This is a genomic window from Hallerella succinigenes (assembly GCF_002797675.1).
Lineage (GTDB): Bacteria > Fibrobacterota > Fibrobacteria > Fibrobacterales > Fibrobacteraceae > Hallerella > Hallerella succinigenes.
The window spans coordinates 692,057-922,006 of the sequence record NZ_PGEX01000001.1; the positions used below are offsets into that span (position 1 = coordinate 692,057).

The window sequence follows — 229,950 nt, forward strand, 5'->3', positions numbered from 1 at the left end:
TATCAAGGCATAGCGTCCGTCATTCAAATGCAACACGGCATCGGCCTCGAGCCCGGTCCTGTCGCGATAATAAGAAAGTTCGCCACGTAGTTTTTGAGAATAGACCTTCAAGTCCCTGATGCAAAGCGTCTCGAAAACAAAACCGAAAGTTTTCAGGTCAGTGTAGAAGTATTCGGGAGAGACGCCCATCGCAGCGACGGCAATTGATGGGTCGGAAAATTCCCTCTTCTTCCCTGAACGGATAGATGTGGCGGAACGGATGGATGGGCTCCAGGCGTCCAGATCTTCTATGACGAATAGTCTGCGTAGCGCGTTTAAGTAGGAATCCAGTGTTATTATGGAAAAATTGTCCGATTCCGATAGAATATCCTTATGGATGCTAGAGGTCTTTGCCAAGGTAGAGACATTCCGGGCGTACGATTTTAGGATAGCCTTTGTCCATTTGGGGTTCCTTTCGACTCCGTCAACCGTGGATATGTCTGTCTGGCAGATGTTTTCAAGATAGTCTTGCGCGACGACAAGTTGGGCATCATCGCCTTTCTTGAAAAGAGCGGCCGGCCACCCGCCACGGCAAGCGGCATGAATTAGTTGCTCTATCGAAAGGCTTGACGTAATCCCGTCAATATCGCTTTCGGGGGCGTCGAACAGTTTTGAAAGTGATATTTGGCCATTGGATTCCTGTGATTCGAAAAGGCTCATGGGGAACATCTTCAATCGTGATATTCTCCCCGTTCCCGAATGGATTGTCTTTGAAAGATCAAAACTGGAAGAACCCGTCAAGATAAAGAGCCCGTCTTCTCCCCTACGGTCCACTTCCGTGCGGACGGCGTCCCACAGAATCGGGGCGTCCTGCCATTCGTCAATCAATCGAGGATTTTCCCCTTTCAGCAATAAAGACGGTTTAATCGATACGGTTGCAAGATAACTCTCCCTGAAGTCGGGATCTTGCATCTTGACAACGCTTTGGGCTTTTTGTTCTGCCGTCGTAGTCTTGCCGCACCATTTAGGACCGACTATAAGAACGGCACCCGAGGAACGAAGCCTCAGGTCCAGTTCGTCGTCAACCATTCTGCGAAAATACGTTTTCATATTTACAATATATATTCGTTTTGTAAAATTGTCAAATTTTGTTTTGTGTTTTTGTTTAATTTTGTTTTGTATTTTTGGAAGAAATATGCCGAATTCCTTGTAAAAGCGCATTTTTATAGCATTTTTCTTGAGATGTCGGCGTGTTTGGGTGCGGGGTGGTTGTTTTGGGGTGGGGTTAAGCATCCATCATCAAACGAGGCTCTAGCGACTCAATTTTGTAATTATTGCGGCGATTCTTCTTGTTGTTCTTCTTATAACTTAAATACAGCCCAGACGCAACAAAACTTTAAAAAAGAGGGCATTTTTGGACGAAAAATGCGAATTTAGAGCATTTTGTAAAGCCCATGGGGTATTCCAACTTGGAAGGGGGCCTTTTAAGCGTGTAAAAAGGTATATTTAGAGTGGAGGATACTCTTATGCCTATCGAACTACTGGAAAGAATCAAGACCCTTCCCGAGGGATACGAACAAGAAATCGTCGATTTCTTGGAATCCATCCTATTGAAAGCGGCTCAAGATCACAGAGCATCTAGCAGTCGCAGAATCGGCATAGCCAAGGGAGAATTGAAGTATCCTGACGATATCGACTTCTGCAACGACGAAATCGCAGAACTGTTTGGAGTAAATTGATGAAGGTGCTGCTAGACACCCATATCGCTCTTTGGGCTTTGAACGACGACGAAAAGTTATCCGAAAAAGCAAGAGCCATTATCAGCGATTGGCGAAACGTAATCTATTTCAGTAGCATCTCCATTTGGGAAATCGAGATTAAGCACATCATTCATCCAAATGAAATGATTAGCTCCGGTTCCGAAGTTGCAGCAAAATGCAGACAAGCCGAATTTGCCGAACTGCCACTACGAAGCAGCCATATACAGCAACTGCATACCCTGAGTAGAAAGGAAGGAAGTCCTTCACACAAAGACCCTTTCGACAGGATTCTTATCACGCAAGCTAAATCAGAAGATATGGTTTTCCTAACGCATGATTCTCTACTTGCCGATTACGAAGAACCTTGCGTAACTCTTGTCTGACAATTTCTCAAAATCATTAATACAAAATACCACAATCGTTAAGGTTGTGGTATTTTGCTTTTTAGTGGCGGGTGGGCGAGGTAAGCCGGGCGTTACGGCCTTTGGACTCTTAGCTCTTTAGTGCTTAGGTGTACATGGCCACCTTTAGGTGGTTAGGCGTCTGAGCACCCGCTAGAGAGGGTGGAGAGCAACGAAGTGCGAACCAGGGGGATACTTCCCCCTAAAAAAATTTCTCTCAAAAAAAACACGACCCTATTGACAATCGACATTTTCGAAACCATATTATAGTGAACAAATGTTCAATCAAACAAACAGCAACTAAAATTCCGTTTTTTTAGCTTGTAAACGGAAGGAGATATAGATGAAACGGATAAACGTCATGGACACCGATGATTATTCCGGAGCGGCGGAGCCGCCAGTCCGGAGAAGTGAGGGCCACTAGTCCGGCCTGACGGAGCCACCTGTTTTTTGCCCTACTGGGCTTCCGACGGGTTCAGCCCATACACTTCCCTCATGGACTTGTCAACCGACTTGTCGATGTACTCGATGTTTATCTTGTACGAGTCGAACGATATCCGGTCCATGATGGCGTCAGCAAGGGTGCTTTCGCCGTCGCATATCTGGTTGTACCAGTCCTTTTCCTCGTACTGGGAACAGAATATGGTCGACGATTTCTTGCGTCTCTTGTGGATTACCTCCAGCAGCAACCTGGCCTCGTTCTCGCGGAGCTTGAACAGCAGCCATTCGTCGATGATGAGGAGCGTCGGCTTGGTGTACTTCTGCAACGCGTTTTCGAGGGCGTGCCTGTCTTCCGCGGCGGACAGGTCCATCAGCAGGTCGGGCAGCCTGGTGAACCTTACCGAGTAGAACCGCTTGCAGGCCTCCATCCCGAACGCGCAGGCCAGATACGTCTTGCCGCTTCCGGTAGCGCCCGTGATGAAGATGTTGCGGCACTGCGATATGTACTCGCAGCTGGCGAGTTTCTGGATCAGCGCCTTGTTCAGCTTGCGTCCCGAGTGGTAGTCGATCGTAGCGACTCCCGCGTCGTTCTGCTCGAGCTCGGCCTTCTTGACGAGCCGTTCGAAGGCGTGGCTCTTGCGGCTGGCGTGTTCGGCGTCCACGAGCATGGCGAACCTCTCCTCGAAGGGGACGTCCTTCATTTTCGGGTCGTTCTGCTGGTTCCTGAACATCTCCGACATGGTCGTCATGCGCATCTCCACCAGCTTGTCGATTGTCGTGCTGACGCTCATCTTTCGCCTCCGTAGTTCCTGGCTCCGCGAGTGATTCCGCGGGCGGGCCGCCGTGCTTCGGTAGGCGGCGGGCTTGCGGACTTCCCCTTCCCGTACTGGAGTATGTCGCGGATGTTCTTGTAGCTGGGCCGGCTCGTGAACCCGAGCGCCTTGCCGCAGGCCCATTCCAGCATCGCCTCGCCGTGGCGCTTGCCGAGCTTGAGCACTCCCATGCACGCCCTGTACGACTGCTGTTCCACGCTCCCCGCCCTGAGCAGGGCGTCTATCACGGCGGCGGTCTTTTCGCCTATCCCGGAAGCCCAGCGGCGGAACCGGTCGCCGTCCCACTCGAGGTATTCCCGGTGGCCCTCGGGCATGTGCGCCTTCACCGTGGAGTACTGGCCGGGCCTTCCGCGCAGCCGCGCGTGGCTCGCGATGCGTTCGTGCCCGTAGAAGACCTCCACGGCGGTGTCGGTCAGGCGCGATTCCACCTGTTTTTTTATATACTGGTAGGGTACGGAGTAGTACATCCCGTCCAGGGCGATGTGGTAGTTGAACTGGACCGTCGACGTTTTCCACTCCGCCACTTCGAAGGGTGTGGCGGGAAGGGGCTTCAGCAGGGGGCGTTCCTCGCTCTCGAAGATTTCCCGCCTGCTGCATTCCTTCTTCTGGAACTGGCGCGCGTTGAACGTCTCCAGCCGTTCCCTTATGGCTTCGTTCAGTTCCGCGAGCGAGAAGAACTCCTCGTCGCGCAGCGCGGCCGTTATCCACGAGGATATCTTGCCGACGTTGCCCTCGACGCTCGCCTTGTCCTTGGGGTGGCGCACCCTTGCAGGGACGACGGCCGTCCCGTAGTGTTCCGCCATCTCGCCGTAGGTCCGGTTCAGCTGCGCCGTGTACCAGTCGCTGCGGGAGTGGTTTACCGCCGTCGTGCAGTTGTCGGGCACGAGCATCGTGGTCACCCCGCCGAAGTAGTCGTACATGTGCACGTGCGCCCTGATCCAGTTCCTCGTCTTCTCGTCGGTGAACGCCTCCACGTAGGTGTACTGGCTGTACGGCAGAGTCGCGACGAACAGGTGGGCGTCCATGAGTTCACCCGTGTCCGGGTCGATGACGTGCGCCGGGTCCCCGGCCCAGTCCACCTCCACGGTTTCCGCGGGGCGGCGGGGGATGCGCATTGTCGCCCTGCGTTTCTGTTCCTCCTGCTGGATGTAGTGGCAGAACTGCGAGTACATGAGCGGCTCGCGGTTGCAGAGCCGGCAGCTCTCGCAGTATTCGGTCCAAAGCAGTTTCTTCGTCACGCCGTTCCGGAGCAGCTCCTTGCGGATGTACTCGAAGTCTATCGAGTGGCTCGGCTGTGCCGGTTTCCTGTCGGGGAAGAGCGCCTTCTCGATTGTCGCGTCGTCCATGCTTTCGGCATGCGTCCAGTCGATCCTGGCCGCGTTCGCCGCCTCCACGGCACGTTTCACCGTGTTGCGGGATACGCCCGCCGTCCTTGCGATGTTCCTCTCGCTGAAGCCGAGATGCTTCAGCCGGAGGATTTCGCGGTATTTGGTCATGTGACCTCCATTGGAAAACCCGTCGCGACATTGCGACGGGCTATCCCATTATAGAGTTTTTCTTGACCGTTTGTGGGGTGGCTCTGTTCGACCGGAACGGTGGCTCCGCATTTTCCGGAAGGGTGGCTCTCTAGCACCGGACTGGTGGCTCAAAGTACGCCGGAATAATCAGACACCGACATCAAAACAATGGTCGTCAACGGTGTCGATTATGTCAGCATTACTGACATTGCAAGGCGAAAGAACTCCTTTGAACCCAAAGATGTTGTCAAGAACTGGATGCGATCCAAGAACACCATCGAATATCTTGGGCTTTGGGAGATGTTAAACAACCCCAATTTCAAAGGGGTCGAATTCGACCCCTTTTTAAAAGAAGCTGGTAGCAATGCATTCACGATGAGCCCTTCTCGGTGGATTGAGCAAACCGGCGCAATTGGACTTATCTCCAAAAATGGCGTTAATGGAGGAACATTCGCTCAATATGATATCGCGGTAAAATTTGCTAGTTGGGTTTCCGTCGAGTTTGAATTATACCTGATTAAGGAATTCCAGCGTCTGAAGGCAACCGAACAAGCTAAATTGGGCTGGTCAGTACGCCGTGAGCTATCCAAAATCAACTACCATATCCATACGAACGCCATCAAGCAGAACTTGATTCCCGCAGCACTCACCAAACAGCAGATGAGTATTGTCTATGCGAATGAAGCGGATGTCTTAAATATGGCCTTGTTCGGGTTTACTGCAAAGGACTGGCGGGATGCGCACCCAGACTTGCAAGGAAATGTTCGTGACTATGCGACGGTAAACCAGCTGATTTGTCTTTCCAACATGGAATCTTTGAACTCAGTACTGATAAACGACGGAGTACCTCAATCAGAGCGTCTGCAAAAACTGAACCAGATCGCTATTTCGCAGATGACGGTGCTAGAGTCCGTTGGGGAAAACAGACTATTGAAATAGAAAAAAGAGAACTGCCGTTAAGCAGTCCTCTTTGAAAAGGGGGATTCCCGCCTTCGCGGGGATGACAAGCGCGACCTCTTACACTTCTTCAATAGAAGCATGGTACTCCAGCAGGCACTTCACTTCACCGTGACCCTTCTTCGCGGCGGCGATGCCCTTCACGGTGTTGTAGGCACCGGCAAGCGTCGTGATGTACGGAACCTTGTAGTTGACGCTTCTCCCCAAAGGGGATAACTCAACTAAGCCACTGAAGTGGCAAGTTTCGTATAGCGTCCGTGGCTTCGGTTCGGTCATACAAAAATGCGAGCATTTTTGTGCGACACTCACCTTGCACACTCTTGATGGCGGCCTTGCGGATGGCGCGTTCGTCCTTGATGACGTCGCGCTTTGCCCACGGCGTGTTGATGATGAGGTTCACCTGCTTGTTCAGGATGATGTCGAGAACGTTCGGGCGGCCTTCAGCAATCTTGTTCACCACTTCGCACTTGACGCCGGCCTTCTCGTAGAACTTGGCGGTGCCTTCGATAGCGTAAATCTTGAAGCCGAGCTTCTGGAAAACGCCGCAAGGTGTGAGTGTCGCGACAGACCGCTTGCGGGCAGGCATGACCGAACCGATGGCGTTTCTGGAAACGTGGAGGAATTCAGTTTTGCGAGATTATACGTTCTCTTATGGGCGTTCCCTTGCCTACGGCAAGGTCGGGCTATACTCGCTTCGCTCACCGAGCCTAAAGTCTCGGCCCATACGGGTCACTTATAGAACACTTGGGAGTTTACTCCCTTAGTGTTCTTATCCACCTTGTGGAATCCCTAACGCGAAAGTCGGTCAAAAAATTATAAGTGATTTGATTTTTATTCAAATTATTTTTAAATTATAGTCGCCTATTCGAAAGGTCTTTTTGACATTTTGAATCACTGCTCGATGTTGGTAGCATCGGGCTGTTTTTTTATTCCATTTCATCGTCAACCCACTGAACATCTTGTTCTATTTCAGTGAGTTTTTTTCCATCAAACACGGGTGCGGCAAGTAACTTTTTTGCACATTCCGCCATCGAATCAGCCTCTGCATGGAACAGTTTAGTTACCGGATCTGTTGCAAAGGAATGACATTCCAAAACACAGTGTCGTTTAGTATCGTCCGATTTCTCGATCCAACCTTGAATAAAGTAAATCACTCCTTTGTATTTTATCCAAAGTTCATCACCATAGTTCAGGTGGTCTAAAAATTCAACGAAACTACCATCTATCATATTTTGGAACTCCTACGAAAAATTTAGAATATTTATCGTAAATTTCTTTTGTGATTGGTTCGGCAGGCTCCCTGTTAGCAACATCGCCGTGATACCTGTGCACATGCAAAACTGGCGCCTTACTCGGTTCAATGTTCGGTTCTGTATGATACGCAATATCCATCACAGGCAGGTGGTCATCTCCATAAATACGCATCTCATGAAACGTTCCGTTTCTTCTTAATTTTATATACGCCTTACTTGAGAGAGACTCTTCGGGCAAAGCATGTTTTCCGTACATTCCTTCCAAAACTTTTACACCCTCAATTGTTCCGACTGTTTTATAAGTGAAATCTACGTTTCTTCCTGCAGCGAAAGTACCTCGTCCTCCCATCATTTCCTCCAAGAATTAACATAATCAATTTCATACAAATTTTTTCGAACGCATCTCAGGGAAAGGTGATCCGAAGCAAACGATTTGTCCAGGTTCAATTCGCTCTTGCATGGCTTCATATCCCCTTAGGAAGTTTCTGTCGTAAATCAGGTGACATACACGGTCCACAAGCGTCTTCGTCTTGCCTGCGCCAGGACCGGCAATCACCAACAGAGGAGATTCTGTTATATTAATAACTTTTAGCTGTTCCGGGTTACTTTTCGCCACGACCGCATGCTCCATATAAGAATGTGGAGTTCTGCTTGTCGTTCAAAAGTGCGTTCAGCCCACTATATAAAAAAGGCGTGAAGTCGAAAGTGCCTATCGATTCGAGGTTCCGCGAAGACCCGCCAATGAAAAGCACAATTTTAGTTTGACAAATCAGGAATTATTTCAACAAACTCCTAACCCATTCTGGAACATCGTTTGAAACGGCAATTGTTTTACCAGACTTTATTAATGCAACTCGCCTGAATCTTTTGGAATTGTCATAAAGTTCAACTTTGTCGCATAAAGAAATGATATCTTTTAACTTTTCTAAAGATTCCTTATATCGTCGTTCAATATCGGCTTCGGGGATTCCATGCCCGCCTGCGGCAACTCGCAGAAGAACGCGTTGCTTTGCAATTTCTACAGAATCCACATACACGAAATAAAGTTCAATTGTATAATCAAGGCTTTGTGCCTTTTTGATGTTTTGAATGGCACTTTTACCACAAAGAGTAGTTTCTTGGTTGAATGAGATCAAAGAAGTAAAATATGTCTTGATTTTCTGAATTGCAATTTTTCCTGCTGTTACGACATCAGCGGCATTTCTCCAATCTCCATTGTTTTGGCGAACAATCTCGTCAACATTTACTCTAGGAATGTCGAAAATATCCCTATTTGTTTGGTATAGGGTTGATTTCCCAGAACCGTTGGGACCTGCGAAAACAATGTATTTAGGCAATTAAAACCTCTTTGCGGCGATGACTTCTTCTTGCTTCTGCTGCAAAATTAAATCGCTTACCAACGCAAAGAAACGGGCTTCTTCTTCAGAACGAGCCTTTTCAAGAATGTCAGAAGTTTCGTCAAAATTCATCTTCTTGCATTCGTCGTACAGTTCTTGCAATTTTTCAATTTGACACATTTTAAAACTCCTTTGACAACAATATAGATATTTCTATCGCAAAAACAAATATATGTAAAAAGAGCCCCGCCTCCTATGAGACGGGACTCTTTTTAGTTTCTTGAACAACCAACCCTGACTTTCGTCAGGGAGACTGTTGCGAGGGACTCACGCCACCGAAGAATTAAACTTCTTCAATCGAAGCGTGGTACTCTTGCAGGCTCTTCACAGCATCGTGGCCGTTCCTTGCAGCGGCGATGCCCTTGACGGTGTTGTATGCACCAGCGAGCGTTGTGATGTAAGGCACCTTGTACTTGATGGCGTCGCGCTTTGCCCACGGCGCGTTGATGATCAGGTTCACCTGCTTGTTCAGGATGATGTCGAGGACGTTCGGGCGGCCTTCGGCAAAACTCTCCAAGCGAGAGTCGCGGGCAAGCTTGCTTGCGCATGACCGAGCGCAGAGAGTTTCTGTAATCTTGTTCACCACTTCGCACTTCACGCCGGCCTTCTCGTAGAACTTGGCGGTGCCTTCGGTAGCGTAAATCTTGAAGCCGAGCTTCTGGAACTCCTTGCCGATTTCGACGGCCTGTTCAGACAAGTTAACCTTGTCGGAGAGGCTAATCAGCACGGCACCTTCGTTCGGGAGGAAGGAACCTGCGCTTCCTGGCTCTTGTAGTAAGCGAGGGCGTAGTCGTCGGAGAGGCCGAGCACTTCACCCGTGGAGCGCATTTCGGGGCCGAGAACCGGGTCCACCTTCGGGAACTTGTCAAACGGGAACACAGCTTCCTTGGCGCCGTGGTGCTTGAACTTATTGTCCTTCAGCTTCAAATCTTCCAGCTTTTCACCCATCATGAGGCGGGTAGCGAGGCGGGCCATCTGGGTGTTACAGACCTTGGAGACCAGAGGCACGGTGCGGCTTGCACGGGGGTTGGCTTCGAGGACGAACACCTTGCCGTCTTCGATAGCGTACTGCATGTTCATGAGGCCGCAAAACCATACAAGGCGAGAGCAGCGAAAATGCTTGCATTTTCATTGCCGAGCCGTATGGGTTTCTGAAAACGTGGAGGGCTTCGGCAATCTTCCTGGTGTAATCCTTGATGGTGGCGAGGTTTTGACGCCTTTTCCCCAAAGGGGATAACTCAACTAAGCCACTAAAGTGGCTAGTTTCGTATAGGCGTCCGCGGCTGCGTTCGGTCATGCCGAAATGCGAGCATTTCGTCGCAACACTCACTTGCACGCTTTTCCTTGGTGATGGTCACCGGCGGGATAAAGCTTTCTCTTTTGGGCGTTCCCCGCGCTCCGCACGGGTCGGGCTATACTCGCTTCGCTCACCGAGCCTAAAGTCTCGGCCCATACGGGTCACTATCCCTAACGCAATCAGAAAAAAATCAAGATTTCTTTTTCATACTCTCTTTGGGAAACGATCGTCCAAATAGTTCTCCTCCACCGGATTCTAAAGATAAAACTTTTCTGTCATTAAGCACTTTTTGCGCTTCTTGTCCATATTTATCAACTTCATCAATAGAAATGAAGATTTGTTTCTCCTTAAAAGAATTATAAAGAGAAAAAATATTTTCAATTCTAGTACCTCTGATATTGCTTAGCCAAAATGAATCATGAACAATTGCAGGAAGTTTTGTAACTTTCAGCATAGCCAAATCAAACAGAATTTCTCCCGTATATTTTGTTCCTGTTCCATCGTCTAAATTCAGGTCAAGTGTTGCACGAGTTTGTGTGGGGAAATTAACGGTTAACATAGGATGATTTTGTCCAAATACATTTTTGCTAAAATCTTCCAACACCAAGTTCAATGAGTTCTGGATACTTTTCATTAGCGACTGTTCTAACGGCAGCAACTTTTTCTTTTGATTGTTGACATCCTCTAACAAGTCAGCATTTTTCTTTTGTAATTCTATTTTCTTTTGACATTCAGAAATTTCTACTTGAATTAATGAGTATTCTCTCAAAAAGGGAATTGTCAAATCCCCATAATCTTCAAAGTTCATTAATTCAGATTCTTTTTGCCTGATTTCACTTTTGACAAGTTCTAGTTCATTCCTTACTTGCTCAGAGAATTCTCAAAATCACTTTTTAAAGACTCCGTAAATTTTTCATGAAATTTTTCGATATCATCTAACAATTGAATATTTGCTGATGGGAAAAAATCTAACAAGGCTTTATATGGATTTTCTATTTCAGATCGCTTCAGTTTTTTGGGAATTGCAATATTACGTAGTCGTCCCTTAAAATCCCGCCCAGCCTGCATAACTATTAGGAAAAATTGATTTCTACCCTGTGAAAATATTGCAAGGTTTTCTAAAGTATGACTGAAAACCTTGCAATTTTTCCCATGTACAGACCGCCAAAATCCCACGCCCAGACAAGCCTTTTCTGCTCCCTTGAGGAACAGTTGAACCACAAGCATCCCCTTTACGTTCTTGCGAACAAGATTGACTGGAACAAGTTCGAGACCGAGTTTTCCAAATTGTTCGACGAAAAGATGGGTGCGCCAAACAAGCCGATCCGTCTCATGACCGGGCTCATCATCCTGAAGCACATCCGCAACGTATCGGACGAGTCCGTCGTGGAGCAGTTTCAGGAAAACGCCTATTACCAGTATTTTTGCGGAGAACGGTTCTTCTCGACGGAGCAGCCCTGCGACCCGAGCGAACTTGTCCACTTCCGGCACATGATTGGCGAAGCGGGCATGGACATGATCCTCAAGGAAAGTATCCGTGTCAATGCCGACCATGACAAAAAGGGACCGACAGGAAGCGGCACGGTCTTTCTCGACACGACCGTGCAGGAAAAGAACATCACGTTCCCTACAGACGCCAAACTTGCGAACAAGATAATAGAACAGGTACAGAGGATCGTGGAAGAACACGGCCTTCCGCAGAGACAGTCCTACAAGAGAACCTTGAAGAAGGTCCATCGTGACCAGCGTTTCCGCAATCACCCGAAAAACGCCAAGAAGGCTCACAAGGCGGATCGCAGGCTGAAGACAATCGCGGGACGGCTCGTCCGTGAATTAGAGCGAAATCTCGCCAGCAAGAACTTGTTGAACACGTACAAAGAAAAAATCGAGCTTTTCAAAAAAGTTTTGGAGCAGAAGAGGTGCGACAAGGACAAGGTCTATTCGCTTCACGAACCCGAAGTAAAATGCATCGGCAAGGGCAAGGAACACAAGAAATACGAGTTCGGCAACAAGGTGTCAATCGCCCGGAGCTACAGCGGCATCATTGTCGGCGCGGTCTCGTTCCGGGACGAGTATGACGGACATACGATAGACGATACGCTTGACCATGTTGAACAAATGCTTGGATTCAGGCCGAGCCGGGCCGCATGCGACCGAGGCTACCGCGGACAAAAGGAATCCGGAACGACAAAGATCGTGATACCGGACGTTCCGAAGAAAAACGCGACTTACTACCAGAAGGAAAAGGCTCACAAGCTTTTTTGCAAGAGGGCTGGCATCGAACCAATCAATGGTCACTTGAAGAGCGACCACCGCATGGGTCGCAACTTCTACAAGGGAATCTTTGGCGACATGCTCAATGCAAAGCTTGCAGCAGCGGCGTTCAACTTCAAGAGGGCCATGAGGCGTTTTTTTGTCCTGTTGGAATGGCTGTACGGTTTTTGCCTTCTGTGGAACGGAATGAACAAAAAATGCGAACGCTCTTGTCCTGCACTCGTGAATTGACTTTTTAAGGGACGACTACGTAATTTCATTTCCATACAAGATCTACTTGAACGTAATTTTTTCAATTCCATTTTTAGTTGGATAACCCGTTCCGTATTTTCCTTGCTAAGATTGGCTATTCTTTGTGATTTATTTTCAACAAGTAACTTTTCCTTTGAACGAAGTTCTTCTATACGGCTTTGCAACTTCTCAATAGATTCCGTTTCTTGAAGTTCTTGTAGTTCTATATTCTTTCGTTTGGCATTTGCCAATAGATTAACTTTCGCAGTATAAGAGTCAACTTTTTTCACAATTTCTCTTATAGACGAAAAGTCATCAAATAACTGCTGAAAATTTCTAATTTGATCTTTTTGGGATTCTCCTTTGTGCCCTGATAGAAAATCTCCAGCATCCAGTAAAGACTTATTGAATATCCTAAAATACGGGGAAATAATAGCTCTGATACTTTTAGATATCGTTTGCAAACTATATTTTTCCGCCAACCACATTTTAAATTCTTCAAGCGGTATACTTTCTAAACAATTTCTTTTGTCATCACATCTATAAAGTTCATCGATTTTCTCTGTAGACCTACAAAAAGTGTAATCTTTTTCGAAAGAAAATGTGAAAAATATTTTGTGAGGTCCCAAAGCTTTTGCAGCATCCACGGAACGATAGCAGTCTCCACCAAAACAAAAATCTACAATCAATAAAAAAGTTGTTTTCCCAATAGAATTCTCTTCACCATTCTTTTTTTCGCCAATAACAACATTAAGTCCATTCTTCAGTTGAATGGGCTTGCGAACCATTCCATATTCTTTAAATTCTTCACAAAAAATTTCCTTTAGCATAGCTCAATCCCCCCTTCCTCAGGTCAAAATGTCCGCTTTCATCTCCTAAATCCGGGGCGGAAAGGGGACTTTTATGTCCAGAAAAACTACCGATACAACACTCAGGGATTCATTTCTTGAGCGAATAAAGAAGCCGGGATGCCCGTCTGTCAAGACCATCGCCGAAGAAATGAACCTGCCAAAAGCTACATTGTACTCATGGATTGCTGCGGAACGGCAACGCAAACGTCAGGGAGTCTCCATGAGCAAGAAATCGGCAAAAAGATCCGCACTCACCAAGTTCAGCCTCGTCGCAAAATCTGAGGGCATGACACCAGAGGAACTCGAAAAGTTCTGTGCCGAAAACGGGGTTTCTTTTGCGGAACTCCAGTCCTGGAGAGACCTTTCTCTTTCCGCAATGGAGAACTCTGGTGACGGAAACGTGATGTCCGTAAAACAGCATGAGGATGAAGTTGCCAAGCTCAAGGCGGAACTTGCACGCAAGGAAAAAGCACTTGCCGAAGCAGCCGCACTCCTGATTCTTCAAAAAAAAACTTCGGCAATATTGGGACCGGAAAAGTAGAAGAGGAAAAGAAACGGAAAATCCTTGCGGCCATCGAGGAGGCTATCCAAAATGGCGCAAGGCTTTCCAAGGCGTGCGATGTAATCGGTCTTTGCGAACGTCGTTACAGGCGCTGGCGAAGGAATGTTGCGGACAACCGAGGTGGCTATCGTGAAAACAATTCACAACGGCTTTCCCTGGAAGAAACAGCCTCGATTATCGAAAACTTTACGAGGGAAGAATACCGTAACCTCCCGTTGAATATCGCCCATGCAAAGCTTATGGATCAAGGAATCTACATTGCTTCGCCGTCGACTTGCGAACGCGTTATGAAAGCTTATTATCAAGGCATAGGCAGAGTCGCCGACCGCAATATTGTGCGGCGTAAACGGCCTGAATATTCAGCGAAAGGACCGAACCAGGTCTGGTGTTGGGACATTACCTGGCTCCATTCCGAAGTGACCGGGAAGTACTATTACCTCTACTTGATTATCGACATGTATTCGAGGTACATCGTCGGATGGAGTCTGCATACAAAAGAAGATGGAAAACTGGCGGAGATGCTCTTTGCGGAGACTCTACAAAAATATTGCCCCGGCGAAAACGTATCTCTGTTGGTCCATGCGGACAACGGGAAACCCATGCGCAGCAAGGATCTTAAATCTTTGTTTGAAAAGCTGCACGTGATGTCAAGCCATAGCCGGCCGCATACGAGTAACGACAACGCCTTTGCCGAGAGCATTTTTGCTACGATGAAAAGTCGTGTGGTATATCCGGAATACTTCATGACTATCGAGGACGCAGAACGATTTGTCGTGGAATTTGTGGACTGGTACAACAACGAACATCTGCACTCCGGACTGGATTTGCTGCCGCCGTGCGCCGTTCATTTTGGCTACCACCAGGAGATTCTCGACCGCAGAAATGCGTTGCTGGAAAGGTCCAGGGAACTGCATCCTGAACGCTTTGGGGGAAGGAGAAAGTTCTACAAAATTGATGAAACCGTCAGCCTAAAACATCGAATCCACTTGCAAAAAGCAGTATGACATACTAACTTTAAACTAAACTAACCGAGCGGACATATTGCCTGAAAATTGCCGCAATCTCTCCTGTCACCTTATTTAGCTTTACTTTTGACAACGCAAATAAACAATCTACCGTTTGAATAAATTCGGTTATATTTTCAAAATCTTTCTTGCAAGATTCAAATAGTTCCTTAGGCTTGAATGACTCGCTCTTTAACATTGTTAGAATTAAAGGAAATTTGGAAATTAAAGAATTTTCATATCGTGTTATTTTATTCGGTAATTGCATTTAAAGAACCTCACATTTTCGGATAAAGATCGAGATTATTATTTCACATGCTTCCGAATCCGCATTGGCATCTTTTGAAAGCCAATCAACCATTTCATGAAAAACGACAGGCTTATCCCTATCTGCAATTTTCAAATAGTGCTTATGTATCCTCTCTTGAATTGCGGTATATACAACATCTTGTTCTTTTTGCCTTTCAACAAAGATATCATTTACAAAACCGTAATATTCACAAACATTGTCTCGCACCTTGCGAAACAACAAATTAAATTCGTCAGGATTTATCTTCTCTTTGATTTTCTTGACATTTAATTGATGATCTGTTCTAATTAGTTGCGCATCTGCCTTGCTCAAACTATCTACAACTCTTGAAATTCTTGAATAAATGTCATCTTCATCTACAATCTGACTATTTTCTTTGCCTTTTATCTTCTTTCGAATTTGCTTTTTATCTCTACAAAGCCGAATAATATTTTCTAACTCATGCGCATAGATAACCGCGATGTTACTTGAATCAATTTGATCGGAATTAAATGTGTCTCCATATTTTTCCATTTCTTCTATAAGAAATTTTTTATTATTAGTGTCCGGTAAAAAATATAGCCAAAAATAAAAATGGCAGGCTCCTCAGACGAAGAACCTGCCCGTTTTGTTTTTACCTTGTAATTACCACAAAACAAAGGGAAACAAAACGCTATGGCCAAAAGTACATTTTTTACCGGACAGCCGGTCTTCGCGCAACTCTGCAAGTATCTCGACAGGGACGAAATCCTCAGAATCAGCACGGAATCCGGCGGAGAACGCTACAGAAAGTCCTTTGACGCATGGACTCACCTGCTTTCGATGCTCTATGCGGTCGTGATGCGGTTCGATTCCCTGCGGGAGATAGAGGCGTCTGCGCTGACATTCGTGAGCAGAATGCCGCACCTGCAGATGAGCTGCGTGCCCAAGCGGAGTACGCTGGGGGACGCCAACGCGAAGAGAAGCGAGTCCATCTTCGGGGACACCTATTTCAGCCTGCTAAGAGCGCACAGAAGCCGACTTTTACCGGACAGCCGCCTCAACGGGCTGCCCGGATGGCTGGGACGGCTCAAAATCATCGATTCCACAACGGTGACGCTGTTCTCCAACCTGGTTTTCAGGGGTGTCGGCAGGGACCCGAAAATTGGAAAGAAGAAAGGCGGCATAAAGGTCCATACAGTCATCAGCGCGAACGAGGGGGTTCCCGGCGACATCAAGTTTACTTCCGCGGCCACCCACGACAGCTTCATGCTCAAGCCATGCGACTTTGACGACGGCGACGTGCTCGCCATGGACCGCGCCTACATCGACTATGAAAAGCTGGAGGATCTGACGCAGCATGGCGTTACCTACGTGACCAAGATGAAAAGAAACCTGACCTACGAGACGGTCTCGGAGAGCGTCCTGCTCGACGATGGCAGGTACCGGAACAGGTCGGTCAGGGACGTCGTGTTCCACAAGGGCGCTACAACGCATAGGGCCCGGATTATCTCGTACACCGAGACCAAGACTTCGAGGAGAGGGAGCAAGGAGCAGGAGGTCCAGCTGCTGACAAACAGCCACGATCTCGGCGTGGATGAAGTTATCGCCATCTATCAAAGGCGCTGGCAGATCGAATCGCTTTTCAAGCAACTTAAGCAGAACTTTCCCCTGCGCTACTTCTCTGGGGTGAGCGAGAACGCCATCAAGACCCAGATCTGGGTAACCCTCATCGCGAACCTTCTCCTGACCCTTGTGCAGCGCAGCCTTGAACGGCGCTGGAGCTTTTCCGGACTTGCGACAATGATGCGAATAATCCTGATGCTCTACATTGACATGTTTGACTTTTTTGAACATCCCACAAGGGACTGGGAACGCATGCTGCAGCATCCACCTTGCCCATCGTAGCGTCCAAATTTCTAGGGAGGGGGCTTGCAACGGCAAAGTCAAAGTCTAGACCGCGTAAATTCTGGGGTCTAGACGTTTTGAAAATTTTCTCCGGACACTAATATAAGTTTTTATTTCCTTGATAAGTTTACGTTTGTCGCCTACATAAAAAAGCGGTGAACGGCAAGTCATTTTACCTCCGTCACAAACAGAAGTTCTTTGTGGTCTTTGAATTCAGTCTTACCCGCATTAAAAAATTGATGAGCATGTTCAAATACCTTCGTTTTTCCTACAGAATCCAAAATTTCTTGTATTTCTTCCAACCGAATTTTATTTTCCGATGATGAACTTTTAGAATTATACGTGTTGTTATAAGAAACAACGATATATTTTGTCTTCAAATTTTTTACTAAATCCTGCATAGCATCTCTTGCACGAGCAGAGCAATACTCACTCATATTTTCAAGAGGAGGTTTCATTGCAGCTCCAACTAATTTCGGTTTATTCCACTTAACCAAAGTTTCATACACATGATAAAAACGAGAATACTGACGAGAATTATAAGGCGGATCAATGTACACAAGATCCGCATCGATTTTTCGAGCAAGGAGATTCGCATCTCCCATATGAATAATTACCTTTTTATTGCTTTCATATTTTATTGGTTTAAGAATAAAAGCGCGATGCGGTATTGGCTTATGGATATACGCTTCGTAGTGTCCCAGGGTATTTGCAATTTTATCCATTCCATAGATGAGACTGGCTAAAAGAATGTTGTATTCTTTTGTGGATAGTTCGTCTTTTCGTTGCTCGATATCTTCGCGAACAAATCCAATCTTCTTCGCTTCTAATTCGTTAAAATATTTCCCACCAAAATTGACAGAGAAATAATTAGGTTTCAGCTCTAAGGAATCAAGTGAATTATATTCATCAAAAAGACGGAGAAGTTTTTTGCCATTGACTCGTCCCTTCCCCCAAAATGCATTATAAATGACATTATTTGAATAAAGGAGATCATTAACAACAACTTTCTCATATTGTTTAATAGCTTCGTTTGCTACGACACCCGTTCCTGCAAACATGTCACAAAATGATTTTACACCTGCCGTTTCATTCCGAATCGTATCAAAAATCCACGGAATCAACTTAGCCTTACTTCCGATATACCGTCTACTCTGTATCTCTGTTCTTTCGTCCATAGGTCGCCTTATCATCGACTCTATGGCCCGACATTTGTTTTTTCAAAAAAGAAAAAGGCGTGGTGTCGTAGGCTTACTGTTGCGGTGGTAACGACCAAGAAACCATAACACTCAATAAGCACAAACGACCCACGCCCCATACGGGACGTGAGCGTTCGTCTTATTCCTGAGTGTTGAAAATTTTGGTCGTTTTTCCGCAACAAGAATAAGAGCCGAAAACTCTAAAACCGGTCCCCAACGCCAAATGGCAAAGGGCTATGTCAATGTAAAATATAGATTATTCCGCTGACAAAAGGTGCCGCCATCCACGAGACAAGAAAAATGCGCAAAAACGCCACATTTGAGAGTGAAATGCTGATTTTGACTAGTGACGGGGATCGATTTTCTAAAAAAACGAAAACATATCAATTGTCATAATATGACATTTCTAGAATGTATATTTGTGCAAGAGTGGACAAAAGACCCACATTTTCAAGCTTGTTTGCGGGCAGGAACAAAAATGAATAAAAATGAGGCATTGCCCGTTGCGGGCAAAGACGAAATTGTCGTGTATCAGCCGGAGGGCGGCGAATTTCACATCGAAGTCCGGGTTGAAAACGAAACTGTGTGGCTAACGCAGGCGCAAATCGCAGACTTGTTCGGAACCAAAAGACCGGCAATCACTAAGCATCTCAAAAACATTTACGCATCCCAGGAACTTGACGAAAAGACCACATGTTCCGTTTTGGAACATATGGGTAAAGATGCGGACCAAGTTTACGAAACCAAGTATTACAATCTTGACGCAATTCTTTCTGTGGGCTACAGAGTGAATAGCAAAAACGCGACATACTTCCGTCGTTGGGCGAACCAAGTGTTGAAAGAATACATGCTCAAGGGTTACTGCATTAACCAGAGGATGTTAGGTAACGGAGTAAATCCGACAAATTTGCCTCAGCAGCAACAAATGATTGAAAACGTAGATTCAAGGCTCACGTCCGTCGAACAGCGTGTAGATTTCTTTGTCAATACGGTACACAATGTGCAAAACCAGCGGATTGAACAACTTTCTAGCGACATTCAGAAAATCAAGAAAAACTTCATCGATCCTTCGACTTACAAGCATTTCTTGATTCTTGATGGACAGAAACTGGATGCCGATGTTGCTTTCTCCAAGATTTACGGAATGGCGAAGAAGTCCATTATCATCATTGATAACTATGTAGGTGTAAAAACGCTTGACTTGCTGCGAGATATCGCAAAGAACGTGGGGGTGCAGATTTTCAGCGAGCAATGGGGCGACAAAAGAATTACTCCGGCAATAATGGCTGACTTTAAGATGGCTCGACCTGACGTTCCTTTGTTGGTTGACCGCCCGAACCGCAAGTTCCACGACCGTTACGTATTTCTGGATTATGGCTCCCGTAACGAAAAGTTGTTCCTTTGCGGGGCGTCAAGCAAGGATGCAGGCAACAAAATTACGACCATCATGCAAATTGAATGTCCAGAAATGTACCACCCGATAGTGGATGAGTTGAGGAAGTCGCAAAAGATTCGGGAGGGAAAATAAAGCCGGGCGTTACGGCCTTTGGACACTTAGCACTTTAGTGCTTAGGTGTACATGGCCACCTTTAGGTGGTTAGGCGTATGAGCACCCGCTAGAAGGGGTGGAGAGCAACGAAGTGCGAACCAGGGGAAGACTTTCCCCTCCATATACAAAAAGGACTGCATTTCTGCAGTCCTTTGAATGTTTTGACACGCTGGTCGGAAATTGCCGTGGCTCCTTGCGGAGCCTCGCAATGACATGTTAGGTCTTACACCTCTTCAATGCTTGCGTGATACTCCTGCAGGCTCTTCACAGCGCCATGTCCGTTACGGGCGGCGGCGATGCCCTTGACGGTGTTGTAGGCACCGGCGAGGGTCGTGATGTAAGGAACCTTGTACTTGATGGCGGCCTTGCGGATGGCGCTTTCGTCCTTGATGGCGTCGCGCTTTGCCCACGGCGTGTTGATGATGAGGTTCACCTGCTTGTTCAGAATGATGTCGAGGACGTTCGGGCGGCCTTCAGCAATCTTGTTCACCACTTCGCACTTGACGCCGGCCTTCTCGTAGAACTTGGCGGTACCTTCGGTTGCGTAGATCTTGAAGCCCAGTTCCTGGAAACGCTGGCCCACTTCGATAGCCTGGTCGCAGAGGTTAGTCTTGTCAGACAAACTAATCAGCACGGCACCTTCGTTCGGGAGGAAGGAACCTGCGGCTTCCTGGCTCTTGTAGTAAGCGAGGGCGTAGTCGTCGGAGAGGCCGAGGACTTCGCCGGTGGAGCGCATTTCGGGGCCGAGAACCGGGTCAACCTTGGGGAACTTGTCGAACGGGAACACAGCTTCCTTAGCGCCGTGGTGGTTGAACTTCTTGTCCTTGAGCTTCAGGTCAGAGAGCTTTTCGCCGAGCATCAGGCGGGTCGCGAGGCGGGCCATCTGGGTGTTGCAAACCTTGGAGACCAGAGGCACCGTGCGGCTTGCGCGCGGGTTCGCTTCGAGGACGAACACCTTGCCGTCTTCGATAGCGTACTGCATGTTCATGAGGCCGCACACGTGGAGAGCTTCGGCAATCTTCCTGGTGTAATCCTTGATGGTCGCGAGGTTTTCCTTGGTGATGGTCACCGGCGGGATAATGCAGGCGGAGTCACCGGAGTGGACGCCGGCAAGTTCAACGTGTTCCATCACGGACGGGATGTAAACGTGTTCGCCGTCGCTCAAAGCGTCGGCTTCGCATTCCAAAGCGTTGTGGAGGAAGCGGTCGATGAGGAGCGGGCGATCCGGGGTCACGCCGACAGCCTTCGCCACGTATTCGCGGAGCATGTTTTCGTCGTAGATGACTTCCATGCCGCGGCCGCCAAGCACGAAGCTCGGGCGGATCATCACCGGGTAGCCGCCGATCTGCTTGACACAGGCGAGGGCTTCGTCGATGTTCGTGGCCATGCCGCTTTCCGGCATCGGGATGCCGAGCTGGTCCATCATCTTGCGGAACAGGTCGCGGTCTTCGGCGATGTCGATGGAGTCGATGCTCGTACCGAGAATCTTGACGCCTTCGTCGGAGAGTGCGCGGGCGATGTTCAGCGGGGTCTGGCCACCGAACTGCACGATCACGCCAGCCGGCTTTTCCTTGTGGTAAATCTGGAGAACGTCTTCGAGGCTGACCGGTTCGAAGTAAAGCTTGTCGGAAGTATCGTAGTCGGTAGAAACCGTTTCGGGGTTGCAGTTCACCATGATGGTTTCGTAACCCATTTCGCGGAGAGCCATTGCAGCGTGGCAGCAGCAATAGTCGAATTCGATGCCCTGGCCGATTCTGTTCGGGCCACCGCCCAAGATCATGATCTTCTTCGGGTTAGTGGAAGCGGTAGATTCGTCCTTGCAGTTGTAGGTGCTGTAGTAGTAGTACTGGTCCTTCACGCCGCTTACCGGCACGGCGCACCAGCCTTCGACCACGCCGAGTTCGGTGCGCTTCTTGCGCACGTCCTTTTCGCGGATGCCGAGGATCTTGGCAATATACTTGTCGCTGAAGCCGTCCTTCTTGGCCTTGATGAGGAGTTCATCGGCAGGCAGGCGGCCCGGAGTCTTGAGCATTTCTTCTTCGAGTTCCACGAGTTCGCGCATCTGCTGCACGAAGTAGGCCTTTTCGTAGGTGGCGGCGAAGATTTCTTCGTCGGTAGCACCCTTACGGATGGCTTCGTACATCTGGAAGTGACGTTCGGAGCTCGGGGTCTTGAGCATTTCGAGGAGTTCTTCCTTGCTCTTCTTGTTGAAGTCCTTCGCAAAGCCGAGGCCGGAGCGACCGTTTTCGAGACCGCGGATAGCCTTCTGGAGGGTTTCCTTGTAGGTCTTGCCGATAGCCATGACTTCGCCCACAGCCTTCATCTGGGTGCCGAGGCAGTCATCAACGCCGCGGAACTTTTCGAATGCCCAGCGGGCGAACTTGAGCACCACGTAGTCACCGCTCGGGGTGTACTTTTCGAGGCTTCCATCGCGCCAGTACGGAATCTGGTCGAGGGTGAGGCCTGCAGCGAGCTTTGCAGAAATGAGGGCGATCGGGAAGCCGGTAGCCTTGGAAGCAAGGGCGGAAGAGCGAGAGGTACGCGGGTTGATTTCGATAATCACCACGCGGCCGGTCTTCGGGTCGTGAGCGAACTGCACGTTGGTACCGCCAATCACGCCGATGGATTCCACAATCTTGAAGGCCTTTTCCTTCAGTTCTTCTTCGAGTTTCTTGTCGATGGTGAGGAACGGGGCTGCGCAGAAGGAGTCGCCGGTATGCACGCCCACCGGGTCGATGTTTTCGATGAAGCAGATGGCGATCATCTGGTTCTTGGAATCGCGCACGACTTCGACTTCGAGTTCTTCCCAACCGAGGATAGATTCTTCGATGAGGCACTGGTGCGTCATGGAGAGTTCGAGGCCGTTACCGCAAATGGTGCGGAGTTCTTCCACATTGTAGCAGAAACCGCCGCCTGCACCGCCCATGGTGTAAGCCGGGCGAACCACCACCGGATAGCCGATTTCGGCCACGATCTTTTCGGCTTCTTCTACAGAGTGGCAAATGCCGGAGCGCGGGGTGTCGATGCCGAGCTTCTGCATGGTTTCCTTGAAGATTTCACGGTCTTCGCCGCGTTCGATAGCGTCGAGGTTCACACCGATGACCTTCACGCCGTACTTGTCCAACACGCCTGCCTTGCTAAGTGCAGAGGCGAGGTTCAGGCCTGTCTGACCGCCCAAGTTCGGGAGGAGTGCCTGCGGGCGTTCCTTTTCGATAATCTGGGTGAGGCGGGCGACGTTCAGCGGTTCGATGTAGGTGGCATCGGCCATGACCGGGTCGGTCATGATGGTTGCCGGGTTAGAGTTCACCAGCACGATCTTGTATCCCTGTTCCCGCAGGGCCTTGCAAGCCTGAGTGCCAGAGTAGTCGAATTCGCAAGCCTGGCCAATGACAATAGGGCCAGAGCCGATGATAAGGACTTTGTCGATGCCTTCAATCTTCATATTTCTTGTCTCCATTAGTTAAAATCCTGCACGCAAAAAAAATGTCGAACCCAAAGGCCCGACATTCAAAAAACAACAATCAAAGGTTTTGCAAATGGAAGAAATAGAAACGACCGCGGTGGAATGTTTGCCACCGGTGAACTTGCGCATGGTATTCGTCATCGCGTTCATTTACTTCTCATTTTCGCAAAAGCTTAAACTTGGCACAATATAGACAAAAATGTGGGAATTTTAAATGGTAAAAACCCAATCTTTACAGAAATGCACCTTTTACAAACAAAAAAAGGAACCCGCCGGCATAGTGAACTGAACCCAAAAAGTTGGACAGTTTAAAGTTAGGATAAAACAGCGTTATGAGTCCGGTATTGTACCGGACTCATTCCGTTTAGGCGCAGCTTTATCCGGTCGTTGTTGTAGTATTCGATATACTTCCTCAGCTCCTGTTTGAAGTGGTCCATGTTTCTGAACGTGTTCGGGTAGAGAAGCTCTGACTTCATTATTCCAAAGAAGTTCTCCATCATGGCATTGTCCAGGCAGTTGCCCTTACGGCTCATGCTCTGGATGATTTTATGATCTTTCAGCGATTTCTGGTAAATCGCATGCTGGTAGTGCCACCCCTGATCCGAGTGCAGAACCAGTCGCTTCCAGGTACGCTTCTTCGCATATGCCCGGTCCAGCATGTCCATTACCATCTTCAGGTCCGGATGGTCCGAGATTGCGTAGCTGACTATCTCGCCGTTATACATGTCGAGTATTGGCGACAGGTAGCACTTGTCCATGCCGATGTTTATCTGAGTCACGTCGGTAGTCCATTTCCTGTTGGGGGCCTTTGTGTTGAAGTTCCGCTTGAGCCTGTTCGGGGCGGTCTTGCCGACCTCGCCCTTGTACGAGCGGTACTTGCAGCGCCTGCGCACGTTCTTCAGGCCATCTTCCTTCATGAGCCGATAGACCGTCTTGTGGTTTATGGCATAGCCCTCGTTCCGGAGCTGGGCCACGATGCGGCGGTAGCCATAGCGACCCTTGTTCTGGGCGTGTATGGCCTTGATTCGCTTGCGCACGACGGCGTAGCGGTCGGGGCCATCCTTGAGGTTGTAGTAGTACGTGGAGCGGGACAGCCCGCTAGCCTTCAGGAGATGTCTCAGGGCGTACTCGGCGCTCAGTTCGCGGACGACTTGGGCCCTATACCGAACATCTCGGCACTTTCTTCCTGGTCTAGGGCCTTTAATTTTTTTAGGTAGGCGTTCTCCGCTTTTAGATACTCATTTTCTTCCCTGAGGCGTTCAATCTCGCTCATTCCCGTTGTCCATTTCGGCTTGGCCTTGTTCATCTTGGGTGGTCTCCCTCTCGGCTTGGTAGCTAGCAGTTCTTCGTATCCGCCATGACGGTATTTCCGCAGCCAAGAACTCAGGCTGGTAAAACTTATGCTGTACTTGGCGATAACTTCCGCATAAGATAGAGATTTCTTGACGACCGCGTCGATGACAGTCCTCCTCAAGGCAGGAGTTGACCGAACATTCGTTTTCCTTTCAGTCTGCCAACAGCCGGTCTGTCGGTAAAGCCGGATATGGCGCTTAATTTCGGACAGTTCCAGACCTGTCAACCTTGAGATTGACGGAGAGTCGTAACCATCCTTGTGAAGTTCATAGGCCTTGGCCCATTCTTCTTTTGTGTGTTTCTGGTACATGAAAACTCCGAAAGTTGTGTCCAACTTTCGGGGTTCACATCATAGCCGGCGGTTCTTCTTTTACGGGCGTAGCCCTAGGATACTAGCCACGCGTCACGTCGCGTTGGTCAATCTGCCACCTGCGTAAGGTCCTTACCGGCCGCCCGTAAACGGGCTACATCTTGCCGAGCATGGTCAGCTGTTCTCCGTACTTGTCCTCCTCCAACTGATTTTTGATATACGTGGCAATCTTGCTCGCACTCTTGCCGGCCGTGTCTACGTAATACCCTCGGCACCAAAATTCCCGATTCCTGTATTTGAACTGAAGCGACGGATACCGTTCGTAGATCATCAAGCTACTCTTCCCCTTCAGGAATCCCATGAATCCCGAAACCGAATATTTCGGCGGTATCTCGAGAAGCATGTGTACATGATCTGGACAAACTTCCGCCTCGACGATATTCACCTGTTTCCAGTTGCAAAGCGTACGTAGGATTTCACCTATCTCGCGGCGCTTTTCTCCATAGAACACCTTCCTGCGAAATTTGGGGGCAAACACGATATGATACTTGCAATTCCACGTCGTGTGGGCCAAGGTATGATTATTGCTATTTTTCATTTGAATCCTTTGGTTCTTTTGTTCGCAGCTGACAGACCGCATTTCAAAAGCTACCAAAGGATTTCTTGTTTGTCGAGGAAGGAACGCCAAAAGGCTAAACGGGACCGCCGGCCTAGCCGGCGGTTTTGAATACATACAAAAAGGCTTTTCGGCGGAAACCGAAAAGCCCATGAGGAAATTGGGATATCAGCTTACTGAATCACAATTCGCTTCATCAAGGAGACTGAACCTGTCGAAACGCGGACCACGTAGAGACCGTTAGCAACGCCCTGCAGCGAAACGGAACCGTTCACATTCAGAGCCTTCAACACCGGACGGCCCTGCATATCGAAAAGTTCCACCTTCGCGCGGTCTGTGCCGTTCACATAAAGATTCTTGTTTGCAAAGCTCATGCCGAGGTTCGAACGCTTGGAAACTTTCTGGATTGGAGAAAGGTCATCCGGACAGCCGGCAGCGGCGATTTTCGTAACGTAGACGCCACTTCCGTTGCTGTTAAAGGTAAGTTGTGTCGGAGCAGCCGCAGAATCACGCACCGCTTGCAAGTCCACAGTCGCTTCGCTCCAAGAGCCGACTTCAGCTGCACGACCATACTGCAAGCTGAACCACGGAGAGTTCACGCCCACATTCACATAGTTCGTTTCTGTCTTGCCACGCATCGTAATGAGCAGGTTTTCGCACTTGGCAAGCACATTCTTCGACACAGCGTCATCCGGAAGCGTGTAAATTGCATGCTGGTAGCCGCAAGATTCTTCGCTCTGATCGCAACCCGCAAGCGGAACATCCATATAGCCCGTCACTCCATCGAGTGCGGTCGAAACAAAGCTAGGCAAGCCCGCAGCCACGTCGCCATTCCAGCTACCCACCGATTCAGCGCCAGCCGTTGTATAATCCACAATCACATAGGTCGCTTTGCCAAAGGTACTGCCGCTTTCCCATTCCACCGGATCCACACTTCCGGCAGCGGTCACGGTCGAAGCGTCGTGCGCCTTCAAGGAAGCGACGAGGCTATCGTAAGCCGGCTTCTTTGCAAAGCTTGAGTCAAAAATCAAACCGTTGTACTTGCTCTGATCCTTGAGCCAGCTGTACTTGTCGCTAAAGCCCCAAATCACAAAGGCTTCCATGTTCTCCGCTTCTAGGAAGAGGTCCATGAACTGGCGGTACAGATGGCCCTGAGCCGCATAATCCGCATCGGAAATCGCCGTTCCCAGTGCAAATCCAATATCGAGTTCCGTAATCTGCATGGTCATGCCGATGCTCTTTAGCTTAGAAGCAAGCGTGCGAAGGTTCGACGGCGTCGAAGTATGCGTATTCTGGATATGGGTCTGCGTGCCGATACCCGTGATGTAAATGCCTGCATTCTTTAAACGGACCGCAATTGAGTCATAGGCGAACTGCGCCTTGGTGCCCGTGCCCATGCCCCATTCGAGAGCGTAATCGTTGTAATAGAGCTTTGCATCCGGATCCGCCTTGTGCGCCCAGACAAAAGCGGAGTCGATAAAGTCACGGCCTATGTACTGGTACCAAACGGAACCTTCCGAACGCCAGCCATGCGTGCCGTTATCGTTAATCGCTTCGTTCACCACGTCCCATTCGCGGATCTTGCCTTTGTAATGACCAACGACGCTGTCGATGTGGGTTTTCAAAACGCTCAAAAGCGTATCGCGTGCGCTGCCGCCCGCGCTTTCAACCTGCTGCGCCAAAGTGCTAACCCAACTCGGCACCTGGCTATGCCAGGCAAGAGCATGACCGCGAACCTGCATACCGTTCGCCGCCGCATAAGCCATGAGCTTATCGCCCTTGGTAAAGCTAAAGCTACCACGGCTCGGTTCCGTCGCATCGAACTTCATCTCATTTTCTGCAACGACAATGTTGAAGTTCGCCTTGTGCGTCGATTCATAAATCGTCGCATCACTGCCAAGACTGTTGTTGAACCATTCCGAGTTCAAAATGGAGCCGACAAAACGTCCACGCGCAGCGGCAAGTTCGCTCAGAGTACTGTCTGCAGCAAAAGCATCCGTTCCACAAAGAAGAGCCGATCCCAAGACAGCCGCTTTCCAAAAGTTCATTTTTCTCATCACCTAATCCTTTTCAAGTTTTTGTCTTTGAAGGTAATGATAAAATTATTTTGGAAGTTTGATTTTTCCTAGAGCCCTCACCGACTTTTTGTTGTAAAAAAGAACAACGATTCTCCCTGGGTCAAATCCATAGCCGCTAGACTCCAGACATCAGGCGTTCCTGTGCGGTACTTGACCGCGATTTGTGCCAAATCTTTTGACCGCAAAACACTTTGCGGAACAGTTCAGAAGTTTTCCGTTTCCGTCGCATCCTATTCGACGGATTCCGCTTTTTTCACCGCAGATTCGACGTCCATATCGACGTAATCCTGTGCACTGAACCAGCGACCGCTCTTCTTATCTTCAAGCAGGACACCGACAAGTGCTCCCGGAATAACCGATTCAACAGCATTCGGCGCCTTTGGACCGCCGAGATCCGTGCGGAGCCAACCCGGATCCATCACGTTCATCATCACATCGGTTCCGTTCAATTTGCAAGCAAAATCCTTCACAAACTTGGTCAAGGCGGCCTTTGCACAAGCATAAGCGGCGAGTTCCGGTTCATTTGCAATACCGCTCGTCGTAAGCTGCATACGACCAAAACCGTTCTGAATCATCTTCGGCAAAAAGTGATAAGCAATCTGGATCGGAGCATAAAAATTCACCGCCATTGCCTGGTGGAAATCTTCAAGCGTATTCGACGTATAATCGACAAAATATTGGCTCATCAAACCGGCATTGTTAAAAACCAATTCCACGTTCAAACTCGTCGAATCGATTTCCGAAAGCATAGCCGCCACAGACTTGGCATCTTCCAAAACACATTCTACCGAAAGAGCCTGTATGCCCATTTCGCGGACAATTTTTGCGGTTTCTTCAGAATGCTTGCGACAACGGCTCTGCAAAATCAAATTTGCACCGAGCGAAGCCATTTTTTTTGCAATTTCACGACCTACACCACGCGAAGCGCCTGTAATCAAGCACCAACGATTCTGAACATTCAACATAAAATCTCCTCTATATTCTCGAAACTTTACTCTATACCTAAATAAATTCCGGAACGAAAATGTGCAAATCCTATTTCAACTTCCCCGTTTACAAAAATATCCACCGTTTTTAGGGCATCCTCAATTTTCAGCATTCCATTTTCTATTAACCCACAGGAAACCCATCAGCGCAAGCCAGATTACCGAAAGCGGCTACGATCTCGGTGCCTGGACGCACATTTCCGTCAAAGATTATCTTGCAAGCGATAAAGAATCCTCTTCGAGCAGCGAATCCAGCAGTTCCGTCGAAATCGTTTCAACCTTGCCTTCTCCGGCAGCGATGTGTACGTCGACAAGGTGAACCTGCTTTATTCCAGCGATCATCCGACTTATGGATCTGCGTTCAGCGATAACGAGCCTTATGTTCTCGGCTTTGCTCCGCATTTTGGAGCTCATTCAAAAGAACCTTATGCTGATGGAGCATTAAACGTTTTAGAATTTTTCAACCAAGGCGTCAAAACATTGGCCGCGCACCTTGTAATTCTTAAAAAGTCCGAAGCTTGCGCAAGCCGGGGAAAGAAGTACTGCGGAACCTTCTCCAAGAGAGCAGGCGTCTGCAAAGGCTTCATCGAGGCCCGGGAAAATCTGCTTTGGCACCGAAACACCGGCGAGCTTTAACGATTCGAGCATGCGTTTTGCCGTTGCTCCGATCAAAGAAATTTTCTTCAAATTCGGAAGCGTCGCAAGGAGATTTGAAAGTTCCGTAAAGTCCGCATTTTTTTCCGATCCGCCAAGGATCAAAGAGAACGGGCGTTTCATGCTCCTGACCGCAGCCATCGTCGCATCCGGGCGGGTCGCGTAAGAGTCATTGTAAAATTCAATGCCGCGTTTTTCGCCCTTGAATTCCATGCGGAACTGCAAAGCTTCATAAGACTTAAGCGACTGCAAGGCAGTGGCGACATCCGCGCCAAGAGCCTTCACCGCAAGGAGCGCCGCCGCCATATTTTCAAGCTGATAAGCACCGCGGATTTTGCAATCCGAAAGTTTGAGCGTATAACCGTCGATCGAAAGAGAATCCGGGGTAAAGACCGCATCCGCATCCTTGGAGCCGTAAGAAAGTTTCTGCGCTCCGCTTTCACGAGCAATCGCAGCAGAAGGCGCCGCATCCTGGATGTACACGCAGTAATCGGTCCGTTTTTGCCAACGCACCAGATTTGCCTTTGCGTCGCGATATTCTTCCACGGACTTGTGCCAGTCCAAGTGTTCCGTCGAAACGCGCAGTACAATGCCCACATGCGGTGACATCGGAAGCGTCATCAGCTGGAACGACGAAAGTTCGAGAATCGAAACACGGTCTGCGGAATCATCCTCCAAAAGATCGAGAGCCGGCACGCCAAAGTTTCCACCGATGACGCAAGGAATTTTGCAAGCATTCAAAGCATGGCGAATCATGCTGACCGTACTGCCTTTGCCAAGCGTACCCGTTACACCAACGACCGACCTCGAATTCGTTTCCGCAAGGAAGATTTCGATTTGGCTCGTGATCACGCCACCGTTCATCTGGAAGTGGAAAAGTTCCTGCTGCATCGGGTAAACGCCTGCAGAACGCACGACTGTCACGCAGTTCTTGAGACCTTCCATATACTTTTCACCGTCAAAGGTTTGCACCTTTGCATCGGACGGAAGTTCAGGAAGTTCCACCGGATTTTTGTCCATCACTACAATGTCCTTGATGCCGTTTCGCAGCAGGTAATTCAAAGTGCTCTTGCCTTCGACACCAAATCCGAGGATGCCCACCGGGCCTATCAAATTCTGTTTCATACATTCCTCTTTATTTTTTCGCCGGCTTCACAATCGCCGTCGCAAACGGAGCGTCCTTAAACGCTTCGCGCAAAAGTTCCACTACACGTTCTTCCGAAAAAGCCTTTACCTGCGCCTCGGTTTCCACCATCGAATAGACAGTTCCCAAATGCAAGCTCTGATCGGCGAGGCGCATTAAACGTTTTTCACAGCTGTCCGCAGCAATGCGAAGGCCACCGATTACATTCATCTTGGTGCGTTCGAGTTCACCCTTTTCAAATCCGTTCTGCAAAAAGTTTTGAAATTCCTTCTGTGCAATGGAAAGGGCTACGTTCATTTTATGCGGAGCGGTCGCAAGCGAAACGCCCCAGCCAAGTGTATCCTTGAAAACGTCCGTTATCGAATAGACGGAATAAGCGAGGCCGCGTTCTTCACGCACCTTTTGGAAAAGGCGCGAACCCATGTCGGCACCAAAAGCTACATTGAAAAGACCGAGTGCTCTTAAAAAATCCATATTCCCGTCTGCAAAGTCAAAGCTCGTTCCCCAAAAAAGATTTGACTGGCTCAGTTCCTTTTTGGTCTTTGTCTTTTGAAGGGCGTTCGCCTTGTACGGATTTGCAAAAGGCTTCTTGGCAGATTTTTTCGCTTCAAAATATTGCTGCACCAGTTCTACGAATTTTTCGTGATCGACTTTACCGGCTGCGCACACCGTGAGCGGCAAATCTTCCAGAACCTGTCGTTCATATTCAAGCAGGTCGGTTCGCGTTAAACCTTTTACGGTCTTGACCGTTCCCGCAATCGGAAATTCCAAGCCACAGCCCTTGTAATGGATCGCGTTGAAGAGGTCTCCCACGCATTCCTCGGCAATATCGTCGTAGCTGTGCACTTCTTCGATGATGACTTTGCGTTCCTTTTCAATTTCTTTCGAATCGAAACGCGGGTGCATCAGCATGTCAGAGATGACGTCCAAGGCAAGAGGCACATCCTCGCGGACCACTTGGGCGTAAAAGCCCGTTTCCTGTCGCGTCGTATAGGCTTCGAGGTTTCCGCCGCGGTCTTCGATTGTGTGCGCAATTTCAAAAGCGGAACGCTTCTCCGTTCCCTTAAAAACGAGATGTTCGTAAAAATGCGCAAGCCCGTTCGTTTCCGCTGTTTCATGGCGAGAACCGCGGGGAATCCAAGCTCCCACATTCGCCGAATAGGCGCCGGGCATATAATCCGTGAGAACGGTAATCCCGTTATCGAGTTCCGTTCTCAAAATCTTTTGACGAAGCATGCACCAAATGTAGAAAAGGTTCCAGCAAAAAAATCCGTCCGAATCTTGAATTTTCCGAACAGCAACGTTTTCAAAAGGAAATTCCAAAAATACTGACGTCCGCCTTCATCGTGCCAGGCATCCATGTAAACCGTTGAAAGGAATCCCGGAATATCAAAACACAGGACGTTCAAATCTAAAGCGAATAAAAAAAGAAAACGGACTGAATTGCTCCAATCCGTCAAAAAGCTTTTTTATTCGGAAAAATTATTGGACACGAATTTTGTGCATTTCCGATTTTTCACCGGAACGAATCTGCACCATATAAACGCCATTCGGGATTTTCGAAAGAGAAACCGTCGAAGTTCCTGCAGCCACATGCGTATTCCAAACTTCATGACCTGTCAAATTAAACAGCTTGACTTGTGCCGCACCCGAAACCTTCAAGTTCAACTGTTTGCCTTGCATCACGACCGCTGAAGAAAGCGCCTTCGGAGCCTTGGAAATCGAAACCGGCAAAGCTCCCGAAGCAAAGTTCGGCATGTTTCCAGAAACAAGAAGACCGTTCAAGATTTCCATCGACTTTTGGAAGTATTTCAAATTGGCATCGCTGTTCGTCGTCGAAACGGTTTCATTCCAATATTCATCGAGCTTCGACTGAAAAGCCGTGCTTGCCGAAAGGGAGGTCATTACCGTAGCCACAAAGGTATTGTTATGATCAGCGCCCATCGTACCGCTCACAGAAATCGAACCTGCCACATTCGAAGCGGACTGCGTACTTGCCCAAGTTCCCATTTTTTGTAGCAATGCCTGGGCGCGCGAATCGCTGAACCAGTACCAAGCCTGTCCCAAACGCCACGGAGTACGGGAAGCATCATAGCCGTACATGCTTTCCAAATCGGCACCACTTGCATTTGTCCAGTTGTCAAAAAGGCCGGTTGTATGCGATGCGGAATTCGCTTCGAGAAGCGCATAGTTCGCATCCATCGCCGTCGTATTCCAAAATTCCGCACCATCCGTATCGACCGCCGCGAACAGGTAATAATACGCCGGAGAAATATAACTCGGGTTCTTTTTGTCGTTCCAGTTGTCGCCGGGCTTATGCAAGCCGTTCGTTTCAAATTCATAAGTGCGCACATTCTGCAAAAGCGTTTTCGCTTCCGACAAGTACGTCTCATCGCCAAATTGGTAAGAAGCCATGATCAAGGCGGCCGCCACATCGACTTCCGCATCGGTCGCCGCGTATTCGCCCCAAACCTGAGTCGGGTCCGCATTGCCGATTTTCCAGTTCATCAAACCGTTCTTGTCTTCCGCCGCCTTGTAAAGCGCCCAGAGCTTATCGAATTCCGCCTGGTAATTCTTTTCGTTATTGCTGAAGTAAACCATCATCAGCATGCCGTAGCCAATCCCTTCCGAGAAGCACTGGTTATCACCCGGATCGGCACGGATACAGGCGTAGTCTCCGTTTTCACGGTAAAAGGTCGTGTAGTAATAATCAAAAGCAGTCTGCAACTGGGTCGCCGCGGTCGCCTTGTCCGTCAGCGTCGCTGCATTTGCGTTCCCATAATCCAAATTCTGCGGAAACGGGAAATGGACTGTCGCATGGGAAAGTCCAACGGCGACAAGTCCAGCTACTGCAAAATGGGAAATTTTCATAAAACCTCTCTAGAAATAGTTTCTTTTGTAAAGTAATTCTTAAACCATAAAATCGGTTTTCTAAATCGGCGAATTCTGCATTATTTTGCGGAATCTCACACTATTTTCGGTAAAATCTTTTCGTTTCCCCTATCCAAACCTCATTTGAAAACTCTATATTTTGAAGCGATGTTGAAAGAGTGAATGGAAAAACTCGTTTCAAACAAGCTTTTGTTTGAAACTGTCATGTTTTGGGCAATTTCATGTATTTGGGGCTTTGCACTTTTATCATTTGTTCGCTACGATGGAGAAGAATTTATCCAGGTCATTGTCGCCGAAAGCGACGAAAAAGCCCTTGCCCAAGTAGAAGCCTTCCGTAATTCCATTGCATCCATTTCTTCTTATCCACTGCGCCAATCCTCCATTCTAAACCCACGGTAAAATTCTAAGATGATTGTCACCTTACTCGGATCCACAGGACTCGTCGGCAAGGAAGTTCTCCAGTTTTTGGAAGCATCTTCCTTTGTCGAAAAAATTATTCTCCCCGTCCGCAAAATCGGAAAAGGTCCCGTCGGCGCTAAAAGCTATCCCGTCGAAATTGACTTCGAAAACTTAAAGCTCCACAAGAACATTTTTCTTGCGGATGCGGTCATCTGTTGCCTTGGAACGACCTTGAAAAAGGCGGGATCGAAAAAAGCCCGCGAGCATGTCGATTTACAGATTCCGCTCGCCGCAGCGGCAATTTCCAAGGCTCAAAAGGTGAAACATTTTTTGGTCGTCAGTGCGCAAGGGGCAAATCCCCATTCACCATTCCACTACAACCGAACCAAAGGCCTTTTGGAAGAAGGTTTAAGCATGCTCGGATTTCCTTCTCTCACGATCGTTCGACCGTCTTTACTGCTCGGAAAACGCTCCGAATATCGTGCAGCGGAAAATTTCTTGCAAAAGATTTCCGAGAAGCATCTGCACTTCTTCCCGGAATTTTGGAGACCGGTCCACGCCAAAGCGGTAGCTGCAACCCTCATCGCTTCGCTCGAATATCCGCCGACCGGAAAGCACGTCATCTTCAACCGCACCATTGCACGGAGCGACGCTTTTTAACTTTTCAGTTTTAGAATTTCTTCAGGATATTGCACCAAAAACGCGTTCTGTCAAATCCGCCATTCGGGACAAGAACTCGCGTTTCTCCAATTGCGTGCAGAATCGTTCCCGTTAAAGTAATGCCGTATTCTGGAAAGTTCTGGGATAAAGAAGCGTCCCAGTACCAGCCTCCCTTTACCACATAAGGAACTTCCGTTCGCAGGTTCCACCGAGCGTCGGAGCGGTAACCCCAAGTGTGTTTCACCTGGAAATGATCCCAGAGGTTCCAATTTGCCCCAATCGTAAGCCATTCTTCAACCGGATTTACTTCAAAGCGTTCTTCATCGCCGTCAATCCGTTCAAAGCCTGCACGTGCCGAAAGGGTAAACATTTTCTTATAGTAAAAAGCCGCTTCCGCTTCGCCAGAAATCGCCTTAATCCAAGAATCGATACGACCCACATCGCCAGTGCGGTAAGAGAATCTCTGTTTTCCGTAATACGTATTCGCCGAATCTACAGAAAATGATTCCACATCAAACGTTTCTGCACCTTTTTCAAACCAGCCAGAGAAATTCATGCCGAGGCCAAAATATTCAAATCGATTTCTCAAATCGAGATAGGCTCTATGCAACTGCATCACGCCATCGACGCGCAAATGAATCGTATCCGAGTTAAAATATTCGTAATCATCGCTCAAAGGATTCAACGTGGAAGCCACGTGATTCTTGAAACCGATATTCGTCTGCACACTAGCAAACTCCGGAAATTCCAAGTTCACACTATCCTTGCTCGCGAATTCACGACCGCTCGTTCCGACATAGCCTGCAAGGCTCAATCGATCCGTGGGGCGCAAAGAATATTCGAGATACGGGAATACGACGTAATCCTCCTTCAATTCTACAGGCATTGCCCCACTATCATCCACCGCGCGGAAAGCGACTCCCAAGCCTAAATTCCAAAGCTTTTTCTTTTGCGCAATAGTATCTTCACCGAGCTTGATCGAGCCGTTTACCTCTTTGCGGTTTCCCATCTGTTCGCCAGCAAGAATCGTATATTCCGCATTTTCAAAAACCATATTCGCATGCACATACTTGGAATCAAAACGCGCTTCCGCTCTCGGCTTGTATTCCACCGGAAGCCAACGACCGCTTTCCGCAAAAATCCACAGGTATTCATGCCCAGCAAGGAGCGATACGTCAAACGACCCCACCGAATAGCCAACGCCCGCATAAGCGGTACTCTGGTAAGGCAGGTTTTCGCCAAAAATGGAGTAATCCACCCGTTTCACCATCTTTCTTCGAACTTTCCCATTCGAACTCGAATAATGGTCTACCTGAAAATAACGAGCCGTTGTCCAAATTCCGCTATAAGACTTCGAGCGGAATCCCGCTTCGAGCATCGGCGTTCCGTTAATGCAACAGGATCCCCAACCGCCATAACGCGGGTCCTGGTACATCATGTCGCCCGTTTCGTTTCCGACCGACATCCAAACACTTGGTTCACGCGGCGTCCACGAGGGTATCCCTGAAACACGGTTGTACAAAAGACGGTCTCGCACCTTCGTCGGGCTCCATTCTTCGCTTTCGGAATGAATGCCGCCCATTTGCGAACTGCGGTCATAAACAAAGGTTGGCGAGGCGGTCAAGAAGGTTCCGTCATAACGCGTATCCTGCATGCCTTCGGTTTCGGGTGCGACATCTGCAAAAGCGGAAACCACCGTCAGAGTGCCGAGCATCATCCAAAATTTCATTTGCTTGATCATGCGAGTCTCCTACCAAAGATTCCGTTGCAGATAAAATCCAAACCACGCAGTTTCCGAATTTTCAGGCGCCGTCCAGATCGTTTCAAAATAAATCTTCGCACCCGCACGCCAGGCATCCCAAGTCACGATTGGCAAATTCAAACGAGCATAGAATCCAAATTCCGATTCATTATCCGCAAGCGACGAATTCGCCACATCTCCGTTTTCATCATCGGCACGCATCCACACACAGCTAAAGCCTGCGCCCAAAGCCACCGGTTTCACGAACGGCAACGGATAATCCAAGCCAACACGTCCGCTGAACTGATGAATGCCTACATAGTCTACATCGCCCTTCGTCGTCAAATACGAATAACCGAATTGTACAACGCCGATCCATTTGCGAAAATACGTGTAATCCAATTCTAAAAGACCGTAATAGGAATCGTCCAAATTCCGATTGGCGTCATCCAGCAAATGCAAGGCGCCTCCTTCGATAGCAAGCGTGGCATGGTCAAATTCGACACTCGTCGAATCTTCTCCAGCCCAAAGCGTTGCCAAAGCAAACATCACAGTGATGAGAATTTTTTTCATGATTTTCTCCGAAGGGATGCTGCAAAGAAGTGATCGAGTCCAAAGGCATTCTGGCCGATGCGAATCTCTTCTTTCTTTTCGAAATCGGGATGCTTTTCTAGGAACTTCTGCACAACCTTATCGGTCTCGGCACGGTCCGGGCTACAGGTAGCGTAAACGAGTTCGCCACCCTTTTTCACCGCCGCACTCGAAGCTTCCAAGATTTCAAACTGGAGCTTCGGCAGTTCCTTCAAATCGTTTTGCGTCAAACGATACTTGACTTCTGGACGGCGGGAAAGAACGCCCAGGTTGCTGCACGGGACGTCGAGCAACACTCTATCAAACTTGTCCACAAATTCACACTTTGTCGCATCGACCGTCTGCACTTCTACATGGGAAATCTTCAATCGTTTCGCCAGATCCACCATCGGGCGTAAACGTTCTTCTGAAACATCCGAAGCTAAAATCTTCGCCGTCGGATTGTCTTCGGCAAGAAGCGCAGACTTTCCGCCCGGAGCCGCACAAGCATCCCAGACGGTCATATTTTCTTCCACGTTCAACAGGCGCGCGACTTCGTAAGCCGCCGGATTCTGCACAGAGAAGAGCCCTTTTTCAAAGAAATCGCTTTTCAAAAGTTCAACCAGGTGCGGTTCATTCGCGCCTTCGATGACTTCCAAATAACGGTCCTTGTAAATGCGGCCCGAAAGCATCAACTTTTCTTTCAGCTCCGATGCCGAAATCCTGCACGTGTTTACGCGAATCCACTGGCTCGGACGTTCGACCGTTTCCTTTGCAAATTCTTCTGCATGGGCAGATCCGTAGCCGTCGAGCAGCCGACGGACAATCCATTCCGGAAGGGAATATTCAATGCTGATTCGTTGCACGTTCTGCGCCGGAAGTGTAGGTAAGCCCTCTCGTTCGAGACCGCGCAACACACCATTCACAAGCTTCACAGAACCTTCGCCCAGGCTTGCACGCCGAGCAAGCTCCGCACTCGAATCCACCGCAGCATGGCTCGGCACATTCATAAAGAAGATCTGGTAAATGCCCATCTCCAGAACGCACTGTACTTCCACGCTCGGCATCCGATGGACATTCTTTTTGATTGCATGCTGCAGGCGCAAATGGCGTCTGCACACGCCCAAGGCGAGTTCTTTCGCAAACGGCGAAAGAGCATGCTCCCGCAACATGGTTCCGTTCTTGATCCAATCGATCAGAGCATAAAGCGCCGAAAGGCGTTCCTTTAAGCCATCGTCTTGAAGCACAGGTTATCCTTATCCTTCTTTTGAATTCCGCGAAGGAAGTCCGCTGCCGGCATTGCGCGCTTTCCTTCAAGCTGAATTTCTGTCACTTCGAGCACCCCGTTCGAGGTTCCCACATAGAGCTTTTCTTTGTCGCCGCGGGCTTCGCCCGGATTTAGCCAGGTGCTGTGATGCGGAATCGTTTTGCGGAAGTAAACAGTCTTTCCGTTGAACGAACAGAATCCACCCGGCCACGGATAAAAGGCGCGGATGCGGTTGTGAATTTCGAGAGCCGACATATTAAAGTCGATTTTGCCGTCGTCCTTTTTGAGCTTCGGTGCGGGAGACGCTTTTTCGTGTTCCTGCGGCGAAAGCTCTTCGATATTGCCGTATGCAATACGGTCAAGAGCCTTGTCCAAAGCTTCCGAACCCGGTTCCACCATCTTGTTCAGCACATCTTCCGAAGTGTCAAAAAGATCAATCGAGAATTCACGCTGTTCAAGAAGCGGACCGTGATCCATTTTTTCATCGAGCAAGAAAACACTCACGCCGGTCTTTTCGTCACCCTTCGCAATCGCCCACTGTACAGGTGCCGCGCCACGGTATTTCGGAAGCAGGCTACCATGCACATTCACCGCACCGAACTTGGAGCATCCTAGCACTCGTTTTGGCAAAATGGAAAAAGCGACGACCACAAAAAGATCCGCCTTATAACGTTCTAAATCCAGCGCAAAAGATTCTTCCTTCACCGAAACCGGCTGCAAAACAGGAAGTCCGAGTTCCAAAGCCTTATTCTTTACAGGAGGAGCCGTCAAAACACGGCCACGTCCCACCGGGCGATCGGGTTGCGTCACCACAGCCACCAATTCATGCGGACCTTTACTCAAATGATCCAAAAAATGCGCCGCGAAATCCGGCGTACCCATAAAAACAATTCTCATGATCGTAAAAATAGAAAACCGTCCCAACAAATTTCGGAACGGCTTTACGGAAGAGCTTCGATTACGCCTTGTAAAAAGCGCTCATCAATTTGCGCATTCCATCATGATCGGCGATGGCGCTCATTTCACGAATGCTGTGCATCGAAAGAATCGCTTCGCCCAAATCGACCGTCGGAATTCCGAGTTCCGCAGAAAGGTGCGGTCCCACGGTACTGCCGCACGGCATGTCGTTACGGCTCACAAAAATCTGTAACGGAATCTGATTTTGCTGGCAGAGCATTTTCACCACCGCATTAGACTCGGCTTCGCTCGCATAACGTTTTTTCGCATTCGTCTTCAGCACAATTCCCTTGCCGAGAATCGGGGAATGATTCGGTTCCATCTTTTCCACGTAAGCGGGATGCGTCGCATGGGCCACATCCAACGAAAGCAGAATCGAATCGGAAAGTTTTCCCAAAAATTCCCCATGAGAAATTCCACCGCTTGCCGCCACCCGTTCAAGCATCGCTTCCGCAAAATTTCCAGCCGCACCGGTGCGCGTTTCCGAACCGATCTCCTCATTGTCAAAGAAGAGCGCTCCTCGCACCTGTTCCGAAGCATCCGTCTGCGAAACGAGCCCGTCAAAAATCGCTTCACAAGAAAGCAAATTGTCCAAGCGGCCCGAGTAAATCCATTCCTTTGAAAGACCTCCAAGAGCAGCGGGCTGTGCGTCAAAAAATTGCAGTTCAAAATCGATAACCTTTGCACCGATTTCTTCTTCAAGGCTCGTCACAAACAATTTAGAAGCGGAACCGCTCAAGCAGGCGTTCAAATGGTTCTGCGGATTCACCTGGAATCCGGTCTCATTCACACCGCGATTCAAATGAATCGCGAGTTCCGGCACGCGGCAAAGCGCACTCATCCGCACAAGCTTCTTTTCAAGCTTGTCCCGATTTTGCACCATGGCAATGCCTGCAATTCCCAAATCCCGATCGAACCAGGTATTGATCAAAGCGCCGCCGTAAACTTCCGGATGAATCAAATGAAATCCCGCTACATTTTTATCGGGATTCGGCGTAATTTTTAAGGCGGGAAAATCCGTATGCGCCGACGTCAATCGAAAACGCGTTTTCGCCGTCCACTTACACGGCGTGCGGAACGCAAAAATCGCCGCACCGCGCCGCACAAAATAAGCACTGTTCAAAGCAAGCTCCCACGGCTCGGCTTCCAAAAGTTCTACAAATCCCTGCAATTGCAGTTGCTTTGCCAAATTTGCCGCCGCGTGCCAAGGCGTTACAGAATCGTTCAAATAATTCAACAGATCCATGAATCTTCCTTTCTTGCTGATTTCTCTTTGAAATTAAAATTATTATTGTGCCTATGAATGATATTTTTTGCGTAGAACGTCCTTTCTCCGAATGGGAAATTCACGGTTTTGCAAACCGAAAAGCCCATCTCTACTCCAAACTGACAAGCACTCACCGCTACAGCAAGGAAAACATTTCGGAATTCGACGTTGGCGATGTACTTGTAGCCGACGCGCAGTCAAGCGGACGCGGCAGGCACGAACGCACCTGGCTTTCGCCGGAAGAGAAAAATCTCTACTTCAATATTCTCTTCTCGCTTGAAGGCTTTTTGCCCCTGCAGTATCCGCAGCTGATGCAGATCACCGCCATTTCTCTCGCCCAGTTTTTTAGGGCGATCGGAGTGAACGCCAGCGTCAAATGGCCAAACGACATCCTTTGCGAAAAGAAAAAATTCTGTGGAATGATTTCCGAAATCCTTGTGAAAGACGGCAAAAAAATTTTGACGATAGGCATCGGAATCGACGTAAATGCAACAGCAGAAGATCTAGAAGAAATCGAACGTCCCGTGACAAGCCTTCGACTGATTTTGGGCAAGGCTCTAAACCGCGAAATTTTACTGCAAAAAATTCTTCAAAAGCTTGAAGAATCAATTGAAATCACCCGTGTACAAGGCATCGCGCCGTGGATTGCGGAATGGCGTAAAATGGACCAGTTCATCGGGCATTCCGCAAGAATAGTCGAAGGGAAAGAAGTCGTCGAAGGGACTATCCTCGACATCAACGAAGACGGGAGTCTTCTCTTTCGCAAAAACGATGGTTCTATCGTCAGCCGTTACACGGGCGACCTAGAAATTTAAGCGAGCCTGCCACCTTAACGGTCCTGCTTATTCTTAAAATAAAAGTTCCCGGCGAGTGCAAGCGCAAGCAGAACAATAAAAACGTTCAGCGCCTTATTCGCCGATTCTTCCGGAATAAAACCGAACTCAATTCCCAGCACATCGATCAGGGAGAGAAGAGCGATCCAAATCGCCGTGCGCTGGCAAACTTTGCGCTTATCATCGTAACGCATTGACATCTCCTCCTAAAAGAATCCACACAATCAGTCCAAGCATCACAAGAACACTAATGCCCACATTCGCCAAAAAGAAGTCCCGGTTCATCGCATCCAGATCATCGGATTTGCGAAACAGGTGAATGTAAAGAATCGCTGCCGCCATCAAAGCAAACACGCTCCACCAGGCGATTCCCATCTGCCAGTAAACGCCAAAAATAACGCACAGTGCAAGCATCGCCAAATGGCTCGCGAGAGCGATTTTCAAAGCCTTTGCTCGGCCAAAACGCGCTGGCACCGAATGCAATCCCTGCCTCTTATCGATTTCTTCATCCTGCGTCGCGTAAATTATGTCAAAGCCACCCATCCAAAGCATCAGAATGAACATCAAAAAAATCGGAAACGCAGCGAATTCCCCACGTACCGCAATCCAAGCGCCCAAAGGACTCATGCCAATCGCAAAACCCAGATACCAATGGCAAAGCCAAGAAAATCGCTTCCAGTACGAATAAAAAGCTAGAGCGCAAAGCACCGGGAACGAGAAAATTCCCGCCAGCGGATTCAAAAGCCAAGCGAGCAAGCAAAAGAGAGCCGCATTCACCGCAATAAAACCGATGACCGCTTTTTTCGAAAGAGCGCCCGTCACCAAATGACGCTTGGATGTCCGCGGATTTTCCGCATCGAACTTCGCATCGACAAGACGGTTAAACGACATGGAACTATTGCGCGCCGTCACCATGCAGCCGACAATCAGCAGTACAAACTTTGTAATTTGAAGCACATCCATGCCGCGAAAACCGTTTGCCGCAACCCACATCGAACCGATTGCAAAAGGCATCGCAAAAAGCGAGTGGCTAAAACGCACCATGCGACCGTATTCCCCAATCTTTGAAAGAACACTCATCCTTTAGAACCCCATTCAGGAACAATTGTATTCGGAACATTCAAATGATTCAAAATCTTTGCGACCACCGTATCCGCCAAATCTTCGATCGTCTGCGGCTTCGCATAAAAATGCGGACTCGCAGGAATCACTATAGCTCCGGCTAGAGTCAGCTGTTCCATATTCTTCAAATGGATCAAATTGTACGGCATTTCCCGCGGAACAACGACCAGTTTGCGTCGTTCTTTTAAGCACACGTCCGCAGCACGGGTCAGCAGATTATCCGCAATACCGTTCGCCATTTTCCCGAGCGTTCCCATGGAACACGGAACCACGGCCATCCCCGCAAACGCAGAACTTCCACTGGCACAGCTCGCAAAAAAATTCTCTACGTCTAAAATCTCGTCGGCTTTTAAAAGAGCCGCCGTCTGCCCTTCATAATCCGCGACTTCTTTCCCTGCATCCGTTATCAACAGCGAAACGAAATGCCCAGCCTTTTGCAAATAAAACAGCGTCCTTGCCGCATAAACTGCGCCAGAAGCTCCCGTCACGCCTAGCAGATAATGGCTCATGCCAAAACCTTTTTCTGAAGCAATACACGGTACGCAACGCCAAAGAAGCAAGGCTTTACCGACACAACTTCAAATCCATTTTTTTCTGCGACAACGCAAAAATCCTTCACCGGTAAAAAGCGCAAAATGGAATTGACTAAATATTCATACGCATCCCGTTTACCGCTAAAAACCGCACCCAGCAACGGAATAAAAAGAGGCGCAAGCCGCTTGTAAAAGAAACGGTTAAAAGCCTGTCGCGGAGAAAAGAATTCAAGCACCATCAGATGACCGCCCGGAGCGAGGACTCGGCAAGATTCCACAAGTCCCCCTTTCGCATCCGGCAAGTTGCGCATACCAAAGCCGTTCAACACCACATCAAACGTGTTGTCCAAAAAAGGCATCTGCATCGCATCGAGCTGCACAGGCTTGGCAGAAGTCCTCTTTCCCTTCGAATGTTGAAGCATTCCAAACGAAAAATCGCCAAGGATCGCCTGAATCGGCTTTCCCACAATGCGTTCAAATTCCACGGCAAAATCTCCCGTGCCACCGCAAAGATCCAAAAGACGTTTACCGGCACCGCGTTTTTTCAGTTCACGGCAACACGCCTTTCTCCATAAAATGTCTTGAAAGCAGCTCAGCGTATGATTCAAAAAATCATAGCGTTTCGAAATATCGTCGAACATTTTACGCACAGGAGAAAACATGCAAAGAATCTAGAAAAATTCCGTGCATCGATTTCTACAGGCTTCGACTGTCTTAGTCAAATTGCGCGATGTAAGAGGCGCCGCTCTGCGGCATCACCAAGCGCGGGTTATCCGTAGAGCCGTCTTCCCAAGCAACGAACTTACCCGTTCCCGAAGGAACTGCGGTCAAGAGCATTGCATTTCCACCGAAGAACGTTCCGGTGTAACTCGAAAGACTCGGAAGCGTAAAGCCGTCGAGAGTCACGTAACCGTTTCCCGTCGCAGCAATTGTTACTTCCACATCGCTCGAAAGCCCAAATTCTTCACGGTATTCTTTACGTATCACTTCGTCGCGATCGATTCCCCAATCCTTGATGCAGGAGCCCGAATTGCTAAAGCGTCCACCACAAGAATTCGTATACCAACGCTCGCTCTGCTTAAAGACTCCTTGGTCAGCGCTACGCTGGTCCTCGTCAATCGACTCCGTCATCGATTCAATGATATTCGAGAGGTTCGTCCCGTTTACATAGTTTTGGAAAAGAACCGCCGATCGGTTGATGAACATCCGCTTAAAGTCCGGATTTTCAATCAATTTCACATAAAATGTGTGGAAGCAATCCGCACTCAGCTTATTATAGCACTTGCCCAAAGCATAGCCTCCCTGCTTCACCCAGTCAAACATATTCGTCTCTTGGGTAAAACCGGCAACAGGCCACATCCAATCAAAGCCATGGTCCAAATCATAGATCATAAACTTCCAGAGCGTATTCGGGCTCTTCCACGCTCTCACGTTATTGTTTGGCCAGTCGCCGTTATGCGAGTACATTTCCGCAGCCATATAACTTGCATAATTCGTCACATCCATCAAGGTTTTCAAATATTCATAAGCGGTGTTGCCTTCGCCGGCAAACGACGTTTCCGAAACATAGGCAAGCAAAGCCTTGTACTCATCGACAGTGCCGTTGCTTGCTTCGATCGACTTATTCAAATGTTTAATGACCGTCACCGTCGATGCATCGATGCCATAGTTTGTTTCCACGAAGTTCTTGTTATAGCGTTCGCGCATATCATGAACGCCCCAATAGACGCCATCATAAAAGACGATTACCTGACGGCTTCTTTGGTAATCCACGCCAGAGCCCTCGAGCATTGCTCCGCCTGCGGCATCGGCAATGTAATCGCTGACAAAACGGTTTCCATTGTTGCGCAAATTGAAAGCCTTGAACTTGCTGTTCGCATCTTTACGCGTTTCAAACAGCGGATACTTGAGCCAGCCATCCTGATATTCTTCACGCATCGTGATCGCCACAGACTTTTTCTTTTCCAAACGGCTGTGACCGCCCATCAAAGAAATTCCCGCATCGATTTCCCAAGCCTTCGAATCACTTGCGCTTCCATTTGCAAAGTATTCCACATGCACCGGGAATTCCACATCGGCATAAAGACTCGTTTCATTTGGGTCCACCGAATTCGGAGAAGAACCGTTTGTACTGCCAGCTGACGTGTAAAGGTAATGATTTTCAAAGAACTGGGAATCCACGCTGATCGAGACAACCGGCATGTTATGGATTTCTTCATTGATAAAGTACGTGTTTGTCACAATCTTGTTCGTAATCAAACCGTCCTTGAAAGCGGCACACCGAACCACAGTCGAATTTTTCAAGACGACCGCTTCCAACATCGCAGCAGTCGAAGCCGTCGGTTCCGAACCATTGAATGTGCAACGCACCGTAGATCCGTCATCCGTTGTCGGCGGCGTAATCACCACGGAATCCGAGTAGAATCCAGCATTCTGACCAAAAGCAGGCAAAGAAACAAACCCCGCAGAACCTGTGCTGTTCGCATTATCCGCTTCCGGGGTCGACTTTGCAAAATAGAGCCAACCTGAAGAAGTCTTGCCCCAACTAATGCCCGCTTCCAAAGCCGGGTAACTCGCGGAATCCAAAATGCCACAGTTTTCGCTCACCAAGAAGAGCGTACCGCCCTTATCTTCAAGTTTCCAGTCGGTATGAGCACGATAGTGCAGCGAGTTGGAATCCACACCTTCCGGTGGATTTGCCAAACCACGGTCCGAAGCAAAAATAATACGGTAGCCATTGGCCGGAATCGTATCGTTTCCAGCGACCCACTTACGCGGACGTGCCTTACTTTCAACAAGAGCAAGGCCATTCAAAGCAACCGGTTCCGAACTCGAGTTGTAAAGTTCAACCCAACCCGGATCCTTGCCTCGGTCATCATACCAGTTCACGTTGCCCGGCATGATTTCATTAATCGTCACTGCGGATTTTCCAACCCACGAAACGACGCAAAGCTGTTCGCTGCTACTGCTCGACAGCGTGGCAGTGCCCGAGGACGATCCGGAAACATTTTCCGATGTACCACCTGAAGAAGTTTCATCCTGCATTTCAGCAGAAGAAAGTTCATCTTCCGAAACCAAGGAGGGATCTTGGCATGCTGCCAAAAGACCTAATGTCAAAGCTAAAACGGCATATTTAATCGGCTTCATCTTATCTCCAGGCCAATCCACTCATCCTGTAACACTACAAATCTACTCGAATGCACACATATTTACACTAAAATTTTGGTTTACAACAAAAAACCCTTGACAGGATTTCTTTTTTGATTTAACTTTGGCTTACCCGATGGCGCTGTAGCTCAGTTGGTAGAGCAGCGGACTGAAAATCCGCGTGTCGTCAGTTCAATTCTGACCGGTGCCACTCCAAAAGCCCTGGATCTTTCTAGGGCTTTTGTTTTGGAGGAATAGGCTAATTGGTAAGTCAGCGGTCTTGAAAACCGCCGCCGTAAGGCTTGGGGGTTCGAGTCCCTCTTCCTCCGCTAAAAATTATACATGCCATTCCATGGCAGTATCCGCGGCAAAATCCACACGCGCCGTCGCACTCTCTTCGTAAAGAAGCGTGCACACTTTCGAAAATCCCCCTAAATTTTCTTTTTCAAAAGCGTAAAGGCATGCTGTTGTCGTCGCCCCGGTCGTAAATACATCATCGACGATCACCGGTATTCTGCTATCCGGCCAGCGAAAGCGTTTTTTCAACCCAAAAGCTCCCGCCACATTGTTCGAGCGTTCCGACCTCGAAAGCGTCGTCTGCGAAATCCGGAAGGTTTTTCTTTCAAGCGCAGGCGCCACAATTCCATTCATTCGCCCAGAAATCGCTCTGGCGAGCTTTTCCGCTTGATTGTAGCCTCTTTCTCGCATACGGGCAGGATGCAGGGGAACAGGCACAAAGGCGAGTTTCCTGCCCCATTCCTGCAAAGTTTCCAAAGTTTCCCGTTCCTTGAGCGCTGTCCTCACCAGATAACCTGCAAGGCCCGGCATGTTGCCGTATTTTAAGCCGTGAACCAAAGCCTTTGTCAAAGGCGTCATCGTGTACAGGCAAAGCGTATCGGGATTTGGACGTCGCGGATTCTGGGCGAGCTTCTGCAGTTCTTCCCTACAATCCGGGCAAAGCCACGGATCTAACGGTAAGCCTCCGCGTTTGCAGGCAAGGCATCCGTTCCCAAACAAAAATTTCGATATTCCGGTCCAAAGTTTCATTTTTCTCCTCAACAAAAACGGAACCTTTTCTAAAGGCTCCTTTTCTATAGACGCTCCAAAATGCGGAATGGAGAATTTTGACGATTTTTCAACCGTTTAATCGTAATTGCTTTCGAGCTGACTTCCCTGATAGCGCATGTTCACAAGCAAACCGACAAGCATCATACAAGTGAGCATAAAAGATCCGCCATAAGAAAGGAACGGAAGCGGAAGACCCGTCACCGGCATGAGCCCGAGCGTCATTGAAATATTCACCATCATGTGGAAGAAAAAGATCGTACACGCCCCGGAAACCACGTGATTCACAAACGGATCCAAGTGCAGCCTGCAAATCGACATTGCACGCCACAGGAACATAAAGTAGAGGAACAGCACAAAAACACAGCCTAAAAAGCCAAACTGTTCCCCGAGAACGCTAAAGATAAAGTCCGTATGTTCTTCCGGAAGGAATGCGAGATTTGTCTGGGAGCCTTCGCCAAAGCCTTTGCCAAAAATACCTCCGCTGCCAATCGCCACTTCCGACTGAATTACCTGATACCCGGCTCCCTTCGGATCGCGCATCGGATCGACAAAGGTCATCACGCGTTCACGCTGGTGATGCTCCAAGGAATTCCATGCCATCGTACTCGCATAACCGCAAATAATATTCAGCGAAAGAATCAGAACGACAAACTTTCGAGGCATCTTACGGAAAAGGAGTACAAGGAACACAACGCAAAGCAAAAGTCCCCACAGCACCTGCGAATAAGGAATCTGCGGATAAGAAAGAATCACCGATGCCACTGGGCTCACAATCAAGAAAAGGTCCATAAGCGAAAGCCCTGCCCAATAAAGCCCCACCAGCGTCACTGCCGTAAACACAAGAGCCGTACTCAAGTCAGGCTGCTTTAACACCAACGCAAACGGCACAATAAAAATCAGCGCGGGCATCGCAAAAGTCTTCGGCTTCAAAATGTTCACCCGATGAACAGAAAGCCACTTCGACATCGCAAGCAAAAAGGTGATCTTCGCAAATTCAGACGGCTGGATTTTCAAAAAGCCAAAGTCAATCCAACGCCCCGCCCCTTTCGCACTGTCGCCGCCGCCAAACGCCACAAACGCCAAAGCCGCGATCGTCAAAAAATACAGCGGAAAAGCAAAACGTTGCCAATAATCGATGCGCACAAAGGAGAGCGCCGCAGCCAAAAGGCAACCGCCGCCAAAATAAATAATCTGCTTAAACCAACGGGAGGTATACCAGATCGGTTCCGTGTTCACCGTCGCCGAATACACCAAGGCAATGCCAATCGATGTCAACACAAAGACCAGAGCCAAAAAAAGCCAGTCGATTTTCATCGTGTTATTCAAAAAACGTCCGGAGCCTCTCACTCTTTTACCTCCGTCGAGTCCTTTGGATACTTCTTCGCAAAATAGGCTTCCATCACTTTACGGCATACCGGAGCCGACATAGATCCGCCACCGCCTTGAGCTTCCTGGATCACCGCCACGGCAATTTCCGGATCGTCAAGCGGAGCGACAGAAACAAACCACGCATGGGTCTTTTCGCCCTTCTTCCATTCGCCAGAACCGGACTTGCCGCCCACACGAATTCCCGGAAGCGCAGCACGCTTACCCGTTCCTCCCGGATGGTTCACCACGGAATCCATGCCGGCAAGGAGCGTCCTGTGCGTGGATTCGCTCATGTTGCCTTCAAAAATCTTTTCCGGAATGTAACGTCCCACCACATTGCCATCCACGTCACGCAATTCCTTCATCAAGTGCGGACGGAAAACGCCCTTGCCTGTCGCAATGGAACCGGCAAGCACCGCTTCCTGGAGCGGCGTCACGAGCTGGCCCTGGCCAATCGCCAAGTTCAAAATCAAACCGCGCGCCCAACGCCAACCGTTACGCTTGTTGCGCGCGTTAAATGAAACGGAATCCGGAAGCCAGCCCGCCTTTTCACCCGGAATATCCACACCGAGCTTATGACCGAGACCAAAACGATGTCCGAATTCATTGATGCGTTCCATGCCAAGCATCAAACCGAGCTGGTAATAATACACGTCGCAAGATAGGCGAAGCGCATTCACCAAGTCCAAATTGCCATGTGTACCCCAGCACTTCTGATAACGCGCGCCGAACGTAAAACCACCCGTGCACGGTTTCGGCAAATGCGTCTGTCCCGTCACGAGCTTATGTTCAAGTCCCGCTCCCGACGTTACCAGCTTAAAAACAGATGCCGGCGGATACACGCCCGCCACCGCACGGTTCATCAACGGGCGCGTCGAATCCAAGGCGACCTTCGCCCAACCCTTATTGCGTTCTCGCCGTTTCAAAGAAAAAATGTTCGGGTCCAAACGCGGCGAAGAAACCATTGCAAGAATTTCACCCGACCTCGGATCAATCGCAACGACAGCGCCACGCACAGAATCCGGCAAAGCTTCTTCCGCCGCCTTCTGAATATCCAAATCGATTGTCGTCACCATTCCGTAGCCCGGAACCGAAGGCACATTCTGCATCCCTTCAATGTTTCCCACTTCACGGCCATAGGCGTCCACTTGAACGTACTTCACACCGTCTTCGCCACGGAACTCGCCATCATACTGCTGTTCCAAACCCTTCTGCCCCACACGATCGCCCGACGAGTATCCCGCATATTCCGGTCGTTCCAACTGCTCATCCGAAATTTCACCCGTATAACCGAGCAAGTGCGCCGCCAAAGTTCCATACGGATACGAACGGCGAGATTCCACCACAGTCGTCACGCTCGGGAACTCAAAAGAACGTTCTTGCACAATAGAGACCTGTTCTTCCGACGCATCTTCCAAAATGCGAAGTGTCCCATGCGACTTCCACGCGGAACGCTGGAACATCGTATCGACCACCGCAGAATCGAAAATCGGTTCTCCCTGGGAATCCTTCAAATGGATCAAGCGTTTAAAAAGCGAGTCCTTGGTTTCCGCATCCATCTTGCGGATTTCCGCAGGCTTGATCACGATCTGATACGAAGGGCGGTTACCCACCAAAAGCGTTCCATTGCGATCGAAAATCAAACCGCGTTCCGCTTTCAGAACAATGCGACGCAGACGGTTTTCATCGGAGCTCTGCAGGTTCTCTTCATAACGTGCATATTGCAGATAAAGTAAGCGAACGGAGAGACAAGAAAAAACAAGCGCTACTGCCGCCATAAAAACAAGCGACCTTAAATTGCGATTTTGCAATTCGTTCTGCGCTTTAAACATTGCAACGTTTCACACGATCAAAACGATTCAACAGGAAGAAGCAAGGAATTCCGAACAGCATCGTATAAATGCATTCCGGGAGCGTCTTCAAAAGGAAGAATGTCGTCACGCTTTCCTGGGAAATTCCGATCAAAGCGTAATAGACGAAATCATTCAGCATGAATGCAAGTCCGAGCAAAGCGACCTTCGTCGCGAGGTTCAAACGCAAGAATCTTTCTTCCAACTGTCCCACACCAAAACCGACGCAGGTAAAAGCAATCGTCTGCGCACCGAGCCAATCAACCGAAGCAAAAACGTCTTCGGAAAATCCAGCAAAGAATCCCCAGAGCATGCCCGAAACCGGACCATGCGACAGTGCCATCACCACAATGAAGATTAAAACAAAATCCGGCTGCTGACCGTAGAAACTGATCCACGAAGCGAGCGTCGTCTGCAAAACGATCGTGATGATAAAGCAAACGAGATGTTTAATGAATTTCAGCATTTTTCAACATCTCCTGCAAAACCCAATCCGGTTTCTTCTGCATAATGAAAACTTCTTCAAGATGCGTAAAGTTCTGGAACGGATCGAGTTCCAGTTCCGTCACCACATCCAAATCGCCCTTGTGCATGGAACGGACAACACCTATACCGATACCCTTCGGGTAAATTCCACCAAGTCCCGAAGTCACCACCGTATCCCCTTCGTGAACGCCTGTATAAGACGGAATCGAAGCGTTCAAGTAGTTTACCGAACCACCTTCCAAAAAACCCACCACGCGCGTTCTCTGCACCATCACAGAAACATGCAGCGAAGGATCCGGCAAAAGCTGCACTTTGGAATGGGAATTTGAAACCGCCGAGATTCTACCGACAAGTCCATGCGTCGTAAAAACCGGCATGTTCATTTCAATGCCGTGTTCCGTACCGCGGTTCACCACAAATGTCGTCAAAAAGCGACCCGGGTTCTTGCCGATCACGCGCGCCGTCACAATGGAATAATCCCAGACGTTGTCAAAATGGACAAGCTCACGCAGGCGCTGCAATTCTTCCATGCCTTCGCGCAAATTATCGCGTTCCATTTTCAAGCGAGCGTTTTCACGCTTCAAGCAATCATTTTCGTATGAAACCGAGTGAATACGATTCACCGAAGAAACGACCACCTGTGCCGGATAGTACACGGAAGAAAGCGCTCCGGCGATAACGGTTTCCTTTCCATCTTTTTCCAGATGGCGAATACCGAAGCCGATCATGAGCAGAATGACAAAGAGGACAAGCCCGTGCCCTTTAGCAAGGACGTTTCCAAGAAAACGGAAAATCTGCATTTTCTAGCGGGACTGTCAAAATTAAATCGTGGACGAAATCAAGACCGGACGGAACTTGTCCAATTCTTCGAGAATGCGAGCGGCACCCTTGCACACGCAGAGCAGCGGGTCGTCGATCACGTTCACCGAAAGACCGGTTTCCTTGCGAATACGAGCGTCCAAACCACGGAGCTTGGAACCACCACCCGACATGATAATGCCGCGGTCCAAAATGTCCGCAGAGAGTTCCGGAGGTGTCAGTGCAAGAGCCTGCTTCACAGCGTCGACAATCGCCGTTACGGGTTCATCCAAAGCTTCGCGAATTTCCTGGCTCGTAATCGTCATCGTACGCGGAAGGCCAGCCATCACATCGCCACCCTTCACGTCCATCGTCAATTCTTCTTCCAACGGATAAGCAGAACCGATTGCCCACTTGATCTGTTCTGCGGTGCTTTCGCCGACGATCAAGTTGTAGGTCTTACGGAGATAGTTCACAATCGCTTCATCCATTTCGTCACCGCCGACGCGCACCGATGCGTTGCACACGATGCCGTTCAAAGCGATTACAGCGATATCCGACGTACCACCGCCGATATCCACAATCATATTGCCTGCAGGGCCATCCACCGGAATACCCATGCCGACAGCCGCGGCCATCGGTTCATGCACCAAATGAACTTCCTTTGCGCCAGCCATGCGAGCCGCATCCGTCACAGCGCGTTTTTCCACTTCTGTAATGCCCGAAGGAACGCCGATTACAACGCGCGGCTTCACAAGGAACAGAGGATACTTCTGGACGCGCTTAATAAACGTCGAAAGCAGGATTTCCACCAACTGGAAGTCTGCAATCACGCCGTCCTTCATCGGGCGGATAGCCACATTCGCACCCGGAGTACGTCCGAGCATTTTTTTAGCTTCACCACCAATCGCAGTCACACGATCGTTTTTACGGTCCATAGCAACGACCGTAGGTTCATTGATTACAATACCTTGTCCAGCAACGTGAACAAGGGTATTAGCCGTTCCAAGATCAACGCCGATATCGCAAGAGAAAAGTCCGAACAAAGTATGATTTCCTTCTTAATTTTTTGCTAAAAAATATAGTATAAAAAAGTGACAAGATATTCAATTTTTATCCACGTCTGTACCAAAATGCCACCGTTTCAAATAGCGGTCCCATTGCAGGAATCGATTATCGTAACGGTACTTTCGTTCTTCAAACATTTCGATGTCGCGGTAGATAAAAAATTCCACATTCGCATAGGCAGAATACATCTTGGAATGTTCCTTGTCAAAGAATCGCAAATCGCGGATCTTAAAATACGGGGAATCCAGTAAGGCGCCCTTATCGTTGCTCGCCTTGAGCGTCTGCGCCACCATAAACTTCAAATCGTCCTGCAGGTACGCAGAGAGTTTCGCCTCGATATTTTCTTGCGGTTCCGAGCAGCCCCAAAAGAACAGGCACGCGAATAAAATCAACAAACATTTTCGCATGATTTAAATATAAAAAAGCGCTGTTTCAAAGGAACAGCGCTCTTTTCAAAATCAAGAATTTTTCTTAGAAGGAATAGGTGGCGTCCAAACGGGAGAACCAACGGCCTTCACCCTGAAACGGATTGCGGAAGAGAAGGTCTTCTGCGATCGTCACGTCGATTTTCAGCTTTTCTTCGATGTTAATGCCGAAGCCCCAGCCGACATGGTCATCCATCGTGCCGTTGCCAATCGGATTTGTCGAGAAGAAAGAACCGTTGTCCGAGCAGATGCCGCTCTTGCCTGCGTTGTGGGAATCCACGTCACATTCCGTGTAAAGAATGGACTTCTGACCGCCCACGCGGATCACGAACCAATCGTACCAGATGTTGCGTTCAATACCGAAGCTGATCACGCCGCCGATATCCTTGCGCTTATCCCAGTAAGAATGCTCATCGTCCTGAGCGTCATACGCCGAAACACCGGTATCGTAATCGATGCTCCAGTTATGGGCCTTCTTCTTGTTCCAGACGAAGTCAGCGCCCATCCAGAAGAAGCCTCTATCCAAGCCCACGTTAATACCGAGACCTGCCTGAGCGTGCGTTTCACGAATGCCAGGAGCCTTGATAAAGTGACCGTTCATCGCCGGGACAAGTTCGCCGTCAATGGCTTCGAGAGTCACAAAAGCACGAGAATTGACGAGGTAAGAGAAGTCACCGTCATCAAAGAAGTTCTTGTGTTCCGGACCGTACTGCACACGGGCAATACCCGCAGCAAGTTCCCAGTCCATCGTATTCGTCACCTGGAGGTTAAAACCTCCATCAGCACGGATTACAGAGGCGTAGGAATCACTGTCAACCTGGTAGTCACCGTTTTCCGTTTCATAACCGCCGTCCTGGTGAGCGATATAAATGTGCAAACCGAGAGCGTTACCGTTCGAAAGCGTACCGCCGAGGAAGCCGTCAAAGTTCGTCACGGTCTGCGGCAAGCTATGCTTGTTACCGTTTGCGTCGATGTAATAATCCGGAAGGAATCGGAACAAAAGCGCATCTTCACGTCCAAAAAGGCCGCCTATCGAAAGACGCGGATCCGGAGATTCTTCGCTGCCAAGGCTGAGCGAGAAGATTCCGCCGAAAGTCGGATGCTGCGGATCTTTATTCGTACCCGTTTCCACATTGTCCAAATAAGAGCCAAAACCACCGATAAGGTAGTTCGGATAAAGGTTGATATTGGCCGGATTGCCAAAAATACTCACGTCGTCCATGATGTACGTCGTGTTCTTGCCCATGGATTCAACACGGGCAAACGTAGCAAACGCAGAACCTACGCCTAAAATTCCAACCGTAAATCCCAGCGCAGCAGCAGTTCTCATGTTCATCAATCAACTCCTGTTTTTTTTGTAAAAGTAATTTGCTTTCACAAATTTCGCAAGAAAAAAATAAACAAAAAGGGCTGGAAACGGATGTTTCCAGTCCTTTTGTCATGCTTGAATAACGAATTATTCAGAGAAGGTGAACGGAATCGTTACCGTAGTGTTGCCCGACTTGACCTTGCTGAAGGTCCAGCGCTTCACCGTATTCTTCACTGCATTGTCGAATTCACCGTAACCAGTGGTCGAGGATGCAATGGAGATGGAGATGATATCGCCACCCGGAGCAATGGTGAAGCGGAGCGTCACCTTACCGGCAAATCCCGGCTGCTTCTTCAAGTACTTATTGTAGATGTGACGCAGACCCGGCGTACGCTGACGGACAACCTTCATGATGTCTGCAGCAGAACGAGAGCCACCACCTGCACCCATGTCAATGTCACGGGCAGACGGAGTCTTGATCGTTCCCTTGGAGCGGGTAGCAATGCCACCGCCACCACCGCCGAGAAGGCTTCCGAGACCGTCACCGATACCACCGGAACCACCTTCTGCGTAGCCTTCGTTGAAGCCACCGTCAGCCTTACCGCGACGACCACCGAGAACGGTCTTACCCGTCGTCTGGAGACCTGCCACGTCCTTCAACACCTTGTTAATGTCCTTAGAGAACTTCTGGTCCTTCATAAGGTCATAAGCAGCGTAGTTGGACTTCGTAGTCTGAGCGGTGAGGAGCTTCAGCACGCCACGGGTCTGAGGAGCATTCGGCTGACCCTTTCCGCGCGGCTTACCGCCACCACCGGCCTTCTTACGAGGCTTCTTCGGTTCTTCTTTCTTCTTTTCTTCCTTCTTCTCTTCCTTCTTCTCTTCAATCTTCATGGTCGTCGTGAGTTCTTCGGCAGCGGTTTCTTCGAAGATGACTTCGTCAACCACGGCTTCATACATAGACGCCCAAAGAGATACAGAAAGAGCGACAACAAGAGAAATCAATGCGACACCCGCGAAGCGTTTGTCGGATTCCGGCATCAAGGAAGCAACAAACGGATCTACTTGCTTTTTCGTTTTTGCCATGATTATTCCTCCCCGCCGTTCTTCATGTTCACTGCGAAGGCAATGTTCGTATAGCCAGAGAAGCCACACGTTGCCATCACCTTGTACATCACATCATAAGGGATGTTCTTGTCGATCTGGATAATGATATTACCCGCTTCATCAGCCGGAAGGCCAGCCTTCAAAGCGTGCTCACGTTCCGTTTCACGACGCAATTTCAAGACAGAGTCAACCTTAGCGATCAACAAGTCTTCCTGAGCCATCACGTCCGGAGTCGCCACAATCTTCTGATTATCGACCACCACGTGACCAGCGTCAACAACCACAGAAAGGGAAACTTCCTTCGCCTGCACCTTAGAGGTAGAAATCGGAAGGACAAGGTTTTCCGCCTGGGTAATCAACTGGCCTTCAGCGTCAAGGTTCTTGATAAGGAACACCAGAATGATGGTCATCATGTCCATCATGGAGGTGAGGGAGAACGGGACGTCTTCTGAATATTTACGAGTCTTACGTGCCATTATTAGCCTCCCAACTTTGCAAGGTTAACCTTGACAAAACCTGCGGACTTAGCGCGGTCCATCAGCTGGATGATCTTATCGAACTGGACGTTATCGTTCGCCACGATAATGATGTTGTCCACGTCCTCAAGGTCAATGAAAGCCGTATGGATCTGGATGAGCTGCTTAGAGATTTCGTCATACGCAGAGAGCGGATAAACGACAAGCTTTGCAGCATCTTCCGGCTTCAGCTTACGGGTTGAGTTCTGTGCGAGAGTAGCGACACCAACACCTGCACCCGGTTTCTTGAGAGCTGCCGGCGGATTAATTCCACCTTCGCCTTCACCCACGAGAGCGAGGAAGTTGCTATTACCATCGACCAGGACGCTATCCGGCTGGCCTTCAGACTGAGAGGTATAAATACCCCACATCAAACGACCTGCGTCTTCTTCCGAAGTCTTTTCAATCATATCTAATTCAATCGATTCGATGTCATAGATATACTTTTCTTTGTCCATTTCGCTGCCGTCTTTGCACTTCGGAGCAGAGCCGGAACTAATAGCCTTCTTTACGTCGTCTGCCGCATACTTGATAAGCTGGCCATCGGACTTGCAACGGAAAACCCAAAATTCCTTAAAGTAAACGTTGGGTTGGAAACCGCCGCGGGCACCGATAACGAGATACTCATCAGTAATGGCCAAGGACAGATTCAATGCTTGCTCATCTGGAGGTGGAGGAGTCTGGTCATCCATCTGCATCATAGAGCGTTCCGGAAGATTGACTTCAACAATTGCCAACTTCGAGAACGAGGTCATGGAGAGCAGCATCGGAATCAGAATTGTGAACAAGCCCATCGCCGGAAGCAAATCCGGTTCTTCGACTTTTCCTGATTTCTTGATTGCTTTTGCCATTTTAACTCCTATCTAATTAATTGTTCTTAACCAACAACAATTACGACAGGGCGTTGATGATCTTGAGTCCCTTTTCTTCCATTTCCTGAATGAGACGTTCGCTGTTCATATTGAGGATACCCACGATGACGAGCTGCGGAACTGCAGAAATCAGACCGAGGAGCGTGGTACCCATAGCGATAGCAATACCATCGGAAAGAGCCTTCGGACGTTCAGCAGCCGGCTTGTTAGCAACAGCGTCGAACGTGAAGATCAGACCGTAAATCGTACCCATAAGTCCGATCAACGTAGAGATGGAAGCCATAACGGAAATGATGGAAATATAACGAGTGAGACGCGGAGCTTCAGTGAGGAACACAGCATCGCAAGCGTTCACCATCGCTTCACGACCAGCATCGCGGTTGCTAACGATAGCAGCAACGACCTTAGCGATCGGGAGCTTGGAAGAGTTAGCGAGGCTCAAAGCCTGGTCATACTGCTTAGCGCTGATGAGCTGGCCGAACTGGTTCAAGAACTTGCCGCGACCCTTTGCGCTCTTGATGAGAATGTAAACGATACGTTCAATCGAGAAACCGATACCGATTGCGAAGACGGCAAGAATGATCCACATAAACTGCCAACCAGAGTTCGCCGGGTTGAACGATTCAAGCATTTTAGACATTAGGATACTCCTTTTATACGAGTGATTTGTGATTGTTTCCTGTAAAGGCATATTTATTTTATTTTTGGCGATTTGGGGCGCATTTACGCTGTAAAATTTTCATTACCCCAAATTAAAAAAGAAAAATCCCGCATTTGCGGGACTTTTCTCTTGTAAAAGATCGCTTTACTGAGCCTGAGCCGGGGCAGTAGCCGGAGTTGCCGAAGGCGGAGGAGCCAGACGAGCCTGGAGTTCCTTGAGTTCAGCACGGAGCTTTTCGTTTTCAGCCTGTGCATCCTTCAAGATTTCCTGGTAAGTCGCAAGCTGTTCCTGCTTGGTCATGACCTTCGATGCGCGAACCTGTTCCAAGCGAGCCTTCATCTTGAAGTAGCTCGGATCCTGGAAGAGCTTGGAAGCATCAAACTTCGTGATCTTGATCTGAAGAGCTTCGTTCTGTTCGTCGAGGTTACGGAGCATGTCGTAGAGCTTCTGAGTCCACTGGTTATCGATACCATAGTGTTCAGAGGCGCGAATACCCGTTGCGCAACGCGGAACAGCAGCTTCGCGAGCAGCCTGAGAACGGCTAGACAATTCATCACGGTAGGCCTGGAGGTCTTCGCCAGCAGCGAATGCAGCGTCTTCCTTCGTCATGCCGTCGTATTCCACATACTGAGCCACGATTTCAGCACTATCCGGAAGCGGAGAGTTAGCGAAAGCATCACCCACTTCGACGAACACGGCACAACCCTGGTAGTACATTTCGATGTAGCCTTCTTCAGCGGCGATGACGTCGGCGTTGTAGAAGCCCTGGTCACGGGCGAGGTCGATGTTCTTCTGGAAGATCGGCTGAGCTTGATCGTAGTAACCCGGCAACTGCTGGACAATGCCGATGCGTTCCGCGAACTGTTCTTCATTCGTCTTACCGTTGAGTTCCTGTTCACGAATCTTGGCGGCCATCGTCACGAAGAGGAAGCCAATCTTGTTCGTGGCACGGAACGTCCACTGTTCAGATGCATAAGTAGCAGACTTCGAGTAGTGACCGACAGCGACCTTCAAGATTTCGGTGAGCTTCTTGACGGCTGCGTCCTTCTGCTTCTGCTTGCCAGAAACGGTGATTGCGTCCATCTTGGCGTATTCCATTTCGCCAAGGTAGTAAGCAGCTTCAGCCGGAACGCCCGGATCGGCATTCTTGATCTGAAGACCGTACTTGTCGTAAGCATCAAGAGTCTTCTTGTAGTAATCAGCAGCGTTCTTATCATCCTTGAGTTCGCGGTATGCACGAGCCGTTCCGATGTAAGCAGCGATGAGCTTTTCCTTATCAGAGGTATAGGTCTTTGCGAAGAAGATGTAAGCGTCAGCAGCTTCAGACCAGCGCTTTGCATTCTGGTAAGCAACCGGGATGCTGAACGCCGCGTCGAGAGCGTAGGAGCTCTTCGGGTAGTCGCGAACAAGGTCCTTCGAGCAGCGGATCGCTTCTTCCGGAAGCTTGGCTTCATCGTAAGTCAAGCAAGCACTATAGAGCATGCCCGGAGTCTTTTCGTGATCGTGATACTTTTTGTAAGCAATTTCGTAGGTCTGAGCGGCCATCTTCTTGTTCGGAATCGAGTCATAGGTAGCAGCGGCGAAGCCGATTGCTGCAAATGCCATAGAATCCTTTTCGAAGTTGTTCGTAATGAAGAGGAACGTCTGAGCGGCCTGTTCCGGCTTGCCAGCCTTCTTATAAGCCATAGCCGCACGGAGGATACCCTTGATGGTGAGCGGCGAAGAACCGTAGTTCTTCGGAATCATCATGAAGGTCTGAGCGGCCTTATCGTAGTTGTTAGCCTTTTCGTAAGCGGTACCGGCTTCGAACACAGCCTTATCCGAGAAGGATTCCTTCGGATAGTGCTTGACGAGGTCCAAGTAAGCGACAGCACCCTGTTCGTACTGACCGTTCTTCACTGCCTTATCTGCCTTCTGGAAGAGTACAGCGGCGATGGAAGTGCGGATAATCTTAGCCATGGAGTCATTGCGAGTAGCCTTGACTTCGGTGTACTGCTTCAAGAGCCATTCGAATTCCTTCTGAGATTCATCCAGTTCTTCGGATTCGAGGAGAGACTGAGCAAGCATACGGCTGATGAGCAAAATGTATTGGTTATTCGGATAGTTCGTCTTTAAAGCACGGAAGTCGATAACAGCCTGCTTGAACTGCTTAGCCTGATAGCGGACAATGGCTGCGTTGTAGGCAAGCTCCACTGCTTCCTTCTGCTTGCTGAACTTCTTCATGTACTTGTCCATCTGAGCAAAGTAAGCCTTGGTTTCCGGAAGATTGTAAGCCTTCACCGGATCATCGCCAGCCTTGTTCTTCTGGGCATCGGCACGAGCTCTATCCATCATGAGGACAGCGTTGTAACCCGCATCTTCCTTCTTGTACGGAGCAGCGGAACCGAGAGCGCGGCGACCATAGCGGTTCGTGTCTGCGTCCACGATTTTGTTAAACATGTCAGCCGCCTTGGCGAACTGGTTCATTTCCTGATAGACGAGAGCCAGGTTTGCAAAGACCTTGTATTCATCCCAAGACGGTTCAGCCTTGTAATGGCTCAAGAATTCGTTATAACCCTTGATAGCGATGTCATAGCGTTTCTTAGCACTTTCGGTGTCGCCCTGCTTCATGAGCTTAGCAGCCTGAGCGTGATCGTACTGCGGAATGTCGAGCATTGCAGAGCGGATAGCCTTTTCTGCGTTTTCGACAGACTTCGGATACTGCTTGTTCTTCTTGTACCAAGAAGAGTTCTTGCTGTAGCGCTTCACGACGAGCTTACGCTGTTCCTGAGCTTCATCAAACTTCTGCTGAATGATAAGGATTTCAACCATGGCGACGTCGGCGAGCGGAGCGTCCACATAATCCGGGTTGATATCAAGCAAGTACTTGAAGGACTGCACGGCTTCTTCATTCCGGTCGTGGTCCTTGTTTTTCATACCGATACGGTAGTAGAGGGAATCCTTGAACTGGACCTTCTTGTCTTTAAGGAACTTAGCGGCCACGCGGACACCGTCATCGATGTCAGAGAAGGAGGCTGCCATGAAGTCCATAGCTTCAAGACGCAAGTCGTTCGGATATTTACCCTTGTCGGAACCGTCGATGTAAACGAAATAGGTCTTTGCAGCCACTTCGTATTCGGCGATGTTGTAGTAAGATTCTGCCAAGTGGTACATGGCAAGAGCGGCTTCCTTACCCGTGAGGTTTTCAAAGCCGGTCACGCGCTTGTAAGCATCGATAGCTTCGCGGAATTTACGGTTCATGAAGTGGTATTCCGCAATACGGAGCCAGGTCTTCGGAACGAGACCGTTGTCCGGGAATTCCTTCACGAGACGCATACGGAGCTTGTAAGCCTTTTCTTCTTCGCCACTTGCTTCATAGACGAAGGAAGCCTGATACATCACGTTCGGAGTTCTGGTTTCCTTCGGATACTTATCAATGTATTCGAGGAAGTAGCCGAGAGACTTGGAGTGATCGACCTTCGGGCCCGATCCGAGGTTCTGGCACTTAGCCGGTTCGTTATCACGGTCTTCGCACCATGCCACGTTTTCTTCATACTGGGCCATAGCATCGACCTGGAGCTTTTCTTCCAAGCGATACTGGTAGTTACCGAGCTGCTGAAGCGCGCTAGCGCAACGAGAGCTCTGCTTACCCTTACAGCGATCGACCTGCGTACGCCACTGCTTAATAGCGGCCTGCATTTCGTTTTCATCCATACCACCTGAGCGGCATGCCTGCTGAGCCTGGGTTTTTAAAAGGTTATAGGAACTTGCGCACTGTTTGTAACCAGACGAGCCCTTCTTCATCGCCTTACATTTGGCGAGCATGGTCTTCGCTTCTTTCGTTTTATCTTTACACGGATCTGCGTAAGTCACACCGGCAAAGGTGAAAAGCGTCAAAGCGACCAGAAATAGTTTTTTCATTTGAATTTTCTACCTATCAGCTTTTTAAAACAAGGACAGACCCGGAATGACCAGGTCTATCCCCTTTTGTTTAACTTATTCCAAATCGTCCAACTCTTCCAATTCCTGGAGTTCCTGAGAGTTAGCACCACCAACAGAACCACCACCGCTTTCAGCCTTCTTGGTCTTTACAGTAGCCAAGGTAAAGCCTGCATCTTCGAGGACGCGCTTACGGTTGGATTCAAAGCGATCACTCTGCTGAGAACGAGCCATGAACTTAGCGTAATCGTCAATCGCTTCGTTTGCCTTATCGAAGTCAGGACGGAGCTGATCGCGCTTCATCTGGACACGCGGGGTCGGGAGCTGACGAGAAAGATCGAGAGCCTTGGCCTGCACGCTGTCGAAGTGAGCTTCGTTGTCTTCGTAAGCCTTACGAGCGCTGTCACGAGCAGCCATCGAAACGACCGGCTTTTCGGTGAGCTTTTCAGCGTTGCTCAAAGACTTTTCTGCGTTATTGTAATCCTTCTTCATGTAGAAGCAGTAACCTTCAACAAGGTAAGCTTCAGAGAGAAGGAAGGAATCCGGCATATTCTTGATGATCCACTGAGCATATTTGAGAGCTTCATCCGGCTTGTTAACCTTGAGGAAGGACCAGCCCAGAGCCAGCATCGCTTCATCGTAGACCGGAGAACCCGGCTTCACCTGACCATAGAGACCAGCAGCTTCCGGAATGTTCGCATTTTCGCCAGAGAAGTAGATATGGCCAAGCTTCACCTTAGCAGCATCCTGGAGATCCAATTCAGACTGATTGGATGCCGGTTGGTCGATGATGTCGCGGAAACAGTTTTCAGCTTCGTCCCACTTACCCATACGGCTGTTAGCAATACCCATTGTGTAACGAGCATAGAAGTAGTTTGCGTTACCCGGAAGAATTGCAGAGAGCAGGTCGATGGTTTCCTGATAGAGACCCTGTTCGAACTTGATCTGACCTGCAATATAGTCAGCGTCAGCCTTGACATCGCTTTCGCTGAAGTGCTGGACGATGTACTGATACTTCACCATTGCGTCGTTATACTTGCCTTCCTTATAGTCGATGTTCATCAACTGGAAGTGATACTTAGCGCGTTGGTCACTCTGCGGATAACGCTTCACAGCGTCATCGTAGACAGCCTTGGCGGCCTTATGCATACGCATATTTTCAAAGGACTTGCCCTTGTAGAAAGCAGCCTGGTCCACCAAGTGGAATGCCGGGTACTTCGTCTGAACCTTACCGAAGGCATAAGCAGCTTCGAGGAACTGACGGTTCAAGTAAAGACGCATAGCGGCGCGGTAATCGTTTTCCGGTTCAATCTTCAAACGACGATAACGATCTTCGCCGATGTTTTCTTCACGGGTATTACCGAAGCGGGTCGTGAGCTTCACAGCCCAGATAAAGCCGCGGTTCTTCTTTTCCACGATATCATCGTGAGACATTTCAAGGTCAAGTGCGACATAACGGAAAATCGTTACGTCCTTCACATTCACCGTTGCGCCAAGCACCGGGTAGCCTTCCTTCGTGAAACGAAGACGGACGCCCAAGTGAGAGCTCAAGTAGTAGGTCAACGTGAAGCTCGTTTCGAGATTCATGCCGTCGCCACCTTCTTCATCATCGTGGAGAACGTCGATGACAGAGAATTCAGCCTTCGCTTCGAACATGCGGTTGAAGCCGCGATAGAACAAAGTGAAGTTCAGGTTGCTCGGAACCTTATAGGATTCGTCTGCACCCATGAAAACGAAGTGATAGGAATCGTTATCGGCTTCCGTGCTAATTGCCGGAGCAACCGCGTTCTGGAATGCAATACCGAGAGTCAAGCTACCGAAACGGGAGTTGTTGATCGGATTCCAGCTGATACCCACATCCGCGCCCAAGGTCAACTGCTTGTTCATGTCGAACTGGTTGATCTGGAGGATTGAGAGGTCAACGCCCAAGGCCAAGCAATGCATGAGACGGTAAGCGTAACCGAGCATATAGGCGTTTTCAACGTAGGAATAACCACCATCCACATCGGCACCGTTTTCGAAGAAGCTAATACCGAACGTGTGATCGTAGCCAACCGGAATCGTCAAAGATCCGTATTCCTGAGAGGCTTCGCCGCTGATGGTGCTGAAGTAGCCGATAGAAAGTTCAATCTGATCGGTTTCGGCAATACCAGCCGGATTCACATACATAGCCGTGTTGTTGCTTCCAAATTCGCCAAACCAGTCATTCTGCTGGTACTTGTGCGGAGCGTACGACGGAGAAGCAAACGCTGCACTCGTGCAGATAAGCCCAACGGCTGTTGTCTTGATGAAGCTAAAGCGTGTCATCGTCTAACCTTCTCCTTACTTGATATCCGTACGGGTAAATTCAATGCGACGGTTCTGAGCGCGGCCTTCTGCAGTCTTGTTAGAAGCCTTCGGCTGAGTATCGCCAGCACCGCGGGTCACCATACGATTTTCAGCAATGCCGTTGTCAACAAGGAACTTCTTCACTGCTTCAGCGCGTTCCGCAGAGAGCTTCTTGTTCTTTTCAGCGCTACCGACGTTATCGGTATGACCCACAATTTCAAATGTCGTTTCCGGGAATGCTTCCATGATGTCGACAACCTTGCGGAGGGAAACATCGGAATCCTGCGTGATAGAAGCCTTGCCAGATTCGAAGTTCACGCCTTCGAGAACGAAGACCTTCTTCGGCGGAACCGGAACTTCATCCGGGCAACCGTCTTCATCCTTATAACCGTTCAACGATTCTGCGTTATCCGGGCAAGCGTCAGCACCCTTACAGGTGTGAGCGTACTTGTCGAGGAGACCGCTAGCTTCAACCCAAGGATCGCAAACGCCATCACGGTCGTTATCCGGATCCGGGCAACCATCGTCGTCCTGGAATCCATCGACGTCTTCTGCATCTTCCGGGCAATTATCAATGCCGGCGCAGACTGCGGAATACTTTTCAGACTGGTTTTCTTCGGAAACCCACGGATCGCAAAGACCATCGCCATCCGTATCCGGATTACGAGTTTCGTTCACAACTTCTTCCTTTTCCGGAACGACGTCATGAGCGAGAAGACCGATGTCGAGCTTGCCCTTACCACGCTTGAGCATCGGAGACTTAGAGTTGCAGTAGAAGTTCGGTTCGCCGAGAGACGGGTTGATGAACTTCGGGTCCAAAGAAACGTTCGTGCGGTTCACCTTGATGAAACGGTTGAACGGGTAGTAGTTCTTGTAGATGTTGTTGTATTCGATCTTCGTCTGACCGGCGGCCGGGTCAGCGAACACACCGTAATAGTGGTTTTCCATGAAGATGTTGTTACGAGCCACAATGTTCGACGGGCCCTTCAGAGCGAGGCCCGAGTAACCGTTGCGGAGAACGACGTTCTGTTCGACATACGCATCGAGAGATTTGGCGCCCCATGCGAGAATGCCGGACCAGCGGTTGCCGTAAACAACGTTGTTGCGGAGATTCGGGAGAGAGATGAAGGCTGCGATACCGGTTGCCTTGTTGTCCATCACGTAGCAGTGGTGGATGTATGGGGCTGCGTTTTCGCAAAGGATACCTTCCATGCCGTTTCGGATGGTGAAATGGGACATTTCAGCGCCCGAAGTACCCATCACGGTCGGACCGCGACGGCCACCATCGATGATTGTTGAGAGAGGGTCTTCACCCTTCAGAACAACACCCATGACGAGGGTAATGTTTTCGTTGTAGGTCCCGCGCTTGACGAAAATCGTATCGCCAGCGTCTGCGTTACCGAGAGCGTCCGCAATCTTATCGTAATCGCCCGGCACATTGATCGCCTTTGCCGACGCGTATCCCGAAAAGAGCATAGCCCCAGCAAGAACTACGAATACTTTCTTTAGGGTCATACTGCTAGATTTCTCCAATCATGAAACATAAATTCTTCACATCCATGGGATATGGGACAGGGGAACCACACCCTGTGCACCAAATCACAACGTGGAATATACCTTCAAAAAGAGCTTTAGTCAAACACTTTTAATGATAAATCTTTGAAAAAAAGCGCAAATTAAAGGGCACATCCACGCGTGGAGGCCGTTTTTTAGGATGCAGCACCTTCTTCTTCAGGTTTCTTTCCTTCGCCTTCTTTCTTCACACCTTGAATCGAGACACGAAGGTCTTGGCAAGTACGCTTAATGTCCTGGAGGACTTTACGTGCGCGGGTTCCCGCCGATTTGTTGCCTTTTTCGAACTTTTCATACTCGCGCTTGAAAGCTTCGAGCTCCTGTTCCAGTTGCTGAACCAAGTCCATAAGAAACTCCCTTGAATAAAGATTCTTTGGGAAAATAAATAAAGTTTTGGGCAAAATTCCGCAGCGGAGTAAAAAATTTCTTTACACATAAGGAAAACCGCCCTTGCCAAGGCGGTTTGTTATTCTTTTTTTTACAAAACGACGTGTTTTGCAAGAATTTCGAGGGCTTTTCGTCCCGGCACCCCCATGTCGCGGGTAAAGTCCGTGACAAACATGCGAATGTGCTGTTCAATAACGGAATCGTCCGGGATCTGAGCCATTTTCCGAATAAAATCCGTGACGAGGTTCAAACGAGAATGCGCCGAGGCAAGACTTTCGCGAATTTCTGCTTCGACCGCTTGGATCGTGGACTGCCCCAGGGATTTTTTGGCGACGGAGCAGCCGAGCGGTATCGGAGAAGCCGTTTCAGCTTCCCAGAAGGCGCCCAAATCCATTAAAAGTCCAAGGCCGTCTCGTTGCCAGGTAAAGCGTTTTTCGTGGATCACGACGCCCTGAGCGTTTTTGCCGTTCAAAAGACCATCATAGACCTCGTTGAAGAAGGCGTAAGAGACTTGAGGCGTTTTTCCGCCCTGCGTTTTGGCGTACCAAAAGCGGAAAAGAAGCGAAGCGGTCGTATTTTTGCCCGGCAAGACTGTTTCTTTGTCGTCTTGAAATGCGGCGGGATTCTTCGCGGAGAGCAGAAGCGGGCCACAACCGTACCCCATGGCTCCGCCACAGGGCAAAAGTTGATAATCCTTTTGAACAAGCGGTAAAACGCCGCAGCTGACCTTTGCCACGTCAAGTTCCCCACGAAGAACCTTTTCGTTCAAGGTCTGTACATCGGCAAAGGTGACGTCCCAGGTCAATTTTGAGCCTGGAATACCGTGGACTAAAGCCTCATAAATAAAGGTATCGTTCGGACAGGTAGAAATTCCTAAACGAAGCCGAGTCATTTTACGGCCTCGATAATCGGATTCAATACCGAGCTTTGCAAGTTCAAAAGCGACTGTTCGATGTTCCAACGGGTTTCGTCGAGATCACCGGTCAAGTTGCTGACCGTTCGAATTTCAAAAATCTGAATTCCGAGGGTTTGGGCGAGCATGAATGCGGCGACGCCTTCCATGGCTTCGATTTTGGCTCCGTAGAACTTGGCGCGGTATTCAAGCACCTGCTTGCTCGAAGTCATGGTGTTTACAGACATGCCGCGCACGCCCGGAAGCGAAGCGATTTCTTTGGGGGCGAACTTTTTAGGAGTCGCCTTGACGATTTGCGGTTTTGGAAAATAAGACTGGAATTTATCCTTATTCCAATAGCCAATATCGCCTGTGCATTCTTCATCGACGCGGACGATGTCTGCCGTTTGAAGACCGCTAAACGGCAACGCGCCTGCGATGCCCGCGATGATGACCCGAGAATAAGATTTTGTACAAATTAACTTCGTGAGATTTCCGACGAAGTTCACAATGCCGATGCCGACGCAAGCCACATCAAACAAGGCATTCTGCGCGTACGGTTCTTCAACCGTTTTGCTGTACGGAACCTTGGGATAAAGAATTTTCCATTCTTGCGGAGACGGAATCGCGATTAGCGTTTTCGACTTGCGCATGGATTAATCCAAGAAATTTTCGACTTGAGGAAGCAGTTCGGATTCGAAAGAAGAAACGCGTCCGAGATCGATATTCCAGGGGCGGTCCACTTCGCAACGAGCCGATGCAACTGCGGTTGCCTTGGCGAGGCGTTCTGCAACGGAAAGTCCGAGGAAGTCGGCAGCGAGCCAGCCTGCGAGGAAGGCGTCTCCTGCACCGATGTCATTCACCACCTTTACCTGCGGCGGTTGAAGGCTTACGCCCATGAACTTACCTTCTTCACGGTAGAATGCGTGAATCGGAGCGTCTTCATCGGTCACGACAAGATTTGTAATCGGCAAGCGTTCGAGGAGAGTCGAAGCCGTCATCTTCCAGAACTGCGGACTCGAAGTAATCTGTGGAATGCCGAAGCGCTGCAAGAGCTTGCAGTACTCGTCCAAATTGATTTTGAGAAGTTCCACACCATGTTCAAGCCAACCGTCAATGCCTTCGACGGCGTCAACAAAAAGACGCTTGCCTTCCAGGTCGAGCTTGCAAAGATTTTCCATTTGGAAGCCCACCGGTGACGAGCCACAGAGAGCCACGTTCAAGACGTCGCTCCAAACTTCGCCGACCGTCTGCAAGAAGTCCTTGTTTTCGGATTCGGTGATTTTGGGGGACGGTTCAATGAGTTCCGTGGTGTCGCCCTTGGAGACGATTGTGGTGCACATACGCGTTGCGGCACCGATCCAAATCGGGAGCTGACGAATGCCCGAAGCCGCGACTTCATCGCAGATCGAAACACTGCGGTCTCCGCCGAGGAAATGCGCGAGGATAAAATCCCCGCCAAGCATACGGAGAACACGAGCGCAATTGATACCCTTGCCCGAAGCAAATTCTTCGACCTTGGAAAGGCGGTTTACTTCCCCAGGCTTGAATTCATCCAGGAGAAATAAACGTTGCCAAGTCGGATTGAGTCCGAGTATCAGGGTATCATGGGCCATTAGAAATTAACCTTGAAGAAGTTGCGCTTACCGACCTGAACCAAAAGCTTGTCGTCACCGGCAATCTTCACTTCGGCCATCGGATCGGCGAGTTTTTCGCCTGCGATCTTGACTCCACCGTTCTGCACCATGCGGCGAGCTTCACCCTTGGAAGCGAACGCCTTGATGGAAACGAGAAGGTCAAGAGCCTTGTAATCACCGGTTTCCACCTTACATTCCTTGGCGTCGGACGGGATAGCGTTACCACTGTGGATTTCCTTTTCCTTTGTGGCAGCAGCTTCGGCGGCTTCCTTGCCGTAATACTGGGCGACGATGTTCTTGGCGAGACGATCCTTGGCGACGTTCGGATTGAGAGCGCCGGAAGCGACATCTGCCATCATCTTCTTAATTTCTTCCATCGGGATATCGGTCAAAAGTTCGTACCAGTTTTCGACGATGGAATCGGCGAGATTGTAAATCTTGTGGTACATGACGTCAGCCGGTTCGTTCACGCCGACGTAGTTACCGAGGCTCTTGCTCATTTTGGACTTGCCGTCCGTGCCGAGAAGAATCGGCATGAACATACCTATCTGGAGAGGCATGCCTTCGTACATTTGAAGGTCACGGCCCCGGCAAACGTTAAACTTCTGGTCGGTACCGCCGAGTTCGACGTCGCTTTTGATGGCTACAGAGTCATAGCCCTGCATCATCGGATACATGAATTCATGCAGGCTGATCGGGCTGTTAGAAGCATAGCGGTTGTGGAAGTCTTCGCGTTCGAGCATCTGGGCGACCGTAAACTGGCCCATGAGTTCCGTCACCTTGGAGAACGGAAGCTTGGAGAACCATTCGCCGTTGTAATGGATTTCGACGCGATCTTCACGGACAACGCGGAAGAACTGCTGCTGATATTCCTTTGCGTTTTCCAAAACCTGTTCGTGAGAAAGACGCGGACGAGCTTTGTTACGGCCTGACGGGTCGCCGATCTGGGCTGTATAGTCGCCGACGATTAAAACGACAGTATGGCCTAGATCCTGGAACTGGCGAAGCTTGCGCATCACGACGGTGTGGCCGAGGTGAACATCCGGAGCGGTCGGATCGACGCCGAGCTTGATACGAAGAGGAATTCCCGTTTCATAAGACTTTTGGAGCTTCTGTTCGAGTTCGTCGGCCGGGATGATTTCCGCAACGCCGCGGAGCAAGATGTCCATTTGGTCTTTTACAGGAGGAAATTGCATAGTTGTTTAATCCTTTGGAAGATTTCCATTTTTAATGTAGAAAAATTTTGTTCTGTGAATCCCTTTGGGGCAAAGGACGGAAATTTCGCCAAATTTTGCGAATTCGTTTAAAAAAATTCCATCAAAAAGGAATAGTTCTTCATTATGTAACTCTTTTTGGGCTCAATATAAAAATCATTGAAACGACATCTCGACCATTTTAAAGAGAATCGTGCGTTTTTAGTATTTTAAGCGCCATGACACAGTTTGAACGTCTTCAATTTTTAACGGATCTTCTTTTAAAAGAATATCCGAGCGATATGCTCCAAAAAAATCCCGATAACGAGCAGGAATTGTTTCAGGTGTACCGTTCCCTCGTGAACGTGCGCCAGCCGAAAAAGGCTCCCGATGGATTTTTGGAAGTTGAACGCGGCCAACAATCAGATGCTCGGCTGTTTTTCGCCCTGTCACCTTTGCATAGACAACTGCATTCACACTTTTGCAGGGATTGAACTACGCAACGCCTGTTTTCGCGTGATTCAAAAGCTCGGACACGAAGAAGAAACCGGAAACGCGCAGATGACGCCCGCTTACAACCTTCCCGCAAAGTTCGTTCTGCACACGCCAGGCCCGATTGTACACGGCATTTTAACGCCCACGCACAAGGCTTTACTCGCGAGTTCTTACCGCAACTGCATCCAGCTCGCCGAGAAAAACGGCTGTAAAAGCATTGCATTCTGCTGTATTTCGACAGGCGTCTTTGGGTTCCCCAAAGATGAAGCTTGTAAGATTGCCGTGCGCACGGTTTTAGAGCATAAGAAGCCCGAAACCCAAGTGATTTTTAACGTTTTCGGCGACGACGACTACGCCCGTTACAAGCAGGAACTTTCGTAAGCGATGATTTTGCAAACGGGCATGCACATGGACATTCCGGCGTTCTTTTCCAAATGGTTTGTGAACCGTTTGACAGAAGGCTTTGTGCTTGTCCGCAGCCCGTACAATCCACAGCTCGTAACGAAGCACATCATTTCTTTATCGATCTTTAGGCAAAGGTTTTGCGGAACTTTCCGGAAACTTCGAGCGTTGCGTTAAACGGCCCAGTTACCCTTGCAAAAGAATTTGTGCGGATCGAGAAAAAGTTTGACATTCGCATTCAGAGCTGTGCCGAAGGAAAGCATTTGGCGTCTTACGGCGGGACATTAGTGGTTGCATGGAAACTGCTTCCGACGGATAAAATCCATACAGCGAGCCAATCTTCATGGAAACATTTGCAAACAGGACTTTTTAATTAGGCATTTCCAAGATTCTTTTTTTTATTAGATTATTTCTATGAAAATCAAGCATCTCTTTTTTGCAGCGAGTCTGATTGCCTGTGCAACGGCCGCTTTTGCCGAAGGTTCTCGGGAAATTCCGGTAAACCGTGGCGCAAACGAGACCGCCGTTTCGTTTGGATATTCCGCAGAATCTAATTCGCAGTTTTATCCCCGTTGGTTTACAGCCGGTGTCCGTGTTTCTGGTGGCTTTTTTAGCTTTACCGGCAAAGAAGCGGATTATGTCGGCTGGAAGCATCCGGGTTCCGCTGTGGATGTCGGACCCGTTTTCCGCTTTCGTTTGAACCGTATTTTTGAAATCGATCCGGCCATTTCTTTTGCCTATCGCTATCACAAGTACAATAGGGACGAATATTCCTTGAAATTTCAGGAATATTTGATCCAGATTCCGGTGGTCGCCCGTGCAAACGTCTATGACGGATTCTTTGTGGGTGCAGGCATCCAGCTTTCCCCGATTGTTTATTCGAAAAATAAAGCGACCTCTTACGGATTCCCGACGGAATTCAATTCTTCGAATCCGGAATTCGGCGGAATTTTTGAACTGGGCTATGCCTTTACGCATTTTGCGATTGATGCGCGCCTTTATGCAGCGGCAACGGATTATTCCGATAATGATATCATCGGTGTGTGGAAAGGTTTGACCTACCGTCCACTCGTCGTTTCCCTTGGCGCCACCTATCTCTTTTAATTTGAGGAAATCATCATGGAAAAACTTTGCATTACCTCTCTTATCGCCTCTTCCCTCGTATTTTTCGGATGTGCCGCATCTGTCGTGGAACAGAAGGGTGCCGAACTCCAGCAGTTTCCGCAGGCTGAACAGCTGAAGGTTAAGACGGCTCGCACTTTGATGCTCCGCACCGAAACCCAGAACAAAAACTGCGACGTCACCACGTTCCTCCAGATTATGTCGGAACGCAATCCAGACATTCAGAACATCATCGACGTGCATTATTCCCAGACGGAAATGAACGATAAAACCGAATGTTCTTACTGGGGCATTGGCGTGACCTATGAAGATGTTGAAACCTCTATCGCTCCGATGGCTTCTTTTGTAAAACCGGTCAAGGATACGACTGCGGCTCAGTCTGCAGATACCACCAAAGTCACTGAAGTCGCAAAGGAAGAAGTGAAGGAGGCTCCGGCAAAAGAAGCAACCCCAACGGATACGTTGAAGGCTACAACCGCCCAGGCAAAAGAAGAGGCTCCGGCAGAAGCGCCCGCTGACAGGGTGAAGAACGAAACGGCTCCAGTCACAGAAGCTGCCCCAGCGGATACCGCTAAGGCTACGGTTGAAACAGCACCGACAACGACTCAGCCCGCCGCTCCGGCCGATTCCACGAAGAAATAATTTTTTGAAGTTCAAAAGAAAAGATCTCGCAAATTGATGTGAACCCCGAAAGTTGGACACAACTTTCGGAGTTTTCATGTACCAGAAACACACAAAAGAAGAATGGGCCAAGGCCTATGAACTTCACAAGGATGGTTACGACTCTCCGTCAATCTCAAGGTTGACAGGTCTGGAACTGTCCGAAATTAAGCGCCATATCCGGCTTTACCGACAGACCGGCTGTTGGCAGACTGAAAGGAAAACGAATGTTCGGTCAACTCCTGCCTTGAGGAGGACTGTCATCGACGCGGTCGTCAAGAAATCTCTATCTTATGCGGAAGTTATCGCCAAGTACAGCATAAGTTTTACCAGCCTGAGTTCTTGGCTGCGGAAATACCGTCATGGCGGATACGAAGAACTGCTAGCTACCAAGCCGAGAGGGAGACCACCCAAGATGAACAAGGCCAAGCCGAAATGGACAACGGGAATGAGCGAGATTGAACGCCTCAGGGAAGAAAATGAGTATCTAAAAGCGGAGAACGCCTACCTAAAAAAATTAAAGGCCCTAGACCAGGAAGAAAGTGCCGAGATGTTCGGTATAGGGCCCAAGTCGTCCGCGAACTGAGCGCCGAGTACGCCCTGAGACATCTCCTGAAGGCTAGCGGGCTGTCCCGCTCCACGTACTACTACAACCTCAAGGATGGCCCCGACCGCTACGCCGTCGTGCGCAAGCGAATCAAGGCCATACACGCCCAGAACAAGGGCCGCTATGGCTACCGCCGCATCGTGGCCCAGCTCCGGAACGAGGGCTATGCCATAAACCACAAGACGGTCTATCGGCTCATGAAGGAAGATGGCCTGAAGAACGTGCGCAGGCGCTGCAAGTACCGCTCGTACAAGGGCGAGGTCGGCAAGACCGCCCCGAACAGGCTCAAGCGGAACTTCAACACAAAGGCCCCCAACAGGAAATGGACTACCGACGTGACTCAGATAAACATCGGCATGGACAAGTGCTACCTGTCGCCAATACTCGACATGTATAACGGCGAGATAGTCAGCTACGCAATCTCGGACCATCCGGACCTGAAGATGGTAATGGACATGCTGGACCGGGCATATGCGAAGAAGCGTACCTGGAAGCGACTGGTTCTGCACTCGGATCAGGGGTGGCACTACCAGCATGCGATTTACCAGAAATCGCTGAAAGATCATAAAATCATCCAGAGCATGAGCCGTAAGGGCAACTGCCTGGACAATGCCATGATGGAGAACTTCTTTGGAATAATGAAGTCAGAGCTTCTCTACCCGAACACGTTCAGAAACATGGACCACTTCAAACAGGAGCTGAGGAAGTATATCGAATACTACAACAACGACCGGATAAAGCTGCGCCTAAACGGAATGAGTCCGGTACAATACCGGACTCATAACGCTGTTTTATCCTAACTTTAAACTGTCCAACTTTTTGGGTTCAGTTCAAATGCGAGGTCTTTTCTTTTTGAACTTAAGGATACTTTGGAGATTCCGAAATAGAAGTCTGACGCTATTAAGCAAAACGTTTGGGGTTAATACCAAGCATTTTAATCTTATAGCCGAGGATTCGCTGGGTCGTTGCCAAAGCTCTTGCCGCAGGCGCCACCTTACCTTTCGCGCTCTTGAGAGCGTCACAGATAATGTCGCGTTCATAGGTTTCGACCATGCTTTTCAAATCTCCACGGACCGGTGCGCCTGTCGATTCTGCGGTTTGCAAAGTCGATGGCAAATGGTGCGGATAAATGACATTTCCTTCGGCGACAAGAACAGCTCGTTCTATACAGTTTTCCAGTTCACGCACATTACCTGCCCAATGATAACTCATGAGCATGTCGATCGTACCCGTGGAAAGACGGCGAATGTCCTTGCCGAGCATCTTGTTGTAGCGATCGAGGAAGTGGTCCGCGAGGAGCACGATATCGCTCTTACGCTTGCGCAGAGGCGGAACGTAAATCGGGAAAATGTGCAGGCGGTAGTAAAGGTCTTCTCGGAACTTTCCTTCACGGACCATCTGCTGCAAATCCTTGTTCGTAGCCGCAACGACGCGGATATTCACACGGATTGTTTTATTTCCTCCGACACGCTCGAATTCATGTTCTTGAAGCACGCGGAGAAGCTTGATCTGGAGCGATGCGGAGATTTCCCCGATTTCATCGAGGAAGATAGTGCCGCCGTCTGCCATTTCGAAGCGGCCCTTGTGTTCAGCGATTGCACCGGTGAACGCTCCCTTTTCATGACCGAAGAGTTCACTTTCGATGATGTTTTCTGGGAGAGCGGCACAGTGCACGCGGACAAACGGACCATTGGCGCGGTCGGAGTTGTAGTGGATTGCCTGGGCGACGAGTTCCTTACCGGTACCCGTTTCGCCGAGGATCAAAACCGTTGAGGGGCTTTTAGCAACGCGAGCGATCTGATCGTAAACCACTTGCATTTCGCGGGAGTTTCCGACGATGTTCGACGGGCGAAAACGATCTTTCAATTCCGAACGGAGTCTTTCGTTTTCTGCCTGGAGAATTTCCGTTTCTTCTTCTGCCTGTCGGCGAAGCTTCACAGCAGAGGCAATCATCATGGCGATGATTTCGAGCAGTCGAAGGTCGTCATCGAGCTGGTCAGAAGTCGGATTGAATTCGTCAACACTCAAAGCTCCCACGACTTCTTTTTCAATCGAAATCGGAACGCAGATAAAGCCTTTTTCTGCAGACTTTCCACGTCCTGTACGGTCGAGGAAGCGAGGATCCTTGGTCACGTCTGGAACAACAATCGGCTTGCCGGTTTCCACGACTTTACCCGTGATGCCTTCACCCACTTTGTAACGTCCCTTCTTCGTTTGAAGCGGAGAAAGTCCCGTAGCGAGTTCGATAGAGATTTCACCCGTTTGACGGTTGTACAAAGTCACCGTCGCATGTTTGAATCCCATGTAATCGCCGAGCGTATTCATCACCGGACGCAGGACATTGCGCATGTCCATGCTTTCGTCAAGGATTTGGCCTACTCGATAAAGTAATTCCAGTTCCTTTATCTTTTGATCGTCTTTCGTTGCCATTTATCCTCTCTTAGTTTAAAAGTGTTCTGATGATACCGTTTGCAACGTGTTTGCCATCAGTAATGGCTCTCACGACAAGCGATTGTCCAGTAGCACAGTCTCCTGCAATATACACACCTTTAGCCGAAGTCATACCTGTCGAATCGCGGAAAATACATCCACGTTCGTCGGTTCTGAGGTTAAATGCGCTCACAATTTCCGGAATGGCGTGTCCGACGAAGCCCATAGCAAGCAAAACGAGGTCCGCCTGGAGAATAAATTCGCCATCCTTCTTCGGAACATTGTACATGCGACCATCTTCACCCCGGAGCCATTCGATTTCGGAGCAACGAAGCGCTTTGACCTTTCCGTTTTCTCCGATCGCTTCGAGAGTGTTGATATTCCACTTACGGCTGCAGCCTTCCTTGTGGGAAGCGGATTCCTTGAAGATGCGCGGCCATTCCGGCCACGGGTTGTCCGCAGCTCGCTTCATCGGAGCGTTTGGCATGATTTCAATCTGCATCACGTCGGCAGCACCCTGACGGATGGCTGTACCGATACAGTTTGCACCCGTATCACCGCCACCGATGACAACTACGTGCTTATCCTTAGCGCACTTGGTTTCATCGAATTCAAAGATTTCACCGCCGTTGATGCGATTCTGCTGAGTCAAGTAATCCACGGCAAAGTGGATGCCCGAAAGTTCGCGGCCCGGAACCTTCAAGTCACGCGGCGCGCGAGAGCCGCAGCAGAGAACGATTGCATCGTTTCCGCGCAAGAGATATTCCGGAGAAATGTCCTTCCCGATGCGGACGTTCATTTCAAAGCGAACGCCTGCGGCCTTCATCAGTTCCACGCGGCGTTCAACGACCGTTTTCGGAAGACGGAAGTCCGGGATACCATAGCGCATGAATCCGCCGACATGTTCCGCAACTTCGTACACGGTCACGTTGATGCCGGCACGGTTCAAATATTCTGCGCAAGAAAGGCCGGAAGGACCCGAGCCGATGACGGCGACGCGCTTGTTTGTACGGACCAGCGGAAGGTTCGGACGGACCCAACCATTTTCGTAACCGGTTTCGATTACGCGGTGTTCAATTTCACGGTTCGTCACAGAGTCGCCGTCCTTGCCGTTCACGCAAGAGCCTTCGCAAAGGGCCGGGCAGACGATACCGGTGAATTCCGGGAACGGGCTCGTGTCGAGCAAAAGGTCCAAAGCCTTGTGCCATTGTCCACGGGAAACCGCATGGTTGATTTCTGGAATCACGTTCAAGAGCGGACAACCATAATTGTGGCAGAAAGGAACGCCGCAGTTCATGCAACGCTTTGCCTGTTCCACAACCTGTTCCTGGGTCATTTCCTTAGCGGTCTTGTTGTAGTCGCGAATTCTTTCTTCGACCGGGCGTTCTTCCGCATTGCGGCGCGGAATCTCCAGAAACGGTTTTGATAAAGTCGTCATCGTTTGTCTCCTTATCCGCGATTCTGATTCTTCATGTTGCTAAGTGCGCGGCGATATTCCATCGGGAACACCTTCACAAAGAGTTCGCGTTCCAGATCCCAGTTGGCGAGAATTCTCTTCGCCTTCGGGCTGCCCGTGTACTTTGCATGGTTTTCAATCAGCTGCTTGAGTTCCGTTTCGTCTTCTTCGTTCAGCGGATCTAGGTCGATCATTTCGGTGTTGCAGACGCTGTCAAAACGACCGTCTTCATCGTAGACGTAAGCGATACCTCCGCTCATGCCTGCGCCGAAGTTGATGCCGGTCGGTCCAAGGACCACCACGCGGCCACCCGTCATGTATTCACAACCGTGATCGCCGACGCCTTCGACAACAGCGAGAGCACCGCTGTTACGGATACCGAAACGTTCGCCAACTCGACCGTTCAAGTAAACTTCACCCGACGTTGCACCGTACAGAATCACGTTACCACCGATCACGTTATCTTCCGGAGCGAAGGTGCTTTCCTTCGGCGGACGCACAATGATCTTTGCACCAGAAAGGCCCTTGCCGATGTAGTCATTCGCTTCACCTTCCAAATCGATCGTGAGACCGTGAGCAGCGAATGCGCCAAGGCTCTGGCCTGCAGAACCCTTGAGGTGGATCGTAATCGTATCATCCGGAAGGCCCGCGTAGCCGTACTTCTTTGCGATGCGGCTCGAAATGATCGTTCCAAAAGTACGGTTCGTATTGTGAATCGGAAGATTCAGCGTCACCGGCTGCTTCGTTTCGATGGAGCTTTCGACCGTCTTGAGAACTTCGTAGTCGAAGACACCTTCGAGGCCCGTTTCCTGCCGCATCGTGCAGCGGACTTCGTCGCTCTTTTCCGATGCGCGGTAAAGGATTCCGGAGTAGTCCAAGCCCTGAGCCTTCCAGAAGTCAATCGCCTTGTTCATTTCAAGAAGATCGCTGCGGCCAATCATTTCGTTGAAGGTGCGGAAGCCGAGCTGAGCCATGTAATGACGGACTTCTTCTGCGACAAAAGTCAGGTACTGGATAATGTGTTCCGGAGTGCCCTTGAAACGCTTGCGGAGTTCCGGATCCTGCGTAGCAACGCCGACGGGGCAAGTGTTCGAGTGACATTGGCGCATCATCACGCAGCCGAGAACCACGAGAATGGCCGTTGCAAAGCCAAATTCTTCTGCACCGAGAAGCGCACCAATCACCACATCACGACCCGTTTTCATTTGACCGTCGACCTGAAGGCGCACACGGCTACGAAGCTTATTCAACACGAGCGTCGTCTGGGCTTCGGAAAGACCAAGTTCCCACGGAACACCGGCGTGCTTCACGGACGACACCGGAGAAGCACCCGTACCGCCATCGTAACCGGAAATCAAAATCATATCGGCACGAGCCTTGGCAACACCAGCGGCAACCGTACCCACGCCCACTTCCGACACGAGCTTCACAGAAATGCGAGCCTTGTCGTTTGCATTGCGCAAGTCGAAGATCAACTGTGCAATGTCTTCGATCGAGTAAATATCGTGATGCGGAGGCGGGCTGATCAGGGTCACGTCCGGAGTCGAATGACGCACGCGAGCGATCTGTTCACTGACCTTGTGACCCGGCAGCTGACCACCTTCACCCGGTTTTGCACCCTGAGCGATCTTGATCTGAAGTTCGCTTGCATTCACCAGGTATTCGTCAGTCACGCCAAAGCGGCCACTTGCCACCTGCTTTGTAGCGCTCGAAAGGGAGTCTCCATTCGGCAGCGGAATGTAACGCGCCGGATCTTCACCACCTTCTCCGCTATTGCTGCGGGCACCGATACGGTTCATCGCGATTGCGATCGATTCGTGCGCTTCATTCGAAATAGCACCGTAGCTCATCGCGCCCGTCACAAATCGTTTCATGATTTCCGAAGCCGGTTCCACTTCATCGAGAGGAATCGCAACCGTCTTCTTGAACGTGAAGAGGCCGCGAAGAGTACTCTGATACTTTAACTGATTATTGATCCGTTCTGCATAGGAATCGTAACGTTTCTGATTTCCAGTGCGAACTGCAATCTGCAAATCCGCAATCGCTGCCGGAGTCCAAAGGTGACGTTCGCCATCCTTGCGCAAACGGTATTCACCACCAGGCGGAAGAATCGGGCTGTGGCTTTCGATTGCCGCACGCCAGCGCATCAGCACTTCCTTCGCAATTTCTTCCATACCGACACCGCCAACGCGACTTGCCGTACCCGTAAAGTACTTGTCGACGACATCCTTCGCGATACCGACAATTTCAAAGACCTGAGCGTTTCGATAGCTGCGGAGCGTCGAAATGCCCATACGACTCATGATTTTCTTCAAGCCCTTGTTCATCGCATCGATGTAATGTTCCACGGCTTCCGTCACACCGAGCGGCTTATCGAGTTCCTGCGAACGGCTCATGTGAGCGATTGATTCGAAAGCGAGATACGGGTTGATCGCCGTCGCACCGAAACCGAGCAGGCTCGCCACGTGCATCACTTCGCGAGCTTCACCCGTTTCAAGAATCAGGCCGCAGCTCGTGCGGATGCCCACACGGGAAAGATGCTGGTTCACCGCTGACACGGCGAGGATCGCCGGAATCGGGGCGAATTCATCCGGGAGATCCTTATCGCTCAAGATAATGATCTTATTTCCATGGCGAACTTCTTCTTCTGCCTTTTTGCAAAGGTCCGTCAAAGCCTGTTCCAAAAGCTTTCCTGCAGAAAGGGAATCGGAAAGCACCGGGAAGCCCATCTGCACCGTAGCGCTCTTGAAGTCCTGCTGCGAAAGGGAGCGAAGGCGTCCCAAGTCTTCGTTCGAAAGCACCGGATAACGGAACTTGAGCAAGCGCGCCTGGGAAGGTTCTTCGGCGAGGAAGTTGTCATGAATGCCGAGAAACGTCATGAGGCTCATCACGAGTTCTTCACGAATCGGATCGATCGGTGGGTTCGTCACCTGGGCGAAGAGCTGCTTAAAGTACCAGTAAAGCAACTGCGGTTTTTCGGAGAGAACGGCAAGAGGCTGGTCAGCGCCCATTGAACCGATCGGTTCCACGCCATTCGAAGCCATGGAATTCAAAATGAAGTCCATATCTTCACGGGTGTAGCCAAAAAGCTTCTGACGCTTCATCAAAGTTTCTTCATTCACAGCAACTTCGCCGACTGCGTTGAAGAAGCCGTGGATGTCGATGTGGTTTTCCTTGACCCAGCGGCGATACGGTTCCTTGCGGGCAAAGCGAGTCTTTACTGCCTTATCCTTGTAGAAACGACCCGTCTTGAGGTTAATGAGGAGCATCTGACCTGGACGGAGAGAGCCCTTTTCCGCCACGTCTTCCGGAGCAATGTCCAAGACGCCCGATTCCGAAGCGAACACCATGAAGTTGTTCTTCAAAATCGTATAACGTGCCGGACGGAGACCGTTTCTGTCGAGAGTTGCACCGACCCATTCGCCATCGGTAAAGGCGACGGCTGCCGGGCCATCCCACGGTTCCATGATACCGGCATGGTATTCAAAGAAGCCCCGCACATCTGGGCCCATCGCATGCTTTTTGCCCCAAGCCTGCGGCATGAGCATCATCATCGAATGACCGACTTCACGACCGCCGAGAGTCAAAAGTTCAAGGACATTATCCAAGTTGCCCGAGTCGCTCGAACCCTTTTCGAGAATCGGCATGAGCTTCTTGATATCGCTTCCGAAAAGCGGCGATTCCAAATTCTTTTCACGAGCCTTCATCCAGTTGCGGTTACCGCGGATCGTGTTGATTTCACCGTTGTGCGCCATGTAGCGGAACGGCTGGGCAAGCGGCCAGCTCGGGAAGGTATTCGTGGAATAGCGCTGATGCACAACAGCAACGGCACTTTCAAAATTTTCATCGTTCAGGTCCGGATAAAAGACCGGAACCTGCGGGCCTGTCATCATGCCCTTGTAAACGATGGTGCGGGCAGAAAGGCTTGCCACGTAGAAACCGTCGGCGCCATCAGCTTCGAGACCCGATTCATGTTCTGCGCGCTTGCGGATCACGAGAAGAGCGCGTTCCAAAGATTCGCCCGTCAAATCCTTTGTGGACTGCAAGAAGATCTGAGCGATGAACGGCATTTCTGCGCGGGCAGATTCTCCGATTGAAGAAGCCACCACTGGAACGTCTCGGCTTTCGAGAACTTCGAAATTTTCTTCCTTCGCAATCTTTTCGATGAGAGCCATTACATCGCTGCGCTTCTTTTCGTTCTGTGGAAGGAAGAGCATACCGACACCGTAATGGCCGAGTTCCGGAAGATTCATCTTCAAAGATTTCTTAAAAAAGTTATCCGGAATCTGGACGAGCAAACCGGCACCGTCACCGGTATTGACGTCTGCACCCGTAGCACCTCTGTGGAGGAGGTTGCAGAGTACCTTCACGCCTTTCTCAACGATTCCGTGTTCTCGATTGCCATTCATGTTCAGGACAAAACCGACACCACACGCGTCGTGTTCGTTCTGCGGGTTGTATAGACCTTGAGCCTTCATATGTCTCCTTCGTCATCAAAGTGGCTACATCGCCACCTCAATCGTACAGGAAAAAATTATTCGCTCAAAGATTTCGGGTAAAGGGTTTTGGAAATTTTCAACCGACAAAAATGTAACACAAGTATCAGAATGTTACAAAAATGTTGTTTCATTTTTGGAAAAATTTTTGCGTGCTTTTTAAACAAAATCGGCGAAATTAATATCAAAATCGCCAATTTTTAAGCATAGAATTATAGGTAATAGTCTTTTTTGTCGAATACAACAGTCCCCCCCAAAAAAATTTGTCGACTTCTCAGTACACGAATTTCGCAATCAAAAATCCGACTCTTGTCGACACAATCACGCTCGTCAAAACGCCCAAAAGAACCGGGCCTTCAATGCCCAGACTACAAGCCAGCGGAAGCACCGAAACGACCAAATTTACCCCATTTCAATCGACTCTTATTTTTGAAAAAGGAAAAGGCTTTTCTTGCATTCCCTACAAGCCCCTCTAGAATTGATGCTTGTAAGCCACGAAATCGCCGTCAAAGGTCGCATCGTTAGTGGCGAATATATGGCTTAATATAAGACATAAATTCCGCGCGCGTCTTTTCGTCGGTCTTAAAACGCCCCAAAAGTTGCGTCGTGACCATCGATGCGCCCGGTTTTTTGACGCCACGCATGGTCATGCACATGTGGCTCGCTTCGAGAACGACCGCAACGCCTCTCGGTTGCAGGACCTTCTGGATGAGTTCCGCTATCTGGCGCGTCATCCGTTCCTGAATCTGCGGAAAGCGCGCATAGAATTCAACGACACGAGGAATCTTGGAAAGGCCGACCACGCAATCGCCAGGGATATACGCCACGTGGGCGCAACCCGTAAACGGCAAAAAGTGGTGTTCGCACATGCTTGCAAATTCGATGTTCGGCACGACGATCATTTCGTCGTATTTTTCATGGAAACGGGTCTTGAGAATATCTTCCGCCTTGGTGTCGCCGGAAAGACCCGTCATGAGCTCTTGATACATCTTCGCGACACGCTTCGGAGTATCAATGAGACCTTCACGGTGAATGTCTTCGCCCATACCTTCCAAAATCATGCGGAAGCCGTCTTCCATCATCTTTAGATTCATCATGCGGAGAAAGATAACAAAAACAAACCCCTTGTGATATTTCTAAAAATAAATTGACCTATTGCCCCAATATATAGTCGTCCCTTAAAATCCCGCCCAGCCCGCATAACTATTGGGAAAAACTGATTTCTACCCTGTGAAAATATTGCAAGGTTTTCTAAAATATGATTGAAAACCTTGCAATTTTTTATGTACAGACCGCCAAAATCCCACGCACAGACAAGCCTTTTCTGTTCCCTTGAGGAGCAGTTGAACCACAAGCATTCCCTCTACGTTCTCGCGAACAAGATTGACTGGAACAAGTTCGAGACCGAGTTTTCGAAACGGTTTGACGACAAAATGGGTGCGCCGAACAAGCCGATCCGTCTCATGACCGGGCTCATCATCCTGAAGCACATCCGCAACGTATCGGACGAGTCCGTCGTGGAGCAGTTTCAGGAAAACGCCTATTACCAGTATTTTTGCGGAGAACGGTTCTTCTCGACGGAGCAACCCTGCGACCCGAGCGAACTTGTTCACTTCCGGCACATGATTGGCGAAGCGGGCATGGACATGATCCTCAAGGAAAGTATCCTCGTCAACGATGACCACGATAAACAAGGACCGACAGGATGCGGCACGGTCTTTCTTGACACGACCGTGCAGGAAAAGAACATCACGTTCCCTACAGACGCCAAACTTGCGAACAAGATAATAGAACAGGTACAGAGGATCGTGGAAGAGCATGATCTTCCGCAAAGACAGTCCTACAAGAGAACCTTGAAGAAGGTCCATCGTGACCAGCGTTTCCGCAATCACCCGAAGAACGGCAAGAAGGCTCACAAGGCAGATCGCAGGCTGAAGACAATCGCGGGACGGCTCGTCCGTGAATTAGAGCGAAATCTCGCCAGCAAGAACTTGTTGAACACGTACAAAGAAAAAATCGAGCTTTTCAAAAAAGTTCTGGCACAGAAGAAATGCGACAAGGACAAGGTCTATTCGCTTCACGAACCCGAAGTAAAATGCATCGGCAAGGGCAAGGAACACAAGAAATACGAGTTCGGCAACAAGGTGTCAATCGCCCGGAGCTACAGCGGCATCATTGTCGGCGCGGTCTCGTTCCGGGACGAGTATGACGGACATACGATAGACGATACGCTTGACCATGTTGAACAAATGCTTGGATTCAGGCCGAGCCAGGCCGCATGCGACCGAGGCTACCGCGGACAAAAGGAATCCGGAACGACAAAGATCGTGATACCGGACGTCCCGAAGAAAAACGCGACTTACTACCAGAAGGAAAAGGCTCACAAGCTTTTTTGCAAGAGGGCAGGCATCGAGCCTATCAACGGCCACCTGAAAAGCGACCACCGTATGGGTAGAAATTTCTACAAGGGAATCTTTGGCGACATGCTCAATGCAAAGCTTGCAGCAGCGGCGTTCAACTTCAAGAGGGCCATGAGGCGCTTTTTTGTCCTGTTGGAATGGCTATACTGTTGCTTCCTTTGCCGGGAAGGGGTGAATAAAAACGGCGAACCTCCTTATCCTGCGCTCGCGAAGTGACTTTTTAAGGGTCAACTATATACATTTCGGATAGGATTTTAGCAACAAGAAGGTAAAATGATTTCAGAAGGATTGTTGACAGCCCCTCCTATTGCGCGGCCCCGACTGGTCGGCAACTCCTCGACCATCCGCGAATTCGGGAAATCGTTCAGGTATTTCGCTGAAGTCAACTTCGAAATGGATTTGTTGTCTCCAAAGATCGACGCTCTCCTGTTTGCGTTGGCGTCCCCAGCGTGCTCCGCTTTGGTACAAGCTCATTCGCAGATGCGGCATCTTGTTCACGAATGTCAGCGCGGATGCGTCCACGCGTTAAACGACTTCCTGTAACGTTCTCCGCCAGATTCCGTGCTGATCTTGAGGACTTCGTCCCTGTCGAGGTACTTGCAGAGTTGCGCGAAGACCGGCTGTCCGGTAAAAAATGTACTTTTGACCATAGCGTTTTGTTTTTGTTTGTTTTGTGGTAATTACAAAGTAAAAACAAAACGGGCAGGTTCTTCGTCTGAGGAACCTGCCATTTTTATTTTTGGCTATATTTTTACCGGACACGAATAATTTTTTCAACTAAGGAACCGCGCTTTTACTGTCAAAAAATTTCCGACCGCCTTAGTTGCGATAAGCAGCAAAACGTAATTTACGCCTTTTCCTTGTATCCGCACTTAGGACAAACGCCATTTTCGTTCAGGGCAATTCCGCAGAGAGGGCAGCGCTTGACCGTGCCTGCAACAGGGAATTCCTGGGAAGCGGCATTCACTCCGCTGGTGAAGGTGATCTTTGCAATGTTCAGCTTCGTTTTCAGAAGGTCATAGACAATCTTGATCATGCCTTCCACCGTCATGGTCTCCTTCGTCACCACCAGGCGGCAATCCGGGTAAGCCGTAGCAAGATCCGTCTTGAATGCAGGCCCCTTCATCTTGTTTTGCGGGTGGCCGTTTTTGATGCCCTGCTTTTCGTAAACGTCCAGAATCGCGGGGAGCAGCGGATCGTCTTCTCGCAAAATAAGGGCGTGGTCGAAATTCCGCAGAATATCCCAGGCCGTCTTCTGGATTTCGTTGCAGGGAAACACCATGTTCACCCCCGCGTCGATGGAATCCTCCACTTCGATGGTCAGGACTCCCGTGTGGCCGTGAAGGTACTGGGCCTCTCCCTTGAAACCGTAGAAACGGTGGGCGTACTGCAGGCTGAATGTTGTATAACTTCTCATATTGCCTCCTTGTTCGCATGGCGAACGCTGATAGTTCTATAAAGTGGCCGGTTTTTTCCGACAGAAAAAGCCGGTTTCTTCATTGAACTTTTTCCTTATGCGACCGACTTCAGGGCCACATGGTTAAAATATATCTCCGAGGGTGCGGTTGTCAAGAGATGAGTTCCTGCGAGCGGCCCTTGCCATCCATCGACAGCGAGTTCGACAGCCTCGAGGCAAGCATCCGGCGGCTGTACCAGTCGATAACCGCGGTCAGGTACACGAACCCGTGCTTGAGCCGGATGTAGGTAATGTCGGTACTCCACACCTGGCTCACGTGCGTAACCTTCACGCCCCGAAGCAGGTAGGGAAACTTACGGAGCATCGCATTGGGCATGGTCGTGCGGGTGCGCTTGGATGTTTCGGAGATGCTTTCGCGGCTGCCGACCGGCTTAAATCGCAAGAAATTCAACCATCAAACAATCGGACGCTTAAAAAACTGTCGGATTTTTTCTATGTCGCGAGTCACCGTCAAAGAGAGCATCAGTAAAATGCGCGCCTTTTGCGGGTTCAAAGAACCTGCCGCTATGAAGCCGAATTTTAAATCTTCGACTTCACCGCCTTCCGTGTAAACGCCGCCGTAAGGACACCGTGTAGAACGCACCATCAAAATTCCCTGCTTTACCGCTTTTTCAGCCAGCTGTTGCACAGCGCCATAAAGGTTTCCCCCGCCAACGCCCGCAAGCACAATGCCGTCGTAATGAGCATCGATAAATGCCTGTATCGGGAGCGTAGAAGCTCCGCCGTAGCCGTAAACGATTCCCACGCGCGGAAGTTTCAAAAGTTTTCGCACGTCAAATCCTGCGCTTAAACCGTGTGGCACGCGAAAGTCCGTTTTTACCGCATCCAAAGCGTCGAGCGCGTGGCTGTCTTTTTTAAAAGCTTCGCTCGCTTCAAAAATTTTTTGACCGAGGCAAAGCAAAACTTCGCGACCCGCATTCGTTGCGCTTACCGCCGACTTCACTGCCACAAGCAAATTCGCAGGGCCATCCGCATCCACGGCATCCGAAGGGCGCATGGATCCGACAAGGACAATCGGCTTTGGGCTGTGCACGGTCAGATTCAAAAAGAACGCGGTTTCTTCCATCGTATCGGTGCCGTGAGTGATTACCACACCGTCCACGTCTTCTAACGCGAGAACTTCATCCACGCGTTTAGAAAGCGCAAGCCAAATGGATTCATCCATATCTTGCGAACCGATATTGCAAAACTGCTCATATTCAAGCGAAGCAATTTCTTTTAAACCGGAAACAGCTGCAAGAATATCTTCGATCGAAGTTTTCCCCGCTTCGTAGCCGTTCCCCGACGATTTTCCGGCGATCGTTCCGCCCGTCGCAATGATTCGGATTTTAGACGCCATTTACTTTCCAAACGGCATAATCAAAATTCTTGAATTCCGTTTATGATTGTAATGGTCACGCTTGGTCTTTGGCAAGTCTTCGAGAGTACCGTCCCTAAAGCCCAGTTGGTAGAACCAGTCGAGAGCCTGCGTCGTGAGCAAAAAGACCATGCGATAACCACGCATACGGGCTGTCGCCACAAGGTGACGCACAATCGCCGCGCCGACACCCGACTTGCGGTAGTTTGCCGCTACGGCAATCGCCGCGACTTCTGCCGTGTTGTCTTCGAAAGGATGCAAAGCGCCGCTACCGTGAATGGCGTTGTCTATCGCGTACACCACGTAATCCTGCAACTTGTCGGAAATCGATTCCTGTGTTCTCGGAATCAAGTAACCCTTGGTAATGTAATCCTGCATAATACGCAGAATATCCGGAATGTCATCGATCGTCGCCGGACGAATACTCGAATACTGATTCGCGTACACCATGGTACCGTCACCGCGGCTCGAGAAGACTTCCTGCAGAACGCTGCCCTGCGTTTCACCGCTCACCAAATGCACTCGGTTTGCTCCCGCCTTGCAAGCGCAAATCGCATTCTTCAAATAATCAACCTGGGTGTACGTGAGCTTTTCCGGATTCAGGTCCAGAATTTCCTGAGCCTGTTCAATATCCAAAGCCGAAATCACACCGCTTGCGGTCACGTCCAAATACTTGGTATTCTTTCCGGTCGTAAGGCCGTCTGCACAAATGCCATTTTCACTGCCAATGAAAAAGAGCTTTCCCACCGTCAAATATTTGCAAAGTTCCATCGCAAGTTCGGTACTCGAAATATTATACGCGTGACCGATCTTGTTCCAGCCGATCGGCGGAATAATGGGAATGTAGTCTTCCGAAAGAATGTGTTCAATGATATTCTTTTCGATGCGCTCAATGCGACCAGTGCGCATGTAGTCCACACCGTCGATAATACCCATGCTGCGCGCGGCAACCCAGTTGCCCTGCATACCGTGGCAACCACCGGCCGTTAAATGGCTCATAATGCGCTGGGCAGCACCCAAAGAAGCCTGTTCCACAAGCGGCAAAGCTTCTTCATTCGTGAGGCGTACACCGTTATGAAATTCCGAAGAAATTTCCCAAGCCTTGAGCTGACGGTCAATGCTCTTACGCGTACCGGGAACAATCAAGATTTTGACACCGATCTTGTGCAAAAGCGTAATATCTCGAATCAGCACGGGGAACAGCGGATGATCCATCAGGCTGTCTTCGATTTTCAAAATGAAGAGCTGACCCTTGAAACGGGTAATGTAACCGAAGACTTCGCGAATAAATCCGGCGACTTCGATATTCTGCACATTCAGATGTTCAATACCATTGTTCATACGACTAATATAATTTTTCCACTTTGCCTTTAAAACAAGAACCCGCCATTAGGCGGGTTTTTGTAAAGCTTTTATCGAAGATTAAGCCTGCGGGGCTTCTTCCGAAGCGGCTTCTGCTGCCTGCTGGGCGGCGAGAGCCTTCTTGAATTCTTCGACGGTTGCGATGTATTCGTCGATCTTGTCGTCTCGGGAATCCAAGTGATCCAAAATGATCTTCGTGTGTTCTTCGTTAAAGACCGTCTTGAGCTGGCGATTCGCGTGACCCTTGTAACCCCATTCCTTGATACGCTCATCCGTCAGAATGTAGCTGTCCTGAAGAGACACAAAGTGCATCGGGCCCTGGACCGCGATGTTCTTTTCGAGAGTCATGCATTCCGGTTCTTCTGCACCCGGGGTAGCCATGTAGTTCTGAATATGACGGGAACGGACATCCTTCGTATTCATGATCTTCATGTAGCCCATGATCAGGTACTTGTCTTTATAATCTGCATCGCCGCCTTCATAGCGGGTGCCGAAGAGGATGTAGCGGCTCTTGTTCGTCTGAACGATCTTGTTGATCTGCTTGACGTTGCAGCAAGACATGAAGCCGTAGGTAGAAGTTTCGTAGTTCGGTTCCGAAAAAGAACCCTTTTCGTTTTCATTCAACTGGTCACGGACCGGGACAACGGACAAGCGGCTGGTTTCCACATAGAGCAAACTACCCGTGTTCTTACCACGGAAGCCTTGCCAGCCGGTTAAATTAATTTGAATTTGCGGCATAAATTCGTCCTTTCCTCAGAGTAAAAGAATTAAAAGCGGACCAAGGGTGGTTCGTTTTTCAACAGCAAGATATAAAATTATAGGTTAAAAAGACAAATTTTTTGAAAAAACATCTTTTTCGCCGAAAAATATCGCTCCTCGGCTAAAAAATTCAGGCGTATCGGTCGTCAAAAACTCCACTTTTCCCTGTCGAGTGAGCCTTTTTTCGATTTCCGGATGCCTTTTGAGGTAATCTTTGGTTTTTTGAGCAACAATTTCTCCCTGGGACACCACCCGAACCCCTTGCGGAACGACCGACTGAATGACCGGCAAGAGCAACGGATAATGGGTACAGGCGAGCAAAATAGCGTCGATTTCAGGATCTTTTAAAAGCAGACGTTCAATGTCCCGCTTGACAAAAAAACGGGTTCCCTCGCTCTCGATTTCTCCGTTTTCGACGAGAGTCGCCCACAAAGGGCACGCCTGCTGGGTCACCTTCAACTGAGGAAAAAAGTGCCCGATTTCGAGCGGATAGCTCCCTGAAATGACCGTTCCCGCCGTTCCGAGGACGCCCAAATGGCCCGTTTTAGAAAAAGAACCTGCCTCTTCGGCGGTAGGACGAATGATGCCGAGGACGCGGTTGCTCGGGGCGATTTTGGGCAGGTCGTGCTGCTGGATGGTTCTGAGCGCCCGTGCCGAAGCCGTGTTGCAGGCGAGGATCACGAGCGGACATCCGCGGTTAAAAAGAGCCTTGACCGCTTCGAGCGTGTAACGATAAATGGTTTCAAAGGTGCGGGAACCGTATGGGGCGCGAGCGTTATCGCCCAGGTACGTAAAGTCGTATTCCGGAAGCGCCTTGCGCAGTTCGTGAAGAATCGTGAGACCGCCAAATCCCGAATCGAAGACTCCGATCATGTTTACCTCCGCATGCGGGACTGCACCTTGCGAATAGAATCCTTGGCGAATTCTCCCGGCAAGAGCTCTCCCGGCGAAGTGCGAAGGTCATCTTGATTGCGAAAACGCGCCTTGGACGGAGCGTTCATCTTCGCGACTTCCTTTTGAAGTTCGCTCAGGTACTTTTCCCAGTCCTGAATGGACTCGTCGAGTTCCCCGCGCGTTTGCAACATGATATCGCGGAGCTGTTCAAGTTCACGCATCTGGTCGCGCTTCATAATCCAAAGCTCTTCTTCTTCGGGCATGCGCTCGATGTTAAAGAGCAAATTCAGATACTTGTTTTCGGCGGCGATGTAAGCGGAGTAAGCTTCCTTGTACATGTAGGCACGGTCTTCGGCCATCGTCTGCTGCGCGGACTTGGTGCCCGAGCAAGCGGAAAGCAGGGCGAACGTGCCTACAAAAAAGAATGGTACAAGGGACGTTCTCATTTTTCCACCGGAGTCGTTGCACCGTACGTATAAAGGCGTTCAAGGCCTGTGCTGCTGCGGAACGTCGCCGTGTCACCGGTCTTTGCGTTCACCATCGTATGCACGCCATGCTTGATTTCCTGTTCCTGGCAAGGAATGCCGTTTGTCGGATCGATCGCAACACGGTAAGCCGTTTCATATTCCGCCGAAAGCCCCTTGTTGTAAGCCTGGAACTTTTCGGTGCCTATCTTGCTATTCACGTGCTGTTCCCAGATGTAGTACGGGAAATTTTCCTTTTCCTTGATGTACACCGTGTAGTTCAAGCATTCGCGCTTGTCTAAAGTCTGGAAGCCGCTCGTGACCACGGAGTCAATCTGGATTAAGCCGAACTTGAGACGTCCGCGTTCTTCGAGAATCTTTGTGATGTTTCCCTTGGTGGGAACCGGGCCTTTGAGCAGATGCGTCATTTCGTAGCGGTGGCGTTCCTGACGTTCCAAGTGCTTGATGTAGTCCGGGTTCAAAAGCTGGTTGCGCCAACGCTGCGGCATCGGAATGCGGTAGAGCAGGGAGTCGAATTCGTCAAAGCCTTGGATGCTCACCGTGCGAAGGTCCACGCCTTTCGTTTCGACTACCGGAAGCCTCCACTGGAGTTCCGCCGGGTGCGAATTTTTGAGGTAGCCGCGGGAATTGTCAATTTCGAAGCTGCGACGGATGACCGTGGTGTCGCCATTCTGCGAATAGTCCAGGTGAACGTAGTCGGCGGTAATCGTTCCAACGCGTTCTACGCCTGTTAAGTCAAACGTAGAATAAATACTTTCGACATAAAGTTCTACAGGAACCGTTTCCGAGAGCTTGTAATTCACTTCAACTTCCGAGGAACAAGCCATCAAGGAAAGAGCCGCTAAAGCGAGGATGCTGTACTTCATTCTTCTCCGTCAATTTTTTCGCTGTTGAGCACGACGCGAATCTGCTTTTCGAGGAGGAGCGCATCCGAATCGGCATTGATAAATCGAACCTTAAAGTTTCCTTCTTTCGCTCTAAAGATTTCTGCCGCATTGGCAATGCCTCCCTTACGAGCCGAAGAAACGAGAATCGTATAGGAACCTTCCTTTGCATTCACTTTGCTCGTTTTGGAAGAAATCTGCTTGCCGTCCGCACTCAAGACTTCCCACTTGATTTTCGAAAAGTCAAAGTTCTTGCCGTAGCGGAACTGCATCACGAACGGATCGGAACTGTGGAAGACACTGCCCGTGTCCACGACGACAGCACGGTTCGAAATAAAATCCTTACCCGTCACAATCGACATCGGTTCCGAAGAACAGGCCGCAAGAATCAAACCTGCAGCGAAAGCCAGTAAAAGTTGAAGTTTTTTCATTGTTTCCCCTATGATTTAAAACCAGAAGCGCAAGCCGAAGCGCACATAAAAGTCCGGCAGTTGCCAATCGGATTTATGGTCGTCATCATACCACATGTAGTGATATTCTCCGACCGGATTGAGTTCGATGTAAAATTCCAGAGGGACCGGCTTCGGGAATTCCCAGCCCCAGCCGCCCACGATACCCGCGCGGAACGCCAAACCGGATTCCGAATCATACTCATTGCCGAGTTCATCAAAAAGATCCGATTGCCACCAGCCCATACCAGCTGCAGGACCAAAATAAAGGCTCATACGGCCGTACTGCTGCGGTAGCGGAATCACATCGTAAAGATGCCAGTAATAGCCCAGGTAAACACCCAAGGAATTATCGTGCTTGCTAAATTCAAAACTCGTGTAAAGATCGAGCGTGTTCATTGCACCATGGCGAAATTCCAAATCCAAGCCGGCATGTTCACCGCTGTTCCCGCCCTGAAGCCATCCGCCGACAGCCATATTCTTATCTTCCGAACCGACTGCGGCAAAGGTAATGCCTGTGGCGAGCATAATTCCTAGAATCCACTTTTGAAGCATACACGTTACCTCGTTACACGGGAAAATTACAAAATTACACGCGCTTTAATTCGAGGAACATTTCAAAATGCGGGGTCTGCGGGTAAAAGGCAAAGCCTTCTGCGTTCAAAATTTTGTAACCAAAATTTTCAGAAAGCAGTCTAAAGTCCCGAGCAAGAGTTGACGGGTCGCAAGAAATGTAAATCCATTTTTTCGGATTCGCCTTGGCGATCGCTTCGAGGGCGCTGCTCGGAAGCCCTGTGCGCGGCGGATCTACAATCAGAACGTCTGCGCCCGAAGCATCATTTTGAGCGAGCCAGTCTTCGGCAGGGGAAGAAACATTGTGCGCTTCGGGTACATTTTTGTTCGCATGGAAAAGCGCCTTACCTTCACGTTCCACGGTGACGATCTTTTTGAAATTCTTTTTTAAGACCGTGGCAAAAAATCCGACGCCGCTGAAAAGGTCAATCAGATATTCCCCAGTTCCCGCCGCCTTTTTGACCGTTTCCACAAGTTCCGGGAGAACTTCTAAATTCGACTGGAAGAAGCAAGCGGAATCCATCGAAATTTTGGCGTCGCCGATTTGCACGGAATTCATGGCGCACTTTTCAAATTCCGCAGGCGACATGCCTTTGTAGTAGTAAGAGATTTTTCCGCTGCCGTTATCGAAAACGGAAAGTTCCGGCACATTCGGGAATGTGTTTGCGGCAAGAGCCTTGTTGAGCGCAGGCGTTAGAACTTTGCACTGCGCAACAGGAATCACATTGTGGCTTTGCGTTTCACGGAATCCCCAGCCTTTGCCGATGCGGACAAGGCGTGCCCGGTTGCGGTAGCCGTAAGGCTTTCCAGAATGGATTTTCCAACTTGCAGGGAGTTCCGTTTTGGCAAAACGGCGGAACAGTTCTTCGATCGATTTGCGGTACGCTTCCAGCTGAAATTCAAAAGTCGCATGCTCCATGGAGCAGCCACCGCACTTGCCGTAAAATGGGCACTGCGGTTCTGTGCGAAATTCCGAAGGCTCTAAAATCCTTTTGGCAAAGCCTTTGGCAAAATCCTTTTTGTTCTGCGAAAGAACGACTTCGGCAAGTTCGCCCGTTAATGCGCCCGAAACAAAGCAGACTCGGCCATCTTGCAAATGGGTCAAAGCGTCACCGCCTTGCGCCATGCGTTCCATGCGAAGCGTTACCGTTTCTGCAGGTGCGGACTCTTTAGAAAAGTTCCGTTTATGCGAACGGCGAAAATTCATGAAGCAGACTCCGTCGGAGTTTCCACGTCGGCAAGGAAGAGGCTCGGATCACCGGTAAAAACCTGCGGAGGGCGTTCAAAATCCAACGTCGGAACGCTTGCAATCAAGGCCTTGGTGTAAGCGTGCTGTGGATTTTTTAAGACTTCCGAGGCAACTCCTTTTTCGACTTCACGACCCTTGTACATCACAATGACGTTATCTGCAAAAGAACGTACTGTCAAAAGATCGTGCGAAATAAAGATGATCGAAATGCCGAGTTCCTGGCGAAGCTTTTCAAGCAATTTTAAGACTTGAGCCTGAACGGAGACGTCGAGAGCGCTTGTGACTTCGTCCGCAATGATTACCTTGGGATCGACCATCAAAGCGCGGGCAATTCCGATGCGCTGACGCTGGCCTCCCGAGAATTCATGCGGATAGCGTGACAGCGAATCGTTTGGAAGCCCGACGAGATCGAGTTCCTTTTTCGCCTTTTCCAAGGCTTCGCTTTTGGAAGTTCCACGGGCGATCAACGGATACGTTAAAATCTGCGCAATCGTCTGGCGAGGATTCAAACTGGAATACGGATCTTGAAAGACCATCTGCACGGACTTGCGCACCTGTGCAATGGCTTTTGCCGAATTCACGTCGACTTCTTTTCCGAAGACGGAATAGGTTCCGGAATGCCACGGCAAAAGGCCCACCAGAGCCTGCGCTAGCGTACTTTTTCCGCAGCCCGATTCCCCGATTACCGCCAAAATTTCTCCTTCTGCCAAAGAGAAGGAAACATTCTGGACTGCTTTCAAATAATCGGAAACACGGGAAAATACCCCACTGCGCATGGGATAGTAAACGGAAATTTTCTCAACACGCAGAGCTTCTTTCATTTTAAGATTCGGAATCCTTTTCCGCTTCTTCGTTCAAATCGGAAAGAGCCTTCTGCACATTCTTTTCGGTATCCGAAAGGATTGCCTTGCATTCGCGCAAAAGCTTGGTCGCTTCTTCTACCTGACTTGCGAGTTCGTCAACGCTCACATCGCTCTGGTCGATTTTGGAAAGGATTTCTTCCAAGCGATTCATCGCGTTCTGATAGCGGTTATTTTGTTCGCTCATGCAAGCTCCTTGGAAACTTCTTTGGCAAAATCGGAAAGGCTCGGATCGCGAGCGCCCATCACAAGTATCGTGTCACCGGGTTTTGCAAACTTGGCCATTTCGACGCCACAGGCAGAACGGTCTGCGACAAAGTGGGCATCCACATTCTTGGCCTTTAGATCGCTTGCGAGATCTCCCGAAGAGATGTCTCGGGTCACGGTTCCGCCCGCGTAATAAATTTCACTGAAGAAAACACTGTCCTGTTTGCGGAGAGCGCCTGCAATCGAAGCGACCAGATCGTTACGCAAAAAACGGGTCGGGCCAAATCCATGCGGCTGGAAGTAGGCGATGACGCGGCCCTCGGTAAAGTCTTGGGCAGCAGAAATGCTCGCTGCGATTTTCGCAGGATTGTGGGCGAAGTCATCGACCACGGTCACGCCGTTAAAGGTTCCAAGGATTTGATGGCGGCGATGGATGCCCTCGAAGGATTCGAGCGCATCCGCACACTTGCGAAGTGGGACGCCGATGCGCACCGCGACGGCGATCGCCGCAAGAGCGTTCATCATATTGTGATGTCCGGGCAGTGGGACTTTGAACTTGACAAGCTCTCCTCGGTAATGCACGCGGAACGTGATGGAGTAGCCTTCCGGCCTAAAATCGGAGCCTTGAATTCCGCATTTCGATTCGAGTCCAAAATCGTCCAGGTGATTTACACTATAAGCTTCGGCAAGCTCGTCGGCTTCGTTCACAATGAGCGTTTTATTTTTGCTCGTCACATTGTGCGAAAATTCAGCAAAAATCTTTTGTAATTCGGAAATTTCCTTGTGGTCCTTTCCAATGTTCAAAATCACGCCGATTTCTGGAGAATAGCGGACAAGAGTTCCATCGCTTTCATCGGCTTCGGCAACGAGCCATTCGCCTGTGCCCGCGACGCCGTTTCCGATCTTGCCCTGCTTTTCGAGCGTCACAAGACCCGCGCCCGAAAGAATCGAAGGCGAGAGCTTTGCGTCATTCAGAATATGCCAGATCATACCGGTCACGGTGCTTTTACCGCTCGTACCGCTGACGCAGATCGTTTTGGTGCTTTCCGAAATTTTGGCGAGCATTTCGCTGCGATGCATACGGGGAACATTCAGTTCAAGTGCCCGTTTTAAATCCGGGTTGGATTCTTCAATGGCCGTACTGACGACTATCGCCGTCAATTTTTCGTTCACGCCAGAGCCATCTTGAGGAAAGCACTTGATGCCTTCCGCTTCGAGCTGAGCGCGAACCTTGTCGCCATCGGCGCTCGAAAATTTACGGTCCGAACCGGAAACAGAAAAACCTTTTCCGGCCAAATATTGAGCGATCGCGCTCATGCCAGAGCCTGCGACGCCTACAAAAAAGAACGACTGATCTTGAGAAAGTTTCATCTTTATTCCAAATACGCAGGGTCGATTGTCGGTTCGTATCCGGTCACCGTATCCGAGGCTTTTTTCACATAGACTTCGCCACGTTTTTCGGCTTCGCGCTTAGCTTTCTTTTCCCGTTTTTCCGCTTCGATCGCCTTGCGCTTTTTGATGCGTTCCTTTTTCATCGCCAAGCGTTCGGCACGCGTTAAACGTTCCTTCACCGGTTCTTCTTCGTAATCGGATTCCTCTTCTTCGATCGGATCTTCTTCCAAATACGGATGGTTGACTTCCGCTTCGTCAAAGTCGCGGAAGCTCGAATCTTCATCGAACGTCGGAGCCTTCTGCAAGCATTCCTTTTCAAGGAATTTCACAGCCTTTTCAAAAGGTTTTTCGAGAGGCACCGAGAACGTCATCTTCTTACGCGTTTTCGGATGCACGAACATGATTTCGACCGCCTGCAAAAGCTGCGCCGGAGCGATTTTCAAAAGTTCTTCCGCAGTATCGTGGTAAAGCGGCGGAATGCGGTGCAACGAAGCTTCTCGGCCTTCATAAATGGGGTCGCCCACAATCGGATGTCCTGTATAACGGGAATGTACACGAATCTGGTGAGTACGGCCCGTATCCAGTTCATATTCCATGAGCGTCGCAATCGCAAAAAATTCCTTCGCCTTGTAACGCGTCTTCGCATACTTTCCATCGCGGACAACCGCCATGCGCACGCGAGACTTGGGATCGCGTCCCACCGGCAATTCGATTTCTCCAGAAAGATCGCGCGGATGTCCCCAAATCAAAGCTTCGTACTTGCGGTGAAGCGTTCTCGTTTCAAGCTGCTTTGCGAGACTGCGGTGCGCCTTGTCGTTCTTGGCGACAACCATTAGGCCCGGCGTATCCTTGTCCAGACGGTGAACAATCCCCGGACGGAGCGGACCGTTCACGGTCGAAAGCTTATCCTTAAAGTGGTACAGAAGTCCAGCGGCGAGAGTTCCCGAAAGAGCGCCTGCGCCCGGGTGTACTACCACTCCGCGCGGCTTAAAAATCACAGCCACATCGTCATCTTCATAGACGATGTTCAGCTTCATCTTTTCTGGCTTCAGTTCTGAGGCTTCCTTTTGCGGAAGAGCGTCGAGGGCAACGAGCATGCCTTCGGTCAATCGCAAATTCTTTTTGGCGACAGAACCGCCCGCGACGACGTGACCTTCCGTGATGAGCTTTTGGACATCCGTGCGGGAATAATCCTTCAGCTTTGCCTGAAGGAACTTGTCTAAGCGTTCCCCGACATCCTTTTCGGAAATGACAAACTTAGGAAACTCAGGAGAGGGATTCTTCGTTGTTTTCTTCTGCATTCGAACCTGCTGGATTATACGCAATCCATTTATAGATTACCGGGGAAATAAGGACCAGAGCCACACCGACCGTAACACAGCAATCGGCAAAATTGAACGTGGGCCAACGCTGCATAATAAAATCCGGGAAATCGCAGTCAATAAAGTCCACCACCTTACCGATGCGGACGCGGTCTGCCAAATTTCCAAGCGCCCCGGAAAGAATCATCGCAATTCCCGTGCGCACCAAAAAATCGCCCTGCTTGACCGAACGGTAAAAGCTGAACAGCACCACGACGGCGACAAGGGAAATGACCAAAAAGAAAACTGTCGGAGAGAGGAACGGCAAAAGATCCTGCGGACGGCTGCTGAACGCGGCGCCAAAGTTATACGCCAAACGGAATTGCAGCAAGTCGCCGATTACCGGCACGATTCTTCCGGTCGGAAAATCTTCGCTCGCTTCGAGATACGCCACCGCCCAGATCTTTGTCGCTTGATCGACAAAGATGGATGCGAAAATAAAGGCAAGGTGGAACTTCCACGACTTCAAAAGACGAAAACGTTCACTCATACACCATCCCTCAAAGCTTCGAAAGTCTTCCTGATCCAGGAATTGGAATAGAAGTGAAGCGTCGTTGACTTGATGATATCCTTTACGTCGTCACGGGTAATCTTGACCTTGTGATCCTTATCGAAAAGATGCGAGCAGTCGCCCATGATCGAAAGGTTCTTGGCCGCCATAAAAAGCGGCCAAAGGCAGAAGAGTCGAATCTGCGGATTGCGACGCGGAAGCGTCACCGTGTATTCGATTGCATCCGACAAATGCTTCCAGGCTTCGCCGACGAGTTCTTTCATGACCGAAGCACGCGCCTTGCGGTCTGCATTCGGGGCAAACATCGCCGGGGAACTTTCAAAACCGTGACAGTGGCAGATCATTTCCGGAACAAAGCAAACCTTGCGTTCGGAATCTTCACGCACGTCCTTGATGATGTTCGTGAGCTGCAAGGCAAGTCCAAAGCTCACGTCATAGGTCTGGAGCTTATAAAGTTTTTCTTCGGTAATCGCCGAGTTTTTGGCGGCAAAAACTTTGGTCAAAAGTTTACCGACGATTCCTGCAACGTAATAGCAATAGCGCGAAAGGTCTGACATCGTTTCGAGGGTAAACCATCCCTTTTCAAGCGATGCGCTCATCTGCTGAATGGAACTTGCCATGCCTTCGCACATTTCGACGACCGTGTCACAGACCGGCTGCACATATTCCTTGTCCAGAGTCCAGAGCAGCGGAACGACCGTCTGGGAATGCAGGCAAAGGTCGTAATTCGGATCATCGGAATTTTTGAAATATTCCGGGAGAGCCTTCACAAAGGCTTCCGTCGCAGAGTCCACATCGGCGTCTTTCGCAAAGATCGCAGAGAAGAGTCCGAGAAGGCGAAGCTTGTCGTCTTTGGGAAGATTCGCATCGTCTTCGACCGTATCCGCCATGCGCAGATACAGGTAAGCGAGAAGCACCGACTTGCGCAGGTTTCCAGAAAGGCGGTTGATATTCAGCGCAAAAGTACGCGACACGAGCAAAAGCATCTTGTCGGCATACTGGAACGCGTTCTTGATTTCTGTCGCGTTAAGCTTGCTCATAAGCAGATCTTTCCTTTTCCGCGGCGATTTCCATTTTAGATCTTTCTCGCAAATACTTGAGCAGTTGCTTTTCGGATTCCGCCTTCTTCATCGCGTTGCGGAAAGCCCAAGCCGTGTGGCCGTTAAGGTCATCTTCCGAAAGCGGACGTCCGAGCTTGCTGTAGTATTCGCTCTGCTTTTTATATTCCAAAAAATACGCATTGACCTGCAAGCGGTAAATGCCATTCATCGCAAATTCCGTCAGGGGCTTGACCACTATCAGGAAGGCGAGGAACATAAAAACGAACCAGTACGGAACCGAAGGGAAGAGCGAGAAAAGGCTCGCTGCCGACGAAAACGCCGCCAAAACGCCTAAAATCACCAAAAAGAACAAAGTTCCGAGTCTTAAAAGTGGCTTTTTGGACCACCACTCGGGGACGTAGCACCAGTTTTTTCCCATGCGAATTCGACGTTTGAGCGCAACCGGGTAAGCCAAAAAGCGGGCCCACAAGAACAGTGTGACCCAGAAAATGGGGGGCAGCCAAAAGAACGCCCCGACAGAGCAGATGTAATCCATCATATTCGCAATAATAGTTAAATTATAGAGCATGAATCCGCAACTTGAGAAATGTTTGGAACTTTTGCACGGCAAGATTTCTGATGCCGTCTACAATGATTTATTTGCGAATTTGGAGCTTTCGAATGTAACCGATCGCCGTGTCTCCGTCCTGTTCCCTGCGGGCAAGGATGTGAAGGCGTATTTGCCGTATAAGGTCCTTTTGGAAATGAGCTGGCAGGAAGCGACCGGCCAGCATCTTGAATTTGAATTTCAGCACCCAGAAGCCAACCCTTCCGTTTCGACCCCGACAAACGAATTTTGCCAATCGATTAAACTCGCGGAAGAATTCAGCTTCGAAAACTTTGTGGTCGGCGACAAGTCGAAACTCGCCTTTAGCGCAGCCTTTGCCGTTGCCGAAAATCCGGATCACAGCAAGTACAATCCGCTGTTCATCTACGGAGCTTCGGGTCTTGGCAAAACGCACCTTTTGCAGGCGATTGGCAATTACATTCTGGGCAATGCGACGGGCAAGGTCGTCCGTTACATCCCGGCAAACGACTTCCAGCGCGAATACACGGAAAGCATTCGAAACGGTAACACGAACGAATGGTCTTCCTTCTACCGCAATGATGTGGACGTCTTGTTGATTGACGACATTCAAAACTGGAGCGGTTCGACCGAAACCCAAAACGAATTCTTCCACATTTTCAACACGTTGCACCAGGCGGGCAAGCAAATCGTTCTGACCTCCGACGCCCCAGCAGCCGAAGTCAAGAGTCTTTCCGACCGCCTCGTGAGCCGTTTTTCTTCGGGCCTCACCGTCGACATTCAGCCGCCGGCGCTCGAAACGCGCGAAGCCATTCTCCGCAAAAAGGCGATTAACAGCCACCTGGACATTTCCGACGACGTGTTCGCCTACCTCGCTGAAAACATCGAAGGCAGTGTGCGACCGCTCGAAGCGGCGATCGTTCGCCTTGCGATGCAGTCGAGCCTTTTGAAGCAGGACATCAGCATTTCGCTCGCCCGCCAGGTCGTCGCAGACATTATCCCGAACATCAAGCGTCGCGTCGGAATCGAATCCGTGATTCACGCCGTTTCGCAATACTTTGAAGTTCCGGAAGACAAGCTTTTGGAAGCGGGCCGCGGTACAAAGGAGGTCGCCCACGCTCGCCAGGTCGCCATGTACCTGATGAAAACGCTCACGACCCTCAGCTTAAAGAGCGTCGGTATGCGTTTTGGCAACCGCGACCATTCCACGGTCATGCACGCGATTAAAACCATTGAAAACGAAATGAGGGAAGACGCAACGTTCTCGCGTGTGGTCGAAACCTTAAAGGCTAACATCCACTAAAAAAATGCTTTTCGAAGACCTAATCCAGGAACATTACGACTCAAACGAGTATCCCGCTTTAGCGGCTCTTGCCGAAGAATGGGAAGAAACCCGTCCTTTTGAAGGACTCAAGGTTCTGGTCGCAACACCGATCTTCCGAAACAGTCTGGTCCAGTACGAAGCTTTGATTGCAGGCGGAGCCGATCTTTATGCGGGCCGTACTGTCGAAGGTACCGTCGTACCATGCGACGTCGAAATCGTGGAACTTTTACAGGAAAGTGAAATTCCCGTTCTTTCGCCCGAAATGGTTCTGGACATGGAACAGGAAGATGATTATTTCGATCTGATCCTCGACTGCGCTGGACAGTTTTCCGCCTGCCATCCGAGAATCGGATTTGTGGAACTGACAAAGACAGGCGTTCCCTATTACGAAGATGTCGATTTCCCCGTTTTCATTGCCGACAGCGGCATTATTAAGCGGATAGAGACTTCCCTTGGCACTGGCGACGGTTATTTCCGCGGTCTTGAAAAGGCCGGCTATTCGAATTTTGAAAAGAAGAAGTTCGTCGTTTTCGGAAGCGGTAAAGTCGGCTGCGGAATCGCCCTGCAGGGTTTAAGCCGTGGCGCAGAAGTGGTGACGGTTACGGACACCAGCCGTCGCAATACTTCGAACGATTTCATCTTGACCTTGGAAGCGAACGGCATCGAAGTCGTGGACAAGAACGACTCGGCAAAGGTTTCCCAGCGGATTCTAGAAGCGGACTTTGTCGTGACAGCGACCGGTATGAAGGACGCCCTCGCAAGCGAAGCGTTGCAAAGCGCCTTGGCAAACACAAAGGCTGTCCTTGCAAACATGGGCGTCGAAGATGAATTCAGCGAAGACTTTCCGGAAGAACGCGTTCTGAACAAAAAGCTCGCGTTGAACTTTAGCCTAGAAGAGCCTACGCATTTGAAGTACATAGACGCATCCCTTGCGCTGCATGCGGCACTCGGCGAGCGCCTGGTTTTGGAACGCGATGGCGTGATCGACGCGGAAGACGAAAACAGCAAGGGCCTTCGCAATCCACCGGCAGAAATCGAACAAAAACTTTTGGGCATCACCATGCAAAATGGCATCATCGGGGCTGAAATTGCCGAAATGATGGGATTCAAAGAGACTTAAGAGCATGAAGATTATCGACATTCTCAAAAAAAACAAAATGAGCCTTTCTTTTGAAGTTTTCCCGCCAAAAAAGGCGACTAGCTTTGAAAGCGTCAAATCGGCAACGGAATCGATCGCCGCTCTAGGCCCTTCTTTTATGAGCGTGACCTATGGCGCAGGCGGTGGCGTTAGCCAGTACACTTTGGAAATCGCCAAGAACCTGAAGACTAAATTCAACGTATCGATGCTTGCGCACCTGACCTGCGTTTCGAGCAGCAAGGAAACCGTGAAGCAACGCATTGCCGACATGAAGGCGGCAGGCATCAAAAACGTGATGGCTCTCCGTGGCGACTTGACCCCGGAGCTGATTGAAAACAATCGCGAAAAATGCGACTACCATCATGCGATTGAACTCATTCATGAACTCAAGGCCAGCGATGCGGACTTTTGCATTGGCGCGGCCTGCTACCCGGAAAAGCACCCAGAAAGTGCCAACCAGCGCGAAGACATTCAGCACTTGAAGGAAAAGGTCGACGCTGGCGCGGACTTTTTAACGACGCAGATGATCTTTGACAACAACCTCTTCTTCAGCTTCCTCTACAAGCTGCGTGAAGCGGGCGTGACCTGCCCTGTTCTTCCGGGCATTATGCCGATCACGAACGCGAACCAGGTGGAACGTGCGATCAAGCTTTCCGGATCCTTTATGCCGCAACGTTTTAAGTCTCTTGTGGACAAGTTCGGCAGCGATCCGGATGCGATGAAGCAGGCAGGCATCATTTACGCAAGCGATCAGATTATTGACCTTTACGCAAACGGCATTACGAATGTTCACGTCTATTCGATGAACAAGCCCGATGTGGCTGAAGGAATTTTGAAGAACGTTTCTGCAATCCTCGGCAAGAACTTTGTCTAGACTTACCACTTCGCCAAGGCATTGGCAATGATCAGATCCTGTAGTTTTTCGATGGCGCGCGCCTGACCGTGGCGGTCTTCCGTTTCGTTTTGCAGAACGTCATAGGTTCCGTCGGCGGAAAGGTTGTCGCCCTTGTAAATCATCTTTTCTGCCACGTTGTCATAAAAGCGAACGTTTACCTTCATCGTGACGCGGTACGTTTCGACTTCGGAACCGCTGGTGAAGTTTTCTGGTTTGTTCGTATAACTTAACAGGGTGAGTTGAAAGTCCGCATCGGCTTCGGAATTCACCAGGCGAACACTGCCTGCGTTTTTTCGGAAAAGTTTTTCGACGCTGTCCCGGAGCGTATTCGCAAGGACCGGATCCAAAGTCTTGTTATCCACTTCATGAATCTGTACCGTCCGGATATGGCTCGGAAGTGTACTCGCGGTAAAGCTGTAGCAACCGCACAAGGCGAGCAGGGGAAGCAACGTGAAAAAGAGGAGTTTCAAACGATTCATGTTTCCAAAGATAAATTCTAAATACTAGATTTTGCCCGTACCAAACTTTAAAGAGGCATCCCATGCTTGATATTCGTAAAATCCGTGAAAATCCGGATTACTATCGTGAAGAAACCAACAAGAAGTACACGACCGTCGACATCAAGGACGTCTTGGCCATCGACGAAGTGCGTCGCCCGCTCCTGACCGAAGTCGAAAAGCTGAAGAGCGAACGCAATGCGGAATCCAAGAAGATTGGCGAACTCAAAAAGAAGGGTGAAAACGCCGATGAAGCCGTGAAAGCCATGCGCGATCTCGGCGACAAGATCGACGAACTCGACAAGAAGCTCAAGGATCTCGCCTTTAAGCAGACCGAAATGCTCATGCACGTCCCGAACATCGCTCCGCGTTCCCCGGAAGGCAAGGATTCGAGCGACAACACTGTGGAAAAAGAAGGTCCGCTTCCGTTTGACTACTACTCCAAGAATCGCGACTTCACCCCGGTCGATCACAAGACCCTGGGCGAACGTCTTGGCATTTTTGACTTCGAACGCGGCGCAAAGATTTCCGGCAACGGTTTCCCGGTTTACCGCGGTCTCGGCTCGCGCCTCGAACGCGCATTGATCCAATGGTTCCTCGATGAACACCAGAAGAACGGCTTTGAAGAAATCACCCCGCCGTATCTCGTAAACCGCACTTCCATGCGCGGCACGAGCCAGCTTCCGAAGTTCGAAGAAGACATGTACCGCTGCGACAAGGACGACGACCTGTTCCTCATTCCGACTGCAGAAGTTCCGCTCACGAACCTCTATGCAAACGAAGTGATTCCAGCAAACGAACTTCCGAAGCGCATCTGCGGGTATTCCGCTTGCTTCCGCCGTGAAGCAGGTTCCTACGGTAAGGACACCCGCGGTCTTCTCCGCTTGCACCAGTTCAACAAAGTCGAAATGGTGTTCTTCTCCCGTCCGGACAATAGCTACGAAATGCACGAAGAACTCACCCAGTTCGGCGAAAAGCTTCTCGAAAAGCTCAAACTCCCGTTCCACCGCCTGGCTCTTTGCAAGGGCGACCTCGGCTTCGGTGCAGCCAAGTGCTATGACTTGGAAGTGTTCGCTCCGGTCGAAAACAAGTGGCTCGAAGTCAGTTCCTGCTCGAACTTTGAAGACTTCCAGGCTCGCCGTGCAAACATCAAGACAAAGATCGACGGCAAGAACGTTTACGTGCACACGTTGAACGGTTCGGGCCTTGCAACTCCGCGCGTGATGGTCGGCATCTGCGACAACTATCAGCAGAAAGACGGCTCTCTCGTCATTCCGGAAGTTCTCCGTCCGTACATGGGCGGGCTTGAGGTTATCGAACCGAAAGCCTAACCATAGTCCCGCTTCAAAATCCAAATTTGGGAAGGCTCCGCAAATGCGGGGCCTTTTTGACTACCGACCACTTCATTTATACGCATTCTGCATGATTTTGTCTGATAAACTTAACACACTTGATACAGTTTTTATATATTCAAAATAGCGCTCAGGAGTACTTTTCGATTTGATATCTACTTTATTCATAACAACAATGAGGGTATCACCATGAAATTCAAAAAGGTTCTCTTTATGCTCGGACTCGGACTTCTTTCTTCTACAGCAGTCGCTCAAGACAAGGATTATTCCGGAGCCGAACTTTTCACCAACGAAACTCAGATGTACGGCAAGTACGAAGCCCGCATGATGATGGCTACGGGCTCAGGCCTTGTCAGCTCCATGTTCCTGTATCACAACGATTCCTACAAGGGAGATCCGGAACCGTGGGTGGAAGTGGATATTGAAATCTTGGGCAAAGCTCCGGGAAAGTTCCAGTCCAACATCATCACCGGTAATGCCGCCAAGCAGATTACGAGCGAAAAGCATCACGATCTTCCGGGCAACGCCAACGAAGGCTACCACACCTACGGAATGGAATGGACTCCGAATTACGTCGCTTGGTTTATCGATGGCGTGCAGGTCCGTAAAACGATGACCGATTCGAACGACACCAAGAATCAGGTTGCAGCCTTGATCCGCGAACAGGGCCTCCGCTTTAACCTGTGGTCTTCGGAAGTGACCAGCTGGGTCGGTGAATGGAACGACGCCATTCTTCCTGTCCATCAGTACATCAACTGGGTGAAGGTTTACACCTACACACCGGGCGCTGGCGAAAACGGCTCGGACTTCACTCTCGCCTGGACGGATGACTTCGACACCTTCGACGATTCCCGCTGGGGCGCAGGCAACTGGACCTTCGACAAGAACCGCGTAACGATGAGCCCGGACAATGTGAACGTCCAAGACGGCACCTTGATCTTGAGCCTTACCAAGGCAGGCCAAGAAGGCTTTACAGGAGTCGTTCCGGTAGACACCGACAATACTGCTATCCGCAAGAGCAAATCCGTGAATAGCGTCGGTGCTAGCTACCCGGAATACCTGAGCACCTTTGACTTGATCGGTCGTTACAAAGGCGAAAAGAAGCGCTAAAGGTTCCCATGAAGAATACCGTTATCGAAGCCCTGTTAAACAGTCCGCATGCTGATGGAGACAAACTTCCATCCGTCCGTCAGCTGATGCAGTACTTACACACGGCTTCGGGTACAGTACAAAGCGCGTTGCGCGAACTTGCAAGCCGCGGATTCATTTACACAGATCCGGGCAAGGGATGCTTTTGGGGAAAGCGGAAAGCGGTGGAACTTCCACCGCTCAAGCCTTCCGCCCAGAACGAACTTTCGGAAAAATTCTTTGCCGACGTCCGCTCCGGTTACTTTTCCCTGCAAGGCGCTTTACCTTCTCAAAAAGAACTCGCCTTGCGCTACCGCGTATCGATTACGCGCATGCGCCAATTCTTAAAAGACATTCAGCAAAAAGGAATGCTCGAACGCGAGGGCAAGAGTCGCTACTTCTTCCCGAAGCAGGATGAACGTTCCGAAACGGAAATCCTTTTTATTACACGTTCAACCGAATGGGGTGCCTATAGCCCGGTCAGCGAACGTGAAATGGATTTTTTGAAATTCGTGTACCGCACTGGTGCCGAAAAGAATTTAAACCTGCGACTGCTCGGCTTTAACGAAGAAACGGAACAGTTCTTTGACCGCAACGGAAACACGAAGCAGATTTCCGAATATCCGAATGTGGTCGGCGCAATCGTTTCAACGCTTTTGATGCAAAAGCCTTTCCGCATTTTAAGTCAACTGCAAAACGCGAACTTTCCGATTTCAATCTGGTGGGAACACGCCGCGTTAGATTTGCCAAAATCTTTTTTGAAAAAAGAAGGCTGGGCCTTTTTCAATTCCACCTTCGGTAAGAACCCCGGCAAAACGGTCGGCAAATATCTTTTGCAAAAAGGCATTCAAAAAATCGAATACATTTCCCCGTACCATGCGAGCACCTGGTCCAGGGATCGTTTAAAAGGCCTTGAAGAAAGCGGTCTCGAAGTAATTCCGCATGTCGATGGAAAATTTGCGAGTCCTTGGGATTTTCGAAAACTCGAAAAGGATAACGGTCCCAAGCACACGATTGATTTGCGAGCAAAGAATCACGAAAAAGAAATTCTCCGTTCCTTGGTGAGCGAAGCCTCTCCTGAAATTCCTTGGGTCACCGTAAACGACGAAACCGCTGGGCTTTTGCTTGAACTGAAAGAAGAAAAGGTTTTAGCCAAGACGCCTTATATGGTGGGATTCGACAACTCTGTCGAAAGCTACCTGTTGCGCTTGGATTCGTTCGATTTCAACACGGAAGTTCTTGCAGCCCAGATGTTCTACCATTTGGAACTCGGCAAGAACGATCCGTTCAAAAGTCCCCATCTGCGTGAAATTTCGGGGAAAATCGTCGAAAAATAAAGCATAAAAATAGCCTACGCATTTTCCTTTTTAGGGTATATTTATGGCGTGTTCAAGTCTCTTTTTTGCATTTTTTGTGTTTTTGTCGGAATTGCCTTTTCGCATCCGCACGTTTTCATCCATGCAACAGTAGACCTTATTTTTGACGAAAACGAATTCGTCGGCGTGCAGAACCGCTGGGAATTCGACCTGATCTACAGCCAGGCGATGATTGCCGCAGCCGATGCAAACGGGAACGGCACTTTTGAAACAGACGAACTTCAGCTTTACAAAAATCAGATCGTCGACGCGGCGACTGAATACAGCCGTTTCAATTACATCGGCGACGGTACCCACTTTTTCTCTCCCAAAGAAAGCAAAAACTTAAAAGCATCGGTCACCAAAGAAGGAAAGCTCGTGGTGGAATTTTTGAACACGTTCCACATTCCAAGCAATCCCGATGATTACACAATGCTCGTTTTAGCCGTAACCGATCCGACAAATTACATCTTGATTACCGTCGATATGGAACAGAGCGAAGTTCATGCTCCCGATGCGATGGCAGTGGAATATTTTATGGACGCCCTCGACGGTCTTACTCAGTTCAAGAATTTTTCTGGCACAGTAAAGGGGCTTTATGTTCGATATCAAAAAGCACAGTGACTTCTTTTGCATTTTTTTTATCTGTCTTCTCTTTGGAAGCGCCCTTTCTTTTGCCGGTGCAAGCAACAAGCGTTTTGATTTTAAAAAGCCCGAGCCTGCAAAGACGACTGTCGTTGCTGACTCTTCTGAAGTCAAGACGACTTCAAGCTATTTCTTTATCGGTTCTGACGCGATGTGGGAATGGCTCGTTTCAAGCCAAAAGAATCTTCGGGAAAAGATTTCGCAGCACGTGACGCACCTTAAAAACGGGGAGCTTGCGAGCCTTGGCATTTTCCTTTTCATCTGCCTGATTTACGGGCTGATTCACGCCCTAGGGCCTGGCCACGGTAAAACGATCGTGGCGAGTTACTTCATTGCACGCCGAGGAAAAATCCTACAGGGCGTGGGACTTGGAACAGCGATTACAACAATCCACACGCTCTCTGCCGTGGCGCTGCTTTTTGCCTTGTACGGCGCGACCAAGGCAGCGCTCTTCCCCCTTTTTGAAGCGAGCCGTATCCACATCGAAAAAGCGAGTTACGCTCTCATCATTTTGACAGGCCTGATTTTGACCATCATCGCGATCCGCGAAACGGTTCACAGCCATCAAAATAAAACCGTACAGGCGAACGCTTCTTGGAAGGAACTTCTCTGGTTCGCCTTCATCACGGGCATTGTCCCCTGCCCCGCTGTCGCCCTGATCGTCTTCTTCTGCCTTTTGAACGACCTTCCGGGAATCGCCCTACTCGGAGCCGCCGCCATCTGCATCGGCATGTCCATGACCAACACAGTCTTTGGCATTGGAGCGATCCTTGCCCGCCGAGGATTCGACAAGGGCGTTCACCACATGAGCAAGCTCCACAAGTACGCAGGCACCATCAACACGTTGATTTCGCTTCTCTGTGGCACGGGCATTACCCTTTTCGGCATTTTCCTGTTTCTGAACGCCCGTTAAACGCACCTTTTATAACGCACCAAGCCTACCCAAAAGTTACAATTTACTAACTTTTGGATATGAATCCAACTGTTACCGGATTACTGATTCCTTTTTTAGGAACTTCGCTCGGCGCTGCGATGGTCTTTTTTCTGCGTGACAAAATCCAGCGTTCCGTAGAAATGATGCTCATGGGATTTGCCGGCGGCGTGATGATTGCAGCGTCTATTTGGAGTCTTCTGATTCCGGCGATCAACCAAGCCGAATCCATGGGAAAGCTTTCCTTCATTCCTGCAGTTGTTGGATTCTGGGCGGGCATTCTCTTTTTACTGCTTTTGGACCATTTTATTCCGCACTTGCACAATCACGCGAATCATCCGGAAGGTCCTCAGTCCCATTTAAAGCGTTCGACAATGCTCTTGCTCGCCGTGACGTTGCACAACATTCCAGAAGGCATGGCTGTCGGTGTTGTTTACGGTGGAATTCTGGCCGGGAACGCGACCATCACTTGGGCAGGCGCCCTTGCTCTGAGCCTTGGCATCGCCATTCAAAACATTCCGGAAGGCGCGATTATTTCAATGCCTCTTAAGGCTTCGGGCTTTAATCGGCCCAAAGCTTTCTTTTACGGTGTCCTTTCGGGAACCGTGGAACCGATTGCAGGCGCTTTGACATTCTTTGCATCATCGATGATTACCCCGGCGATGCCCTTCCTGTTGAGCTTTGCCGCAGGCGCCATGATTTACGTTGTAATCGAAGAACTCGTTCCCGGCACAAAATCCGGCGATCACTCCGATATCGGAACTCTTTTCTTCGCTTTCGGCTTTAGCCTCATGATGATTCTCGATGTGGCACTCGGCTAAAAAAGAATTCTTTGAAAGATTCCATATTTAGTCTTGACTAACATCCAGTTCCGTTGTATATTATCTTGGAAGAATTAGACAAGACTAATAAAGGACAACTATGAAAATTGCAGTCATCTATTGGAGCGGCACCGGTAACACCGAAGCCATGGCAAATGCTGTTCTCGAAGGCGCTAAAGATGCCGGTGCAGACGCACAGCTCTTCACCTGTTCTGATTTCAACCTCGCCACCGCAGATTCCTTCGACGGTTTCGCTCTCGGTTGCCCGGCCATGGGTGCTGAAGAACTCGAAGATTCTGAATTCCTTCCGTTCTACAACGATCTCAAATCTTCTCTCGCTGGCAAGAAAGTTGCCCTCTTTGGCTCTTACGGCTGGGGCGGTGGCGAATGGATGAAACTTTGGGAAGCCGACTGTTTCACAGGCGCTCCGGTGAAGGCTTGCGAAAGCGTGATCTCGGAAGAAGCTCCGAGCGATGATGTTCTCGCTCAGTGCAAGGAACTCGGCGCAGCCGTTTCCAAGTAATTTCCCAAGATATTGTCTCCTGGAAGGTTGGTAAGGAAGAGTCAACACCTTACCAACCTTCCTTTTTAGCGTCAAGGCTGCTCAGCCGCTTTTAACGCAAAAGAAATAAATCGTTTTCACTTTAAAAAGGCTTTCCCAAAAAGGAAAGCCTTTTTCATTTTCAAAGTTCTTCCACAAAAAAATTCCCTCAAGAAGGGGGGAAGCTTTTTTATAAATCCCCCCCGGAGCTTTCGCCCCGAGGGAATCGTCTATGGCAATTCTATCGACTGCAATGTTTAGAGGCGCTCGAAGAACATCCTTGGGAACAACCTACACAACCAAGGTTATGGTTCACGACCGCTTCCTTTGCGTTCTTGCACACGAAGGCGATTGCGCCAGTGCTCCATACCAACAGAATTGCAACGACAAGGATATTTGCGAGCATATAAACCTCTCATCCTTACTTCTGATTCGCAATCGCGTCCACCGAGCGGACTGCGCCAAAGGCATTACCCTTGTATGGATCCGGACGGAAGAGCTGGAAGAGAATGCCTGCGAGGAAGAGGATTGCTATCACGGTTCCCACGCCAAAACCTGCACCCAAAATCACACTACCAATCTGGTAGACGATAAAGGTGATGACCCATGCCCAAACATTCTGGAAAATCACTGCGAACCAGAACCACTTGCGGTCATTGAGTTCGCGAGCCATGGTCGCAATCGCAGCCAAGCACGGAGAATTGAGAAGGTTGAAGATCAGGAAGCAGAAGGCTGCAAGAGCCGACGGGAACCAGGTCATCAAAGCCTTACTGAACGGGTTATCCGCATCCAGATCGTCTTCTGCACCCGAAGCTTCTTCGACAGCGGCTTCGTTACCACCGGCGAGAACCGCCATGGTACCGACAATCGCTTCCTTCGCGGAGAAGCCCGAGAGGGATGCGGCAGCTGCCTGCCAGCCACCCTGTTCACCACCGAAGCCGAGCGGAATGAAGATGTAACGGAGCTTGTCACCGATACGGGCGAGAATCGAGTTAGCCGAGTTTTCAACAATACCGAACTGGAGGTTTTCCGAATCAGCGGCAAGGCCTGTTTCGTAAGCGACTTCTTCCGCAGCCGGAGCTTCAGCTACCTGTTCCGTAGCCGTTTCTTCAGCTTCCGGAGCCGGAGTTTCAAAGCCGTAAGTAGAAAGGAACCACATTGCCAAGCAAGCGAGGAAGAGGATCGTACCGGCCTTGATCAAGAAGCCCTTGGTACGTTCCCAAGCGTGCATCAAAACGGTTTTGAGCTGCGGCATGTGATACTGCGGGAGTTCCATCACGAACGGAGCCGCTTCACCGTGGAAAGGCTTCGTCTTCTTGAGCATGATGGCGGCGAGGAGAACGCTACCGAGACCGAAAGCGTACACGCCCGGAGCAACCCAGGAACCGAAGCCGCCCGCAGCTGCAATCACGCCCGCCATGCAAGCAATCACCGGAAGCTTTGCACCACACGGAACCCAAGTCGTGGTCATAATCGTCAAACGGCGGTCATTATTATTTTCAATGGTCTTCGAAGCCATGATGCCCGGAATTCCGCAACCCGAAGAAACGAGGAGCGGAATAAAGCTCTTGCCCGAAAGACCGAAGCGACGGAAGATACGGTCCATCACGAATGCGATACGGACCATGTAACCGCAGTCTTCAATAAAGGAGAGCAAAACAAACAAGATGAACATCTGCGGAGCGAAGCCGACAACGGCACCCACGCCACCGATGACACCGTTCACGAGAGCATCGGTCAGGATCGGATTTGCACCGGCACCTTCCATCCATCCCTGGACAGCTTCCATGATACCGCCGACGAAGTCATCGTTCGTCCAGTCCGTAGCCATGGAGCCCACAGTCGTGACGGAGATGTAATACACAGCCCACATCACAAAGAGGAAGATCGGAAGGCCGAGAATGCGGTTCGTTACAATGCGGTCAATCTTGTCAGAAAGGGTCAAGTACTTTCCAGACTTCTTGAGCACGCCCTGCAGGATGTCGCAGATGTAGTTATAACGTTCATCGGTGATGATCGATTCGCTGTCATTGTCACGGGCGGTTTCGAGGGCCTTCACCAATGCTTCAACCTTAGCCTTGTCCGCATCAGAAAAAGCGATGCGTTCTTTCACGTTCTGGTCGCGTTCAATCAGCTTGATCGCATACCAGCGCTTGAGACTTTCTTTGATCGTTGCCGGAAGAAGAGCGGTCACGTCTGCGATTGTTTTTTCGACATCATCGGCAAACTTCGTTTGAGCCTGTGTAGCCTTGGACTGGCAAAGTTCCACAGCCTTCTGAGCGGCTTCCTGAACACCCTTGCCGTAAAGGGCCTGGGTTTCGACGATCACGACTCCGAGCTTTTCGGAAAGCTTCTGCACGTCGATCGTGTCGCCGGACTTCTTCAAAGCGTCCATCATGTTAAGCGCAATGACAGTAGGCTTGCCGAGTTCGAGAAGCTGAGTCGTCAAATAGAGGTTTCGTTCAATGTTCGTCGCATCAACGATGTTTAAAATGACGTTCGGAGCGTCACTCATCAAATAGTCGCGGGAAACGACTTCTTCCTGAGTGTACGGGGAAAGGGAATAGATACCCGGAAGGTCCGTGACGACCGTGTCCTTGGACTTCTTGAGGCGGCCTTCCTTGCGTTCCACCGTCACGCCCGGCCAGTTACCCACATACTGGTTTGCACCCGTCAGGGCGTTGAACATGGTAGTCTTACCGCAATTCGGATTACCTGCGAGAGCAATTGTCGTTGCCATTTTCAGAACACTCCTTATGCGTCTTTGACTTCAACACGTTCCGCATCATCTTTGCGAATGCTGAGTTCATAACCGCGCACAGTCACTTCCACCGGATCCCCGAGCGGAGCAACCTTGCGAACGTACACTTCTGCACCGTTTGTGAGACCCATGTCCATCAAACGACGCTTGAGAGCACCTTCACCATGGAGCTTGGCAACCTTCACGGTTTCGCCAACCTGTACATCACGTAAAGTTTTCATGTCATCTCCAAAGAATTAAAAATCAGACCATAATACGGCATGCCAACTTGCGGTCCAGAGCAATGCGAGATTCTTTCACCTTCACAATCACGTTGCCGCCAAGGCTCGCCACGACCGTCACCGGCGTACCGACACTGAAACCGAGTTCGTTCAAGTGCTGTTTCACAACGTTATCGCCACCCAAACGCTTGACCGTAAAAATTTCTCCAATTGTGCAAAAAGTTAAAGGCATCTCTGAACCTCTTTGAGTTGGATTAGAAAGACAGCGCAACGGATGCACCGGCGACGAGGTACATCTCATCGCTTTCACCGTAATCGTCACCCATCGGGACGCAAACGCGGAAGTAACCATCGAAGCCGAAGTTATCCGAAACGGTGTAATAAGCCTTCGGAGCGAGCCAAAGCTGGGAAAGCTCTGCATCGGTGTCGAGAGTCATCGAGTGCAATTCAACCTGTGCACCGAGGCTCAAGTTTTCGGTAAGGCCGAAGACCGGTTCCGCATAGACGAAGAAGTGTTCAGGAACTTCCAAGTCCGTCGGATCATCGTCATCGAGGAATGCCTTGAAGACGGTTGCCTTGAGGCTTACCTTGCCGAAGTTGAATTCCGGTTCTGCAGCAAGAGCGTGGGTCATCTTCGGAGTGTCTTCGGTGAGAGCGTCAGACTTCAAGCCGTAAACGAGCTGGAGGGTACCGATCGAGCCGAGAGCGAGGTTAGCCGTCACGCCGAAGCGGAGGCTGTTATGGGATTCCGTCTGGTAGCTCTTGTAATTGAAGAACGGACGGATTGTATGGTTGCCCAGGGCGAGTTCATAAGCGGCATGGAAGTCGTAAGTGGTGCAGCCGACGTCCGAATCGCTGCAGTCATCGTCATCGCGACCCCAGCCGAGTCCCACGAGAAGACCGTGTGCATTCAATTCGAGACCACGGGTATTGCGTTCCACCATGCCAATCGCATAGTCACCCGGATCATCGTAATCGTAGTAACGGAAGGCGCCTTCTGCATAGGTGAAGTCACCAGCCTTGATAGCGACGCCTTCGCCTAGCTGATACTGAATGAAAGCACCGTCATAGGCAAAATGCGGAGCGGTACCGTCGCCGTCAGCGGAAATAGCCGCTTCAGCAGACCACTTGTCCGTGAACTGCACGCCGAACACGAGATTGAACGTCGAAGCGTAATCGTGGAACCATTTGTTTTCTTCTGCGTTGTTGTTCGTTTCATCACGCGGATCGACCTTCTTGTAATCCGTATTGGCTTCGAATTCCACTTCGCCAGCCACCGTGAACTTCGGGCCTTCATTCGAAGCGGCCGGAGCAGAAGCTTCCGTTGCGGCAGCGGTTGCAGCCTGCTGGACATCAGCCGGCTGAGATGCTTCCCGCTGAACTTCTTTCTGAACGGCAGCCGGTTCTTCTTCGTAATTACCGTCTTGAGCATAAAGCGGAGCTGCAAAGAGTGCAGATGCAAGCATTAAACCAAAAGTCTTTGTCATCATGATTCCTTTCGTTATTGCCAAATTGACCTATCTGAATCTTAGCGATCGCTATCTGAATTAGATTCAACTAGAGTTTTTAGTTTTGGCTAATTTCTAGGACAAATTTAGCTATAGCTAAATAATTAGTCAAGGCTAAATTTAACAGAAATTGCAGATACCCAAGGCAACCTTGCTAGGTGGTCTTCTTGGATTCTTTCTTTTTTGAGTTTTTTTTGACGTTTTTTTCGACAAAGGACTCAATTCGGTCCAAAGTTTCGCTAGAAAGGACGTGTTCAATGGCACAGGCGTCTTCATTTGCGATTTCCGACGGGACCCCTAACTGTTCAAGAAAGCCGCGCAAGAGCTTGTGACGGCAAAGGACCGACTTGGCCGCAGCCATGCCGGACGGGGTGAGTTCTACGAGCCCATAAGGTTCCTGTTCCACGTACCCCAAAGCTTTCAACTCGCCCAAAGCCCGAACGACGGAGGGAGCCTTAACGCGAAGTTCCGCAGCAATGTCTTTGAGGCGAACAGCCCCTTTTGACAAATGCAGCACGAGCACCGCTTCTAAGTAATCTTCTAGACTTTGGCTGAGCTTTTTCATAGTTCTACCAATCTACATAATTCCAAGATTCCCAAGAGCTCAGCGGATTTTCCACAGGACCCTTTTCGGGGCATTTTCCGAGATTTTTTGCACGTAAAAAGTTTTGGAGCCGATGACCGAGCCGCCCTTCGCCGCAGTTTCGACCTTCCACTTGCCCTCGGGAACGTTCTTTTTGGTTGTATAGATGCGGAAACCTTCTTCTCGACTGCCCCGGGTCGTCATGCGCGCCGAGGTAATCGTGTTCAAAAGTTCATACTTGCCCGTCTTTGCATTCTGATGGTACCAGCGGTGTTCAAGCTGCGTTTCGACCTTCGCCGGGGCAAAAACCGCGCTTACAAAGGTTACCCCTTCCCCTTCAGCAATCGAAAGTGTCGGAGAAAATCCCAAATAAACGCTCAGTCCGCCGAGAAAATCGTTTTCATCGACGTAACACGTATAATCCTTGGAAAATCCCGTACAAGCATTCTGGTCCTTGAGCACGAGCGGCACAGGCGCAATCCAGTTCGCGAGATAAGCGATGAGCAACATCCCGGAAATCACCGCCGGAGCGATCAACGCCCGCTTCGAACGGCGCGAAAGCTTGAAGGCCCCAAAGCAAATTCCAAAAGACATCGCGACCGAAACCAAGAACCAAAAAAAGCCGATCCCATTCACCAGATGCGGAATCAAAAAATTCAGGTACATCGTCCCGAGCAAATTAAAGAGAGCCAGCGAAAATTCAAACTTGGCATAGCTTTGCTGCAAGAATTCATTCGCCACCAGGAACACCGCAAGAAGCGCCACCAAAAAGAAGGCGCCCAACGACCCGCTACTTTTAAAGTAGCACACGACCAGCGCACTGAAAAGGCTACCAAAGCAGAACTGTACCGCATAGGTAAAACGGTTCTGCCATTTTTCGTTCCATGCGCGATTTAAGAATTTACCAGGCTCTGCGGCGAGCAACAGCAAAAAGACAAGCGACGCCACATAGTACAGCAAAAGAATCGCCAAGTCCGTCGTCTGAACGAGCTTGCCAAGTGTAATGGAATCCCACGTAAACCCGCCAAAAAATGCGGCAGCCGGAAAGAATTTGCGTATTTTTTGAACAACAGAATTTTGCAGAGCATTTTGAAGCAATTAGACTAACCCTCAAACAAAACGATTCCCATAAAGAACAGAAAGACGATTATCAAAGCCGAAAAAACCGCCAAACCGCCGAAAATCCATTTCACATAACGGGCAATCTTGACCGTTTTCGACTTGGAATCTGACGCAAAATGCTGATAGAGATTCAAACCGGCAAGCAATGTAGCGGCGGCATCGTCCACCCAGCCAGTTCCAGGCACCGAATCTGGAATCAAATCGACCGGGAAAATATCATAAATCAGCACCAATACCGCAAAAGCAATCGCCACCCCTTTGCAAAGGGGAGAACAGCCATCCGCTTGGCATTCTTCACACTTAAATTTTAGATCTCGATTCTCTTCCATCATAAACTCCGCTGCTCTTAAAATAATAAAACGATTTTTTCACAAATAATGCAAAGGAAAAATTTTTTTATATTCTACCTGTCTAAATCATTCCACTTGAAAAATACAAGGAAATAAAAATGAGTTACAAAATCGTTCTTATCCGCCACGGCGAATCCGAATGGAACCTCAAGAACTTGTTCACCGGCTGGAGCGATCCTGATCTGTCCGAAACCGGTCACAAGGAAGCCAAGCTCGGCGGCCAGCTCCTCAAGAAGGACGGCTTCACTTTCGATATCGCTTACACCTCCTTCCTCAAGCGTGCAATCCACACCTGCAACCACGTTCTCGAAGAAATGGAACTCGAATGGATTCCGGTTGTGAAGAACTGGCGTTTGAACGAACGCCACTACGGCGCTCTCCAGGGCTTGAACAAGTCCGAAACCGCTGCAAAGTACGGCGAAGACCAGGTGAAGATCTGGCGTCGTTCCTTCGACATCACTCCGCCGGCTCTCGAAGCCGACGATCCGCGTAACCCGCAGAAGGAAGCCAAGTACGCGAACGAAGATCCGAAGATTCTCCCACTTACCGAATCCCTCAAGATTACGATCGACCGCGTTGTCCCGTACTGGGAAAATGTGATCAAGAAAGACGTCGCTGCAGGCAAGAAGGTTCTCATCGCGGCTCACGGTAATTCTCTCCGTGCTCTCGTGAAATACCTCGACAATATCTCTGACGACGAAATCACCGGTCTCAACATCCCGACTGGCGTTCCTCTCGTCTACACGCTCGACGACAACTTCAAGCCGATCGAACATCACTACCTCGGCGATCAGGACGCCATCAACGCTAAGATCAACGCCGTGAAGAACCAGGGCGCTAAGAAGTAATTCTTGCTATCTGATTTTCAAAAAGGCCGCTCGTTTGAGCGGTCTTTTTTTATGAACGCTTAATAATCCTGGACGCAGCGGACCGGATAGTATTCGTGTTTGTTGGAACGGGCTCCAAATTCCACGCCTGCCTGCATCGATTCTGCGGCAGTGAATTTTTCATTGTCATCCTGGTTCGGGAGCCAGTAATAAACAGAGGTTTCTCCCTTTGAAGCCTGCCACACGAAGGTGCCCGAAGTCAGGAGCTTGTTTGCCAGATTTGCGTGGGCACGACCGCGGAGATAGGTGTAAAGCTTGGTCCATTCCGTGGAATCCGGCAAGTGCCAACCTTCCGGGCAAACGTGCTTGGCGGTTTCCCAGTTGTAAAGACGTCCGAGCGTGGTGCAGCTCTGTTCCTTGGAACCTTCGGCGCACTTGCTTCCCCAAAGAGTGCTGTAGTTCAAATGCGTCGCCATCCAAACCTGATCGCCCGCCTGTACGACGCGGTAGATTTTACCGTCGCGGGAATCCTTAAAGTAAGTGCGCTTCGGACGGAACTTGCCCTTCACGAACTTCTTGCCCGAGAAATCGCTGTCCCAGGTGTCTGCCTTGCTGAGCATTTTCCAGTTCTTGTCGCAGATGACGATTCCATGGGATGTCTTCTTTTCTGTGCCCATGTTCTTTTCGGTGCAAAGGCCGAACATCTTTTCATTATCGCTTTCGAGGCGCCAGCGGTGCAATTCCGCATCGCAAACAAATTCGCTAGCCTGCAAACCGTTCATGGTGCGGGGAACGCTTTTCTTTTTGACGGAGCCGTCGCAAGAAGTCTTGTGCATTTCAAAAATCTTATCGCAGTCGAAGAGTCTAAACGACACGCGCTTTTCGTAAGCGTCATCGATCGTCGGGTAAACGGAGCAAGCGTTCAAAAGCAAGAAGTTCCAAACGTCATCGGTCTTCTGGAAGCCCGTGCGAATCTGTTCCACCAGGTTTTCTTCCGAATAGCCATAGCCCTTGCTCTGCAAGAACTTCATGTCTTCGACCCAGTTGGAGTCCCGATCGAACCAGTCCAAGTTCCAAAGGCCCGCCCAGAGGGCATCCATGTTGCGGTCAAAAAGCTTGACCTTTTCGCGGTGTTCAAATTTTTCGCGAGTTTCCTTGAGAACGACTTCCGTGGCACACTGTTTTTTGCGAGCCTGGACAAAGGCGTTCAGCATCTTGGTGCAGGCGAGCTTCGATTGTTTGGAATCGTCGAAGGCACAGGCGCCGAATTCAAACTGGAGAGAATCCCCCTCTTCGGCATCGGCAATACGACGCTTGGAAGTCTTGACGATTTCGTTCAGATCTCGGTAACATTCACCCTTGGTCATTTCCTTGTCGTAAACGGAATCAACCGTTGTGACTTGGTAGAATTCCAAAAGGAACTTTTTATCGAGAGAGCGCAGGTACGGGCCAAGTTTTTCACGCGGAACGCTGTCGAGGTAAATTTTACATGCGTGAATGGATTCCTGATTTTGGCAGAAAAGAGAATCCAAGCGTTGCAACGTAGCAAAGCTCTGCGTCTTCATCCATTCCACGCAAAGGTTTTCATCCGTTACACCCGAGCAGGACTGCGAAATTTGAGATTCCATCAGGGCAAGGCTATCGACCGCCGCATAAACGATCGAATCCGCCGGAATTTCCGACATCGCCATCATTTCGGGAGAAGCTAAAGGATCTGTCGTCACCGAGTCCGTTGCAGCAGAATCTGCAACAGCGACCGAATCCTGTACCGTCGCGACCGAATCTTTTTTCGGAGCTACGCCCGAACTTTCTTGCGCAAACAGAGCCACCGCAAAAAACGCAGTCACCCCCCAAATCTGTGCCGTGAGTCTTTTGTACATAAATTCCCCTTATAAATCAACGCGACACAAAATAGAAAATTTCAAACGGAAAATGCATTTCTCCGGAGTAATTTCCAAGGCCCATCAGAGCCACTGTCGCCGTTCCCGGCTCCACATTGTTTGCAAAAGCCAATTCGCAATAAAGCGGATCGCCCATCATCGGGAGAATCGCATCGGAATGGGCAAAAAAAAACGGAAGCGCTTGCGTCTCCGTTTTCTTCAGATTCAATCAGTCTGAAAATTACTTCTTAAGGTTCTTCACAGCCTTGTAGAATTCGCGACGAAGCTTACCGAACTTCTTATAATCGACAGAGCTTGCTGACGTCTTGTAAAGGACCTGATCCTTAGAACTGCCGAAGAACATCCTGTTCAAGCAGTCGTTGAATTCATCTTCTGTATTCTTTTCATATTCATCCACATAAGAGAATTCATAGCCATAAGCATCATCCGTTTCATCGATGTCGAAGTAAGCGGCATTTTCTGCCTTGCAATACTTGCTAGACATTTCGTAGACACTCGCATATTCGAGAGCGCAAGTCTGAGTGCCCGACACAACGGAAAGCTTCAAAGAAACCTCTTCCGAATCTTCGTCGTAGTTGAATTCATCCATGCTCACCGTCACCTTGTTATCGTTCACGGTAAACGTCATCTTGTTCTTCGACTTGGAGCTGACCGGATAGTAAACGGAGTAGCTCATAACCGCAGACGAATCCTCATTGCCAAGACTCCAAACGCTCAGGTCAAAATCGTCTTCCATATAGAGACTGTAAAAGAAGCGATTCATGAACGAAGAATTCATGTAGTCGTCAAATCGTACGCCTTCTTTTTCTTCGGCATCTACATCTTTAAAGAAGATAATCTTGCCACTTACCGAGGACTTGGTAAACGTGTACTGATAGATGTACGACGCCATATTCAAATCGGAATTGCAATCAATCTCACCCTCTTTATATACGCAGTGATTGCTCGTCCAAGTTCCATAGAGCTTGCCAGCCGTACCGCCGGTCAAAACCATACCGATTTCGTAAGAAGACCCCGGATTGTCAATCACGATCAAGGTATCATTTGCAAACTTGTAGCCCCATACCAAGGTATCGTCATACATCTGGACTTTCTTCCAGATATAGGTATTATTTTCGGATCGGACACAGTAGTCACGCGAAAGATTTCGCAGGAGCGAAATCGTCTGCGCTTCTTCATCGATGACCGCAGAAAGCGTCTCCGAGTCGTTATCCGATGCGCTGCTCGAACTCGAACCGCAAGCGGCGAGCATAACCATACCCATCGCAAAGAGAGAACCGCCGAGAATTTTTTTCATATATACCTCATTGTAGGTGGTGAACAACCTAAAAAAAAGATAACAAAGTCGGTCATTTTTCAAAGCAAAAGCATATTTTTTTGTTTACAATATAGGGGAAGAACGTTTATCTTTTAAATATGCAACCGACTTTTGACTTACTAACCATCTGTATCGCCAACATTTTGGGCATCATCCTGATTGGCGTATTGATTGCGGGGAACATCTGGCGTTTTAGGGACAAAACTCCAGAAAACATGACCCTGATGGTGTTGATGTTCCTGACGCTTTCGAACTGTATTGCGGACCCGGTTTCCTATTACTTCGACGGCAAACCCGGAGATGTCGCCCGTGCGCTCATCTATTTATCGAACGCTTGGCTGTACACATCCATTATGCTGACCGGCCTATACTGGATGCGATTCCTTGCCATCCACTTGAACGGCCGCTTTTCACAATTGCACCAAGGAGTCCTACTTGTCTTTATCGGTACAGGCGCCTTCTTGATGCTTGCGAACTTTGCCCAGCCGATCGTCTTCTCGGTGGATTCGAACAACGTCTATCGCCGTCAGGCTTGGTACTGGTACTACCTGGCCGTAGACTACGGTATTTTGATCGATTCACTGATTTTCTACAGCAAAACCCGTATGAAGGGCGGTATTTTGAAGCACTTCCCGATGTGGGCATACTTCATTCCAGCTTTGATCGGCGCCCTGATTCAATCCTTCTTCTACGGCGTTTCCGTGGTGGCTTCAACCCTCGCAATTTCTGTCGCCGGCATTTTGGCAAACCTCCAGAACGAACAGATTTTCCGCGACAACCTCACAGGACTTTTCAACCGGGCCTATCTGGACTACCTGCTCCGCAAATATCCGCGTATTCGAGAATACAAGATTACCGGCATCATGTTGAACTTGAACAACTTCAAAAAGATCAACCGGACTTACGGTCACAAGGAAGGCGACAAGATCCTCGGGGAAACCGCAAGAATCCTCCAGGCAGCCGTCAGCGATATGGGACTTGTGACCCGCTATTCGAGCGATGAATTCATTGTTCTGCTGAAGACCCAGTCCGACCCGGTGATTCAGACCTGCATCGAACAAATCAACTCCCGAATTGATCAGTACAACTATCACAACCATTCCGACTATCTGCTGTCCGTCGCCATAGGCACGTGCAAGTTGGATTTGAACACGCAAACGACCGATGACTTTGTGAACGAACTGGATAAGCGGATGTACGAAAACAAACGCGAATTCTACACCCGATATGCCCAGTACGACAGAAGAAAAAGCTGATTTGGGGAAAAATTATCGATGGTACTAGCTTTTTTGTTCCCTCTTTTTAGGTTGCTCTAGTGAATCAGATTCAGGGGAGTTCTTTCACTATGACGCATTCTCCTTGTCGCATTTTCCCGAAAGCGGATGAATCGTTTCCGAATTATACAGACAAGGTATTGAACGGTATAGAGAAATCATTCAGGGTTTGTATCGTTTTGTGTATGAAATTCGAGAAAACAGCGACTAAGAACTAAAGTTCTAAGTCTTGTATAGGTACGCCCGCGCCGCTCTTGCAACGGCGCCACAGCGCCGCCCCAAGGGGTCACTTACAGAAACACTTGAAAGTCAACTCCCTTAGTGTTCTTATCCCCTTTGGGGAATCCCTAACGCAGAATCACAATTACAAATGCGTTGGGCCGTTCTCGACGCAATAGCCATATTTAAATTCTGGATTATATTCGCAGACCACCGCTTTGTTTGACGCTTCAAGTGTGAAAAAATGTTACAACAGCTGAGTAAATTACCCAAAAATTTGGCGTTCCAATGAATAAAGCTATGATAGATGGTGGTGAAATCTGGACCTATATCTACATGGACGCTCAAGGTACCACAGGTTTAACAACATCTCAGAGTTCTCCCCTGTACAGACTGTACAGGGGCTTTTCGTTTTTTCATTGTTGGCTTGATTTCGAATTTAGGGTGCATTTATACAGTACAAGTTCAATTATTTCAGAAATGCGCTATTTTGTCAGAGACGAAAGATAGAGAAACTCTAAAATCGTCTGCAATGCAGACGATTTGATAATCAACGATTATCAAATTCGGTACAAAACAACTGAATTTTGCATGTCCGCTCTTGGGAAATTAGTCTCTATTGAATCGGCCTCGACAATTTAGAAAAAGCTTTTCTATTCCGGGGACTGTATTTTGCAATTCTTGAATTAAGACCATGGTTGATTTTTTTGCTCGAACGGAAAGCTTTGGCACATGTATGATAGAAGCTTCGTCTAGGTGTTTGTCTTTTCTTATGACATAAATGTCAAATGGCGAAAAAATTTTTCCGGGAAGTGAAACAGATGTGTTTTCTGCATTGAAACTGAGATATGCTCTTAAAAGATTGTCCGCTTGTATTTTCGTTATTTGGGGTGCAGGACAGCTACCAATGATTATCCGGTCACAGAACCACCCACCATCGGGAGTGTGGTAGCAGCGTTCATCTTTTACGTAATGGACTGTTGTATAAATTTCATTTTGGGTCGCGTTAATAATTAAATAAGGGGCGAATCCATCATTGTATATGAATTTATCTGTGATTGCAATACTGTAATCAAAATCTCTTTTCTTTATATATTTTGGGGGTCCATTGCTTACCCTAGGATTGATGTCGTCAAGTTCGTATTCGGGGGCAAACTCCTTTTCCTCGTAATGGGGAGACGGTGTTTTTAAAATCATATATGTAACATAGATAATATAACACGCTAGGGCAATAAAACCGACGCCAGCAATAACTGTGAGATAAATTATTGTTTTTTTTAGAATCTTCAATCCATGTTGAATGTATTTTTTAGATGTCACACCGTTTAATATACCTTTTTATTAGTGTCCGGAGAAAATTTTCAGAACGTCTAGACCCCAGAATTTACGCGGTCTAGACTTTGACTTTGCCGTTGCAAGCCCCCTCCCTAGAAATTTGGACGCTACGATGGGCAAGGTGGATGCTGCAGCATGCGTTCCCAGTCCCTTGTGGGATGTTCAAAAAAGTCAAACATGTCAATGTAGAGCATCAGGATTATTCGCATCATTGTCGCAAGTCCGGAAAAGCTCCAGCGCCGTTCAAGGCTGCGCTGCACAAGGGTCAGGAGAAGGTTCGCGATGAGGGTTACCCAGATCTGGGTCTTGATGGCGTTCTCGCTCACCCCAGAGAAGTAGCGCAGGGGAAAGTTCTGCTTAAGTTGCTTGAAAAGCGATTCGATCTGCCAGCGCCTTTGATAGATGGCGATAACTTCATCCACGCCGAGATCGTGGCTGTTTGTCAGCAGCTGGACCTCCTGCTCCTTGCTCCCTCTCCTCGAAGTCTTGGTCTCGGTGTACGAGATAATCCGGGCCCTATGCGTTGTAGCGCCCTTGTGGAACACGACGTCCCTGACCGACCTGTTCCGGTACCTGCCATCGTCGAGCAGGACGCTCTCCGAGACCGTCTCGTAGGTCAGGTTTCTTTTCATCTTGGTCACGTAGGTAACGCCATGCTGCGTCAGATCCTCCAGCTTTTCATAGTCGATGTAGGCGCGGTCCATGGCGAGCACGTCGCCGTCGTCAAAGTCGCATGGCTTGAGCATGAAGCTGTCGTGGGTGGCCGCGGAAGTAAACTTGATGTCGCCGGGAACCCCCTCGTTCGCGCTGATGACTGTATGGACCTTTATGCCGCCTTTCTTCTTTCCAATTTTCGGGTCCCTGCCGACACCCCTGAAAACCAGGTTGGAGAACAGCGTCACCGTTGTGGAATCGATGATTTTGAGCCGTCCCAGCCATCCGGGCAGCCCGTTGAGGCGGCTGTCCGGTAAAAGTCGGCTTCTGTGCGCTCTTAGCAGGCTGAAATAGGTGTCCCCGAAGATGGACTCGCTTCTCTTCGCGTTGGCGTCCCCCAGCGTACTCCGCTTGGGCACGCAGCTCATCTGCAGGTGCGGCATTCTGCTCACGAATGTCAGCGCAGACGCCTCTATCTCCCGCAGGGAATCGAACCGCATCACGACCGCATAGAGCATCGAAAGCAGGTGAGTCCATGCGTCAAAGGACTTTCTGTAGCGTTCTCCGCCGGATTCCGTGCTGATTCTGAGGATTTCGTCCCTGTCGAGATACTTGCAGAGTTGCGCGAAGACCGGCTGTCCGGTAAAAAATGTACTTTTGGCCATAGCGTTTTGTTTCCCTTTGTTTTGTGGTAATTACAAGGTAAAAACAAAACGGGCAGGTTCTTCGTCTGAGGAGCCTGCCATTTTTATTTTTGGCTATATTTTTTACCGGACACTAATAATACCTTTTTATATTTTGACGGTTTTACCTTCATCTCGCTTGCTACGAATAACCGCGTGAATTGTTTCTCGCGAATCGTTGGTTTTTGCTCTTGGGCTTGTCAGGGATTGTGAGTGAAAGCAGCCCTTCCTTAACCATCGGGTAGATATGCCGAGTCATCAGATAGGCCCCGGTCAATTCGCTTTTGAACTCGGTTTCCAATTCGCTGCGGCTTCTTGGAACTTTGCAGAATTCTAAAATCCGTTGCTGCAATTCTGTTAGCGGTGCGGAAACTTTTTTTAGAGTGTTGTACAAAGTCACGCGGAAAATGCCTCGAGCGCTTTCAAATTTAGGAGGTTCCAATCCGGCTTCTTCCATGGCTCGGCGGATTGTCGGTATTCCGCTGTAGCGGTTTTCGGCTTGCCCGATAATTTCGAGTGCGTTTGCAAGGTAGGGATTTCGGGTGTCCGCGCCATAATCTCCAAGCGTATCTATGCGATTGCGGCCATAAAGTCCGCCTGGATTTTCAACCTCGATTCTGTTTGTGAACATTCTGATTGTAATGGGGCAATTGTCCGTATGAATGCTGTAATCGCGATGGACGAGGGCGTTCAGGATGATTTCACGAATGGCGATAACGGGATATTCAGTCTTGTCTGTTCGTTCGCCTGTTTTTTCGTCGATGACGGTGCGCACCCTCATGTTTCGGATGACGAAAGCTACGGCATCATCCTTCATTTGTGAAATTGTCCCTTCGATACGTTTGTTGTCTAAAAAACGCTCGCCAATTTCGCCAATTCCACTGACTTCTGTTCCAGGAACTGCAACCGCTGTTATCCCTAGTTGCGGGAAATACCCTTGCGGGTAGGCACTAAACATGAATAATCCTACAATAGTTGGGTGCCCGTTTGACACAAAACCTTGCAGCATCATCCATCGTTGAACCGGAAGTGCGAATACATGGGGCTTTTTTTCTTGCAAGGCCAAAGTGTATTTCTTGAAGGTGTCCGTTTGCAATTCTTTTTTATCGGCGCGTTCGACGGGGCGTAACTCGTCTTCGATTTTTTTCTTGAACGACTCGAAGGTGTAAACCTCGTATTCTGTCATTTGTCGGTCGCTATCGCCGACGCGTACGAATGATCCCCTGAGTCGCCCGTCACCCTTATAAAAACAGGGCTTCTGGAAATCGTCCATTTCGGGGATTTCTGCACAGACGACTGTCTTACGATGTAACGTTGTTGTTGTGCAAAGAGCTTTTACTGGAGGCTCCATTTGCAGACATTGCTCAGATATTTTCTTTATCAAGTCGGCTACGTTATATACGCCGCAAATTTTGAAATCGTTTTCTTCGTCTATACCGAACAGGATAATACCGCCATCTTTCTGATTTGAAAATGAAGATAACGTATCGAATAATCGAGGGCAGCCGCCCGCAGATTTCTTGATTTCGATATGATTGCTTTCGCTTTTTTGCAAACAGACTTCTTCAACGATTTTCTTTAATTTCTTCTCTAGCATATTTTTGACGAATCCTATTTTCGTTAAATTTAATCAAAATTCGTCAAAAATCAATAATTTTCGTCAAAATTAGAAAATTTTCCTCAAAAATTCATCAAAAACAGGCGTTCTTCCTCAAAAAGTTACTTGAATTCGCTCGTGATTTGCATTGAGCCGCTACATCCATATTGGTCCTTGTAGATGAGGCGGCTGGAATACCTTTTGGCGAGGTCGGGCAGTTCCCAACCATGACAGTATCCTGCCATATCGTCCTTGTAATAGGAATGCGCAACGACCCTGCAACCGTATTCGTTCTTGGAAACAGTGACACATGTTCTTGTTCGCAATAATCGACTAATGATTGTATACAGGGAATTTCATTTATTATGGAGTCCGTCGTTTCTGGATTGGAAAGGCTCGTGTAATGCTCTGTTATTTTCTCGAAGTCTTCAGAATTTGCCGAAGCAAATGGAGAGTATCTAACAGTAGGATTGAGGCCGCTTCCGTCATGGTAGAGGATGATTCCTTCTGGGAGCCCTTCGGCATAAAGCCGATAGCATCCTTCGTAACGGAAAAGGACTTCGCACCCGTTGGCCGAGAGCGTTTCTAGATGACTTTTGACATTTGCCTTGTCAAATTCGGGAATGTTGCTGTATGGGATATATGAGGTGATTGCGCTGTCCCCGAGATTCACATCAAAGAGAAGTGTTGTTTCTGTGCTTTCGTGAAAGTATCTGCCGTATGCGCTACTGTCGTTGTCATGATAATCCACTTGTATTGTGATTCCACCATACGGAACACTGATGGTGCCGCCGACATTTTCCATGCATTGTCCCTGCTTGCATTTAAAACTTCCGTCTTCATACAAAAAACATTAATTGAGGGAGAAAAATCCCGTGTCTAGTTTTCCTTCTTCCGCTGGGTAGAGCACCCGCAAATTTACAGTGCGTGTTTCATTTGAATCGATAAAAGACCGTAATGGTATTGTTGCAACACCGCTACCGGAAGAACTCAGGGGTGCGTCGGGTTCGACCAAGTCATTATGTCTTTTGCTGGAACTACTGCGCTGAAAAATGTTGCTGGATGATGATGGAGTGACAGAACTCGAACTGACACTCGGACCTTCTGTCGAAGAATCCAAAATGGAACTTGATGAAACTTGATTCGAAAACGGAACTGGAACTGATTGAAGTTGACGAATCCATGTCAGATGAACTTTCTGTGCTTATTTCTTCGGTGAAAGGTGTGGGACGCTCGGGCTTTCAGAGCAATTTGCAAAAAGGGCTAATGCCGCTGTAAGCTTCCCCATAATTGTAAGCTTCCCCATAATCACTTCGCTCTCTACGAGTTAATCGAAGCCGTTGAGAAAAGTGGGGCTGAAGATTCCAAAGAACTTTTGGATGTACTTATTAAAGGAAAGCGACTGAAGGATATCAGTGATTTGCCTTTAGATTTGGTTGTGTAAATTCTAAAATGAAAAGTTGCGCCGGATTTGACATAGAACGCTGAATCTTTGACAGGGACTCTCCGTCCACATAATACAATATAATTACATTAAAAGAATGATAAAACTCTTTTTCTCATTCAGTTTGGCTATGTAGATTAATTCTTTTAGAGCAGTTGCTAAAAACAACCCGTTTCAATGCGTCTACAAGCCCAGCATAATCAAGGGTTCGCAAAGGTTCTTTTCCACCAGCATAGCTGCAGTGATTGACTTTCTTGTCCCAAGACACCGACACAAATTTTGAAGGGATTTCGCATTTTAACAAACAAGACGGACTTTGGAATGGTTTGCCATTTGCAACAAAAGCCATTTGCTTTGCCGTAGGAGTATCACCGAATCGTTTCGGAATTAGAATAATTTGATTTGATTGCAGAGTTTCTAAAAGTTTTGCATAAACCTCTTGACATTCCGCAATACAATACGAAGAAACCAAAAGATTTACACCGGGCTTAATTTTTGTTTTACTCAATTCAACGACTTGTTCAATCACTCTAATCACTTCTTTCTGATTATCTGGATTATGTATCGTCAAATGAATTTTATCGGGGCTATGCTTCAACAATTTTTCAAAGACATCCCTTTTCAAAAGCGGAAGCCCATTTGACGTCACACTTAAATAGGTTATTGGATAAAGAGCATCCATTATTTTAAAAATGCCTTCATACTCAAAAGGTTCCCCACCACCTAAAGAAACTGCCTTGATTCCATTTTTTACACAATCGGAGGCAAAATCAATTACCTCCGCAGGTTTCCACATTATTGCACCTTCAGGATTGCTGTGGTTATAGCAGAACGAGCAACGCTTGGAACAATAGTTTGACAAATCTATGGAGAGAAGTTCTTTCATTGCATTTTCAACCACTTTTCAATGTCTTCTTTATCTAGAATCAACAGAAGTTGTTTTCCTCTATATGGTTTATTTGCCAAACATTCAATTTCCTTTTTTCGATTATCTAATTCACTTAACAAATAATATGGATACTCTATTCCAAGAATGGAAATTTTATTATTAGAAACTTCTAATTCATTCAAAACATTTTCAAAAATACTATCTTCAATAATAACGACATGCGGATTTATAATATCAAAGACCTGATCCCAATATTCAACAAAACCAGAGAAATATTTCCACCAATCTTTTTTGAGCATTTTAATCTTGGATATGAACATTTCGTCCCTTTTCCCAGAAAAACTTCTAATTCGTTCTTTTTCTTCAAAATAAGATCTTTCTTCATACGGGAATATAGCACCGCTTTTCATACAAAGAACAGGGTCTTCTTGAAGTAAAGAATTGTCATCGTAACAGCTTCCAATAAAAAGAATTGTGGGTCTTTCCGTATAACATTTCGTAAATAACGAAACTGGCAAATAAGATGTGTTAATATACTTGAAATTTCCATTAGTCAATGGCAACAAATCAAAGCCATGATTACCTATACTAACATAATCATTGCCACAACTGTAAGAAGGTAAAAATTCTGCTATTTGAAGTTTTGAACATTCGTCAAAACTTATGGGTAGCCGCAAAACCCTTTTTTGATCATCTGGATTGAATTGAGTTATCTTAAACTTACATTTAGGAACAAAGGTACGTTCCGTTAAATGAGCAGTCCAATACGGTTGCTGATAAAGATAGAATGGGAAAATTTCAAATAAATCATCGTGAACATAATTATACGACCCTGTTTTTTCATCATACACATCATTATTTATATCAAAGAAAAATATCTTTGACTTTAAAATGATTTTTCTTTGAATCAACTCATTTGCTGTAGTCTTCGCTTCATAAGGTTCAATGAGATAAAGTCCTTTTGATTTGGAATAACAGGCATGTAGATACTTATTTTTTAAGGCCGACTTCAGAAATTCTTCCGTTTGCGCCACATCAATTAAAACGATATATTCACCATATTCATCAAATTCACTAGGCGTTTTTAATTTTTCAATAATGATGTCGGCTTGATTATCATCAAAATTAAAATTACGAATGCCTTTTTCATCTGGTAAAACAAAATCTTCTTCCAAGACTCCGTTAGCACTGCTTTCAGGAATGTCACACGGAATAGGGCCGTTTTCATTAAAATCAAAAATGGCGATGTTGCCGTCTTTATCAGCAATGAACCAACCCGTGGACATTGAGTGAGTTGCAGGATATTCCTTATCTATAAACATAGGACGTTTCTCATCAAATTAACCTTAGTCATTACAAGTATATATTCAATCCAATGTCATAATCTGTCATTTTACAGTTAAAATCAAAATTTGGGGATAAAAACTCATCTAGCTCACATTTTTGACAAAAAAAAGAGGGTCAACAGCGGGATTAGCCGGGGCGTTGCGAGTCGGCGACTGAGGGCTCACAGAAAGGGTAGCGAAAGACCCGGTCGGGCGGATTCGACAGAAGATGCCCGCCTATGCGGGCATGACAATAAGGGCGGGACCGGGGCGGAAGCGAGGGGAAGGCTTTCCCCTTTTACCAAAAAACATCCGCCTAATAAGACGGACGTTTGAAATTTTCAGAGATTGCTTCAGGGCTATTCGCCCTTCGCAATGACAAATGACTGACTAGCGCACGACTTTTCTGTCGTCTTCGGTCATTTCGAGGAACTGGGCGACGGTCATCTGACCCTTGTCGCCTTCCTTTCTCTTGTTGACTGCGATAACGCCTTCAGCCTGTTCCTTTTCGCCTACAATAATTTTGTACGGCACCTTCTGGAGTTCGCACTGGCGGATCTTGTAGCCGAGCTTCTCGTTGCTTTCGTCCACTTCCACGCGGACGCCGGCGTTCACGAGTTCCTTCTCGACCTTCTTCGCGTAGTCAACGAACTTCTCGGAAATCGGTAGCACGCGGGCCTGAACCGGAGCGAGCCATAGCGGGAAATCGCCCATGAATTGGGCTTCGCCCCAGATGATGCGTCTCGGTCATGGTCAAACAAGTTTGACCGCGACACTCGACTTGTCATCTGTCTTCAATCAAAATGCCGAGGAAGCGTTCGATGGAACCGACAGCTGCACGGTGGAGCATCACCGGAATGTGCTTCTGGTTGTCCTTGCCGACATATTCGGCACCAAGGCGCTGCGGCAAGTTGAAGTCCACCTGGATCGTACCGCACTGCCAGTCACGACCGAGGCTGTCCTTCAGCGTGAATTCAAGCTTCGGGCCGTAGAAGACGCCTTCGCCCGGATTCAAAATGTAGTCGAGGCCAGCGAGCTTCGTCGCTTCGGCGAGGGCGGCTTCCGCCTTGTCCCAGATTTCGTTGGAACCCACGCGCTTTGGACGCCTTTGGCGTCTGCGCTTCGCCTCAGCAATGAAAACAAACGAGTTTGTTTTCGCTGCATTCGGCTTGTGCGCTACTCCGGGCGGGTAGAGAACTTCACCACGATTTCGTCGAATCCGAAGTCGTGGTAGATTTCCTTGACAAGGGCGCAGAAGTCGGCCACTTCGTATGTTGGTCTTATGGGCGTTCCCGCACATTCTGTGCGGTCGGGCTATATTTTAGGGGCGGTTGTCTTCGCTTCGCTCGACACCTGCCTCCTAAAACGGCGCCACAGCGCCGTCCCAAGGGGTCACTTATAGAAACACTTGGGAGTTAACTCCCTTAGTGTTCTTATCCCCTTTGGGGAATCCCTAACGCAAATGAGCGAGCATACGCCCGCTCAAATTCGCATAAAAGAAGTTCTACTTGTTATTTCTAAGGGCTTCTGCGTAATGGAACAAATCGCAACACATCATGCGAGTGCGTAAAGGTTCGCTCTCGTGCAACTGTAAACTAGCTCGCTCTTCGTTTTCGGATTTGAAAATGAACGAAAACTCATTATTTCCATAGAATTTTAAGACAGATTGGGCGTTGTAGGCATCAACAGCAAGAAACCTGCAACCAGTTTTATTGTGAGAGTCTGAAAACCAAATCTTTAGAAAGTCTAAGATTTCTGAACCGATACCATGTCCTTGAAAATCCTTGCTTACAGCAAGGCGACCGATTAGCACCGAAGGATAGTTGTTGATCAGCCTTTATCAACCTGCAGTTGGTCGAAAGATAATTCATTTGGCTAAATCTTCGCCGTTTTGAGAATAGAAAGTGCAGCCTTGACCTTTTTGGACAGGTCAAGTTTTCTGTTCGCTTTCAGCGTCCGGTTCGCTTTTTTCACGAAGCGGTCAGCTGCTGCGTTTTCCAAAACAGGTAATGGTCGAATTGCTAATGCCATACCCTAAATATAGACTTTTTTCAGGTCTAAAAGGCAAGTCATAGGCTTTTATACGATTCGCAACAAGGATTGTTAAGAAAAAATTTGCATAAAAGTGTGGCTTTTTGAGAGGGTAAAAGCCAACTAATAGATGTAAGCCTTACAGGTGAACAAAATCGGCAACAGACGGCCTAAATTCATTTTTGTCTTTGAATAGGTAGAGCAGACGATGCTATATTTATAGAGACATAATGATTTTAGAGTAGAATCTTGTTCCTGTATTGAAAAGTCTGGTAAACTTGAAGTTAGCAGGGAACAGGATGTTACTCGCACCCATGTGGTGCGGGTCGTCTGTTGCTTATCGCTAACGGGTTACCAGAGCCTTCAATACGTAAGCCTGCGACTTCGCACCTTTTTTTGTTTCCTGAAAATCGTGCGGAGAAGTTGTAGCGTCATTGCGAGAAAAGCAAGTGACGAAACAATCTATAGTTGCGGGCTACCGAACAAGAGCTCTTCTCGCAAGCCGCCTTTGGCGGAAAGGGATGATGTATGAAAAAAGTTATTGTAGCAATGCTTCTTGCTTTGTATTCTTCGGCATTGGCTGAACAGTGCTATTTCCAAACGCGCAGAACAAGCTATGATTCAGGTACTCGCGTCAAAAAGATATCTTGTGAAACTTTGAAAAATGTTCAACAAGATGTTTACTTTTACAATGGTAATGATAATTATGCTCGTTATTACGAGCGACAATTTGGACAAGAAGGCAATTTGATTGTTGAAATTGACGGCTATGTTATGATGACAAAATTCTATTACGCTTTGGGTGAATTTCGTTATTACGGACAAATTGTATATAATGGTGGAAATGTTGTAAGTTGTAAGACTACTACAAGCACCGGATATTGCGACCAAGTTGAATATACCGAGTTTGGAAATTACTTGCGTGATTTCCTTAATTCGTCTGCTAGAAAGAAAAATCGTAAATAGGGAAGATATTTTTATGATGAAAATAGGGATACTGATACTTTGCTTTGCGGTTTTATCTACAGCAGGTTCATTTAAGGATAAAAGAGATGGTCAAATTTATAAGACCGTAAAAATTGGCAACCAAGTATGGATGGCGCAGAATCTGAATTATGCGGTTGATAACGGATATGGGAGCTGGTGCTACGACAACGAATATCGAAATTGTAAAAAATATGGACGGCTTTACACATACTACACGGCAATGAACGCCTGCCCATCTGGATGGCATTTGCCGTCTGAATCAGAATGGGAAACTCTATTTGCATTTGTTGGCGGACTACAGACTGCGGGCTACGTATTACGTTCAAAATATTATGCGGGAGATAATCGTTACAAGTTTAATATTTTATTAGCAGGTTCTTACAATCGTTACGATGGTATTATGTATCAAGATGGCAGGGATAGATGGGAGTTTAGTTATAAAGGCCAATGGGCAATTTTTAGAACATCCTCTAGTAATGTGGGGTATTATTTTCCAGGACAATATACGAACGTTGTTCGAGATAACACTGTTGAGGAATATCAAGGCGTATCTGTTCGTTGTATAAAGGACTACTGATGCATCAAAATTTCGTCTATCTTTTTTTGTGCGTGATAGTCAGTGTTGCATTTGCAGACAATCCCATTTGTGATAACACCGAAGAGTATCAAATCTACAACACCCGTTGTTTTTCTTTTGGGGACGAATTCGTTTTTGTAAGCAAAAACTGGCCTGAATATGACAATGGCGAAGAAAAGCCCGAAGAAGGAACTACTTGCTTTGAAAAATTCAGAATATCAGAAAATAAGGATGCCAAAGAATTTTCCAAAAACGGGATTCATTATGCAACTTATGCTTTAGACCAATATTGTTGTAAGCATCAAGTATTCCGAACAAAGGAAACTCGTTGGGGGGATGAAGATAACGGCTATACGGATTTTTCGTATTATGGGACTTTCGGAATTTTCTATTCGGAATGCGAATATCAAGAAAGCGAGCTAGCAAAGGTGCTGTTCGCAGAAACAAAATTACAAAAACCCCTTGATAAAGTTGATTTTCTGAATTTCACGGCTGACGCAATTAGAATTTTCGGTTCTAGAAAAGACGCTATGATGAAAATTGGCGTATTAGCTTCCATAGGAAACAACGGAGAAACTCCCTTCAAGATTTACAGACAAAACGGTTCTATCAAATATATTGGAGGTGTCAATCTCGGTTTCTGTATGAGTAAAAACGGGAAAAAAGCACTAGATTTTGCCAAGGGACCGGACGATTGTCAGTAAGATGGAGAATCCATGCAAAAATTTTATTTACCTAAAATAGTATTGGCTTTACTAATTATTTGCCTTTGTTCATCTTTGGCGAATGCATATAACTTTAAATGTCAATCGCGTAATGGCTGGTCTCCAGGAAATGGCCGCTATAGTTATCAAGGCGAGTGGATCGCGTATTTTGGGGCCTATGCAAAGGCTGGGGAATATGTGCTGTTTTATTACCCCAGAGGCGGACATGGTTTTTGGTTTCCTAGAAATAAGTGTATTGAACTTTAACAAACAAAAGAGAGCGCTTTTGTGAAGAAAATGGCGAATTTGAGCCAATTTGTAAAGCCAAACGGGCTATTCCTACTTGGAATGGACCTCCCTAAAACTTGCCTTTGAGGTGCGAAAAAGGTATATTTACACTGATAAGGATGACGCGACCCAATGGAAATTGACATCCAAATAGATTCCCTAACGAATTGCCTAGTGTGCCGAGAAACAGGAGAACAACTCGATACCGAATTTCGACTTGTCCTAAAAACTATTTCAAAAAAGGATGCAGCAGCACTACAACGAAAAGGATGGAAATTCGATTGGAGCATACCACATCAGCACGATTATGAGGTTTATGAGTTGTTGTTGAAGGATGACACTCAAGTGCAAGGTATGATAGCACTGAAGCATATCCGCGATCAATTTTATACACATGTAGATATTGTAGAAGCTGCTCCGGAGAATATCGGGCATTTAGGAAAATACAAGGGCGTAGGAGCTCATCTCTTTGCAATAGCTTGCAAGTTAAGCTGGGATGTCGGCAATGAGGGCTATATCCAATTTACCGCAAAAACGAATCTTGTAGAACATTATCGTGAAACTTTAGGTGCGCGAAACATCGATTCTCAAAAAATGTACATAGACAGTTATGGAGCATTGAAACTAATTCAAACCTATTTTCCCGAGGAGGCATAATATGATTGTAGCAGAACTCGAACCCGTCGTTGCTTCACGCAAGAGTAATACGCTGCGAGAAAATTTCGACCGCTTCGGAGAAGACTTTTCTGACGGTCGTTTGACTGAACCATCTCCGACAGAACGACATTTCCGTTTGCATGAAGCAATTGCCTATTCAAACAGTTTGGGACGTCCGCTCACAGAGCAGGAAATGAAACTGTTCGAAATTTAAACGTTGGACATATTTTTCAGAAGGCCATTGCTGATAAAGCAATGGTCTTCTGTTTTGGGCGGGAGGGCGGGGTAAGCCCGGGCGTTACAGAAACCCCTGCGGCTCGGCCATAGCCATGCAAGCATGGCTGCGGCACTCGCCTTGCATGGCTTTGCGGGTGCGGCGACTGTACATCCGCTAGAAAGGGTGGAGAACAACGAAGTGCGAACCAGGGGAAGGCTTTCCCCTATACCAAAAAAAACGCAGGCTCAATGAGTCTGCGTTTTCTAAAAGGCGATGCCGGAACAAAGTCCGGCATGACATGTTTGGCGATTAGCGCACAACCTTGCGGTCTTCGGCGGTCATTTCGAGGAACTGGGCGACGGTCATCTGACCCTTGTCGCCTTCCTTTCTCTTGTTGACTGCGATAACGCCTTCAGCCTGTTCCTTTTCGCCAACGATGATCTTGTACGGCACCTTCTGGAGTTCGCACTGGCGGATCTTGTAGCCGAGCTTTTCGTTGGATTCGTCAACTTCCACGCGGACGCCGGCGTTCACGAGTTCCTTCTCGACCTTCTTAGCGTAGTCAACGAACTTTTCAGAAATCGGGAGCACGCGGGCCTGAACCGGAGCGAGCCACAGCGGGAAATCGCCCATGAACTCTTCGATAAGGATGCCGAGGAAGCGTTCGATGGAACCCACGGCGGCGCGGTGCAGCATCACCGGAATGTGCTTCTGGTTGTCCTTACCGACATATTCGGCGCCGAGACGCTGCGGCAAGTTGAAGTCCACCTGGATGGTACCGCACTGCCAGTCACGACCGAGGCTGTCCTTCAGCGTGAATTCAAGCTTCGGGCCGTAGAAGGCGCCTTCGCCCGGGTTCAAAATGTAGTCGAGGCCGGCGAGCTTGGTGGCTTCGGCGAGGGCGGCTTCAGCCTTGTCCCAAATTTCGTCGGAACCCACGCGCTTTTCCGGGCGGGTGGAGAACTTCACCACGATATCGTCAAAACCAAAGTCGTGGTAGATTTCCTTCACGAGGGCGCAGAAATCGGCCACTTCGCTTGCAATCTGGTCTTCGGTACAGAAGATGTGGGCATCGTCCTGCACAAAGCCGCGCACGCGCATCAGGCCGTGCATGGTACCGGCAGGTTCGTAACGGTGGCACTTACCGAATTCGGCAAGGCGCATCGGCAGGTCGCGCCAGCTGCGGAGACCCGTGTTGAAAATCTGGATGTGGCAGGGGCAGTTCATCGGCTTCACGGCCATTTCCACGTCGCCCGCGAGCGTCTTGAACATGTTCTCGTTGTACTTGTCGGCGTGGCCGGACTTGATCCACAAAGTCTTGTTCACGATTTCCGGCGTAATCACTTCGAGGTAGCCACGACGGTCAATCTTACCGCGGATGTAGTCCTTCAGGGCGTTCACCATCTTGGTGCCCTTCGGGTGCCAGAACACCATGCCCGGAGAATGGTCTTCGATGTGGTAGAGGTCCATTTCCTTGCCGATCTTGCGGTGGTCGCGCTTTTCGGCCTCTTCCAGGAACTTCAGGTATGTTTCGAGACCTTCCTTGTCGGCAAAGCAGGTGCCATAGACGCGGGTCAGCTGGTCGCTGTTCTGGTCACCATGCCAGTATGCACCCGACATGGAGAGCACCTTGAAATTCTTGAGCTTGCCAGTAGAAGGCACGTGGGGACCGGCACAGAGGTCTTCGAAGTTCTTGCCCGGTTCGCCAGTCACGTAGAAGCTAAGCGTACCGTCGCTGCCTTCGCGGGCGAGTGCGCGCTGCGCGTTATCCGTCTTGTACTTGTCGCCTTCGGTGCGCTTCAGGCCATCGGCGGCGCTGACTTCGCAACGGGTAAACGGACGGTCTTCCTTGATGATTTCCTTCATGCGCTTTTCAATGCGCTCGAAATCCGACTGCTGGATCGGGGTCGGTGTCATCAAATCGTAGTAGAAACCCTTGTCGATAGCCGGACCGTAGGCGAGCTTGGTGCCCGGAAACAGGTCGCAGATGGCTTCGGCAAGCACGTGGCTGCAGCTGTGACGCAGGAGCATCAGAGCATCCGGGTCGTCGTTGCTCGGCGTGATAATCTTGATGGTGCCGCTCTCGGTGAGCGGGCGCGTGAGGTCGAGGACCTTATCGCCGAGTTTGACGCCAAGCGCCTTGCGTGCAAGACCTTCGGAAATGCCCTTCGCAATTTCGAGGCCGGTGATGCCCGATGCTACGGAACGTACGGAGCCATCGGGGAAGGTGAGTTCGATTTGAGACATAATTAATCCTTTTTGTGGGCGGTTCTCGCCCGGTTCCCCAGAAATACGACATCTGGCGGTAAGGCGAAATTTAGAATAGAAAATGTCTATTGGTGAGCCTTATATTGAAAAATGAATTAGATGCAGATATATAAATCAATCCCCCAGCACGTGCCGGAGCGTATCGAGGAAAAGTTCCCCCGCCCGCGTGAACTGCTGGCCCCGCCGCCAAATGATGTACATGTTGGTGGTGAGCTCGGGCATGAGCGGCCTGAAACACAAACGCGAAGTGCGGCTCGTATCCACCAGACCATCGAAAGTGAGCAGGTAGCCAGTGCCCTCCTTCGCAAGCACCGAACCGTTGTATGAAAGGTCGAGCCCCACAATCAAATTCAGCTTTGCGATATCGTCGCCGAACCATTTCGGCAAATCCGCCACCATCGCCTGTCGCGACGCCATCAGCGGCTTGTCGAGCAAGTCCTTCGGCTCAATAAAATCTCGCTTGGCCAAAGGGTCGTTGCGACGCATCACCACGCCCCAGCGGTCCACCGAACGCACCGCAAGGCAGTTGTATTTTTCCAAATCGACGTTATCTACAACCACCGCGAAATCGAAAATGCCCTTGTCCAGCTTTTCCAGGGCGCGCTCGCTGTCGCCCGAATATAAGTTGTACTTAATCTTCGGATAGTCGTCCCGGAGAATCCCGATGCACTTCGAGAGAAAGTTCACGTTCCGCGATTCCGCACAGGCAATGGCAATTTCACCCACCACCTCGTCTTCCTTCAGCGACTTGAAATCCTGCACCGTCCTGTCTGCCATCGAAAGGATGTCCTCCGCACGCTCCCGCAAGAGTTCCCCCGCAGACGTCAGCCGAATCGCGTAATTCGTGCGCTCGAAAAGCTTCTCGCCCAGTTCCTCCTCCAACTCCTTGAGCTGGCGACTCACCGTCGGCTGCGTCACGCAAAGATTATCCGCCGCGCGCGAGACATTCCCCAACCGCGCCGCCTCCAGAAAATACCGCAAAACTCGAAGTTCCATACCCGAAAACTAACAAAATCCAAGCCCCGCAGGTATGAATTTGCGAGAATAATGCTCGAAAGGAATAACTGATTGATTTGACGGTGGGGGGATGTATCCCCCTCGCTTGCTGCCTTGCCCCGTTGTCACCCTGGATTCTATCGCTACGCTCCAGAATGACAGCAGCGATAGGGTCCAGGGCAAGTCTTCCAGCACCCCCTCGCCTAAGGGGCTCCGCCCCCTAAAACCCCCGGCTTATCCCGCCCACCCGCCCTAATGTCATGCTCCGCTTGACGGGGCGTGTCCTTCTCACTTCTAATTATGTATATTTCAAACGACATATTTTTTTGAGTGATTGCTCTTATTCGTGTAGCTGGAAACTAGACACTTTCAAAACACAAGGGATAAGGCCAATCTGCTCACGCACTCTGTGCGTGGGCCGTTTGTGCGTTTTCTTGTGTTAGGCCTTGTCTAGTGGCTCAGCTACAAAAACCATATTCGGCTCCACGCCTTTTTCTTTTGTGCGAACCGAAAACAATAAGCGTCGTCACTCCTACTGGAGTCCTGTATGGCGAATGAAAGATTGAACGAAGCGATAATCCGAGATCACTTTAAGAGTGATGTTCTTTTTGGTTCTATCAAATTCGAAGAACAAAAATCCACGAACAAGAAGATTTCGGAACTTCTGAAAGGTATGTCCAAGGGTGGTGGAAACGGCGCTGGTTATCCAGAATTCATACTTACATTCCCGACGGATTCCCGTTATCTTATTGTTGTGGAATGTAAGGCGTTGCCATCAATGCATGAGTCTAAGAATAAAGACAAACCCAAAGATTATGCGGTTGATGGCGTTCTGCATTACGCCAAGGCTCTTTCAAAGGAATTTGAGGTTATTGCGATTGCGTCAAGCGGTGAATCTGAAACAGAATTGAAAATTTCGCACTACCTATGGAAATGCGGCGCAAACACCTGCCAGAAACTTACGGATAAAAAACTTCTTTCCTTGAATGATTATCTTAAGATTTTTGACAATGAACGGTTTGCAGAAAACCTGCGTAGTGTAGATATCATTTCAAAAGCAATATATCTGAACGAAGAATATAATGATTATTCAATTCCTGAATTGACTCGCAATACCATGGTGAGCGCCATTCTGCTTTCACTCTTGAACAAGCCCTTCCGTGAAAGTTTTATGTCGCAGCCTACAATTCGTAGTCTTGGCGAAGCGATGATGGGAGCGATTAAGACGACTCTTTCTGCAAACAAAGTCCGTAACGAAAACGCCATGATTGGCGAATACAGCAAAATTTTGAACGAACCAATCTTTCGCGAAAATGCGGTAAAAAATAAAACCACCAAGAAACTCGTGTACAGCCTTGAAGTCATGAAAAACATCATAGACTATCTGTACAAGAACGTATATCCCTTAACGCAAATGGACGATTCAGGATTCGATGTTTTGGGGCGTTTTTATACGGAATTCATTCGCTATGCGGGAAGTGAGCAAAAGCAAGGTCTCGTCCTGACCCCGTCGCATGTGACAGATTTGTTCTGCGATTTAGTTGATCTGAATTTGAACGATGTCGCATATGACCCTTGTTGTGGTACGGCTGGTTTCCTTATTGCAGGAATGAAGCGTCTTTTCAAGTTGGCCGGAAATGACAAGCGAAGGCATTTGAAAATTCGTTCGTCGCAACTTGTCGGCGTGGAACTCCGTCCGCAAATGTACACCTACGCTTGTTCAAATATGATGCTCCGAGGCGATGGCCGCTCTAATATCTATTGCGGAGACTGTTTTCAAACCAAAGGAGCTATCGAAACTCATAAACCGACCGTAGCATTCTTGAATCCTCCCTACGATGTGGGGACGGCCCAACAAATGGAATTCATAGAACATGCTATTGATGTGGTGAAACCTCAGCAAGGTAGAGTTGCTGCTATTGTGCAAATGAGTTGCGGAATCAAGGATGAAAAGAATTTGATTGAGGTTAAGAGAAGAATCCTTGAAAAGGCTCATTTGAAGGCTGTTTTAAGCATGCCTGACGATTTATTCTATCCCGTCGGCGTTGTAACGTGTGTAATGGTTTTTGACACATCTAAGGAAAATGCAGGACTTGAAAGTTGGTTCGGATATTTCAAGGACGATGGATTTGAAAAGCGCAAGAACCAGGGACGCATTGATGCTCGTGGTAAATTTGCCGCCATAAAGGACAAATGGCTTGCTGCGTACAAAAATCTCAAAGAAGTTCCAGGCCTTTCCGTGCGCTATGAAGTCCAAGCCGAGGATGAATGGTGTGCCGAAGCCTACATGGAAACGGATTATAGTACACTCAATCAAAAAGATTTTGAAAAGAAAATGAAGGAATACATCTCCTTCAAATTTTTAAGCGAGTAATTATGGTTCCTTTGATTGATATTTTTGATGTATGGTATGGCGTCAATTTAGAGGTTGTCAATAGTGAGGTTGTATCGGCTGGCATTCCATTTGTTTCAAGGCAATCTGTAAATAATGGTGTTGTATGCCATGTAAAAAAGATGGACGATGTTGAGCCTAATCCTTCACATACATTAAGTATTGCCGTCAGTGGTAGTGTCCTTTCAACATTTTATCACGATTATGAGTATTATAGCGGTCGAGATATCTATGTGGCAAAGCCCAAAATTAAACTGACTAAAGAAGAAATGCTTTATTACTGCTATGTAATTGAGCAAAATAAATACAGATACAATTATGGCCGGGGTGCGAATAAAACGTTTAGAAGTATTTTAGTTCCGTCTAAAGATGAAATTCCAAAATATGTAAGAACAAAAGAAGCTGAGATTCGCTTCTGCAACAAGCCCATTATTTCTAACAAAATCAAATTAAATACGGATAGTTGGAAGTGGTTTCGTTATGATGAAATATTTGAAATCTGCAAAGGTTTCTATAATAAAAAGCCTGAAGAAAATCCCATTGGTGATATTCCATTTATTGGAGCAACGGATTCAAACAACGGAATTACATCGATGCATGATTTAGACACGATTAAGGATGCGTCTAAAACTGGCGATGAACCCAATGCTCCCCTTGAACAAAAGATTTTCAAGTCCAATTGCATAACCGTATCAAACAACGGTTCTGTAGGATACGCTTTTTATCAGCCAAAGGAGTTCACCTGTACTCATGATGTAAATCCATTATATATCCATAAGAAATGGAATAAGGAACTCAATATTTACATAGCAATGTTCTTATGTTCTCTTATTGAAAAGGAACGTTTTAGATGGGATTATGGGCGAAAGTGGCGACCCAAAAGGATGCCTGATTCGTTGATAAAACTTCCTGTTCGCAAAATCACTCCCAACGAATATGAACCTGATTGGCAATTTATGGAAGATTACATCAAGTCACTTCCGTATTCATCAAGTCTTTAACTCAAACAAGGAGGCGTAAATGTCGATGTTACTTTCTGGGCTAGTGGAAAAAGTCAAAGAACTATCGTATCGAGAAAAGCTGAAACTGGCTCAAAAGCTAATTCAAATGGCTTGTATTGAAGAAGAACGGCTAAATAGTGCTTCTCAAGCAGAAGAAATGGAAACGATAAAAAAACGTTTGTTGAAATCAAAGCCTGCAAAATATGATGCCCTTACAAATTTCATCAAAGCAATGTACAATTTCAATGGTGGCATTGAAGATGCTAAGGTTACAAAAATTATAGAAAACCTTCAAAAAAGTAAATTCATTCGCCTTGATAAAAATAAAGTAGAATACCTTACAATCGAAAAGACTCTTTCTAAGTAAATTTTAAATATATCCCCCTTGACATCTGCCTTCTAGTATTTTACGTTTAGTGCACAAGTGTGTAGAAAACTACTTTTCGCGCACGAAGCAAACCAATCAAAGCCCCGCCTTTTATGCATGTAGGCGGAAAACCAAGGCGAACGGCGCAGAATCAAACTTGTTTGATTTTATTTCTCTTCAGTATACCATTTTGCATTTTTTGCAAATTACAAATTCGGGCAAACCAGTCGGAAATTCCGACAGGTTCAAATCAAGAGTTTCCACAAGGTCTTTGTTGCTCGTAGTATTGAAATACGAATAACCCCAGTGGTTATGTAAAATTTCGTTACGCCCCTTGCCAGTTTTTCAAATATTAGGTACAATAATGCCCGACGCATTTTTCCGTCTAATGGAAAAATGCGCCTTTTTTTATTCTGGATTTTCGGAATACAAGAGACGCCTCTAACACTAACCAGCCGCGAAAGCGGTGTCGCTAATTGCGGCCAAATGGAGGCTAATATGGCTAAAGAAGTTATCTCTACGAAGCTGGTCCAAGATGCCAAGCAAATCATCGAGACTGCGCGGAAAAATGCGGTCAGGAGCGTTGATTTCTGTCGTGTCCAGATGTACTGGAAACTTGGCAAGCGTATTTTCGAAGAAGAACAGCATGGCAAGAAGCGTGCCGATTATGGGGCGTATATCGTGAAATCGCTTGCAGAAAAACTGGAAGCGGAATATGGCAGCGGATTTTCTAAGCGTCAATTAGAATTTTGCCGCCAATTTTTCATTACCTAGTCATCCCTTAAAATCCCGCCCAGCCCGCATAACTGTTGGGAAAAACTGATTTCTACCCTGTGAAAATATTGCAAGGTTTTCTAAAATATGATTGAAAACCTTGCAATTTTTTATGTACAGACCGCCAAAATCCCACGCACAGACAAGCCTTTTCTGTTCCCTTGAGGAGCAGTTGAACCACAAGCATTCCCTCTACGTTCTCGCGAACAAGATTGACTGGAACAAGTTCGAGACCGAGTTTTCGAAACGGTTTGACGACAAAATGGGTGCGCCGAACAAGCCGATCCGTCTCATGACCGGGCTCATCATCCTGAAGCACATCCGCAACGTATCGGACGAGTCCGTCGTGGAGCAGTTTCAGGAAAACGCCTATTACCAGTATTTTTGCGGAGAACGGTTCTTCTCGACGGAGCAACCCTGCGACCCGAGCGAACTTGTTCACTTCCGGCACATGATTGGCGAAGCGGGCATGGACATGATCCTCAAGGAAAGTATCCTCGTCAACGATGACCACGATAAACAAGGACCGACAGGATGCGGCACGGTCTTTCTTGACACGACCGTGCAGGAAAAGAACATCACGTTCCCTACAGACGCCAAACTTGCGAACAAGATAATAGAACAGGTACAGAGGATCGTGGAAGAGCATGATCTTCCGCAAAGACAGTCCTACAAGAGAACCTTGAAGAAGGTCCATCGTGACCAGCGTTTCCGCAATCACCCGAAGAACGGCAAGAAGGCTCACAAGGCAGATCGCAGGCTGAAGACAATCGCGGGACGGCTCGTCCGTGAATTAGAGCGAAATCTCGCCAGCAAGAACTTGTTGAACACGTACAAAGAAAAAATCGAGCTTTTCAAAAAAGTTCTGGCACAGAAGAAATGCGACAAGGACAAGGTCTATTCGCTTCACGAACCCGAAGTAAAATGCATCGGCAAGGGCAAGGAACACAAGAAATACGAGTTCGGCAACAAGGTGTCAATCGCCCGGAGCTACAGCGGCATCATTGTCGGCGCGGTCTCGTTCCGGGACGAGTATGACGGACATACGATAGACGATACGCTTGACCATGTTGAACAAATGCTTGGATTCAGGCCGAGCCAGGCCGCATGCGACCGAGGCTACCGCGGACAAAAGGAATCCGGAACGACAAAGATCGTGATACCGGACGTCCCGAAGAAAAACGCGACTTACTACCAGAAGGAAAAGGCTCACAAGCTTTTTTGCAAGAGGGCAGGCATCGAGCCTATCAACGGCCACCTGAAAAGCGACCACCGTATGGGTAGAAATTTCTACAAGGGAATCTTTGGCGACATGCTCAATGCAAAGCTTGCAGCAGCGGCGTTCAACTTCAAGAGGGCCATGAGGCGCTTTTTTGTCCTGTTGGAATGGCTATACTGTTGCTTCCTTTGCCGGGAAGGGGTGAATAAAAACGGCGAACCTCCTTATCCTGCGCTCGCGAAGTGACTTTTTAAGGGTCAACTACCTATCCAATTGCGAACGCACTGCGTTCGCAATTGAACTGGTCGCAATATCGTATGTTGATTCAGATTCCTGACCCCGACAAGCGCGAATATTACGAACTTGAGGCGGTGAACAATTCTTGGAACGGGCGCGAACTCGAACGCCAAATCAACAGCCAGCTATACGAGCGCCTTTTGCTCAGTAACGATAAGGAATCCGTGCTGGCGGTCGCTCGCAAGGAACGCATCCCCGAAACCCCGCAAGAGGTCATCAAGGATCCGATGGTCCTGGAATTTCTTGGGCTGGAAAGGAATCCCGCCTTTTATGAAAGCGATCTGGAAGGCGCGATTATTTCGCATATCACTGATTTCCTTCTCGAACTGGGTAAGGGATTTGCCTTTGTTGCTCGGCAGAAGCGGATTATGCTCGAAGACGATGAATTCTTCATTGACCTCGTTCTTTACAACAGGTTGCTTCGCTGTTTTGTGGTTATTGAAATCAAGACGGGCAAAATCACGCATCAGGACCTCGGCCAGCTCCAGATGTACGTGAATTACCACGACCGCATTGAAAAACTGCCCGATGAAAATCCTACCATCGGCATTCTTTTGTGCGCAGGCAAAAACGACACTGCCGTGAAAATGACTTTGCCCGAAGACAATAAGACTATCCTTGCTAGTGAGTATAAGTTGTATCTGCCCACCACTGAGCAACTGGTCGGCGAAATCAACGAGGCCAAGGAACTCGTGAAAAAATCCAAGCGAATAAAGAAAAAATAACGCGTCTCGCTCTTGACAGTCGCCTTCTAGTAATTTACATTATAGTGCACAAGTGTGTAGTAAACTACTTTTTTGCGCACGAAGCAAACCAATCAAAGCCCCACCTTTTTTATGCATGTAGGCGGAGGGAGGAAAGATGAAGAATGGCGTAATCGCTGGTGGTGTCGGCATATGGCTCGACGAAATTGTTCCCTGCCTCAAGGATACCGAAACTGGGGAAATCAAGGAAACTGTGGTATTCAGGATTGAAAGCAGGTCTTTCCTGGAAAAATTCAACGAAAAGAACGGGTGGGAAATTAATTGGATCAAAATTCCCAAAGAAGTTGAGGTCTTTGCCCTTGCCTTGAAAGAAAATAATGAAATTCAAGGGCTTGTCGGAGTAAGAAATGATGTGGATGTAAAAGCTGCCTATTTGCATTGGGCTTGCACCGCTCCGCAAAATAACAAACATGCTTTTGGTAAGCAAAAATACATCGGTGTTGGGGGTCATCTTTTTGCCATAGCGGCGGACCGTTCCCTTGCATGGGGATATGACGGATTTATTCATGGTTTTGCCCTTAACAAAGAGCTGCTAAATCACTATCTTGATGTTCTAGGTGCAACTTATTTGGGTGCTTTGCATCCATATCAATTTGCTTTTAGCAGGATGGCATCACAAAAACTTCTGGAGGTCTATACCTATGAGTGGAATTAGAAAGCCCGCCGTCATTCTGGCGGATTCCATGGAAGAGTACTTGACTCCTCCGAATCCTTATAAAAACCCGCCTAAAGGCAAGTTGAACCTGCTGGAATTAGGGCGATATGCCGAGCGTGTGGGAAAGGATTTTGATGATCTGACTGCCGATGAAATCCTGCAGTTCAAGATTCCGTAATCTATAACCATGACGTTATAGTAGCCCGTAGCCCCGCCTTTTATGCATGTAGGAGGAGGGAGGAACGATGAAGAATGCCGGTTTATTGTCGTCGGGTGAAGTTGACGGCGAGAAGAATGAAATCATCGTGTATCAGCCGGAAGGGGGCGAATTTCACATCGAAGTTCGCGTGGATCAGGATACCGTCTGGCTGACGCAGGCGCAAAATCGTACAAAACGAGTGTCGCAAAATCAAGCTAGCTTGATTTTATGACCGAGTTGCAGCCGATTGCACATAGTGCAAATGGCGGAGCTGTTCAATACGGACTGAACTTCAATAAATCGGCATATTCGCAACATTTTTTCAGATGCTGGAATTGTATGGAAATTCAACTTGTGTAAAAAATGCACAGGTTCGTTTGGAGGGGGGGATCCATTAAACGAGTCGTTCCGTAAAATTCCGCCAATGTTTTTCTGCTGTTGCCAACATCACAATCCCAAAATCCTTAGGTAGTCCATCCGGCTATTCAAAATTCGAATGACAAAAACTTTATCACGTTCGTTCCGGTAAAAGACCAAATACCCGCTGACAGAAAGGCAACGATACTTCGTCAAGCTATTTACCTTACCTCTTAACGAAGGGCCGATCTCGGGGAAAACGGCTAGGTTGTCAATGGCGTCAAGAATTTCAATGACCTTTTCATTCGCCGCTTTAGGGCTGCCTAGCTCGGATTCTATATAAGCGTTGATGCCGTCTAAATCTTAGACGGCTTTCGGCGAAAATACGATGAAGGGAATCTAGACCTCGTATTTTTTCCGCACATCAGCGGCGGAAAGCCATCGTCGCTGTTCGGCGGAGCGTTCGCCTTCGGCAAGAGCCTTCTGTAACTTCAGTTCGGCGACCATGCGTTCGTATTCCTTGATGTCTATTACAACGTAACAACCCCGGCCGTTCTTGGTCAAAAAGACTGGGGAATCTTCGGTCACGTTCTGAAGAACTTCGTTATAATTGCGCAAATCAGAAACTGGCAAAATACAGGGCATGGGAAACCTCCTTTCCTAAAATACAAAATTTTAAGAATAATTACAAGTAAAATTCAACGAAGTATGTGTCGTATTGCGAGTTTTCTGCCTTAATTCTATGCCTTATAAGCATATCTAGTTATGAAAACAAAGTATTTATAATGTCTGAAAAGCAAAGGTATATTTGAACACGTAAAGACTTCAACCGAGAGGAACCTATGAAAAAAGTATTGGTCTTGTCCAGCAGCTTGCGCAAGGGAAGCAACTCCGAAACCCTGGCGCAGGAGTTCGCGAAGGGTGCCGCCGAGGCGGGCAACAAGGTGGAATTCGAATCGCTGCGCGGCAAGAAAATCGGTTTTTGCATGGGCTGCCTCGCTTGCCAGAACAAGGGCAAGTGCGTCATCAAGGACGACGCACCCGCCATTACCAAGAAGATGGAATCGGCCGATGTTATCGCGTTCGCAACGCCGATTTACTATTACGAGATGAGCGGCCAGCTCAAGACGATGCTCGACCGCGCTAATTCCCTCTATGCGAGCGATTACAAGTTCCGCGAGATTTACCTGCTCACATCTGCCGCCGATACGGACGCGAAGGCCATGAACATCGCAAAACGCGGCATTGGCGGGTGGATCGCCTGTTTCGACGGCGTGAAGCTCAAGGGCTCCCTCTGTGCCACGGGAGCCGAAAGCGCAGGCGATGTCCAGAAGAATTCCGCGCTCCTGAAAAAAGCGTTCGCCATGGGAAAGAAAGTTTAACCACAAGGAGATAAATCATGAAATCCAGATTCTTTAAAGCGGCACTCGCCGTGGTTTCCGCATGCACCCTGATGGCATGCTGCCCCGAAAAAGAAAACAAGGCTGCTGCGCAAGGTGCCGCCACGCCGGCCACGCAGTCCGCAACAGAAACCGCACAACAGACAAAGGACGAAAATATGAACAAGCTCACGCTCACCGCCGAATGGGACAAGGTTTTCCCCAAGAGCGACAAGGTCGAACATTCCAAGGTCACTTTCAAGAACCACTTTGGCATTGAACTCGCCGCAGACATGTTCGTGCCCAAGGACACGAGCCTCAAGGTGAACGGCAAGTTCCCGGCGATTGCAGTCTCGGGCCCGTTCGGTGCCGTCAAGGAACAGTCCAGCGGCCTTTACGCCCAGCAGATGGCGGAACGCGGATTTCTGACCATCGCATTCGACCCGAGCTTCACCGGCGAATCGGGCGGCGAACCGCGCTACATGAACAGCCCGGACATCAACACCGAAGACTTCATGGCGTCTGTCGATTTTCTCTCGACCCGCGACAACGTGGATCCGGAACGTATCGGCATCATCGGCATTTGCGGCTGGGGCGGCATGGCGATTAACGCCGCCGGCATTGACACCCGCGTAAAGGCGACGGTGGCCTCGACCATGTACGACATGAGCCGCGTAACCGCGAACGGCTACTTCGATGCGGCAAACAACGCCGACGCCCGCAACGAGGCCCGCAAGGCTCTGATGGTCCAGCGCACCAAGGACTTCAAGAACGGTACGTACGACCTGGCCGGCGGCGTGATGGACCCGCTCCCGGACGACGCTCCTTACTTTGTCAAGGATTACTACGCCTACTACAAGACCCCGCGCGGCTATCACAAGCGCTCGCTGAACAGCAACAAGGGCTGGGCTGCCTCCGCAGGCACCTCGCTCCTGAACACGAAACTCCTCGCATACGCCGACGAAATCCGTAACCCGGTGCTCATCATCCACGGCGAAAAGGCCCACAGCCGCTACTTCGGCGAAGGCGCTTTCGAAAAGATGACCGGCAAAAAGGCAAACGTCCCTGCAAAACTCGACGCCACCAAGAACTGGAGCAAGACCGTCGGCAACAAGGAATTACTCGTTATTCCCGGAGCCTCCCACGTGGACCTCTACGACAACCTGGAAAAAATCCCCTTCGAAAAGCTGAACGAATTTTTCCAAGCGAATTTGAAGTAAAAGTGATTGCTTAAACAAAACGTCATTCCTGCCTCAGAGCCGGAATCTGAACAAAAGCGGCTTGCGAATTGCGGGTCGCTTTTTGTTGATGGATACCATGTTGGGAAAGATGGTGTTGTAAATAATACCCTGCAAAATCAAATTGCCTCGCAGTTGAATGATCCTGATGCCGGTTTGCCTGGCATTGTAAGGCAGGATGGCGAAATCGTCAGTGTTGATAAGGCAACATTACTCTCTGTTCTTGCCGCCTAGTGGGATAATTCCACAACCTTCCATTCGCCGATGGTACGCTTTTCCTGGTCGAACGTAACGCCGATTTTGAACAACTTTTTCGGCGAGCCGTCCTTGGTCATCGTGACCGAGTATGGAATCAGATAGCCCTTGTCGTCGATTTGTTTTAACGCGTCATCCACAGTCGCGGAAGAGTCCAGCTTGAACTCGAAAATGTAAACAGCATCGGCGGTCTCCACGACGGCATCGGCGCGGCCCGCAGCACTGCATTCCTCGGTACGCACGACGTATGGCGTACACAGCTTGAAAATCAGGAACAGCACCGTCTTGTAGTGGTTTTCGTCCTTGCGTTCCGCATTATACGGGATGCCGCTCATGAACGCGCGGATGTGAGTCATCGCATCATCAATTTTACCTTTCCGCAGCGCCTTCGTGAAACGGAGCATGAACATGTCGTTGTCAACAACGTCGTCCATCGCGTAATAAGGCATCAGCGCCTTCAGAAAGCCGAGACGCACTTCTTCGTTCGGGAAGCCAATCGTGTAAGCAAAACCATCAAAATTCTTGATCGTCAAGTACCCGCTCTGGTAAAGCATCGGGATAGGGTTCTTGGCAGTCTCCGTCGGTGCGTCGAACATGTCCTGCGTAGCCTCGAACCCGGTATCGAAAGGCGTCGGGTCCACCTTGTACTTGCGCATGAGCTTGGTCAGAATCGTCGGCGTTCCCGTGGAAAACCAGTAGTTGGCAAGTTCGCGTTTGCTCAAAGCGTTTATCAAACTGAACGGGTTGAACACGTCCGGCGAGTTCTTGCTGAAGTGGTAGCCGTCATACTGGCGCGTTAGCGTCTCGCAGGCACCGTCATAAGTCAAGCCGTTCTTGTCGGCGAGGGCCTGGATCTCGGGCTGCATCTGTGTCAGCACTTCTTCCTTCGTGATACCGCAGATGGCCGCATACTCGTCATCCATAGTGATGACGTTCAGGTTGTTGAGTTCGCTGAAAATCGAGAGCTGGCTGAACTTGCTGATGCCCGTGAGGAACACGAAGCGGAGGATGCCGCCCAAATCCTTGAGCGGGCTGAACAGCTTGCGCATCTCGTTCTTGAGCGTGAGCTGGAGTTCCGGATTTTCCATGGAATCCAGCAGCGGGGCGTCGTATTCATCGACAAGCACCACAGGGGGCATGCCTGTGCTTGCATGAGCAGCCTTGATAAGCAACTCGAAACGCACACCCCAAGCCGACTTGTCGGACGGCACAAGCCCATACTGGCGTTCCCATTCGCCAAGCTTCAAATTGAGCGTATCTGCCAGGTCCTCTTCGGTAATGAACTTGTTCCCCGCGAAACTCAACTTGAACACCGGGTACTTTTTCCACTCGGTCTCGAGTTTCTCCATCGCGAGGCCAGTGAACAAGTCCTTGCGCCCTTCAAAATAGTATTGCAGCGTGCTGACCAGCAGCGATTTCCCGAAACGGCGCGGACGGGACAAAAAGAAATACCTGTCCGCTTTGACCAATTTATAGATCAAGTCGGTTTTGTCAACGTAATACTTGCCGTCTTCGCGAATCACCGCGAAATCCTGCACACCGATGGGAAATCTCTTTAACGCCATGGTAACAAAATACAATTTTTTCGGCGGGCATTACTCCCCGATAGGGGTGCCTAGGCTGGTTGGGATTGTGCTATATTTCGGGGATAGCGAGGTACCGCCCGAAGCGGTTATCGAGGCCCCGGCGGTGATTGGTGTGTGGGCGGCAGTGGCAACACAAAAGTTTAATAACAGGAGAATGGATAATGAAAACGATAAAGAAACTCGGCTTGGTGAGCGCTGTAGCTTTTGCAATGCTTGCGCTTTCGGCTTGCGATGACTCTTCGTCGGCTAGTTCCGACGAAACCGGTAGTTCCAGTTCATCGGTAGAGTCTTCTGATTTGGATGAGTCGTCATCTTCTGTTGACAAGAAGTCGTCGGGAAATGAATCTACAGAAAAAGACAAGTCTTCCAGTAGTGTCAAGGGATCTGAGCCTGTCGAAGTGTCAAGCAGTTCCGCGAAAGAAACAAAGGACTCGGCCGACTCCAAGAGTTCCAGTTCTGTGAAGTCGGGTGAATCTTCTAGCAGTAGTAAGGATAAGTCCAGTTCGTCGGTGAGTTCGTCTTCGAGTGAAAAGCAAAGTAGTAGTTCTGTAGGATCGTCTAGTTCTTCTGAGAAGCAGTCTTCGTCGTCAGTTGCTTCGAGTAGCAGTGAGTATGTACCATTTGATCATTCTAAAGCTTTTGATGGAACATTGTGGCGTAAGGGGGCTTATAAAACATTTGTTGATGAAAGGAATAATCGTGAATATTATTACTTACAGATTGATGGTAAAAAATGTCTAGAATACAGTGAAACTGACAGATGCCTTTCTACTAAAGATACTTCGATTTCTGTAATGGCTGAAAATCTGAATGTTGGTGAAATGGTTCGTGGTTTCAAAGATCAAAAAGATGATTCTAAAATCGAACGCTATTGCTATGACAATGATACAACGAATTGTGACCGCTATGGCGGGCTTTACCAGTGGGCTGAAATGATGGGCTTCAACGATAGTTGTAATACCAAGAGTTGTGCCCATTTGATTCAAGAGAATCATCAGGGAATTTGCCCGAATGGTTGGCGACTTTTGACTTATGATGATTTTTATATCATAGTCAATAGTAACGGGAATACCCATGGTGTCGAGGGGGTGCGTTCTACATTCGGTTTTGGAGGCTTCAACACTACTGGATTTAGTCTTGTAGGAGCTGGTCTGCGTAAGGATAATGGACAATTTTCACAATTAAATGATATCACATTATGGTATTATCCTGCTGAATTAGTTGACAATGGGAATGTTTATCCCAAATCAGGTTCAACAACATACTCAGGAACGGCATTTTATCCAGAAAATCATGGAAACTATACTAAACTTGCTGGTTTTTCAGTCCGGTGTGTGATAGTCAATCAAAAATAATTGTTTGAGAAGGGTGAATTATGTCCAGAAACGAGAAAAATCTTAACAATTACAAAATTGAACATCTTGAACGCAGAGAGATGTTTAGTGCTGATGCTCCCATTGATTTATCGGACAATAATGCTGTTGATAATCAACTTAATGATAATTCCACGTGCTAATTCCGCGCACGTTCAATTCAGAATCCAACAGAACGTAGCCTTCGAGATACTCACACGATGGAGACCTTCCTTTATCCGTACGAATAAACGACAAGCGGATATAATATTCATCAGGTTCATACGCCTTGGGGGCTTCCACAAAACCAATTGCGGTAAGTTCTTTTGCAGCCGCATAAAATTTAACACTTTATATTACTCTCTCTTGACCACCGTTGTAACTTCCAGCGTATCAGCTTCGCTATAAGGAGTCTTGTATATCAATTTCCAGGTGAAAGAACTATCCTTTAAAGACAATACGTTCATCGCATAAAAATGACGTTCTGGAGGAGCAGGCATATTCGTGTATTTAGGATTTCCGCAATAAGTAGGATAATTGACGCAATAACATGTAAAGTGCGGAAGCGTACGTCCCAAAACATCAGGACATGCAATAGAAAGCTTTGCCGGTTTCGTCTTGAGATTCGAACTTAATGAATCTTTGCGTTCGCTTTTTTCTTTTGACTTTGCAGGTTTTTGGGAGTCCATTTTCTTTCCTGTTTCATAGAACATTACACCACTAGGCAAATCAATAGCCGTCAACTCGTAAGAAGACAAGAACGTTTTTGAATGAGAACAAGGGAATGTTTTCTTTACCGAAGCAAATTGTTTTTTAAAATAAGCGGTGTCAAATTTTGCATATACAGGACGAGGGATATAACTCGTTTTCTTGAACAAACCAAAATTTAAATTTATGATGGCAGTATCTTGATACACATTTGTATCCGGTTTATATTTCCGCGAAAGCGGATATCCTCTCAATTTATCATCGGGGCACAGCTCAGCATGACAGTGAAATTCAGCCCCATTTATTTCACAGTTAGAAGCACGCCATACTGAAATTTCGCCCTTGTGATCTTTAATGCGATAATACACCAAAGCATTTTCAGGAATACGATTGCTATAGTACAGAAAGAAAAGTGTTCCTGCAACCAAAATAAGCAAAATAGGTAATGCAATTTTCAAAGCAAATTTGAACTTCACATCGCACAACATACAAAAGTAAAACAGTGCGCGCAAGAGACTTCTCAAAGTCGTTCGCTGTTTTACCTCTCTTACCGTACTTGTTTTCCAAATTTTAATTGTATATTCCATTTAGCACCATCTTTTATATGGAGATGTATGGTTTATGCAGTTGGTAAGAACTTCCTTAAATTTAAGAAGTGATTTGCGCTGGGCTGAGGATGCCTATGAAAAAGGAATTTTCGCCTGGATAAACGGAAGTAAAAATAGTGCGACCAAGAAAAAGAATTATGAGGCGATTCTACGAATATTGCCCCCACGTATAGATTTTGTCAAGGAACCGAACAAAAAGTTCAAGTTTGCAGGAGAGTCGCTTGAATATGAATCCTTCTCTTTTGATGGTAAGGACTATCTGGGCTTCCTTTTTACAAACACCCAGTTGGGACGTAGTTGGAACACCCGCGTAGCCTTTTGTCGAAACACAAAGCATGTACAATGCTTTGTCTCGCTAGAATGTGACCTGCAAAAGGGCGCCTCTCTACCTTCGATTTCTAAGCCGAAGATTTTGGATTATCTCATCAAGTTCCAGGATGGAGATGGCGGATTAGACATAACAGACAAGCCCCATATAATTGAGTACAACGATATTTCGAAAGCAAAATGTGCCTTGACAGCAAAATTAGGCAACGTTTTGCCCATCGTTTATTTGAGCTGTTCCGAGCGCACACATTCTTTAAAACCAAGCGAGGTTGCGAAAAAACTTTTTGGGGTTGCCCACGTTCTTGCTGAAAAAGATAAGACGATATATGAGCGTCTCCGCATCGACATGAAGGGCGCTAATTATCCCAAAAGAGGTGAAATAGGAATCTGTTATCAAGGCCAGCCAATAGATATTTTTAATCGCTATTCTGTGGTTGATTGGTCTGAAAATCCTGAAACACTTGTCCAAGACATATTCCTCAAGATTCTAAAGAAGAATCTGTCTCTCAAGTTTAATTTTACCTGGGATGATTTCCTGGATGCGCAGACAAAGTTTACTGTCGAACAAACTGAAAAAGAACGACTTGCCAAGATTCAGACAGTGGAGAAAATGCGCAATGAATTGGCAGCGTCCAAGTCAACGACCGAGGAGCTTTCTAAGCAAGTAAAGAAGCTGATGCAAGAACTGGAGGCTGTTTCCAAAGAACGGGACCAGTACAAAGATGAACACGCACGATACATTATGTTGGAAAAACTGTACAAGAGCTGCAAGGAAGAGCGTGATTCTTGGGAGAATCTTGCGATACAGTCTGATGATAAACGAATTGCCGCCGAAAAGGAACTCGCCGACGCAAAACAATCGCTGCATAATACGAACGTCAAAAACGCAGCTCTTGAAAAGAACTTTAATACAGCTTCTAGCAAGAACGTACAAAACTTGCCACTTGTCATGCCCAAAGATATCCAGATGTTCCCCGATGAATATAAATGTCAGCTTATTAGCATCTTACGGCTGGCTCAAAAAAATGTTCGCAAAACAACCATATCACCCAAAATGCGAACGGCGGATATAATTGAAAAAATCTTAGCAGCCAATGTGAACGCAATGAATTGCTATGAGGAAATGAATAAGAATAAAGAAATTCTGGAATCCGTTGCAAAACAGCAGAATCTTAATTCCAGTGATGGGACCAAAGCGATGAAGCCGTTTAACATGGAAATCGTAAAGAAAGGGAATAATCACGGCAAAATACGATTTGTCAAGGATGAAAGCGAAAGTTTCCTTGGTTCAGAAGCATCAACAGCCAGCGAAACGGCCCGTGGTGGCAAGAATCAAGCCGCCGACCTGGTAAAAGCTATGCTTTGGTCTGATTAAAAATCTCTACTTATTGAGTTTTGCCTAGCCTACTTGACTAGGCTTCTTTTTTTTCAATTCACCCTTTGTAAGCGAGGAATGAAAAAGGTATAAACTAGAGTAGTATGAACAACGAAACTTTCCTCCCACAACAACATTTTGAACATTGGAAAAAGGATCCAAAAGCCTTTATTTTAATATTTTTCCCACTATGAACAGTTTTCGCTCTATCGACGAACTCATACAAGCTCTTTCACGGGAAAAGACGCTCTTAAAAGAAATGTTCGCAAAACGCAAGACGCTTTCGTTCCGGCTAGATTTAGCAGAGACGCTAGTGGATTACAAGATGTCGCGTATCCAGTATCTCGTAGATTACGGAGTCATTCGCGACAACGGAAACTTTCTGGAACTCGAAGACGTCTATCTGAAATTTTTCGAGGAAGTCCTCAAAGTCAACGAAGAAATCAATGTTGAAAGCGTCAAGGCAAATATTGACCACTTGAACGAAACCATCGAATATTATTTGCAAGAGACCAACGAATCGTCAAAATACAATTATCTTCGTGAAGTTCGTCGTAGCCTGAAAAATATTGCGCTAAACACAAAACGAAACGTAATCGACCTCAAGCGTAATGTTGACAACACTTACAAAAACGAGCCGAACTACAAAATCAAAAAGTCAAAACTCAAGCACCTTGACGAAAAACGAGACGGCATTAAATTACAAATAAAAGAAGCGGAAAGAGTTCTTGAAAATCAGACCGCATTTTTCAAAGTCGCGATGGACGCGGACTTGCAAATTGTCATTGACGACCTTCGATACGACCTCAACGAATCTTCGCACAATCTCATCGAAATCGAAAAGCAGATTATCGATTACCTAAACTTGATAGACTACCAAAGCGAACTGCTCAAGAAAATCCGTCAGGTGAAATACTTCCGTGATCAGCAAGTGCTCGAAACGAATACCGATGTGGCAAATATGCTTGCTAACAAAAATCCCGTGTGGATGGAGCCTAGCACCGGGTATCGCATCAAAGTTTCGCTTGATTGGCTCCGTTCAACGGACGGCGGCCTTTCTGTTCTCCGCGAGGTTCAAAACCGCCGAAAAATTCAAGGTAAACAGCGCAAACAACTCGCTGATCCATTAGACCAAAATGAGATGGCCGCTCAAAGCATCATCATCCCCATGGTGGATCAAACCGAAATGAAAAACGGCTTCATGGCCGCAGGTACAGACCTTTTCTATTTTGTCATGAACTACAGTTATCCTTACCCAATCGACCTTGAAGGAAAACTGGTGCTGTTTTGCCAACTAGTCTCGCAGTTTTCCGATGAACTTGAAATTACGGACAAATACACTGTCGCTGAAGGCTTTGAGTATCCGCTAATTTATCCAAGATAGGTTTTTATGCTGAAACATTCCAAAGAAATTTTTGATATTCTGAGCAAGGGCGGATTTCTCTCGCTCAATAGCGTTGTGCAGGCAAACCGCAATTATTACGATGTGATAGAAGACGGCTTTGATGCCTACCGCGATTACTACGAGGGAGTCGGTTTCGTACTGGAAAGCGGTAACGGTTATTTTTATTTTTCGAGACCAGAGCCTAAAGTAAATGCGGTTGACAAACTGGCCCGTTTCTGCGACTGGATTGACCGTTTGGATTTTCTAAAAACATTTAATTCAGCATTCGGCTCTGGATATGTTTTTACCAAAGCAAAAATTTTAGAACGCATTTCTTGCGATATAGAACTGAAAGAAAAAGTTTCAAAACTTTACGCAGACAAAAAGACACACGCAGAAGTCATTGAAAAACTCGTTGACGACTTGGAGAAAATCGGATTTGTCGAACAGGAAAATGAATTAGAAGGTTCGTACAAAGTGACCGCCGCATTCCATTATCTTGAAGAAATGGTGAATTGCTTGAACATTGTCGAGGGGGCAACCGATGAGGTTCCTTAACAAGATTATTTTCATCAACAGCGCTCATGTACGCTATGCAGAAATCGGGCTTAACGGAAATGTTCACCTGATTGGAACGCAGGGCGTAGGCAAGAGTACGTTGCTCCGTGCATTACTGTTCTTTTACAATGCAGACAAGCAACGTCTCGGCATCCCGAAAGAAAAGAAATCCTTTGACGATTTTTATTTTGAACAAGCAAATTCGTATATTGTCTATGAAGTTGTTCGCGACGAAAGCGCATTCTGCGTTCTCGTAAACAAAACTGCAGGGCGTGCTGTATTCAGATTTATTGATGCTCCTTACAAAAAAGAATGGTTGATTGACAAACAAGGAGAAGTCACCGCCGAAATACCGACGATTCGTACCCGGCTAGAAGGAGCCTATATGAGCCCGATTGTCGATCGCTACGAGCAGTTTCGAGACATCATTTATGGAAATCATCAGGCCGTTGCACGCAAAGAATTTTATAAATTTTCCATCGCAGAAAGCAGCCGCTATCAGAATATTCCGCGAAGCATCCAGAACGTGTTTTTAAATTCGAAATTGGATGCCGATTTTATCAAGGAAACGATTATCCAGTCAATGGATAGCGAAAGTTCGTTTATTGATCTCGGATATTTTCGGCAACAAGTTTCGGAGTTCGAGCAGGAATACACCGATATCGGATTGTGGTTTAGCTACAATAAACGTGGCGAATGCGAAACTCGCATTGACGCAGAACGCGTCGTAACGCTTTATCGAACGCTGTTGCAACTCAAGAAAAATATAGACGATTGCGGACGGCAATTGAATTACGCTTACCGCACCGCAAAAGAACAGCTCCCTTCACTTGCGATTGAAATTGAAAAGGCGAATGCATCTCTTAACGATACGATTCGTTTAATCGGTGAAGAAACCGGCAAGTATAACCGTGAACGCGATGGCTTAAATGCGAGCCTCACTCTTGTCAAAGACAAGTTGAAAAAATGCCGCGAAAAATCGCAGGAATACCAAGCACAAAACATCGAAGAAGTTCTAAAAAAGCAAGAACGCGAAAGTTCACTCAAAGTCGAAAAAGAACATCTCGAAGAACGATTGCATCTGCTCACGCGAGAATTTGACGATGTCAAGGAAAAATACGACAATCTTCTAAAGCAAGCAAGGCAAGCTTTTGAAGAATTCAAGCAAAATCAAAATGCACGTCTGAACGAACGCAATGCTGAATTGCTCAAAAAACAACAAGATATTCTGCAAAAATTTGAACAGTCGCGAGCCTTAATTTTTGACCGTTTCGAAGAAAAAATATCAAACGTCCGTGCAGAAAAGGAAGCTCTTAGCAGCGAGAAAAATTCCTGCGAAAAGAAGTTGCTTGAGCTCAACTACATTCACCCGTTTGCAGAAAAAATTGAAGCATGTCGTTCGGAAATTTCGAAATTAGACGTTTGCGAAAATCAAACCAAGATTGCAAAAACCGCAGCACAAGCCGAACTGAATAAACTCACCGCACAGCGAGATGCCGAACAGGCGAAAAACCGCACAGAATACGAAAAACAAAATGACTCCCTGCTCGTCGAAGCCAAACAAAACGTGGCGAAGTTAAAAGAACTGGATAACCTTCTCGAAAAGCAAAAAGGGTCGCTATATGAATGGCTTACGCAGAATAAACCCGGCTGGGAAAACACCATCGGCAAAGTAGCTGACGAAGAATCAATTCTTTACAACACAGGACTTTCGCCAGAATTAATTGTTGAGGTTGCGGCTCAGGAAGCGATAGACGAATCCTTATTTGGAGTCAAGGTAAACCTCGAAGATTTGCCCATTCGCGTACGCACACCCGAAGAAATTTCAGCCGAACGCAAAACCACTTTAAAAGCAATCGAAGAAAACAAAGCTCATGCAACCGAGTTAGCCGATGCACTCGAAAAGATGAATGCCGCCGTTGATCGCAGTTATTCACCCAAGATAAAGTCATTGCTTGACAAAATCCGCGATTGCGATACAGAATTGGTGCAACTTCCGATAAAGCGGAAACGATCCGAAAACGAACTTGCGTCCATTCTGCAAGCCGATAAAGCTGAAATCGAAAAACGCAAAAAAGAAATCCAGTCCAAGATAAACGATATCGCGACAAAAATTCTCAATGCGGAAGATTCGCTCAAAAAACTGACAACAGAAAAGACACAAGAACTCAAAGCAAACGAAAAGGCGAAACAGCGAGAACAGAAATTGCAACAAGAAGAATTTGATGAATTCAAAATCCAGATTCTCGCCGAAATCGAATCTCGTAAAAAAGAGTTTGAAAAAGAACGCGAAGATTTGCTCCAAAAACGCGATGATGAACTTAGAAACAAGAACATCGATACAACTGCACTCAAGGATTGCGAAGCTGAAATTGCAACAGTCCAGCGCAAGCTAGATGACATCGAAAATCACCGCGAATTCGTTGCACGTTACCGCTACGACAAACAGGAACTTTTCGACCACGAAGACGAATTCAAAAGCGAAAAGCAGAATGTAGAAGACAAGCTAAGCGATTTACAACAGAAATTCAACGCTCGGAAGGTTAGGCTCGACGCGAAAAAAACAGAACAAGAAAAGACGCTGCAACAGCACCGCGACCGCGAAAAAACACTGCAACAATCTATCGAAGAAACGGACAAGTTCGCCGCATCCAGTTTTTGCCCCGAAAACATCAAAGACCTTGGCGAAACGCCCAACGCACGGCTTTGTACCGAAATATTGAGTGAACTCAAAGAATCGCTCATAAACAGCCAAAAGCGAAGCAAGGATCTCGAAGTCGCATCAAATATATTCCGAGGAAGATTCTCGAAACGCAATACGTTCAAATTCAAGACGGAACTCAACACCGAAGCAGACTTTATGGAATTTGCGGACAACCTGAGCGATTTTCTGCTGAACGAGAAAATCGAAGATTACCGCGAACGCACCAGCAACCGCTACTCCGATATTCTCGCACGAATTGCAAAAGAGATTGGCGATGTCACACGCCAAAAAACGGAAATCGAGAAAATCATCAGCGGCGTGAACCGGGACTTTATCGAAAAAAATTTTGCAGGAGTCATCAAAAGTATTGCGCTCCGCACAGAAGAATCAAGCGACAAACTGATGCGGCTGATGCTAGCCATCCAAAAGTTTTTCACCGAAAATCAGTACGCTCTTGGCGAGATTAATTTATTCTCCACGGGCAATACCGAAAATGCGAACCGCGAAGCGGTCAACTTGCTACTGCAATTCGTGAAATCTCTGAACGAAGAATCCAACCGCACGCAGCTGAATCTCAGCGATTCGTTCCGTTTGCAATTCCGCGTACAAGAAAACGACAACGATACCGGCTGGATTGATAAAATTTCGAATGTCGGCTCCGAAGGCACGGACGTGCTCGTGAAAGCGATGGTGAACATTATGCTCATCAACGTTTTCAAGACGCAGGCATCGCGCAAGTTCGGCGAATTCAAGCTCCACTGTATGATGGACGAAATCGGAAAACTTCACCCGAAAAACGCAAACGGCATCTTGAAATTTGCGAACAGCCGAAACATCTATCTGGTCAACGGTTCGCCTACCACGCAAAGCGTATCGGAATACCGCTACACCTATCTGCTCGAAAAGAACGCAAAATCGCAGACCGTGGTAAGGCCTCTCATGACGAGAGTTCAACCCACATCGCCAGCCAAAGGGTAGAAGGAATTTTTATGGCATATACTATTACAACGTCCTTACTGAATCGTCTCATTGCATTGGCGAAAGGGGCGGAACTATCTTCGAGCGATTGTAAGGGAACCATCTTTAATGAACTCGTCCAAGAAGGTTTACTCATTACAATTCCCAAAGGCAGAGGTTCATGCTGTAAAGCCCCAAATGGGAAAGCCCTTAGAGTGTACCTTGCGACACGTGATGACGCATTCAAAGATCTTGAAAAAACAGAAGCTATCTATCGTGAAATTTCTTGCTCTGAAGATGGAGCTACACCATTTGCACCAAGAAATATTCAGGCATCAACAACCGGCAATTCCAAAATACGAAAAACTCGCAGTTGCAAGGGGTTCTTGGTAAACTGCTACGAACCGATTTTAGTGAGTTTGAATGAAAAAAAATTTGAAATAAATCCTCCCGAAGGCTCTTTCGTCTTTATCGCTGATTACGAATCTTTTTTTATACCTGAAAATGTGATTGTTGTGGGCGTCGAAAATATGGAAAATTTTCGCTACATCAGTCGTCAACAGAAATTATTTCAAGATTACCTCATCAAATGTTTTGGCGACTCCAATTACACCCATGCCTCACTTCTCTTTGTATCTCGCTATCCGCAATCTAGCGATCTTGTCAAGTGGCTGCAAAACAGCAAAAATTTATATATACATTTTGGCGACCTCGACCTTGCTGGCATCAACATCTATTTGACCGAATTTTTTGCAAGGATTGGTGACCGAGCGTCATTCCTGATTCCACCAGATGCCGATAGTCGCATTGCAAACGGATGCCGCGAACGATATGACGATCAAATCTTGAAATTTGAAAAAATGAAAGTGGCAGACAAACGCGTCCAGCCACTAGTTGACCTTATCAGGAAATACCATAAGGGTTACGATCAAGAAGGTTTTATTGACTAAAAGCCCCAACGGAGTATGATTCCGTCAGGGCTGCTTCAATCCAAAACACTATAAGAAAAGATTGACGAACTCGCCGGAGCCGCATCCGTGATTTACCTTGCCATTGGCGGGAACCTCGCGGGAGTGCTTTGCATTAGCGACCCTCCGCGTGACGAAGCCGCCGAAGCCATCCGCATGCTGCGCGAACGCGGAATCAGGCATGTGGCGATGATTACCGGCGATAGCCAGAAAGCCGCTGAACGCACGGCGCAACTTTTGGGCATCGACACATTCTTTGCGCAGGTGCTGCCCGAAGACAAGCACCGCTATGTGGAAAAAATGAAGGCCGAAGGCCGCCGCGTGATTATGGTGGGCGAAGGAATCAACGATGCGCCCGCATTGGCTGCCGCGAACGTGTCGGTTGCCATGAGCGATGCCAGCGACATTGCCCGCGAAACCGCCGATGTGACCCTCCGCATCGAAGACCTGCGCGACCTCGCCGAACTCCGCACATTGAGTACGCAGCTCATGGAACGCATCCAGGCGAATTACCGCTTTATCGTCGCTTTCAACACGTCGCTCCTGGCCACAGGTTTCTTTGGGACACTTGCCCCCTCGACCTCGGCCCTGCTGCATAACCTCTCGACCATGGCGATTTGCGCCAAGAGCATGACGCCGTTAAAGCGCGCGTAGGGATGTAACGCTCGAAAACGGCCCAAATTATCAAAAAAAGCTAAAAAGGTAGTCTATGGACTGCCTTTTTGCTTAGTTTTTGATGAAATTTTATACATTTGTTCACTAATTTAGGTACGAAAAAATGTCGAAATGAATTGATTTTATGTGCGGAAAAATGTAATTTACAAGGGGAAATATATGCGGAAAAATGTAAAATGAAACGAATCGCCCTAGAAAATCTGCTTAAATGGAAAGAAAGCGCAAACCGAAAGCCCTTGATTCTTAACGGGGCGCGTCAAGTCGGCAAGACCTGGCTTTTGCGGGAATTTGCCAAGACTGCATATCAGAAAGAAGCCTATATCGTTTGCCGAAAAAATGAGTTGGTGAAACAGGTGTTCGCCCGCGATTTTGACATAAAACGAATCTTGCGCGATTTAAGGGCCTTAAGCAAGGTTGACATCACTCCCGGTGACACGTTGATTATTTTGGACGAAGTTCAAGATGTTCCCGAAGCCATCGAAGCGCTGAAATATTTCTACGAGCAAGCGCCCGAATATCATATTGCCGTTGCGGGATCGTTGCTTGGAATTTCGCTCCATCAGGGAGTGTCGTTCCCTGTCGGAAAAGTGGACGAGCTAGACATTTTCCCGATGAATTTTATGGAATTCCTTGACGCCATCGGCGAACAGAACACTGCGGATCTCATTGCAAAAAGAGATTTTGCTAGCATTGCTCCGTTGCACGAAAAGTGCGTCGATTTGCTCAGGCAATACTACTATGTGGGCGGCATGCCCGAAGCCGTTAAACAGTATGCTGAAACCGGGGCTCTGCAGAGCGTGCGCGAAATACAGAAAAGCATCTTGCGTGGATATGAGCAGGATTTTTCAAAACATGCGCCCAAAGACCAGGTTGCAAAGATAAAGCTTGTTTGGAAAAGCGTTCCCTCGCAACTGTTCAAGGAAAACAAGAAGTTTATTTACGGGGCACTCCGCAAGGGCGCCCGTGCAACGCAATACGCAGAAGCTATCGAATGGCTTGTGGATTCCGGCTTGCTTTACAAGGTGTCTCGCGTTTCTAAACCCGCTTTGCCATTAAGCATTTATGAAGAACTGAACATTTTCAAGTTATATGCATTGGATGTCGGTCTGTTGGGTGCGATGGCAAATACAGATTCTTCGCAGATTCTAATCAAAAGCGACCTGATTGCAGAATTCAATGGCGGACTTGCAGAACAGTTTATTTTGCAACAAATGAAAAGTAAACAGATTGACCCGATTTACTACCACTCGACGGACGATTCAAGGCTAGAATTAGATTTCCTGATACAGTCGGAAGGCCGCCTCTTGCCCATCGAAGTCAAGTCCGGAGAATCAGTGCGCTCCAACTCCCTTTCGACTCTGCTGCAAAACACGCCAGGACTTCAGGCAATTCGCTACTCCATGCGCCCCTATAAGGAGCAAGCATCTTTGACTAATGTTCCGCTTTATGCGGCGTAAAAATGTTGAACCGTATCGCCCCAAAATCTATAAAATCTCGTTAAAAGGTGGTGTAATGCCACTTTTTTTCGTTTTTTTACGGATGCGTTCTTATGCGACGCTATTTGTCGCAGTCATTATGTATTTTTAGTGAATAAGAATTTCACTAAAATCAATGGTTTTTCGCAAAAATAGGGTGCCATAATGACAACAGACCTTTCACGTGCACCGCGGTGGGACACTCTCCGGAATTTCTACCGCGATTTCGATAACGGCCGCAAGCGCGGCTGTGTCGAAAAGTGGAAAAAAGAAATGCCCCAAAGCAGGTTTGAACAGGAACTTTTCGAAACAAAAATCCACACCGAATTCCTGCGCGACCGCCAGAAGATGCTGAACAAGAATTTCCGTTGGACCTACGCGAACATGAAAAAGCTCATCGCGCTCGACCAGTATTTCAGGGAACTGCACCGGAGCATCGCCCGCACCTTCGAAGCGACCAAGAAGGACATCGCTGCTCTCTCCGTGCAAAATCACAAGTGGTACAGGGAATACGAACTCGAAGCCGAAATTTGCCCCGCAAACGACTGGGACATTCCCGGCGAACATGAATACATCAGCGATTTGCTCTTCTGGTACGCGAACTGGGAATCCATCAACATTTGCTTGAGCACGAACGAGGATCAACACGAACGCCACAAGGCCTACAACGTTCCTGCCTGGAAAGAAATACAACTCATTGATAGATTCGTAAACAGCGGTGTCACATGGGAACTCGACGCGTTGCTATACGACAGCGAAGCGAGCCTTTACGCGTTCAAGGACATCGTGCACATGCGCCCGGAACAATTCGAAGTGAGATACAAGCTGAGTTTTTAAACAGCGAGGTACTATGAGAGGACGATATATTTATCAGCTGGCAGCAACGATACTGCCGAATGGGCTGGGCAATGACACCATTGACCATGATCTGGGGATTTTCACGTCGCTACGCACTGCCGAAAAAATCCTGCGAGATTATGTTGAGAGTGGAAATTTTTATTGCCCGGTCTATAGCTATTCCATCATGTTCCTGCCCGTCAATGACGATTTGGAATATGAATCTGAACGGCAAATCAATGTCTATTCGCCCGATGGCAAATTGCAGCTTTCTGAATTCAACATGATGTCCTGTAACGGGGCGTGGAGTAAAAATCTGAATATAGACCTTCGCGCCGTCATCGACATCGGCCCCGGCAAAAAGCCTTATTTCACGCTGTACAACCATTGGAAACGAGGACTCGCGACCAAGTGCGCACGCATCTCCTTTCTGGAACCCAAATACGAACTAGGCACCTCGTACAATAAATCCGTCTGGTTCCTGGACGACAACGAAAAAGAAATGCTCGTGGATTTCCTGAGAACAAAATGCAGGAGCATATTTAGCGACAAGTGCACGAACAACTGGATGAGCGTCATCGGGGCGTTCAACAACGAAGTCCAAGGCGATGACGACAGCCGCATTCTGCCCTACGATTTACCCATCCCGAATTACAACAAACTAGAACCGTAGTGAAAATTTTCCTTATGGGCGTTCCCCTGACGGGTCGGGCCATACTCGCACGCCGCTAACGGCGCACTCACCGAGCCTTGCTTACGTAAGTCTCGTCCCTTCGGGTAACTGTCCCTAACGCGATTCCGCTAAGGCAACAGATTGCTAAGTGGCTGGAGGCCTGACGCATGGTGCAGAAAAGTGTTCCCAGTTGGAGTATTTTTCTTGAAATTTTATAACGAAAAGAGTATAGATCTAATAGAAAAGATTCTTAAAAAAGGAGAAAAAATGAAAAAGCCTGAAGCAACTGTTATGCTACGATCTTTCTACAATCGCAATATGAACGAAAAAATGCCTGAAGTTCACAAATATGCAAACGAAGGGTATTATTGCATAATAGCCCAGTCTGATAAAGTAAAATTAGAATTATGGTATGAAGAATGGCCTGATTCCAAAGACGAATCAAATAAAAAATATGTTTTTGCAATTTGTTTTGAATATGCAAGTAAAGAATTACTTGCTAGTGACTTTCCTTCTTGGGGGGACTATAAGAAAACAAATAAAGATATATACAACGTAAAGAAACTTCCTGATGAAAATGCTGTATTCCTACAAAAAGGCAAAGATGCTAAAACAAAAAAAATCCGTTGGTATTGGGGAATATACATTAGTCCAGAAAATGAAGCTCAATCACTACAATTATTTTTTGACAATGAAAAATTTCAAACTGTTTTTGAAAAATATTCCATAAATCTAAATGATGACTGCGGAAAAAATTTTACAGAACGATTTCAACAAATACTGGCTCGTGTTGGACAAGGCATGTATCGAGAAAATCTTGAAAAATTGTGGGACCGCGCCTGCGCGGTAACCGGTTGTCGTATTAGAGAAGTTTTAAGAGCTAGCCATGCTAAACCATGGAAAGACTGCAAGGATAAAGATGAAGAACAACGGCTTGACGGACATAATGGCCTACTTCTTTCCGCCAATTACGACGCCTTATTTGACAAAGGGCTGATTTCTTTTTCGGCACTTAAAGAAGGTTGGAAAATAATGATATCTCCATCAATCGAAGAATCACAATTGGAGAATCTTGGAATTGGTAAAAATGTCCGCTTAAATCCACCAAAAAATCTAAAACTTGAAGATAAAGAAAGAATAGATGAATTTCTCAAATATCATCGTGAGCAAATCTTTAAAGTTAAGTGAAATCTGGTAGAGAATTTTTAAAAACACCCTTGAGACTCTTCTCAAGGATGTTTTTTGCAAAAAAGACATTCCAAACAAGAATGTTTTTCTTGAAATTTTGAGAGGAAATGGATACCGTGAAATTCTAGAGTCAAAATTATTGACCCTAGAACAGGGAAAAATCATCCTTCAATCCTCGTTTATAATTCTGTACGGTTTCCCCATTTCTTTTATGCGGCGGATGTTCTCAGCGGTGCCTTTGCTTTTTCCGTCCCAAATCATGAGAGCCGTATCGCAATCTTGCGCCATCTGGATGTCTTTAACATAATGGAATGCGCTGCCTGTAAGGCCTTTGGCGGCTTCTGCGCAAGAACATACTTTTGCTCCCGTAACAAAATTGTTCCTTGGTGTTTCACCGCTGCAGTAAACGATTACGTTGCTGTATCCTTTGGAATCTAAATACTTTTGTACTACCGCATCAACGCCGTAGCAGTCACCCACGAGAATTTCCGCTCCAGTGTCAATGTAACTGTCAAGTAGCGACTTGACTTCTTCGGGCAACGCTGAAATCGATTTAGAGCCGGAGATGAAAACTTTCATTCATACCTCCTTTTTTATATAGAAGAATCGGTTCAGCTCGTGGTCGGTTCCGATGGTTTTGCCATAGCAGATAAGAACCCACGGGTTGGGCCACGCCTTGTCAATGGCGCCTAAGAAGGCTTTTTCCATTTCTACGGCTCTTTTGTCAAGATCCGTGGCGTCGACAACGATGTCGATGTGGGTAAGGAGCCCTTCATGTTCGGTAAGCCGCGAAAACGCCTCTAAATTGTTTTCCTGGATCTCGTTCCCATTGTTCGCAAGAATGTAGCCTGCGATATATTCCCACATCTCGTTCCGTTCTTTTTCGTCTGCATACGAACGCTTTACTAGCGATTTCAAGTCGTTGTATTTTTGTGTCGGTGTCATGATAATGTTCATATTCGCACTCCTTATTTTAATTTATCTTCAGAATTTAGCAGCTTCATCAACTCTATTAGTCGAAATTCATTTCTTGAAAAATGATGGTCTTGCCCTGGCACAACCACAACGTGCATGTTTTCACGTTCGTGGAGCTTAAGAAGCCCTGCTAAATGTGCTGAAGGATCAAGACTCCCGAAAACGAATGTCATCATGTCTCCGTCAAATGCCTTGGCGCTGCGGCATATCCGAGTCGTGTTAATCATGAGCGGGGGATTCACCAACAGGAATCGGCTAATTTCCGGAAATAGAGATCGACCAATGCACCCGATGGAGGCGCCCATTGACATTCCCATAAAGTAGATTTGGGTATGGCCACCGATTTCAAATTCCGATTTTATCACTTCGGCGAATTGCGCCATCTGGCTGATGTCAGATGATGGAGTGGACGCGCAAACCACCGAGAACCCGCACAGCTCGCGCATTTCGCAGGCAAGTTTCAGGTACTTGTTGCGATACCCATAAATGGAACCACCTTGTCCCGCCTTTATCAGCAGAATTTTTTGACGGTCATCGCCAAAGGCGAAACCGTAATCAACCTGATTTTCACCATCACCGAAAGATTTAATTAAATCAAATTCCATGAAAACTCCTGATATTTTACAGTCCCATCCTACGGCCTTCGCGAGTATTTTTGCATTCTATTTCATGACGGAGAGCCTCCAGGATGCTGTCTGTGGTTACTTCGCTTTCTTCGTAGTATTTGAAGGTGTCATAAACAGCCTTGAAATCGCCCGGAGCGAGCGCCTTTAGGTCTCGTGCGGCTGCGGAGCATTCTACTTTCGGGAAGAATGCTTGCCACACCTTTTCGATTCCGTCGGGTTTCAGATAGTTGAATTTGAGTTTAAGCGCAAAGCGCCTGCGTGAGGCGGCATCCAAATTGTCATTGAAGTTGGTCGCCGCAATGAATATCCCCTTGAAGTTTTCCATCTGCGTCAGGAGTTCGTTTACTTGCGATACTTCCCAACTGTGTTCAGAACCGGCGCGTTCGCTGAGCATACTATCGGCTTCATCCAAAAAGAGAATTGCTTTCTTTTCTTCTGCCTCGCGGAACATTTTGCGGATTTTCTTTTCTGTTTCACCCACATAGCAATCCAAGAGATCGCTCGCTTTCTTGACAATCAATTTTCGGTTCAATGTTCTTGCGATGTGTTTTGCGAGTTCTGTTTTGCCTGTGCCGGGAACACCGTAGAACAATATGTTCAAAGACTCCGGACAATCCATCTCCTGCATAGTTTCCCATTTAGCGTTAAAAGACTGCATTACTTTCATAATGCGGTTCATGTCTCCTTCAACATTCAATGCGTCTAGGATGTACTTGGGCGCATGGCTTTCTTTGTTGCGTTTGGCATATTCGCAGTTCAGTGAAAGTAAGTTTGTCTGTGCATCGGCAATGATACGGACTGCTTGTTCTGGCGGAATCTTACTGCCTGTCTCCTGCAGTAATTTTGCTCCAGCAATCGCCTGGGTCACGCCACCGGCGGTAATGGGGAAGGTGTCTGCAAACTGTTGCACCGTCAAGGGGTCAAGCATTTTACCGGTGCCCTGCTCGCTAATGACGGACTGCCAAATCTGCAATCTTTTTTCAGAATCAAGCCTTTCGAATGCGATGGAGTAATCAAATCGACGAAGGGTACTATTTTCAATAAATCGGATGTCGTTTGAGATCCAAATAACGGGGACTTTTATTTGTTCTAGGAAAAAGTTGAGGGCACCCTTTTCGCAGCAATTCAAAATTACATCGGCCTCATCCACCAAGAGAATGACACGCTTGTTTTGGTACTTGGTCGCCGCAAACATAATGCTTCCCAAGCGCTCCTGGATAGTTGAATCCTCCTTGCTTTCTCTATGAACGCCATCAATGCTGATATTGGTAAGAACCAGCGGACGTCGGAGTTCTTTTGCGATGGCCTTCGCAAGTTCAGTCTTACCGGTACCTTCGACTCCGTAGAAGAAAATATTGATTCCCTGATTCAGCTTTACATGTTTCAACAAGTCAAAGGCAACTTCTACTTTCGGGTTGTTGTTGCACAGTTTTTTATAGGGTACGTTATTGCCGTCGTAAATCTTGAAATAGAGCGAATCGAGGTCGTTTCCTGAGACCCCATCTAGGAACAACCCTATTCTCTTTGAAATTTCCAGGTCGTTATCGACAAGTCCCATCCGCTTGAGAGAAGACTTGTTGTAACATGCCTTTTCTATATCAAGTTCAGGATAAATGGATGCGAATACATCGACAAAAACGCAATCTCCGAATCTTCGCGAACCAATCATGTCGCGGAGAGGCTCGCAAATGTCTTTTTTAAAGAAAATCCACGAGAATATCAGGATCTCCATTTCAACGGAATCTAGGTTGAATGCTTTCTGCACAATGTCGAGGCGCTTTAAGTATGGATCACAGATATTCTTTTGATGCTTGAGGATGTCCATAAGTTCCTTGGTGATACCCTCGTAAAAAATCTTTTTGGCAGGGCCATTGAAGATATCTTCGCCAACAAGAGTGCTGTGGGTGACATATTTTATATCTCCGCTGGAGCCGCTATTCTTGATAGTGTCGCGAATTTTGCTGATGGCTCTTTTGCGGTTGCGATAGGATTCTGATTTATCCACGTCATCATTTCCGTAAAAACAGGCGTCTATTTCGCTTGTTCGTGAACGAGAAACCTTTCCTTTGACCTTGGGCTTCCTATCCTCAGCTTTGTTCAAAAGTTCAAAATGTGTAGTAATGCCCTTCAAAATTCGCGATGCATTTTCCTTCGGGAAAATACCGATGCTGTCGTCTGCGTCGGGATAGTTTTTAGAAATTCTCAGCATACGAATCCAGTATTCATAGCCTTTGAGAGTTACAAAATTGATGCCCAAAGACTTCTTTTCAGTATTCTTTTGCAGGGATTTAAAAACATCGTTAAAATACCCATTTTTCATTTTTTTGCTCCTTATTTCGATTTATCATCAAAATAGGTTTTTACTACGACAAATAATGTCGTGACTAAAACGGTATTTTTAAAGAAAAAAAGCCCGCACATAGCGGGCATGGAAAGTTTAATCATTGCAGCTTTACTTTTTATCGCTAATGATTTCTGCGGTAGGTGCTGTCGAGGAAATACGAGAATTCACGGAGTTTTTTTGCGGAGGGCGATGGGCTTGATGACTTCGGCGCTGTCGGCGTACGAAAGTACCCAGCGGAAAAGGAGCTCGTCGTTTAGGGCCTTCATCGTGACCAACAGGCGACCGTCGCGGAGTTTTTCCACCTTCATGGAGCGTTGGAACGGCTTTTCTTCGAGGTAATGCAGCGCATGACTGCTGAACACGATTTCAACATCTTCGGCTTTCGGGTCTTGCGGCCCAAAAATGGCAGAACCGAGCTGCACACGCTTGCGCAACATTTCAAGTGTCTTTGGGTTGTCCTGGAATGTTTCCTTGGTTAGTTCAACTTTCTGGATTCGGCGGAACTTGAGCGTATAGGTATCGCCAGGACGTGTCTGCGATTCACAGCCGATGTAGATTTCGCCTTGGTACAAGATGACCATCAGCGGAATTCGTATATGGGGTATATTACCGGTTTCGCTGATATAGGTAACGAGGATTTTGCGGCGTTCGTGAATCGCCCGCAGTATTATCTTGATTTTTTCGCTGGAATCTTCCTCGAACATGGGTGGGGTTCCCGCAAAAAGGATTCGCGAATTCAGATCCTGAGCGAGTTGCTCCACGGCCTTCTTTTCGCTTGCAGGCAGACTCTTCCGGATTTTTTCGAGCAAATCCGTGACCGTCTCGCTTGCGGCAGGGTACATATTCGCGATGCGTTGTAAAAATACAAAATGCAACATTGTGTTTTCGAAGTTCGGGAATAGCAGTTTATCCGCAGACTTGATTGCAGACTGGTAACGGAAAGCGCGTTGGTCACCAATCACGCGAATGTAGGTACCTCCGTTGACAGAAGTCAGGAGATTCATATCGCGCTGCACATTGCGGCGCTCTTTTTCGGGAATTTCCAGAGCCTCCATCAAGTCGCTGATGGAATAGCTCTTGCTGGGATTTGATATCAAAATCGCGAATAATTGAATAACGCGGTCTGCGCGGGTTATGTCAGCCATATTAAACCTCTATGTTTTAATATATATTATTGCCGCGGCTCTCGGCGTGAAAATGCCGTCGGTAGCGAAGGCTATGATTGAACTCAAGAAGCTCGGGCTTGTGACACAGGAACCATACAGCGGAGTAGAGCTTACCGAAGAAGGTCAGCGCGCTGCCGCCATGATTCTGAACCGCCATATCCTTCTGAAGGGATTCCTGATTAAACTAGGCGTGTCCGAAAAGGCTTGCGTTGACCCGAAGCGCATTTATGCGGCAGGATTTTCGATGGGCGGCGGTTTTTCGAATTATGCAGGTTGTTTTCTTTCGGAATATTTTGCAGCAGCGGCGCCTTCCGCCTTTGACCTTTCCGAAGAAATTGTCAATGCGGGAAAATGCTCCCCAGCACGTGCATTTCCGATTCTCAATTTCCGCGGGACAAATGATTTCGTAGTCAACTACGACGGAGGCTATTCCTCGATTGTTTCCGGGAAACCGATTACGTTTTTGGGCGCTCAAAAGAATTTTGAAAAATGGGCGGAGTTGAACGGTTGCTCCGAAGAACCCGTGGATAAAGGAAATGGTTGCAAATATTATGAAAATTGCAGAGACGGCGTACAAGTGGGGCTTTGCACCATACAGGGAGGCGGGCATTCCGAAGGCGATGGCAAAACTGCCTGGGATTTCGTGAAACAATTCCGTTTGCCGTAAAAATTTTGCCGTAATTCGTAATGCCTGGTTACGCCCCCCCAAGCGGTTCGGATTCCCTGCTGTAGAAAGTCCGCAAAGTTCTTGGGCCCAAATTCGATATTGCACTTGGCGACACGCCACGCCGTGAAGGACCATGAGAACATGATAAAGCTTATTGCGGCCTTGTATTGTGATTTGATAGGAATCCTAAATTATTAGATTTGATTAGGAAATGTACAAGTACCGTGATAATTTAAGATTGTTCCTTTTTTGGGGTGTCATTTGCGCCGTAGCAAATATTCTATGCACCTTTGCCAGTGCTTTTGAAAGTGACCAGGGCTATTGGGTTGGCTGGATTAAGAAACTCATGGAAGAAGGTTTCGCCGGTTTTGACGGAAACTATCCGCCGCTGTATGTCTTCTGGTTATGGGTGGTGGCTCAGGTCTATTCCTTATTCGATATCGCTGTAGATAAAAATCTCTTCTTGAAGTTTACCTGCCTCTGGCCTGTCTTTTTCGCGCATCTCTTTCTAGTGGATTGGGTCTGCCGCCTTTTGGGCAAGTTCAATTATCCGGATTGGAAAAAGCACTTGATGGTGGGCTTTGCCGCCTTGAATCCGGCTCTGCTTTTAAACGGCCCTATTTGGGGACAGGTGGATTTGTTTCCGTCGGTGATTGCAGTCATGGCGATTTACTGCATCAATCGTCCTCGCCTTATTTTCCTTGCATCCATGTTCTATGTACTCGCCTTGTTGACCAAGTTCCAGATGATTGCTTTCCTGCCCGTTTTTGGAGGCTTGTTTATCCGTCATTGGAAAACGTCTTGGAAGGGCCTGCCTCTAGCTGTATTGGCGCTGGTCCTTGTTCTGCTTCCTTTTGCTGTTGGCGGAAATCTTCAGGGAATGCTGACTCGGGCTTACGTGCAGACGACAAGCCAGTATGCCTATGCTACTTTTAATGCAGCGAACATCTGGATTCTGCTTGCGGGAAATGTATCTCCGGATAATGTGCCGATTTGGGAAGTGAGCGAATACGGCCTGGGTTTCTTGCTCAAGCCCGTTCATCTAGGTAAGATTCTCTTTGTCATAGTTTCCATTTTGGTACTGGTAAAATCTGTTCTTTGTAGAAATATTCGCACCGCCTTTGCCCTTTGCACCTTGAACGCTCTTGCCTTCTTTATGCTTTTGCCCCAAATGCATGAACGCTACCTGCTGTACGCCGTACCCATGGCTCTCTGCTGGCTTGTGTGGGACATGCAGCGTGGTGGTATCTTGTGTCTGGCCGTTACAGCTGTGGCGGCAGTCAATATCAACCTGCTAAACACTTTCCGCGGTGATTATGTCTGGAAAATGGATGCTTATGCAGGCTGTATTGCGCTCTTGGTCGGAATTCTGCTTGTCCTTTGCCCTCGGCGGTTGGAAAAGCTGGTCCACAAGGTGAGTTCCCTTCGGTTGCCTGCATTTGTGCCTTATGGGGTGCTTCTGTTGATTCTAACGGTTGTGAGCGGCTTCCTGGCATTTCAATCCCGTCCGATCGCGGCTCCAAAAGGTGACGGTTATATGTTGGTTACGGATTTGCCGATGGAATCGTCGGTACAGCGTTTTAGATCTCCCCGTATAAATCAGTCTGTTGACGGACATCTCTTGACGGTGGATAACCGTGTCTATATAAATGGCATTGGGACTCATGCTCCCTCGACGATTACCTATACGCTGCCGGAAGAGGCGGATTCGCTGTTTCTGGGTGTAGGTATTGATGGGGAATGCCACGAGAATGGTCAGGCGACCTTCATTGTAAAGTTAGATGGGGATGTTGTCTGGCGTCGCAGTAGGGTTCGTGGCGCACAAAAGCCTTATTTTGCATCTATTTCCGTGCAAGAAGCGAATGTTCTAGAACTGAGAACGGATCCGGAAGGTTCCGATCATTGTGACCATACGGACTGGCTAAATGCCTATGTAAAGCTCCGCTAGCCAAAAGCAGGACTATAACATAGGCGTCACCGACCTTCCGACTTTACCACCAGGCTTTATCTCATGAAATTCTAGAAACTGCGACCGATACTAATCAGAAATACGCCCATCAGAAAATCTCTGTGCACGAAACGGCAACGCTCTTCCTATGTTATAATAGATAGAGATTAGGCTATTGCGCAGGCCTTTCTGATTGATGGCTTTTAATACAAATGTCAGCCTTGGTACAAAACACACCGAGGATGCTCCACATTTCTTCGGCGATATGCGGGACAAACGGGTGCAAGAGTTTCTGCAACGTTTCACAAGGTTCACGGTAACGCTTGTCCATCTTCATCATTTCGTTGTTGAAGATCATCAGATGGCTAATCGCGGTGTTGAAGCTCATGTTCTCGATGTCGCTCGTGACCTTGATGACGGTCTGGTGCATCACCTTCTCGATTGTCTCAGGTGCGGTTTCATCAACGTAAACAGGAGTTTCGTCTTCGGTTGGTGAGCTTGCCGAACCATCGCCCACCACAGAACGCCAGGCGCATCCTATGCAATCTTGATATGACAATATCTATTGGCTACCTATTATTTGCAAATTCACTTTCACTACCACAAAAGTCTTGAAATTTGGGATCATGAAACTTCACAACAGGCAGAAGAATTCTATCACTATGCGTAAAAAGCATAGTGAAATATAAAAAATAAGCATTATGAAAACTTCGAAAAATGATTTATACTGTTGGATACCAATGAAAAACTTCTTGACATTATTTTTTCGCCTTGGCACTCTCTTGTTCAGAAGGTTTGGCCTTTTGAAATTTTAATTGAGATGAAGAGGTAATGAAAAGGAGGAATGTTATGATGAAAAAAGGAATTTTCATGAGTACTTTAAGCCTTGCGGCGATTCTTGCCGCATGTGACTGCTGCCCGCAGGGCGAAGCAAAGGCGCTTTCGCAGGACAAGGAACTGCGTGCCGTGATGGACAACTTCACGCAGAATGAGGTTCCGGCGGCGACCCCGCTTGTGGAAAAGCGCGAAGTGGAGTTGATTCGCCTGGTGTCGCTTGTGACTCAGCAGTCGGGCGCTCTTTTGCAAGAAGAAGTGGCGACGGCGCTTGCGCAGGGGCTATCACCTGAAGAAATTCTCGAGGCGATTTACCAGTGCGCCCCCTACACCGGGTTCCCGCGGACGGTGGATGCGGTTGAAATTGCCCGCAGCGTGTTCAAGGCGAAGAACGTGAAGGTGGATGAAAACCGTAGGACAGTAACAGCGCAGTCCCGCCTGGAGGCGGGTGCCGACGCGCAGGGAACGCTGTTCGGAGAGACCTTCCCCGACATGGCGAAAAACGGCAAGGACGGGATGCCGATCATCAACTACTTCCTTGCGAGCAACTGCTTTGGCGATTATTATACCCGCAAGGGGCTCGACCTGAATACCCGTGAACTTTTGACGATGGCGATCCTCGTGAACTTGGGAACGGAGCCGCAGCTCAAGGCGCATATCGGCGCGAACCTGAAGATTCGCACGGCCGAATACGTGGAACAGGCGATTTACAACTGCTTGCCGTATTGCGGTTACCCGCGCACGCTGAACGCGTTGCGACTGCTTAAGGAAGCGGCGGCTGAGGCGAAGACCGCGACGGTTGCAAAAACCATGCCAGGCAAGGACTGGAGCGTATTCCCGGTGGGTAAGCCGAACGATGCCTACGCCAAGTATTTCGTGGGCAAGAGCTATCTCGACATGATCAGCACTGAACAGGTGGGCGTCGGGAACGTGACTTTTGAGCCGGCGTGTCGCAACAACTGGCATATCCATCACGCAAAGAAGGGCGGAGGCCAGATTCTCATTGCGACGGCGGGCCGCGGCTACTATCAGGAATGGGGCAAGCCGGCGGTGGAATTGAAGCCCGGCGACGTGGTGAACATTCCGGCTGGCGTCAAGCATTGGCACGGGGCGGCTCCGGATTCCTGGTTCCAGCATTTGGCAATTGAAGTTCCCGGCGAAGGAACAAGCAACGAATGGCTTGAACCCGTGAGCGACGAAGAATATGCTAGACTAAAGTAACACTCTTCACAACGGGATCACCATCATGAAAAAAGCAATTCTATTCTTGTTAACATTCCTCTTAGGAGTCTCGATGGCTGCCGAAAAGAAAGTTCTCATCGTCTATTATTCCCGTGCCGACGAAAACTACTCCGTCGGAAACATTTCCAAGGGCAATACCGAAATCATCGCCGAGATGATTGCAAAAAAGACGGGTGGCACGCTCTTGCACGTGGAACCCGCAAAGGAATACCCGAAGGGCTACGACGACTGCATCAACTTGGCCAAGAAGGAACTTGCGCAGGACGCGCGCCCGGCCATCAAGCCGGTGAACGTGAATCCCGAAGACTTTGACGAAATTTACGTCGGCTATCCGGTGTGGTGGGGCGAAATGCCCATGCCTATGTTCACCTTCCTCGAAAAGTACAATCTGAAGGGCAAGACGATTCACCCGTTCATGACGCACGAAGGCAGCGGCCTCTCGGGTGTTGCCCGCCTCAAGAAGGTAACCGGCGCGAACGTGACCTCCGGCCTCGCCATCTACGGACACGTGGCCCAGAATGAACGCGAAAAGGCCCAGAAAGAAGTGGACAAGTGGGTGAAATAGCCCTGAAATTAAGGGTTATTCAACCTAGCGGAAGCCCTGGCGTTTCATTTTACATTTTTAATACGATTAACCAGCATCAGTTCGAGATTTTTGTGATGAAACACATCAAAATGGCAGGAAAAATGTGATTTTTTGATAAAAATAGCCTATATTTTTGTGTATGGAATACACTCTCAGACGAAAGTTGGACTCTTTTTTGGTCGATTGGAAGGCAAATCCCGACCATTTGCCACTCATTATAAAGGGTGCGAGGCAGGTCGGAAAAACTTCTTCCATTACGCATTTTGCGAAGAACTACAAGAGTTTCATCTCGATAAACTTTATCGAGGAACCCCAGTACAAGAGAATTTTCGAGAAGGGCTTCAAACCGGACACGGTTATCCGAGAAATTTCGTTCTTGAATTCGGATTGGGAGTTCATTCCGCACGATACGCTCATCTTGTTCGACGAAATGCAGGAGTGTCCCGATTGCACCACGTCGCTCAAGTTTTTTAAGTTGGATGGCCGCTTCGACGTCATCTGTTCGGGTTCGCTGCTTGGAGTGCACTACAAGGAAATTTCGTCAGTCAGTGTCGGCTTCAAGGAAGACTATGAAATGCATTCCCTGGATTTCGAGGAGTTCCTTTGGGCAAAAGGCTACAAGCAGGAGCAAATCGATTCCATCTACGAACATATGGTATCTCAGACGCCATTCTCTAACATCGAATACGATGTATGGATTGAAAATTTCAGGGAATACATGACCATCGGGGGAATGCCCGCCATTGTAGACAAATTTGTATCACAGAAAAATTTTTCAGGGGTGTTGGCGGCGCAGAAAAAGATTCTCCAGGACTACGAGGACGACATCACAAAATACGCCGAAGGACTAGACAAAGAAAAGATAAAGAATGTCTATAACCACATTCCCGTTTTCCTTGGCAAAGAGAACAAGAAATTCCAGATAACGAAGGTCGCCACCGGGGCGCGTTCCAGAGAATATGTGGGGACAGTCGAATGGCTGAACGATGCGGGCATCATCAACCGTTGCTACTGTCTGGATCAGCCGGAACTTCCGCTAAAAGGCAACTACAAGCCTAATGACTTCAAAATTTATTACCGCGATACGGGACTGCTGATTGCTTCGCTCGACGACGAAGCCCAAGAGGACTTGCGCGCAAACAAGAATTTCAATGCGTACAAAGGCGCTATCTACGAAAATGTCGTTGCCGACATGCTCGTAAAAGAAGGTTACGGGCTCTACTATTACAAGAACGAGAAATCCACCCTTGAAATGGATTTTTTCGTGCGGACGGCTAGTTCACTGGTACCCGTAGAAGTCAAGGCCACCGACGGGGCGACCGTTTCGCTAAACAACTTGATTACAAAGGAAAATTACGGCGACGTAAAGTTCGGCATTAAACTGGCGAACAAGAACATCGGCTTCAACGGAAAATTTTACACCATTCCGTACTTTTGCACATTCATGCTCAAACGGTGGCTGAAAACGATTAAGGAATAGAAAGTCAGCCCGAAGAATCGGGCTGGCGAATATTGGGACGGAGAAAGCCCCTGCCGTGATTAATCCTTGACGCAACGGACAGACGCGGCGATGCTCTTATCGGCATTGTCGCCCACGACTACCCCATCTTCGTCTTTTGCGAAAGTAAAACCGTACTCATCTGTACCACCACCTCTAACGAGCCGGCCCCCCCCTTCACTACCAAATCCTAACCATTGGTGGATTTCAGCATCTTGGCTGCGGTAGATATTCCTCCTACTGTGTCAAACAAAACCTCAAATTCTTGTCTATTCCGGCGATAATATTGAGAGCTTCAAGGGATGCCGTTGCGTAAATTACTAGAATGTTGGAAACATCGTTGGAAACCTTTAACAGTTGAGGACACCAAGTGGATAAGATCGCCCGCCGTTTAATAGATATTGCGATGACGGTCGCGACGCTCGTGCTGATGGGAGGCAATTACTTCTTTGAATCGACTGCGGTTCACGAGGTTTTAGGCGTTATTTTATTTGTTCTGTGGGCGGTGCATGTTGTTTTGAATCGCGCCTGGGTCAAGGCATTGCCCAAGGGCAAATACAATGCCTTACGGGTTTTCCGGACCGTCATCAACGGCGGTGTAATCTTGTGCGTATTGTTCCTGATGGTCAGCGGGATCATGCTTTCGAACCATGTATTTAGCTGGCTCGGCATTGAAAGGGGGGCAAACTTTGCCCGTACCGCTCACCTGCTGGCCAGCCACTGGTACCTGGTTTTCGTTTCTCTTCACATCGGGCTTCACTTGTCCATGTTTATTCGGAGCAAGGCGGCGACGGGTATCGTGACTGTTCTTGCGGCTTATGGAATCTACGCCTTTATTCAACGGGGCCTCTGGAAATACCTTACGTTACAGCAACCTTTTTTCTTTTTGGATATGGAGCGGGGGTACCTGCTGTTTGTTTGGGATTATCTTGCCGTGATGGCCCTGTTTGCCTTAGCGATTCATTTAGCATCATCCAAGGTGAAACTGACGGCCCCCTTTGTGACCGTTCGACCGTTCCATGGGACCGTTTCCACGGGAGAAGTTGCAAATACAGAAGCAGACATCATCGCAAATAAAAAATCCTAGATTTTTGACGGCAGCCAAAAACTTCTTCCAGAAATTCGAAGTTTCCCCTGCAATCTGGATGCGCTTGCCATGCACCAAAGCGTCCGCGACTTTGCGGTGCGCTTCGTTGATGGCATTTTGCATGGTGGATCTTGCACCCCCATTTTTTCTGCGCATGGACCCTGGTCAAGACATTCGATATGCCATTAACTAATATGAGATTTTTGGGAAGGGACTGCTAGTCTTTTGTTTTTTACAATTATCGAATGAAATTCGTATAAATCTTGGCTTCTGCGGTAGGCTGTGGGACACCCGCTTGCTTACCCGCTTCAATACTTTTGAGCATCCAGGCCATATTACGGCCAAGCATCTTCATAATCTGCAAGCCTTCTTCATCCTGCATCACGTCTTCCGGTTTAGAACCGTGAACCATGTTCCAGTAACGCGAAGTCACTATCGGCTGCTGAGCAAACGCCGGATACTTATTCAAAGCGTCGAGGCAAGCCGTAGTTCCTGCACGGCGTGCAGAGGCAATCGTCGCGGCAGGCTTAAACTGCAATTCCGCAGCACCCTGACCGTAAAGACGATCGAGGAACATCAACATTTCACCGCTCGGCGAAGCGTAATAGACCGGAGAACCGTAGACCACGCCATCAGCGGTTTTCAAAAGTTCCACGGATTCTTTTACAACTTTTTCAACTTCTCCCTTCATCACGCGGCCACCCACAAAGACGATTTCAGAATCAATTCCCGCCGTTTTTAATTCTTCGACAATCACATTCAAAGCGGTATAGGTACAGCCCTTTTCGCGACGGCTACCGTTAAACAAAACCACCTTCATAAGGTCTCCTTTTTTTAGAAAATTATAAAATTTTCCGACGCTAGAAAATGTCGCCCAACAGGCGGTCAAAACGAAACGCCTGTACCCCTGCTATTTATTATATTGAACGATATGAAATTTTTCCTGAATTTGTTCGCAACCTTCTTCGCACTTACTCTTGCCGCATGTTCTACTTCTACCGTTTCGAGCGACAATGAGAATTTTCAATCCAGCAGTTCTGCGAAATTCTCGTCCAGCGCTGAACCACAAAGCATTTATGAAGCAATCGAAGAATCCGGAAAGTACACAACCCGCGATTCCGTGGCGGCATACCTCTGCAAATTCGACAAGTTGCCGTCTAACTATGTGAGCAAAAGCGAAGGCAAAGCTCTATACGAATCTAAAACAGGCAACACCTTTTCCAAATGGAATTTCAATCCGTGGACAACGATTGGCGTGATGATTGGAGGCGACGTCTTTGATAATCGCGAAGGTTTATTGCCGAGCGGAAGTTACCATGAAGCGGACGTGGATTACTTCGACGCAAACCGCGGAACAAAGCGGCTTGTCTATCAGTCGGACTGTGTCATCTACTATACCGCAGACCATTACGAAACGTTCACGCGATTAGAAAGACAATAGCAACAAAAAAACGGTGTCGCGTTCGCGACACCGTTTTGATTTGGATTCCTGAAACTTACTCGGCAAAGAGGGCCGTAGACAGATAACGGTCGCCGGTATCCGGAAGAAGGGCCACAATGGTCTTTCCCTTGTTCTCGGGGCGCTTGGCCAGTTGCTCGGCAGCCCAGAGGGCCGCCCCAGAAGAAATTCCCACCAGCACCCCTTCTTTGCGGCCGATTTCACGACCCGCCTCGAAGGCAGCCTCGTTCTCAACGGTAATGATTTCGTCGTAGACATTGGTGTTCAGAATATCGGGCACAAAACCCGCACCGATTCCCTGGATCTTGTGGACGCCCGCCACCCCCTTCGAAAGCACCGGGGAAGAGGCTGGTTCCACTGCCACGATTTTCACAGCCGGGTTCCTAGACTTAAGATACTCGCCTACACCGGTAACGGTTCCGCCCGTGCCTACACCAGCAATAAAGATGTCCACCTTACCGTCGGTATCTTCCCTGATTTCGGGGCCGGTGGTGCTGCGGTGAGCTGCCGGGTTGGCGGGGTTCACAAACTGTCCCGGGATAAAGCTATCGGGAATTTCCCGAGCCAGTTCCTCGGCCTTCGCGATAGCCCCCTTCATGCCCTTCGCCCCTTCGGTAAGCACCAGTTCTGCACCGTAGGCCTTTACCAGCTGACGGCGTTCTACGCTCATGGTCTCGGGCATTACGATGATAATGCGGTATCCACGGGCAGCCGCCACAGCAGCAAGGCCGATACCGGTATTGCCGGAAGTAGGTTCGATAATCACAGAACCCTTCTTGAGCTTGCCCGAAGATTCGGCGTCGTCAATCAAGGCCTTGGCCACGCGGTCCTTCACGGATCCTGCCGGGTTGAAGTATTCGAGCTTCGCCAAAATCTTTGCCTGCAACTGATGAGCAGACTCGATTCGAGTGAGTTCGAGAAGTGGAGTGCGACCAACCAGTTGGTCAATCGAAGTATAAACTTTTGGCATGAGTATTCTCCTTTCGTTAGTTACAATGCAAGCTTTAGAATGTCCTTGATAGCGGTTGCATCCAGTGGTACATAGTGTCCGACGTTTCCATTTTTTACAGCCCGTGCGGCCATCACTTCAAAATCCTTGTTGTCAAGTTTCAAATCCGAAAGGGTGGTCGCTAGTTTCAATTTTTTGAAAAAGGCTGCCAATTTTTCCGACAGGGCATACGCCCTTTCCTTTTCGCTATAATTGTACGGGTCGATTCCAAACAAGCGGCTCGCCAAAAGCGCCAGACGCCAAGGCTTCTTTTGAGCCATATACTTTGTCCAAGCAACGGTGACGACAGCCATCCCTTCGCCATGGGTAATGTTGTACTGCGCCGAAAGTTCATGCTCAATGCGGTGAGATCCCCAGTCGGCACGACGCCCTACATCCAGAAAACCTCCATGGGCAACGCTTGCAAGCCACTGAATTTCGCCACGGGCGTTAATGTCCCTAGGATTCTCGATCAGCTTATCGGCATTCACAAGCAAAGCCCGAATGGCACCTTCAATCAGGTAGTCCGTGGTGTCGGAATATTTCTCGTCGGAGAAATACCTTTCCAGAAGGTGGGAGAGCACATCTGCAACACCTACAAAAGTTTGGTATTCCGGAAGGTTTACGGTGTACTTCGGGTTCATGATGGCAAACTTCGGAATGATGCGGTCATCTTCAAAACCCAGCTTCCATTCACCATTCGAAAGGATTGCCGCATTGGAAGTTTCGGAGCCGCTGGATGCCGTCGTCGTAATCACGCCGATAGGCAACACGCGTTCCGCCGAAACGCCCTTGCTAAAAAAGTCCCAAACATCGCCTTCGTACGGAATGCCAAGAGCCACCGCCTTGGCAGTATCAATTGAGCTTCCGCCTCCAACCGCCAAGACAAAATCCACGCCACTGGTCTTGCCCTGCCAAACCAGTTCACGGACTAGATCGATAGACGGGTTCGGCACCACGTTGCCGTTTTCCGAAAAACGGATGCCCAGTTCCGACACGGCTTCCTGAACAGCCGAATAGATTCCAAGGGTCTTGATAAAATCGCCACTGTAAACGAGCAGCAGGGACTTGACCTTATAATCCGCCAAAAGCGACTTTAGTCTTTTCTCGCTGTCTTCGCCAAAGACAATTCTTGCGGGATTGTGATATTCAAAACCTATCATCGTACCCTTCTGCGAAAGAGTTCTTTATCGCGATAATCTCTACTCTCGTTTCCTACTATTTTTATAGGAATTAATATAAAAAAAAGCCATTCACGCGTCAATATTTTTCCTTATTCTCAGCTATACTTTTTTCCTATTTGGATATAGTTACAGGCTATAACAGATCTTATAATCCACCTTCAAATTCCGCAAGGAACTTGCGTCCCTGTTCCCATTCACCGAGGTTAGATTCCGAATTGATATGGCCCAGAGCACCCGCGTTGAATAGTCTCGTTCCCCAAACTTTAGCAAAAAATTCAACGCGTTCCAAAGTCATATACGGATCGTTTTCACTGCCTACGACACATGCAGGCACCGGTAATTTTTCGGAAGGAATCGGCGCAAAATTTTGGATATGGGCGACCCTCTCCACATCGGCGGGCGTTACCAGGAACGCTCCTTTAATATTTGAAGGAATGCTCCCCTGCCGTCCGGCCCTCAAGAGCCAAAGGACAGTCGTTACAACGCCCAAGCTATGCGCTACTAGAATCGTATCGTCTTTTTGCTGGCGAATGAATTTGTCAAGGGTTTCCACCCATTCTTCTTTTTGCGGCTTATCCCAGCAACGCTGATAAACACGACTCGCACTTGGCAAACTCTTTGTCCAAAAAGTTTGCCAATGACTGGGGCCCGAATTATTCAAACCAGGAATTATCAAATAGTGCATTCGTGAAAACCTCCATTCTCAAATACCGTCGCTTCTAGAATCCGTAATTCAAAGAAAGCTGCCTGAGAAAGAAGCAAGAAGGTCAAAAGATATTGAGTTGTATTTTTTTCATTGACAAACTCCTTTTGAATAACGGAATTAAGTTTGGTCAAAAATTAGATCTACCCCAAGCATCAGTCCAATACATTCTTTTAATGCCTAGTTATAGGCGTTCAACCAAAACAAACCCATTTATGTTTTCTGCTCAACGGGAGAAAGGTCCGAACTGGTCGCAGAAATACTCGTCGTCCAGAATGATGATGTTTATAATCTCGAAGGCGGTTTTGACTCAATTCCCAAATGCTCTCGGCCAATCGCGCAAGCAGTCGAATCTATACGAAAAGCCATGATCGGTAATGACGCTCATCATGGCCAACGACGCCGCGGGGTTCCAAAAAACTTGGGCTTTCTCGTATGAACTTCGGCGGCATGGGTGCCAAGGTGGAGTCGCGACTATGCACGGTTCTGCAGAATGCAGAGATCTGACCTATTTTATTTAAAAGTTTTGGTCAAAGATTATGGATCTGCACTTTCTACAAACCAAGTGAAACCTGCATTTTCAATCGTCTTAAAAGTTTCGGATAAGGATTGACCGCCCTCGGTCAGATAACCCGACGCAAAAACGGAATCGACCACTTTGAAAAGTTCCTTTTCGTGCCCCTTAAAATAGACTTCACGACCGGCAGCACAACGAATATCCGATTTCGGGAGCAATAAGCGTGCAAGGCAAAGAATCTTCATGCAATATTCGAATGTAAGATTCGAAACATCACGTTCGGCAAGACGAGTTCCCTTGACTGGCAACAAAAAGTTTATCGGCACCGATTCAGGATTGATAGCCACCAAATCCAAAAGCATATCAACAACGTCTTCTTTGGATTCACCCATTCCGATAATTCCGCCACAACAAATTTCAAAGCCGACACGTTGCAGCATTTGAATGTTTTGAATGCGACGCTCGTATGTGTGCGTACTGCAAATTTCAGGATAAAAACGGCGGCTCGTATTCAAATTATGATTGATACGGTCAAGGCCTGCAGCCTTTAAAACGCGCGCCTGGTGTTCTGTCAAAAATCCGATAGAACAGCAAATATGTGTCCCCGACTTTTTCATGCGGGCAATGCGTTCCGCCAGATTCTCAATTTCCTTATCGGTAAATCCCATGCCCGAAAGCCCAATGCAGTGTCTGGACAAATGGAATTCATTTACAAGATTGTTATTGCTATCCAGTTTTTCATCGGAGACGCTTCTGTATTTTTCAATCGGTGCTTTTGAATCACGCGACTGAGCACAATAGGCACAATTCTGTGTGCAATTTCCACTTCGCACGTTCGTCAAAATCTGAATACTGACGCGGTTGCCCTTGTATTTGGTACGAAGCGAATAAGCTGTTTCCATTAAATTTTCAAGTGCGTCGTCCGGTAAATTCAAAATTTGCAGACATTCCGCTCTGGAAAATTTCTTTTCGTCACCAGCCTTCATTATTCACCTCTCTTTCGTCAAGGCTAAATATTTTGACAAAGTATGTCATTAATTACCCTTGAAATTCAATAATTCCCGTATGCGAAAACGGCTTCTTTGCCATCGCGCAAACGTCATTGGTCAAGATGTTTTTACTCTTGACATCCGTATTCATCGTTTCGCATTCTATCACACATATTTCGAAAGCGTCACCACATCTTCGCCGCTCCATGTGTAAAGAGCCAGCAGAGGTTCTTCAGTTGTCCGCATAGAATGAATACGATTCGACGGGTGCAGAACAAATTCACCCGGATGGCGAACCGTTGTCACACCGTCCAAAGTCCACTCAGCATGTCCCGAAAGCACGATATAAAGTTCCGTTGCAGGATGATAATGAGCCGGATAAAACGTATTCTTTCCCAAGAGCGTAAATCCATAGCAAAAATGCTCATCGCGAAAAGGCGCTTCGGGACCAAGAATTTCGCCCCAGCCCATTCGACTGCCCAAATCAGGCATGTCGGGACGCGGCTTGTAATTATACTTCCATGGTAAAAAAGGAAGTACCGGTTTTAAAGCCTTTAACAAGCCCTCTGTTTCGGAACTTCCAAATTGAATCGCTTCCTCAAGCCAACGAATCAACGGCGAATTACTTTTTTCGAAAGTCCCTATCGAGGGTGGAATTTCTCGCATCACGAATTTAGCTGCTTCTTGACCGATGTCGTCGTTTATTTGCGCACGTCCATTCAGAAAACGCTTGGATTCTTCGATTAGGTGGTCTATGAAATTTGGCATCCAACTCCTCGCATTTTTACTTCTTGCTCGACTTTAACACAGCCACCGTATGGCCAATGACTTCACCCTGCAAAAACGCTTTATAAGCTTCTGCAGCCGTGAGTTTTAAGGATTCCAGCGATTTTTCGATTTCGAAGGCGTTCTTCCCAGATTCCTTTACCGAAATGCTAGCGAATGCTTTCTGCAGATCGCTGGCTCGGTAGAAGCGGAACGGGCCAAGTCCAGCCTTTTCTTGCGCGGCATAGCCCGAAATCACATCTTCAGGTTCCGCCTGAACTTTCCAGGAATAGGTGAAAATTTCAGACGAAAACTCAGCCAATTCACCGAGTCGAATCAACGCACTAAGCGGTACGCGACCACCGAGAGTTGAATAAACGGCTCCCTTTTCCGACAGGTAATCACGAGCCTGCCTAAGCGCCAGGTAATGCAAATCCAGCATCTGCTCATGCACAAATTCCGGTATCACTTCCTCACGTTTTTCCAAATAATGTCCACTATTACGTTCGTCTTCGATCTTGATATTATCGGTCAACGGGACATTAGGCAAATTTTCGTAAATCACGTCATAACGGCGGTCACTGTTTTCAAGAGGACGCAAAAGATCCCCCGCTCCAAATTCCAATTTTACCGAATCTGCATTTTTCAAATTCTTTTGAGGCATCATCAATATGTGTGGTAGCATTTAGGCAGCCTTGCTAGATGATTCTCTCGATTCCGATTCCCATTCGTAGGCTATCTTTACATCGACATAGGAACAGCTCAACATTATCAGCGACAGCATGTTGTTCATGTTCCTGAAGCCATAGGCAGTCCGTATCAGTAGCTTTATCTTGTTGTTCGTCGCCTCGATCCTTGCGTTTGACACGCCCAGCCTGATTGTGTTGAGGATTCCGTCGTAGTTACGCTTGATCTTTGCGTACAGATCCTTGACTGAGCCGATGCGTGAGTGGCTTGCACGCCACAGCCACCTGTCCAGATTTTCCCTGGCATCGTCATAGCCCATCTTCAGGATGATGCGCAGTTCCTCCTTGAGCTGGTATGCCCTGTAGAGACGCGGATAGCGGCTTGCTATGAGTTCTATTTTTCTCTGCTGGCTTTCGTTAAGGTTCTCTGGAGCCTTGCCCAGAGCGTACCTGGAGTTCTTTATCCCCTCCGCGGTGCGGTCCTTCGGGACGCTATCCTTCGTGGGCCTGCCTCGGCCCCGTTTCTGATTGCGGTTTTCCTTGCGGGCCTCCTTCCAGGTTTCCACACGGACCTTGTCCAGGGCTTCTGTCGCCCACTGTACGACATGGAAGCTGTCCACGCACCGTTCGGCATTGGGCAGGAACTCCTCGATGCTTGACCTTATCCACTTGGCTCCGTCACAAGTCACAAGCTCCACGCCCTTGCGCTGCTCTTCGCTGAGTTCCCTCATGAAGAGGTCCAGCACCTCCTTCCCGTAGCCCTCGTGGACCCAGATCACGCAGCGCCTGTCGTGATCCACTACCACCGTTATGTACTTGTGCCCTTTCTTGTAGCTGGTCTCGTCGATGCCTATGCGCCTGAAGATGCAGCCTGCCTTGATCGGCCTTGTGTCCAGGCAATCCCATACGCGGTCGGCAATTTCCCCCACGGTATTCCAGGCGATGCGTAGCTGCTTTGCGACAGCCTTTTTCGACATGCTGCATACGGCCCATGCGACCTGCTGCTCGAAGGCGTCGGTGAAGCCTGACCTGTGGCTTGCCCACGGCACCTTCACCGTTTTTACGCCGCATTTCTTGCACTTCACCCTGTAGGTGTCCATCCTGATGAAGCCCATCTTCGTGCCGAGATCGAGCGTCCGCCATACCCTCTGTTCCCGGCCGTTGTCGTAGAGCTTCCCTTTTCGCCCACAACAGCCGCACCTGCTGGCGTTGCCCTTGGTGAGTCTTACCGTGATGGTGACCGTGGTGTCGGTTTGCTCCTGCTTGACGACTGAACAGCCGTTGACATTGAAGATGGATTTGTATAATTTTGACATGGGCTTTTTCTTCTGTTTTTTTTGGCGATTAAATTTTAGAAAATAGCCCATTTTTTTGTTTGATTTAGGCGAAAGTCAACAAAAAAAGGGTGGCGAAGCCACCCACACATGTTGATGAAGAGCCATTCTTTTTAATGTTTTCGGCAGCGGTATCCACCACACTCTTCAGCAAATCCGTAAAGCCTACGCGTTTTACGCCCAGAAGTTCAACGCCTGTCAAGACATCTATTCCGGAACCTGTGCCAATCGATGCAAACGCGTCCAAATCATGCCCCGCTTTTTCGCGAATCAGCTTGAACGCAGGAGCCGCAATATACGCCACCCAATCACTCGTAATATCTTCGGTCTTAGGCAAATAGGCATGATCCGTGATTGTCACGGAAAGATAATCTTGAATGTTTTTGGGAAACTCTTCCAAAGACAGATATTTTTTTACATCCACTAAAATGCCCATTTATATGTAACCTCACTTTTTTTACAAAGTATAGATGCCACATATTGTTGCGTCCAATACAAATTTCCTAACACTTGCTATCAATTTTTTGTATAAGTGAAACGTCATTTTTCGGTTGACAATATTTATGCATCTATGTAGATTTAAGCATAGTTGTTTCGATCGTGTATTTTTCAGCACTTGGGAATGATCAAAAACGCGACGTTCTTTTCGGTGCTGTTAGCAAAAGGAGCCGAACACAATGGCACATTATCTCTTCACTTCCGAATCCGTGTCCAAGGGACACCCAGACAAAGTTTGCGACCAAATTTCTGACGCAATTCTCGACGCCTGCCTTGCGCAGGATCCGGACAGTCGCGTCGCTTGCGAAACTCTAGCTAACACCGGTCTCGTCGTGATTTCCGGTGAAATTTCTACAAAAGCAGTTATCGATTGCCAGCAAATCGCACGCAAGACAATCAAGAGCATTGGCTATGTGAATCCGGAACTCGCTTTTGATTACAAAGGTTGCTCCGTCCTCGTAGCAGTAGACAAGCAGTCCCCAGACATTGCCCAGGGCGTAGATGCTAAAGCCGCCGAAGGCAAGGAAGACGATAAGCAGGGCGCAGGAGATCAAGGCATGATGTTCGGTTTCGCAGTCAACGAAACCAAGGAACTGATGCCGCTTCCGATTAGCCTTGCGCACAAACTCGTGGAAGAAATTCAGAACCTCCGCGAAAATGGAAAAATCAAATGGCTCCGTCCTGATGCAAAATCTCAGGTGACTGTCGAGTATGACGAAAACGACAAGCCGGTGCGCGTCGATACCGTGGTGCTCAGCACCCAACATGATGAATTCGTGAACGGCAAGGAACTCAAGCATTCCACTATTGAGAAGGAAATCATCAAAAAGCTCATCAAGAAGGTGATTCCCTCAAAACTTTTGGATAAGAATACTCGTTTTCTCATCAATCCGACCGGAAAGTTTGTCATTGGCGGTCCGCATGGTGACTGCGGTCTCACAGGCCGTAAGATCATTGTGGACACCTACGGTGGCATGGGCCGTCACGGCGGTGGCGCCTTCAGTGGCAAGGATCCGTCCAAGGTTGACCGAAGCGGAGCCTACGCGGCACGCTACGTTGCAAAGAACATCGTTGCCGCAGGCCTTGCAGACCGTTGCGAGGTGCAAATCGCTTATGCAATCGGATATTCCAAGCCGGTTTCCGTTCTCGTGAACACCTTCAAAACAGGCAAGATTGACGACCGCAAAATCGAAGAAATCGTCAAGAAAACCTTTGACCTTTCTCCGGCCGGCATCGTGAAAATGCTTGACTTGAAGAAGCCCGGTTACCTGGCAACCGCTGCACTCGGCCACTTCGGTCGCACAGGCACGCGCTTCACCTGGGAAAAAACAGACAAGGCTGCCATATTGAAGAAACTTGCGAAAGTGTAAATCGGCAAAATCGAATAATTATGATGAAAGGCTCGTCAAGTGACGAGCCTTTTTGATTATAACCAGCGAATGATTACTTATTCCAATCCACTTCACGGTAGATTTTTTCGGTGAATTCATCGGCATTCAGCTGCAGGTATCCGACTTTATGCAGCAGATCCGCAAAATAATGCAAATCGGCTTTCAAGTTTCGACCACTCTTGATTTTCTGTTCGGGAGACTGGTATTCGTACGACTTGATGAGTGCTGTCGCAAATTCTTTGTCTTCGATAGCGGAATGCTTACCGGCCTGCATGAGTTCCACGGTTTCTTCCGGATGTTCACTGATCCAAGCATGGGCCTGTTCAAGAGCGCGGAGAAGAGCCTTGATTTTTCCCGGTTCTTTTTCCAGAAGGATACCCGAAACATAATAGAAGCAGCAATAACGACCTGCGAAAACAGGATCGGTTGCCACATCCATAATGACGTCTGCCTTGCCCGATTTTTCGTAAGCAGAAGCGAGGGGATCCCAAATAGCCGCCGCATCAATCTGCCCCTGTTCTAAAGCCGCAAGTGCCAAGTTGCCATCGGCATACGGCAAGAAATGCACCTGATTGTCTTCAGGCTTTGTCGAAACGCCTCCTAAAGACAGCCAAAGACTAGCCGCCTGATGCGGAGTACCGCCAATTTCATCGACAGCAATCTTTTTTCCCCTCAGGTCAGAAGCTTTCTTGTAAGGCGACCCCTTTTTCACCAGAACCTTGATACATCCGATGTGAATACCGTCAACAATCTTGATATCTACACCGTTTTCAATCGCCTGGAAAAACTGAAAGTCCGAATTCGTAAGCGCATAGGTCCCCTTGCTAAGCCCCAGCTTACGCGTTTCACTGTCAGCCGCAATCAGTTTCGCGTCAATTCCTTCTTCGGCAAAGAATCCTTTTTCTTTCGCCACATAAAAAGGAGCTGCGCATTCTTTTCGACCTGGTTATCCCCGTTACAAGCTTCGATCAGCAAAGCAAATCCCAAGGCGAGCAGAGCGATCAAGTAAATTTTATAGTTATTCTTCATCGCAAATTATTCCTTAAAAAATTCCCGAAAAACAAGTTTTCAGTTTTCCGGGAACGTTGTCTTGTATCATTAACTCAAGTCTACTTGATGTTTTCGCGCCATGTAGCAGGCTTGAATTCATCTACGATGGGCAACAGACGCTGATCCACATCGATTTTCAGAACCGAGTTGAAGTTGTTCGTCGCGATCATCTGAGCAGCAAATCCTACGACCGTCACCAATTCGCTATCGCTAAAGAACTTCTTCAAGCTAGCGATCAGCTCGTCGGAAACCTTAGTCGGATCCTTCACGATCTGGTGAGCAAGTTCAATCAACAACCCTTCCTTTTCGTCGAACTCAAAATCCTTCGGATCGATTCCCAGAGCCTTCAAGTCGCTAATAAAGAACAGCGAGCAGAGCTGGCAACTGTTGGTGGTAGAAATCGCATGTGCATAAATGGTCGAAGCTCGGAGTCCCACCACTTCTACAAGGCGGTTCCAGCTCGTGTACCAACCCATAAAGGCATCATAGGTAGCGTAATCCTGGAGCAGCGCCCGCTTCATGTTGGTAATCTTGCCTGCAGCAACCAACTTTTCATAGGCTTCCTTGGCCTTGCCCTGGGCTTCTTCGGCAGATTCGATAAATTTTACTCTTGCCATTTTTTCTCTCCTTGTTTTAAGGCCTAGACATACAGGCCCTTGCTAAAGTAACGATCTCCGCGGTCGGGTGCCACAAAGACAATGTTTCCCCGGGCGCCCGCTGCAATCAACTTCTTTGCAGCAGCAAAGGCCGCACCGGAAGAAGAACCGGCGATAATCCCTTCTTTCTGGGCAAGTTCACGGGCCCCGCCAAAGGCATCCTCGTCATTAATTTTGATAACCCGGTCCACCAGCGAAATATCCATGGTATCGGCTATGAAATCGTTTCCGATTCCTTCGATATTGTAATCGCCATGTTCGCCGCCACCTATGGTAGAGCCCACGGGATCGGCAAGCACACCCTGGATTTTCGGATTCTTTTCCTTGAGGTAGTGGAGGATTCCAGAATAAGTTCCGCCGCTCCCTGCACCCGCCACCACATAGTTGACATGGCCATCCAAATCCTTATAGATTTCAGGTCCCGTGGTTTCGTAATGGGCGCGGGGATTCGCCGGATTGCGGAACTGGCGCAGCGAAACCGCACCGGGAATCGTCTTCAAAAGCTCTTCCGCTTTCTTTTCAGCTCCCAGCATGCCCTCTTCACGAGGTGTGTTGATGAGTTCTGCACCCAGAGCCCGCAAAAGAATCTGCTTTTCCTGGGAGAACTTATTCGGTACCACGAAAATCACCCGCAGGCCACGATTCAGGGCGGCAAAGGCAATTCCAAGTCCCGTATTTCCCGCCGTCGCTTCGATAATGGTTCCGCCCGGTTTCAGCGATCCCTCTTCCAAGGCAGCATTGACCATGTAAAGGCCCGTGCGATCCTTGACGCTTCCCGACGGATTCCACAGTTCCAGTTTCGCGAAAAGTTTTACACCTTCAGGGACACCGACATGAGAAAGCCTTACCAGCGGAGTATGGCCAATCAAGGCCTGCATGGATTCATAGTAGTGCATATCCAAATACCCTCCTACGTGAGTGAGGCTTGGATGCCCGAGTTCAAGTCTAGAATGAGGTCGTCCACCTTTTCAATGCCCACCGAGAGGCGAATCAGACCGTCGGTAATGCCCACCTTCTCGCGAATTTCCTTGGGTATCGACGCATGCGTCATGGTAGCCGGATGGCACACGAGACTTTCAACGCCTCCCAAACTTTCTGCCAGCGAAATCAGTTTCAGGCCCTTGAAAAATTTCCGGACATCGTAATTTCCATTCAGTTCAAAGGAAATCATGGCACCGCCATTTTTCGCCTGCCGCTTGTTGATTTCGTAGCCCTGAGCCGTCGGGAGCCCCGGATAATAGACCTTCTTGACTGCCTCCGCAGTTTCCAGATAGCGCGCGATGCGAAGCGCATTTTCTGTATGACGATCCAGGCGAACGCCCAAGGTCTTGATTCCCTGAATCAACAGGAAGGAATCAAAGGGACCCAGGACCGCACCGACCGCATTCTGCGCAAAAGCCAAGCGGTCGGCAAGTTCCTTGTTGCTTGTCACCGCAAGGCCCGCCACAAGATTGCTGTGACCGCCCAGATACTTGGTAGCGCTATGCACCACGATATCGGCACCCAATTCCAGCGGTCGCTGCAAGTAGGGAGTCATGAATGTGTTGTCCACAATCGTCAAAAGGCCATGGTTTTTCGCAATCTGTGCAACCGCCGAAAGGTCCGTTACTGTCAAAAGCGGGTTCGCAGGGCTTTCCACAAAAAAGGCCTTCACATCCGGCGTAATCTTTGTTTCCAAGGTCTCCAGGTTCGTCGTATCTTCAATGGAATAGTGAATACCCAGATTCTTGAAGACCTTATCCAAGACGCGGAATGTTCCGCCATACACATTGCTCGAAATAATAAGGCGGTCACCCGCCTTAAAAAGAGAAAGCACTGTAGATGTGGCAGCCATGCCGCTTGCAAAGGCAAAACCCGCAACGCCCCCTTCAAGCTCTGCAATCAAGGCTTCCAAAGCGGCACGCGTCGGATTCCCGGTACGGGAATATTCCCAGCCCGTATTTTCGCCAAGCCCCGCCTGCCTGTAAGTAGACGTCTGGTAAATAGGAACGTTCACGGCTCCTGTCGCCTGATCGCCGTCAACGCCCCCGAGGATAAGCTTCGTCTCGATAAATTTTGAAATGAACATATCGAAAAGCCTCTCTTCTTTTCAACCTAGATAGCGGCAAAACCGTTTTCCAGGTCGGCGATAATATCTTCATAGTGCTCCGTACCGATAGAGACACGGATTGTCGCCGGAGTGATATTGGCAGCGGCCAATTCTTCTGGAGTCAGTTCCGCATGGGTCGTCGTGTACGGGTGAACCACCAGGCTCTTCACGTCGGCCACGTTGGCAAGCAAGCTAAAGATCTTCAGGTTGTCAATGAACTTAAAGGCTTCTTCCTGACCACCCTTGATGTCGAAGGTAAAGATGGAACCACCGCCATTGGGGAAATACTTCTGGTACAGTTCGTGGTCCGGATGGTTCGGCAGGCTCGGGTGATTCACGCGGGAAACCTTCGGGTGCTTGGTGAGATAATCCAGAACTTTTTTGGTATTTTCCACATGACGATCCAGGCGCAGCGAGAGGGTTTCAGTCCCCTGCAACAGGAGGAAGGCATTGAAAGGAGAAATGGCAGCCCCTTCGTCACGGAGGAGAATGGTGCGGATATAAACCACATAGGCAGCAGCGCCCGCGGCCTTGGTAAAAGAGAGACCGTAGCTCTTGTTCACTTCGGTCAGATGGGGGAACTTACCCGAAGCTTCCCAGTCGAACTTGCCACTGTCCACAATCACGCCGCCGAGAGTCGTACCGTGACCGCCGATAAACTTCGTCGCGGAATGCACCACGATATCGGCACCATGTTCGATGGGACGAATCAAATACGGCGTTCCAAAGGTATTGTCTATGACCAGCGGAATCTTGTTCTTGTGGGCGATTGCAGCAATCGCGTCGATATCCGGAATATCGGAATTCGGGTTACCGAGCGTTTCGATAAAGATGAGCTTTGTGTTTTCCTTGATAGCGCTTTCCACGTCCTTGAGGCTGTGGGTGTCCACGAAGGTCGTTTCAATACCGAAGTCGCGGAGCGTGTGCTGCAACAAGTTGAAGGTGCCACCGTAAACCGTACGCTGGGCCACCACGTGATCGCCCTTATGGGCAAGAGCGGTAATCGCATAGGTAATTGCGGCTGCACCACTTGCAAGCGCAAGGCCCGCCACACCGCCTTCCAGCGCGGCAATACGCTGTTCCAAAACTCCCTGGGTCGTATTGGTAATGCGCCCGTAGACGTTACCCGCATCCTTCAAAGCAAAACGGTCTGCAGCATGCTGAGCATTGTGGAAAACGTAGGAAGTGGTCTGATAAATAGGAACGGCACGGGAATCGGTCGTGGGATCTGCGGTTTCCTGGCCAACGTGAATCTGGAGGGTTTCAAAATGAAGTTTGTTCTGGGTCGTCATGATAAGAATTCCTTTTAGATTATAGCGGGCAACCGGTTTTTACTCAAAAACCTAGGTCACTCCATTTTTTTTGAAATGTCCTTTTAGCTCTTTTTTTTCTAGCGGGTGAGCCTTCAGGACAAAAGGCTCTGGCTAGTTGAATTTCAAAATGCCTTTCGGCATTCGACAATCACTATCACACATCATAGGCGCTCCTTCGAATGCTTAGGAAATCAAAAACATTTTCAATTACCTATCAATCTTGTAGGCTTTAAGATAGAATAAGATCGGGCAGAATGCAATAGATAGTTCTATACTATATTCTTTTAGCCAGCAATAGATTTTAACTATAATACTCAGGATTTGACGTTATCCAAATAATCCTTCAAGCATTCTACATAACGTTCGCCGACCATTCCCAAAAGCATATTCCGTTTGCAAACGTATCCGATTTCCATCACACAACGCGCTTCATCGCTTTTATCCTTGAAAGGAACCGCCCGAAAGTCGTCCCCATTCAATTCTTCGCAAATGATACCCGAGCAAAGCGTATAGCCGTTCAATCCAATCATCAAGTTCAACATCGTCGCTCGGTCGTTGGCTTTGATCGTCCGCTTATATTCATTGGTACTTAAAATTTCTTCCGCAAAGTAAAAAGATCCATCATCCCCCTGTTCAAAAGAAAGGCACGGAAAATCGTCCAACTGCTTTAGCGTAATAAACTTGTTATTTGCCAAGGGATGCTCCTTCCGCAAATAAACATAAGCCTTGCAATCTATCAACTTATGAAATTCGAGGTCTCGAGCCTCTAGTAAATTCGCAATGACTTTCCGATTGAAATCGCTCAGGTAAAGAATTCCAATATCGCTTTTGAACGAAGCGACGTCTTCAATGACTTCCTTTGTACGCGTTTCTCGAATAGCAAAATCATACTTTTCCGTATCGAACTGCTTTACCGTTTCCACAAAGCTTTTCACCGCAAAAGAATAGTGCTGCGTCGAAACGCCAAACTTCTTTTTGCGCTTGCCGATTTTGCCATACTTTTCAAGAACCGATTCATAATGTTCCATCAGTTCGCGGGAATATGCAATGAACTCCTCTCCTTCACTCGTCAGCGTAACACCGCGACTTGTTCGGTTAAAAATCAGAATATTCAGTTCATCTTCCAGATCCCGGATTGCCGCCGTCAAAGATGGCTGGGAAACATAGAGTTTTTCTGTCGCCTTGTTAAAAGATCCGGTTTCCGCAATTCCGACCGCATAACGTAACTGTTGAAGAGTCATAATTACCTACCATTTGCATAGGTAATTATAGAAAAAGGAATCCCAATCACAAGACTTGACCCCATCTAGACGCCAATTTTTTCCAAAAGTATTACATTTGTAATATGATTGTATCCACCAAAGGTCGCTACGCGTTGCGGGTCATGACAGATCTTGCCCAACAGCACAACGACGAATTCATTCCTCTCAAAGACATCGTCACGCGTCAAGGCATTTCCCAAAAATACGCAGAAGCCATTATGGCGCTGCTTTCCAAAGCAGGGCTGATCGAAGCGACCCGAGGAAAGACAGGTGGATATAGGCTGAACAGAGCTCCTAAAGATTACATGGTCGGTGAAATTTTACGTGCAACAGAAGGAACGCTCGCCCCTGTCGCCTGCCTTGAAGACGACGCCGTTCCTTGCGCGCACTCCAAAGTTTGCACGACGCTCCCCCTTTGGACCGAGCTGAATCAAATCGTCACCTCCTTTCTCGACAGCATTTCGTTAGAAGATCTAACGCATAAGCGTATCAAGTCGAAAGCCGCAACTTCGAAATAAAAAAGTGACCTTTTCCTGTCAGAAAAAGCCCCGCAATTGCTGCGAGGCTTTTTCTTATCTAGGAGGAAAACAAGCTCTTGATTTCAAGCTTAGAGAGAATGGAGATTGCTCACAAAATTGCGGCTGACCGGTATCACGGAATTATCCTTGTCATGCAGCTTGATTGTGAAATGTCCATTCGGCAAACGCTGATATTCCGCGATCGCATCGATTGCAATCAAATGAGCACGGTGAACACGGACAAACTGTCCCGGATCCAAACGCTTTTCCAAATCCACCAGAGGAGTTCCAATGATGAACTTTCCATTCGAAGCGTAAACCGTCGTGTACTTGTCTTCACTCTGGAAGCGGAAAACATTTTCAATCGGAATGACCACGGTACGGTCGCCGATCTTTGCCTGAATACGACGCAAGTACGGTTGCTTCATGTCCGGAGTGCGGTCGAGAAGACGCTGCACAGCCGATTCTGGGTCCATTTCACCCGAAAGGACCTTTCCCAAACGGCGAACCTTGTCCATGCAAATTTTTAAACGGTCTTCTTCGATCGGTTTCAGCAGGTAATCCACCGTATCTTCGGCAAAAGCTTTAATCGCATATTCATCGTAGGCCGTGGTGAAGACCACCAAGGGATCTTCTTCATCCACTTCTTTAAGCACATCAAAGCCGTTCATATCCGGCATCTGAATGTCGAGAAAAACCAAATCCGGGCTGCCCGCACGGATTTGCGCTATCGCTTCTTCGCCAGTACTCGCTTCCCCGACAATCGTCACGAGATCCGAGTAAGATTCCAGCAGTTTACGCATTCTCATGCGTGCCAAAGGCTCATCATCTACGATCAATGTTTTGAATTGCATAATCTGCAATATACAATCCGAATAAAAAAAAGATCCCGATTTTACTCGCCTTTAGACAAAAGCGGTAAAAATCGGGATAAATTGCAATCCGGTTAGACCAAACCGCCGATAAAGATGATCAAAATCAGAATCGGAAGGACAAAGCGGAAGTAATTCTTGAGCCAATACGGAATCTTAAAGCCTTGACCCTTATTCGCTTCCGCAATGTAATTATCAAAGCCCCAGCCCCACTTGGTTACGCAGAAGAGCAAATACACCAAGGAACCCAACGGAAGCAAGAAATTCGAAACGATAAAATCTTCCGACTCCAGAACGTCACGGTCACCGATCAGATGCACATCGCTCCAAACATTATAGCCCAAAGCGCACGGGAGCGAAGTAATCAACACAATGACGAAGCAAACCACAGTCGCCTTGCGACGCGTCCACTTGAAGTCATCGAGGAATCCAGACATCAAATTTTCGAACACCGCAAGCACGGTCGACATACTCGCAAAAATCATGAAGAGGAAGAACGCGGCACCCCAGAAACGTCCGCCCGTCATGTTCATAAACACGCGCGGAAGCGTGAGGAAGATAAGGCTCGGACCCGCATCCGGTTGCACACCGAAAGCAAAGCACGCCGGGAAAATGATCAAGCCCGAAGCAAGAGCGACCATCGTATCCAAAATGCAAATGCGAATCGCTTCACCGCCGAGCGTGTACTTATCCGAAGTATAGGAACCAAAGATTTCCATTGCCGCAACGCCCAAAGAAAGAGTGAAGAACGCTTGATTCATCGCAGCGGTAATCACCTTTACAACGCCCTGGCTCTGCACGTTTTCAAGGCTCGGCACGAGGTAGAAAGAAAGTCCTTCTCCTGCCCCTGGAAGCAGCACACTGTGAACGCCGAGCGCAACGATCAAAATCAAGAGGCCGAGCATCATCCACTTGGTCGTGACTTCAAGGCCCTTTTGCACGCCGAAGCTGTTCACCAAAAAGCCGAGAACGGACGTAAGCACCATACAGCCCACAACCTGCAGCGGATCCGCAAGCATAGAAGAGAAAACATTTGAAACTTCCGAAGCCGGAATGTTCGAAAATGTTCCGCTCGCGAATTTCCAGAAGTAGTTCAGCATCCATCCAGCGACTGTTGTATAATACATCATCAACAACAAGCAGCCGAGGAAACAGACATAGCCGTGCAAATGCCACTTGGAGCCTTTCGGTTCCAAAGCGCGGTAGCCCGAAACCGCCGAACGCTTGGAAGCACGACCGACGGCTAGTTCCATCGTGAGCACCGGAGCGCCCATCAAAATCAAAAAGAGAATGTAGAACAGAACAAAGAGGCCGCCACCATTTTGACCTGCGAGGAAGGGGAACTTCCATACGTTACCAATGCCGATTGCACAGCCCGCGGAAACGAGCAAAAATCCTGCTCGGGATTTAAAACCTTCTCTTGCCATGAATCCTCACTTTAAGATTTGTAAAAATTGATCGTGCAAAATTCCATTGCTGAAGAGAGCCTGTTCGCCGTCTTCAAAGCGAAGCGGTTTTCCGTCGAAGCGCGTCGCTTTGCCGCCCGCTTCTTCCACCAGAAGTGCGATAGCTGCAATATCCCACGGATAACTCATCGTCATCACAAAACCATCAAGCGATCCTTGCGCCGTGAACGCTCCTTCGATGACAGCACTGCCGTAGCATTTGACGCGCGTGCAATGTTCTGCTTCGCTTTTGAAATTTTTCAAATTCTGCGCATTGATTTTTTCCCAATCGCCAACGTTAAAGTCTCCGTTCGAAACGATTGCCTTGGTGAGGTCATCGACCATGCTCACATGGACATGTTCCCCGTTTGCAAACGTGCCGCTTCCTTTACACGCAGTGAACATTTTTCCGAGGCCCGGAAGATTCACCACAGCGATAATCGGCTTTGCGCCTGCTTCTGTATTCTCGACAAGAGCAATCGAAATCCCCCACAAAGGGATTCCACGGCTAAAGTTCACCGTACCGTCCACAGGATCGATAATCCATTCATAGCGGGAGCCTTCTTTCACATGTCCCGCTTCTTCTGTTCGAATGGAATGCTCCGGAAATTCATTTTGAATATGACCGATGATAATCCGTTCGCTTTCAAAGTCGGCAGCGGTCACAACATCCTTCGGATTTTTGAATTTGATACTGCCAAGATGTTTTTGCATGGCGAGTGCCGAAGCGCCTGCTTCGTTTGCCCAGGATTGGGCTCTTTGTAAAATGTCATCTACTTGCATAATTTAAATTTAGGTATAAAATTTCTAAATTATGCTTTATGAAAAAGTTTATCTCCCTTTTGAGTTTATTTGCCGTTTCGACCCTTTTTGCCGCGCCGGAATGGGGCAGTGATTTCGCTTCGATGAGTGCCTTCCAGAAAATCTACGGGCGCACCTCTTATGTCAAACCGATCGCCACTTACATGGGAACCGTTTTAAATGGAAGCTGGGTCACCGGAGCTTCTATCGACAAAAGCCTTGTTTTTGAAGCGGGCATGCCGTTCAACATTGCGTTTGTAAGCGATGATGACCGTTCTTATAAATTCAACGGGGTTGAAATTCCGACGATTTTCGGCGACAAGTTTGAAGGGGAAATCGGCGGTAGCAAGGAACTTCACAATCTTTCCGTTTTCACATTGCCCTATTTGCAAATGGGGCTGAGCGCGTTTTACACACGAATCGCTTTACGCGCTATGTATTTCCCAAGCATTAGCCAGCTCAAAGGGTATCATCTTTTTGGATTTGGTTTGCAGCATAGCTTTGGGCACTTCTTCGTCGACAAGCTTCCGGCCCCGCTCAAGGGTTTGGACGTGAGCCTTTTCTTCGGATATAACTCCGCCTATGTTGGTTATACGCCCGAAGACTGGGAAGGACAATTGGACCTGAATTTTGGTTCGACCCACACGGCATTCATTATCGGTTACAAGCCGATTCCATTTGTTGAAGTCATGCTCTCGCTCGGCTACCAGACCGTTTCGATGAAAGCCAGCGGCAATATGATCGAATATGACGGCAATCACGCTACAGGCAACACCGTAAAACCCGACGTCAATATGGACGGCAACGGCGGATTCCGTTTAGACTTCGAAGTCGCCTTCTCGTTTGGCGCCTTCCACCCGACAATCGGCATCAACGCCGGTGCAAATACTTCTTTGAACGCGAATGTTCTTTACTTCAAACAGACCTTGTTTGAACTGGAAAGCACTCCGTCTAAGGATGACCCGGTCGATCACGTTGTCCACGAATCCGAAGAAAGCTCGAAGTAATTTCGAGGGGCAAGCCTTGCTCGATTCCATTCAAAAGAGGCTTGAAGAGCTCCCATCGCGGCCCGGCGTTTACTTGATGAAGGACGCCGCGGGAAAAATCATTTATGTGGGAAAGGCAAAAGTCCTCGCTCACCGCGTCCGTAGTTATTTTGACGGAAGGCCAAAGGCCGGACATCGGGCGGCGATGCTCATGCTCCCTTACATTCGTGACATCGAATGGATTGTAACCGATACCGAACAGGAAGCTTTTATTCTAGAAGCGAACCTGATTCGAAAGCACAAGCCCCACTATAATGTCCGCTTAAAAGACGACAAGCATTATCCGTACATCGCGATTGATTTCAAGGATCCGTTCCCCCGGCTTTTTCTTTCGCGGCATGCGAGCCATCGCTATCGTTGCTACGGCCCATTTCCTAGTTCCAAAGCGTTTCGCTCCCTGGTGGATATTTCCGCAAGGCTTTTCCAGATGCGGGAATGCAAGCTTGTTTTTCCACTCCCCAAGCCTCAGCGTCCTTGCTTGAATTTTCACATTGGACGTTGCATGGCGCCGTGTGCAAACCTTTGCACGCAAGAAGAATATGCAAAAAGCGTTACTGAAATGGTGCAGATCTTGGAAGGGAAGCGCGACGATCTGCTAACTCAATGGACGCGCGAAATGCAAGAAGCGAGCGCCAATTTGGACTTTGAAAGTGCCGCGAAAAAGCGCGATGCCATCGAAGCATTGCAGGCGACGAGCACGAATCAAAAGGCTGACACGACGGATACGACTTTAAAGCTCGATGTGGTCGCTGTGCGCCGCAACGGAAACCTCGCCACCGCCGTCATCTTCGAATACCGCAAAGGCGTTATTTCGGGCCGTAGACATTATCAGCTCGAATGTGACCAGGAACAGGACGAATCCGAAATTCTTTGTGAAACGCTTCTCAAATGGTACGAAGGCGAAGAACTGATTCCGAACGAAATCGCCATCAGCAACCCGATTCCCGAAGAAGATCGTTTGCAAATCGAAGAAGATCTCGCCGAACTGACAACGCACAAGGTAAGCCTGAGCGTACCGCAGCGTGGCGAACGCGTGCAATTCATGAAACTCGCCTTGGCAAATGCGGAAATGCTCCTTGTAGAAGCGCAGTCCGAAGTCAAGCACTTTGACGAAGTCGATCAGAGCGTTTACGATTTACAACGGGAATTGGGGCTTGCCAAGACGCCATTCCGCATTGAATGCGTGGATATTTCGCACTTGGCAGGAACGCATACCGTGGCGAGCCTTGTCGCCTTTAAGAATGGCCGCCCCGATAAAAAGAACTATCGCAAGTTCATCATCAAAAGCGTTTCCGGCATCGATGACTTTGCGAGCATGCGCGAAGTCATGACGCGTCGCCTGCGACGCCTAGAAGCCGAAGGCGTTCCGATGCCGGATCTCTGGGTCTGTGACGGTGGTAAGGGACAGGTCGATGCGACGATGCAGATTCTGAGGGAGCTCGGCCACGATAGAGATTTACCGCTCATCGGCCTTGCGAAACGTTTGGAAGAAATCGTCTTCCCCGACGACAGAAAGTCCATTGTGCTGCACCGTACGAGCGCCGCGTTGAAACTTTTGCAAAACGCCCGTGATGAAGCCCACCGCTTTGCGATTACGTATCAGCGGAGCAAGCGCAAAGAAGATTTGCGCGTCGCCTGGCTTGACCTTCCTGGAATCGGCGACGAAACCCGCATCAAGATCCTTTCCAAATACCGCAGCCGTGAAGATTTTTTAAAGGCCCCGGTCGGAGACATTCAAGATCTCTTCGGAAAAAAGCGCGGTCTGACGATCCGTGAAAAAGTGGAAAAGTACGATTCCAAAGCGGAGATGTTTTGATTCGTAAAATCATCCACATCGACATGGACTGCTTTTTTGCAGCGGTCGAAATGCGAAGCGATCCCTCGCTCCGTGACGTTCCGATGGCGGTCGGCGGCACGGTCGAAGAACGCGGTGTACTTTCCACGTGCAACTATCCCGCGCGTAAGTTCGGATTGCATTCGGCGATGTCCACCTTCAAAGCGTTCAAGCTTTGTCCGGAACTCAAACTGGTGCATCCGCATTTTGAAATATACAAGGCGGAGTCCGACGAGATCTTCAAAATCTTTCACCGCTACACGAACCGCATCGAAGGACTCAGCCTCGATGAAGCTTTTTTAGACGTCACCGGCAGCGACACGCAAAACGGTTCCGCATCGCTCATCGCACAAGAAATCCGAGAGACCATCTTCAAGGAACGTGACGGCATCACGGCAAGCGCAGGCATTGCACCGAACAAGTTCCTTGCCAAAGTCGCAAGCGATTGGAACAAGCCCAACGGTCAGTTCACCATTACGCCGAACGAAGTCGAAGCCTTCACACGGGAACTTCCTCTGAATAAAATTCCGGGCGTCGGGAAAGCGAGCAGCCAAAAACTCGCCTCGCTTGGACTTCACCTTTGCAAAGACGTTCTTCCGCTCCCCAAAGAAGCTCTCTTTAGACACTTCGGAAGCTTCGGCGAAACGCTCTATGAACTCGTCCGCGGCATCGACAATCGTCCCGTCGTCACGAACCGCGTCCGCAAATCCATTTCAACGGAAAACACTTTTCCCAAAGACATTCAAGGCGTGGAAGATTGCGAACAGGAACTCCGCACGATTTACTTTGAGTTTTTAAGGCGCGCCCACCGCTATGTGGAAAAGCAAAATCAAAAAAACTTCCCTGCGTTCCACTGCTTTGTCAAAATCAAATACGCGAATTTCAAGTCCACGACAATCGAACGTTGCTTTAAGGACGTCTCCTGGAAAAGATTTTCCGAGCTTTTCCGCGAACGTTACGATTCGAGCCAAAAGGTGCGCCTCCTCGGAGCGGGCATTCGCCTAGATGAGCCGGAGACGGGAGAATCTCAAGTCGATTTATTCGGGTGAACTTTGTGCAGGTATCCATGATGCGTGATTCATTTACTCCGAGGAACAGGTCCATTCTGAATCCATTGTCCATGGCTAATGGTTGATTGTACATTGTATATTGTTAATTATCTTATAGAAAGGGGTAAAAATGTTCCGTCTAGTTGTTTTTCTTTTTTGTTTGAGCTTTTGGGTTTCCTGCGCTTCACAGCCTCAGGTTCAGCCTCAAAAATTGGATGTAGAAGCGGAGCTGCGAAAGGATTCGCAAGAGTTTTCTGCACGGAATCCAGAATCGATCCAGCCGGTCATTAAATCCAAGTCGATATCCAAGCCTTCTGTCATGGTCCTTCCTGCGGGAACCAAGAACCTGACCGAAAGCATGAACCTTTTGAATAACGATTCCTATGCGAATGCGGCATCGAACGCCATCAACGGTTATCTGACCGAAAAACAGTTCAACGTAAAAGCCTTGGAAGGTTCTACGCAGATCAACGACGTGGTGACTTTGCAAAATGAAATCGCCGGGCAGGAAGAAGATCTTTCCTACATTGCGAGTCTTTCCTTTGGCGCAGACGTTTACATCAAATTTTCCGTTGATATCCGCCATAGTCAAATTCTTGCAAACTTGAGCGCCTACGAATCGACTTCGGGACGTATGCTCGGCACACAGACTTCGACCGTCAATGACAACGGCACACGCAAAGAAGAACTGATCGCAAGTGCCATGCACAAAGCCTTGCCGGGCCTTCTGCGCAAAGTCCAAGCCTATTGGGATGCAGATTCCCAATTCGGAACTCCGTACAAGCTAATTCTCTATTTCAACGGGGACTTCAGCAATTTGGACGTTGCCCATTCCCGCGTTTCGACTCTTCTCAAACAGCAGTTTGTGAAAATTCAAACCAATGCGATGACCGACAAAACTTCGGAATATACGATTTACGTGAATTCGCAGGACTGCGGCGATTCCTATGAAGTATACAACGCTCTGCGTGCGGCTCTCGGTTCAAGCTTTGAAGTAAAAAAGCGGAGCCTTGTCCAAAGACTTTTAATTGTGGAATTGTACTGATGATTCGCGCTCTCGGCATTTTTCTGCTTTGCGCCTTCGCCTTTGGCGAAGCGCGTATGGTGACGTACACGGCTACATCGACCGTTTCGCAAAAAGATGCCGATGAACAGGCGATGGCAGGGCTTGCTACGCAGATTCGCGCCCATGTTTCAGCAGCGCATTCGACGCAAAAATCCGAAGTCAAAAATTCGAAATCATCCAAGCTCAACGGCCAATATTCCGAATCGATCCACGTTCAAACCGAGCTTTCCTTGGACGGAATCGAACTGGAGCATCAACAGCTCGCCAAAGAAAAATGGCAAACGACCGCCTCGTTCAATACCGACAAAGCGGCATCCCTACTTCGCAAAAAAATGCGCGAAGCGAATGCCAAGGCACACACACTCGATTCTCTCATCCATGCGGCGCTGGCCCGTCACCAGTATGACATCGCTATCGACGCCTTTGGCGAAATGGCTCCGTTACAGCTTTTGCATCAAAGAGCGGTCGCAGACCTCGCCATCTTTGAGCCGTTAACCAAAGCAGACGATTTCAGCATGGATCTTTTTGCATTACAGGCTCAAATTTCTGAAGCCCTGGCGCACCTGAAAATTTCTCCCGTCGATTCTGTTCCAAGCCACGTTCAAAACAATACGCTCGGGCCTTTCACCTTCCGCGTTCAAGGCGAAGGCGGAACTCTTAACAGCATGACCGTTTTAGCGGAACAAGGGAAAAAGATCATAGCCGAAGCCAAAACGGATTCCAACGGTCTCGCCCATTTTATCCTGCGAAACATCAACACATTCCAAGGTTCTCACGAAGTCATTTTTCGCATTCGACTGCCCCACTTTGGCAAACGCAAGTCTCAAACGGAATACAAAGTCACCTACACATCTGACGAGCCAAGCTGTTCTTACTCTTTAGACTGCATGGGTGATGGCGCAGCCTGCATCGCCATAGAAAACTTCCTTTCTCGTGTCGGCTTTGAAGAAAGCAAGAAGGGCAAAAAGCTCCTCGTCAAAATCAAGACACTGGACACACAGGTTTTTGACGGTGGACCCAAGAAAATTTACACGGTACAGCTTTCGGTATCTATCCGCGGCGAAGGAATCCATTTCGATCAGCAGCTAAAAGGCTCCGGATCTTCCGAACACTCTGCCAAATCGAACGCGATTTATAAAATTTCATCTCAAAAGATTCCACAAGCCCTAAAACCGCTTTGCAAATGATGAAATTCAAAATCGTTCTATTCTGCTTCTTGGCATTCGCCCTTCCGCTATTCGCCTTTTCCCAAGCAGAATCCTCCATCGATGACCGCGCCAAATTCCTTTCGGAGCAGGAACGTTCTTCGTTTACCGCCTACGTCGATGAGCTTTACGAAAAAACGCATTTTTCCCTGTACCTGTACACGGCAAGTTCCGAAGTTCGCGATCCAAAGCCGATAGCGGATTCCCTTTTGAATGCAGGTCTTGAAAACGATTCCCTGCGCGCCGTGATCTTTGTCGACGGGACTTCGCATTACCGCTATCTTTCGATTTCTCCTGCAGCGCAGAAGTTTATTTCGAATGCTGTGGCGGAACGTCTCGCGCAAAAATATCTGCTGCCGGAATTTCGCAAGGACCGTTACGGTCAAGGTATTATCGTTTTTGGAGCAGAACTTGCAAAAAACGTCGCCCGTTTGCACGACGTCCGTTTGCAATCCAGCTTACCGCGCCCGACAAAAGATGGACTCCCAGGCATCGCCTGGTTCTTGATTCTTGCGGTCGTCGTGACGGTCATCATCGCCTTTACGTATTTTGCCCGTCAAAGTCGTCGTGCAGCACGTCGGGAACAGATTCGGGAATTCGGCGGATTCCCTCACCCAAAATTTGACTCTGGATTCGGAGGTTAACATGAAAAAGATTTTGACCCTGCAAGACCTGACCCAATCCTCTTGGGGAGAACGTTTTCACGACACCTTCGGAGCCAATCTCCAAGCTGCATTTTTGCACGGCAACTGCCTATACGAAGGATTTGACGCCATTCACGAATCTTGGCAGGTAAGCCTCATTTTGAAGAGCGACAAGCCGAGCGAACTACAGAATTCGCACAAGCTCGCCCGCGAAATGGCAAAAGACAACCTCAAGTTCGGCTACTTCTTTACCGAAGAATTTTTGCAGACGAAACAAAACGATTACCCGCTTGAATTTTTGCACATTTCCCAAAAGAACGCTCCGCTTTTCGGAAACGCTCCGCTCGCTGGATTCACCCCGAACGCAGACGCTCTTCGCGCCGAATGCAAGCATGAACTGGTCAATCGCAAGCTGCACCTGCTCCGCGAATTTTCTCGCATCCAGGCGGGAATTACCCCGATGGACTTCTTCATTGAATTCCACGAAGAGCTGCTTCCGATTTTGCACGGCATCGCTTATTTACAAAGTTCAGTCTATCCGCAGAATCGCGTCGAAATCTACCAAAAGTTCCCCGCTTTTGAAGTGCAGGAACCGCCGCTCGATTACAAGCAGAACGTGGAACGCGCCGACCAGTTCTTCGCCGCGCTCGATCAGCTGATTCAAAGCCTTTAATGTTGCAGTTGAAGCATCGCTTTTGCGATGTAACGCGGCAAGTCCGAAGCGAGAACCCCATAGTCGGAAAGTTTCTTTGCGGCGAGTTCCCCGGCGATGCCATGGATTTTTGCACCGAAGACAGCGGCGTCAAACGGCTCTACCTTTTGCGCCAAAAGCCCTGCGATAATGCCCGTGAGGCAGTCGCCCGAGCCAGCCTTCGCCAGTGCCGAGCAACCCGTGTCATTGATGCGGAATTCATTCCCATTTGCGACGACCGTGCGATGTCCCTTTAAGAGCACAACCGTGCCGAACCTTTTCGAAGCATCCCGTGCCGCGTCAATGCGGTTCTTTTGAATTTCTTCGACACTGACATTCAGCAGTCTAGAAAGTTCTTTGGGATGAGGCGTCATCACGCAGCGTTCCGAAAGTTTCGGTTTGTCATCAAACGTGGCAAATATATTCAAGCCGTCCGCATCCAAAACCAGCGAAGCCTTTTGTTTCATCAAGCCGTCTAACAACGCATGGACAACAAACGGCAAATCATGCGGGTCATCTTCGATTGCCGAAATTCCACAGCCCAAGGAACAAACCGTTCCCGGCTTAAACCGATTTAGAATCACTTGGACCGCATCTTTAGCCATCGTAGAGCCGCACTGCGGAAGCGGCAAATAGACCGCATCCGGGAGTTGGGATGCCACCGATTCGATCACCGGTGGAATTGCCGCTAACGTCACATAGCCTGCACCCACACGAAGCGCAGAAACCGAGGAAAGATAGGCCGCTCCCCGGTAATTCAAAGAACCAGCCATGTTCAATACATTGCCAAATGTGAACTTATTCGAATCACTCGGGCGAAAAGGCAGTTGCATGTTACTTTTCCAGCATTGCGCGGAATCTTTCGAGATCCGCAGGCGTTGTGATTTTATCGTTCAAGGTGTCGCCCGGAACGATGTAAACCGGAACTCCGAAATGTTCCAGAATCGAAGCTTCATCGGTCGGCAAAAAGGCCAGCGGTTCCGCTTCGATTTTCGCATACAGTTCACGGAAGAGCTCGACAGACGCTGCCTGCGGCGTCTGGGCAAGGTAAATCTTTTCTCGCGGAATCGTGCATTCCACTTTACCGTCTTTGACGACTTTGACCGTATCGACAGAAGGACGTGCAACAAGGCAAGCGCCTTTCTTTTCGAGCGTTTCCATTACCTGCAAAATCAATTCCTGCGAAAGCAATGGACGCGCCACATCATGCACGAGAGCAAATTTCACATTCGAAGACAGCGCCGCAATGCCGTTCTGCACCGACTGCCAACGTTCCTTTCCGCCGACCACAATTTGAATCTTATCGGCGAACGGAGAAACTTTTAAGTCTTCTTCAAAATGCGATTTCCAATCTGCCGGAACAGCCAGGACCACTTCTGCAATCTGGGGCATTTGGGCAAAAGTTTCAAGCGAATAACGGTAAACAGGCTTGCCTCCCAAATCGATCAATTGCTTGGGAAGGCTTGAACCCATGCGTTTTCCGAGCCCTCCCGCCGGAAGAACCGCGGCAAATTTTGCTGAAGTCATATTCACCCTATTGCACATCCTGGACGCAACGGACGGAATAGCCCGCCGTCTTAAAGTTGTAATAGCGATAGCTTTCGGGAGAATCGTAGCTGATGCTGCGGTAGAAAGCCGTTGTTTCATCCCGTTCCGAAGCCGTCCAATAATAAGCGTGGAAACCGCGGTACATGTAAGAGCCTTCGTAAACGATGCCCGCTGGAATCGCGTGGAAGTTTTTTGCATCCGTTCCGTTGCCGGAAGTTTCTTCATCGTTTTCCCAGCCTTCACGGGACTTGAGCTGCGCACCGTCGTTTTCACCGAGAGCCGCCTTCATCGAATCCCAATCGGCATCGGTCGGGAGTCTCCAACCTTTGGGGCAAATCTTTTTCGCGGTTTCAAAGTCGTAAAGGCGACCATACTTGCGGCAGTTCGAGCTCTTCTTTTCGTAGCAAGAAGATCCCGTAAGAGTCCAGATGTTCAAATTCTGATTCGTCCAACGGAGCTTGCCGATAACGAGCGTTCCAATGCCGTCAAGGCAAGACTTAAAGTTTGCAGAAATAAAGACCGAGTCTGCGGGCATGGTAAAGCTTGCCGAATCCGCAGAAAGCATTTTCAAAGCCTTAGCGTATTTAGAAGGAGAAACGCTCATGCCGTTAAAGCAAAGGTTTTCATCAGCCGCTTTCCAGCCGAGCAAAACTTTTTGACCTGCCTTGTATTCCCCAGCGCCCGAAGCATCCTGAGTCTTCAACGGAAACACGGATCGTTTCGAAGAAGAACTTTCGAAAGAGGAACTGCTGGATTCCGGAAGGCTCAACCGCAAAGAAGAGCTGGACGCTTCCGAACTTGAACTTTCTACCGATGAACTCGACACGGGTATTTTCTTTGGAGAAATTTCCTTGGATTCCCGAGAAGAACAGGCGAATAAAAACAAAACAATCAAAATCAGCCATATATTTCGCATTCCTCTAACTCCTTTATATCAGAAAAATAATAATTTCAAACTATGGCTACGCAGCGTGTCGGTTTCATCCTAGGTTCAGGTCGCATGGGACGGCTTCATCAGAAGCGGCTAGAAGCCTTCGGAGTCAAAACCAACATGTTTGACGGTGCTGAAGCCTGCCGCGCTTTTTTGCGAAATCATCAAAAATACACCACTGAACCGGATACTTCTTACTTTGTTGTGATTGCGACGCCTGCGTCTAGTCATTATGAATATGTGAAATCAGCGCTCCTGTTCGGATTTTCGGTTTTTGCGGAAAAGCCCCTGGCGACTTCCCTTGCCGATGCCGAAGAGCTCATTCAGCTCGCCAAAGAACAGCAAAAGCTTTTATTCGTCGGGCACAGCGAATGTTACAGCAACGCCTTTCAAAAGACATTGCCCTTCCTTGCCGATATGGCTAAGCACGACGAGCTCGAATCCTTAAGCTTTGTGCGGTACAATCTGACGTCGGATCGGGGACGTGACGTTTCCATGGTCTGGGATATAGGCATCCACGATTATGCGCTTTTTTACGAGTTAAAGAAGAGCATTCCGCAAACGAACTGGAGAAAGGTCCGCGTGACTTTTGACGAAAATCGCGATGCGGGATATTCCATGCGGATGATCTACGCGAACTTCCGCGGTCCAGAAGGCAAAAAGCCTTTTTGGCGCCTGGACTTGAATCCGACGCACTACGCGACGCTCAAAACGCACAAGAATTCCATTCATATTCCGACAGACAAGTCTACCGATGCGATTTCAAACGAGCAGCGCGAATTTTTGCACCTGCTCAATCTGCCCTTAGCGGACCGCCAAAGGAAAATGTTGCAAAATTTGGAAATGGCGAGATTCGCCGTCCAGACCGCCGAACTTTATTCGACAAGCCCGAACAGTCCAAAGTAAAACGACAAGAACTTGTCACCGAAACGGTAAACAATCGGGGCAGCCACGGCGAGGAACGGCCCAAATGGGATTTCCTTGCTCTCTTCCTTTTTAATCATGCGGTAAGGCACCATAATCAAAATGCCGAGGAAAGACGCAAGCACAAGGGAGGCAAACGCATGACCGACGCCCATTAAAGCGCCAAAGCCCGCGACAAGCTTGACATCGCCAAGGCCCATTGCGTCCCGTTTCAGGATCTTACTTGCCAAATAGCCAATCAAATAAAGTCCACCACCCGCAAAAAGAGCTCCGAGCAGACTTTCTAACGGCGTAATTCCTCCTGGGAAGAACGAAAGCGCAAGGCCTACCCCAATTCCGCCAATGCTGATTGAATCCGGGATCAGTTTGAATTCAAAATCAACCGCTGCAACCGGATAAATGCCGAGCAACAGCCAAAAAAGGGCAAAGGAATCCGCCCAATGCGTCACGGGTCCCGTCCAAGAGGACGGAAAGTTCGCCAAAAACAACGCAAACACGCCTAAAAGTCCGCAAAGCGCTTCGCCTATCGGGTAACGGATACTGATCGGTTTGTGGCAGCAAGCGCTCTTTCCGCGCAAAAGAAGCCAGCCGACGACCGGGAGGTTATACCAAATCGGAATACGCTTTTTGCAATGCGGGCAAAAAGACGGAGGATTCACGAGGGAAATCCCGCGAGGCATGCGGTAGACAATGACATTGTAGAAGCTTCCCACACATGCGCCGAGCATGGCGAAAAGAATAGCGACATACCAAAGAGGAATTTCTTGCATACATTAAAGATAGTTTTGAAATTATAGATTTTGAATCTACTTTTAGAATATAAATAGACCCTACGGTATTGTATGAAAAAATATTTCTTATGCGTCGCCCTATTGTTTATGCTTTTGGCAAACTGTTCCCGCGAAGACGACATTCGAGTCAACGGGACTTTGCGCAACAACCATTCGGTGCTTTTCGCATTCACCGAGCGTCCTGATAGCTTGGACGCCTTTGTGGATTCCATTGCGGCTCTGGATTCCGTGCTCACCTATGACACCTTGACGGTTACCGTACACGATTCGATCTACTTGGTGGGATTCCTCAAGTACAATGCGAAGAAGGTCGTTCGCTACGCTTGGAAGATGGGCGATGTAGATTCCCTGTTTAACGGAAAGAACGAAGAGCTTTTCGTTTACAGCTACGATTCCGCTGCGGTCTATTCGCCACTCTTTATTGCAGTGGACGGTGCAAACGCACGCGATACGGCGGGGCGCGGTCAGTACATTCGCGTGATCGATACGCCACCGAAAATTTCTGTGGAAGCGGATACGCTTTGGACCCGTGGAGAACAAGATGCCCAGGTTTCGTTCTTCGCTTCGGATTCCTTTGGAAGAATCGACAGCGCCTTCATGATTTCGCTTTCCTCCAAGAAAAAGCCTATCGACACTCTCACGGCAAAATCCGGTGAAATCGATAGCCTTTACACCGCTACCGTCAAATACAAAGCGGTCAAGGAACATTTGAATTCCAACAATGAAATCCTTTATGTTTACGGGGCAGTCGATGAAGACGGCAACGTTTCGAAAGATACAGCGGTCTTGCACTTTAACAAGATTCCGACGATCGCCCTTTTGCAGCCGGATTCCGCCAGCCGTCAGAACATTTACGTTTCCCGTTTTGCCTTCTACTATTCCGGAACCGACGAAGATAACCCGGTGGATTTGCGTTACATGATCCGCGTCGGCAAAAGCCCGGACAATGCAGGAACCGCTCCGGTTCTCACCGATGCAAACCTCGTGGCGACGAACATCCTTGAAAAGAGCTGGGAAGCAATTACCGATTCCGTTTGGAACATGGACGAATCCCTGCGCGGTCGTCTTTACTGGCAGGTTTCTGTTACCGATGGATACGATACGGTTACTTCCCCGACGTGGAACTTCTTCTTTGGCGACTTGAGCGCCACCACGGGAACGATTCACGGCTATGCCAAGTTTGAAGGTCGCAAGGCGCACAACGGCATTCAGGTCGTGATGGAAAACATGGAGAACAAGAACTACACCTTTACCCATACAAGTGAAAAGGGTTACTTCAGCGCTGCCGTCAATCCGGGCATATACCGAGTTTACGCACGTGATACGACGGGCTTTGGATACAAGTACATGATTCTCGACAGCCAGTATGTGGAAATGGGAGACGAAAGACTGGTAGCCACGATGCTTCTCGAAGACTCGATTGCTCCAAAGATCCGCATCGACAAATACGATTCGGTTGTGACGAGCCGCAGCGTGACCTTTGCCGGTTCGCTTTCGGATTCCGGCTCGCAGATCGCAAGCGCAAAGGCTTGGCTCGACGGTTCTGAAATCAGCCTTTCCGTTCTCAAAGTCAACGAATGGGATATGGTCTTTAAGGACTTGACCGATGGCCGTCACCAGTTCAAGTTTGTCATCCTCGATAGTGCAAAGAACGTTTCCGATACAGCCAAGTTCGACTTCCGCGTCAAAGCGTCTTCGCTGAACCTGACCGTCAACGGCAAGGCTACTTCGATGGTCGCGACAGACGGTTCTTTGGAATTCATTGCAAAAGCAGGCAATGTTCGCCCGATTCCGGATTCCATCCATTGGAGTACCTCTATCGGCGACAAGAGCTTCTCGATCAAGCCTTCGAAAGTGGGCAGCGATAGCTCCGCAAAAATGACTCTGACCGCAAGCGAACTCTCCGCAAACGGTGCCGAACCAGGTGTTCTTTACACGATGACCGCCTCTGCCGCAGACGGAGCCGTTACCGACAAAGTCCGTTTTGGCATTCTGAGCGATGATGCGGTCATTTACTTCTTGACTCCAGGCGCCGATACATCGGTTACGATGAACGATCCGCTAAGCTTTAGCGTGGAACACTTCCTCAGCGCTACGGCTACATCGGAAACCATTACCTGGACCTGTCCAACGACTCTCTCCGACAGTTACGAATGCCCAGCCACCAATGCGGAAACCGGCACCCTCGCTTGGAAAACGACCGGAACCAAGACGATTTACGTTACCTTGGAAGATTCCGACGGCAAGATCGCCAAGGACTCCATTTCGATTAACATCATTTCCGACGCTCCGACTGTATCGATTAAAACAATCGTCGACACGGTCCGTCAAAAGATCAACGCGTCGCTTTCTTACAACGTAACTGCTTCCGATAAATATGGAACCGTGAACGCTGTGGAATGGGGATGCGGTACAGACGCTTCAAAGATTACCTTCGATTCTGCGGCAAGTATTTCCGCCGCCAAGAGCGTCCATACAAGCTTTGACGTGACGCTTCCGAGTTCGGAGACAAACGCTTACAAATGCATCGTCCGTGCTACGGATGACGACGGCGAATACGGCTACGATACGCTGTACTTTAGAGCGGTCAAGGATGCGCCTGCCATTACGCTGTTCACGACTTCGGCAGAAGTGAAGATCAACGCAAAGGTACGTTTGGCAGGTTCTGCAGTCGATACCCTCGGTACGATCCAAGCTTACGACATGTACTGCGGTCAGAGCCTAAAGAGCCCGAATTGGACATCCATTTCGAAGGCGGACACGACGATTACCATGCCGAGTAGTGCATGCACGTGGTACTGTATGATGCGCGTGACCGACGATGACAACTTGACTGCAACGGATACTGCGGTTTATACAGTTCTTCTTGACCTTCCGACAGTTACCGCGAGTGAAGACACAATGACGGTCAGCATCAAGGATACTCTCGGTCTTGACGCGATTGCAAACGACAAGCTCGGTCAAATTGTACTGTACCAGTGGAGCTGCGGCAACAAGGGCGTGGCAGGCAACAGCTGGGTCACTTCGACTTCGACACCGCGTTACTCCGCTATTATGCCGACAGTCGCGACGAACGATTACCTCTGCATCATCCGCGTGACCGATGACGACGGCAATACAGTCCAAGACACGACGAAGATTACAGTTCTTTTGGACGCCCCAACAATTAAAGTTGCCACCGAATCGATTACGACCCGTGTCAGTTACCCGATCGAAATCAACGCAACCGCAATCGACAAAATGGGCTACATCGCAAAGCGCGAATGGAGCTGCGGCGGGCCTTCGGAAATCAGCAGCAATTGGAAAACCGTTTCCTCTTACGACACCACATGGACAGGACCTTCGACTCCTTATGCAACCTATTACTGCGTCGCCCGCGCCACAGACGATGACGGCAATCAGGTTCAGGATACAACAACAATTACCTTCACCACGGATATCCCGGTGATCACCGTGGATCAGGACCTCGTTTATATTCTCGCCGGAACAAATACCGATTTGACCGCCCGCGTGAACAGTGCATGGCAAGGCATCAAACGTTACACCTGGACCTGCGGCACCAAGGGTTCTTCTGCCCTTTCCGACACGGTTTCCAAGAATCACGTTTGGTGGGGCAAATCGGATGACTTCTACTTCTGGGACGACAACGATGACAACGGGGTCAAGGACAGCGTCATCGCCAAGCTTTCCAAGGCAAACACCGAATTCCTCTGCATCGTCTGGGCGCAGGAATCCGGTTCGAACTTTGTCGCGACCGACACGACGACCATCCGCACCATGACAACCCTCCCTAAGGGCGTCATCAGCATGCCGGATACGGTTTACCTCTGGAGCACCGATTCTTCCGTTCTTTCGAACAAATCCATTTACTGGTACACGCCAGAAGCTAACGGCAGCTCTTCAACGCTCGGCACCTTGGGCGATGAAGACGCACAGCAATTCTGGTGGAACTTCTCGAACGTGAGCGATAAATACTGGTACCAGGGAAATCAGGACGGAACCTTGGATACGAACATCGCCGAATTCAACGCGGCGTTCATCCGCCAGTCCGCTGAAGGCTCCCTCACCGTCAAGCTGAGCTACTTCGATTCTTCCAAGACGGACATGGACCAGAACTTTGTCGACCGCCATGAAGCGGAAATCGTTTCCAAGAACGTGTACTTTAAAAAGGCCTGGCACAATATTTCTGGCGGTACAAGCGATACGATCCTTGAAACCTCGACGGACGCAAACGGTCCTGCAATCGCTTACTGCAACGACCGTCTGAACATCGCCTATGTACAGCAAAACGGTAAACTCGCCACCAAGTACCGCAACGGTTCCAAGTGGACGTCTTTCGGAAGTCCGAGCATTTCCGGCATTTCGAACCAGACGCTTTACATGGAATGCGACGGCAACGATAACCTGTACCTCTCTTACATCAGCACAACAGATGGCAAAGGCCATGTTTACAAATCGACCGGTTCTTCGGGCACTTGGACAGAACTCGGCAGCGGACTCGGTACCGATTTGACAGTCCTGAAGCTCAAAATCAATCCGAAGACGAACAATCCTTCCGTTGTCTGGATTGGAACGGTTAACTCTACAACACAACTCGCCCGCGTGCAGGATTACTCCGGTTCCGCTTGGGGCAATGCCTTTAGCCCAATTTACAACACCTACCAGCAGAACCGCGAAATCGATATGGCGTTCGACAACAGCGGAAACCGCCTCGTGATTGCAAGTGAATACAGTTCCTCGAACTACAAGATCCATTACTACTACATCCCGAGCGGCGCTACAGCGACGACGAACAATAACAACAACCTCATCAACATCAATGGCGAATCCATCCAGGTGTTCTATGCGAACGGTTACTTCTACGTCGGATTCCGGAGCCGCGACGACGACGGCCTGCCTCGCCTCGCCCGCGCCAAGGCAAGCAGTTCCCTCGCCACGACCTACGAAGGATTCACCACGACCGGTGCGGAATTCGAAGCGTTCGGTCACCGCAGCTACAACGTATTCTTTACCGTTGACGGCAACAACAATCCAATTCTCGCAATCGACGACGCCTACTACGCCAGGAACTCTCATGTACACGTGTACCGTTTCGCAGACGGAGCCTGGAGCGAACTCGGCGAAAACGAATTGCCGTACTTCAAGAACGTTTACGCAGCACAGCATGGTTACTATGTCCGCGGATTCCGTCCGCAGCTCGCCGTATCGCCAAGCGGTCAAATCTATATTTCAATGCGTTCGCAGGAAGCCGCTTCGAGCGCAGGTTCGACTCTTCCGGCAACAAAGAACGGTCCGATCGTGATGGAATACCTGGGAGACAACTGGTAATGAAAATCGAGATTGCAGCTATCTGTGATGCGGCCACCGACCAAAGCGGAAAGCTCAACATGCTCGGCGTGTTTGACTATATCGAAGCGGAACTTCCGATTGTGATTCCGCACTGCTCCATCGTTTTCCGCATCCGCTACACGCGTTCCGAAGCGACTTCGCACGATTTGAAAGTAACGATTCAAAACCAGTTCGATGATTCGAAACTCATTCCGCCGATCCTCACCTCGGTGAACTTTTTACCCGTTCCCAAAAACATGGATTCTTCGGCAGTCAACTTGATTTTGAACATCAACCGAATGCATGTGACGAAAGACGGAAAGTACCTGATGCGCCTTCGCATTGACGAGGTACTGCTCGAAACGGCCCTTCCGATTTACATCACCGATTTGACGCCCAAAGAACCGAACCCTCTCGCGAGCTAAATCTTTTCAAATTTCGATTTCAACAAAAAAGACCTGCTGAAAACAGCAGGTCTTTTTTGAACCTTTTGAGTTAAACGAGCGGCGCCACGGCGATCGTCGCAGCAAACGGATTCTCAAGCGGCAGCTGGATATCCGCCAGAATCGCCCCATTGACCTCATCGGTCAAAACGTTCGTCGAAAGAACGCCTCCCAGGAACGATCCGCCAACACATTTGAACACAGCTTCCTTACGACACCAGATGCGGTAAAACTGTCTTAAAGACTCATCCGGAGCAAGGTTACTGCGAAACAAAAGGTCCGTTTCCTCCTTGGCAAAGAACCGCTCTGCAATCCGCAGGGCACGCGGGCGAAGCTTTTCGATATCTACGCCCACCTTTGCCGTGAATGAATACGCCAAGACGCAGATATCCTTACTGTGCGTCCAGTTTGCATCGAAACCGCAAGCCGGGAATTCAGGGCGACCATCCGGAGTACGTCTCATATCGACTCGCGAAAGTTCCATCCCGGAAGCTGTCGATAGAATGGAGAGAATCGTATCTAAATGGTTCTTTACCGGTAACACACACCAATGTACCGTTCCGTATGCGGTATTCAATTCATATTGCGTAATCATCACTTTCTAATATAATTTCACCTTTCAAAAATGGATTTGCTATTTTGGAAATATGCAGTTCCGCTTCCCTACATTATTTTTTGGAATATTCCTACTTGTCACAGCCTGTAGCGACATCAACAGCGGCTGGACAGTCGATGGCGGCGGCTACATGAAGCTAACGATCAACGGCGACGAAGATCTTGACCTAGCAATTGACCCGGACGATGGCGATGTCATACTGCGTTCGAACAAGCACTACGTCACCTTCCTTGGCAAGAACCGCGCCGGAGATGCCCTGCAAATCATGGTCAATAAGCCCGAACTCGGAGATAACGCTCCTGTTACGTCATCCGGGTACACATATCTTGTCCTCGGCAACAGTTACCCCGCCCACATCATCGACATCGATTCTAGCTACATCAAATTCGACCAGAAGGATTCCATCCTTTGGAGTGCCGATGTGCACCTGATCTTTAACCACTGCTACGGCGACGAATGCGACAACGACCGCGTCATCATCACCGGCAGAATGCGCTACTGGGTCGATCCCGACGACCGCTAAACCAGCGTTTTTCTAATTCCTTGCATTACTGGCTTGGAATGCAGAGCCTAGCGTGGCCACGGGAGTGGATGCAAGGTAGGCGAACCGTCCGTGCCACGGAAAAACCTCCACTTCAATGGAAAAAACACTCATTACCCCTTGACACGCCCCAAAAATCTTTTTACTATTGGGCTACCCTACGGTCGATTAGCTCAGTTGGTTAGAGCGCTACCTTGACATGGTAGAGGTCACAGATTCGAGTTCTGTATCGACCACGCAAACTCCGCTTCAAAGCGGAGTTTTTCTTTTTAAGCCAAATTTTCAAATCCATCATTCCAAGCAAAGCTCCTTTTTACCTAATCCTTTAAAACAAAAAGATCCCGGCCTTTTGACCGGAATCTTTTGAATTCCAAACCTGGATTACTTTGCAGCAGCGGAGTCTGCAAGTACAGCAGCGGTATCGTCGCTGAGCACCACCGTCGTATCAGCCGGAGCAGCCTGAGCTGCGACAGCCGCAGCAGGAGCAGGAGCGACCGCAGCGGTCTTTTCCGTCGTCGGCACGACCTTCAACTTCGGTTCGCCGAAGAATTGAAGCTTGGCGAGCATGAACATCATCACATAGACGAGGATCAAGCCGGCAATACCGAGAATGATACCGGACTTAGCCATGCCGTTCGTATCCACAAAACCCGTCGCGTGAGCAAGAGCGTTAGGCGGTGTAGAAATCGGCATACTCATACCAAGAGAGCTTGCAAAAGCCACGGCCACGAGCAAGGCGGTCACGCCACCGAGCGGAGCAAGGTTGTCTGCGCAGTTCACACCCACCACGATCAGAATCGGGACAAGGAGAGCTGCCGTAGCAGAATGGCTCATGAAGTTTGCCATGAAAAGGCAGATGATGCCGCAGCCCACGAGGAGCGGGAATGCAGGCCAGGTGTCGAACGGGATAGCGCCGATCAAGTGAGCGGCAAGACCCGTCTTCTGCAGGCCAACGCCAAGAGCGAAGCCACCGGCCACAAGCCAGAGAACGTCCCAGCTCATCGAGTTCAAATCCTTCTTCGTAATCACACCCGTGAGGGCAAAGACGGCGATAGGAATCATTGCAATCGCATAGTCGTTCACACCGTGAACGCCCTTACCGACGAGCCACAAAACAACGCACAAAGCAAAGGTCAAGTACACAACAATCGCGCGCGGGCTCTTATCAAATCCATCTGCGCCATCGATCTTCAAATCCATGGTCTTCGCAGAAATCGGGTAGATCTTCATGATCAAGAACCAAGCGATGAGCATCATCACGATCACATACGGAACACCAAAAGCCATCCACTGGCCAAAGGAAACGCTATAGCCAGCTTCGTTCAAAGCGCCGAGAGCGATGGTGTTCGGAGGCGTACCAATCGGGGTACCCATACCACCGATGTTTGCACCGACCGGAATCGCAAGTGCAAACGCAGCCCTACCCTTGTCCTTTTCGTCAAAAAGCTTGAGCACTGGAGCGAGAATGGCAAGCATCATCGCAGCGGTAGCGGTATTGCTCATGAACATGGAGAACACAGCGGTAATCATCATGAGACCAAGAAGCACGAACTTCGGATTCCTACCGAACGGTCTCAAAAGCACACGGGCCAGGTTCAAGTCCAACTTATACTTCGTAGCCGCAGCAGCGAGGAAGAATCCGCCGAGGAAGAGCATAATGGTCTGATCCGACCAAGTGTTCATCAAAACCTTGTAGCTGATCGGTTCCACGCCTTCAACGCGGAACGGCAAGAACGAGGAGTTCGACAAGGTGAGAATCATCAACACAATCACAAGCGTAGACGTAGTCCAGATCGGAAACGGTTGAAGGATCCAGTAAAGTGCCGCCATCACGAAGATAGCGATCACGCGGATTTCAATGGGATTGAGGGTGTTCGGACCATCAATTCCGAGGGCTTCGTATGGGACGAAGAGCGCTGCAATTGCGAGAACTGTAGCGATAATGAGTTTGATGAGTTTTGCCTTAGTCATAATCCATCCAGGTTGGAAATAGAGCGACCAGCTCTATCGAACGACGGGCGCAAATCTAGTTTTTTTAGAAAGTTGTGTAAAGCTACAGAATGGTACCGATTCGATCCAAGCGGATCAGCGGCATACCCGCCTCACGGGCATCCGACAGCGGAATCGAGAAATCCACTTCCCAATCGTTCAGTTCTTCGTCATCCTGCAAAACCTGCTGAATTTTCAAATTTTCAGCGGTCCACGCAGCTACCGTATGCTTCATCGAACGGCCTTCCACGTCCAAACGGAAGTTTCCATGTTCCGCATGGTATTCGAGCGAAAGGTCTTCCAAGCGCTTTTCCGTCCAAGGAACCCCTTCGGCATCGGCCAGAAGCACTCCTTCGGGCAAATCTTCCGCAAGAAGATCTAAAGCTTCGCCAAATTGGCGTTTTTGAAGGAAAGAGAGGAACGAGAAGATGCGGGAACGCGTACTCGCCACAAATTTTTTTCTGTCAAGGGTAACGTCGTTTGCAGCCTCGTCCGCATGGAAAGCCTTTTCCGGAGCCAGATCTTCCGCGACGAATTCCGGATTTTTGAGTTTTTCCCATTCTTCGAGCAAACTCGAGTCCGTTCTGCGGATCATTTCATCTAGATAGTCCTGGATTTCCAAAAGTTCGTCGTTTTTGAGCGTATCCGGTACGGTCTGCGTCAAAACCTTATATACATAGTTGATATGACGCAAAAGCAGGGCTTCGGTACGCGTCAAGCCGTATTTTTTCACATAGCCGCTGAAAGTATCGAAATTTTCGATCATTTCGCGCACGATCGATTTCGGTTCCACATTCAGATCGCCGACCCAAGGGTGTTCATCCGCAAATTCGTTGAAAGTCGTATAGATGAATTCGCGGAGCGGCTTCGGGTATTCCACCTTGTCGAGCTCTTCCTGGAGCTTGTTGTATTCCGCATGTTCCGCCTTGAGCTCCGCGTACCGGGCATCCCGAGCCTTGCGAAGTTGTACCCGTAGAATCGGATCCGGATTTTCGACGATCGATTCCACAAGGGAAATCACGTCCAAAGCGTATTCCGGACTTTCCACATCGAGCTTCGGCAGCGTATCGAGCAGATACAGCGAAAGCGGTTCGTTCATCGCAAAATCGTTCTGCAGGTCGAGATTCACCCGTACATGCGCCATTCCCGGCTGCGGATTCTTCACAAATTCCACCACGTCCTTTTCGACGAGGGAACGGAACAGCTGGAAAGCGCGCCCCTTCAATTCTTTTTTGCGACGCGCGCTTTCGTGAGAATCGTCGATAAGCTTTCGCATGGCGCTGCAACCGTCCGTTTTGCGGGAAAGCACATTGATGAGCATCCCATGCGAAACTTCAAAACGCGACAGCAAAGGTTCGGGCGGTGACGCGATCAAACGCTGATACGTACTTTCGTCCCAGGGAACGTAACCGTGTTCCGGCGGTTTCCGTTTCACGAACTTTTTCCCGCTCTGCGCAGACTTCGCCGCAAGCTTCGCATTTTCAATCACATGTTCCGGAGCCTGTGCCACGACAAAACCGATGTCGTCAAAGCCTTTACGGCCTGCACGTCCTGCTACCTGGTGAAAATCTCTCGCCGCAAGAATCGCGGTCTTATCGCCGCTGTACTTGCAGAGCTGTGTAAAGAGTACCGTGCGAATCGGAACGTTCACGCCGACGCCGAGCGTATCCGTGCCGCAGATGACTTTCAAAAGTCCCTTCTGCGAAAGCTTTTCCACAAGGATGCGGTACTTGGGCAAAAGTCCTGCGTGATGCAGGCCGATGCCGACTTTCAAAAAGCGTTTGAATTCCGGACCGTACGGGCTCGAAAAACGGAAATGCGCAATTTCCTTGGCAATCGCCGCTTTTTCTTCCTTGGAGCAAAGATTTAAACTGGTAAAGTTCTGCGCGTTTTCTGCGGCAGAAGCCTGTGTAAAATGCACCACGTAAACAGGCGCCTTGCCTTCGTTTACAAGTCCCTGCACCGTCGAAGAAAGTTCCGTCATCGAATATTTAAAATCGAGAGGCACCGGGCGCGTCTTGCTCGAAACGGTCACGCATTCCTTGCCGTTCAAATTCGAAAGGACCTGTTCAAAAAAGTCCGTGCGTCCCATCGTCGCCGACATCAGCAAAAAGCGCGTCTGCGGAAGGGTCAGCAGAGGAACCTGCCAAGCAACGCCGCGTTCCCTGTCGGAATAATAATGGAACTCGTCCATCACGACGTCTTGAATATTCAATTCAGCCCCTTCGCCGAGCGCACGGTTTTCCAAAATTTCCGCAGTGCAGCAAAGGATCGGAGCCTCCATATTCACTGTCGCATCGCCCGTCGAAAGGCCCACATTTTCCGGGCCGAATTCTTTACAAAGCGCCATCCATTTTTCATTCACAAGCGCCTTGATGGGACACGTGTACACGGAACGGCGTCCGAGCGAAAGACTCATAAAATGCATCGCCAAAGCGACCATCGACTTTCCACTTCCCGTCGGCGTATTCAAAATCACATTCTTATCGTCGAAGAGTTCGAGAATCGCATTCTCTTGCGCCTCGTATAAATCGACGCCGCGTTCTTCGGTCCAAGTGAGAAAACGTCCGAGCAAATCTTCGGAAGAAAGATTTTCGCCCTTTTGCGGAAGATAATATTGGAGAGTCTTTGCCATCGATTTGCAAATTAAAAAAAAGAAAGGTCGCAACTGATGCGGCCTTCCAAACGTTACAGTAAATCAAGCTTTTCGGCGAATCGAAAAAAAATCCTTTCTTAGAAGCGGCGGGGACGCCCTTCGCGCGGACGAGCTTCATTGACGCGGAGCGGACGACCGTTCACTTCCTTGCCATTCAGCTGTTCGACTGCGTTCAGAGCCACACCGTCGTCTTCGATTTCAACGAAACCGAAGCCCTTGCTGCGACCCGTATCGCGGTCCATGATGATCTTTGCGCTCTTGATTTCGCCGAACTCTTCGAACAGCTTGCCGAGGTCAGCGTCACGGAATGCAAAGGGGAGATTACCAACATAAATGCTTTTCATAATGAATCCAGGCTGTTAAATAAGCCTAACAGAATAATAGCTCAATTTGAGTCTGGAGAAAAGAATCTTTTTGGAAACAAATGACAAATTTCACAGCGATTCTTGCCCTGTGAAAGCCCTTCGAAACGGTTTCCCGGGTCCGGACAGGGTTCCGTGGAGCCGTCTGGCAGTATCCAAAGTTCCCTGCCGAAAAAAGGGCAGCATTCTAGCCGAGGAGCCTCTGTCGCCGGGTAGAGGAACGTTCCTTCAAGCTTGACTGGCAAGCTTTCCACGGCGGAGCGGTCGAAGTAATCCTCCGGCAGAAGTTCTTCGCGTTCCTTCAAAGCCTGTGAGTGTGAAAGGAAAACGGCCCGGTTGAGCTTCACCCGGTCAAACCCGAGTTCCGCGGCGAGCTCCACAGCCCGTTCGACGTCCTCCCGGTTTGTTTTACAGACCGCCATCTGCAGGGAAAGTCGCGAGAGATTTTCTGCGGAACCCGGCAAAAGTTTTTGGCGTTCCTCCGCCAAGGTTTTCAGGTTCTGCAGGTACGTGCTAAAGCACACGTCCGGGCAAAGTATGTCAAAGCTTTTTTGCGAAGTTCCCCAACAGCTCACTTTGATATCGGCGGAAACGGGGAGCAGTTCCCGCGCCCACGCCAAGGCTCCCTTCCCAGGAAAAGAGCCGTTCGTCGTCACGTTCAGCTTGAGTCCCAGCTCCTGTACCAGACTTTCCAATTTTCCAAAATGCGAATAAAGTAACGGCTCGCCCATCGTACTCGGAATGACTTCGCAAATACCGCGAGCGGCGTAAGTGCGCACCGCTTTTTCTGCCACTTCCCAAGGCATTTCTCCCTTGCCGTACGAACGACCCCGCTGATGTAAAAAGCACAGGGCGCAGTGCAAATTGCACACGTCCGGATTCGTCAGCAGGGTGATGCGCCAAAAGCCGTCCAAGTCTAAATCCTTTTTCCGTCTCCGTGAATTCTACAAAAAAGGCTCCCGCCGTGGGGAGCCTTTTGCAAGAGAGTTGTAAATTCGACGATTAATAAGCACCCAGAATGGTCAACTCAATCGAAACATCCGTTCCCGCTGTCATCGGAGAATGCGGAAGGACCACAAAAAAGCCTTCGCCCGTTGCCGCGTTGAACTTGGAAGTAATCACCACATAAGACGTCACGAGTTCAAAGTCGCTTGCCGAAATCGTGAGAGCATTCGAGTCATAGCGGAAGTCGCTCACGTGGCACGGATCATTGAAGGAGACGTAGTCAAAGCCGCTGCGGGTTTCTTCTGCGATCATCGAAGCGTCCACCACGTTGCCATCTTCAATTGCGGCATTCGTGTAAAGGACAGCGGCACGAGATTCACGTGCAAGGTAAAGATCGATATCAGCCGCATTTGCCACGAGGTCCGTGCTCAAATACGTCGTCTTAGAATCCAGATCTACCGCATTCGCTTCGGTCACAACCGTCGAAAGGGTCACTTCCCAAGAGGTGAGTTCCGGATCTTCAGAAGCTGCCACAGAGCTGCTGGATTCTTCCGTCGCACATTGACTTGCAGAACGGGTAAAGACTGTCGAATCCTTCGCCACCAACTTCAAATCGTTGTTGTGCCCGTAAACGATCAGGTACACGGTAAAGGAGCCGCATTCCGCCATCGAGGAAATGTCGAGAGTCGGATTCAACACGGAGCCGATCGAAAGCATCGGAACCGATTCCGTGAGCTGCGTAAAGCTAAAGTCCGAAGAAGAAGCATAGCCGCTTTCGTTGCCGAGTTTGAACTGCACCGAGTCAATCACGGTCGTCGTGTCAATGCTCAAAACCGCGGCGATCGAGCCGGTAAACTTCAAAGACGTTGCCGTCGCATAAGCAGCCTTAAAGCTCGAAACCGTAATCAGCGAGTCGCCGTTGGATTCCGGGAGAACGATATGTTCTGCACTGCTGCTCGAGCGATCCGACTCCGGACCCGAAGAAGAAGAATCGCTACCGCAAGCGACTAAACCGAAGGACGCAAGCGTACCTAAAGCCAACATCATTTTTTTGAAATTCATAAGACTCCTCGTTGTAATTTCTTAGTGAAAATACACAAATTTTTACACAAAAGAACGAACGTAAAGAGGAATTAATCCTTTCGGTCACGGATAATATCGCGCAAACGGGCCGCTTCTTCGAAGTCGAGACGGGCGGCAGCCGCCTTCATCTTCGCTTCGAGTTCTTCAAGTGTCGCACATTCATCCAAATCGTCTGCCTCCGGCGGACCGGAAAATTCTGATTTTTTGCCTTTTTTGGGCTTTTTGCCCTTGCCCATGATTTCGCCGAGCGGATCGACCATTTCGAGGTCATCTTCCAGTTTGCGGCTCACGGATTTCGGCACAATTCCATGTTCGGCGTTGAACGTTTCCTGAACTTCTCGACGACGGCGGGTTTCTGCCAGAGCCTTGTCGAGGCTTTCCGTCATCACGTCCGCAAAAAGGATCACCGTTCCATTCACGTTACGGCTCGCGCGTCCCATCGTCTGAATGAGACTGCGGTAGTTGCGCAAAAAGCCTTCCTTGTCCGCATCGAGGATGGCGACGAGAGAAACTTCCGGCAGGTCCAAGCCTTCGCGCAAAAGGTTAATGCCGACGAGCACGTCAAAGTCTCCCTTGCGCAGTCCGCGCAACAGCTTGTGACGTTCCAAGGTTTTGATTTCGCTGTGCAAATAGCGCGCCTTCACGTTCACCGAAATGAGGAAGTCGGTCAGGTCCTGCGCCATTTTCTTTGTCAGCGTCGTCACCAAGACGCGTTCACCCCGAGCCGTCACTTCCGAAATGCGCTTGAGCAGCACATCCATCTGACCCTGCACCGGGTACATTTCGATTTTCGGATCGAGAAGGCCTGTCGGACGGTTGATCTGTTCCACAACCGCGCCGCCCGTTTTTTCAAGTTCATATTCACCCGGCGTCGCACTCACAAACAGCACCTGCTGCGGATAAATCGCTTCGAATTCATCAAAGTTCATCGGGCGGTTATCCAAAGCACACGGCAAACGGAAGCCGTACTGCACCAGATTCGTTTTACGGGACTTGTCGCCTTCCGACATGCCACCGATCTGCGGAACGCTCACATGGCTTTCATCGATCATCAAAAGCCAATCTTCGCCAAAGTAATCGAGCAGCGTAAACGGACGCGTTCCCGGCATGCGCTGTTCCACAATGCGGGAATAATTTTCAATGCCCGAGCAGATGCCCGTGGCACGGATCATTTCCATATCGTACTTGGTACGGCTTTCCAGGCGAGCTCTCGCGAGCACACGCGCATCCGCTTCCGAAGTGTTGCCCGATTTGCGGAACGAGGCTTCTTCTTTCGTCAGCTGTTCCAAGCGTTCATTCAGTTCCAACTGAATATCCTGAGCGATGCGTTCGCGCGTATCTTCCCGCGTCACAAAGTGACGGGCAGGTGCAATGCGAATGTCCGGCAAGGATTCCTTCGCTTCCCCCGTAATCAAGTCAAATCGGCAAATGCGATCGACTTCATCGCCAAAAAGTTCAATCCGGATTCCCACGTCATCGTAACTCGGATAAACCTCAATCACGTCACCGCGCACGCGGAACGATCCGCGTTCCAAAGCAAAGTCATTTCGCTGATACTGGATATGTACAAGCTGCATCAAAATCGTATCGCGTTCAATCCCCTGCCCCACTTTGAGGCGCACCATCAAATCAAAATATTCCCGCGGAGAGCCCAGGCCGTAAATGCAACTCACGCTCGCCACGATAATCGTATCACGCCGAGTCAAAAGGTTGCTCGTCGCACGCAAACGGAGCTTGTCGATTTCGTCATTGATCGCCGCGTCTTTTTCAATATAGGTGTCCGTGTGGACGATGTAAGCTTCCGGCTGGTAGTAGTCGTAGTAGCTCACGAAATATTCCACGGCGTTATTCGGGAAAAACGTTTTAAATTCCTGATACAGCTGAGCGGCAAGCGTCTTATTATGCGTCAAAACGAGCGTCGGCTTCCCCACGTTCTTAATCACGTTCGCCATGGTAAACGTTTTGCCGGAACCCGTCACACCGAGCAGGCACTGAAAACGTTCCCCGCGTTCAAAGCCTTCGGTCAAATTCTGAATAGCCGAAGGCTGGTCGCCTGCAGCCCCGTATGCACTGTGCAAATCGTAATTCGCACGGGTCGCTTCCAAAAATTGCGGAAGTTCTCCCGGTTTACTCTGTTCTGGGGAAAGCTTTTCAAGGAAAGGTCTTTGATACGGATCCGGACGGATCGATTTACGTGCACGTGCCATGGCTAAAATGTACATAAGAAACCAAAAATTTTCACTTTTTGCGTAGACGTTTGGCCTACAAAAACGTCTTTAAAGAAGGAGAATTTTCCTTTTTCAACACGGAGGTATGCATGGAAAATCTCGGAAACAAAAAATTATGGCACGAGCCGAAAATCGCCGTTTTTCTTTCGCGCAAAGCAAAAAGAGAATTTGTTCAAAAAGTTCTCGAATGGGTCAAAGAATCCCCGTCCGAAGTTTGCTTCACGGGGCCATTCCATTCCCAGGCGGAAAAATGCTTTTTACACTACGTTCTGCAAAACGGCGGCAAGGCGATTTGGCTCCTCGGAAAATCCCTGCCCGAATATTTAAGCCGCGAAGAAGACCGCGCAATCGACGAAGGCAGACTTTTGATCGCAAGCTTTTTCCATCGGGATCATTTTAACGCGGCGACGAACCGCTTTGTAAACGATATTGCCGCGATGCACTCCAAGGCAATCCTTTTTGGACAAATTTCTTACGACAGTTTTCTTTACCCTTTTTATCAAAGGCTTTTGGAAAAACGCAAGGACGATGTCAAATTGATTTCGTGAATTCGCTGCGGTAGTCACAATATCCCCTTCAGCATTGCGAATCCATCACGATTTTCGCATTCGCTTTAAACGGAAGATCTTCGGCACGGGGCGTCGCCACAAAAACCTGGCACTGCTTTTCTCGTATCACGTCAGCAACTGCTCCACGGCGGCTTTTGTCGAGTTCGGCAAAGATATCGTCCAAGAGCAGTACCGGTTTGACGAGATGTGCGCTTGCAATATCCGAAGCGGCGAATCTTAAAGCGATTGTCGCGCTGCGGCACTGCCCCTGTGAACCGGAAGAGCGCATTTCATGATCGTGCAACGACAAAAGAAGATCGTCCTTGTGAGGCCCTGCGAGGGAAATTCCCTGCAAACGTTCGGCAATGTCGAGCGTGTCCATTTTTTCGACAAAAGCTTCACGCAGCGCTTCTTCCGAAAAACCTTCCTGTGCCACGGAACTTTTGTAAGCGACCGAAACTTCATCGCCTTTGCCGGCGAGCATTTCGTAATAGCGGCAAATGGCGGGAGCGATTTCTTGCACCAGTTCCAAGCGTTCCTTCCAAACAGAAACCGCAAGGTCTATCAGCTGTTGCGTGAGAACGGAAAAAAGTTCTTCCCCGCCGACCGCTTCGCCGAGCTTATTCTGTTTCAGCCATTGATTGCGTTCTGCAAGAATGCGACGGTAACGGCGAAGCAAGTCCGCATTCCGCACATGGCGAAAGCAGAGAAGTTCATCGAGGTAACGCCTGCGGATTTCGGGTGCCCCTCGTGCCATTTCCATATCGGCGGGCTGCATGATCACCGCAGGAATCGTTCCAAAAAAGGAACCGACACTTTTACAAAGGACGCCGTCCTTTTTGACCGTCGTCCCCTTGGTCCTGTGAACCGAAAGGGCGCGTTCATAAAGGCGATCCGCGCTTGACGATTCCGCAAGCTGCCCGCGTAAAATCAATTCCGGTTCATTCCAGCCGATTAAATCCGAAAGCGTATGCGTGCGAAAAGAATATCCTTCACAAAGCAAATGAATCGCTTCGAGCAAGGTCGTCTTTCCGATGCCATTTTTTCCGCAGATAACAGTAATCCCGTCGCCGAATTCCCAATGGCCTTCGTGCAAATTACGCAAGGAGAGCAGGGAGAGCGAACGGATCATTTGGAAATTACTTTGTCTTTAAAATGCCGTGAAGCACCAGGTCGTGGAACATGCCCTTGAAGAGTCCCACCTGAACACCATTCGAAGCAGCGATTTTAAACGAATAAGCATCCAAAACAGCCCCGTGGAAAGCGCACAAAATCGTATAGGCGACTGCGTTCACATTTTCTATCTGGAATTCGCCTGTCTTAATGCCATATTCTAATACTAGGCGAATGTAATTGTAAGCCGGAGTCAAAATGTTTTTTTTGTAGAAATCAGAAAGTTCCGGGAAATTCGAAGCTTCTGCACTGATGAGTTTTGGAATGCCCGAAATCTTGCTTTCGCCGCCGACTGCGTTCCACCACTTTTCAATCAAAATGGAGACCAGGTCCTTGGCCGTTCCTGCATAATTGTTCAAAATCGAATCCGCATCGTAGAAGATAGGGCTCAGAGCCTTCATCACGACTTCTTGCAGAATCGCTTCCTTGTTCTTGTAATACACATACAAGGTTCCCGGCGTCACACCGGCCTTGCGAGCGATTTGGCTCACCTTCGTAGCCGCAAAGCCCTGCTGTACAAAAA

The 229,950-nt window shown here is 48.6% G+C and carries 221 protein-coding genes, 3 tRNA genes and 6 pseudogenes (2 of these 230 only partly in view); 86 read left to right on the forward strand and 144 right to left on the reverse strand.

What is annotated here, in order from left to right:
- Both BGX16_RS02960 and BGX16_RS15175 read right to left on the reverse strand, forming a co-directional pair.
- Positions 1 to 1,089 carry the 5' portion of an ATP-binding protein gene (locus BGX16_RS02960; RefSeq protein ID WP_100426729.1) on the reverse strand. It extends 204 nt beyond the left edge of the window, so only the first 1,089 of its 1,293 coding nucleotides appear in the window; its start codon is at positions 1,087 to 1,089; the stop codon falls past the left edge of the window.
- Between the two features lie 175 nt (positions 1,090 to 1,264).
- Positions 1,265 to 1,357: an LEPR-XLL domain-containing protein gene (locus tag BGX16_RS15175; RefSeq protein ID WP_157798086.1), complete on the reverse strand. Its 93-nt coding sequence runs from the start codon at positions 1,355 to 1,357 to the stop codon at positions 1,265 to 1,267.
- Positions 1,358 to 1,505: 148 nt separating this feature from the next.
- Between BGX16_RS15175 and BGX16_RS02965 the strand changes: the two genes are divergently transcribed.
- Together BGX16_RS02965 and BGX16_RS02970 are read left to right on the forward strand one after the other, a co-directional pair.
- The gene (locus BGX16_RS02965; protein ID WP_100424726.1) at positions 1,506 to 1,718 is read left to right on the forward strand and encodes a DUF2281 domain-containing protein; all 213 of its coding nucleotides are present in this window, start codon (positions 1,506 to 1,508) and stop codon (positions 1,716 to 1,718) included.
- Positions 1,718 to 2,122 carry a type II toxin-antitoxin system VapC family toxin gene (locus BGX16_RS02970; protein WP_100424727.1) on the forward strand — a complete coding sequence of 135 codons (405 nt, stop codon included), beginning with the start codon at positions 1,718 to 1,720 and terminating at the stop codon, positions 2,120 to 2,122. The genes BGX16_RS02965 and BGX16_RS02970 overlap by 1 nt, the downstream gene beginning before the upstream one ends.
- Positions 2,123 to 2,595: 473 nt before the next feature.
- Here BGX16_RS02970 and istB read toward each other — a convergent pair whose 3' ends face one another.
- Both istB and istA read right to left on the reverse strand, forming a co-directional pair.
- Positions 2,596 to 3,372 (reverse strand): IS21-like element helper ATPase IstB, encoded by a 777-nt coding sequence (gene istB, locus BGX16_RS02975; RefSeq protein WP_100424728.1) that lies wholly within the window; start codon positions 3,370 to 3,372, stop codon positions 2,596 to 2,598.
- A complete protein-coding gene (gene istA / locus BGX16_RS02980; RefSeq protein WP_100424729.1) occupies positions 3,369 to 4,910 on the reverse strand; it encodes an IS21 family transposase in 1,542 nt (513 codons plus the stop codon). The genes istB and istA overlap by 4 nt, the downstream gene beginning before the upstream one ends.
- Positions 4,911 to 5,099: 189 nt before the next feature.
- Here istA and BGX16_RS02985 point away from each other — a divergent pair, with 189 nt between their 5' ends.
- Positions 5,100 to 5,870 carry a KilA-N domain-containing protein gene (locus BGX16_RS02985; protein ID WP_100424730.1) on the forward strand — a complete coding sequence of 257 codons (771 nt, stop codon included), beginning with the start codon at positions 5,100 to 5,102 and terminating at the stop codon, positions 5,868 to 5,870.
- Positions 5,871 to 5,948: 78 nt separating this feature from the next.
- Here the strand turns inward: BGX16_RS02985 and BGX16_RS14465 are convergent, their stop codons facing one another.
- From BGX16_RS14465 to BGX16_RS03025, 9 genes and pseudogenes are all read right to left on the reverse strand, one after another.
- Positions 5,949 to 6,095 (reverse strand): hypothetical protein, encoded by a 147-nt coding sequence (locus BGX16_RS14465; RefSeq protein ID WP_157797840.1) that lies wholly within the window; start codon positions 6,093 to 6,095, stop codon positions 5,949 to 5,951.
- 10 nt (positions 6,096 to 6,105) lie between these two features.
- Complete coding sequence (locus BGX16_RS02990) at positions 6,106 to 6,474, reverse strand: hypothetical protein (RefSeq protein ID WP_100424731.1); 369 nt, start codon at positions 6,472 to 6,474, stop codon at positions 6,106 to 6,108.
- A gap of 340 nt (positions 6,475 to 6,814) precedes the next feature.
- Entirely contained in the window at positions 6,815 to 7,117 is a 303-nt protein-coding gene (locus tag BGX16_RS02995; protein WP_100424732.1) for a hypothetical protein, read from the reverse strand.
- Positions 7,104 to 7,493 carry a hypothetical protein gene (locus tag BGX16_RS03000; protein ID WP_157797841.1) on the reverse strand — a complete coding sequence of 130 codons (390 nt, stop codon included), beginning with the start codon at positions 7,491 to 7,493 and terminating at the stop codon, positions 7,104 to 7,106. Before BGX16_RS03000 ends, BGX16_RS02995 begins: the two co-directional genes overlap by 14 nt.
- Positions 7,494 to 7,520: 27 nt before the next feature.
- A complete protein-coding gene (locus BGX16_RS15180; RefSeq protein WP_100424734.1) occupies positions 7,521 to 7,772 on the reverse strand; it encodes a UvrD-helicase domain-containing protein in 252 nt (83 codons plus the stop codon).
- A gap of 145 nt (positions 7,773 to 7,917) precedes the next feature.
- Positions 7,918 to 8,478: an ATPase gene (locus BGX16_RS03010; protein ID WP_100424735.1), complete on the reverse strand. Its 561-nt coding sequence runs from the start codon at positions 8,476 to 8,478 to the stop codon at positions 7,918 to 7,920.
- Complete coding sequence (locus tag BGX16_RS03015; protein ID WP_073156548.1) at positions 8,479 to 8,658, reverse strand: hypothetical protein; 180 nt, start codon at positions 8,656 to 8,658, stop codon at positions 8,479 to 8,481.
- Positions 8,659 to 8,821: 163 nt separating this feature from the next.
- Positions 8,822 to 9,624, reverse strand: a pseudogene (locus BGX16_RS15185) (ATP-binding protein); the annotation flags it as partial.
- Between the two features lie 401 nt (positions 9,625 to 10,025).
- On the reverse strand, positions 10,026 to 10,643 hold the full coding sequence (locus BGX16_RS03025) for a DUF2326 domain-containing protein (protein WP_100424736.1): 618 nt from the start codon (positions 10,641 to 10,643) through the stop codon (positions 10,026 to 10,028).
- Positions 10,644 to 10,987: 344 nt separating this feature from the next.
- Between BGX16_RS03025 and BGX16_RS03035 the strand changes: the two genes are divergently transcribed.
- From BGX16_RS03035 to BGX16_RS03045, 3 genes are all read left to right on the forward strand, one after another.
- On the forward strand, positions 10,988 to 12,340 hold the full coding sequence (locus tag BGX16_RS03035; protein WP_198514844.1) for an IS5 family transposase: 1,353 nt from the start codon (positions 10,988 to 10,990) through the stop codon (positions 12,338 to 12,340).
- A 903-nt stretch (positions 12,341 to 13,243) separates the two neighbouring features.
- Complete coding sequence (locus BGX16_RS03040) at positions 13,244 to 13,732, forward strand: terminase gpP N-terminus-related DNA-binding protein (RefSeq protein WP_095879140.1); 489 nt, start codon at positions 13,244 to 13,246, stop codon at positions 13,730 to 13,732.
- Positions 13,733 to 13,752: 20 nt separating this feature from the next.
- Positions 13,753 to 14,757 carry an IS3 family transposase gene (locus tag BGX16_RS03045; protein WP_255404509.1) on the forward strand — a complete coding sequence of 335 codons (1,005 nt, stop codon included), beginning with the start codon at positions 13,753 to 13,755 and terminating at the stop codon, positions 14,755 to 14,757.
- 10 nt (positions 14,758 to 14,767) lie between these two features.
- Here BGX16_RS03045 and BGX16_RS15190 read toward each other — a convergent pair whose 3' ends face one another.
- Both BGX16_RS15190 and BGX16_RS03055 read right to left on the reverse strand, forming a co-directional pair.
- Positions 14,768 to 15,025, reverse strand: a complete 258-nt coding sequence (locus BGX16_RS15190) for an ABC-three component system middle component 7 (RefSeq protein WP_420866600.1) — start codon at positions 15,023 to 15,025, stop codon at positions 14,768 to 14,770.
- Complete coding sequence (locus tag BGX16_RS03055) at positions 15,026 to 15,580, reverse strand: ABC-three component system protein (protein ID WP_100424738.1); 555 nt, start codon at positions 15,578 to 15,580, stop codon at positions 15,026 to 15,028.
- Positions 15,581 to 15,721: 141 nt separating this feature from the next.
- Here BGX16_RS03055 and BGX16_RS03060 point away from each other — a divergent pair, with 141 nt between their 5' ends.
- Entirely contained in the window at positions 15,722 to 16,933 is a 1,212-nt protein-coding gene (locus BGX16_RS03060; protein WP_100424378.1) for an IS4 family transposase, read from the forward strand.
- A gap of 167 nt (positions 16,934 to 17,100) precedes the next feature.
- On the opposite strand, the gene BGX16_RS03065 is transcribed toward BGX16_RS03060, so the two are convergent.
- Entirely contained in the window at positions 17,101 to 18,111 is a 1,011-nt protein-coding gene (locus tag BGX16_RS03065; protein ID WP_100426730.1) for a DNA adenine methylase, read from the reverse strand.
- A 499-nt stretch (positions 18,112 to 18,610) separates the two neighbouring features.
- On the opposite strand from BGX16_RS03065, the gene BGX16_RS14950 reads away from it, so the two are divergent.
- Positions 18,611 to 19,660: a virulence RhuM family protein gene (locus BGX16_RS14950; protein WP_241899420.1), complete on the forward strand. Its 1,050-nt coding sequence runs from the start codon at positions 18,611 to 18,613 to the stop codon at positions 19,658 to 19,660.
- Positions 19,661 to 19,904: 244 nt separating this feature from the next.
- Here the strand turns inward: BGX16_RS14950 and carB are convergent, their stop codons facing one another.
- The 10 genes from carB to BGX16_RS03120 all read right to left on the reverse strand — a co-directional run bounded on the left by carB (position 19,905) and on the right by BGX16_RS03120 (position 33,156).
- Complete coding sequence (carB, locus tag BGX16_RS03075; protein ID WP_100424739.1) at positions 19,905 to 23,123, reverse strand: carbamoyl-phosphate synthase large subunit; 3,219 nt, start codon at positions 23,121 to 23,123, stop codon at positions 19,905 to 19,907.
- 335 nt (positions 23,124 to 23,458) lie between these two features.
- Positions 23,459 to 24,349, reverse strand: coding sequence for an IS3 family transposase (locus BGX16_RS03080; protein WP_157798087.1), 891 nt, complete (start codon positions 24,347 to 24,349; stop codon positions 23,459 to 23,461).
- Positions 24,280 to 24,807, reverse strand: coding sequence for a helix-turn-helix domain-containing protein (locus tag BGX16_RS03085; RefSeq protein WP_100424741.1), 528 nt, complete (start codon positions 24,805 to 24,807; stop codon positions 24,280 to 24,282). The genes BGX16_RS03080 and BGX16_RS03085 overlap by 70 nt, the downstream gene beginning before the upstream one ends.
- Before the next feature lie 154 nt (positions 24,808 to 24,961).
- Entirely contained in the window at positions 24,962 to 25,405 is a 444-nt protein-coding gene (gene tnpA, locus BGX16_RS03090; protein ID WP_100426731.1) for an IS200/IS605 family transposase, read from the reverse strand.
- A gap of 191 nt (positions 25,406 to 25,596) precedes the next feature.
- Entirely contained in the window at positions 25,597 to 27,471 is a 1,875-nt protein-coding gene (locus BGX16_RS03095; RefSeq protein WP_241899421.1) for an endo-1,4-beta-xylanase, read from the reverse strand.
- A 260-nt stretch (positions 27,472 to 27,731) separates the two neighbouring features.
- Entirely contained in the window at positions 27,732 to 28,466 is a 735-nt protein-coding gene (locus BGX16_RS03100; RefSeq protein ID WP_100424743.1) for an SDR family NAD(P)-dependent oxidoreductase, read from the reverse strand.
- Between the two features lie 231 nt (positions 28,467 to 28,697).
- The gene (locus tag BGX16_RS14475; RefSeq protein ID WP_157797844.1) at positions 28,698 to 28,889 is read right to left on the reverse strand and encodes a hypothetical protein; all 192 of its coding nucleotides are present in this window, start codon (positions 28,887 to 28,889) and stop codon (positions 28,698 to 28,700) included.
- 48 nt (positions 28,890 to 28,937) lie between these two features.
- Positions 28,938 to 30,266: a UDP-N-acetylmuramoyl-L-alanine--D-glutamate ligase gene (murD, locus tag BGX16_RS03105; protein ID WP_100424744.1), complete on the reverse strand. Its 1,329-nt coding sequence runs from the start codon at positions 30,264 to 30,266 to the stop codon at positions 28,938 to 28,940.
- Between the two features lie 10 nt (positions 30,267 to 30,276).
- Positions 30,277 to 31,521 carry a M16 family metallopeptidase gene (locus BGX16_RS03110; protein ID WP_100424745.1) on the reverse strand — a complete coding sequence of 415 codons (1,245 nt, stop codon included), beginning with the start codon at positions 31,519 to 31,521 and terminating at the stop codon, positions 30,277 to 30,279.
- A gap of 246 nt (positions 31,522 to 31,767) precedes the next feature.
- Positions 31,768 to 33,156, reverse strand: coding sequence for a T9SS type A sorting domain-containing protein (locus BGX16_RS03120; protein WP_100424747.1), 1,389 nt, complete (start codon positions 33,154 to 33,156; stop codon positions 31,768 to 31,770).
- A gap of 183 nt (positions 33,157 to 33,339) precedes the next feature.
- Between BGX16_RS03120 and BGX16_RS03125 the strand changes: the two genes are divergently transcribed.
- Positions 33,340 to 33,576 carry a hypothetical protein gene (locus BGX16_RS03125; RefSeq protein WP_100424748.1) on the forward strand — a complete coding sequence of 79 codons (237 nt, stop codon included), beginning with the start codon at positions 33,340 to 33,342 and terminating at the stop codon, positions 33,574 to 33,576.
- A gap of 9 nt (positions 33,577 to 33,585) precedes the next feature.
- Complete coding sequence (locus tag BGX16_RS03130) at positions 33,586 to 34,236, forward strand: NAD(P)H-binding protein (protein ID WP_100424749.1); 651 nt, start codon at positions 33,586 to 33,588, stop codon at positions 34,234 to 34,236.
- A 10-nt stretch (positions 34,237 to 34,246) separates the two neighbouring features.
- On the opposite strand, the gene BGX16_RS03135 is transcribed toward BGX16_RS03130, so the two are convergent.
- The 5 genes from BGX16_RS03135 to BGX16_RS03155 form a co-directional block, all read right to left on the reverse strand.
- Positions 34,247 to 35,977: a hypothetical protein gene (locus BGX16_RS03135; protein ID WP_100424750.1), complete on the reverse strand. Its 1,731-nt coding sequence runs from the start codon at positions 35,975 to 35,977 to the stop codon at positions 34,247 to 34,249.
- 9 nt (positions 35,978 to 35,986) lie between these two features.
- On the reverse strand, positions 35,987 to 36,550 hold the full coding sequence (locus BGX16_RS03140) for a hypothetical protein (protein ID WP_100424751.1): 564 nt from the start codon (positions 36,548 to 36,550) through the stop codon (positions 35,987 to 35,989).
- Entirely contained in the window at positions 36,547 to 37,794 is a 1,248-nt protein-coding gene (gene rsmB / locus BGX16_RS03145; protein WP_100424752.1) for a 16S rRNA (cytosine(967)-C(5))-methyltransferase RsmB, read from the reverse strand. Before rsmB ends, BGX16_RS03140 begins: the two co-directional genes overlap by 4 nt.
- Positions 37,773 to 38,711 carry a methionyl-tRNA formyltransferase gene (fmt, locus tag BGX16_RS03150; RefSeq protein ID WP_100424753.1) on the reverse strand — a complete coding sequence of 313 codons (939 nt, stop codon included), beginning with the start codon at positions 38,709 to 38,711 and terminating at the stop codon, positions 37,773 to 37,775. The genes rsmB and fmt overlap by 22 nt, the downstream gene beginning before the upstream one ends.
- Before the next feature lie 61 nt (positions 38,712 to 38,772).
- Positions 38,773 to 40,017 (reverse strand): M18 family aminopeptidase, encoded by a 1,245-nt coding sequence (locus tag BGX16_RS03155; protein ID WP_100424754.1) that lies wholly within the window; start codon positions 40,015 to 40,017, stop codon positions 38,773 to 38,775.
- A gap of 53 nt (positions 40,018 to 40,070) precedes the next feature.
- Here BGX16_RS03155 and BGX16_RS03160 point away from each other — a divergent pair, with 53 nt between their 5' ends.
- Positions 40,071 to 40,853 (forward strand): biotin--[acetyl-CoA-carboxylase] ligase, encoded by a 783-nt coding sequence (locus tag BGX16_RS03160; RefSeq protein WP_100424755.1) that lies wholly within the window; start codon positions 40,071 to 40,073, stop codon positions 40,851 to 40,853.
- A gap of 14 nt (positions 40,854 to 40,867) precedes the next feature.
- Here the strand turns inward: BGX16_RS03160 and BGX16_RS03165 are convergent, their stop codons facing one another.
- From BGX16_RS03165 to BGX16_RS03185, 5 genes are read right to left on the reverse strand one after another with little or no spacing between them, the layout of a single operon-like run.
- The gene (locus BGX16_RS03165; RefSeq protein ID WP_100424756.1) at positions 40,868 to 41,065 is read right to left on the reverse strand and encodes a hypothetical protein; all 198 of its coding nucleotides are present in this window, start codon (positions 41,063 to 41,065) and stop codon (positions 40,868 to 40,870) included.
- Positions 41,052 to 41,951 carry a 4-hydroxybenzoate octaprenyltransferase gene (locus tag BGX16_RS03170; RefSeq protein ID WP_100424757.1) on the reverse strand — a complete coding sequence of 300 codons (900 nt, stop codon included), beginning with the start codon at positions 41,949 to 41,951 and terminating at the stop codon, positions 41,052 to 41,054. The genes BGX16_RS03165 and BGX16_RS03170 overlap by 14 nt, the downstream gene beginning before the upstream one ends.
- Positions 41,948 to 42,502, reverse strand: a complete 555-nt coding sequence (locus BGX16_RS03175) for a UbiX family flavin prenyltransferase (RefSeq protein ID WP_100424758.1) — start codon at positions 42,500 to 42,502, stop codon at positions 41,948 to 41,950. The genes BGX16_RS03170 and BGX16_RS03175 overlap by 4 nt, the downstream gene beginning before the upstream one ends.
- A complete protein-coding gene (locus BGX16_RS03180; protein ID WP_100424759.1) occupies positions 42,499 to 43,188 on the reverse strand; it encodes a ubiquinone/menaquinone biosynthesis methyltransferase in 690 nt (229 codons plus the stop codon). The genes BGX16_RS03175 and BGX16_RS03180 overlap by 4 nt, the downstream gene beginning before the upstream one ends.
- A 52-nt stretch (positions 43,189 to 43,240) precedes the next feature.
- Positions 43,241 to 45,673, reverse strand: coding sequence for a CotH kinase family protein (locus BGX16_RS03185; RefSeq protein ID WP_100424760.1), 2,433 nt, complete (start codon positions 45,671 to 45,673; stop codon positions 43,241 to 43,243).
- A gap of 138 nt (positions 45,674 to 45,811) precedes the next feature.
- Here BGX16_RS03185 and BGX16_RS03190 point away from each other — a divergent pair.
- A tRNA-Phe gene (locus BGX16_RS03190) sits at positions 45,812 to 45,884 on the forward strand.
- A gap of 37 nt (positions 45,885 to 45,921) precedes the next feature.
- A tRNA-Ser gene (locus BGX16_RS03195) sits at positions 45,922 to 46,002 on the forward strand.
- A 7-nt stretch (positions 46,003 to 46,009) separates the two neighbouring features.
- On the opposite strand, the gene BGX16_RS03200 is transcribed toward BGX16_RS03195, so the two are convergent.
- From BGX16_RS03200 to tyrS, 20 genes are all read right to left on the reverse strand, one after another.
- Positions 46,010 to 46,720 carry a ComF family protein gene (locus tag BGX16_RS03200; protein WP_100424761.1) on the reverse strand — a complete coding sequence of 237 codons (711 nt, stop codon included), beginning with the start codon at positions 46,718 to 46,720 and terminating at the stop codon, positions 46,010 to 46,012.
- Positions 46,721 to 46,816: 96 nt separating this feature from the next.
- Complete coding sequence (gene rodA / locus BGX16_RS03205) at positions 46,817 to 48,055, reverse strand: rod shape-determining protein RodA (protein ID WP_100426732.1); 1,239 nt, start codon at positions 48,053 to 48,055, stop codon at positions 46,817 to 46,819.
- Positions 48,056 to 48,084: 29 nt separating this feature from the next.
- Positions 48,085 to 49,941 carry a penicillin-binding protein 2 gene (gene mrdA, locus BGX16_RS03210; protein ID WP_100424762.1) on the reverse strand — a complete coding sequence of 619 codons (1,857 nt, stop codon included), beginning with the start codon at positions 49,939 to 49,941 and terminating at the stop codon, positions 48,085 to 48,087.
- Positions 49,934 to 50,425: a rod shape-determining protein MreD gene (gene mreD / locus BGX16_RS03215; RefSeq protein ID WP_100424763.1), complete on the reverse strand. Its 492-nt coding sequence runs from the start codon at positions 50,423 to 50,425 to the stop codon at positions 49,934 to 49,936. Before mreD ends, mrdA begins: the two co-directional genes overlap by 8 nt.
- Positions 50,409 to 51,245 (reverse strand): rod shape-determining protein MreC, encoded by an 837-nt coding sequence (mreC, locus tag BGX16_RS03220; protein WP_100424764.1) that lies wholly within the window; start codon positions 51,243 to 51,245, stop codon positions 50,409 to 50,411. Before mreC ends, mreD begins: the two co-directional genes overlap by 17 nt.
- Positions 51,246 to 51,266: 21 nt before the next feature.
- A complete protein-coding gene (gene mreB / locus BGX16_RS03225; protein ID WP_100424765.1) occupies positions 51,267 to 52,289 on the reverse strand; it encodes a rod shape-determining protein in 1,023 nt (340 codons plus the stop codon).
- A gap of 60 nt (positions 52,290 to 52,349) precedes the next feature.
- On the reverse strand, positions 52,350 to 52,706 hold the full coding sequence (locus BGX16_RS03230; RefSeq protein WP_100424766.1) for a hypothetical protein: 357 nt from the start codon (positions 52,704 to 52,706) through the stop codon (positions 52,350 to 52,352).
- Positions 52,707 to 52,782: 76 nt separating this feature from the next.
- Positions 52,783 to 54,072, reverse strand: a complete 1,290-nt coding sequence (locus BGX16_RS03235) for a hypothetical protein (protein ID WP_100424767.1) — start codon at positions 54,070 to 54,072, stop codon at positions 52,783 to 52,785.
- Positions 54,073 to 54,192: 120 nt separating this feature from the next.
- Positions 54,193 to 55,128, reverse strand: coding sequence for an AgmX/PglI C-terminal domain-containing protein (locus tag BGX16_RS03240; protein ID WP_100424768.1), 936 nt, complete (start codon positions 55,126 to 55,128; stop codon positions 54,193 to 54,195).
- A 2-nt stretch (positions 55,129 to 55,130) separates the two neighbouring features.
- Entirely contained in the window at positions 55,131 to 55,625 is a 495-nt protein-coding gene (locus BGX16_RS03245; RefSeq protein WP_100424769.1) for an ExbD/TolR family protein, read from the reverse strand.
- 2 nt (positions 55,626 to 55,627) lie between these two features.
- Entirely contained in the window at positions 55,628 to 56,515 is an 888-nt protein-coding gene (locus tag BGX16_RS03250; RefSeq protein WP_100424770.1) for an ExbD/TolR family protein, read from the reverse strand.
- A gap of 40 nt (positions 56,516 to 56,555) precedes the next feature.
- Complete coding sequence (locus BGX16_RS03255; protein ID WP_100424771.1) at positions 56,556 to 57,176, reverse strand: MotA/TolQ/ExbB proton channel family protein; 621 nt, start codon at positions 57,174 to 57,176, stop codon at positions 56,556 to 56,558.
- Between the two features lie 165 nt (positions 57,177 to 57,341).
- Positions 57,342 to 61,097 (reverse strand): tetratricopeptide repeat protein, encoded by a 3,756-nt coding sequence (locus BGX16_RS03260; protein ID WP_100424772.1) that lies wholly within the window; start codon positions 61,095 to 61,097, stop codon positions 57,342 to 57,344.
- A 75-nt stretch (positions 61,098 to 61,172) separates the two neighbouring features.
- Positions 61,173 to 63,422, reverse strand: a complete 2,250-nt coding sequence (locus BGX16_RS03265) for a tetratricopeptide repeat protein (RefSeq protein ID WP_100424773.1) — start codon at positions 63,420 to 63,422, stop codon at positions 61,173 to 61,175.
- A 15-nt stretch (positions 63,423 to 63,437) separates the two neighbouring features.
- A complete protein-coding gene (locus tag BGX16_RS03270) occupies positions 63,438 to 64,958 on the reverse strand; it encodes an OmpA family protein (RefSeq protein ID WP_241899422.1) in 1,521 nt (506 codons plus the stop codon).
- Between the two features lie 194 nt (positions 64,959 to 65,152).
- Positions 65,153 to 65,362: a hypothetical protein gene (locus tag BGX16_RS03275; RefSeq protein WP_100424775.1), complete on the reverse strand. Its 210-nt coding sequence runs from the start codon at positions 65,360 to 65,362 to the stop codon at positions 65,153 to 65,155.
- A gap of 131 nt (positions 65,363 to 65,493) precedes the next feature.
- Positions 65,494 to 66,363 carry a 1,4-dihydroxy-6-naphtoate synthase gene (locus BGX16_RS03280; protein WP_241899423.1) on the reverse strand — a complete coding sequence of 290 codons (870 nt, stop codon included), beginning with the start codon at positions 66,361 to 66,363 and terminating at the stop codon, positions 65,494 to 65,496.
- The gene (locus BGX16_RS03285) at positions 66,291 to 66,947 is read right to left on the reverse strand and encodes a phosphorylase family protein (RefSeq protein ID WP_100424777.1); all 657 of its coding nucleotides are present in this window, start codon (positions 66,945 to 66,947) and stop codon (positions 66,291 to 66,293) included. The genes BGX16_RS03280 and BGX16_RS03285 overlap by 73 nt, the downstream gene beginning before the upstream one ends.
- Before the next feature lie 3 nt (positions 66,948 to 66,950).
- Positions 66,951 to 67,910, reverse strand: a complete 960-nt coding sequence (locus tag BGX16_RS03290) for a 1-phosphofructokinase family hexose kinase (protein WP_100424778.1) — start codon at positions 67,908 to 67,910, stop codon at positions 66,951 to 66,953.
- Entirely contained in the window at positions 67,910 to 69,127 is a 1,218-nt protein-coding gene (tyrS, locus tag BGX16_RS03295) for a tyrosine--tRNA ligase (RefSeq protein ID WP_100424779.1), read from the reverse strand. Before tyrS ends, BGX16_RS03290 begins: the two co-directional genes overlap by 1 nt.
- Before the next feature lie 236 nt (positions 69,128 to 69,363).
- On the opposite strand from tyrS, the pseudogene BGX16_RS03300 reads away from it, so the two are divergent.
- The 6 genes and pseudogenes from BGX16_RS03300 to BGX16_RS03325 all read left to right on the forward strand — a co-directional run bounded on the left by BGX16_RS03300 (position 69,364) and on the right by BGX16_RS03325 (position 73,210).
- A pseudogene (locus BGX16_RS03300) lies at positions 69,364 to 70,000 on the forward strand (macro domain-containing protein).
- Between the two features lie 3 nt (positions 70,001 to 70,003).
- The gene (locus tag BGX16_RS03305) at positions 70,004 to 70,198 is read left to right on the forward strand and encodes a DUF1848 family protein (RefSeq protein ID WP_100424780.1); all 195 of its coding nucleotides are present in this window, start codon (positions 70,004 to 70,006) and stop codon (positions 70,196 to 70,198) included.
- Positions 70,199 to 70,435: 237 nt separating this feature from the next.
- Complete coding sequence (locus BGX16_RS03310; RefSeq protein WP_100424781.1) at positions 70,436 to 71,125, forward strand: outer membrane beta-barrel protein; 690 nt, start codon at positions 70,436 to 70,438, stop codon at positions 71,123 to 71,125.
- A gap of 15 nt (positions 71,126 to 71,140) precedes the next feature.
- Positions 71,141 to 71,785 carry a hypothetical protein gene (locus tag BGX16_RS03315; protein WP_100424782.1) on the forward strand — a complete coding sequence of 215 codons (645 nt, stop codon included), beginning with the start codon at positions 71,141 to 71,143 and terminating at the stop codon, positions 71,783 to 71,785.
- A 76-nt stretch (positions 71,786 to 71,861) separates the two neighbouring features.
- Entirely contained in the window at positions 71,862 to 72,389 is a 528-nt protein-coding gene (locus BGX16_RS03320; RefSeq protein ID WP_100424741.1) for a helix-turn-helix domain-containing protein, read from the forward strand.
- Positions 72,390 to 72,415: 26 nt separating this feature from the next.
- Positions 72,416 to 73,210 carry an IS3 family transposase gene (locus tag BGX16_RS03325; protein WP_241899577.1) on the forward strand — a complete coding sequence of 265 codons (795 nt, stop codon included), beginning with the start codon at positions 72,416 to 72,418 and terminating at the stop codon, positions 73,208 to 73,210.
- Positions 73,211 to 73,310: 100 nt separating this feature from the next.
- On the opposite strand, the gene nifA is transcribed toward BGX16_RS03325, so the two are convergent.
- The 4 genes from nifA to folE all read right to left on the reverse strand — a co-directional run bounded on the left by nifA (position 73,311) and on the right by folE (position 81,886).
- On the reverse strand, positions 73,311 to 74,840 hold the full coding sequence (gene nifA, locus BGX16_RS03330) for a nif-specific transcriptional activator NifA (protein ID WP_100424783.1): 1,530 nt from the start codon (positions 74,838 to 74,840) through the stop codon (positions 73,311 to 73,313).
- A 10-nt stretch (positions 74,841 to 74,850) separates the two neighbouring features.
- On the reverse strand, positions 74,851 to 76,278 hold the full coding sequence (locus BGX16_RS03335) for a glutamate synthase subunit beta (RefSeq protein ID WP_100424784.1): 1,428 nt from the start codon (positions 76,276 to 76,278) through the stop codon (positions 74,851 to 74,853).
- An 11-nt stretch (positions 76,279 to 76,289) separates the two neighbouring features.
- The gene (gene gltB / locus BGX16_RS03340; RefSeq protein ID WP_100424785.1) at positions 76,290 to 80,774 is read right to left on the reverse strand and encodes a glutamate synthase large subunit; all 4,485 of its coding nucleotides are present in this window, start codon (positions 80,772 to 80,774) and stop codon (positions 76,290 to 76,292) included.
- A 539-nt stretch (positions 80,775 to 81,313) separates the two neighbouring features.
- Positions 81,314 to 81,886: a GTP cyclohydrolase I FolE gene (gene folE / locus BGX16_RS03345; protein WP_407718848.1), complete on the reverse strand. Its 573-nt coding sequence runs from the start codon at positions 81,884 to 81,886 to the stop codon at positions 81,314 to 81,316.
- A gap of 189 nt (positions 81,887 to 82,075) precedes the next feature.
- Here folE and BGX16_RS03350 point away from each other — a divergent pair, with 189 nt between their 5' ends.
- A complete protein-coding gene (locus tag BGX16_RS03350) occupies positions 82,076 to 83,428 on the forward strand; it encodes an IS5 family transposase (RefSeq protein ID WP_198514820.1) in 1,353 nt (450 codons plus the stop codon).
- 287 nt (positions 83,429 to 83,715) lie between these two features.
- Here BGX16_RS03350 and BGX16_RS03355 read toward each other — a convergent pair whose 3' ends face one another.
- The 19 genes and pseudogenes from BGX16_RS03355 to BGX16_RS03445 form a co-directional block, all read right to left on the reverse strand.
- A complete protein-coding gene (locus BGX16_RS03355; protein ID WP_100424787.1) occupies positions 83,716 to 83,862 on the reverse strand; it encodes a DUF4372 domain-containing protein in 147 nt (48 codons plus the stop codon).
- Between the two features lie 197 nt (positions 83,863 to 84,059).
- Entirely contained in the window at positions 84,060 to 84,629 is a 570-nt protein-coding gene (locus BGX16_RS03360) for a 6-pyruvoyl trahydropterin synthase family protein (RefSeq protein ID WP_100424788.1), read from the reverse strand.
- Positions 84,630 to 84,822: 193 nt separating this feature from the next.
- Positions 84,823 to 84,981: pseudogene (locus tag BGX16_RS03365) on the reverse strand (DDE-type integrase/transposase/recombinase); the annotation flags it as partial.
- 102 nt (positions 84,982 to 85,083) lie between these two features.
- Positions 85,084 to 86,028: a type II asparaginase gene (locus BGX16_RS03370; RefSeq protein WP_100424789.1), complete on the reverse strand. Its 945-nt coding sequence runs from the start codon at positions 86,026 to 86,028 to the stop codon at positions 85,084 to 85,086.
- Positions 86,029 to 87,387, reverse strand: a complete 1,359-nt coding sequence (argA, locus tag BGX16_RS03375) for an amino-acid N-acetyltransferase (protein ID WP_100424790.1) — start codon at positions 87,385 to 87,387, stop codon at positions 86,029 to 86,031. It lies immediately after the preceding gene.
- An 81-nt stretch (positions 87,388 to 87,468) separates the two neighbouring features.
- A complete protein-coding gene (locus BGX16_RS03380) occupies positions 87,469 to 88,146 on the reverse strand; it encodes a hypothetical protein (RefSeq protein WP_100424791.1) in 678 nt (225 codons plus the stop codon).
- Between the two features lie 84 nt (positions 88,147 to 88,230).
- Positions 88,231 to 89,040: a glutamate racemase gene (gene murI, locus BGX16_RS03385; RefSeq protein WP_100424792.1), complete on the reverse strand. Its 810-nt coding sequence runs from the start codon at positions 89,038 to 89,040 to the stop codon at positions 88,231 to 88,233.
- A 2-nt stretch (positions 89,041 to 89,042) separates the two neighbouring features.
- A complete protein-coding gene (locus BGX16_RS03390) occupies positions 89,043 to 89,507 on the reverse strand; it encodes a hypothetical protein (protein ID WP_100424793.1) in 465 nt (154 codons plus the stop codon).
- A complete protein-coding gene (locus BGX16_RS03395) occupies positions 89,504 to 90,412 on the reverse strand; it encodes a hypothetical protein (RefSeq protein WP_100424794.1) in 909 nt (302 codons plus the stop codon). The genes BGX16_RS03390 and BGX16_RS03395 overlap by 4 nt, the downstream gene beginning before the upstream one ends.
- Positions 90,409 to 90,861 carry a hypothetical protein gene (locus BGX16_RS03400; protein WP_100424795.1) on the reverse strand — a complete coding sequence of 151 codons (453 nt, stop codon included), beginning with the start codon at positions 90,859 to 90,861 and terminating at the stop codon, positions 90,409 to 90,411. Before BGX16_RS03400 ends, BGX16_RS03395 begins: the two co-directional genes overlap by 4 nt.
- A 15-nt stretch (positions 90,862 to 90,876) precedes the next feature.
- Entirely contained in the window at positions 90,877 to 91,434 is a 558-nt protein-coding gene (locus BGX16_RS03405; RefSeq protein WP_146139541.1) for a porin family protein, read from the reverse strand.
- A 34-nt stretch (positions 91,435 to 91,468) separates the two neighbouring features.
- Positions 91,469 to 92,659, reverse strand: a complete 1,191-nt coding sequence (locus BGX16_RS03410) for a class I SAM-dependent RNA methyltransferase (protein ID WP_100424797.1) — start codon at positions 92,657 to 92,659, stop codon at positions 91,469 to 91,471.
- A complete protein-coding gene (locus BGX16_RS03415) occupies positions 92,656 to 93,522 on the reverse strand; it encodes an ATP-binding cassette domain-containing protein (RefSeq protein WP_100424798.1) in 867 nt (288 codons plus the stop codon). Before BGX16_RS03415 ends, BGX16_RS03410 begins: the two co-directional genes overlap by 4 nt.
- Before the next feature lies 1 nt (position 93,523).
- Positions 93,524 to 93,748 (reverse strand): exodeoxyribonuclease VII small subunit, encoded by a 225-nt coding sequence (gene xseB / locus BGX16_RS03420; protein ID WP_100424799.1) that lies wholly within the window; start codon positions 93,746 to 93,748, stop codon positions 93,524 to 93,526.
- On the reverse strand, positions 93,745 to 95,139 hold the full coding sequence (locus tag BGX16_RS03425) for a UDP-N-acetylmuramate--L-alanine ligase (RefSeq protein ID WP_100424800.1): 1,395 nt from the start codon (positions 95,137 to 95,139) through the stop codon (positions 93,745 to 93,747). Before BGX16_RS03425 ends, xseB begins: the two co-directional genes overlap by 4 nt.
- A gap of 2 nt (positions 95,140 to 95,141) precedes the next feature.
- The gene (locus BGX16_RS03430; RefSeq protein WP_100424801.1) at positions 95,142 to 96,461 is read right to left on the reverse strand and encodes an RluA family pseudouridine synthase; all 1,320 of its coding nucleotides are present in this window, start codon (positions 96,459 to 96,461) and stop codon (positions 95,142 to 95,144) included.
- A complete protein-coding gene (gene lspA, locus BGX16_RS03435) occupies positions 96,427 to 97,011 on the reverse strand; it encodes a signal peptidase II (RefSeq protein WP_100424802.1) in 585 nt (194 codons plus the stop codon). The genes BGX16_RS03430 and lspA overlap by 35 nt, the downstream gene beginning before the upstream one ends.
- Positions 97,008 to 98,072 carry a squalene/phytoene synthase family protein gene (locus tag BGX16_RS03440; RefSeq protein WP_100424803.1) on the reverse strand — a complete coding sequence of 355 codons (1,065 nt, stop codon included), beginning with the start codon at positions 98,070 to 98,072 and terminating at the stop codon, positions 97,008 to 97,010. Before BGX16_RS03440 ends, lspA begins: the two co-directional genes overlap by 4 nt.
- Entirely contained in the window at positions 98,059 to 98,661 is a 603-nt protein-coding gene (locus tag BGX16_RS03445) for a hypothetical protein (protein WP_100424804.1), read from the reverse strand. The genes BGX16_RS03440 and BGX16_RS03445 overlap by 14 nt, the downstream gene beginning before the upstream one ends.
- On the opposite strand from BGX16_RS03445, the gene dnaA reads away from it, so the two are divergent.
- Genes dnaA through metF form a run of 3 tightly spaced genes read left to right on the forward strand, consistent with a single transcriptional unit; the run spans position 98,660 to position 101,994 of the window.
- Positions 98,660 to 99,961, forward strand: a complete 1,302-nt coding sequence (gene dnaA, locus BGX16_RS03450; RefSeq protein ID WP_100424805.1) for a chromosomal replication initiator protein DnaA — start codon at positions 98,660 to 98,662, stop codon at positions 99,959 to 99,961. The genes BGX16_RS03445 and dnaA overlap by 2 nt on opposite strands.
- Positions 99,962 to 99,965: 4 nt before the next feature.
- Positions 99,966 to 101,102: an NAD(P)-dependent oxidoreductase gene (locus BGX16_RS03455; RefSeq protein ID WP_100424806.1), complete on the forward strand. Its 1,137-nt coding sequence runs from the start codon at positions 99,966 to 99,968 to the stop codon at positions 101,100 to 101,102.
- A gap of 4 nt (positions 101,103 to 101,106) precedes the next feature.
- Positions 101,107 to 101,994: a methylenetetrahydrofolate reductase [NAD(P)H] gene (gene metF, locus BGX16_RS03460; RefSeq protein ID WP_100424807.1), complete on the forward strand. Its 888-nt coding sequence runs from the start codon at positions 101,107 to 101,109 to the stop codon at positions 101,992 to 101,994.
- Positions 101,995 to 101,996: 2 nt separating this feature from the next.
- On the opposite strand, the gene BGX16_RS03465 is transcribed toward metF, so the two are convergent.
- The gene (locus BGX16_RS03465; RefSeq protein WP_100424808.1) at positions 101,997 to 102,494 is read right to left on the reverse strand and encodes an LptE family protein; all 498 of its coding nucleotides are present in this window, start codon (positions 102,492 to 102,494) and stop codon (positions 101,997 to 101,999) included.
- Between the two features lie 62 nt (positions 102,495 to 102,556).
- On the opposite strand from BGX16_RS03465, the gene serS reads away from it, so the two are divergent.
- The 7 genes from serS to BGX16_RS03500 all read left to right on the forward strand — a co-directional run bounded on the left by serS (position 102,557) and on the right by BGX16_RS03500 (position 109,267).
- A complete protein-coding gene (gene serS / locus BGX16_RS03470; RefSeq protein ID WP_100424809.1) occupies positions 102,557 to 103,843 on the forward strand; it encodes a serine--tRNA ligase in 1,287 nt (428 codons plus the stop codon).
- Between the two features lie 210 nt (positions 103,844 to 104,053).
- The gene (locus BGX16_RS03475) at positions 104,054 to 104,974 is read left to right on the forward strand and encodes a glycoside hydrolase family 16 protein (protein ID WP_100424810.1); all 921 of its coding nucleotides are present in this window, start codon (positions 104,054 to 104,056) and stop codon (positions 104,972 to 104,974) included.
- 8 nt (positions 104,975 to 104,982) lie between these two features.
- On the forward strand, positions 104,983 to 106,329 hold the full coding sequence (locus tag BGX16_RS03480; RefSeq protein WP_100424811.1) for a GntR family transcriptional regulator: 1,347 nt from the start codon (positions 104,983 to 104,985) through the stop codon (positions 106,327 to 106,329).
- A gap of 48 nt (positions 106,330 to 106,377) precedes the next feature.
- A complete protein-coding gene (locus tag BGX16_RS03485) occupies positions 106,378 to 106,971 on the forward strand; it encodes a DUF1007 family protein (RefSeq protein WP_157797845.1) in 594 nt (197 codons plus the stop codon).
- The gene (locus BGX16_RS03490; RefSeq protein WP_100424813.1) at positions 106,946 to 107,905 is read left to right on the forward strand and encodes a nickel/cobalt transporter; all 960 of its coding nucleotides are present in this window, start codon (positions 106,946 to 106,948) and stop codon (positions 107,903 to 107,905) included. The genes BGX16_RS03485 and BGX16_RS03490 overlap by 26 nt, the downstream gene beginning before the upstream one ends.
- A 59-nt stretch (positions 107,906 to 107,964) precedes the next feature.
- Complete coding sequence (locus BGX16_RS03495; RefSeq protein ID WP_100424814.1) at positions 107,965 to 108,744, forward strand: ZIP family metal transporter; 780 nt, start codon at positions 107,965 to 107,967, stop codon at positions 108,742 to 108,744.
- A gap of 100 nt (positions 108,745 to 108,844) precedes the next feature.
- Positions 108,845 to 109,267: a flavodoxin gene (locus tag BGX16_RS03500; protein ID WP_100424815.1), complete on the forward strand. Its 423-nt coding sequence runs from the start codon at positions 108,845 to 108,847 to the stop codon at positions 109,265 to 109,267.
- A gap of 439 nt (positions 109,268 to 109,706) precedes the next feature.
- Here BGX16_RS03500 and feoB read toward each other — a convergent pair whose 3' ends face one another.
- The 7 genes from feoB to BGX16_RS03535 all read right to left on the reverse strand — a co-directional run bounded on the left by feoB (position 109,707) and on the right by BGX16_RS03535 (position 115,812).
- Positions 109,707 to 112,025, reverse strand: a complete 2,319-nt coding sequence (gene feoB / locus BGX16_RS03505) for a ferrous iron transport protein B (protein ID WP_100424816.1) — start codon at positions 112,023 to 112,025, stop codon at positions 109,707 to 109,709.
- Between the two features lie 14 nt (positions 112,026 to 112,039).
- Complete coding sequence (locus BGX16_RS03510) at positions 112,040 to 112,267, reverse strand: FeoA family protein (RefSeq protein WP_100424817.1); 228 nt, start codon at positions 112,265 to 112,267, stop codon at positions 112,040 to 112,042.
- Between the two features lie 22 nt (positions 112,268 to 112,289).
- Positions 112,290 to 112,499, reverse strand: coding sequence for a FeoA family protein (locus BGX16_RS03515; protein WP_100424818.1), 210 nt, complete (start codon positions 112,497 to 112,499; stop codon positions 112,290 to 112,292).
- 22 nt (positions 112,500 to 112,521) lie between these two features.
- Entirely contained in the window at positions 112,522 to 113,757 is a 1,236-nt protein-coding gene (locus BGX16_RS03520; protein ID WP_100424819.1) for a hypothetical protein, read from the reverse strand.
- Between the two features lie 172 nt (positions 113,758 to 113,929).
- Positions 113,930 to 114,340, reverse strand: coding sequence for a metal-dependent transcriptional regulator (locus tag BGX16_RS03525; RefSeq protein ID WP_100424820.1), 411 nt, complete (start codon positions 114,338 to 114,340; stop codon positions 113,930 to 113,932).
- A 39-nt stretch (positions 114,341 to 114,379) separates the two neighbouring features.
- Entirely contained in the window at positions 114,380 to 115,456 is a 1,077-nt protein-coding gene (locus BGX16_RS03530; protein WP_100424821.1) for a DUF2914 domain-containing protein, read from the reverse strand.
- Positions 115,457 to 115,461: 5 nt separating this feature from the next.
- A complete protein-coding gene (locus BGX16_RS03535) occupies positions 115,462 to 115,812 on the reverse strand; it encodes a YkvA family protein (RefSeq protein WP_100424822.1) in 351 nt (116 codons plus the stop codon).
- A 116-nt stretch (positions 115,813 to 115,928) separates the two neighbouring features.
- Between BGX16_RS03535 and gpmA the strand changes: the two genes are divergently transcribed.
- The gene (gene gpmA, locus BGX16_RS03540; protein ID WP_100424823.1) at positions 115,929 to 116,678 is read left to right on the forward strand and encodes a 2,3-diphosphoglycerate-dependent phosphoglycerate mutase; all 750 of its coding nucleotides are present in this window, start codon (positions 115,929 to 115,931) and stop codon (positions 116,676 to 116,678) included.
- Between the two features lie 59 nt (positions 116,679 to 116,737).
- On the opposite strand, the gene BGX16_RS03545 is transcribed toward gpmA, so the two are convergent.
- Genes BGX16_RS03545 through BGX16_RS03555 form a run of 3 tightly spaced genes read right to left on the reverse strand, consistent with a single transcriptional unit; the run spans position 116,738 to position 119,855 of the window.
- Positions 116,738 to 118,537 (reverse strand): FISUMP domain-containing protein, encoded by a 1,800-nt coding sequence (locus BGX16_RS03545; RefSeq protein WP_100424824.1) that lies wholly within the window; start codon positions 118,535 to 118,537, stop codon positions 116,738 to 116,740.
- A gap of 16 nt (positions 118,538 to 118,553) precedes the next feature.
- Positions 118,554 to 118,766, reverse strand: coding sequence for a hypothetical protein (locus BGX16_RS03550; RefSeq protein WP_100424825.1), 213 nt, complete (start codon positions 118,764 to 118,766; stop codon positions 118,554 to 118,556).
- Between the two features lie 12 nt (positions 118,767 to 118,778).
- Entirely contained in the window at positions 118,779 to 119,855 is a 1,077-nt protein-coding gene (locus BGX16_RS03555; protein ID WP_157797846.1) for a hypothetical protein, read from the reverse strand.
- A 119-nt stretch (positions 119,856 to 119,974) separates the two neighbouring features.
- Here BGX16_RS03555 and BGX16_RS03560 point away from each other — a divergent pair, with 119 nt between their 5' ends.
- Entirely contained in the window at positions 119,975 to 121,132 is a 1,158-nt protein-coding gene (locus BGX16_RS03560) for a GGDEF domain-containing protein (protein ID WP_100424827.1), read from the forward strand.
- Between the two features lie 846 nt (positions 121,133 to 121,978).
- Here the strand turns inward: BGX16_RS03560 and BGX16_RS03565 are convergent.
- From BGX16_RS03565 to BGX16_RS03580, 4 genes are all read right to left on the reverse strand, one after another.
- The gene (locus BGX16_RS03565; protein WP_157797847.1) at positions 121,979 to 122,689 is read right to left on the reverse strand and encodes a hypothetical protein; all 711 of its coding nucleotides are present in this window, start codon (positions 122,687 to 122,689) and stop codon (positions 121,979 to 121,981) included.
- 122 nt (positions 122,690 to 122,811) lie between these two features.
- Positions 122,812 to 124,023 carry an IS4 family transposase gene (locus BGX16_RS03570; RefSeq protein ID WP_100424378.1) on the reverse strand — a complete coding sequence of 404 codons (1,212 nt, stop codon included), beginning with the start codon at positions 124,021 to 124,023 and terminating at the stop codon, positions 122,812 to 122,814.
- Positions 124,024 to 124,183: 160 nt separating this feature from the next.
- On the reverse strand, positions 124,184 to 125,638 hold the full coding sequence (locus BGX16_RS03575; RefSeq protein WP_100424829.1) for an ATP-binding protein: 1,455 nt from the start codon (positions 125,636 to 125,638) through the stop codon (positions 124,184 to 124,186).
- Positions 125,639 to 125,732: 94 nt separating this feature from the next.
- Complete coding sequence (locus BGX16_RS03580; protein WP_100424830.1) at positions 125,733 to 126,443, reverse strand: hypothetical protein; 711 nt, start codon at positions 126,441 to 126,443, stop codon at positions 125,733 to 125,735.
- Between the two features lie 326 nt (positions 126,444 to 126,769).
- On the opposite strand from BGX16_RS03580, the gene BGX16_RS14480 reads away from it, so the two are divergent.
- The gene (locus BGX16_RS14480) at positions 126,770 to 126,916 is read left to right on the forward strand and encodes a hypothetical protein (RefSeq protein WP_157797848.1); all 147 of its coding nucleotides are present in this window, start codon (positions 126,770 to 126,772) and stop codon (positions 126,914 to 126,916) included.
- Between the two features lie 43 nt (positions 126,917 to 126,959).
- Positions 126,960 to 127,082, forward strand: a pseudogene (locus BGX16_RS15195) (NgoMIV family type II restriction endonuclease); the annotation flags it as partial.
- Positions 127,083 to 127,197: 115 nt separating this feature from the next.
- On the opposite strand, the gene BGX16_RS03590 reads toward BGX16_RS15195, so the two are convergent.
- The 6 genes from BGX16_RS03590 to BGX16_RS14490 all read right to left on the reverse strand — a co-directional run bounded on the left by BGX16_RS03590 (position 127,198) and on the right by BGX16_RS14490 (position 131,327).
- Complete coding sequence (locus BGX16_RS03590) at positions 127,198 to 127,968, reverse strand: radical SAM protein (RefSeq protein ID WP_073188663.1); 771 nt, start codon at positions 127,966 to 127,968, stop codon at positions 127,198 to 127,200.
- Positions 127,965 to 129,293, reverse strand: a complete 1,329-nt coding sequence (locus BGX16_RS03595; RefSeq protein ID WP_100424831.1) for a hypothetical protein — start codon at positions 129,291 to 129,293, stop codon at positions 127,965 to 127,967. The genes BGX16_RS03590 and BGX16_RS03595 overlap by 4 nt, the downstream gene beginning before the upstream one ends.
- Positions 129,294 to 129,686: 393 nt before the next feature.
- Entirely contained in the window at positions 129,687 to 130,010 is a 324-nt protein-coding gene (locus BGX16_RS14955; RefSeq protein WP_241899424.1) for a His/Gly/Thr/Pro-type tRNA ligase C-terminal domain-containing protein, read from the reverse strand.
- 70 nt (positions 130,011 to 130,080) lie between these two features.
- A complete protein-coding gene (locus BGX16_RS14960) occupies positions 130,081 to 130,389 on the reverse strand; it encodes an aminoacyl--tRNA ligase-related protein (protein WP_241899425.1) in 309 nt (102 codons plus the stop codon).
- 411 nt (positions 130,390 to 130,800) lie between these two features.
- Complete coding sequence (locus BGX16_RS15200; RefSeq protein ID WP_198514846.1) at positions 130,801 to 131,109, reverse strand: GNAT family N-acetyltransferase; 309 nt, start codon at positions 131,107 to 131,109, stop codon at positions 130,801 to 130,803.
- 62 nt (positions 131,110 to 131,171) lie between these two features.
- Complete coding sequence (locus BGX16_RS14490; RefSeq protein WP_157797849.1) at positions 131,172 to 131,327, reverse strand: hypothetical protein; 156 nt, start codon at positions 131,325 to 131,327, stop codon at positions 131,172 to 131,174.
- Between the two features lie 528 nt (positions 131,328 to 131,855).
- On the opposite strand from BGX16_RS14490, the gene BGX16_RS03610 reads away from it, so the two are divergent.
- The 6 genes from BGX16_RS03610 (at position 131,856) to BGX16_RS03635 (ending at position 134,754) form a co-directional block, all read left to right on the forward strand.
- A complete protein-coding gene (locus BGX16_RS03610; RefSeq protein WP_109587442.1) occupies positions 131,856 to 132,293 on the forward strand; it encodes a hypothetical protein in 438 nt (145 codons plus the stop codon).
- The gene (locus BGX16_RS03615; protein ID WP_241899426.1) at positions 132,250 to 132,891 is read left to right on the forward strand and encodes an FISUMP domain-containing protein; all 642 of its coding nucleotides are present in this window, start codon (positions 132,250 to 132,252) and stop codon (positions 132,889 to 132,891) included. Before BGX16_RS03610 ends, BGX16_RS03615 begins: the two co-directional genes overlap by 44 nt.
- Positions 132,891 to 133,595 carry a hypothetical protein gene (locus BGX16_RS03620; RefSeq protein WP_100424835.1) on the forward strand — a complete coding sequence of 235 codons (705 nt, stop codon included), beginning with the start codon at positions 132,891 to 132,893 and terminating at the stop codon, positions 133,593 to 133,595. The genes BGX16_RS03615 and BGX16_RS03620 overlap by 1 nt, the downstream gene beginning before the upstream one ends.
- 12 nt (positions 133,596 to 133,607) lie before the next feature.
- Positions 133,608 to 133,862, forward strand: a complete 255-nt coding sequence (locus BGX16_RS14495) for a hypothetical protein (protein ID WP_157797850.1) — start codon at positions 133,608 to 133,610, stop codon at positions 133,860 to 133,862.
- 153 nt (positions 133,863 to 134,015) lie between these two features.
- Positions 134,016 to 134,540: a hypothetical protein gene (locus tag BGX16_RS03630; protein WP_095879358.1), complete on the forward strand. Its 525-nt coding sequence runs from the start codon at positions 134,016 to 134,018 to the stop codon at positions 134,538 to 134,540.
- A 1-nt stretch (position 134,541) separates the two neighbouring features.
- A complete protein-coding gene (locus BGX16_RS03635) occupies positions 134,542 to 134,754 on the forward strand; it encodes a hypothetical protein (RefSeq protein ID WP_073305392.1) in 213 nt (70 codons plus the stop codon).
- Between the two features lie 312 nt (positions 134,755 to 135,066).
- On the opposite strand, the gene thrS is transcribed toward BGX16_RS03635, so the two are convergent.
- On the reverse strand, positions 135,067 to 137,004 hold the full coding sequence (gene thrS / locus BGX16_RS03640) for a threonine--tRNA ligase (protein WP_100424837.1): 1,938 nt from the start codon (positions 137,002 to 137,004) through the stop codon (positions 135,067 to 135,069).
- Between the two features lie 135 nt (positions 137,005 to 137,139).
- Positions 137,140 to 138,021 (reverse strand): LysR family transcriptional regulator, encoded by an 882-nt coding sequence (locus BGX16_RS03645; RefSeq protein ID WP_100424838.1) that lies wholly within the window; start codon positions 138,019 to 138,021, stop codon positions 137,140 to 137,142.
- A 673-nt stretch (positions 138,022 to 138,694) separates the two neighbouring features.
- Here BGX16_RS03645 and BGX16_RS03650 point away from each other — a divergent pair.
- From BGX16_RS03650 to BGX16_RS03690, 9 genes and pseudogenes are all read left to right on the forward strand, one after another.
- Positions 138,695 to 140,395, forward strand: a complete 1,701-nt coding sequence (locus tag BGX16_RS03650; protein ID WP_157797851.1) for an HsdM family class I SAM-dependent methyltransferase — start codon at positions 138,695 to 138,697, stop codon at positions 140,393 to 140,395.
- A gap of 2 nt (positions 140,396 to 140,397) precedes the next feature.
- On the forward strand, positions 140,398 to 141,414 hold the full coding sequence (locus tag BGX16_RS03655; RefSeq protein ID WP_100424840.1) for a restriction endonuclease subunit S: 1,017 nt from the start codon (positions 140,398 to 140,400) through the stop codon (positions 141,412 to 141,414).
- A gap of 19 nt (positions 141,415 to 141,433) precedes the next feature.
- Positions 141,434 to 141,781, forward strand: a complete 348-nt coding sequence (locus tag BGX16_RS03660; RefSeq protein WP_198514847.1) for a hypothetical protein — start codon at positions 141,434 to 141,436, stop codon at positions 141,779 to 141,781.
- A gap of 498 nt (positions 141,782 to 142,279) precedes the next feature.
- Positions 142,280 to 142,555 carry a DUF1016 N-terminal domain-containing protein gene (locus tag BGX16_RS03665; RefSeq protein ID WP_198514848.1) on the forward strand — a complete coding sequence of 92 codons (276 nt, stop codon included), beginning with the start codon at positions 142,280 to 142,282 and terminating at the stop codon, positions 142,553 to 142,555.
- 112 nt (positions 142,556 to 142,667) lie between these two features.
- Positions 142,668 to 144,020 (forward strand): IS5 family transposase, encoded by a 1,353-nt coding sequence (locus BGX16_RS03670; protein WP_198514820.1) that lies wholly within the window; start codon positions 142,668 to 142,670, stop codon positions 144,018 to 144,020.
- A 17-nt stretch (positions 144,021 to 144,037) separates the two neighbouring features.
- Positions 144,038 to 144,796: pseudogene (locus BGX16_RS03675) on the forward strand (PDDEXK nuclease domain-containing protein); the annotation flags it as partial.
- 136 nt (positions 144,797 to 144,932) lie between these two features.
- Positions 144,933 to 145,490: a hypothetical protein gene (locus BGX16_RS03680; RefSeq protein WP_100424843.1), complete on the forward strand. Its 558-nt coding sequence runs from the start codon at positions 144,933 to 144,935 to the stop codon at positions 145,488 to 145,490.
- Positions 145,477 to 145,668, forward strand: a complete 192-nt coding sequence (locus BGX16_RS03685) for a hypothetical protein (protein ID WP_100424844.1) — start codon at positions 145,477 to 145,479, stop codon at positions 145,666 to 145,668. The genes BGX16_RS03680 and BGX16_RS03685 overlap by 14 nt, the downstream gene beginning before the upstream one ends.
- A 67-nt stretch (positions 145,669 to 145,735) precedes the next feature.
- The gene (locus BGX16_RS03690; protein ID WP_241899428.1) at positions 145,736 to 145,921 is read left to right on the forward strand and encodes a virulence RhuM family protein; all 186 of its coding nucleotides are present in this window, start codon (positions 145,736 to 145,738) and stop codon (positions 145,919 to 145,921) included.
- A gap of 215 nt (positions 145,922 to 146,136) precedes the next feature.
- Here BGX16_RS03690 and BGX16_RS15205 read toward each other — a convergent pair whose 3' ends face one another.
- Both BGX16_RS15205 and BGX16_RS03700 read right to left on the reverse strand, forming a co-directional pair.
- The gene (locus BGX16_RS15205) at positions 146,137 to 146,397 is read right to left on the reverse strand and encodes a type II toxin-antitoxin system RelE/ParE family toxin (RefSeq protein ID WP_100424845.1); all 261 of its coding nucleotides are present in this window, start codon (positions 146,395 to 146,397) and stop codon (positions 146,137 to 146,139) included.
- A 48-nt stretch (positions 146,398 to 146,445) separates the two neighbouring features.
- On the reverse strand, positions 146,446 to 146,691 hold the full coding sequence (locus tag BGX16_RS03700) for a type II toxin-antitoxin system prevent-host-death family antitoxin (RefSeq protein ID WP_100424846.1): 246 nt from the start codon (positions 146,689 to 146,691) through the stop codon (positions 146,446 to 146,448).
- 197 nt (positions 146,692 to 146,888) lie between these two features.
- Between BGX16_RS03700 and BGX16_RS03705 the strand changes: the two genes are divergently transcribed.
- The 3 genes from BGX16_RS03705 to BGX16_RS03715 all read left to right on the forward strand — a co-directional run bounded on the left by BGX16_RS03705 (position 146,889) and on the right by BGX16_RS03715 (position 148,897).
- On the forward strand, positions 146,889 to 147,428 hold the full coding sequence (locus tag BGX16_RS03705) for a flavodoxin family protein (RefSeq protein ID WP_100424847.1): 540 nt from the start codon (positions 146,889 to 146,891) through the stop codon (positions 147,426 to 147,428).
- A gap of 71 nt (positions 147,429 to 147,499) precedes the next feature.
- Positions 147,500 to 148,645, forward strand: coding sequence for an alpha/beta hydrolase (locus BGX16_RS03710; RefSeq protein ID WP_420866605.1), 1,146 nt, complete (start codon positions 147,500 to 147,502; stop codon positions 148,643 to 148,645).
- A gap of 6 nt (positions 148,646 to 148,651) precedes the next feature.
- Complete coding sequence (locus BGX16_RS03715; protein ID WP_100424849.1) at positions 148,652 to 148,897, forward strand: hypothetical protein; 246 nt, start codon at positions 148,652 to 148,654, stop codon at positions 148,895 to 148,897.
- On the opposite strand, the gene BGX16_RS03720 is transcribed toward BGX16_RS03715, so the two are convergent.
- Complete coding sequence (locus tag BGX16_RS03720) at positions 148,894 to 150,483, reverse strand: ATP-binding protein (RefSeq protein ID WP_100424850.1); 1,590 nt, start codon at positions 150,481 to 150,483, stop codon at positions 148,894 to 148,896. The two genes, BGX16_RS03715 and BGX16_RS03720, sit on opposite strands and share 4 nt — an antisense overlap.
- Positions 150,484 to 150,665: 182 nt before the next feature.
- Between BGX16_RS03720 and BGX16_RS03725 the strand changes: the two genes are divergently transcribed.
- Entirely contained in the window at positions 150,666 to 151,859 is a 1,194-nt protein-coding gene (locus BGX16_RS03725) for an FISUMP domain-containing protein (protein WP_100424851.1), read from the forward strand.
- A gap of 353 nt (positions 151,860 to 152,212) precedes the next feature.
- Here BGX16_RS03725 and BGX16_RS03730 read toward each other — a convergent pair whose 3' ends face one another.
- Positions 152,213 to 153,151: a hypothetical protein gene (locus tag BGX16_RS03730; RefSeq protein ID WP_241899429.1), complete on the reverse strand. Its 939-nt coding sequence runs from the start codon at positions 153,149 to 153,151 to the stop codon at positions 152,213 to 152,215.
- 34 nt (positions 153,152 to 153,185) lie between these two features.
- Between BGX16_RS03730 and BGX16_RS03735 the strand changes: the two genes are divergently transcribed.
- The 10 genes from BGX16_RS03735 to BGX16_RS14790 all read left to right on the forward strand — a co-directional run bounded on the left by BGX16_RS03735 (position 153,186) and on the right by BGX16_RS14790 (position 166,293).
- Positions 153,186 to 154,874, forward strand: coding sequence for a hypothetical protein (locus BGX16_RS03735; RefSeq protein WP_100424852.1), 1,689 nt, complete (start codon positions 153,186 to 153,188; stop codon positions 154,872 to 154,874).
- A 190-nt stretch (positions 154,875 to 155,064) separates the two neighbouring features.
- Positions 155,065 to 156,258, forward strand: coding sequence for a hypothetical protein (locus BGX16_RS03740; protein WP_100424853.1), 1,194 nt, complete (start codon positions 155,065 to 155,067; stop codon positions 156,256 to 156,258).
- A gap of 9 nt (positions 156,259 to 156,267) precedes the next feature.
- Positions 156,268 to 156,816: a condensin complex protein MksE gene (locus tag BGX16_RS03745; RefSeq protein WP_100426736.1), complete on the forward strand. Its 549-nt coding sequence runs from the start codon at positions 156,268 to 156,270 to the stop codon at positions 156,814 to 156,816.
- Positions 156,803 to 160,498, forward strand: coding sequence for an ATP-binding protein (locus tag BGX16_RS03750; RefSeq protein ID WP_100424854.1), 3,696 nt, complete (start codon positions 156,803 to 156,805; stop codon positions 160,496 to 160,498). Before BGX16_RS03745 ends, BGX16_RS03750 begins: the two co-directional genes overlap by 14 nt.
- 11 nt (positions 160,499 to 160,509) lie before the next feature.
- On the forward strand, positions 160,510 to 161,427 hold the full coding sequence (locus BGX16_RS14500) for a hypothetical protein (RefSeq protein WP_157797852.1): 918 nt from the start codon (positions 160,510 to 160,512) through the stop codon (positions 161,425 to 161,427).
- A 60-nt stretch (positions 161,428 to 161,487) separates the two neighbouring features.
- Positions 161,488 to 162,099: an HAD-IC family P-type ATPase gene (locus BGX16_RS03765; protein ID WP_100424857.1), complete on the forward strand. Its 612-nt coding sequence runs from the start codon at positions 161,488 to 161,490 to the stop codon at positions 162,097 to 162,099.
- Between the two features lie 197 nt (positions 162,100 to 162,296).
- The gene (locus tag BGX16_RS03770; protein WP_100424858.1) at positions 162,297 to 163,577 is read left to right on the forward strand and encodes an ATP-binding protein; all 1,281 of its coding nucleotides are present in this window, start codon (positions 162,297 to 162,299) and stop codon (positions 163,575 to 163,577) included.
- A 183-nt stretch (positions 163,578 to 163,760) separates the two neighbouring features.
- Positions 163,761 to 164,432: a hypothetical protein gene (locus BGX16_RS03775; RefSeq protein ID WP_100424859.1), complete on the forward strand. Its 672-nt coding sequence runs from the start codon at positions 163,761 to 163,763 to the stop codon at positions 164,430 to 164,432.
- A gap of 13 nt (positions 164,433 to 164,445) precedes the next feature.
- Positions 164,446 to 165,105, forward strand: a complete 660-nt coding sequence (locus BGX16_RS03780) for a hypothetical protein (protein ID WP_100424860.1) — start codon at positions 164,446 to 164,448, stop codon at positions 165,103 to 165,105.
- A gap of 267 nt (positions 165,106 to 165,372) precedes the next feature.
- A complete protein-coding gene (locus tag BGX16_RS14790; protein ID WP_198514851.1) occupies positions 165,373 to 166,293 on the forward strand; it encodes an HNH endonuclease in 921 nt (306 codons plus the stop codon).
- Between the two features lie 168 nt (positions 166,294 to 166,461).
- On the opposite strand, the gene BGX16_RS03790 is transcribed toward BGX16_RS14790, so the two are convergent.
- The 5 genes from BGX16_RS03790 to BGX16_RS03810 form a co-directional block, all read right to left on the reverse strand.
- A complete protein-coding gene (locus BGX16_RS03790) occupies positions 166,462 to 166,872 on the reverse strand; it encodes a hypothetical protein (RefSeq protein ID WP_100424861.1) in 411 nt (136 codons plus the stop codon).
- Entirely contained in the window at positions 166,873 to 167,250 is a 378-nt protein-coding gene (locus BGX16_RS03795; RefSeq protein ID WP_100424862.1) for a hypothetical protein, read from the reverse strand.
- Positions 167,251 to 167,261: 11 nt separating this feature from the next.
- Positions 167,262 to 167,873: an alpha/beta hydrolase gene (locus BGX16_RS03800; protein WP_100424863.1), complete on the reverse strand. Its 612-nt coding sequence runs from the start codon at positions 167,871 to 167,873 to the stop codon at positions 167,262 to 167,264.
- Positions 167,874 to 167,889: 16 nt separating this feature from the next.
- Positions 167,890 to 170,214, reverse strand: coding sequence for an AAA family ATPase (locus BGX16_RS03805; protein ID WP_100424864.1), 2,325 nt, complete (start codon positions 170,212 to 170,214; stop codon positions 167,890 to 167,892).
- 188 nt (positions 170,215 to 170,402) lie between these two features.
- Positions 170,403 to 171,383 carry a helix-turn-helix transcriptional regulator gene (locus BGX16_RS03810; RefSeq protein WP_241899431.1) on the reverse strand — a complete coding sequence of 327 codons (981 nt, stop codon included), beginning with the start codon at positions 171,381 to 171,383 and terminating at the stop codon, positions 170,403 to 170,405.
- On the opposite strand from BGX16_RS03810, the gene BGX16_RS14965 reads away from it, so the two are divergent.
- Positions 171,373 to 172,071 (forward strand): hypothetical protein, encoded by a 699-nt coding sequence (locus BGX16_RS14965; RefSeq protein ID WP_241899432.1) that lies wholly within the window; start codon positions 171,373 to 171,375, stop codon positions 172,069 to 172,071. The genes BGX16_RS03810 and BGX16_RS14965 overlap by 11 nt on opposite strands.
- Positions 172,072 to 172,282: 211 nt before the next feature.
- Positions 172,283 to 174,019, forward strand: coding sequence for an NPCBM/NEW2 domain-containing protein (locus BGX16_RS03820; RefSeq protein ID WP_100424865.1), 1,737 nt, complete (start codon positions 172,283 to 172,285; stop codon positions 174,017 to 174,019).
- 172 nt (positions 174,020 to 174,191) lie between these two features.
- On the opposite strand, the gene BGX16_RS03825 is transcribed toward BGX16_RS03820, so the two are convergent.
- Positions 174,192 to 174,578: a class I tRNA ligase family protein gene (locus tag BGX16_RS03825; protein WP_241899433.1), complete on the reverse strand. Its 387-nt coding sequence runs from the start codon at positions 174,576 to 174,578 to the stop codon at positions 174,192 to 174,194.
- Positions 174,579 to 174,871: 293 nt separating this feature from the next.
- On the opposite strand from BGX16_RS03825, the gene BGX16_RS15320 reads away from it, so the two are divergent.
- The 4 genes from BGX16_RS15320 to BGX16_RS03845 all read left to right on the forward strand — a co-directional run bounded on the left by BGX16_RS15320 (position 174,872) and on the right by BGX16_RS03845 (position 179,266).
- Entirely contained in the window at positions 174,872 to 176,074 is a 1,203-nt protein-coding gene (locus BGX16_RS15320) for a carboxymuconolactone decarboxylase family protein (protein WP_100426738.1), read from the forward strand.
- Positions 176,075 to 176,099: 25 nt separating this feature from the next.
- Entirely contained in the window at positions 176,100 to 176,660 is a 561-nt protein-coding gene (locus BGX16_RS03835; RefSeq protein ID WP_241899435.1) for a flavodoxin, read from the forward strand.
- Between the two features lie 160 nt (positions 176,661 to 176,820).
- On the forward strand, positions 176,821 to 178,161 hold the full coding sequence (locus BGX16_RS03840; protein ID WP_100424867.1) for an ATP-binding protein: 1,341 nt from the start codon (positions 176,821 to 176,823) through the stop codon (positions 178,159 to 178,161).
- A gap of 388 nt (positions 178,162 to 178,549) precedes the next feature.
- A complete protein-coding gene (locus tag BGX16_RS03845) occupies positions 178,550 to 179,266 on the forward strand; it encodes a DUF4405 domain-containing protein (protein ID WP_241899436.1) in 717 nt (238 codons plus the stop codon).
- Between the two features lie 238 nt (positions 179,267 to 179,504).
- Here BGX16_RS03845 and BGX16_RS03850 read toward each other — a convergent pair whose 3' ends face one another.
- Complete coding sequence (locus BGX16_RS03850) at positions 179,505 to 180,086, reverse strand: flavodoxin family protein (protein ID WP_100424868.1); 582 nt, start codon at positions 180,084 to 180,086, stop codon at positions 179,505 to 179,507.
- A gap of 111 nt (positions 180,087 to 180,197) precedes the next feature.
- On the opposite strand from BGX16_RS03850, the gene BGX16_RS03855 reads away from it, so the two are divergent.
- A complete protein-coding gene (locus BGX16_RS03855; RefSeq protein WP_157797853.1) occupies positions 180,198 to 180,707 on the forward strand; it encodes a ribonuclease domain-containing protein in 510 nt (169 codons plus the stop codon).
- Positions 180,708 to 180,762: 55 nt separating this feature from the next.
- Here BGX16_RS03855 and cysK read toward each other — a convergent pair whose 3' ends face one another.
- From cysK to BGX16_RS03870, 3 genes are all read right to left on the reverse strand, one after another.
- Positions 180,763 to 181,695 carry a cysteine synthase A gene (cysK, locus tag BGX16_RS03860; RefSeq protein WP_100424870.1) on the reverse strand — a complete coding sequence of 311 codons (933 nt, stop codon included), beginning with the start codon at positions 181,693 to 181,695 and terminating at the stop codon, positions 180,763 to 180,765.
- Positions 181,696 to 181,715: 20 nt separating this feature from the next.
- Entirely contained in the window at positions 181,716 to 182,876 is a 1,161-nt protein-coding gene (locus tag BGX16_RS03865; RefSeq protein WP_100424871.1) for an iron-containing alcohol dehydrogenase, read from the reverse strand.
- Positions 182,877 to 183,042: 166 nt separating this feature from the next.
- A complete protein-coding gene (locus tag BGX16_RS03870; RefSeq protein WP_100424872.1) occupies positions 183,043 to 183,582 on the reverse strand; it encodes an RBBP9/YdeN family alpha/beta hydrolase in 540 nt (179 codons plus the stop codon).
- A 226-nt stretch (positions 183,583 to 183,808) separates the two neighbouring features.
- Here BGX16_RS03870 and BGX16_RS15220 point away from each other — a divergent pair.
- Positions 183,809 to 184,039, forward strand: a pseudogene (locus BGX16_RS15220) (rhodanese-like domain-containing protein); the annotation flags it as partial.
- Positions 184,040 to 184,137: 98 nt separating this feature from the next.
- Here BGX16_RS15220 and bioB read toward each other — a convergent pair.
- The 5 genes from bioB to BGX16_RS03900 form a co-directional block, all read right to left on the reverse strand.
- Entirely contained in the window at positions 184,138 to 185,103 is a 966-nt protein-coding gene (gene bioB / locus BGX16_RS03880; protein ID WP_100424874.1) for a biotin synthase BioB, read from the reverse strand.
- A gap of 168 nt (positions 185,104 to 185,271) precedes the next feature.
- Complete coding sequence (locus BGX16_RS03885) at positions 185,272 to 185,874, reverse strand: dimethylsulfonioproprionate lyase family protein (protein ID WP_100424875.1); 603 nt, start codon at positions 185,872 to 185,874, stop codon at positions 185,272 to 185,274.
- 16 nt (positions 185,875 to 185,890) lie between these two features.
- Positions 185,891 to 186,520 carry a hypothetical protein gene (locus BGX16_RS03890; protein WP_241899437.1) on the reverse strand — a complete coding sequence of 210 codons (630 nt, stop codon included), beginning with the start codon at positions 186,518 to 186,520 and terminating at the stop codon, positions 185,891 to 185,893.
- 36 nt (positions 186,521 to 186,556) lie between these two features.
- Positions 186,557 to 187,873, reverse strand: a complete 1,317-nt coding sequence (locus BGX16_RS03895) for an ISL3 family transposase (protein WP_157797854.1) — start codon at positions 187,871 to 187,873, stop codon at positions 186,557 to 186,559.
- Positions 187,874 to 187,937: 64 nt separating this feature from the next.
- Positions 187,938 to 188,327, reverse strand: coding sequence for a hypothetical protein (locus BGX16_RS03900; RefSeq protein ID WP_241899438.1), 390 nt, complete (start codon positions 188,325 to 188,327; stop codon positions 187,938 to 187,940).
- A gap of 241 nt (positions 188,328 to 188,568) precedes the next feature.
- Between BGX16_RS03900 and metK the strand changes: the two genes are divergently transcribed.
- Positions 188,569 to 189,759, forward strand: a complete 1,191-nt coding sequence (gene metK / locus BGX16_RS03905; RefSeq protein ID WP_100424877.1) for a methionine adenosyltransferase — start codon at positions 188,569 to 188,571, stop codon at positions 189,757 to 189,759.
- Positions 189,760 to 189,832: 73 nt separating this feature from the next.
- On the opposite strand, the gene BGX16_RS03910 is transcribed toward metK, so the two are convergent.
- The 7 genes from BGX16_RS03910 to BGX16_RS03935 all read right to left on the reverse strand — a co-directional run bounded on the left by BGX16_RS03910 (position 189,833) and on the right by BGX16_RS03935 (position 196,129).
- A complete protein-coding gene (locus tag BGX16_RS03910) occupies positions 189,833 to 190,693 on the reverse strand; it encodes an ABC transporter substrate-binding protein (protein WP_198514853.1) in 861 nt (286 codons plus the stop codon).
- Positions 190,642 to 190,809, reverse strand: coding sequence for a hypothetical protein (locus BGX16_RS14795; RefSeq protein ID WP_198514854.1), 168 nt, complete (start codon positions 190,807 to 190,809; stop codon positions 190,642 to 190,644). Before BGX16_RS14795 ends, BGX16_RS03910 begins: the two co-directional genes overlap by 52 nt.
- An 80-nt stretch (positions 190,810 to 190,889) precedes the next feature.
- Positions 190,890 to 191,447, reverse strand: a complete 558-nt coding sequence (locus BGX16_RS03915) for a carboxymuconolactone decarboxylase family protein (RefSeq protein ID WP_100424878.1) — start codon at positions 191,445 to 191,447, stop codon at positions 190,890 to 190,892.
- Positions 191,448 to 191,470: 23 nt separating this feature from the next.
- Positions 191,471 to 192,382 carry a PLP-dependent cysteine synthase family protein gene (locus BGX16_RS03920; RefSeq protein WP_100424879.1) on the reverse strand — a complete coding sequence of 304 codons (912 nt, stop codon included), beginning with the start codon at positions 192,380 to 192,382 and terminating at the stop codon, positions 191,471 to 191,473.
- Between the two features lie 14 nt (positions 192,383 to 192,396).
- Positions 192,397 to 193,554 carry a trans-sulfuration enzyme family protein gene (locus tag BGX16_RS03925; protein WP_100424880.1) on the reverse strand — a complete coding sequence of 386 codons (1,158 nt, stop codon included), beginning with the start codon at positions 193,552 to 193,554 and terminating at the stop codon, positions 192,397 to 192,399.
- A 26-nt stretch (positions 193,555 to 193,580) separates the two neighbouring features.
- Positions 193,581 to 194,867 (reverse strand): O-acetylhomoserine aminocarboxypropyltransferase/cysteine synthase family protein, encoded by a 1,287-nt coding sequence (locus BGX16_RS03930; protein ID WP_100424881.1) that lies wholly within the window; start codon positions 194,865 to 194,867, stop codon positions 193,581 to 193,583.
- Between the two features lie 335 nt (positions 194,868 to 195,202).
- Positions 195,203 to 196,129, reverse strand: coding sequence for a LysR family transcriptional regulator (locus tag BGX16_RS03935; protein ID WP_100424882.1), 927 nt, complete (start codon positions 196,127 to 196,129; stop codon positions 195,203 to 195,205).
- A 104-nt stretch (positions 196,130 to 196,233) separates the two neighbouring features.
- On the opposite strand from BGX16_RS03935, the gene BGX16_RS03940 reads away from it, so the two are divergent.
- Entirely contained in the window at positions 196,234 to 196,668 is a 435-nt protein-coding gene (locus BGX16_RS03940) for an RrF2 family transcriptional regulator (RefSeq protein ID WP_100424883.1), read from the forward strand.
- Between the two features lie 89 nt (positions 196,669 to 196,757).
- Here BGX16_RS03940 and BGX16_RS03945 read toward each other — a convergent pair whose 3' ends face one another.
- The 3 genes from BGX16_RS03945 to BGX16_RS03955 form a co-directional block, all read right to left on the reverse strand.
- Positions 196,758 to 197,522 carry a LytR/AlgR family response regulator transcription factor gene (locus tag BGX16_RS03945; RefSeq protein WP_100426740.1) on the reverse strand — a complete coding sequence of 255 codons (765 nt, stop codon included), beginning with the start codon at positions 197,520 to 197,522 and terminating at the stop codon, positions 196,758 to 196,760.
- 92 nt (positions 197,523 to 197,614) lie between these two features.
- Positions 197,615 to 198,967, reverse strand: coding sequence for a sodium-dependent transporter (locus tag BGX16_RS03950; RefSeq protein WP_100424884.1), 1,353 nt, complete (start codon positions 198,965 to 198,967; stop codon positions 197,615 to 197,617).
- A gap of 6 nt (positions 198,968 to 198,973) precedes the next feature.
- Entirely contained in the window at positions 198,974 to 199,768 is a 795-nt protein-coding gene (locus tag BGX16_RS03955) for an inositol monophosphatase family protein (protein ID WP_106520082.1), read from the reverse strand.
- Between the two features lie 38 nt (positions 199,769 to 199,806).
- On the opposite strand from BGX16_RS03955, the gene BGX16_RS03960 reads away from it, so the two are divergent.
- The 7 genes from BGX16_RS03960 to BGX16_RS03990 all read left to right on the forward strand — a co-directional run bounded on the left by BGX16_RS03960 (position 199,807) and on the right by BGX16_RS03990 (position 207,303).
- Positions 199,807 to 200,793 (forward strand): DUF6588 family protein, encoded by a 987-nt coding sequence (locus BGX16_RS03960; RefSeq protein WP_100424886.1) that lies wholly within the window; start codon positions 199,807 to 199,809, stop codon positions 200,791 to 200,793.
- 16 nt (positions 200,794 to 200,809) lie between these two features.
- Positions 200,810 to 202,648, forward strand: a complete 1,839-nt coding sequence (uvrC, locus tag BGX16_RS03965; RefSeq protein ID WP_241899440.1) for an excinuclease ABC subunit UvrC — start codon at positions 200,810 to 200,812, stop codon at positions 202,646 to 202,648.
- The gene (gene dinB, locus BGX16_RS03970) at positions 202,645 to 203,715 is read left to right on the forward strand and encodes a DNA polymerase IV (RefSeq protein ID WP_198514856.1); all 1,071 of its coding nucleotides are present in this window, start codon (positions 202,645 to 202,647) and stop codon (positions 203,713 to 203,715) included. The genes uvrC and dinB overlap by 4 nt, the downstream gene beginning before the upstream one ends.
- 211 nt (positions 203,716 to 203,926) lie before the next feature.
- Positions 203,927 to 204,760: a DUF6175 family protein gene (locus BGX16_RS03975; protein WP_157797855.1), complete on the forward strand. Its 834-nt coding sequence runs from the start codon at positions 203,927 to 203,929 to the stop codon at positions 204,758 to 204,760.
- Entirely contained in the window at positions 204,760 to 205,968 is a 1,209-nt protein-coding gene (locus tag BGX16_RS03980; protein WP_100424889.1) for a hypothetical protein, read from the forward strand. Before BGX16_RS03975 ends, BGX16_RS03980 begins: the two co-directional genes overlap by 1 nt.
- Positions 205,965 to 206,630 carry a TPM domain-containing protein gene (locus BGX16_RS03985; protein WP_100424890.1) on the forward strand — a complete coding sequence of 222 codons (666 nt, stop codon included), beginning with the start codon at positions 205,965 to 205,967 and terminating at the stop codon, positions 206,628 to 206,630. Before BGX16_RS03980 ends, BGX16_RS03985 begins: the two co-directional genes overlap by 4 nt.
- Before the next feature lies 1 nt (position 206,631).
- Complete coding sequence (locus tag BGX16_RS03990; protein WP_100424891.1) at positions 206,632 to 207,303, forward strand: hypothetical protein; 672 nt, start codon at positions 206,632 to 206,634, stop codon at positions 207,301 to 207,303.
- On the opposite strand, the gene BGX16_RS03995 is transcribed toward BGX16_RS03990, so the two are convergent.
- From BGX16_RS03995 to BGX16_RS04005, 3 genes are read right to left on the reverse strand one after another with little or no spacing between them, the layout of a single operon-like run.
- Positions 207,300 to 208,154: an NAD(P)H-hydrate dehydratase gene (locus tag BGX16_RS03995; RefSeq protein ID WP_100424892.1), complete on the reverse strand. Its 855-nt coding sequence runs from the start codon at positions 208,152 to 208,154 to the stop codon at positions 207,300 to 207,302. The genes BGX16_RS03990 and BGX16_RS03995 overlap by 4 nt on opposite strands.
- Position 208,155: 1 nt before the next feature.
- On the reverse strand, positions 208,156 to 208,848 hold the full coding sequence (ispD, locus tag BGX16_RS04000) for a 2-C-methyl-D-erythritol 4-phosphate cytidylyltransferase (protein WP_100426742.1): 693 nt from the start codon (positions 208,846 to 208,848) through the stop codon (positions 208,156 to 208,158).
- A gap of 7 nt (positions 208,849 to 208,855) precedes the next feature.
- Positions 208,856 to 209,785 carry an FISUMP domain-containing protein gene (locus tag BGX16_RS04005; RefSeq protein WP_100424893.1) on the reverse strand — a complete coding sequence of 310 codons (930 nt, stop codon included), beginning with the start codon at positions 209,783 to 209,785 and terminating at the stop codon, positions 208,856 to 208,858.
- 42 nt (positions 209,786 to 209,827) lie between these two features.
- Between BGX16_RS04005 and BGX16_RS04010 the strand changes: the two genes are divergently transcribed.
- The gene (locus BGX16_RS04010; protein WP_100424894.1) at positions 209,828 to 210,706 is read left to right on the forward strand and encodes a Gfo/Idh/MocA family protein; all 879 of its coding nucleotides are present in this window, start codon (positions 209,828 to 209,830) and stop codon (positions 210,704 to 210,706) included.
- Here the strand turns inward: BGX16_RS04010 and BGX16_RS04015 are convergent.
- Entirely contained in the window at positions 210,676 to 211,494 is an 819-nt protein-coding gene (locus BGX16_RS04015) for a prepilin peptidase (protein ID WP_100424895.1), read from the reverse strand. The two genes, BGX16_RS04010 and BGX16_RS04015, sit on opposite strands and share 31 nt — an antisense overlap.
- Positions 211,495 to 211,566: 72 nt before the next feature.
- On the opposite strand from BGX16_RS04015, the gene BGX16_RS04020 reads away from it, so the two are divergent.
- Positions 211,567 to 216,843, forward strand: a complete 5,277-nt coding sequence (locus tag BGX16_RS04020; protein ID WP_157797856.1) for a hypothetical protein — start codon at positions 211,567 to 211,569, stop codon at positions 216,841 to 216,843.
- Complete coding sequence (locus tag BGX16_RS04025) at positions 216,843 to 217,268, forward strand: DUF6941 family protein (protein WP_100424897.1); 426 nt, start codon at positions 216,843 to 216,845, stop codon at positions 217,266 to 217,268. The genes BGX16_RS04020 and BGX16_RS04025 overlap by 1 nt, the downstream gene beginning before the upstream one ends.
- 70 nt (positions 217,269 to 217,338) lie before the next feature.
- Here BGX16_RS04025 and BGX16_RS04030 read toward each other — a convergent pair whose 3' ends face one another.
- On the reverse strand, positions 217,339 to 217,881 hold the full coding sequence (locus BGX16_RS04030) for a 4'-phosphopantetheinyl transferase family protein (protein ID WP_100424898.1): 543 nt from the start codon (positions 217,879 to 217,881) through the stop codon (positions 217,339 to 217,341).
- A gap of 52 nt (positions 217,882 to 217,933) precedes the next feature.
- Between BGX16_RS04030 and BGX16_RS04035 the strand changes: the two genes are divergently transcribed.
- Both BGX16_RS04035 and BGX16_RS04040 read left to right on the forward strand, forming a co-directional pair.
- On the forward strand, positions 217,934 to 218,425 hold the full coding sequence (locus BGX16_RS04035; RefSeq protein WP_100424899.1) for a hypothetical protein: 492 nt from the start codon (positions 217,934 to 217,936) through the stop codon (positions 218,423 to 218,425).
- 180 nt (positions 218,426 to 218,605) lie between these two features.
- Positions 218,606 to 218,679 (forward strand) — tRNA-Val (locus tag BGX16_RS04040).
- A gap of 145 nt (positions 218,680 to 218,824) precedes the next feature.
- Here the strand turns inward: BGX16_RS04040 and BGX16_RS04045 are convergent.
- The 6 genes from BGX16_RS04045 to uvrB form a co-directional block, all read right to left on the reverse strand.
- A complete protein-coding gene (locus tag BGX16_RS04045) occupies positions 218,825 to 220,414 on the reverse strand; it encodes an SLC13 family permease (protein ID WP_100424900.1) in 1,590 nt (529 codons plus the stop codon).
- 82 nt (positions 220,415 to 220,496) lie between these two features.
- A complete protein-coding gene (locus BGX16_RS04050) occupies positions 220,497 to 223,067 on the reverse strand; it encodes a DEAD/DEAH box helicase (protein WP_100424901.1) in 2,571 nt (856 codons plus the stop codon).
- 98 nt (positions 223,068 to 223,165) lie between these two features.
- On the reverse strand, positions 223,166 to 223,432 hold the full coding sequence (locus tag BGX16_RS04055; protein WP_198514857.1) for an RNA recognition motif domain-containing protein: 267 nt from the start codon (positions 223,430 to 223,432) through the stop codon (positions 223,166 to 223,168).
- 41 nt (positions 223,433 to 223,473) lie between these two features.
- Complete coding sequence (locus tag BGX16_RS04060) at positions 223,474 to 224,364, reverse strand: radical SAM protein (protein WP_100424903.1); 891 nt, start codon at positions 224,362 to 224,364, stop codon at positions 223,474 to 223,476.
- Positions 224,365 to 224,452: 88 nt separating this feature from the next.
- On the reverse strand, positions 224,453 to 225,457 hold the full coding sequence (locus tag BGX16_RS04065; protein ID WP_157797858.1) for a hypothetical protein: 1,005 nt from the start codon (positions 225,455 to 225,457) through the stop codon (positions 224,453 to 224,455).
- 71 nt (positions 225,458 to 225,528) lie between these two features.
- Positions 225,529 to 227,700 carry an excinuclease ABC subunit UvrB gene (gene uvrB / locus BGX16_RS04070; protein ID WP_241899441.1) on the reverse strand — a complete coding sequence of 724 codons (2,172 nt, stop codon included), beginning with the start codon at positions 227,698 to 227,700 and terminating at the stop codon, positions 225,529 to 225,531.
- Between the two features lie 95 nt (positions 227,701 to 227,795).
- Here uvrB and BGX16_RS04075 point away from each other — a divergent pair, with 95 nt between their 5' ends.
- Positions 227,796 to 228,254 (forward strand): hypothetical protein, encoded by a 459-nt coding sequence (locus BGX16_RS04075; RefSeq protein WP_157797859.1) that lies wholly within the window; start codon positions 227,796 to 227,798, stop codon positions 228,252 to 228,254.
- Positions 228,255 to 228,282: 28 nt separating this feature from the next.
- Here the strand turns inward: BGX16_RS04075 and recF are convergent, their stop codons facing one another.
- On the reverse strand, positions 228,283 to 229,386 hold the full coding sequence (gene recF, locus BGX16_RS04080; RefSeq protein WP_100424906.1) for a DNA replication/repair protein RecF: 1,104 nt from the start codon (positions 229,384 to 229,386) through the stop codon (positions 228,283 to 228,285).
- Between the two features lie 7 nt (positions 229,387 to 229,393).
- A protein-coding gene (locus tag BGX16_RS04085) for a TetR/AcrR family transcriptional regulator (RefSeq protein ID WP_100424907.1) crosses the window boundary here: on the reverse strand, positions 229,394 to 229,950 show its 3' portion. The gene runs 103 nt beyond the window's last position; the window shows 557 of its 660 coding nt (coding positions 104-660); its start codon lies off the right edge, out of view — the gene reads right to left on this strand; the stop codon is at positions 229,394 to 229,396.

Excerpts from the sequence above, each read along its gene's own strand:
- rodA (WP_100426732.1), bottom strand. The coding sequence starts at position 48,055 with ATGAAAATCGACTGGCTTTTTTTGGCTCTGGTCTTTGTGTTGACATCG.
- BGX16_RS15320 (WP_100426738.1), top strand. The coding sequence starts at position 174,872 with ATGAAAAAAGGAATTTTCATGAGTACTTTAAGCCTTGCGGCGATTCTT.
- istB (WP_100424728.1), bottom strand. The coding sequence starts at position 3,372 with ATGAGCGTCAGCACGACAATCGACAAGCTGGTGGAGATGCGCATGACG.
- BGX16_RS03655 (WP_100424840.1), top strand. The coding sequence starts at position 140,398 with ATGGTTCCTTTGATTGATATTTTTGATGTATGGTATGGCGTCAATTTA.
- BGX16_RS14480 (WP_157797848.1), top strand. The coding sequence starts at position 126,770 with ATGAAACTTGATTCGAAAACGGAACTGGAACTGATTGAAGTTGACGAA.
- BGX16_RS03160 (WP_100424755.1), top strand. The coding sequence starts at position 40,071 with ATGAATGATATTTTTTGCGTAGAACGTCCTTTCTCCGAATGGGAAATT.
- thrS (WP_100424837.1), bottom strand. The coding sequence starts at position 137,004 with ATGTCTCAAATCGAACTCACCTTCCCCGATGGCTCCGTACGTTCCGTA.
- BGX16_RS03400 (WP_100424795.1), bottom strand. The coding sequence starts at position 90,861 with ATGAAAAAACTTCAACTTTTACTGGCTTTCGCTGCAGGTTTGATTCTT.
- BGX16_RS03040 (WP_095879140.1), top strand. The coding sequence starts at position 13,244 with ATGTCCAGAAAAACTACCGATACAACACTCAGGGATTCATTTCTTGAG.
- BGX16_RS14950 (WP_241899420.1), top strand. The coding sequence starts at position 18,611 with ATGAATAAAAATGAGGCATTGCCCGTTGCGGGCAAAGACGAAATTGTC.
- BGX16_RS03130 (WP_100424749.1), top strand. The coding sequence starts at position 33,586 with ATGATTGTCACCTTACTCGGATCCACAGGACTCGTCGGCAAGGAAGTT.
- BGX16_RS03100 (WP_100424743.1), bottom strand. The coding sequence starts at position 28,466 with ATGTTGAATGTTCAGAATCGTTGGTGCTTGATTACAGGCGCTTCGCGT.
- BGX16_RS03475 (WP_100424810.1), top strand. The coding sequence starts at position 104,054 with ATGAAATTCAAAAAGGTTCTCTTTATGCTCGGACTCGGACTTCTTTCT.
- BGX16_RS03985 (WP_100424890.1), top strand. The coding sequence starts at position 205,965 with ATGATGAAATTCAAAATCGTTCTATTCTGCTTCTTGGCATTCGCCCTT.
- BGX16_RS03315 (WP_100424782.1), top strand. The coding sequence starts at position 71,141 with ATGGAAAAACTTTGCATTACCTCTCTTATCGCCTCTTCCCTCGTATTT.
- BGX16_RS03285 (WP_100424777.1), bottom strand. The coding sequence starts at position 66,947 with ATGCGCAAGTCGAAAACGCTAATCGCGATTCCGTCTCCGCAAGAATGG.
- BGX16_RS03885 (WP_100424875.1), bottom strand. The coding sequence starts at position 185,874 with ATGCCAAATTTCATAGACCACCTAATCGAAGAATCCAAGCGTTTTCTG.
- BGX16_RS04005 (WP_100424893.1), bottom strand. The coding sequence starts at position 209,785 with ATGCGAAATATATGGCTGATTTTGATTGTTTTGTTTTTATTCGCCTGT.
- BGX16_RS03495 (WP_100424814.1), top strand. The coding sequence starts at position 107,965 with ATGAATCCAACTGTTACCGGATTACTGATTCCTTTTTTAGGAACTTCG.
- folE (WP_407718848.1), bottom strand. The coding sequence starts at position 81,886 with ATGAATCTAAAGATGATGGAAGACGGCTTCCGCATGATTTTGGAAGGT.
- BGX16_RS04015 (WP_100424895.1), bottom strand. The coding sequence starts at position 211,494 with ATGCAAGAAATTCCTCTTTGGTATGTCGCTATTCTTTTCGCCATGCTC.
- BGX16_RS03185 (WP_100424760.1), bottom strand. The coding sequence starts at position 45,673 with ATGAAGCCGATTAAATATGCCGTTTTAGCTTTGACATTAGGTCTTTTG.
- BGX16_RS03290 (WP_100424778.1), bottom strand. The coding sequence starts at position 67,910 with ATGGCCCATGATACCCTGATACTCGGACTCAATCCGACTTGGCAACGT.
- BGX16_RS03430 (WP_100424801.1), bottom strand. The coding sequence starts at position 96,461 with ATGCAGAAGAAAACAACGAAGAATCCCTCTCCTGAGTTTCCTAAGTTT.
- BGX16_RS03265 (WP_100424773.1), bottom strand. The coding sequence starts at position 63,422 with ATGACACGCTTTAGCTTCATCAAGACAACAGCCGTTGGGCTTATCTGC.
- tnpA (WP_100426731.1), bottom strand. The coding sequence starts at position 25,405 with ATGAAAAATAGCAATAATCATACCTTGGCCCACACGACGTGGAATTGC.
- metF (WP_100424807.1), top strand. The coding sequence starts at position 101,107 with ATGAAGATTATCGACATTCTCAAAAAAAACAAAATGAGCCTTTCTTTT.
- BGX16_RS03700 (WP_100424846.1), bottom strand. The coding sequence starts at position 146,691 with ATGCCCTGTATTTTGCCAGTTTCTGATTTGCGCAATTATAACGAAGTT.
- BGX16_RS15190 (WP_420866600.1), bottom strand. The coding sequence starts at position 15,025 with ATGCAATTACCGAATAAAATAACACGATATGAAAATTCTTTAATTTCC.
- feoB (WP_100424816.1), bottom strand. The coding sequence starts at position 112,025 with ATGGCAACGACAATTGCTCTCGCAGGTAATCCGAATTGCGGTAAGACT.
- BGX16_RS03065 (WP_100426730.1), bottom strand. The coding sequence starts at position 18,111 with ATGGACGAAAGAACAGAGATACAGAGTAGACGGTATATCGGAAGTAAG.
- BGX16_RS03855 (WP_157797853.1), top strand. The coding sequence starts at position 180,198 with ATGAAATTTTTCCTGAATTTGTTCGCAACCTTCTTCGCACTTACTCTT.
- BGX16_RS03665 (WP_198514848.1), top strand. The coding sequence starts at position 142,280 with ATGGCTAAAGAAGTTATCTCTACGAAGCTGGTCCAAGATGCCAAGCAA.
- BGX16_RS03445 (WP_100424804.1), bottom strand. The coding sequence starts at position 98,661 with ATGCTCTATAATTTAACTATTATTGCGAATATGATGGATTACATCTGC.
- BGX16_RS02970 (WP_100424727.1), top strand. The coding sequence starts at position 1,718 with ATGAAGGTGCTGCTAGACACCCATATCGCTCTTTGGGCTTTGAACGAC.
- BGX16_RS14495 (WP_157797850.1), top strand. The coding sequence starts at position 133,608 with ATGCAAAAATTTTATTTACCTAAAATAGTATTGGCTTTACTAATTATT.
- BGX16_RS03685 (WP_100424844.1), top strand. The coding sequence starts at position 145,477 with ATGAGTGGAATTAGAAAGCCCGCCGTCATTCTGGCGGATTCCATGGAA.
- BGX16_RS03920 (WP_100424879.1), bottom strand. The coding sequence starts at position 192,382 with ATGCACTACTATGAATCCATGCAGGCCTTGATTGGCCATACTCCGCTG.
- BGX16_RS03120 (WP_100424747.1), bottom strand. The coding sequence starts at position 33,156 with ATGAAAATTTCCCATTTTGCAGTAGCTGGACTTGTCGCCGTTGGACTT.
- BGX16_RS03180 (WP_100424759.1), bottom strand. The coding sequence starts at position 43,188 with ATGTTTTCTCCTGTGCGTAAAATGTTCGACGATATTTCGAAACGCTAT.
- BGX16_RS03635 (WP_073305392.1), top strand. The coding sequence starts at position 134,542 with ATGATTGTAGCAGAACTCGAACCCGTCGTTGCTTCACGCAAGAGTAAT.
- nifA (WP_100424783.1), bottom strand. The coding sequence starts at position 74,840 with ATGGCAACGAAAGACGATCAAAAGATAAAGGAACTGGAATTACTTTAT.
- BGX16_RS03520 (WP_100424819.1), bottom strand. The coding sequence starts at position 113,757 with ATGATGACAAAGACTTTTGGTTTAATGCTTGCATCTGCACTCTTTGCA.
- gltB (WP_100424785.1), bottom strand. The coding sequence starts at position 80,774 with ATGAAGGCTCAAGGTCTATACAACCCGCAGAACGAACACGACGCGTGT.
- BGX16_RS03310 (WP_100424781.1), top strand. The coding sequence starts at position 70,436 with ATGAAAATCAAGCATCTCTTTTTTGCAGCGAGTCTGATTGCCTGTGCA.
- BGX16_RS03235 (WP_100424767.1), bottom strand. The coding sequence starts at position 54,072 with ATGAACATGAGAACTGCTGCTGCGCTGGGATTTACGGTTGGAATTTTA.
- BGX16_RS14500 (WP_157797852.1), top strand. The coding sequence starts at position 160,510 with ATGGCATATACTATTACAACGTCCTTACTGAATCGTCTCATTGCATTG.
- BGX16_RS03525 (WP_100424820.1), bottom strand. The coding sequence starts at position 114,340 with ATGAAAAAGCTCAGCCAAAGTCTAGAAGATTACTTAGAAGCGGTGCTC.
- BGX16_RS03260 (WP_100424772.1), bottom strand. The coding sequence starts at position 61,097 with ATGAAAAAACTATTTCTGGTCGCTTTGACGCTTTTCACCTTTGCCGGT.
- BGX16_RS03950 (WP_100424884.1), bottom strand. The coding sequence starts at position 198,967 with ATGGCAAGAGAAGGTTTTAAATCCCGAGCAGGATTTTTGCTCGTTTCC.
- ispD (WP_100426742.1), bottom strand. The coding sequence starts at position 208,848 with ATGACTTCAGCAAAATTTGCCGCGGTTCTTCCGGCGGGAGGGCTCGGA.
- BGX16_RS03410 (WP_100424797.1), bottom strand. The coding sequence starts at position 92,659 with ATGAATTTTCGCCGTTCGCATAAACGGAACTTTTCTAAAGAGTCCGCA.
- BGX16_RS03060 (WP_100424378.1), top strand. The coding sequence starts at position 15,722 with ATGGCCAAAAGTACATTTTTTACCGGACAGCCGGTCTTCGCGCAACTC.
- BGX16_RS04055 (WP_198514857.1), bottom strand. The coding sequence starts at position 223,432 with ATGAAAAGCATTTATGTTGGTAATCTCCCCTTTGCATTCCGTGACGCT.
- uvrB (WP_241899441.1), bottom strand. The coding sequence starts at position 227,700 with ATGTACATTTTAGCCATGGCACGTGCACGTAAATCGATCCGTCCGGAT.
- xseB (WP_100424799.1), bottom strand. The coding sequence starts at position 93,748 with ATGAGCGAACAAAATAACCGCTATCAGAACGCGATGAATCGCTTGGAA.
- BGX16_RS03250 (WP_100424770.1), bottom strand. The coding sequence starts at position 56,515 with ATGGCAAAAGCAATCAAGAAATCAGGAAAAGTCGAAGAACCGGATTTG.
- BGX16_RS03510 (WP_100424817.1), bottom strand. The coding sequence starts at position 112,267 with ATGAAAACTTTACGTGATGTACAGGTTGGCGAAACCGTGAAGGTTGCC.
- cysK (WP_100424870.1), bottom strand. The coding sequence starts at position 181,695 with ATGCCAAAAGTTTATACTTCGATTGACCAACTGGTTGGTCGCACTCCA.
- BGX16_RS03990 (WP_100424891.1), top strand. The coding sequence starts at position 206,632 with ATGAAAAAGATTTTGACCCTGCAAGACCTGACCCAATCCTCTTGGGGA.
- BGX16_RS03350 (WP_198514820.1), top strand. The coding sequence starts at position 82,076 with ATGTACAGACCGCCAAAATCCCACGCACAGACAAGCCTTTTCTGTTCC.
- argA (WP_100424790.1), bottom strand. The coding sequence starts at position 87,387 with ATGAACAATGGTATTGAACATCTGAATGTGCAGAATATCGAAGTCGCC.
- BGX16_RS03500 (WP_100424815.1), top strand. The coding sequence starts at position 108,845 with ATGAAAATTGCAGTCATCTATTGGAGCGGCACCGGTAACACCGAAGCC.
- BGX16_RS03925 (WP_100424880.1), bottom strand. The coding sequence starts at position 193,554 with ATGTTCATTTCAAAATTTATCGAGACGAAGCTTATCCTCGGGGGCGTT.
- BGX16_RS03380 (WP_100424791.1), bottom strand. The coding sequence starts at position 88,146 with ATGCCGCAAATTCAAATTAATTTAACCGGCTGGCAAGGCTTCCGTGGT.
- BGX16_RS04030 (WP_100424898.1), bottom strand. The coding sequence starts at position 217,881 with ATGATTACGCAATATGAATTGAATACCGCATACGGAACGGTACATTGG.
- BGX16_RS03940 (WP_100424883.1), top strand. The coding sequence starts at position 196,234 with ATGATTGTATCCACCAAAGGTCGCTACGCGTTGCGGGTCATGACAGAT.
- BGX16_RS03535 (WP_100424822.1), bottom strand. The coding sequence starts at position 115,812 with ATGATGGAAGAGAATCGAGATCTAAAATTTAAGTGTGAAGAATGCCAA.
- BGX16_RS03000 (WP_157797841.1), bottom strand. The coding sequence starts at position 7,493 with ATGATGGGAGGACGAGGTACTTTCGCTGCAGGAAGAAACGTAGATTTC.
- murI (WP_100424792.1), bottom strand. The coding sequence starts at position 89,040 with ATGATCGGAGTCTTCGATTCGGGATTTGGCGGTCTCACGATTCTTCAC.
- BGX16_RS03555 (WP_157797846.1), bottom strand. The coding sequence starts at position 119,855 with ATGAAAAAAATTCTCGGCGGTTCTCTCTTTGCGATGGGTATGGTTATG.
- BGX16_RS03255 (WP_100424771.1), bottom strand. The coding sequence starts at position 57,176 with ATGTCTAAAATGCTTGAATCGTTCAACCCGGCGAACTCTGGTTGGCAG.
- lspA (WP_100424802.1), bottom strand. The coding sequence starts at position 97,011 with ATGAGTGAACGTTTTCGTCTTTTGAAGTCGTGGAAGTTCCACCTTGCC.
- BGX16_RS03800 (WP_100424863.1), bottom strand. The coding sequence starts at position 167,873 with ATGGAATTTGATTTAATTAAATCTTTCGGTGATGGTGAAAATCAGGTT.
- BGX16_RS03335 (WP_100424784.1), bottom strand. The coding sequence starts at position 76,278 with ATGACGACTTTATCAAAACCGTTTCTGGAGATTCCGCGCCGCAATGCG.
- BGX16_RS03810 (WP_241899431.1), bottom strand. The coding sequence starts at position 171,383 with ATGGCTGACATAACCCGCGCAGACCGCGTTATTCAATTATTCGCGATT.
- BGX16_RS03740 (WP_100424853.1), top strand. The coding sequence starts at position 155,065 with ATGAACAGTTTTCGCTCTATCGACGAACTCATACAAGCTCTTTCACGG.
- BGX16_RS03305 (WP_100424780.1), top strand. The coding sequence starts at position 70,004 with ATGATTTTGCAAACGGGCATGCACATGGACATTCCGGCGTTCTTTTCC.
- BGX16_RS03035 (WP_198514844.1), top strand. The coding sequence starts at position 10,988 with ATGTACAGACCGCCAAAATCCCACGCCCAGACAAGCCTTTTCTGCTCC.
- BGX16_RS03110 (WP_100424745.1), bottom strand. The coding sequence starts at position 31,521 with ATGCTTCGTCAAAAGATTTTGAGAACGGAACTCGATAACGGGATTACC.
- BGX16_RS03025 (WP_100424736.1), bottom strand. The coding sequence starts at position 10,643 with ATGAACTTTGAAGATTATGGGGATTTGACAATTCCCTTTTTGAGAGAA.
- BGX16_RS03425 (WP_100424800.1), bottom strand. The coding sequence starts at position 95,139 with ATGAAACTTTCTCAAGATCAGTCGTTCTTTTTTGTAGGCGTCGCAGGC.
- BGX16_RS03670 (WP_198514820.1), top strand. The coding sequence starts at position 142,668 with ATGTACAGACCGCCAAAATCCCACGCACAGACAAGCCTTTTCTGTTCC.
- BGX16_RS03705 (WP_100424847.1), top strand. The coding sequence starts at position 146,889 with ATGAAAAAAGTATTGGTCTTGTCCAGCAGCTTGCGCAAGGGAAGCAAC.
- BGX16_RS14790 (WP_198514851.1), top strand. The coding sequence starts at position 165,373 with ATGAAAAAGCCTGAAGCAACTGTTATGCTACGATCTTTCTACAATCGC.
- BGX16_RS03165 (WP_100424756.1), bottom strand. The coding sequence starts at position 41,065 with ATGCGTTACGATGATAAGCGCAAAGTTTGCCAGCGCACGGCGATTTGG.
- BGX16_RS03840 (WP_100424867.1), top strand. The coding sequence starts at position 176,821 with ATGGAATACACTCTCAGACGAAAGTTGGACTCTTTTTTGGTCGATTGG.
- BGX16_RS03870 (WP_100424872.1), bottom strand. The coding sequence starts at position 183,582 with ATGCACTATTTGATAATTCCTGGTTTGAATAATTCGGGCCCCAGTCAT.
- BGX16_RS03915 (WP_100424878.1), bottom strand. The coding sequence starts at position 191,447 with ATGGCAAGAGTAAAATTTATCGAATCTGCCGAAGAAGCCCAGGGCAAG.
- BGX16_RS03415 (WP_100424798.1), bottom strand. The coding sequence starts at position 93,522 with ATGAAAGAAGCTCTGCGTGTTGAGAAAATTTCCGTTTACTATCCCATG.
- BGX16_RS03820 (WP_100424865.1), top strand. The coding sequence starts at position 172,283 with ATGTACAAGTACCGTGATAATTTAAGATTGTTCCTTTTTTGGGGTGTC.
- BGX16_RS02965 (WP_100424726.1), top strand. The coding sequence starts at position 1,506 with ATGCCTATCGAACTACTGGAAAGAATCAAGACCCTTCCCGAGGGATAC.
- mreD (WP_100424763.1), bottom strand. The coding sequence starts at position 50,425 with ATGCTGAAATTCATTAAACATCTCGTTTGCTTTATCATCACGATCGTT.
- BGX16_RS03270 (WP_241899422.1), bottom strand. The coding sequence starts at position 64,958 with ATGACCCTAAAGAAAGTATTCGTAGTTCTTGCTGGGGCTATGCTCTTT.
- BGX16_RS03490 (WP_100424813.1), top strand. The coding sequence starts at position 106,946 with ATGTTCGATATCAAAAAGCACAGTGACTTCTTTTGCATTTTTTTTATC.
- BGX16_RS03320 (WP_100424741.1), top strand. The coding sequence starts at position 71,862 with ATGTACCAGAAACACACAAAAGAAGAATGGGCCAAGGCCTATGAACTT.
- BGX16_RS03390 (WP_100424793.1), bottom strand. The coding sequence starts at position 89,507 with ATGAGAACGTCCCTTGTACCATTCTTTTTTGTAGGCACGTTCGCCCTG.
- BGX16_RS03630 (WP_095879358.1), top strand. The coding sequence starts at position 134,016 with ATGGAAATTGACATCCAAATAGATTCCCTAACGAATTGCCTAGTGTGC.
- BGX16_RS04075 (WP_157797859.1), top strand. The coding sequence starts at position 227,796 with ATGGAAAATCTCGGAAACAAAAAATTATGGCACGAGCCGAAAATCGCC.
- BGX16_RS03560 (WP_100424827.1), top strand. The coding sequence starts at position 119,975 with ATGCAACCGACTTTTGACTTACTAACCATCTGTATCGCCAACATTTTG.
- BGX16_RS04035 (WP_100424899.1), top strand. The coding sequence starts at position 217,934 with ATGCAGTTCCGCTTCCCTACATTATTTTTTGGAATATTCCTACTTGTC.
- BGX16_RS03015 (WP_073156548.1), bottom strand. The coding sequence starts at position 8,658 with ATGTGTCAAATTGAAAAATTGCAAGAACTGTACGACGAATGCAAGAAG.
- BGX16_RS03865 (WP_100424871.1), bottom strand. The coding sequence starts at position 182,876 with ATGATAGGTTTTGAATATCACAATCCCGCAAGAATTGTCTTTGGCGAA.
- BGX16_RS03570 (WP_100424378.1), bottom strand. The coding sequence starts at position 124,023 with ATGGCCAAAAGTACATTTTTTACCGGACAGCCGGTCTTCGCGCAACTC.
- BGX16_RS04025 (WP_100424897.1), top strand. The coding sequence starts at position 216,843 with ATGAAAATCGAGATTGCAGCTATCTGTGATGCGGCCACCGACCAAAGC.
- murD (WP_100424744.1), bottom strand. The coding sequence starts at position 30,266 with ATGAAACAGAATTTGATAGGCCCGGTGGGCATCCTCGGATTTGGTGTC.
- BGX16_RS04065 (WP_157797858.1), bottom strand. The coding sequence starts at position 225,457 with ATGAATTTCAAAAAAATGATGTTGGCTTTAGGTACGCTTGCGTCCTTC.
- BGX16_RS03055 (WP_100424738.1), bottom strand. The coding sequence starts at position 15,580 with ATGGAAAAATATGGAGACACATTTAATTCCGATCAAATTGATTCAAGT.
- BGX16_RS03480 (WP_100424811.1), top strand. The coding sequence starts at position 104,983 with ATGAAGAATACCGTTATCGAAGCCCTGTTAAACAGTCCGCATGCTGAT.
- BGX16_RS03935 (WP_100424882.1), bottom strand. The coding sequence starts at position 196,129 with ATGACTCTTCAACAGTTACGTTATGCGGTCGGAATTGCGGAAACCGGA.
- BGX16_RS03405 (WP_146139541.1), bottom strand. The coding sequence starts at position 91,434 with ATGCTTCAAAAGTGGATTCTAGGAATTATGCTCGCCACAGGCATTACC.
- BGX16_RS03850 (WP_100424868.1), bottom strand. The coding sequence starts at position 180,086 with ATGAAGGTGGTTTTGTTTAACGGTAGCCGTCGCGAAAAGGGCTGTACC.
- BGX16_RS03575 (WP_100424829.1), bottom strand. The coding sequence starts at position 125,638 with ATGCTAGAGAAGAAATTAAAGAAAATCGTTGAAGAAGTCTGTTTGCAA.
- BGX16_RS04020 (WP_157797856.1), top strand. The coding sequence starts at position 211,567 with ATGAAAAAATATTTCTTATGCGTCGCCCTATTGTTTATGCTTTTGGCA.
- BGX16_RS14965 (WP_241899432.1), top strand. The coding sequence starts at position 171,373 with ATGTCAGCCATATTAAACCTCTATGTTTTAATATATATTATTGCCGCG.
- BGX16_RS03680 (WP_100424843.1), top strand. The coding sequence starts at position 144,933 with ATGAAGAATGGCGTAATCGCTGGTGGTGTCGGCATATGGCTCGACGAA.
- BGX16_RS03720 (WP_100424850.1), bottom strand. The coding sequence starts at position 150,483 with ATGGCGTTAAAGAGATTTCCCATCGGTGTGCAGGATTTCGCGGTGATT.
- BGX16_RS03710 (WP_420866605.1), top strand. The coding sequence starts at position 147,500 with ATGGCATGCTGCCCCGAAAAAGAAAACAAGGCTGCTGCGCAAGGTGCC.
- BGX16_RS03795 (WP_100424862.1), bottom strand. The coding sequence starts at position 167,250 with ATGAACATTATCATGACACCGACACAAAAATACAACGACTTGAAATCG.
- BGX16_RS03155 (WP_100424754.1), bottom strand. The coding sequence starts at position 40,017 with ATGGATCTGTTGAATTATTTGAACGATTCTGTAACGCCTTGGCACGCG.
- BGX16_RS02985 (WP_100424730.1), top strand. The coding sequence starts at position 5,100 with ATGGTCGTCAACGGTGTCGATTATGTCAGCATTACTGACATTGCAAGG.
- BGX16_RS14490 (WP_157797849.1), bottom strand. The coding sequence starts at position 131,327 with ATGGCATTAGCAATTCGACCATTACCTGTTTTGGAAAACGCAGCAGCT.
- mrdA (WP_100424762.1), bottom strand. The coding sequence starts at position 49,941 with ATGTTTAAAGCGCAGAACGAATTGCAAAATCGCAATTTAAGGTCGCTT.
- BGX16_RS02995 (WP_100424732.1), bottom strand. The coding sequence starts at position 7,117 with ATGATAGATGGTAGTTTCGTTGAATTTTTAGACCACCTGAACTATGGT.
- BGX16_RS04050 (WP_100424901.1), bottom strand. The coding sequence starts at position 223,067 with ATGGCAAAGACTCTCCAATATTATCTTCCGCAAAAGGGCGAAAATCTT.
- serS (WP_100424809.1), top strand. The coding sequence starts at position 102,557 with ATGCTTGATATTCGTAAAATCCGTGAAAATCCGGATTACTATCGTGAA.
- BGX16_RS03170 (WP_100424757.1), bottom strand. The coding sequence starts at position 41,951 with ATGAGTGTTCTTTCAAAGATTGGGGAATACGGTCGCATGGTGCGTTTT.
- BGX16_RS03095 (WP_241899421.1), bottom strand. The coding sequence starts at position 27,471 with ATGAACTTTTGGAAAGCGGCTGTCTTGGGATCGGCTCTTCTTTGTGGA.
- mreC (WP_100424764.1), bottom strand. The coding sequence starts at position 51,245 with ATGCAGATTTTCCGTTTTCTTGGAAACGTCCTTGCTAAAGGGCACGGG.
- BGX16_RS14475 (WP_157797844.1), bottom strand. The coding sequence starts at position 28,889 with ATGCGGAGCAAAGCCGAGAACATAAGGCTCGTTATCGCTGAACGCAGA.
- BGX16_RS03835 (WP_241899435.1), top strand. The coding sequence starts at position 176,100 with ATGAAAAAAGCAATTCTATTCTTGTTAACATTCCTCTTAGGAGTCTCG.
- BGX16_RS03735 (WP_100424852.1), top strand. The coding sequence starts at position 153,186 with ATGCAGTTGGTAAGAACTTCCTTAAATTTAAGAAGTGATTTGCGCTGG.
- BGX16_RS03805 (WP_100424864.1), bottom strand. The coding sequence starts at position 170,214 with ATGAAAAATGGGTATTTTAACGATGTTTTTAAATCCCTGCAAAAGAAT.
- BGX16_RS03945 (WP_100426740.1), bottom strand. The coding sequence starts at position 197,522 with ATGCAATTCAAAACATTGATCGTAGATGATGAGCCTTTGGCACGCATG.
- BGX16_RS03545 (WP_100424824.1), bottom strand. The coding sequence starts at position 118,537 with ATGTACAAAAGACTCACGGCACAGATTTGGGGGGTGACTGCGTTTTTT.
- BGX16_RS03395 (WP_100424794.1), bottom strand. The coding sequence starts at position 90,412 with ATGAAGTACAGCATCCTCGCTTTAGCGGCTCTTTCCTTGATGGCTTGT.
- BGX16_RS03725 (WP_100424851.1), top strand. The coding sequence starts at position 150,666 with ATGAAAACGATAAAGAAACTCGGCTTGGTGAGCGCTGTAGCTTTTGCA.
- BGX16_RS03645 (WP_100424838.1), bottom strand. The coding sequence starts at position 138,021 with ATGGAACTTCGAGTTTTGCGGTATTTTCTGGAGGCGGCGCGGTTGGGG.
- BGX16_RS14795 (WP_198514854.1), bottom strand. The coding sequence starts at position 190,809 with ATGAAGAATAACTATAAAATTTACTTGATCGCTCTGCTCGCCTTGGGA.
- BGX16_RS03610 (WP_109587442.1), top strand. The coding sequence starts at position 131,856 with ATGAAAAAAGTTATTGTAGCAATGCTTCTTGCTTTGTATTCTTCGGCA.
- BGX16_RS04010 (WP_100424894.1), top strand. The coding sequence starts at position 209,828 with ATGGCTACGCAGCGTGTCGGTTTCATCCTAGGTTCAGGTCGCATGGGA.
- BGX16_RS03580 (WP_100424830.1), bottom strand. The coding sequence starts at position 126,443 with ATGGAAAATGTCGGCGGCACCATCAGTGTTCCGTATGGTGGAATCACA.
- BGX16_RS03355 (WP_100424787.1), bottom strand. The coding sequence starts at position 83,862 with ATGGTCAAAAGTACATTTTTTACCGGACAGCCGGTCTTCGCGCAACTC.
- BGX16_RS03175 (WP_100424758.1), bottom strand. The coding sequence starts at position 42,502 with ATGAGCCATTATCTGCTAGGCGTGACGGGAGCTTCTGGCGCAGTTTAT.
- BGX16_RS03140 (WP_100424751.1), bottom strand. The coding sequence starts at position 36,550 with ATGAAAAAAATTCTCATCACTGTGATGTTTGCTTTGGCAACGCTTTGG.
- BGX16_RS03980 (WP_100424889.1), top strand. The coding sequence starts at position 204,760 with ATGATTCGCGCTCTCGGCATTTTTCTGCTTTGCGCCTTCGCCTTTGGC.
- BGX16_RS03125 (WP_100424748.1), top strand. The coding sequence starts at position 33,340 with ATGGAAAAACTCGTTTCAAACAAGCTTTTGTTTGAAACTGTCATGTTT.
- BGX16_RS03245 (WP_100424769.1), bottom strand. The coding sequence starts at position 55,625 with ATGGCACGTAAGACTCGTAAATATTCAGAAGACGTCCCGTTCTCCCTC.
- BGX16_RS15180 (WP_100424734.1), bottom strand. The coding sequence starts at position 7,772 with ATGGAGCATGCGGTCGTGGCGAAAAGTAACCCGGAACAGCTAAAAGTT.
- carB (WP_100424739.1), bottom strand. The coding sequence starts at position 23,123 with ATGAAGATTGAAGGCATCGACAAAGTCCTTATCATCGGCTCTGGCCCT.
- BGX16_RS03730 (WP_241899429.1), bottom strand. The coding sequence starts at position 153,151 with ATGGAATATACAATTAAAATTTGGAAAACAAGTACGGTAAGAGAGGTA.
- gpmA (WP_100424823.1), top strand. The coding sequence starts at position 115,929 with ATGAGTTACAAAATCGTTCTTATCCGCCACGGCGAATCCGAATGGAAC.
- BGX16_RS03900 (WP_241899438.1), bottom strand. The coding sequence starts at position 188,327 with ATGGGCATTTTAGTGGATGTAAAAAAATATCTGTCTTTGGAAGAGTTT.
- bioB (WP_100424874.1), bottom strand. The coding sequence starts at position 185,103 with ATGAAGGCTGGTGACGAAAAGAAATTTTCCAGAGCGGAATGTCTGCAA.
- BGX16_RS03620 (WP_100424835.1), top strand. The coding sequence starts at position 132,891 with ATGCATCAAAATTTCGTCTATCTTTTTTTGTGCGTGATAGTCAGTGTT.
- BGX16_RS03275 (WP_100424775.1), bottom strand. The coding sequence starts at position 65,362 with ATGGACTTGGTTCAGCAACTGGAACAGGAGCTCGAAGCTTTCAAGCGC.
- BGX16_RS03790 (WP_100424861.1), bottom strand. The coding sequence starts at position 166,872 with ATGAAAGTTTTCATCTCCGGCTCTAAATCGATTTCAGCGTTGCCCGAA.
- BGX16_RS04045 (WP_100424900.1), bottom strand. The coding sequence starts at position 220,414 with ATGACTAAGGCAAAACTCATCAAACTCATTATCGCTACAGTTCTCGCA.
- BGX16_RS03200 (WP_100424761.1), bottom strand. The coding sequence starts at position 46,720 with ATGAAACTTTGGACCGGAATATCGAAATTTTTGTTTGGGAACGGATGC.
- BGX16_RS03955 (WP_106520082.1), bottom strand. The coding sequence starts at position 199,768 with ATGCAAGTAGATGACATTTTACAAAGAGCCCAATCCTGGGCAAACGAA.
- BGX16_RS03960 (WP_100424886.1), top strand. The coding sequence starts at position 199,807 with ATGAAAAAGTTTATCTCCCTTTTGAGTTTATTTGCCGTTTCGACCCTT.
- BGX16_RS03370 (WP_100424789.1), bottom strand. The coding sequence starts at position 86,028 with ATGGCGTCTAAAATCCGAATCATTGCGACGGGCGGAACGATCGCCGGA.
- BGX16_RS03360 (WP_100424788.1), bottom strand. The coding sequence starts at position 84,629 with ATGAGAAGTTATACAACATTCAGCCTGCAGTACGCCCACCGTTTCTAC.
- BGX16_RS03995 (WP_100424892.1), bottom strand. The coding sequence starts at position 208,154 with ATGCAACTGCCTTTTCGCCCGAGTGATTCGAATAAGTTCACATTTGGC.
- fmt (WP_100424753.1), bottom strand. The coding sequence starts at position 38,711 with ATGAGAATTGTTTTTATGGGTACGCCGGATTTCGCGGCGCATTTTTTG.
- metK (WP_100424877.1), top strand. The coding sequence starts at position 188,569 with ATGGCACATTATCTCTTCACTTCCGAATCCGTGTCCAAGGGACACCCA.
- BGX16_RS03135 (WP_100424750.1), bottom strand. The coding sequence starts at position 35,977 with ATGATCAAGCAAATGAAATTTTGGATGATGCTCGGCACTCTGACGGTG.
- BGX16_RS03595 (WP_100424831.1), bottom strand. The coding sequence starts at position 129,293 with ATGTTTATAGATAAGGAATATCCTGCAACTCACTCAATGTCCACGGGT.
- BGX16_RS03240 (WP_100424768.1), bottom strand. The coding sequence starts at position 55,128 with ATGGCAAAAACGAAAAAGCAAGTAGATCCGTTTGTTGCTTCCTTGATG.
- BGX16_RS03895 (WP_157797854.1), bottom strand. The coding sequence starts at position 187,873 with ATGTCAAAATTATACAAATCCATCTTCAATGTCAACGGCTGTTCAGTC.
- BGX16_RS03780 (WP_100424860.1), top strand. The coding sequence starts at position 164,446 with ATGAGAGGACGATATATTTATCAGCTGGCAGCAACGATACTGCCGAAT.
- BGX16_RS03930 (WP_100424881.1), bottom strand. The coding sequence starts at position 194,867 with ATGACGACCCAGAACAAACTTCATTTTGAAACCCTCCAGATTCACGTT.
- BGX16_RS03650 (WP_157797851.1), top strand. The coding sequence starts at position 138,695 with ATGTCCAAGGGTGGTGGAAACGGCGCTGGTTATCCAGAATTCATACTT.
- BGX16_RS03690 (WP_241899428.1), top strand. The coding sequence starts at position 145,736 with ATGAAGAATGCCGGTTTATTGTCGTCGGGTGAAGTTGACGGCGAGAAG.
- BGX16_RS03465 (WP_100424808.1), bottom strand. The coding sequence starts at position 102,494 with ATGAATCGTTTGAAACTCCTCTTTTTCACGTTGCTTCCCCTGCTCGCC.
- tyrS (WP_100424779.1), bottom strand. The coding sequence starts at position 69,127 with ATGCAATTTCCTCCTGTAAAAGACCAAATGGACATCTTGCTCCGCGGC.
- dnaA (WP_100424805.1), top strand. The coding sequence starts at position 98,660 with ATGAATCCGCAACTTGAGAAATGTTTGGAACTTTTGCACGGCAAGATT.
- BGX16_RS03085 (WP_100424741.1), bottom strand. The coding sequence starts at position 24,807 with ATGTACCAGAAACACACAAAAGAAGAATGGGCCAAGGCCTATGAACTT.
- BGX16_RS14955 (WP_241899424.1), bottom strand. The coding sequence starts at position 130,010 with ATGGGCGATTTCCCGCTATGGCTCGCTCCGGTTCAGGCCCGCGTGCTA.
- BGX16_RS03750 (WP_100424854.1), top strand. The coding sequence starts at position 156,803 with ATGAGGTTCCTTAACAAGATTATTTTCATCAACAGCGCTCATGTACGC.
- BGX16_RS03455 (WP_100424806.1), top strand. The coding sequence starts at position 99,966 with ATGCTTTTCGAAGACCTAATCCAGGAACATTACGACTCAAACGAGTAT.
- BGX16_RS03775 (WP_100424859.1), top strand. The coding sequence starts at position 163,761 with ATGACAACAGACCTTTCACGTGCACCGCGGTGGGACACTCTCCGGAAT.
- BGX16_RS03515 (WP_100424818.1), bottom strand. The coding sequence starts at position 112,499 with ATGCCTTTAACTTTTTGCACAATTGGAGAAATTTTTACGGTCAAGCGT.
- BGX16_RS03770 (WP_100424858.1), top strand. The coding sequence starts at position 162,297 with ATGAAACGAATCGCCCTAGAAAATCTGCTTAAATGGAAAGAAAGCGCA.
- recF (WP_100424906.1), bottom strand. The coding sequence starts at position 229,386 with ATGATCCGTTCGCTCTCCCTGCTCTCCTTGCGTAATTTGCACGAAGGC.
- istA (WP_100424729.1), bottom strand. The coding sequence starts at position 4,910 with ATGACCAAATACCGCGAAATCCTCCGGCTGAAGCATCTCGGCTTCAGC.
- BGX16_RS03660 (WP_198514847.1), top strand. The coding sequence starts at position 141,434 with ATGTCGATGTTACTTTCTGGGCTAGTGGAAAAAGTCAAAGAACTATCG.
- BGX16_RS03590 (WP_073188663.1), bottom strand. The coding sequence starts at position 127,968 with ATGAAAGAACTTCTCTCCATAGATTTGTCAAACTATTGTTCCAAGCGT.
- BGX16_RS02990 (WP_100424731.1), bottom strand. The coding sequence starts at position 6,474 with ATGCCTGCCCGCAAGCGGTCTGTCGCGACACTCACACCTTGCGGCGTT.
- BGX16_RS03440 (WP_100424803.1), bottom strand. The coding sequence starts at position 98,072 with ATGAGCAAGCTTAACGCGACAGAAATCAAGAACGCGTTCCAGTATGCC.